The organism is Moraxella sp. CTOTU47579 (genome assembly GCF_032004885.1).
GTDB lineage: Bacteria > Pseudomonadota > Gammaproteobacteria > Pseudomonadales > Moraxellaceae > Faucicola > Faucicola tetraodonis.
Window position 1 is genome coordinate 1 of record NZ_DALZOJ010000001.1, and the last position, 230,686, is coordinate 230,686.

204 protein-coding genes and 1 other RNA gene (1 of these 205 cut by a window edge) are annotated in these 230,686 nt (G+C 43.6%); 115 read left to right on the plus strand and 90 right to left on the minus strand.

What is annotated here, in order from left to right:
* Positions 1–168: 168 nt before the first annotated feature.
* The 3 genes from mdh (at position 169) to dld (ending at position 3,526) form a co-directional block, all read left to right on the plus strand.
* Positions 169–1,341 (plus strand): iron-dependent methanol dehydrogenase, encoded by a 1,173-nt coding sequence (gene mdh, locus RTP55_RS00005; RefSeq protein WP_312383243.1) that lies wholly within the window; start codon positions 169–171, stop codon positions 1,339–1,341.
* Between the two features lie 131 nt (positions 1,342–1,472).
* Complete coding sequence (locus RTP55_RS00010) at positions 1,473–1,772, plus strand: hypothetical protein (RefSeq protein WP_219331083.1); 300 nt, start codon at positions 1,473–1,475, stop codon at positions 1,770–1,772.
* A gap of 50 nt (positions 1,773–1,822) precedes the next feature.
* Positions 1,823–3,526, plus strand: coding sequence for a D-lactate dehydrogenase (dld, locus tag RTP55_RS00015; protein WP_312383247.1), 1,704 nt, complete (start codon positions 1,823–1,825; stop codon positions 3,524–3,526).
* 213 nt (positions 3,527–3,739) lie between these two features.
* Here the strand turns inward: dld and metF are convergent, their stop codons facing one another.
* Positions 3,740–4,582: a methylenetetrahydrofolate reductase [NAD(P)H] gene (metF, locus tag RTP55_RS00020; protein WP_312383624.1), complete on the minus strand. Its 843-nt coding sequence runs from the start codon at positions 4,580–4,582 to the stop codon at positions 3,740–3,742.
* Between the two features lie 167 nt (positions 4,583–4,749).
* On the minus strand, positions 4,750–6,138 hold the full coding sequence (gene ahcY / locus RTP55_RS00025; protein ID WP_312383626.1) for an adenosylhomocysteinase: 1,389 nt from the start codon (positions 6,136–6,138) through the stop codon (positions 4,750–4,752).
* 477 nt (positions 6,139–6,615) lie between these two features.
* On the opposite strand from ahcY, the gene RTP55_RS00030 reads away from it, so the two are divergent.
* Complete coding sequence (locus RTP55_RS00030; RefSeq protein WP_312383249.1) at positions 6,616–7,425, plus strand: hypothetical protein; 810 nt, start codon at positions 6,616–6,618, stop codon at positions 7,423–7,425.
* Between the two features lie 162 nt (positions 7,426–7,587).
* Positions 7,588–9,045 (plus strand): alanine/glycine:cation symporter family protein, encoded by a 1,458-nt coding sequence (locus tag RTP55_RS00035; protein ID WP_312383629.1) that lies wholly within the window; start codon positions 7,588–7,590, stop codon positions 9,043–9,045.
* Between the two features lie 136 nt (positions 9,046–9,181).
* On the opposite strand, the gene RTP55_RS00040 is transcribed toward RTP55_RS00035, so the two are convergent.
* Positions 9,182–9,640: an Lrp/AsnC family transcriptional regulator gene (locus RTP55_RS00040; RefSeq protein ID WP_159676132.1), complete on the minus strand. Its 459-nt coding sequence runs from the start codon at positions 9,638–9,640 to the stop codon at positions 9,182–9,184.
* A 164-nt stretch (positions 9,641–9,804) separates the two neighbouring features.
* Between RTP55_RS00040 and leuA the strand changes: the two genes are divergently transcribed.
* The 5 genes from leuA to RTP55_RS00065 all read left to right on the plus strand — a co-directional run bounded on the left by leuA (position 9,805) and on the right by RTP55_RS00065 (position 14,831).
* Positions 9,805–11,535 carry a 2-isopropylmalate synthase gene (gene leuA, locus RTP55_RS00045; RefSeq protein ID WP_312383251.1) on the plus strand — a complete coding sequence of 577 codons (1,731 nt, stop codon included), beginning with the start codon at positions 9,805–9,807 and terminating at the stop codon, positions 11,533–11,535.
* A gap of 205 nt (positions 11,536–11,740) precedes the next feature.
* Positions 11,741–12,061, plus strand: a complete 321-nt coding sequence (locus RTP55_RS00050) for a YcgL domain-containing protein (protein ID WP_065263882.1) — start codon at positions 11,741–11,743, stop codon at positions 12,059–12,061.
* 66 nt (positions 12,062–12,127) lie between these two features.
* A complete protein-coding gene (locus RTP55_RS00055; protein ID WP_312383253.1) occupies positions 12,128–12,583 on the plus strand; it encodes a resolvase in 456 nt (151 codons plus the stop codon).
* Between the two features lie 148 nt (positions 12,584–12,731).
* Positions 12,732–13,634 (plus strand): AAA family ATPase, encoded by a 903-nt coding sequence (locus RTP55_RS00060; protein ID WP_312383254.1) that lies wholly within the window; start codon positions 12,732–12,734, stop codon positions 13,632–13,634.
* Positions 13,635–13,643: 9 nt separating this feature from the next.
* On the plus strand, positions 13,644–14,831 hold the full coding sequence (locus RTP55_RS00065; RefSeq protein WP_312383257.1) for a vWA domain-containing protein: 1,188 nt from the start codon (positions 13,644–13,646) through the stop codon (positions 14,829–14,831).
* 112 nt (positions 14,832–14,943) lie between these two features.
* On the opposite strand, the gene RTP55_RS00070 is transcribed toward RTP55_RS00065, so the two are convergent.
* Both RTP55_RS00070 and rodA read right to left on the minus strand, forming a co-directional pair.
* Positions 14,944–15,528: a septal ring lytic transglycosylase RlpA family protein gene (locus tag RTP55_RS00070; RefSeq protein ID WP_312383258.1), complete on the minus strand. Its 585-nt coding sequence runs from the start codon at positions 15,526–15,528 to the stop codon at positions 14,944–14,946.
* 431 nt (positions 15,529–15,959) lie between these two features.
* Positions 15,960–17,105: a rod shape-determining protein RodA gene (rodA, locus tag RTP55_RS00075; RefSeq protein ID WP_282840907.1), complete on the minus strand. Its 1,146-nt coding sequence runs from the start codon at positions 17,103–17,105 to the stop codon at positions 15,960–15,962.
* Between the two features lie 337 nt (positions 17,106–17,442).
* Here rodA and RTP55_RS00080 point away from each other — a divergent pair, with 337 nt between their 5' ends.
* The gene (locus RTP55_RS00080) at positions 17,443–18,381 is read left to right on the plus strand and encodes a D-Ala-D-Ala carboxypeptidase family metallohydrolase (protein ID WP_312383263.1); all 939 of its coding nucleotides are present in this window, start codon (positions 17,443–17,445) and stop codon (positions 18,379–18,381) included.
* A 32-nt stretch (positions 18,382–18,413) separates the two neighbouring features.
* On the opposite strand, the gene RTP55_RS00085 is transcribed toward RTP55_RS00080, so the two are convergent.
* Both RTP55_RS00085 and RTP55_RS00090 read right to left on the minus strand, forming a co-directional pair.
* Complete coding sequence (locus RTP55_RS00085; protein WP_312383265.1) at positions 18,414–19,895, minus strand: M16 family metallopeptidase; 1,482 nt, start codon at positions 19,893–19,895, stop codon at positions 18,414–18,416.
* 97 nt (positions 19,896–19,992) lie between these two features.
* Positions 19,993–21,507 carry a M16 family metallopeptidase gene (locus RTP55_RS00090; protein ID WP_312383267.1) on the minus strand — a complete coding sequence of 505 codons (1,515 nt, stop codon included), beginning with the start codon at positions 21,505–21,507 and terminating at the stop codon, positions 19,993–19,995.
* Between the two features lie 313 nt (positions 21,508–21,820).
* Here RTP55_RS00090 and ftsY point away from each other — a divergent pair, with 313 nt between their 5' ends.
* The 3 genes from ftsY to RTP55_RS00105 are packed head-to-tail and all read left to right on the plus strand — an operon-like array spanning position 21,821 to position 24,629.
* Positions 21,821–22,978, plus strand: coding sequence for a signal recognition particle-docking protein FtsY (gene ftsY, locus RTP55_RS00095; protein WP_409418394.1), 1,158 nt, complete (start codon positions 21,821–21,823; stop codon positions 22,976–22,978).
* Between the two features lie 3 nt (positions 22,979–22,981).
* Complete coding sequence (locus tag RTP55_RS00100) at positions 22,982–24,103, plus strand: DUF4268 domain-containing protein (protein WP_203171726.1); 1,122 nt, start codon at positions 22,982–22,984, stop codon at positions 24,101–24,103.
* A 1-nt stretch (position 24,104) separates the two neighbouring features.
* A complete protein-coding gene (locus RTP55_RS00105) occupies positions 24,105–24,629 on the plus strand; it encodes a methylated-DNA--[protein]-cysteine S-methyltransferase (protein WP_312383271.1) in 525 nt (174 codons plus the stop codon).
* 19 nt (positions 24,630–24,648) lie between these two features.
* Here the strand turns inward: RTP55_RS00105 and RTP55_RS00110 are convergent, their stop codons facing one another.
* Positions 24,649–27,300: an AAA family ATPase gene (locus tag RTP55_RS00110; RefSeq protein WP_312383272.1), complete on the minus strand. Its 2,652-nt coding sequence runs from the start codon at positions 27,298–27,300 to the stop codon at positions 24,649–24,651.
* A 317-nt stretch (positions 27,301–27,617) separates the two neighbouring features.
* Between RTP55_RS00110 and glpK the strand changes: the two genes are divergently transcribed.
* The 3 genes from glpK (at position 27,618) to RTP55_RS00125 (ending at position 31,311) form a co-directional block, all read left to right on the plus strand.
* Positions 27,618–29,216 (plus strand): glycerol kinase GlpK, encoded by a 1,599-nt coding sequence (glpK, locus tag RTP55_RS00115; protein ID WP_312383273.1) that lies wholly within the window; start codon positions 27,618–27,620, stop codon positions 29,214–29,216.
* A 377-nt stretch (positions 29,217–29,593) separates the two neighbouring features.
* Positions 29,594–30,601: an endonuclease/exonuclease/phosphatase family protein gene (locus RTP55_RS00120; RefSeq protein WP_409418395.1), complete on the plus strand. Its 1,008-nt coding sequence runs from the start codon at positions 29,594–29,596 to the stop codon at positions 30,599–30,601.
* 20 nt (positions 30,602–30,621) lie between these two features.
* Entirely contained in the window at positions 30,622–31,311 is a 690-nt protein-coding gene (locus RTP55_RS00125; protein WP_007116896.1) for a TetR/AcrR family transcriptional regulator, read from the plus strand.
* 93 nt (positions 31,312–31,404) lie between these two features.
* Here the strand turns inward: RTP55_RS00125 and RTP55_RS00130 are convergent, their stop codons facing one another.
* Positions 31,405–31,551 (minus strand): entericidin A/B family lipoprotein, encoded by a 147-nt coding sequence (locus RTP55_RS00130; protein ID WP_060994912.1) that lies wholly within the window; start codon positions 31,549–31,551, stop codon positions 31,405–31,407.
* A gap of 275 nt (positions 31,552–31,826) precedes the next feature.
* On the opposite strand from RTP55_RS00130, the gene RTP55_RS00135 reads away from it, so the two are divergent.
* A complete protein-coding gene (locus tag RTP55_RS00135) occupies positions 31,827–32,351 on the plus strand; it encodes a tRNA (cytidine(34)-2'-O)-methyltransferase (protein WP_312383278.1) in 525 nt (174 codons plus the stop codon).
* A gap of 9 nt (positions 32,352–32,360) precedes the next feature.
* Here the strand turns inward: RTP55_RS00135 and RTP55_RS00140 are convergent, their stop codons facing one another.
* The 3 genes from RTP55_RS00140 to tusD are packed head-to-tail and all read right to left on the minus strand — an operon-like array spanning position 32,361 to position 33,490.
* Positions 32,361–32,681, minus strand: a complete 321-nt coding sequence (locus RTP55_RS00140) for a TusE/DsrC/DsvC family sulfur relay protein (RefSeq protein WP_312383280.1) — start codon at positions 32,679–32,681, stop codon at positions 32,361–32,363.
* 5 nt (positions 32,682–32,686) lie between these two features.
* Positions 32,687–33,019, minus strand: a complete 333-nt coding sequence (locus tag RTP55_RS00145; RefSeq protein WP_312383281.1) for a hypothetical protein — start codon at positions 33,017–33,019, stop codon at positions 32,687–32,689.
* Positions 33,020–33,049: 30 nt separating this feature from the next.
* A complete protein-coding gene (gene tusD / locus RTP55_RS00150) occupies positions 33,050–33,490 on the minus strand; it encodes a sulfurtransferase complex subunit TusD (protein WP_409418398.1) in 441 nt (146 codons plus the stop codon).
* Between the two features lie 342 nt (positions 33,491–33,832).
* On the opposite strand from tusD, the gene RTP55_RS00155 reads away from it, so the two are divergent.
* Complete coding sequence (locus RTP55_RS00155) at positions 33,833–35,281, plus strand: glycosyltransferase family 4 protein (protein WP_312383285.1); 1,449 nt, start codon at positions 33,833–33,835, stop codon at positions 35,279–35,281.
* Between the two features lie 147 nt (positions 35,282–35,428).
* Positions 35,429–36,025, plus strand: a complete 597-nt coding sequence (locus RTP55_RS00160) for a phosphatase PAP2 family protein (protein ID WP_312383633.1) — start codon at positions 35,429–35,431, stop codon at positions 36,023–36,025.
* Between the two features lie 32 nt (positions 36,026–36,057).
* Here the strand turns inward: RTP55_RS00160 and truC are convergent, their stop codons facing one another.
* From truC to RTP55_RS00190, 6 genes are all read right to left on the minus strand, one after another.
* Positions 36,058–36,858, minus strand: coding sequence for a tRNA pseudouridine(65) synthase TruC (gene truC / locus RTP55_RS00165; protein ID WP_312383287.1), 801 nt, complete (start codon positions 36,856–36,858; stop codon positions 36,058–36,060).
* A 70-nt stretch (positions 36,859–36,928) separates the two neighbouring features.
* Positions 36,929–38,317 (minus strand): APC family permease, encoded by a 1,389-nt coding sequence (locus RTP55_RS00170; protein ID WP_312383288.1) that lies wholly within the window; start codon positions 38,315–38,317, stop codon positions 36,929–36,931.
* A 251-nt stretch (positions 38,318–38,568) separates the two neighbouring features.
* Positions 38,569–39,294: a Smr/MutS family protein gene (locus RTP55_RS00175; protein ID WP_239741986.1), complete on the minus strand. Its 726-nt coding sequence runs from the start codon at positions 39,292–39,294 to the stop codon at positions 38,569–38,571.
* Between the two features lie 81 nt (positions 39,295–39,375).
* A complete protein-coding gene (gene trpC, locus RTP55_RS00180) occupies positions 39,376–40,197 on the minus strand; it encodes an indole-3-glycerol phosphate synthase TrpC (protein ID WP_312383291.1) in 822 nt (273 codons plus the stop codon).
* A 15-nt stretch (positions 40,198–40,212) separates the two neighbouring features.
* The gene (gene trpD / locus RTP55_RS00185; protein WP_312383293.1) at positions 40,213–41,343 is read right to left on the minus strand and encodes an anthranilate phosphoribosyltransferase; all 1,131 of its coding nucleotides are present in this window, start codon (positions 41,341–41,343) and stop codon (positions 40,213–40,215) included.
* 140 nt (positions 41,344–41,483) lie between these two features.
* Positions 41,484–42,110, minus strand: a complete 627-nt coding sequence (locus RTP55_RS00190; RefSeq protein ID WP_312383294.1) for an anthranilate synthase component II — start codon at positions 42,108–42,110, stop codon at positions 41,484–41,486.
* Between the two features lie 493 nt (positions 42,111–42,603).
* Here RTP55_RS00190 and glnA point away from each other — a divergent pair, with 493 nt between their 5' ends.
* From glnA to RTP55_RS00215, 5 genes are all read left to right on the plus strand, one after another.
* Entirely contained in the window at positions 42,604–44,013 is a 1,410-nt protein-coding gene (gene glnA, locus RTP55_RS00195; RefSeq protein ID WP_065252507.1) for a type I glutamate--ammonia ligase, read from the plus strand.
* A gap of 146 nt (positions 44,014–44,159) precedes the next feature.
* The gene (locus RTP55_RS00200) at positions 44,160–44,939 is read left to right on the plus strand and encodes a DUF4124 domain-containing protein (protein ID WP_312383297.1); all 780 of its coding nucleotides are present in this window, start codon (positions 44,160–44,162) and stop codon (positions 44,937–44,939) included.
* Positions 44,940–44,995: 56 nt separating this feature from the next.
* Positions 44,996–45,658 carry a 4'-phosphopantetheinyl transferase family protein gene (locus tag RTP55_RS00205; RefSeq protein ID WP_312383299.1) on the plus strand — a complete coding sequence of 221 codons (663 nt, stop codon included), beginning with the start codon at positions 44,996–44,998 and terminating at the stop codon, positions 45,656–45,658.
* Between the two features lie 272 nt (positions 45,659–45,930).
* Positions 45,931–46,143, plus strand: coding sequence for a cold shock domain-containing protein (locus RTP55_RS00210; protein WP_007116878.1), 213 nt, complete (start codon positions 45,931–45,933; stop codon positions 46,141–46,143).
* A 124-nt stretch (positions 46,144–46,267) separates the two neighbouring features.
* Positions 46,268–47,443: a DEAD/DEAH box helicase gene (locus RTP55_RS00215; RefSeq protein WP_312383303.1), complete on the plus strand. Its 1,176-nt coding sequence runs from the start codon at positions 46,268–46,270 to the stop codon at positions 47,441–47,443.
* Positions 47,444–47,525: 82 nt separating this feature from the next.
* Here the strand turns inward: RTP55_RS00215 and RTP55_RS00220 are convergent, their stop codons facing one another.
* Together RTP55_RS00220 and ssrA are read right to left on the minus strand one after the other, a co-directional pair.
* Positions 47,526–47,864: a septal ring lytic transglycosylase RlpA family protein gene (locus RTP55_RS00220; protein WP_065263503.1), complete on the minus strand. Its 339-nt coding sequence runs from the start codon at positions 47,862–47,864 to the stop codon at positions 47,526–47,528.
* A 340-nt stretch (positions 47,865–48,204) separates the two neighbouring features.
* Positions 48,205–48,565, minus strand: a transfer-messenger RNA (tmRNA) gene (ssrA, locus tag RTP55_RS00225).
* A 236-nt stretch (positions 48,566–48,801) separates the two neighbouring features.
* On the opposite strand from ssrA, the gene RTP55_RS00230 reads away from it, so the two are divergent.
* Entirely contained in the window at positions 48,802–49,581 is a 780-nt protein-coding gene (locus RTP55_RS00230) for a hypothetical protein (protein ID WP_312383306.1), read from the plus strand.
* A gap of 47 nt (positions 49,582–49,628) precedes the next feature.
* Here the strand turns inward: RTP55_RS00230 and RTP55_RS00235 are convergent, their stop codons facing one another.
* The 3 genes from RTP55_RS00235 to ilvA all read right to left on the minus strand — a co-directional run bounded on the left by RTP55_RS00235 (position 49,629) and on the right by ilvA (position 53,631).
* On the minus strand, positions 49,629–50,378 hold the full coding sequence (locus RTP55_RS00235) for a YebC/PmpR family DNA-binding transcriptional regulator (protein WP_060994896.1): 750 nt from the start codon (positions 50,376–50,378) through the stop codon (positions 49,629–49,631).
* A gap of 145 nt (positions 50,379–50,523) precedes the next feature.
* On the minus strand, positions 50,524–51,867 hold the full coding sequence (locus tag RTP55_RS00240) for an ABC1 kinase family protein (protein ID WP_312383309.1): 1,344 nt from the start codon (positions 51,865–51,867) through the stop codon (positions 50,524–50,526).
* 213 nt (positions 51,868–52,080) lie between these two features.
* Complete coding sequence (gene ilvA, locus RTP55_RS00245; RefSeq protein ID WP_309577405.1) at positions 52,081–53,631, minus strand: threonine ammonia-lyase, biosynthetic; 1,551 nt, start codon at positions 53,629–53,631, stop codon at positions 52,081–52,083.
* A 224-nt stretch (positions 53,632–53,855) separates the two neighbouring features.
* Here ilvA and rpiA point away from each other — a divergent pair, with 224 nt between their 5' ends.
* Positions 53,856–54,545 (plus strand): ribose-5-phosphate isomerase RpiA, encoded by a 690-nt coding sequence (gene rpiA / locus RTP55_RS00250; protein WP_312383311.1) that lies wholly within the window; start codon positions 53,856–53,858, stop codon positions 54,543–54,545.
* A 136-nt stretch (positions 54,546–54,681) separates the two neighbouring features.
* Here the strand turns inward: rpiA and phbB are convergent, their stop codons facing one another.
* The gene (gene phbB, locus RTP55_RS00255) at positions 54,682–55,455 is read right to left on the minus strand and encodes an acetoacetyl-CoA reductase (protein WP_203171743.1); all 774 of its coding nucleotides are present in this window, start codon (positions 55,453–55,455) and stop codon (positions 54,682–54,684) included.
* A 581-nt stretch (positions 55,456–56,036) separates the two neighbouring features.
* Here phbB and glnE point away from each other — a divergent pair.
* The 6 genes from glnE (at position 56,037) to RTP55_RS00285 (ending at position 63,216) form a co-directional block, all read left to right on the plus strand.
* Positions 56,037–58,859: a bifunctional [glutamate--ammonia ligase]-adenylyl-L-tyrosine phosphorylase/[glutamate--ammonia-ligase] adenylyltransferase gene (gene glnE / locus RTP55_RS00260; RefSeq protein WP_312383313.1), complete on the plus strand. Its 2,823-nt coding sequence runs from the start codon at positions 56,037–56,039 to the stop codon at positions 58,857–58,859.
* Positions 58,860–58,944: 85 nt separating this feature from the next.
* Positions 58,945–59,889 (plus strand): branched-chain amino acid transaminase, encoded by a 945-nt coding sequence (locus tag RTP55_RS00265; RefSeq protein ID WP_007116868.1) that lies wholly within the window; start codon positions 58,945–58,947, stop codon positions 59,887–59,889.
* 112 nt (positions 59,890–60,001) lie between these two features.
* Entirely contained in the window at positions 60,002–60,829 is an 828-nt protein-coding gene (locus RTP55_RS00270; RefSeq protein ID WP_312383316.1) for a glycosyl transferase, read from the plus strand.
* A gap of 10 nt (positions 60,830–60,839) precedes the next feature.
* A complete protein-coding gene (locus RTP55_RS00275) occupies positions 60,840–61,712 on the plus strand; it encodes a glycosyl transferase (protein WP_203171746.1) in 873 nt (290 codons plus the stop codon).
* 27 nt (positions 61,713–61,739) lie between these two features.
* Positions 61,740–62,495, plus strand: coding sequence for a hypothetical protein (locus RTP55_RS00280; RefSeq protein WP_312383320.1), 756 nt, complete (start codon positions 61,740–61,742; stop codon positions 62,493–62,495).
* Between the two features lie 19 nt (positions 62,496–62,514).
* Entirely contained in the window at positions 62,515–63,216 is a 702-nt protein-coding gene (locus RTP55_RS00285; RefSeq protein WP_312383322.1) for a glycosyltransferase family 25 protein, read from the plus strand.
* Between the two features lie 67 nt (positions 63,217–63,283).
* Here the strand turns inward: RTP55_RS00285 and RTP55_RS00290 are convergent, their stop codons facing one another.
* The 6 genes from RTP55_RS00290 to aspS are packed head-to-tail and all read right to left on the minus strand — an operon-like array spanning position 63,284 to position 69,200.
* Positions 63,284–63,973: a DUF273 domain-containing protein gene (locus RTP55_RS00290; RefSeq protein WP_312383323.1), complete on the minus strand. Its 690-nt coding sequence runs from the start codon at positions 63,971–63,973 to the stop codon at positions 63,284–63,286.
* A 21-nt stretch (positions 63,974–63,994) separates the two neighbouring features.
* Positions 63,995–64,864: a hypothetical protein gene (locus RTP55_RS00295; protein ID WP_312383324.1), complete on the minus strand. Its 870-nt coding sequence runs from the start codon at positions 64,862–64,864 to the stop codon at positions 63,995–63,997.
* A complete protein-coding gene (locus RTP55_RS00300) occupies positions 64,824–65,615 on the minus strand; it encodes a hypothetical protein (protein ID WP_227716741.1) in 792 nt (263 codons plus the stop codon). The genes RTP55_RS00295 and RTP55_RS00300 overlap by 41 nt, the downstream gene beginning before the upstream one ends.
* A complete protein-coding gene (locus RTP55_RS00305) occupies positions 65,612–66,394 on the minus strand; it encodes a glycosyltransferase (protein ID WP_409418396.1) in 783 nt (260 codons plus the stop codon). The genes RTP55_RS00300 and RTP55_RS00305 overlap by 4 nt, the downstream gene beginning before the upstream one ends.
* Before the next feature lie 18 nt (positions 66,395–66,412).
* Entirely contained in the window at positions 66,413–67,357 is a 945-nt protein-coding gene (locus RTP55_RS00310) for a lysophospholipid acyltransferase family protein (protein WP_138018967.1), read from the minus strand.
* A 22-nt stretch (positions 67,358–67,379) separates the two neighbouring features.
* A complete protein-coding gene (gene aspS, locus RTP55_RS00315) occupies positions 67,380–69,200 on the minus strand; it encodes an aspartate--tRNA ligase (RefSeq protein ID WP_312383326.1) in 1,821 nt (606 codons plus the stop codon).
* 238 nt (positions 69,201–69,438) lie between these two features.
* Here aspS and sohB point away from each other — a divergent pair, with 238 nt between their 5' ends.
* The 4 genes from sohB (at position 69,439) to RTP55_RS00335 (ending at position 74,545) form a co-directional block, all read left to right on the plus strand.
* The gene (gene sohB / locus RTP55_RS00320) at positions 69,439–70,431 is read left to right on the plus strand and encodes a protease SohB (protein WP_099833820.1); all 993 of its coding nucleotides are present in this window, start codon (positions 69,439–69,441) and stop codon (positions 70,429–70,431) included.
* Between the two features lie 106 nt (positions 70,432–70,537).
* Positions 70,538–71,200 carry a DUF1543 domain-containing protein gene (locus tag RTP55_RS00325; protein WP_099833821.1) on the plus strand — a complete coding sequence of 221 codons (663 nt, stop codon included), beginning with the start codon at positions 70,538–70,540 and terminating at the stop codon, positions 71,198–71,200.
* A gap of 134 nt (positions 71,201–71,334) precedes the next feature.
* Positions 71,335–73,428 carry an AAA family ATPase gene (locus tag RTP55_RS00330; RefSeq protein ID WP_312383331.1) on the plus strand — a complete coding sequence of 698 codons (2,094 nt, stop codon included), beginning with the start codon at positions 71,335–71,337 and terminating at the stop codon, positions 73,426–73,428.
* A 28-nt stretch (positions 73,429–73,456) separates the two neighbouring features.
* On the plus strand, positions 73,457–74,545 hold the full coding sequence (locus tag RTP55_RS00335) for a type I glyceraldehyde-3-phosphate dehydrogenase (protein ID WP_312383334.1): 1,089 nt from the start codon (positions 73,457–73,459) through the stop codon (positions 74,543–74,545).
* A gap of 63 nt (positions 74,546–74,608) precedes the next feature.
* On the opposite strand, the gene purH is transcribed toward RTP55_RS00335, so the two are convergent.
* From purH to mrcB, 5 genes are all read right to left on the minus strand, one after another.
* Positions 74,609–76,189: a bifunctional phosphoribosylaminoimidazolecarboxamide formyltransferase/IMP cyclohydrolase gene (gene purH, locus RTP55_RS00340; RefSeq protein WP_312383337.1), complete on the minus strand. Its 1,581-nt coding sequence runs from the start codon at positions 76,187–76,189 to the stop codon at positions 74,609–74,611.
* Between the two features lie 151 nt (positions 76,190–76,340).
* The gene (locus RTP55_RS00345) at positions 76,341–76,670 is read right to left on the minus strand and encodes a helix-turn-helix domain-containing protein (protein ID WP_227713353.1); all 330 of its coding nucleotides are present in this window, start codon (positions 76,668–76,670) and stop codon (positions 76,341–76,343) included.
* 254 nt (positions 76,671–76,924) lie between these two features.
* Positions 76,925–78,103 (minus strand): DUF3426 domain-containing protein, encoded by a 1,179-nt coding sequence (locus RTP55_RS00350; RefSeq protein ID WP_312383340.1) that lies wholly within the window; start codon positions 78,101–78,103, stop codon positions 76,925–76,927.
* Positions 78,104–78,325: 222 nt separating this feature from the next.
* Complete coding sequence (prmA, locus tag RTP55_RS00355) at positions 78,326–79,234, minus strand: 50S ribosomal protein L11 methyltransferase (protein ID WP_312383342.1); 909 nt, start codon at positions 79,232–79,234, stop codon at positions 78,326–78,328.
* A gap of 208 nt (positions 79,235–79,442) precedes the next feature.
* A complete protein-coding gene (gene mrcB / locus RTP55_RS00360; RefSeq protein WP_312383344.1) occupies positions 79,443–82,049 on the minus strand; it encodes a penicillin-binding protein 1B in 2,607 nt (868 codons plus the stop codon).
* A 188-nt stretch (positions 82,050–82,237) separates the two neighbouring features.
* Here mrcB and RTP55_RS00365 point away from each other — a divergent pair, with 188 nt between their 5' ends.
* On the plus strand, positions 82,238–84,976 hold the full coding sequence (locus tag RTP55_RS00365; protein ID WP_312383345.1) for a heavy metal translocating P-type ATPase: 2,739 nt from the start codon (positions 82,238–82,240) through the stop codon (positions 84,974–84,976).
* A gap of 20 nt (positions 84,977–84,996) precedes the next feature.
* On the opposite strand, the gene RTP55_RS00370 is transcribed toward RTP55_RS00365, so the two are convergent.
* Positions 84,997–85,920, minus strand: a complete 924-nt coding sequence (locus RTP55_RS00370; RefSeq protein WP_312383348.1) for a hypothetical protein — start codon at positions 85,918–85,920, stop codon at positions 84,997–84,999.
* Positions 85,921–86,295: 375 nt separating this feature from the next.
* On the opposite strand from RTP55_RS00370, the gene RTP55_RS00375 reads away from it, so the two are divergent.
* On the plus strand, positions 86,296–87,081 hold the full coding sequence (locus tag RTP55_RS00375; RefSeq protein WP_224053752.1) for a DnaA ATPase domain-containing protein: 786 nt from the start codon (positions 86,296–86,298) through the stop codon (positions 87,079–87,081).
* A 77-nt stretch (positions 87,082–87,158) separates the two neighbouring features.
* Complete coding sequence (locus RTP55_RS00380) at positions 87,159–87,839, plus strand: DUF2057 family protein (protein ID WP_312383350.1); 681 nt, start codon at positions 87,159–87,161, stop codon at positions 87,837–87,839.
* A gap of 84 nt (positions 87,840–87,923) precedes the next feature.
* Here the strand turns inward: RTP55_RS00380 and gspM are convergent, their stop codons facing one another.
* The 8 genes from gspM to RTP55_RS00420 form a co-directional block, all read right to left on the minus strand.
* Positions 87,924–88,415 carry a type II secretion system protein GspM gene (gene gspM / locus RTP55_RS00385; RefSeq protein ID WP_312383351.1) on the minus strand — a complete coding sequence of 164 codons (492 nt, stop codon included), beginning with the start codon at positions 88,413–88,415 and terminating at the stop codon, positions 87,924–87,926.
* 21 nt (positions 88,416–88,436) lie between these two features.
* Positions 88,437–89,747, minus strand: coding sequence for a type II secretion system protein GspL (gene gspL / locus RTP55_RS00390; RefSeq protein WP_312383353.1), 1,311 nt, complete (start codon positions 89,745–89,747; stop codon positions 88,437–88,439).
* A 36-nt stretch (positions 89,748–89,783) separates the two neighbouring features.
* A complete protein-coding gene (sixA, locus tag RTP55_RS00395; protein ID WP_203171763.1) occupies positions 89,784–90,236 on the minus strand; it encodes a phosphohistidine phosphatase SixA in 453 nt (150 codons plus the stop codon).
* A 33-nt stretch (positions 90,237–90,269) separates the two neighbouring features.
* A complete protein-coding gene (locus tag RTP55_RS00400) occupies positions 90,270–91,478 on the minus strand; it encodes an NAD(P)H-dependent glycerol-3-phosphate dehydrogenase (protein ID WP_312383355.1) in 1,209 nt (402 codons plus the stop codon).
* Positions 91,479–91,566: 88 nt separating this feature from the next.
* On the minus strand, positions 91,567–92,139 hold the full coding sequence (locus tag RTP55_RS00405) for a nitroreductase family protein (RefSeq protein ID WP_312383357.1): 573 nt from the start codon (positions 92,137–92,139) through the stop codon (positions 91,567–91,569).
* Between the two features lie 2 nt (positions 92,140–92,141).
* Positions 92,142–92,795, minus strand: a complete 654-nt coding sequence (locus RTP55_RS00410) for an FMN-binding negative transcriptional regulator (protein WP_312383359.1) — start codon at positions 92,793–92,795, stop codon at positions 92,142–92,144.
* A 44-nt stretch (positions 92,796–92,839) separates the two neighbouring features.
* Complete coding sequence (zapE, locus tag RTP55_RS00415; RefSeq protein WP_203171767.1) at positions 92,840–93,964, minus strand: cell division protein ZapE; 1,125 nt, start codon at positions 93,962–93,964, stop codon at positions 92,840–92,842.
* A 187-nt stretch (positions 93,965–94,151) separates the two neighbouring features.
* On the minus strand, positions 94,152–94,850 hold the full coding sequence (locus tag RTP55_RS00420) for an alpha/beta hydrolase (protein WP_203171768.1): 699 nt from the start codon (positions 94,848–94,850) through the stop codon (positions 94,152–94,154).
* Between the two features lie 269 nt (positions 94,851–95,119).
* Here RTP55_RS00420 and RTP55_RS00425 point away from each other — a divergent pair, with 269 nt between their 5' ends.
* Complete coding sequence (locus tag RTP55_RS00425) at positions 95,120–95,512, plus strand: hypothetical protein (RefSeq protein WP_099833839.1); 393 nt, start codon at positions 95,120–95,122, stop codon at positions 95,510–95,512.
* Between the two features lie 68 nt (positions 95,513–95,580).
* On the opposite strand, the gene RTP55_RS00430 is transcribed toward RTP55_RS00425, so the two are convergent.
* Positions 95,581–96,072 (minus strand): hypothetical protein, encoded by a 492-nt coding sequence (locus RTP55_RS00430; protein WP_312383363.1) that lies wholly within the window; start codon positions 96,070–96,072, stop codon positions 95,581–95,583.
* Between the two features lie 145 nt (positions 96,073–96,217).
* Between RTP55_RS00430 and RTP55_RS00435 the strand changes: the two genes are divergently transcribed.
* On the plus strand, positions 96,218–96,643 hold the full coding sequence (locus RTP55_RS00435; RefSeq protein ID WP_312383364.1) for a hypothetical protein: 426 nt from the start codon (positions 96,218–96,220) through the stop codon (positions 96,641–96,643).
* A gap of 107 nt (positions 96,644–96,750) precedes the next feature.
* Here the strand turns inward: RTP55_RS00435 and ppc are convergent, their stop codons facing one another.
* A complete protein-coding gene (ppc, locus tag RTP55_RS00440) occupies positions 96,751–99,606 on the minus strand; it encodes a phosphoenolpyruvate carboxylase (protein ID WP_312383366.1) in 2,856 nt (951 codons plus the stop codon).
* Positions 99,607–99,912: 306 nt separating this feature from the next.
* Between ppc and RTP55_RS00445 the strand changes: the two genes are divergently transcribed.
* From RTP55_RS00445 to RTP55_RS00480, 8 genes are all read left to right on the plus strand, one after another.
* On the plus strand, positions 99,913–101,895 hold the full coding sequence (locus RTP55_RS00445) for a propionate--CoA ligase (RefSeq protein ID WP_312383368.1): 1,983 nt from the start codon (positions 99,913–99,915) through the stop codon (positions 101,893–101,895).
* Between the two features lie 64 nt (positions 101,896–101,959).
* Positions 101,960–102,568 carry a LuxR C-terminal-related transcriptional regulator gene (locus tag RTP55_RS00450; RefSeq protein ID WP_312383370.1) on the plus strand — a complete coding sequence of 203 codons (609 nt, stop codon included), beginning with the start codon at positions 101,960–101,962 and terminating at the stop codon, positions 102,566–102,568.
* Between the two features lie 106 nt (positions 102,569–102,674).
* Positions 102,675–104,168, plus strand: coding sequence for a CoA-acylating methylmalonate-semialdehyde dehydrogenase (locus tag RTP55_RS00455; RefSeq protein WP_203171773.1), 1,494 nt, complete (start codon positions 102,675–102,677; stop codon positions 104,166–104,168).
* A 169-nt stretch (positions 104,169–104,337) separates the two neighbouring features.
* On the plus strand, positions 104,338–105,498 hold the full coding sequence (locus RTP55_RS00460; protein ID WP_312383371.1) for an acyl-CoA dehydrogenase family protein: 1,161 nt from the start codon (positions 104,338–104,340) through the stop codon (positions 105,496–105,498).
* Between the two features lie 29 nt (positions 105,499–105,527).
* Complete coding sequence (locus RTP55_RS00465) at positions 105,528–106,304, plus strand: enoyl-CoA hydratase (protein ID WP_312383373.1); 777 nt, start codon at positions 105,528–105,530, stop codon at positions 106,302–106,304.
* Positions 106,305–106,319: 15 nt separating this feature from the next.
* Positions 106,320–108,002, plus strand: a complete 1,683-nt coding sequence (locus RTP55_RS00470; RefSeq protein ID WP_312383374.1) for a 3-hydroxyisobutyryl-CoA hydrolase — start codon at positions 106,320–106,322, stop codon at positions 108,000–108,002.
* Between the two features lie 34 nt (positions 108,003–108,036).
* Positions 108,037–108,963 carry a 3-hydroxyisobutyrate dehydrogenase gene (mmsB, locus tag RTP55_RS00475; RefSeq protein WP_312383375.1) on the plus strand — a complete coding sequence of 309 codons (927 nt, stop codon included), beginning with the start codon at positions 108,037–108,039 and terminating at the stop codon, positions 108,961–108,963.
* A gap of 122 nt (positions 108,964–109,085) precedes the next feature.
* Positions 109,086–109,901, plus strand: a complete 816-nt coding sequence (locus RTP55_RS00480; RefSeq protein WP_312383377.1) for a Cof-type HAD-IIB family hydrolase — start codon at positions 109,086–109,088, stop codon at positions 109,899–109,901.
* 103 nt (positions 109,902–110,004) lie between these two features.
* Here RTP55_RS00480 and RTP55_RS00485 read toward each other — a convergent pair whose 3' ends face one another.
* Positions 110,005–110,760: an IclR family transcriptional regulator gene (locus tag RTP55_RS00485; RefSeq protein ID WP_312383379.1), complete on the minus strand. Its 756-nt coding sequence runs from the start codon at positions 110,758–110,760 to the stop codon at positions 110,005–110,007.
* Between the two features lie 266 nt (positions 110,761–111,026).
* On the opposite strand from RTP55_RS00485, the gene xthA reads away from it, so the two are divergent.
* The 3 genes from xthA to RTP55_RS00500 are packed head-to-tail and all read left to right on the plus strand — an operon-like array spanning position 111,027 to position 113,279.
* Complete coding sequence (xthA, locus tag RTP55_RS00490; RefSeq protein ID WP_312383380.1) at positions 111,027–111,839, plus strand: exodeoxyribonuclease III; 813 nt, start codon at positions 111,027–111,029, stop codon at positions 111,837–111,839.
* A gap of 29 nt (positions 111,840–111,868) precedes the next feature.
* Entirely contained in the window at positions 111,869–113,083 is a 1,215-nt protein-coding gene (gene argJ, locus RTP55_RS00495; protein WP_312383381.1) for a bifunctional glutamate N-acetyltransferase/amino-acid acetyltransferase ArgJ, read from the plus strand.
* A gap of 31 nt (positions 113,084–113,114) precedes the next feature.
* The gene (locus tag RTP55_RS00500; protein ID WP_172823558.1) at positions 113,115–113,279 is read left to right on the plus strand and encodes an NF038104 family lipoprotein; all 165 of its coding nucleotides are present in this window, start codon (positions 113,115–113,117) and stop codon (positions 113,277–113,279) included.
* 96 nt (positions 113,280–113,375) lie between these two features.
* Here RTP55_RS00500 and RTP55_RS00505 read toward each other — a convergent pair whose 3' ends face one another.
* On the minus strand, positions 113,376–114,152 hold the full coding sequence (locus RTP55_RS00505) for a TrmH family RNA methyltransferase (RefSeq protein ID WP_312383383.1): 777 nt from the start codon (positions 114,150–114,152) through the stop codon (positions 113,376–113,378).
* Entirely contained in the window at positions 114,152–115,129 is a 978-nt protein-coding gene (locus RTP55_RS00510; protein WP_312383385.1) for a class 1 fructose-bisphosphatase, read from the minus strand. Before RTP55_RS00510 ends, RTP55_RS00505 begins: the two co-directional genes overlap by 1 nt.
* A gap of 296 nt (positions 115,130–115,425) precedes the next feature.
* On the opposite strand from RTP55_RS00510, the gene RTP55_RS00515 reads away from it, so the two are divergent.
* The 3 genes from RTP55_RS00515 to RTP55_RS00525 are packed head-to-tail and all read left to right on the plus strand — an operon-like array spanning position 115,426 to position 118,204.
* Positions 115,426–116,409, plus strand: a complete 984-nt coding sequence (locus RTP55_RS00515; RefSeq protein WP_409418399.1) for an aspartate carbamoyltransferase catalytic subunit — start codon at positions 115,426–115,428, stop codon at positions 116,407–116,409.
* 49 nt (positions 116,410–116,458) lie between these two features.
* Positions 116,459–117,625, plus strand: a complete 1,167-nt coding sequence (locus RTP55_RS00520; RefSeq protein WP_312383390.1) for a dihydroorotase — start codon at positions 116,459–116,461, stop codon at positions 117,623–117,625.
* Positions 117,626–117,679: 54 nt separating this feature from the next.
* Positions 117,680–118,204, plus strand: coding sequence for a DUF2127 domain-containing protein (locus RTP55_RS00525; RefSeq protein ID WP_312383392.1), 525 nt, complete (start codon positions 117,680–117,682; stop codon positions 118,202–118,204).
* Between the two features lie 72 nt (positions 118,205–118,276).
* On the opposite strand, the gene RTP55_RS00530 is transcribed toward RTP55_RS00525, so the two are convergent.
* A complete protein-coding gene (locus RTP55_RS00530; RefSeq protein ID WP_312383394.1) occupies positions 118,277–120,298 on the minus strand; it encodes a YihY/virulence factor BrkB family protein in 2,022 nt (673 codons plus the stop codon).
* 250 nt (positions 120,299–120,548) lie between these two features.
* Here RTP55_RS00530 and wrbA point away from each other — a divergent pair, with 250 nt between their 5' ends.
* Positions 120,549–121,154: an NAD(P)H:quinone oxidoreductase gene (gene wrbA, locus RTP55_RS00535; RefSeq protein ID WP_099833861.1), complete on the plus strand. Its 606-nt coding sequence runs from the start codon at positions 120,549–120,551 to the stop codon at positions 121,152–121,154.
* 13 nt (positions 121,155–121,167) lie between these two features.
* Positions 121,168–121,590, plus strand: a complete 423-nt coding sequence (locus RTP55_RS00540; RefSeq protein WP_312383398.1) for a hypothetical protein — start codon at positions 121,168–121,170, stop codon at positions 121,588–121,590.
* Positions 121,591–121,654: 64 nt separating this feature from the next.
* Here RTP55_RS00540 and RTP55_RS00545 read toward each other — a convergent pair whose 3' ends face one another.
* Positions 121,655–122,323, minus strand: coding sequence for an alpha/beta hydrolase (locus tag RTP55_RS00545; RefSeq protein ID WP_312383400.1), 669 nt, complete (start codon positions 122,321–122,323; stop codon positions 121,655–121,657).
* A gap of 214 nt (positions 122,324–122,537) precedes the next feature.
* On the opposite strand from RTP55_RS00545, the gene hrpA reads away from it, so the two are divergent.
* The 14 genes from hrpA to lpxA all read left to right on the plus strand — a co-directional run bounded on the left by hrpA (position 122,538) and on the right by lpxA (position 141,159).
* Positions 122,538–126,725, plus strand: coding sequence for an ATP-dependent RNA helicase HrpA (gene hrpA, locus RTP55_RS00550; RefSeq protein ID WP_312383637.1), 4,188 nt, complete (start codon positions 122,538–122,540; stop codon positions 126,723–126,725).
* 320 nt (positions 126,726–127,045) lie between these two features.
* Complete coding sequence (gene rimO / locus RTP55_RS00555) at positions 127,046–128,533, plus strand: 30S ribosomal protein S12 methylthiotransferase RimO (RefSeq protein ID WP_312383402.1); 1,488 nt, start codon at positions 127,046–127,048, stop codon at positions 128,531–128,533.
* Positions 128,534–128,547: 14 nt separating this feature from the next.
* Positions 128,548–128,892, plus strand: coding sequence for an SMR family transporter (locus RTP55_RS00560; RefSeq protein ID WP_312383404.1), 345 nt, complete (start codon positions 128,548–128,550; stop codon positions 128,890–128,892).
* 187 nt (positions 128,893–129,079) lie between these two features.
* Positions 129,080–129,808, plus strand: coding sequence for a UMP kinase (gene pyrH, locus RTP55_RS00565; RefSeq protein WP_312383405.1), 729 nt, complete (start codon positions 129,080–129,082; stop codon positions 129,806–129,808).
* 39 nt (positions 129,809–129,847) lie between these two features.
* Positions 129,848–130,402, plus strand: a complete 555-nt coding sequence (gene frr / locus RTP55_RS00570) for a ribosome recycling factor (protein WP_007116803.1) — start codon at positions 129,848–129,850, stop codon at positions 130,400–130,402.
* A 44-nt stretch (positions 130,403–130,446) separates the two neighbouring features.
* Positions 130,447–131,187 carry a polyprenyl diphosphate synthase gene (uppS, locus tag RTP55_RS00575; RefSeq protein ID WP_312383407.1) on the plus strand — a complete coding sequence of 247 codons (741 nt, stop codon included), beginning with the start codon at positions 130,447–130,449 and terminating at the stop codon, positions 131,185–131,187.
* Positions 131,188–131,206: 19 nt separating this feature from the next.
* Positions 131,207–132,094: a phosphatidate cytidylyltransferase gene (locus RTP55_RS00580; RefSeq protein ID WP_312383409.1), complete on the plus strand. Its 888-nt coding sequence runs from the start codon at positions 131,207–131,209 to the stop codon at positions 132,092–132,094.
* Positions 132,095–132,359: 265 nt separating this feature from the next.
* Positions 132,360–133,580, plus strand: a complete 1,221-nt coding sequence (gene ispC, locus RTP55_RS00585; RefSeq protein ID WP_312383411.1) for a 1-deoxy-D-xylulose-5-phosphate reductoisomerase — start codon at positions 132,360–132,362, stop codon at positions 133,578–133,580.
* A 128-nt stretch (positions 133,581–133,708) separates the two neighbouring features.
* On the plus strand, positions 133,709–135,076 hold the full coding sequence (gene rseP / locus RTP55_RS00590; RefSeq protein ID WP_312383413.1) for an RIP metalloprotease RseP: 1,368 nt from the start codon (positions 133,709–133,711) through the stop codon (positions 135,074–135,076).
* Positions 135,077–135,408: 332 nt separating this feature from the next.
* Positions 135,409–137,802: an outer membrane protein assembly factor BamA gene (gene bamA / locus RTP55_RS00595; protein WP_312383641.1), complete on the plus strand. Its 2,394-nt coding sequence runs from the start codon at positions 135,409–135,411 to the stop codon at positions 137,800–137,802.
* Between the two features lie 13 nt (positions 137,803–137,815).
* On the plus strand, positions 137,816–138,328 hold the full coding sequence (locus RTP55_RS00600) for an OmpH/Skp family outer membrane protein (RefSeq protein WP_201664275.1): 513 nt from the start codon (positions 137,816–137,818) through the stop codon (positions 138,326–138,328).
* Positions 138,329–138,437: 109 nt separating this feature from the next.
* Positions 138,438–139,490, plus strand: a complete 1,053-nt coding sequence (lpxD, locus tag RTP55_RS00605) for a UDP-3-O-(3-hydroxymyristoyl)glucosamine N-acyltransferase (RefSeq protein WP_312383416.1) — start codon at positions 138,438–138,440, stop codon at positions 139,488–139,490.
* Between the two features lie 129 nt (positions 139,491–139,619).
* Entirely contained in the window at positions 139,620–140,135 is a 516-nt protein-coding gene (gene fabZ, locus RTP55_RS00610; RefSeq protein ID WP_312383419.1) for a 3-hydroxyacyl-ACP dehydratase FabZ, read from the plus strand.
* A 247-nt stretch (positions 140,136–140,382) separates the two neighbouring features.
* Positions 140,383–141,159, plus strand: coding sequence for an acyl-ACP--UDP-N-acetylglucosamine O-acyltransferase (gene lpxA, locus RTP55_RS00615; protein ID WP_036598919.1), 777 nt, complete (start codon positions 140,383–140,385; stop codon positions 141,157–141,159).
* Between the two features lie 117 nt (positions 141,160–141,276).
* On the opposite strand, the gene tgt is transcribed toward lpxA, so the two are convergent.
* The 4 genes from tgt to RTP55_RS00635 form a co-directional block, all read right to left on the minus strand.
* Positions 141,277–142,413, minus strand: coding sequence for a tRNA guanosine(34) transglycosylase Tgt (gene tgt / locus RTP55_RS00620; RefSeq protein WP_076776002.1), 1,137 nt, complete (start codon positions 142,411–142,413; stop codon positions 141,277–141,279).
* 67 nt (positions 142,414–142,480) lie between these two features.
* Positions 142,481–143,044 (minus strand): hypothetical protein, encoded by a 564-nt coding sequence (locus RTP55_RS00625; protein WP_095355527.1) that lies wholly within the window; start codon positions 143,042–143,044, stop codon positions 142,481–142,483.
* Positions 143,044–144,117, minus strand: a complete 1,074-nt coding sequence (queA, locus tag RTP55_RS00630; RefSeq protein WP_312383428.1) for a tRNA preQ1(34) S-adenosylmethionine ribosyltransferase-isomerase QueA — start codon at positions 144,115–144,117, stop codon at positions 143,044–143,046. Before queA ends, RTP55_RS00625 begins: the two co-directional genes overlap by 1 nt.
* Positions 144,118–144,124: 7 nt before the next feature.
* Positions 144,125–144,706: an acyl-CoA thioesterase gene (locus RTP55_RS00635; RefSeq protein WP_312383431.1), complete on the minus strand. Its 582-nt coding sequence runs from the start codon at positions 144,704–144,706 to the stop codon at positions 144,125–144,127.
* Between the two features lie 115 nt (positions 144,707–144,821).
* Between RTP55_RS00635 and RTP55_RS00640 the strand changes: the two genes are divergently transcribed.
* Positions 144,822–145,400: a DUF924 family protein gene (locus RTP55_RS00640; protein ID WP_138018919.1), complete on the plus strand. Its 579-nt coding sequence runs from the start codon at positions 144,822–144,824 to the stop codon at positions 145,398–145,400.
* On the opposite strand, the gene queG is transcribed toward RTP55_RS00640, so the two are convergent.
* Positions 145,397–146,524 carry a tRNA epoxyqueuosine(34) reductase QueG gene (queG, locus tag RTP55_RS00645; RefSeq protein WP_312383433.1) on the minus strand — a complete coding sequence of 376 codons (1,128 nt, stop codon included), beginning with the start codon at positions 146,522–146,524 and terminating at the stop codon, positions 145,397–145,399. The two genes, RTP55_RS00640 and queG, sit on opposite strands and share 4 nt — an antisense overlap.
* A gap of 70 nt (positions 146,525–146,594) precedes the next feature.
* On the opposite strand from queG, the gene RTP55_RS00650 reads away from it, so the two are divergent.
* A complete protein-coding gene (locus RTP55_RS00650) occupies positions 146,595–148,271 on the plus strand; it encodes an NAD(P)H-hydrate dehydratase (protein ID WP_312383434.1) in 1,677 nt (558 codons plus the stop codon).
* Positions 148,272–148,382: 111 nt separating this feature from the next.
* Here RTP55_RS00650 and RTP55_RS00655 read toward each other — a convergent pair whose 3' ends face one another.
* Positions 148,383–148,859 carry a DUF4124 domain-containing protein gene (locus tag RTP55_RS00655; protein ID WP_160001937.1) on the minus strand — a complete coding sequence of 159 codons (477 nt, stop codon included), beginning with the start codon at positions 148,857–148,859 and terminating at the stop codon, positions 148,383–148,385.
* Positions 148,860–149,615: 756 nt separating this feature from the next.
* On the opposite strand from RTP55_RS00655, the gene RTP55_RS00660 reads away from it, so the two are divergent.
* From RTP55_RS00660 to RTP55_RS00695, 8 genes are all read left to right on the plus strand, one after another.
* Entirely contained in the window at positions 149,616–151,331 is a 1,716-nt protein-coding gene (locus RTP55_RS00660; RefSeq protein ID WP_257619637.1) for an acetolactate synthase 3 large subunit, read from the plus strand.
* Positions 151,331–151,822: an acetolactate synthase small subunit gene (gene ilvN / locus RTP55_RS00665; protein WP_203171804.1), complete on the plus strand. Its 492-nt coding sequence runs from the start codon at positions 151,331–151,333 to the stop codon at positions 151,820–151,822. Before RTP55_RS00660 ends, ilvN begins: the two co-directional genes overlap by 1 nt.
* A gap of 48 nt (positions 151,823–151,870) precedes the next feature.
* Positions 151,871–152,887 carry a ketol-acid reductoisomerase gene (ilvC, locus tag RTP55_RS00670; protein ID WP_007116783.1) on the plus strand — a complete coding sequence of 339 codons (1,017 nt, stop codon included), beginning with the start codon at positions 151,871–151,873 and terminating at the stop codon, positions 152,885–152,887.
* Positions 152,888–153,035: 148 nt separating this feature from the next.
* Entirely contained in the window at positions 153,036–153,575 is a 540-nt protein-coding gene (locus RTP55_RS00675; RefSeq protein ID WP_312383436.1) for a hypothetical protein, read from the plus strand.
* Positions 153,576–153,787: 212 nt separating this feature from the next.
* Complete coding sequence (locus tag RTP55_RS00680) at positions 153,788–154,000, plus strand: cold-shock protein (RefSeq protein WP_007116781.1); 213 nt, start codon at positions 153,788–153,790, stop codon at positions 153,998–154,000.
* Positions 154,001–154,469: 469 nt separating this feature from the next.
* Entirely contained in the window at positions 154,470–155,219 is a 750-nt protein-coding gene (locus tag RTP55_RS00685; protein WP_219331180.1) for an electron transfer flavoprotein subunit beta/FixA family protein, read from the plus strand.
* Positions 155,220–155,302: 83 nt separating this feature from the next.
* Entirely contained in the window at positions 155,303–156,235 is a 933-nt protein-coding gene (locus tag RTP55_RS00690) for an electron transfer flavoprotein subunit alpha/FixB family protein (RefSeq protein WP_050324358.1), read from the plus strand.
* Between the two features lie 207 nt (positions 156,236–156,442).
* Entirely contained in the window at positions 156,443–157,078 is a 636-nt protein-coding gene (locus RTP55_RS00695; protein ID WP_312383437.1) for a hypothetical protein, read from the plus strand.
* Positions 157,079–157,171: 93 nt separating this feature from the next.
* On the opposite strand, the gene corA is transcribed toward RTP55_RS00695, so the two are convergent.
* From corA to RTP55_RS00710, 3 genes are all read right to left on the minus strand, one after another.
* Positions 157,172–158,332 carry a magnesium/cobalt transporter CorA gene (gene corA, locus RTP55_RS00700; RefSeq protein WP_312383646.1) on the minus strand — a complete coding sequence of 387 codons (1,161 nt, stop codon included), beginning with the start codon at positions 158,330–158,332 and terminating at the stop codon, positions 157,172–157,174.
* Between the two features lie 505 nt (positions 158,333–158,837).
* On the minus strand, positions 158,838–159,221 hold the full coding sequence (locus RTP55_RS00705; protein WP_065252584.1) for a DUF2237 family protein: 384 nt from the start codon (positions 159,219–159,221) through the stop codon (positions 158,838–158,840).
* 44 nt (positions 159,222–159,265) lie between these two features.
* Positions 159,266–159,859: a glutathione S-transferase N-terminal domain-containing protein gene (locus RTP55_RS00710; protein ID WP_159374606.1), complete on the minus strand. Its 594-nt coding sequence runs from the start codon at positions 159,857–159,859 to the stop codon at positions 159,266–159,268.
* Positions 159,860–160,162: 303 nt separating this feature from the next.
* On the opposite strand from RTP55_RS00710, the gene RTP55_RS00715 reads away from it, so the two are divergent.
* The 3 genes from RTP55_RS00715 to RTP55_RS00725 are packed head-to-tail and all read left to right on the plus strand — an operon-like array spanning position 160,163 to position 163,599.
* Complete coding sequence (locus RTP55_RS00715; RefSeq protein WP_312383440.1) at positions 160,163–161,458, plus strand: ATP phosphoribosyltransferase regulatory subunit; 1,296 nt, start codon at positions 160,163–160,165, stop codon at positions 161,456–161,458.
* A gap of 57 nt (positions 161,459–161,515) precedes the next feature.
* Complete coding sequence (locus RTP55_RS00720) at positions 161,516–162,814, plus strand: adenylosuccinate synthase (protein ID WP_309595987.1); 1,299 nt, start codon at positions 161,516–161,518, stop codon at positions 162,812–162,814.
* Positions 162,815–162,870: 56 nt separating this feature from the next.
* Positions 162,871–163,599, plus strand: coding sequence for a sulfite exporter TauE/SafE family protein (locus tag RTP55_RS00725; RefSeq protein ID WP_007116771.1), 729 nt, complete (start codon positions 162,871–162,873; stop codon positions 163,597–163,599).
* A 2-nt stretch (positions 163,600–163,601) separates the two neighbouring features.
* Here RTP55_RS00725 and RTP55_RS00730 read toward each other — a convergent pair whose 3' ends face one another.
* From RTP55_RS00730 to RTP55_RS00745, 4 genes are read right to left on the minus strand one after another with little or no spacing between them, the layout of a single operon-like run.
* Positions 163,602–164,228 carry a LysE family translocator gene (locus RTP55_RS00730; RefSeq protein WP_007116770.1) on the minus strand — a complete coding sequence of 209 codons (627 nt, stop codon included), beginning with the start codon at positions 164,226–164,228 and terminating at the stop codon, positions 163,602–163,604.
* A gap of 41 nt (positions 164,229–164,269) precedes the next feature.
* On the minus strand, positions 164,270–165,088 hold the full coding sequence (locus RTP55_RS00735; RefSeq protein ID WP_312383443.1) for an ABC transporter permease: 819 nt from the start codon (positions 165,086–165,088) through the stop codon (positions 164,270–164,272).
* Positions 165,085–165,801 (minus strand): ABC transporter ATP-binding protein, encoded by a 717-nt coding sequence (locus tag RTP55_RS00740; RefSeq protein WP_312383445.1) that lies wholly within the window; start codon positions 165,799–165,801, stop codon positions 165,085–165,087. The genes RTP55_RS00735 and RTP55_RS00740 overlap by 4 nt, the downstream gene beginning before the upstream one ends.
* 56 nt (positions 165,802–165,857) lie before the next feature.
* On the minus strand, positions 165,858–166,451 hold the full coding sequence (locus RTP55_RS00745) for a cob(I)yrinic acid a,c-diamide adenosyltransferase (protein ID WP_007116767.1): 594 nt from the start codon (positions 166,449–166,451) through the stop codon (positions 165,858–165,860).
* Positions 166,452–166,558: 107 nt separating this feature from the next.
* On the opposite strand from RTP55_RS00745, the gene cysS reads away from it, so the two are divergent.
* From cysS to pdxH, 5 genes are all read left to right on the plus strand, one after another.
* Positions 166,559–168,007: a cysteine--tRNA ligase gene (cysS, locus tag RTP55_RS00750; protein WP_312383447.1), complete on the plus strand. Its 1,449-nt coding sequence runs from the start codon at positions 166,559–166,561 to the stop codon at positions 168,005–168,007.
* Entirely contained in the window at positions 168,008–168,433 is a 426-nt protein-coding gene (locus tag RTP55_RS00755; RefSeq protein ID WP_007116765.1) for a YqaA family protein, read from the plus strand.
* A gap of 214 nt (positions 168,434–168,647) precedes the next feature.
* Positions 168,648–170,114 carry an IMP dehydrogenase gene (gene guaB / locus RTP55_RS00760; protein ID WP_076776743.1) on the plus strand — a complete coding sequence of 489 codons (1,467 nt, stop codon included), beginning with the start codon at positions 168,648–168,650 and terminating at the stop codon, positions 170,112–170,114.
* A gap of 183 nt (positions 170,115–170,297) precedes the next feature.
* Complete coding sequence (gene glmM / locus RTP55_RS00765; RefSeq protein WP_239742166.1) at positions 170,298–171,653, plus strand: phosphoglucosamine mutase; 1,356 nt, start codon at positions 170,298–170,300, stop codon at positions 171,651–171,653.
* A 25-nt stretch (positions 171,654–171,678) separates the two neighbouring features.
* The gene (gene pdxH / locus RTP55_RS00770) at positions 171,679–172,338 is read left to right on the plus strand and encodes a pyridoxamine 5'-phosphate oxidase (protein ID WP_312383450.1); all 660 of its coding nucleotides are present in this window, start codon (positions 171,679–171,681) and stop codon (positions 172,336–172,338) included.
* Positions 172,339–172,396: 58 nt separating this feature from the next.
* Here pdxH and RTP55_RS00775 read toward each other — a convergent pair whose 3' ends face one another.
* On the minus strand, positions 172,397–173,116 hold the full coding sequence (locus RTP55_RS00775; RefSeq protein WP_007116760.1) for a Bax inhibitor-1/YccA family protein: 720 nt from the start codon (positions 173,114–173,116) through the stop codon (positions 172,397–172,399).
* Positions 173,117–173,317: 201 nt separating this feature from the next.
* On the opposite strand from RTP55_RS00775, the gene RTP55_RS00780 reads away from it, so the two are divergent.
* Positions 173,318–174,250: an NAD(+) kinase gene (locus RTP55_RS00780; protein ID WP_050324375.1), complete on the plus strand. Its 933-nt coding sequence runs from the start codon at positions 173,318–173,320 to the stop codon at positions 174,248–174,250.
* A gap of 49 nt (positions 174,251–174,299) precedes the next feature.
* Here RTP55_RS00780 and RTP55_RS00785 read toward each other — a convergent pair whose 3' ends face one another.
* Positions 174,300–175,643, minus strand: coding sequence for a lytic murein transglycosylase (locus RTP55_RS00785; protein WP_312383454.1), 1,344 nt, complete (start codon positions 175,641–175,643; stop codon positions 174,300–174,302).
* Positions 175,644–175,897: 254 nt separating this feature from the next.
* Here RTP55_RS00785 and ppnP point away from each other — a divergent pair, with 254 nt between their 5' ends.
* Positions 175,898–176,185, plus strand: coding sequence for a pyrimidine/purine nucleoside phosphorylase (gene ppnP / locus RTP55_RS00790; RefSeq protein ID WP_036597446.1), 288 nt, complete (start codon positions 175,898–175,900; stop codon positions 176,183–176,185).
* Positions 176,186–176,252: 67 nt separating this feature from the next.
* Here ppnP and RTP55_RS00795 read toward each other — a convergent pair whose 3' ends face one another.
* Together RTP55_RS00795 and RTP55_RS00800 are read right to left on the minus strand one after the other, a co-directional pair.
* The gene (locus RTP55_RS00795) at positions 176,253–177,233 is read right to left on the minus strand and encodes a pirin family protein (RefSeq protein WP_096488839.1); all 981 of its coding nucleotides are present in this window, start codon (positions 177,231–177,233) and stop codon (positions 176,253–176,255) included.
* A 157-nt stretch (positions 177,234–177,390) separates the two neighbouring features.
* Positions 177,391–179,346 carry an ATP-binding cassette domain-containing protein gene (locus RTP55_RS00800; RefSeq protein ID WP_312383457.1) on the minus strand — a complete coding sequence of 652 codons (1,956 nt, stop codon included), beginning with the start codon at positions 179,344–179,346 and terminating at the stop codon, positions 177,391–177,393.
* Between the two features lie 104 nt (positions 179,347–179,450).
* Between RTP55_RS00800 and RTP55_RS00805 the strand changes: the two genes are divergently transcribed.
* Together RTP55_RS00805 and RTP55_RS00810 are read left to right on the plus strand one after the other, a co-directional pair.
* Positions 179,451–179,726, plus strand: a complete 276-nt coding sequence (locus tag RTP55_RS00805; RefSeq protein WP_312383459.1) for a SlyX family protein — start codon at positions 179,451–179,453, stop codon at positions 179,724–179,726.
* 360 nt (positions 179,727–180,086) lie between these two features.
* Positions 180,087–181,250: a PilT/PilU family type 4a pilus ATPase gene (locus RTP55_RS00810; protein ID WP_219331197.1), complete on the plus strand. Its 1,164-nt coding sequence runs from the start codon at positions 180,087–180,089 to the stop codon at positions 181,248–181,250.
* A gap of 122 nt (positions 181,251–181,372) precedes the next feature.
* Here the strand turns inward: RTP55_RS00810 and RTP55_RS00815 are convergent, their stop codons facing one another.
* Positions 181,373–182,470: a 3-deoxy-7-phosphoheptulonate synthase gene (locus RTP55_RS00815; RefSeq protein ID WP_159374623.1), complete on the minus strand. Its 1,098-nt coding sequence runs from the start codon at positions 182,468–182,470 to the stop codon at positions 181,373–181,375.
* A 329-nt stretch (positions 182,471–182,799) separates the two neighbouring features.
* Here RTP55_RS00815 and lpxB point away from each other — a divergent pair, with 329 nt between their 5' ends.
* Entirely contained in the window at positions 182,800–184,188 is a 1,389-nt protein-coding gene (gene lpxB, locus RTP55_RS00820; RefSeq protein WP_312383461.1) for a lipid-A-disaccharide synthase, read from the plus strand.
* A 59-nt stretch (positions 184,189–184,247) separates the two neighbouring features.
* Here the strand turns inward: lpxB and RTP55_RS00825 are convergent, their stop codons facing one another.
* The 3 genes from RTP55_RS00825 to RTP55_RS00835 form a co-directional block, all read right to left on the minus strand.
* Complete coding sequence (locus RTP55_RS00825; protein WP_312383463.1) at positions 184,248–185,663, minus strand: ABC1 kinase family protein; 1,416 nt, start codon at positions 185,661–185,663, stop codon at positions 184,248–184,250.
* Between the two features lie 173 nt (positions 185,664–185,836).
* On the minus strand, positions 185,837–187,141 hold the full coding sequence (gene purD / locus RTP55_RS00830) for a phosphoribosylamine--glycine ligase (RefSeq protein ID WP_312383465.1): 1,305 nt from the start codon (positions 187,139–187,141) through the stop codon (positions 185,837–185,839).
* Between the two features lie 24 nt (positions 187,142–187,165).
* Positions 187,166–187,594 (minus strand): hypothetical protein, encoded by a 429-nt coding sequence (locus RTP55_RS00835; RefSeq protein WP_312114516.1) that lies wholly within the window; start codon positions 187,592–187,594, stop codon positions 187,166–187,168.
* Between the two features lie 59 nt (positions 187,595–187,653).
* Here RTP55_RS00835 and RTP55_RS00840 point away from each other — a divergent pair, with 59 nt between their 5' ends.
* On the plus strand, positions 187,654–188,379 hold the full coding sequence (locus tag RTP55_RS00840; RefSeq protein WP_312383467.1) for a ribonuclease HII: 726 nt from the start codon (positions 187,654–187,656) through the stop codon (positions 188,377–188,379).
* A gap of 213 nt (positions 188,380–188,592) precedes the next feature.
* Here RTP55_RS00840 and RTP55_RS00845 read toward each other — a convergent pair whose 3' ends face one another.
* A complete protein-coding gene (locus RTP55_RS00845) occupies positions 188,593–189,048 on the minus strand; it encodes a DIP1984 family protein (RefSeq protein WP_138019222.1) in 456 nt (151 codons plus the stop codon).
* A 35-nt stretch (positions 189,049–189,083) separates the two neighbouring features.
* A complete protein-coding gene (locus RTP55_RS00850; protein WP_312383471.1) occupies positions 189,084–189,971 on the minus strand; it encodes a glycerophosphodiester phosphodiesterase in 888 nt (295 codons plus the stop codon).
* Between the two features lie 147 nt (positions 189,972–190,118).
* Between RTP55_RS00850 and RTP55_RS00855 the strand changes: the two genes are divergently transcribed.
* From RTP55_RS00855 to pgeF, 3 genes are all read left to right on the plus strand, one after another.
* Positions 190,119–191,156: a hypothetical protein gene (locus tag RTP55_RS00855; RefSeq protein WP_312383473.1), complete on the plus strand. Its 1,038-nt coding sequence runs from the start codon at positions 190,119–190,121 to the stop codon at positions 191,154–191,156.
* 141 nt (positions 191,157–191,297) lie between these two features.
* Positions 191,298–192,479: a 2-methylaconitate cis-trans isomerase PrpF gene (gene prpF / locus RTP55_RS00860; RefSeq protein ID WP_312383475.1), complete on the plus strand. Its 1,182-nt coding sequence runs from the start codon at positions 191,298–191,300 to the stop codon at positions 192,477–192,479.
* Between the two features lie 82 nt (positions 192,480–192,561).
* On the plus strand, positions 192,562–193,470 hold the full coding sequence (gene pgeF / locus RTP55_RS00865; protein WP_312383477.1) for a peptidoglycan editing factor PgeF: 909 nt from the start codon (positions 192,562–192,564) through the stop codon (positions 193,468–193,470).
* A gap of 57 nt (positions 193,471–193,527) precedes the next feature.
* On the opposite strand, the gene RTP55_RS00870 is transcribed toward pgeF, so the two are convergent.
* Complete coding sequence (locus RTP55_RS00870) at positions 193,528–195,180, minus strand: peptidylprolyl isomerase (protein WP_312383479.1); 1,653 nt, start codon at positions 195,178–195,180, stop codon at positions 193,528–193,530.
* Positions 195,181–195,425: 245 nt separating this feature from the next.
* Positions 195,426–198,401 carry an LPS-assembly protein LptD gene (locus tag RTP55_RS00875; protein ID WP_312383481.1) on the minus strand — a complete coding sequence of 992 codons (2,976 nt, stop codon included), beginning with the start codon at positions 198,399–198,401 and terminating at the stop codon, positions 195,426–195,428.
* A gap of 165 nt (positions 198,402–198,566) precedes the next feature.
* Here RTP55_RS00875 and RTP55_RS00880 point away from each other — a divergent pair, with 165 nt between their 5' ends.
* The 3 genes from RTP55_RS00880 (at position 198,567) to tkt (ending at position 202,602) form a co-directional block, all read left to right on the plus strand.
* Positions 198,567–199,709 (plus strand): aminoglycoside phosphotransferase family protein, encoded by a 1,143-nt coding sequence (locus RTP55_RS00880; RefSeq protein WP_312383482.1) that lies wholly within the window; start codon positions 198,567–198,569, stop codon positions 199,707–199,709.
* A gap of 6 nt (positions 199,710–199,715) precedes the next feature.
* Positions 199,716–200,414, plus strand: a complete 699-nt coding sequence (gene murU / locus RTP55_RS00885) for an N-acetylmuramate alpha-1-phosphate uridylyltransferase MurU (RefSeq protein WP_219331205.1) — start codon at positions 199,716–199,718, stop codon at positions 200,412–200,414.
* A 190-nt stretch (positions 200,415–200,604) separates the two neighbouring features.
* The gene (gene tkt / locus RTP55_RS00890; RefSeq protein WP_312383487.1) at positions 200,605–202,602 is read left to right on the plus strand and encodes a transketolase; all 1,998 of its coding nucleotides are present in this window, start codon (positions 200,605–200,607) and stop codon (positions 202,600–202,602) included.
* A gap of 44 nt (positions 202,603–202,646) precedes the next feature.
* Here tkt and RTP55_RS00895 read toward each other — a convergent pair whose 3' ends face one another.
* Genes RTP55_RS00895 through RTP55_RS00905 form a run of 3 tightly spaced genes read right to left on the minus strand, consistent with a single transcriptional unit; the run spans position 202,647 to position 204,456 of the window.
* Positions 202,647–203,132, minus strand: coding sequence for a hypothetical protein (locus RTP55_RS00895; RefSeq protein ID WP_201664236.1), 486 nt, complete (start codon positions 203,130–203,132; stop codon positions 202,647–202,649).
* A 1-nt stretch (position 203,133) separates the two neighbouring features.
* Positions 203,134–203,937 carry a UDP-2,3-diacylglucosamine diphosphatase gene (locus RTP55_RS00900; RefSeq protein ID WP_312383492.1) on the minus strand — a complete coding sequence of 268 codons (804 nt, stop codon included), beginning with the start codon at positions 203,935–203,937 and terminating at the stop codon, positions 203,134–203,136.
* 9 nt (positions 203,938–203,946) lie between these two features.
* A complete protein-coding gene (locus RTP55_RS00905) occupies positions 203,947–204,456 on the minus strand; it encodes a peptidylprolyl isomerase (RefSeq protein ID WP_312383494.1) in 510 nt (169 codons plus the stop codon).
* Between the two features lie 212 nt (positions 204,457–204,668).
* On the opposite strand from RTP55_RS00905, the gene RTP55_RS00910 reads away from it, so the two are divergent.
* Positions 204,669–206,420, plus strand: coding sequence for a glutamine--tRNA ligase/YqeY domain fusion protein (locus tag RTP55_RS00910; protein ID WP_312383496.1), 1,752 nt, complete (start codon positions 204,669–204,671; stop codon positions 206,418–206,420).
* A 355-nt stretch (positions 206,421–206,775) separates the two neighbouring features.
* The gene (locus RTP55_RS00915; protein WP_219331209.1) at positions 206,776–207,810 is read left to right on the plus strand and encodes a D-alanyl-D-alanine carboxypeptidase family protein; all 1,035 of its coding nucleotides are present in this window, start codon (positions 206,776–206,778) and stop codon (positions 207,808–207,810) included.
* Positions 207,811–207,920: 110 nt separating this feature from the next.
* On the opposite strand, the gene RTP55_RS00920 is transcribed toward RTP55_RS00915, so the two are convergent.
* Entirely contained in the window at positions 207,921–208,247 is a 327-nt protein-coding gene (locus RTP55_RS00920; protein WP_312114493.1) for a TraR/DksA family transcriptional regulator, read from the minus strand.
* A 278-nt stretch (positions 208,248–208,525) separates the two neighbouring features.
* On the opposite strand from RTP55_RS00920, the gene RTP55_RS00925 reads away from it, so the two are divergent.
* From RTP55_RS00925 to ruvA, 4 genes are all read left to right on the plus strand, one after another.
* On the plus strand, positions 208,526–209,716 hold the full coding sequence (locus RTP55_RS00925) for a phosphoglycerate kinase (protein ID WP_312383497.1): 1,191 nt from the start codon (positions 208,526–208,528) through the stop codon (positions 209,714–209,716).
* A gap of 175 nt (positions 209,717–209,891) precedes the next feature.
* Positions 209,892–210,287: a hypothetical protein gene (locus RTP55_RS00930; RefSeq protein ID WP_312383500.1), complete on the plus strand. Its 396-nt coding sequence runs from the start codon at positions 209,892–209,894 to the stop codon at positions 210,285–210,287.
* A 214-nt stretch (positions 210,288–210,501) separates the two neighbouring features.
* On the plus strand, positions 210,502–211,539 hold the full coding sequence (fba, locus tag RTP55_RS00935) for a class II fructose-bisphosphate aldolase (protein ID WP_219332957.1): 1,038 nt from the start codon (positions 210,502–210,504) through the stop codon (positions 211,537–211,539).
* 107 nt (positions 211,540–211,646) lie between these two features.
* Positions 211,647–212,267, plus strand: a complete 621-nt coding sequence (ruvA, locus tag RTP55_RS00940; RefSeq protein WP_062330386.1) for a Holliday junction branch migration protein RuvA — start codon at positions 211,647–211,649, stop codon at positions 212,265–212,267.
* Between the two features lie 52 nt (positions 212,268–212,319).
* Here ruvA and accC read toward each other — a convergent pair whose 3' ends face one another.
* From accC to RTP55_RS00970, 6 genes are all read right to left on the minus strand, one after another.
* A complete protein-coding gene (gene accC, locus RTP55_RS00945; protein WP_312383505.1) occupies positions 212,320–213,687 on the minus strand; it encodes an acetyl-CoA carboxylase biotin carboxylase subunit in 1,368 nt (455 codons plus the stop codon).
* A 56-nt stretch (positions 213,688–213,743) separates the two neighbouring features.
* The gene (gene accB / locus RTP55_RS00950) at positions 213,744–214,163 is read right to left on the minus strand and encodes an acetyl-CoA carboxylase biotin carboxyl carrier protein (protein ID WP_312383507.1); all 420 of its coding nucleotides are present in this window, start codon (positions 214,161–214,163) and stop codon (positions 213,744–213,746) included.
* A gap of 168 nt (positions 214,164–214,331) precedes the next feature.
* Entirely contained in the window at positions 214,332–214,820 is a 489-nt protein-coding gene (aroQ, locus tag RTP55_RS00955) for a type II 3-dehydroquinate dehydratase (protein ID WP_312383508.1), read from the minus strand.
* A 13-nt stretch (positions 214,821–214,833) separates the two neighbouring features.
* Positions 214,834–216,015 carry a tRNA nucleotidyltransferase/poly(A) polymerase-related protein gene (locus RTP55_RS00960; protein WP_312383509.1) on the minus strand — a complete coding sequence of 394 codons (1,182 nt, stop codon included), beginning with the start codon at positions 216,013–216,015 and terminating at the stop codon, positions 214,834–214,836.
* A gap of 83 nt (positions 216,016–216,098) precedes the next feature.
* A complete protein-coding gene (locus RTP55_RS00965) occupies positions 216,099–218,405 on the minus strand; it encodes an NADP-dependent malic enzyme (RefSeq protein ID WP_312383511.1) in 2,307 nt (768 codons plus the stop codon).
* A gap of 140 nt (positions 218,406–218,545) precedes the next feature.
* Positions 218,546–220,060 (minus strand): protein adenylyltransferase SelO, encoded by a 1,515-nt coding sequence (locus tag RTP55_RS00970; protein WP_312383513.1) that lies wholly within the window; start codon positions 220,058–220,060, stop codon positions 218,546–218,548.
* Between the two features lie 316 nt (positions 220,061–220,376).
* Here RTP55_RS00970 and RTP55_RS00975 point away from each other — a divergent pair, with 316 nt between their 5' ends.
* Positions 220,377–221,720: a calcium-binding protein gene (locus RTP55_RS00975; RefSeq protein ID WP_312383515.1), complete on the plus strand. Its 1,344-nt coding sequence runs from the start codon at positions 220,377–220,379 to the stop codon at positions 221,718–221,720.
* 44 nt (positions 221,721–221,764) lie between these two features.
* Complete coding sequence (gene lipB / locus RTP55_RS00980) at positions 221,765–222,445, plus strand: lipoyl(octanoyl) transferase LipB (protein WP_284033992.1); 681 nt, start codon at positions 221,765–221,767, stop codon at positions 222,443–222,445.
* Between the two features lie 46 nt (positions 222,446–222,491).
* Here the strand turns inward: lipB and RTP55_RS00985 are convergent, their stop codons facing one another.
* Positions 222,492–223,445 carry a LysR family transcriptional regulator gene (locus tag RTP55_RS00985; RefSeq protein WP_312383518.1) on the minus strand — a complete coding sequence of 318 codons (954 nt, stop codon included), beginning with the start codon at positions 223,443–223,445 and terminating at the stop codon, positions 222,492–222,494.
* 242 nt (positions 223,446–223,687) lie between these two features.
* On the opposite strand from RTP55_RS00985, the gene RTP55_RS00990 reads away from it, so the two are divergent.
* From RTP55_RS00990 to RTP55_RS01000, 3 genes are all read left to right on the plus strand, one after another.
* Complete coding sequence (locus RTP55_RS00990) at positions 223,688–224,821, plus strand: DUF805 domain-containing protein (RefSeq protein WP_312383520.1); 1,134 nt, start codon at positions 223,688–223,690, stop codon at positions 224,819–224,821.
* A 287-nt stretch (positions 224,822–225,108) separates the two neighbouring features.
* Positions 225,109–225,480, plus strand: coding sequence for a hypothetical protein (locus tag RTP55_RS00995; RefSeq protein WP_312383523.1), 372 nt, complete (start codon positions 225,109–225,111; stop codon positions 225,478–225,480).
* A gap of 172 nt (positions 225,481–225,652) precedes the next feature.
* A complete protein-coding gene (locus RTP55_RS01000; RefSeq protein ID WP_312383525.1) occupies positions 225,653–226,387 on the plus strand; it encodes a hypothetical protein in 735 nt (244 codons plus the stop codon).
* 153 nt (positions 226,388–226,540) lie between these two features.
* Here RTP55_RS01000 and RTP55_RS01005 read toward each other — a convergent pair whose 3' ends face one another.
* The 3 genes from RTP55_RS01005 to RTP55_RS01015 all read right to left on the minus strand — a co-directional run bounded on the left by RTP55_RS01005 (position 226,541) and on the right by RTP55_RS01015 (position 229,066).
* The gene (locus RTP55_RS01005; protein ID WP_312383526.1) at positions 226,541–227,731 is read right to left on the minus strand and encodes a S1 family peptidase; all 1,191 of its coding nucleotides are present in this window, start codon (positions 227,729–227,731) and stop codon (positions 226,541–226,543) included.
* A gap of 86 nt (positions 227,732–227,817) precedes the next feature.
* Positions 227,818–228,420 (minus strand): TerD family protein, encoded by a 603-nt coding sequence (locus RTP55_RS01010; protein WP_312383528.1) that lies wholly within the window; start codon positions 228,418–228,420, stop codon positions 227,818–227,820.
* 67 nt (positions 228,421–228,487) lie between these two features.
* The gene (locus RTP55_RS01015) at positions 228,488–229,066 is read right to left on the minus strand and encodes a TerD family protein (RefSeq protein ID WP_065252628.1); all 579 of its coding nucleotides are present in this window, start codon (positions 229,064–229,066) and stop codon (positions 228,488–228,490) included.
* A gap of 556 nt (positions 229,067–229,622) precedes the next feature.
* Between RTP55_RS01015 and tolQ the strand changes: the two genes are divergently transcribed.
* Positions 229,623–230,351 carry a protein TolQ gene (gene tolQ, locus RTP55_RS01020; RefSeq protein WP_095355470.1) on the plus strand — a complete coding sequence of 243 codons (729 nt, stop codon included), beginning with the start codon at positions 229,623–229,625 and terminating at the stop codon, positions 230,349–230,351.
* A gap of 56 nt (positions 230,352–230,407) precedes the next feature.
* Positions 230,408–230,686: the 5' portion of a protein TolR gene (tolR, locus tag RTP55_RS01025; RefSeq protein WP_007116707.1), read on the plus strand. It continues 189 nt past the right edge of the window; only the first 279 of its 468 coding nucleotides appear in the window; it begins with the start codon at positions 230,408–230,410; the stop codon falls past the right edge of the window.

The window sequence follows — 230,686 nt, forward strand, 5'->3', positions numbered from 1 at the left end:
AAGTTCATGCCTTCTTTGTTTCAACCCCGCTTAAAAGTGTTGAGAGTGGGGTATATTTTATAAAAATATATTGGTACATCTTATCTAGTTGTAATGATGACAAAAAACTAGGCGTGCGAATAAAATTACTATATACCCTAACCATAAAAGATTAAAAGGAATTTAATCATGGCTTATAAGCAAATCTCCGATCAAACCAGTGGCTTTTTTATTCCCTGCGTATCATTATTTGGACCTGGCTGTGTCAAAGAAGTGGGATCAAAAGCCAAAGATCTAGGTGCTAAAAAAGCGCTTATTGTAACTGACCAAGGGCTGAACAAAGCAGGTGTTCCAGACATTATCATTAAACATTTAAGCGAACAAGGTATTGATAGCTACGTATTTGCAGGCGCAGAGCCAAATCCAACTGACAAAAATGTCCACGATGGCGTCACAGCGTATCAGGATAACGGCTGTGATTTTATCATCTCATTGGGTGGTGGTTCGTCACATGACTGTGCAAAAGGGATTGGTCTAGTGACGGCAGGCGGTGGTCATATCCGTGACTATGAAGGTATTGATAAAAGTAAAGTGCCAATGACACCATTGATTGCTATTAATACCACGGCAGGCACGGCATCAGAGATGACACGTTTTTGTATTATCACCAATACCGATACCCACGTCAAAATGGCGATTGTAGATTGGCGTTGTACACCACTCATTGCTATTGATGACCCTCGACTGATGACTGCTAAACCTGCATCTTTAACTGCGGCAACAGGTATGGATGCGCTAACCCATGCAGTAGAGGCGTATGTATCGACTGCTGCAAATCCGATTACAGATGCTTGTGCTGAAAAAGCCATTCGAATGATTCAACAATGGCTGCGTCAAGCAGTAGCAAATGGCGAAAACATTGAAGCGCGTGAGGCTATGAGCTATGCTCAATACTTAGCAGGCATGGCGTTTAATAATGCCTCGCTAGGTTATGTACATGCGATGGCACACCAGTTAGGTGGGTTCTACAATCTGCCACACGGTGTCTGTAATGCGATTTTGTTACCGCACGTCTGTGAATTTAACCTTATCTCAACACCTGAGCGTTATGCAGATATTGCAGAATTTATGGGCATCGACATCAAAGGCATGACTCGAGCAGAAGCAGGTAAGGCAGGCATCAATGCAATTCGTGAGCTATCCCAAGCAGTAGGTATTCCTACGGGACTTACTGAGCTTGGTGTTAAACAAGAAGACCTTGCCATCATGGCAACCAATGCCCAAAATGATGCTTGTATGCTCACCAACCCACGCAAGGCAAATCATGAACAGGTCGTCGCAATCTTCGCAGCTGCCATGTAAATGTAAAATCAAACTAAAACAGACTCACAGCAGTGAAAAAGGGGACTTTAATAGTCTCCTTTTACATTGAGCGCTGATACAAAGCGCATAAATTTTTGCGTAAATTGATTAAAATATAGTAGCATAAAGGGATGAAACAAAAACTTATCACTCGCTTATACCATTGCCAATGCTTACTGCTAACCCAAGAAAGCTACCCACTTAGTCACTATGCCAAGCCTCATCTAGCACAAAATCTGATAGCAAAAAATCTCGTAGTAAAAAATCTAGTACCACAAATCAGCGATAACCGCATCTACAAGCGAGCCACCGATGGTAGACGCACACTTGACCATTTTAACGCTATGCGTAGCTCTACTATCAAACACAATCCTATCTTTGATAAAACCAGACCGGTTCAACTATCAACAAGTCAATATAATCGCCAATAAAACATCATGACCCATTTAAACAATAAGTTTAATCAATAAGGATATTTATCATGTTAAAAAAGTATAAGCCGACACTCGATAAATTAGCGAAGATCGTAGGGAAGTCTCATGTACTCATCGATGAACAAGATACCCGTCATTATCGACAAGGCATACGTTTTGGTGAGGGAAAAGTGTTGGCTGTGGTATGTCCCGGCACCTTACTTGAACAATGGCAGGCACTACAAACAATTATTGAGGCAGATTGTGTGGTAATTATGCAAGCTGCCAATACAGGACTGACAGGCGGCTCTACACCTTATGGTGATGAATATGATCGTCCAGTCATCATTATGAGTACTCGGCGTCTACAAGGTATTCAAGTGATTTTAGATGGCAAACAAGTCGTGTGTTTACCAGGCGCAACTTTGGATAATCTTGAGCGTACTTTAAAGCCTTATAATCGTGAACCGCATTCCGTGATTGGGTCATCATGTATTGGCGCTTCAGTTTTAGGTGGCGTGTGCAACAATTCAGGCGGCGCGCTGGTACGTCGTGGACCTGCTTATACTGAAATGGCGTTGTATGCCCGTGTCAATGAATCGGGTGAGTTAGAATTGATTAATCATCTAGGTATTGATTTAGGCAACACGGCTGAAGAGATACTCACCAGACTGCAAAAACAAGACTATGAAACCGGTCAGGTAACCACCCAAACTAGCCAGCTGGCATCAGACAATCGTTACGCGCATGACGTTAAGCAAGTCGATGCAGATAGTCCTGCTAGATTTAATGCCGATCCGACACGGTTATATGAAGCATCGGGGTCAGCGGGTAAAGTCTGTGTGTTTGCGGTGCGACTCGATACCTTTGAAAAAGTTGAGAGTAAGGTTTTTTATATCGGCTCAAATGACCATGATGACTTAACAGCAATACGTCGTTATTTGCTGACATCGTTACCCAGCTTGCCGATTGCTGGAGAATATATTCATCGGGATGCCTTTAGTATTGGCGCAAAGTATGGCAAAGACACTTTCTTGTTTATTGAACGTTTTGGCACGGTGAATATACCCAGAGCATTAGCCCTCAAAGATCGCGTTGATGGGTGGTTGGAAAAAATCAAGATACGAGGGTTAACTGATCAAATTTTACAAGCTATCACCTTTTTCTTACCTAGTCATTTACCGCAGCGCATGCTAGCATTTCATCAGCGTTTTGAGCATCACTTGATTCTACGAGTGGACGAGCAAAGCGCAGAACAGACACAGCAGTTTTTAAATGAGTATTTTGCCGTTCATTCTACTGGCTCGTATTTTGCCTGTACGGAGGAAGAAGGTCGCAAAGCTTTCTTACACCGTTTTGCTGTTGCCGGAGCGGCGATACGATATCGTGATACCCATCGAGCAGAGGTTGAGGATATTGTGGCATTGGATATTGCGTTACGACGTAATGATAGAGAATGGGTGGAAAAAATCCCCGCAGATCTAGAACAACATATGTTACATAAATTATATTATGGGCACTTTTTTTGTCATGTATTTCACCAAGATTACATCGTCAAAAAAGGCACTAATCCACTGGATATTGAACATCAGATGTGGCAGCTGCTAGATGAGCGTAGAGCAGAATACCCCGCAGAACACAATGTGGGTCATTTATATGTTGCTAAGCCAGCATTAGCCAATTTTTATCGAAAGCTAGATCCTACCAACACCTTTAATGTGGGGATTGGTCACACTTCAAAGTTAAAATACTGGCGCAAACCTAACGCATGACGACATTTAACTAGGTAAGCATCCGACCATCAGGGCAATCGCACGATAAAATTTTATCGAACAGTAGCTGCTCAAGATAAACTATTCCAGATAAGCTGTTTAAGATAAGCGTTATTTTGCGATGCCCCAATTTTACGATGGTAAACAGACAGTTTAACATCGTCATGCTCATTTTTTGTTTACTGTCAGATAGTGGGTAAGTTCTATCCGCAATTAAACCAATCCAAGCGCTTCAATCAATTGTTTATTTGGATTGACTTGGTTCATGCTGTAAAAATGCATTGACGGCACGCCTTCGGCAATCAAACGCTCACAGAGATTGACCATCACTTCAAACCCAAATTGACGAATGGCTTTTTTGTCATCGCCATAGTCTGCAAGCTGTTTACGGATAAAACGTGGAATATCTGCCCCACAGCCATCGGCAAACCGAATCAAATTTGACGCATTGGTGATGGGCATAATGCCTGCGATAATTGGAAACTCATCTTGTGTCACCCCTTTTTTGGCAAGGGCATCACGCAGATATAGATAGCTGTCAGCGTTGTAGAAAAACTGGGTAATCGCTTCAGTCGCACCTGCGCGGTATTTATTGAGCAAGTTTTGGATATCGGCATCAAAGCTTTTGGCTTGCGGGTGCATTTCTGGATATGCAGCCACTTTGATACGAAAATAATCACCGCTATGCTCACGTATGTATTTAACCAAATCGACAGCAAACGGCAGCTCGCCAAGACCCACCATACCCGATGGCAAATCACCGCGCAGCGCCACCAAGCGATTAATACCTAACGATTTATAATAATCCAATAACTCGCCAATTTTGGCTTTATCATCGCCAATACAGGATAAATGCGGGGTGATAGGCGTATCACTTTTTTCACTCAGTGCCTTAACGATACCTAAGGTGCGCTCACGGGTTGACCCACCTGCGCCATAAGTCACGCTAAAATATTGAGGTTTTAAAGCATTTAATTCATCAAAGGTTGCCAATAATTTGGTTTGACCGTCATCGGTCTTGGTGGGAAAAAATTCAAAAGAAAACGGCGTTGTCATGGTGGTCATGAAAGTATCCAAAATGATAAAAAATACCACCATTATAACGGGTAAAACAGTAAAAAAATTGAATTTTTTGGCATAAATATTGAGTTAAACTGCATAAAAAAAGCCATGTCCATTGGCATGGCTTTGATTGAACCTTTAACAAATAGTAGTTATAGCTATTAGTATTTATAGCTATCAGGTTTGAACGGACCTTCAATTGGCACACCGATATAATCGGCTTGTTGCTGCGTCAATTTAGTCAGTACCCCATTAAAGCCTGCGACCATGGCTGCTGCCACTTCTTCATCGAGTTTTTTCGGCAATACTTTGACATATAAATTGTCCGCTTTTTTGTCCGCAGGCAAATCAGCAAATTTTTCTTTGAATAAGTGCATTTGTGCCAATACTTGGTTAGCAAAAGAACCATCCATAATACGTGATGGGTGACCTGTGGCATTACCCAAATTGACCAAACGACCTTCCGACAATAAAAGCAAGTAATCGTTTTCATCTTCTGATCGATAGACTTGGTGTACTTGAGGCTTCACTTCCACCCATTTCCAGTTGTCACGCATAAACTGGGTATCAATCTCAGTATCAAAGTGACCAATATTACAAACCACTGCGGTGGCTTTTAATGCTTTTAACATATCGCTATTACAGACATGGTAATTACCAGTGGTAGTGACCACCAAGTCAGTATCTTGCATAAGGGTTTTGTTGACGCCTTTGGCAGGGTCACCTTCCACAAATGGCGAAACTAATTCATAGCCATCCATACAAGCTTGCATACCACAAATTGGATCGGCTTCCGTCACTCGTACTACCATGCCTTCTTGACGTAGGCTTTGAGCCGAACCTTTACCCACATCGCCATAACCGATAACAAGCGCACGACGACCCGCCAAAAGCATATCGGTACCACGTTTGATGGCATCGTTTAGACTATGACGACAGCCATATTTGTTGTCATTTTTTGATTTGGTCACTGCGTCATTGACATTAATGGCGGGTACTTTTAGGGTGCCTGCATTGAGCATTTCAATTAGACGATGTACCCCTGTTGTTGTCTCTTCTGAGATACCGTGAATGTTGTCGAGCATTTGCGGGTAGTCGTTATGAATCAGCGCCGTCAAGTCACCGCCATCATCTAAAATAATATTGGCATCCCATAGCTTGCCCGTGGCTTCACCGCCTTCAAAAATCTGCTGGCGAAGACACCATTCGTATTCTTCCTCAGTTTCGCCTTTCCAAGCAAACACAGGAATACCGGCTGCTGCGATGGCGGCAGCGGCATGGTCTTGGGTTGAGAAAATATTACAAGAAGTCCAGCGTACTTCAGCACCCAGCGCCACGAGCGTTTCAATCAATACCGCTGTTTGAATGGTCATGTGGATACAGCCCACAATCTTGGCGCCTTTTAAAGGCTGCACGGTTTGGTAGCGTTGGCGTAAGCCCATCAAAGCAGGCATTTCAGTTTCAGCCAGTTTGATTTCTTTGCGACCATAGTCGGCAAGGCTAATATCGGCAACTTTATAATCAGAAAAATTTGAATCGGTAGAATTGATAGACAGGGACACTGCGTCCACTCCTTAATAACCAGTAAAAAAAGTTAAAGTAAAAACGCAGATGCCGTTATTTATTTTGTATTTATTTTGGTTAAAATACAAAAAACGAGCCTAGCGCAGGCAAGCAAATATAAATTAAGCGAACCTTAAGCTGCAGCATCTCTCGATAGGCGTATTGTAAAAAAAATTAACATAAAAGTCATTCTCTTAATTGCAACATCAACTTAAGTCTTTTAAAAAAGCAACATTTTTGATAAAATATTACACTTCATCCTATGTAATTACATAAACATATAGAAAAGTTATACAAAATTAAAAGACATTGCTGAAAAATTACGTTTTAATATACCTAAGAGAAACGTAACAAAATATGTCAACTAATTTACTTTTTCTTTATATGTCATTCATCGCTTGAAAGTCTTTTAGATTTTTAAGAGAAATGATAAATTTACTTTATCCTGTCCTTAGGAGATTTATATGAAAGTTTTGAAATTAGCTGCTATTCCTGCTGCTTTAATCGCAACTTCTGCTTTTGCTGAAACTGTAGTTGTTGACCAACAAGTTGTTGCACAGCCTGTTGCCGTATCTACTACCACCTACGATCCAAACTCAGGTGTAGTAAAAAACACAACAACTCAATTGGTTTCTGGTACTAGAACGTTTTTTGATACCGTAACACATCCTGCCGCTATCAGTGCCGAAGTAGGTACTTTAGGTTATGGTGCTAATCTTGGTTGGGCTCTAAACGATAAGACTGAGCTTGTAGTTGGTTGGGCTGGCGGTGATATTGGTGATTTAAAAAACACCATCAAAATTGAAGATGTTAAATATGACTTAGAAACAGATTCAAGCAACCCATATATTGGTGTGAATTTACGTCCAGCTGGAAATTGGTTTACTGTGGGTGTTGGAACCATTTTTGGTGACAACGAAATCACCTTGAAAAAACAAGCGACTGAAACTAAACCAGTTAACATCAATGGTAACTCTTACTATGGTAACATTGAAGCTTCAGCTGAAAATAAAAACACTTTGAACCCATACTTAACTATTGGTTTCCGTCCTAATATCACTAATAACTTTGGTGTATTTGGTGAAATTGGTGCAGCTTACACGGGTGGCTTAAAAGTAACTGATGCTAACACGCGAGTTCTAGATGCCAATGGTCAAGAAATTACAAAATTCGACAATAATCAATTAAAATCTGACTTACAACAAGATTTGGATGATTCAAATTATTCAAAATGGTATCCAATCGCTAAAATTGGTGCAACTTACCGTTTCTAATTTGTTAGCGTAAGCTGTAGAAAAACGACACTTTTGGTGTCGTTTTTTTTTGCTGAATCATTGCCAAAAGTTTGCTTTATTGATACTATCCGCTATCAATTTTTGAGGCGAGATTTGTTGATGTATAACAAAGATTTAGCTTGCTTGGCGCAAGCAAGTGTGATGGATAGCATTCATTGTAGTGTCAATCTTATCAGTTCACCTATGTGGGATTGGTTGGTGTGGATTTTGATTTGTATTGGTGTGTTTTTCACCGTCATGACAGGGTTTGTTCAATTTCGTTTATTTGGACATAGTGTCAAAAATTTGCTGGCTAGTCGAAGCACCGAACATCACGAGCATAGTGAGAGTATCTCATCGTTTCAAGCGTTTATGACAGGACTGGCGAGTCGTGTCGGTACAGGGAATATCGCAGGAGTTGCTATTGCCGTGAGTGTTGGCGGACCGGGTGCGGTATTTTGGATGTGGTTTATTGCTTTGATTGGGATGGCATCGGCGTTTGCTGAGTCGTCATTGGCACAATTATTTAAGGTGCGAGATGCCAATGGGCATTTTCGGGGTGGACCTGCTTACTATATCCGTCAGGGTTTAGGGCAAGGTTGGCTAGGTGTGGCGTTTGCAGTGAGTCTGATTTTGTGTTTTGGCTTGGTATATAATGCCATTCAAGCCAATACCATCGCCCAAGCGGTACAATCAGCCGTCGGTTGTACGGGCGATAATACCTGTGCTTCATGGGGAACAGGTAAACATGTGGTAGCGATATTGTTGGTTATCATTTCTGCACCGATTATTTTTGGTGGGATAAAACGCGTTGCCACCATTTCAGAAATGCTAGTACCTGTGATGGCAGGGGTGTATCTGCTAATGGCGTTGTATATTATTGTGACCAATATCACCATGATTCCACAGGTATTTAATTTGATTTTGACCGATGCCTTTACTTTTAATGCGGCAGCGGGTGGGGCGTTAGGCGGTTTGGTATCGCAGTCGATGATGCTTGGGATTAAGCGGGGTTTGTACTCTAACGAAGCAGGTCAAGGCTCTGCCCCCAATGCCGCTGCTGCTGCGGATGTGCCTCACCCCGCCACACAAGGACTGATTCAAAGTTTGGGTGTTTTTGTGGATACCATTATTGTCTGTTCTTGTACTGCGTTTATTATTTTATTATCAAAACTGCCCACCGCTGATTTGACAGGCATTCAATTGACCCAAGCCGCGTTAGAAAGTCATGTGGGTTCATGGGCGCAAATTTTCCTAGCGGTAGTGCTGTTCATGTTCGCTTTTTCGAGTATTATTGGCAACTACGCCTATGCCGAAACCAATGTGCAATATCTTAAGAATCATCCAATGATTTTAAATATATTTCGTATGTTAGTGCTCGCCTTTGTGTATTTTGGTTCTGTGGCTGAAGTGCCTATGGTGTGGGATATGGGGGATTTGATGATGGCGATTATGGCGTACATTAATCTTGTCAGTATCGTTCTGTTGTCAAAATATGTATTTATTTTGGCAAAAGATTATTCCGCTCAAATCAAATCAGGTGTTAAGCATCCTGTTTTTAACATCAATAAATACCCCGCCATAAAAGCCAAAGTCACATCGGGAATATGGGAAAAGTAGCGATTAGACAATAAAAAAAGCCGTTGGTTATCAATGGCTTTTTATTGTTTGGCTAGGTATCATAAGCGATACCAATAAATAGTGCGTTTTTTTATAGGTTTTTAAAACAGGGTTTAGAACAGGCTTTAACACCCAATCAGATGATTGATTTTTCAAATACCTGCCGTAATTCAAAACTGGTATGCACTTGTGCGATACCTTCGATACGGTTTAGACGATGCAATAAAAATTCTTCATAATGCGCCATATCTTTGACCAAAGCTTTGATAAGATAGTCTTCGCTGCGCCCTGTCACTATACTACAGCTGACCACTTCAGGAAATTCTCGTAGTTTTTTTTCAAAATTGCTAAAGCGTTCTGCCGTATGTTTATCCATGCTAATGGCAATATAGACTGACAGTTGATAGCCTAATTTTCTAGGGTCGGTGGTGACACTATAACCCGTGATCACACCGGCATCCTCTAATTGCTTGACTCTGCGCGCACAGGGGGTAGGGCTTAAGTTTACGCTTTCCGCCAATTCAAGGTTACTCATGCGTGCATTTTCTCGTAATAGCGCTAAAATTTGTCTGTCTATTTTATCTAATGAAGTCATGGCAAACTCTCAAAATTAGTGATTTTAACTAAACAATATAATTATAGTAGCCATAAATATCAAATTCTATGTTTTTTATAGCAAAATTTAGTTACTTCAACTACAAAAAAATGGATATAATTTCATCATAGAATTTTAAGTAAAATTAAATGTGGAGAATTAGCATGTCAATACAACCCAAAAACGCGGCTTTTAATCATAAAAAATACCAACCCTTTGCGTTTGCACCAAAGATGACCCAGCGTACTTGGCCCGATAAAACGATCACCAAAGCGCCCATATGGACGTCGGTGGATTTGCGAGATGGTAACCAAGCTTTGATTGAGCCGATGAGCATTGAACAAAAAATGCGCTTCTTTGACTTGTTGGTGCAAGTGGGTTTCAAAGAAATTGAGATTGGTTTTCCATCAGCGGCACAGGTGGAGTATGACTTTACCCGTAAACTAATCGAAGGCGGACACGTACCCGACGATGTGACCTTGCAAGTATTGGTGCAGGCACGCGAACATTTGATTCGCCGTACCTTTGAGTCGCTAAAAGGTGCCAAACGTGCCATCGTCCACGTGTATAACTCAACCTCAAAAGTGCAGCGCGAAAAAGTGTATCAAAAAGATTATGATGACATCATTGCGATTGCGGTTGAAGGTGCAACATTATTGCGTGATTTGGCGAAAGAATACCCTGAAACCGAATGGATTTTTGAATATTCCCCTGAAAGTTTCTCGCAAACCGAGGTCGATTTTTCGGTCAAAATCTGTGATGAGGTGTGTAAAGTTTGGCGCCCGGACTTAGGTCAAAAAGTAATCTTTAACTTGCCATCAACCGTAGAAAGCTCAACGCCCAATATCTATGCCGATCAGATTGAATATTTTTGCCAAAACTTACCCATGCGAGAGCATGTGATTGTGAGCCTTCACACCCACAATGACCGTGGCTGTGCTGTGGCTGCCAGTGAGTTAGGTTTGATGGCAGGCGCTGACCGTATTGAAGGTACGCTTTTTGGTAATGGCGAGCGCACAGGCAATATGGACATCATGGTCATGGCGATGAATATGTATAGCCAAGGCGTAGACCCACAGCTTGATTTTAGTAACATGAGCGAAATCGCCCAAGTGGTGAGTGAGTGCAATCAGTTACCGATTCATCCACGCCATCCTTATGTGGGCGAGTTGGTATTTACCGCTTTTAGTGGCTCGCACCAAGATGCCATCAAAAAATCGCTAGATTATAACGAGCAAAATGCCGAAACCACCCAAGGCTTATGGGATGTGGCGTACTTGCCGATTGACCCTGCTCATATCGGACGCGGCTATCAGGATGTCGTGCGTATCAATAGCCAGTCAGGGAAAGGCGGTGTTGCTTATATCTTGCAACGTGACTTTGGTTTTCATTTGCCGCGCTGGACGCAAATTGACTTTAGCCGTGTCATTCAGCAAGAAGCTGAAAGTCGCCAGACAGAGTTGACCTCAGATGATGTTATTAGCGTGTTTAAAAACACTTATTTGAACCAATCTACTTTGGCGTTGCAAGATTATGAAATCAAGAACACCGCTGGCTCAGTAAGCTTTACAGGCTCTGTGCGCATGGGGGATGATATCATAGACGTCGTTGGTAATGGTAATGGTCCGTTGTCTGCCTTTATCAATGCCATCTCTGCCAAATTGAACAAAAATATTCACGTTATCAACTATGCAGAGCATGCGTTAACGGTGGAAAGTCAAAGCCCGCTCACCCAAAACAACAGTGATGCCAATGCCGTTGCTTACTTACAGTTGAATATTGAAGGTGAGATTTATTCAGGTATCGGCACTTGCTCAAGCACCGTATCAGCGATGTTAAAAGCCGCCTTATCTGCGTTGGCACAAGCGCAGATTGCCGATACTGAGCATCATTAATTAGCTTTATAAAGCGCAAATTTATCCGTAGCTTTTATCCGCAAAAGAGCAATTGCCCTAGTTGCTCTTTTTTTATGGGCTAACAGGTGAAATGCCTAGATTAATAGTACACAGGGCTGATAGCAAAAGGGGTTTAATTCCAAACATACTATTTTATGGTATGATAGAGGCATTTTAAATTTTACAGTAATAATAGAGTTGTATGATGCATTGCGATATTTATAAATTTAGCAAAAAAGATGACCTGTATGTGTACATTGCTCGTCCAGATTATCCCAATGACACGGATGAGATTCGTGACTGGTTGTCAGTGTTGCCCAAGGATTTTCGCCAAGCGATTGGGCGCGAAACCTTTGTGATGCATTTGGATTTGGCGAATACGCCAAAGCTTGCACGAGTCAATAAAGCAGAAGTGTTAGAAAAGTTGCAAAGCCAAGGGTATTTTGTGCAAATGCCGCCTGAAGATGTGTTGTTACGCCAAGCAAAATTGAATATGGCAGAAGCGCAGCAGAACAAGTGGCAGTAGCAAAATTTTAACCAAATGATTTGAATCATGCTAAAATAATCTATCTATTTTTGGCAAGGCAAAATTATGTTTGCATTTTTATCACTCGAGCAAATCGGTAATGTGCTAGGCGAAATCATCATTTGGTGGGCGCAGCTGGTTCAAGGTGTGCCGCCAGACAAATTACCCCTATATGCCTATGTGGGATTTTCCATTGTGGTATTACTGCTTTGGATTTTAGTGGTACGGATTTTGCCAAAAACGCTTGCAGGTTTGAGTTGGATTATTCTATTTGCGATTTTGCTCACGCCAACCACTTCCCTTGGTACACCGCCTGACATCGCCCCAGCGAGCATTTCAGTGGTTTATGGGGTTTTACTCAAAGATCCAGCAATTATCTTTAATGGGTTGCTACCAATTATGGTTGTCATTACAGTGGGCTGTATTTTAGGTTTTATTTGGCAAATTCTTCGAATGGGCATCGATAAAACCAACAAAAAACATGCGTTAAATAACGCCAATATCAGCCAGCCTAGCCGCTAAGTTATGAGAGTGATAAGCCAACAAGCTGTTACGGCTTAACTTTTTATAGCTTAATCTTTTAAAGCTTAACCTTTTACTTATAGCTTAACTTTCCCTAAAACTTATGATAGTCTGAAACTCATTTTTGACGATTATCATAGGTTTTTTTATGTCTGACCATCAGCCAAATGCTGCTATCCAAAATAGCGTCACCCAAAGCAGTTTTAAAAGCACCGATAGTTATATCGCCACTGACAGCCTAAAGCTTGCCGTCAACGCTGCGATTCAATTGCAAAAACCGTTACTCATCAAAGGGGAACCTGGCACGGGTAAAACGCTACTGGCTGAAGAAGTGGCAAAAAGTTTAGGTATGCCGCTTTTAACTTGGCACATCAAATCAACCACCAAAGCCGAACAGGGCTTGTATGAGTACGATGCGGTATCACGCCTGCGGGATAGTCAATTGGGTGATGACCGCGTGTATGATATTGCCAACTACATCAAGGCAGGCAAGTTATGGCAAGCATTTACCAGTCCTGAGCGTGTGGTGCTGCTCATTGATGAGATTGATAAAGCGGATATTGAGTTCCCCAACGACTTGCTGCATGAGCTTGATAAAATGTCGTTTTATGTGTATGAAACTGGCGAAACGATTACCGCCGATCATCGTCCCGTCGTTATTATCACGTCAAACAATGAAAAAGAACTGCCTGATGCCTTCTTGCGTCGTTGCTTTTTTCATTATATTGATTTTCCTGACCAAGCAACCATGCGCGAAATTGTGGATGTGCATTTCCCCAATCTACAAACAGACTTGGTGGATGAAGCGCTCAAGGTGTTCTACGGTCTACGAGAAGTCAAAGGCTTAAAAAAACCGCCATCTACCTCTGAGTTGATAGATTGGATTAGTTTGCTGATGGCCGATGATTTACAAGCGGGCAGTCAAAATGCGATTGAGCGGTTGAAAAATCCAAGCGATAGCTTACCGCCCATGGCGGGGGCGTTATTAAAGAATGAAAATGACTTGAGTTTACTTGAACGTATGGGCTTTATGCTGCGTCGTAGTCGATAGGGGATTGGTGTGTTTATCAATCTTTTTTACACCTTACGCACTTATGGCGTGCCAGTTTCCACCCGTGAATTGCTAGACCTTTATGCCTTGCTAGAATCAGGCATTGTGTTTGCCGACCGTGAACAATTCTACGAGTTGATTCGCCTATGTATGATCAAAGACGAAAAATACTTTGATAAATTTGACCGTGCCATGGCGGATTATTTTGAAGGTATTGATACACTCGACATTGACGAGCTGATGGCAAAATTGGGTAATATCCCTAAAGAATGGCTGGAACTCAAACTTGACCCCAACAATCTCACCGAAGCCCAGCGGCGCCTACTCAAAAAATATGGCTCGCTTGAAGCACTCATGAAAGCACTAGAGGAACGGCTAAAAGAACAAAAAGAGCGACACCAAGGCGGTAACAAATGGGTCGGTACAGGCGGCTCATCGCCATTTGGGGCGTATGGCGACCATCCTGAAGGTATCCGCGTGGGTGGTGAAAGCCGAAAACGCAGCGCGGTCAAGGTGTGGGAGCAGCGCAAATACCGCGATTTGGATACGGATAACCAGTTAGAAACCCGCTCCATGCAGATGGCACTGCGTAAACTGCGTAAATTCGCCCGTGATGGGGCGGCTGATGAGCTTGATATTGGCTCAACCATCAAGAAAACCGCGCAAAAAGGGATGCTTGATGTACAGCTGCGTCCCGAACGCCGTAATCGTGTCAAAGTGCTCATGCTGTTTGATATCGGTGGTAGCATGGATAGCTATATTGAAGCGTGTGAGCGCTTATTTGCCGCTGCCAAAAATGAGTTTAAGACGCTTGAATTCTTTTATTTTCATAACTGCGTGTATGAGTATGTTTGGACAGAAAATGCCCGCCGTAACGCCAGTGCCGTGCCCACATTGGATGTGCTACACAAATACGGCAGTGATTATCGGGTGATTTTTGTCGGTGATGCGGCAATGTCGCCTTATGAGTTGTTATCTGTCGGCGGCAGCGTTGAGTATATGAGCCAAGATACGGGACAGGCGTGGCTAAAACGTATCACTAACCACTTTGATAAAGTCGCATGGCTCAATCCTGAGACACCAAGCTACTGGCAATACACCCAGACCATCGGCTTAATCAAAGATATCATGCAAGGTCATATGTATCCGATGACCTTGCATGGGATTGAAGATATGACTAAGTATTTGGCGCGGTAAGATTTTTAAGGGAATTAAAAAAGCATGAATCAATTTCATGCTTTTTTTGTGCTGATAGGCGGATAGTCATCTAAAAACTGATATTAAGCTAAAGGCTGCTAGTCAGCTAACATTAGTTTAGACCACTTACACGTTCAATAACAACGTTGCCTGTGCCCGTGCTTGCTAAGCCAATTTGTTTGGCGGCGGCATACGATAAATCTAAGACGCGATGGCTTGAAAACGGACCGCGGTCATTGACTTTTACCACAACGCTTTTGCCGTTTGATTTGTTGGTTACTTTGATATAACAGTTCATTGGCAATGAGCGATGCGCCGCAGTCAACGAATTGGCATCAAAAGTATCACCGCTAGCAGTTTTGCGACCTTGAAACTGACGACCATACCAAGAGGCGACACCCGTTTGGCTAAAGCGATTGACCGTATTGGATGCAACGGCAGAAAGACGCTCTAACACGTCTGAATCTTTGCTAGCTTGTGAAGTGTCTTGGCTGATAAGTTGGCTGTCTAAGGCAAGGTTACGAGGTTGGCGGGCTGATTTGACTAAGTCTGATGCATTGTTGTGCTGGCGGGTTAACTCATTAAGTACGTGATCTAAATTGCTCGTGGCTGCTTGGGTAGTTGAGCTAAGCGCCGTTACGCCACAAAAGCAAAGTAACGTCGCTACATTAGCTAAATTCGATTGACGCTTTGACATAATGACCTCTGAACAATCGCTCTTTACAATGAGCGCCTTATATTTGGGAGCCAATAAGCCTTTACTTTATATGTCATGCATACAAATCGCTTATAGGGCACCAAGAAAATTTATGAGATTTAACAATTAGTTTACAAATTTTACTTTGTTTCGGTATGTAATTGTTCAATCTTGATGACCCACAATAAGCAATTACGCGATTAAAATCACGATTTATTTAGATAAAAGGTATAAAAAAATAGATAAACGGTAAAAATTATTAAGTTTTACCGTCATAATTGTTTAAAACTACTCATAAAAAGGATATCTTTTATGCTAACTTTTTTACGTTTTTTACATTTAAAAATACCTATTTACATAAATAGTTACATAAATAATTGTTTATAAATAATCTATTTACAAACAAAATAGTTTCGAAAATAGTGTGACGGTTATTTAACATTATGCGAGGCAATTGACATCACTAAACCAAATCCTGCCATCAAAGTAATTAAAGCAGTACCGCCGTAGCTGATAAATGGCAAAGGAACACCGACAACTGGCAAAATACCTGCTACCATGCCGGCATTTACAAACACATACACAAAAAATGACATGGCAATCGCGCCCGAGAGTAATTTGCTATAGACAGCAGTATTGGAGTAAGCAATAAATAAGGCGCGGCATAGAATACAAAAATACAGGAACATCAGTAAACTGACACCAATTAAGCCAAACTCTTCAGAAAAAGCCGCAATGATAAAATCGGTGTGGCCTTCGGGTAAAAAATGTAGATGAGATTGTGTGCCTTGCAAGTAGCCTTTACCTGTGAGCCCCCCTGAGCCAATCGCGGTTTTTGACTGCATGATATTCCATCCAGCCCCCAAGGCATCGCTTTCAGGGTCTAGCAAAGTTAGGACGCGTTTGCGCTGGTAGTCGTGTAACAGGTATTCCCAAGCCACAAAAACAAAGGGAATAAACAGCGCCACCGCAGAGCCAATCATCCACCAAGGTAAACCCGACAAAAACAGCACAAATAAGCCACTAGACGCCACCAATAAAGAGGTGCCCAAGTCGGGCTGCTCAGCAATTAGCAGCACTGGAATACCAATCGCCACCAGCGTGATAAGCACTGTCGATAAACTTGGCGGCAAGTCGCGTTTGGATAAAAACCAAGCAGTGAGCATCGGCATGCCAAGCTTCATAAACTCTGACGGCTGGACACTACCAAACCCAGGAATACCAATCCAGCGCTGCGCACCCAGTCGCACCTCACCAATAATTTTGACCAGTATCAGTAACGCCACACCACCCACATAAAAAAACGGGGTAAAATCACGGTAAAGACTGGGCGGGATTTGCGCCATGACAATCATCACCACAAACGCGATGGTAAAACTAATGGTTTGACGGATGACCATTCCCATGTCTTGAGTAGAGGCACTATATAAAATGGCTAAACCAAACAAAGCTGTGACAAACAATAGCATCAATAACCAAGGGTCTAAATGCACGCGCTGCCAAAAGGAGGGTAGACTGTCATTACCAAAGTGATGAGCTTGCCTAGAAAAACGGTACTGTCCAATCTTATCTACCATACACACCAAACATCAAATTAACCCGGTGACAATAAGTCTGTAAAAAGACACAAAAATAGGCTCAATAGTTTATATGGCTTAATGTGATTTTGGTAGTCTTAATAATGTAATAGTTTATAACACTTGTTTCATAGAAATAAGTCACTATATTAAGTGAGCTATCAATTAAGCTTAATTATGTCTTAATTATGTAGTGAACATAACTATCAAGTAAAAGTTAAGTGAAAATAATTATCAAGTAGGCATGATTAGCTAAGTATATCAAGCCTACTTTTTTGACAGTTGCTCATCAGTCCGTGGTGTTTTTCCATTTTGACGAAACGTGAATAGGCAATCCATGACACATCAAAACAAGACCAAAAATAAACCAACCATTATCGAAGACAACGCGCAAACCGCCCAGTATGCCAATGCCAAAAGTGCCAATACCCAGAATATCAACACTACCAAGACTCAGAATACCAAAACCAAGATTTTAACAGGCATTGTTGGCTCAGGGATGATAATGACATTGCTTATCGCCTGTAATCATCCCGTCACACCCGTCGATAATCGAAAACCTACTACGACCATCGTTCGTCAAACCCAGCCAGACCCTAAAAATCCTACTGTCACGCAGACTGACAATATGCGCGGTCTTATTCTAAACCGTCAAAACACAAGCCGACCTACAACAGATTATGGCGCACTCAAAAATAGCACACGATACAATAGTAACGTTGTCTATACCAATGATGCAGATTTTAAGGATTGGTTAGCTAGCCACAGTTATCAGCAATCAGAAGTGTTGGCGTATCAAAATTACTTGCAAAGCCAATTAGGCACCATTCCGCCGATGGATCAGTTAATCACGAGTGCCAGAGATGCACGGCGCTGCGGTTTTGAGCCGTATGAAGTACCGCCTGCGTCACTATGGCAAAATATCGTGCCCACCCTACAAATGCTGCAGCAACTGCAAAAACAAGGTTACTTGCCGTATTCGACAGTGATACGCTCCGTGTATCGAAACCCTGCATTGAATGATTGTGCGGGCGGCGCGGGGGAGAGTAAGCACATGACCAATGGCGCGATTGATATTTGGATACCTGAAAACGAAGCCAACAAATGGGCAATAGAAAGCACCTTTGATGGGCTTTGCCAGTTTTGGCAGTCCAACGGGCAAAGCTATAATTTTGGACTCGGTTTGTATCCGACAGGCTCGGTGCATCTCGATACGCAAGGCTTTCGAAAATGGGGCGCAAGCCATAGTTCAAGCTCATCACCCTGCCGTTTTTAACCCTGTCGCAACTGTTAAGCTGTTAACATTGGCTATTTAGCGATTTTTGTTGCGGTTGTTGTGTTTGGCGTGGCGCTGCCAACCGTCACAATCAAAAACTTGTTAGGGTCAATGAGGTCTTTATAGCTTTGATTGACAGCGTTAAGGTCGGCGCGCTGTACGCGCATCACGTAATCGGTCAAGTAACTATCTGGCAGCTGATAAAACCCCATCATACCAATCGTGGAATTCATGGCGGCATTGCTAGCAAAGCTAGTTGGGAAACTGTTGATTAGACTGTCTTTGGTTAAAGCCAATTCGTTTGGCGTTACCCCTTTTTCTAGCGTATTTTTGATGACTTGCTTGGTCGCCTCAATTGCTTCTTGCGACTTTTGGTTACGGGTAGAAAAGCTAACGGTATAGCTACCTTGGGCAAGCATCGGCGTGGTGCTGCTATAAATGCCATAGGTGAGCCCGCGTTTTTTACGGATATCTTCCATCAATCTGGCTTGAAAGTTGCCGCCCCCGACGATTTCATCGGCAATGGCAAAGTTGGTTTGATGCTGCAAGCCTAAGGTATCCGCCACGCGTTTTTGACCCAATTGCCCCATCAATACGGTGGTTTGGGTGCTGTCAAATGGAATATGAATCGTTTTAGCGGCGTTCAAAGGCTTGGCATCGGCAAGCTTTGGGGCAGCTGTGCCAACAGGCATTTGAGCGGTTAGCTGATTGGCAAGCGCCCGCGCGCGCTCAAGACTGATATCGCCTGTAATAGCAATATTCGCGTTCTTCGCCACCAAAAACTGCTGGCCAAAAGCTTTGAGATCGGTGGCATTGATTTTGGCAATGCTCTCTTCCGTGCCTTGGGTGGGGTGGGCATAGGGATGATTGCCATAAAGCGCCGCAGCAAAGGCGTTGCTTGCGATGCTATCGGGGTCTTCTTTGGCCTGTTGCAGGCTGATTAGATACTGGGCTTTGGTACGTTCAAAATTTTTGTTTGGAAACGTAGGCTGGGTCATCATATCGCTCATTAAACCAAGCGCAGGGGATAAACGCGCTTCATCAGATAGACTGCGCAAACTCACAATAAACATGTCTTTATAAGCACGGGCAGATAAATCAATCCCAAGCTGCTCACTGGTTTCGGCAATCTCATCTTCGCTTTTATGGCGTGTGCCCTGATCGAGCATACTCGCGGTCAGGCTGGCAATCCCAAAACCGCCTTTTTTAATGGCTTCATCACGAGCTGAGCCTGCATTAAAATACACACTGACATCCACAATCGGTAAATGATGGGTTTGTACCAAAGCGACTGGGGTACCCGAATCCGTTGTAAAGTGGATGATATTTGGTAATGTCACTTTTAACGGTGGTGTGGTTTTTAGACTGGTTAATTTGTCTAAAGCGGCAATGGGTGCATTGGGGTCAATATTGCCACTACTGTGAGCGTCGCTATGAGTGGCAGGTTCTGCATGGCCCGCTTGCGTGGCAATGGTAGTCATTAGTAATAAGATTTTAGCTAAGCGTGTTTTCATTTTTTTTCTCAACATTCTAAGGATGGTCTGACAGCAATGAAGGTAAGTCAAGTGAGCGCAACTTAAGTCAGGATAAGTTAAGTTACTGGTTTTATAGTTATTTATTGGGTTTATTTTCTTTTACCACATTGAGCACGGTTAAATTGTTGTTAACCAAATATTTGCTAGCAGCAGCGTGTAAGTCACTTTCTGTGATGCTATCTAAGATTTTGGGTAGGTTAAACACCATCCGATCATCAAGCCCAATGCTGTTTAGACTGCCAATCATCTGCGCCTGTCCACTGATACTATCTTGGCTATAAATCAAGCTGGTCATGGTGTTGGTTTTGGCACGGGTCAGTTCACTTTGTGCAATCGGTTGGGTTTTGAGCGCGTCAATCTCAGCAATGATTGCTTGTTTGGCTTGGGCAAGCGTAACGCCATCTCGTGGGGTGGCTTGGATTAAAAATAGCCCATCGCCCCGACTAAAGGCGCTGTAACCACTACCGACTGACGCTAGTAGCTGTTTTTCCCGTACTAGGCGTTTTTCTAGGCGCGCAGATAGACCGCCATCGAGCACATCGGCTAGCAGCGATAGACTATAGGCAGTTTTGGGGTCTTTTGCTGTGGTAAGTGTTGGCACATTAAACGCCATCATGACCATAGGCACCTGTACCGGCAATTGGGTGGTTTTTTCTTGATAACCACGAAACCCTGGCTGTATCACACTGGGGCGCGTTGGCAGGGTTTGCGGTTTTTTATCGGCAAAGTATTTTTTGACTTCATTGATGGCGTTTGTGGGATTGACATCGCCCACGATTACTAAGGTCGCATTGTTGGGTGCATACCATGTTTTATACCAATCGGTTAGGTCGTTTAACCTAATGGATTCGATTTCTGCCATGGGACCAATGACCGATTCTCCTTTTGGGCTATTGGGGTAAGCCATTTTGCTAAATTGCTCATAGGCGCGGGCGTTTGGGTTATCATCGGTTCGCTGGCGGCGCTCTTCCATCACCACTTGGCGCTCAGCGGTAAAGTCGCTGTCCTTTAGCTGTAAATGGGTCATCCGATCGGCTTCAAGCTCTAGGGCGAGCGCTAAGCGATTGGCAGGGAAAATTTCATAATATGCGGTGTAGTCATAGCTGGTAAAGGCATTATTGCTACCGCCAAATTTGGCAATAAGGCGTTCAAAATCTACTGAGGACACGTTTTTTGTTCCCTTAAACATCATATGCTCAAGCAAATGTGACATACCGCCTAAGTTAGTGGGTTCATCCGCAGCACCCACGCGATACCATACTTGGCTTATCACCACAGGAGAGCGGTGATCTTCTTTGATTATCACCTTTAATCCATTATCCAGCGTATATTCATGGCGCGTTGCTGCCCTAGCGCTGTCAAAATCTGTGGGGCTCGGCGTTTGCTGGGTTGTGTCAGTTACCGCGTTAGCAGTTGGATGCGCGTTAATAGGCGTATTGGCTAAAGTCGGGGTAGTTTTAGTCGGCATGGTTTTGGCTGCGATGGTCTGCGCAGTGCTGCAACCTGATACACAGAGCGTATAGGTCAAGGCGGCAGCGAGGAGGGTAAGGTTAAAAAATGTGGGTTTTGACACAGGTTTTTGATTTAACATAGTTTCTCTTTAACTTTTAATCTGGTTTTTTTGATTGTGGGGCAATGGGGTTTGCAGGCATTATAAAAGATAAACCATGATAACGGATGTTGGCATTGATTGCTATTTGAAAGCCCATTGCACGATTAAATCTGAATAAATACCACCTGCAAATTTTTAGCGCAACAAGCTGTGAACGGATAGTTTTTTGCAAGACCATGATTAATCTGAGTGTAAGGGATTGACAGCATGTTTATTTCAAACTGCGAACAAACACTGTTATAATTTTATACATCTCAATATTTTAATGACAAATTTAACCATAGGCGATGATATGAGTAGCAACCAATTTAATAACAATGCTTCTAATAAGGTGGTAATTAATTTTAATAACCAACCGACTAATTTTGATGATGCTACGATGCCCAATCTGCCTGTGCAAGATGTGCCAATTATTGAAACGCCGCGTATCGCTGAAGCCGCCCAAACGTCAACGCTGCAAACACCTGCACCCACACAACAGCCATCTGCCAATACGGCTGAGCCAACCGCAGAACCTGAACAAAAAGGTGGCTGGTTTAGCCGCATGAAGCAAGGCTTGTCAAAAAGTCGTAAAAACTTGACCGAAGGCTTAACCAATATTTTGATTGGTGGTAAAGAGATTGATGATGAACTACTAGAAGAAGTCGAAGACCAACTGTTGGTCGCCGACATCGGTGTGAATGCCACCAATCGCATTATCAAAAACTTGACCGAAGCCACTGCCCGCGGTGATTTGATTTATTCTCATTCACTGTATAAAGCGCTGCAAAAAGAACTCACCGATATCTTGACACCCAAAGTTGCGCCACTGGTGGTGGATGCTAGCACAAAACCGTTTGTTATCTTGGTCGTGGGGGTCAATGGCGTGGGTAAAACCACCACCATCGGTAAACTTGCCAAACGTCTGCAAGGTGAAGGCAAATCAGTGATGTTAGCAGCGGGCGATACGTTTCGTGCGGCAGCCACCGAGCAATTGCAAGTTTGGGGGGAGCGCAATAATATCCCTGTTGTCGCCCAAGGTCATGGTTCAGACAGTGCCTCGGTGATTTTTGATGCCATTCAATCTGCCAAAGCCCGTGGCATTGACGTGCTGATTGCCGATACTGCAGGGCGTCTACAAAATAAAACCCATTTGATGGAAGAGCTAAAAAAAGTGATTCGCGTCATGCAAAAAGCCGATCCGACAGCGCCGCATGAATCCATGATTGTGCTCGACGCCGGTACAGGACAAAATGCCCTAAATCAAGTAGAAATCTTCAATGAAGCAGTGCCACTGACAGGCGTGACCGTCACCAAATTAGATGGCACGGCAAAAGGCGGCGTGGTATTTAATATCGCTGAAAATACCAATGTGCCGATTCGTTTTATTGGTGTGGGTGAAAAAATTGATGATTTGCGCCCATTTCAAGCCGATGATTTTGTCAAAGCGCTATTTGAAAAAGACGAATAACTCATGTATCACTTAAATATTGCTAATAAGCAGATGACTAATATTGATAAAATTCAATTTAGTGAAGTGGGTTTTAGAGAGCGCCAAGATTTGCAAGAATGGATTGTGAGCAATCCAGAATGTCTTGGCGAGCCATTATTAATTATTCAAAAAGAATTTAACGGGTTTGACAATACGTCTGAAAGATTAGATTTATTGGCGTTAGATAAAAGTGGTAATTTAGTCATTATTGAAAATAAAACGGATAGTTCTGGTAAAGATGTTGTATGGCAGTCTGTGAAATATGCATCTTATTGCTCTCGACTTACAGATGAGAAAATCATAAATATTTTTGCTGACTATCTTAGAAAATATGATAGCCAAAACTCTGATGATTATATTGCAAGCGCTAAACAAAAAATAAATGAATTTCTTAGTGATAGCACAGAAGATGATATTGGATTAAATCCCAATGAAACTTCGCAACGAATCATTTTAGTCGCTGCTGAATTCCGTCAAGAAGTAACATCAGCTGTATTATGGCTGATGAATTTTGGTATTAATATCCGTTGTATAAAATGCCAACTTTTTAAATTTAATAATGACTTTTTCTTTGATACTCAGCAAATTATTCCTGTACCCGAAGTTGAAAGCTTTATGATAGATATTGCGGAGAAAAAACAAGAAGACATTCAAATCAAAAATAATAAACAAAGCGTACTAATAAGTTTTTGGTCGCAATTTATCAATGCGACTTTATCAAATGCTGAAAATTTATATGCTAATAGGACACCAAGTAAAGATAATTGGTTAGGTACTAAATTAGGAAATGGTGTCGGAATAAGTGTTGTAATTACAAAGGAATCTGTAAAAATTAGAGTTGAAATAAAAGGTAATAATAAAGAAGACACTTTAAAAATATTCGACTATTTATATCAGCATAAAGAAGAAATCGAATCAAAATTTCAATATCCTGTTAATTGGGAGCGTTGTCCTGAAACTGTATATAGTTTTATAATTATCACAAACGAAGCAGTTGGATATTCAGACAAGTCTGAATGGCGGGGTGCAAATGAATTTTTGATTGAAGAAAGTTATAAAATGCAGAAAATTCTTAAATCACTTCTAGATAAATTTGTCTTATAAAATGCTTACCACAAACTACCAACTATCAATCAAATTACCAACAATTACCCTTGTCGCACATAAGGGTTGTCTTATCGCGCTTGATTGGCAAACCCAAAAAATCCTACAACAATTAACTGCACAAGCGCACTATATACAAAGCAAAGATTTGGCTGACTCAGTAGATGACGATGCCAAAGTCTTACGAAATACCATCAGTCAACTTGACGAATATATTAATGGACAGCGACAAGTTTTTGATATTCCCTTAGATTTATCCACAGGCACACCCTTTCAGCAAAAAGTATGGCAAGCATTACGACAAATCCCTTACGGTCAAACAATCAGCTATGCACAGCTTGCGCTACAAGTAGATAGTCCCAAAAGCTTTCGCGCAGTCGCGCAGGCCAATGGCCGCAACCCACTAAGTCTCATTATTCCTTGCCATCGCGTGATTGCCAGCGATGGCAAATTGGGCGGTTATACCGGTGGGATTGAGATTAAGCAAACATTGCTTGATATAGAGCAAGCAAGTTATCAGCGATAAACAATAACCCAATGAGGCGTTATTCTTTATCATCTGCATCTTTTTCTTCCCAAGTTTCTAAGCGTTCATAAATACGACCATAAACGGTATTTTTACGATACTTGCCTTTTTTGGTCATCTCATCCGGCGCTAGACCCGTCAATAGATACATGGCTTCATTGACATGCTCTACGGCATAGATGGTAAATTTACCTGCCGTCACGCTATCGATGATATCTTGACGCAGCATCAATTGCGCCAAATTGGCTTTGGGTACAATCACCCCTTGTTTACCCGTCAAACCTTGCTCGACACACGCATCATAAAACCCGGCAATTTTGGCATTGACGCCGCCGACCGCTTGGACTTGACCAAATTGGTTCATCGAGCCAGTCACCGCCAAGCTTTGATTAATCGGGGTTTGCGATAGGGCAGATAATAGTGCGCAGGTTTCGGCTACTGTCGCGCTATCGCCATCGATACCGCCATAACTTTGTTCAAAAGCCAGCGATGCAGTAAAGTTAAGCGTGTGGTCTTCTGCAAACAGTGCTTTTAGGTAACTGCTCATAATCAGCACGCCTTTGGCATGGATAGAGCCGCCTAAATCCACATCGCGCTCGATATCAACAATATCGGCGTGCGCGGCACTGTGATGCACTGACGCTGTCAACCGCGCAGGCATACCAAATTCACTATCTGCGTAGCTGATGACCGTCAGCGCATTGATTTGACCAATCGCTTTGCCTTGGGTGCTAATCAGCTGTTGCCCTTTTTCTAGTTCTTGCCAGAACAATTGTCGTAAATAACCCGAGCGGTGGCGAATATCATCAATGGCTTGGCGGACATGGCTAGCGGTTACTGTGTTTTCAGGGCTAAGCTCTGATTGATTGATGACCGCATGGCGATTGGCTTCTAGTAAGAGCTGCGCCAATCTATCCCCATGTAGGCTTAACTCATGCTGGTCTTCCGCTTGCTCGCTGAGATAATCTAATAAACATGCTAACGCGGTGTTATCAAATGTTAGTAATTGGTATTTGCTTATCATGTCGGCAATTTTGGCGGTCATCGCTTGTTCGTTGGCGTGACTGCGTACCACGCGATCATGAAAATCTGCACGGATTTTGAATACGGCATTAAATTCAGGCTCAAAATCTAGCAGGTCATAATACAAGTCTGGCTCACCGAGTAAAATGACTTTGACATCAAGCTTAATCGGTTGTGGCTCAAGGCTGATACTGCCGGTCAGTGTCAGCATTTGCTCAAGGCTCGACATCTTGATTTGGCGGCTTTGCAGCGCGCGTTTGAGACCTTGCCACGCATACGGATATTCAAGCAAATTAGTTGCTTCAAGCACCAAATAACCGCCATTCGCACGATGCAGTGAACCGGCGCGAATTAGACTGACATCAGTTGACACGGTGCCCAAATGGGTAATTTGCTCGACATGACCGAGTAAATTTAAATGGGTGGGTAAGTCTTCAAACACAATAGGTGCGCCTTGATCGGGCGCATGGCTGGCAATCACATTGACAAAATAGCGCGCTGGTAATGGCGAGAAATGGCTGGGCAAAAACTCTTCATCATCTTCATTGATGATTCGTTCTACATGATTGACGATATCGTCATGCACGTCTTGCAAATACTTACGAACCTTTGGTAAGGCTTGATACTTGTCAAATAACGGCTCAATCAATGGTTTTAAGGTACGCCGAGTCAATGAGTGGTGTAGCGCTTGTAGGGTCTGATTGGCTTCATCTTCAATTTGCTCAAGCTCAACGGTCAGTTGGCTCAAGCGTTTTTGCATGTGGTTCTTATCTTGATAATTGGCCACATATGGCGATTTTGGGGTTAAGCCAAAGCTGGCTTGATTGGTTGCGCTTGAGGTATTATTAGTGGTGCTAGAGGTTTGATTGGCTTTAAGTGGTAAAACTGGTGCTTTACCGCTGGATTTTTGGCGACCCAATTTATTAGCAGGTTTGATTGATAAATAACCATCGCTTGGCTCGATATCATTGTAACTGTCATTGTCATTGCCATCGGCTCGGTTGTCACTAAAATCAGATTTGATAAAAATCGGTTTATTGTCCGAAGGTCGCAGCGCCAATGCAAGTGAATATTGTTTGCCTTCTTCATGCAGCGCATGATAGACCTGTTCTTCACGAAGGCTAATTTCATTCTTTATGGCTTCTACTTTACTTTGATAGTGCTCACTGCGAAAACGCTGATTGAGCTGACGTTTGGTGGTTAGCCAAAAGGTTTTGACATCTTCCGCTAATTGCTTGCCCATGCCGGCAGGCAGGTCAAGTGCAATCGGGGTACGCGCATCAACAAAATTATGCACATATACCCAGTCATTGGGTGTGGGTTTTTGTTTGGCGTGTGCTTGTAGCAGGCGAGTGATTAAGGTGCGTTTGCCCAGTCCGTTTTCACCTGCAGCAAAGATATGATAACCATTGGCATTGATATCAAGCGCAGTGGCAATCGCTTTACAGGCGCGCTCTTGCCCAAAGCCAATCTCAAGCGTTTTGGTATGGTCGCTATCTTTTGGCAAGGTCGCTGGGTCGGTATAACGGCGCAACTGCGAGATTGCAACAGGTTGTAAATTGTCAGATTTGATGGTGTCGGTAATGATAGCGGCGGATTTTGAGGTCACAGCGGTAGTACGAACAGATTTTGCAAGGGTATTTTTCATAAAACAAGTTTCATCAACGCATTAAAAAGCGGTAGTGGAAAAGATAAACAATGACAGTGACAGTTAGAGTGACAGTGCTTAGGGTCTAAGGTTTGAAGTCTGAAATCTAAGGTTTAGGGTCACTTATAGTTAACAGATAGGTTTTGGTAAGTGGTAATAAAGTATCAGTATGATGTGGTTTTTTGTTGATAAAATCAATGGCTATTTTTTCGCGAATCGTTGCCTTAAGGTTTCAGCCGCAGTAATATAAAAGTTGATGGGCAAGTATTTGCTAAGATAACATATTGACGCTTAACACAATCGTTTGAGACAACAACATGGCTAAAACAGAAAACGGATTTATTTTAGCGCTGGATCAGGGCACTACATCAAGCCGCAGTATCATCTTTGATAACCAATTAACACCCATCGCCATCGCCCAAAAGCCGCTTAATATCATCACCCCAAAAGCCGGGTTTATCGAGCAAAATGCCAATGACATCTGGCAAACCCAAATTAGTACTGCCCAAGAAGTGATTGCCAAAGCAGGATTATTGGCGACAGATATTTCAGCTATTGGTATCACCAACCAACGTGAGACCACCATAATTTGGCATAAAAAGACGGGTAAGCCTGTCGCACCCGCCATTGTCTGGCAAGATAGACGTACCCATCAGTGGTGCAGAGACTGGCGTGATAAAGGCTTTGACGCCAAAATCCAGCAAATTACCGGATTACGTATAGATCCGTATTTTAGTGCCAGCAAAATCGTATGGCTGTTAAACCAAAACCCTAAGCTTCGCCAACAAGCGCTAGCAGGTGAGTTGGCTTTTGGTACCGTGGATAGTTGGCTACTGTTTAACATGACAGGCGAGCATAGCATTGATATCACCAATGCCTCACGCACCATGCTGATGTCTTTGCAAACAGGCGACTGGTCTGATGAATTATTGGATTTATTTGATATTCCCAAAACCATGTTACCTACCATTAAGCCATCGGATGGCGATTTTGGGGTCACCAAACAAGGGATGTTTGGCAAACAAATCCCAGTCACGGCAGTGCTAGGCGATCAGCAAGCGGCATTGTATGGGCAGGGCTGTAACCGAGCAGGCATGGCAAAATCTACCTATGGCACCGGCTGTTTTTTATTAATGAATACCGGCGATAAACCCTGTGTCAGTCATCAGCAATTACTCACCACCGTCGCTTGGCAAACCACAGAGGCGAATCACACTCGTCAACCTAACCGGCATGAACCCTCAGGTAAATTGCCTAGCTTGTTAAAACCTTTACAAAATTTACAACGAAATAAAAAAACAAGCGTCACGCAAACACAATATGCGCTTGAAGGCAGTGTGTTTATGGCGGGTGCCATCGTGCAGTGGCTACGCGATAACTTAGGTATGATAGCGCGCAGTGAGGACATTGAAACCTTGGCAGCAAAAGTACCAGATAGCCAAGGAGTGACCCTGATTCCTGCCTTTACAGGGCTTGGCGCACCTTACTGGCGAGCAGATGCCACCGCAAGGCTTATCGGGCTGACACGTGGTACTACCAAAGCGCATATCGCAAGAGCCGCGTTAGAAGCGATTGCGCTACAAGCTTATGATGTGTTAATCGCCATGCAAAAAGATAGCCCTGTGCCGCTGCACGAACTGCGCGTGGATGGGGGTGCTGCCAATAACAATATTTTAATGCAATTTCAAGCCGATATACTCAATGTCCCTGTGCTGCGACCGACGACCACAGAGAGTACCGCAAAAGGGGTGGCATTATTGGCAGGGCAAGCGGTGGGGCTATATGATGACACTAGCATTGGTGAAAGTTGGCAGCTAGACCGTATCTTTGAGCCTAAGATGGCCTTGTCTGAGCGCCAAGCCATCGTGGAGCGTTGGCAGTTTTATATTAATCAACTATTAAACGAACAAAATTAAAGCAAGGAAACCATTAACATAGCACAAAAACTAAAAGTAATGTAAAAACAACTAGTTAACTGTACGAAAAATTTTTTAAAGACTCGACACGAGAGTGATTTTCGTTAGCAATTAAGTGCATTAAGTAAAAAAAAGCACTTTATTTACCTAATTTTTAAACCCTGCTTAAAAATATTAGCAAATTTTGGCTAGAAATAGTGATTTTTTGTGTAGAAATTGAATAAAAAAATGTATAATGCTTCAAAATTCGACACTGTGTTGACAGTGATGAAAGTTACTATGATAAAAGTTACGAAGATGAAAGTCAGGAAATTTTTTGGATAATGTTGCTACAAGCAAGCAGGGATAACTGGTAAATAAACATTAAGGATATGACAGTGGACAATCAATTTGTTATCGCTACGGCAAATCTACTCAATTTTGCACTACCCAATCGGGTTTTTTATCGAAACCAAGACGTGTATACGCCGCAGCAATATCAACAAAAGATTAATGCACTTGCCCCCATCTTTCGGCAATTGCAAGCTGATATCATTGGTTGCCAAGAAATTTGGGATGAGCAAGCACTCATTGACTTATGTCGTGCGGCCGGTCTCAATGACTATCATGTCACTGTACCATTAGCCAGTAATCAGCCAGATAGTCCATTAACCCAAGGACGAGGCGCAATTGGTACCCCGAGCGTAGGTTTGATATCGCGCTTTGAGATTATTAACACCCAATTGCTCACGCAGATGCCTGCGATTGCGTTGTTAGACGTTCCTGATGTTGGGCTTTATCAACAATTTAATCGTCCCCCGCTGATTGCCGACATCAGATTGCCAAATGGCATGGTGGTCACCGTGATTGTGGCGCATCTAAAAAGTAAACGCCCTGAGTTTTTAGAAAACGCGCAAGGCGAGCCGTTAGAAGATCGCAATGATCCGCTAATTCGAGTCCGCGCCAAGCTGCGCAGTCTTTGTATGCGGGCAGCGGAAGCGGCAGGCATTCGCCAAGTGGTCATCGAAAAACTGTCACACAACAACCATCCGCTGATTTTGTTAGGGGATATGAATGATGTGATGCAAAGTGTCACTTGTCAGCTTTTAAGCGAATCGGGCGAAGTATTTTATGATAAGTCGATGCGGGATATCGTGCTGTATGATGCCTCTACGATACAAAGCCGTATGCACTGGCTCAAAGATGTGGCGTACACCCATATCCACCAAGGTATGCCAGAAGTGCTTGACCAAATTTTGGTATCTGAACAATTTTTAGCTGATAGTAAATTTAACATCGGCGAAGTATTACAAGTTGATTATTTTAACGATCATCTCAAATTTATTGTAGAACAACGCCCAACTGATCATGGATTGGTACGGGCACAAATTAAACTTTATTCATAATCAGTCGATAGAGAGGAAATATGTCAAGCGCTTATGATGAAAAAATTGAGGATGTGTTAGTGGACTCTGAGCTCGCTCGCCGCCTAGTCCCTAACAAATTCAAGTTCACTAGCCAGCAAGGTCGTTTACGTCGCCAAAAATTATTAGCCGCTGCCAAAGAATTGAGCGCGACCCGACCTGTCAGTGAGATTAGTTTGGCTGATGTATGTGAACGAGCGGACATTCCCAGAGCCTCAGCCTATCACTTCTTTCCAAACGTTGAAGCGATTTTTTTGGCATTGCGTTTTTTAAATGCGATAGAAATTTTTAACAAGCTTGAAAAAGTCGATGCCAAACAATTTAGTCGCTGGCAGGCTTATATCACCACAGTCATTGAGACAGGCGTTGATATTATTCAATCCGATTTAACGGTTGCCCGTTTGATTTATGAGACCAATACCCCAGATTTTGAGGGCAATGCGTTTGGTAGTGAAATCGAAAAAAGCCTCGCCCAAATGGTGTATGATAAGCTGTCTGAGCATTATAAAATGCCGGCTTTAGAAACCATTCATCAGCAATTGTTAGTCGCATACGGTATCATTAATGGTATTTTTATTTTAGCTTATCGCTCAGAAAAAGAAATTACCGATGCCTATCGCCAAGAAGCGATTACAGCGGTGATTGCTTATCTACGTTGTTATCTACCTGAAAATTTGCCAAAAAACGGCTAATTTTATAACCTACTAGGGTTTTAAGCGATAGGCAATACAAGAGGTAATAAAAAACCCATCAGCGAGATGGGTTTTTTTACTTAAACAGAAAATCTACGACTTGATTTTATTTTGAGTATTTTGTGCGGTATTGGTTACTGCGTCACCTGTTTTTGATACGTCTTTACCAAAACCTTTGACTGTATTACAACCTGTGACAGCAAACATAACAGCGATTGATGCAGCGATTAATTTTTTCATTTTAAATTTCCTCAGATATATCCATTATTTTTTAACAGTTTTTAGCTACCAGATTAAATCATGCGACTTTATTGACTTATAAAAGTTAAAATAAAGTAAAACATGCTTGGTAGAGTCATGGTAATGCAGTTTAGTCTAACGTCGCTATAGCGTTAATGTAACCAAAACTATCAAGTTGTAAAAAAAACTTAAATTTACGCAATAAGTATAGGTTTTTTGTAAATTAATCTTCGTATTTAGCGCTTTTTTATTTCAATCTGTTTAAGGATGTCGACATGATTCACGTAGTATTAGTTGAACCCAAAATGCCAAGCAACACAGGCAATATTATTCGGTTATGCGCCAATACGGGCGCAACGCTACATTTGGTTGAGCCACTAGGGTTTGAGTTAGAAGATAAAAAATTACGCCGAGCAGGGCTAGACTATCATGAATGGGCAAATGTCAAAGTACATGCCAATTGGCAGGATGCACAGGACAGTCTAAGCCAAAGTGGGGTACAAAGAATTGTTGCTTTGACCACCAAGCTTAGCAAACCTTTATATGATGAAGATTTTACGCAAGTGGCAAATATCGCTTTGGTATTTGGGTCAGAGACAGCCGGATTACCCGAGCCAATTCGCGCGGCAATTGGTCAAGATAACTGGTTGCGTTTGCCTATGTTGCCGACCTCTCGCAGTTTGAATTTATCTAACAGCGTGGCAATTACATTATTTGAAATTTGGCGTCAGCAGGGATTTGGCGGTGATAACGGTCACAGTATCGGTTATGACAATCTCGTCCCTTATGACCCAAAATAATCTCAAAATTTATAAGCAATTTGCAGGTTTTGGCAACCCTGCAATGCGGTTGACATGACGCGCGACAAGACCTGTGTTAAACATGGCTTGCAATTTGGCATTATCAACCGCCAATGAAGGCAATTGCTTGGATAAAAACTTGATTAAAGGACGGGTCGTCGGTGGATGGCTGTATAAATCATAATATTGACGCACTGCGTCTATGATTTGATAGTGCTCAGGGGTTAACGTGACATCCAGCGTGTTTGCCAATTGTTGCGCGATATTTGGTGTCCAGGTTTGATGAGCTATCAAATGACCGTCTTGGTCAAGTTCGGGAAGTTGGGTCATAGTATTTATAAGTCAAAAGTGGTATCAAAATGAGGCGGTGTAGTTGGCTGTAGCGCGACTTGAGCACACCAATCAAAGTCTGCTGAAAGGTTCGCTTGCCACGCTTTTAATCTATTAAAATCTGCTAGCGCCAGCCAAGCGGGCGGCATATCATACATATCAAGGGATGCCAGCATATGGGCAAGCTTGCCCATAGGCTCATCAAGTAGTAAGTTTAGCATGCCATCACCGATAGTCAGCTGAATTTGGTGGTCAAACGCCGCCAGCGCAAACGCCATTGACAAGGCTTCATGACAAAGCAAAAACGTGTCAGCGTAAATATTAATGACAATTTTCATAGTAAACCGCTATCGCTAAACCTATCCCAATTAAAACTGATAAACCGTTTTTGCACTGTGTAGATGCATGGCTAATTCACCCAAACCGACTAATTCAAAGCCATCTGCCAAATTGTCACCTTGTAGCTGATGTCTAGTCGCATTGTCAGCATCTGTCACCCCGCGAGCCAACGCGGCACTCACACACACTTGAATGGTTAAATCATGACTCATAGCAAAGCGTTGCCAATTTTTTGCCATATTTTCGATATCATCGGGCAGCCAAATTAATCGGTTTGCCAACATCACCGCATCACTATATAAGAAAATTTTAAAATCGGTAGTAGTCAACGAGTTTTGCTCATCGGTTGTTTTACTATCGTTCGCACATAGCGATTGGGCGTATTCAATCGCTCGTTTGGTGAGCGGATGACTAGGCGCATGTGTCATCAGCATCACAATCGGTGTATCCAACGTCGAAGTATTGGGCATAGCGGTATTATTCGATGTAGTTATCAAATCAGTCATTTAACCATCTATAAGGCATTAATAAGGCATTAATCTATAAAGCTGCATTCTGCTCGCTATTTTAGCAAAATCGACCCCTATTTGCGATGCAATTGTCATCAAACTGTTATCAAATTGACATGAGGTTGTCAATGGCGGCTTATAAGCTTAACCCATACAAAGGATTGATTTAATTTACCGAAACGGCTTTTGTAGTCAAACAAAGCAGTCGGTTGTAATGGTTGATAACATGCTATGAGTGACAATACTGTAAACACTAATTTGTACCAGGCTTCGTCTGACACTCAGACGACGTCAGCAAATCTCATGAATCCCTCAACTCAAGTTGCCGGCACGCCTTTTCATGACAATAGGCCATCATTGCATATCGCTTTGGTGACTGAAACGTGGTTGCCGGATATCAATGGGGTAGCCTCAAGCGTTTATCAAATCATGCGCGAACTCAAATCGATGGGGCATCGCATCACGTTGATTCGCCCCAAGCAAAGCGATGAAGTCGAACAACATACCCTAACGACAGGGCTTAATACTGCGGCTGTTACCACTGATTTGCAAGTGCCAAGTTTGCCCATTCCTTATTACCCGCATCTGCGCATGGGGCTACCTTGTTACCGATTTTTAACGAAGCAGCTGCGCAAGCTTCGTCCTGATATTGTACATATCGTGACGGAAGGTCCTTTGGGGCTTGCGGCGTTGATTGCTGGCAAACAGCAAAGCATTAAAGTCTCTTCAGGTTATCACACCGCGTTTCATGATTTTAGCCGATATTTTGGCTGGAAAGTTGTCTCATTGCCTTTGCTTGCGTATATGAAGCGTTTTCACAACCATTGCAGTGCCACCTGTATTCCAAGCCAGACCACCCAACATCAGCTCGCTGAATTTGGTTTCAAGCATTTGTACCAAGTCGGTCGTGGCGTTGATACAGCGCGCTATGCACCGAGCAAACGTAGCCAAGCATTACGGCAAAGTTGGGGCGTGGGCGAGGGCACCACAGTGTTAATGTGTGTGAGCCGTGTTTCCCCTGAAAAAGGTATGGATACCGTCATTAAAAGCTTCAAAGCGCTACAATTACAGCAGCTGCATCGTCATGTCAAATTAGTGATTGTCGGTGATGGACCATATAAAGAAGCGCTCGTTAAACGGCATGCCAATGATACAAGCATTATTTTTGCAGGCTTTAAAACAGGCGAGGCGCTGGCAAGTTATTATGCCAGTGCCGATGCTTTTGTCTTTGCTAGTCAAGTGGAAACTTTCGGTAATGTCGTCACCGAAGCGATGGCATCGGGTTTGCCAATTTTTGCCTATCATGATGCGGCTGCGGCGCTGTTGGTGGATGATAGTTGTGGTAAAACTGTACCGCTTGGGCAAGAACAACGCTTTGTAGAGATGATTAGTGAATTGCCCAAACAACAACAGCTTGATCAGATGCGACTAGCTGCAAGGCACAAGGTGGCTGCTTTTTCTTGGCAAAAACCTGCCCAAGAAATGTTGACCATGTTTTATGAAGTGCTATCAATTCAGACGAACACCCTAACAGCCAGCACAGTGACGCCAACCATTTTGTCTTCTCAATCAATGGCTCAACATCCGCTCGCGGATTTAACAATCGCCCTCACACCTGAGTCAGTTCACCCGACTGTCGGGGCAAAAAAACAGCCACGATATAGTCATTCACTCCAAAGTAGCCACTCAACCCAAAATAGTCACCCAACCCCAAGACCCGCTGAATCTGCCGCGTTTTTCTCCAAAACGTGAGGTTCAAATAGGCAAAAAAAGGATGGCGCCATGAATCACCCCATCAATCAATCCATGAATCAACCCATAAAACAATCCAAACTGTCACTTGCCAATTCAGAACTCACCTGTACCTCTGTTAGCTCTGTCGAAAACTTACCCAATTTAATGCGCAATTATTATCAATTTTTGCACAGTAAACCTAAATTATATCATTTGCAAAAGCGCGTGCTGCAATGGGATACTCGCTTATGTTTACGGGTAAATTTGCTGTCGCAATTGAAGTTTTTTGCGCAGTTTTTCAAAACCATCAGCCGCTTAGGCGATGGTTGGTTTTGGGCGCTATCGACGGTAGTGATGTTAGTAGCGTTATTCTCACAAGGACTGGTCGCTAGTATCGTCGCTGTGAAAGTGTGTGTGGTGTTACTCAGCAGTTTTTGCGGTTATTTGCTGTATAAGTATTTAAAAGTACACACAGTACGTCCACGCCCTTACCAAGTACACCAGACCATTACTTTAGGCGAACGGCCTTTGGATGTATTTAGTTTTCCATCAGGGCATACACTGCAAGCGGTATTGTTTACCATCATGATAGGTCATCAAGTGCCGATGATGTTATGGGTATTGCTACCATTTACGATGCTGGTGGCATTATCGCGCTTGGTGCTTGGGTTACATTATCCCACCGATGTGTTGGTGGGTGCAGGCATTGGCGCAACATTTGCGACCATCGGCAGTAAAGTGAGTGATTACTTGGTTGCGTAAATGATGTCGCCAAATAATGATATCGCAAACTATTAAGGCAAATGAAAGCCAAACTGTGCACACATCGTTAACCAATCTGTATCCACAGGTGCCGTGATATCAACACGCCGATTGTCGGTCAGTCTATGAAAAGCCAAGGTATGCGCATGTAACATCAATCGATGCACGCCGATATGTTGACGGATGGCGCGATTTTGGTGATGATCGCCATAACTGGTATCGCCAATAATCGGATGAAACACATGCTTCATGTGGCGACGTAGTTGGTGTTTTCGTCCGGTAATGGGCGTCAATCTAGCCAGACTAAAGCGTGACGTGGGATAGCGTGCGCGCGCTTGAAACGGCTGTTCAGTTGTTGCCAAGCATTGCCAGTGCGTTTGCGCAGGTTGCAGTAAGGTTAATTCAGCAGGGCTGCTAAGGGCTGCATCAAACATGTCTGTCGAACTAAGCTTTCTTTGTTGCAGCGCCCGCAAACTTGGTTTATCGCCAATTTTATCCAACATTTGTGTGAGTGGGTAATCAATCAGCCCAGATGTCTGCGCATTCACTGTCAAATATCCGCGCACGATGGCTAAGTAAGATTTTTGCACTTGCCTGTTTTCAAATTGCTCACACAGTTGCCGCGCTGATTCGCTCGATAAAGCAAACAGTAACACCCCTGACGTCGGTCGGTCTAAGCGATGAATCGGATAAACATATTGACCCAGTTGATCGCGTAGGGTCTGCATCACAAACTCGGTTTCATGACGGTCAAGCCAGCTTCGATGAACGAGCATACCCGCAGGCTTATTGACAGCCACACAGTATTCATCTTGATATAAAATTTCTAACATAGGGTTTTCTCAAAAGCCACAGACATAAAAAAGGTCAGAATCGTATCTGACCTTTTCACCACATTAACCATTATTCATGTTCATTGTGCATCGGTGGATGACGCTTAAAACCACCCGTTTTAAATGCCAAGTAGATGATACCGATTACTGCCCAGCTTAAACCCATTTTGATGGCGATAGGCTCACTTTCTTTCCACATCAGCGCAACACTGATAAAGCCCAACAGCGGCACAATCAAATACATCAACAAATCATAGGCACTGTGGTAGCGTTTTTCACGGATGATGTAGGTCGCAATCACGGATAAATTAACAAAACTAAACGCCGTCAATGCCCCAAAACTAATCAAATGCGCGATGACATCAAACTCAATAAAACCCGCGGTTAAGGCAATCACACCCGCGATATAGATATTGTAGGTTGGGGTCAAGTATTTTGGATGAATATGACCAAAAATACGTTTATTAATGACCCCATCACGCCCCATCACATACATCAAACGAGAGACACCCGCATGTGCAGAAATACCTGACGCCATCACCGTGACAATTGCAAAGCCCAATACGGCGGCTTGAAACGCAGAACCACCCACCAACATTAAAATATCTGGCTGGGTAGCAGCCACATCTGGGAAATATTTGTCAGGAGTTTGTGGGAAATAAATCTGCATAAAGTAAGTGCTAATGATAAACACAATACCTGCAATCAATGCGGTCAAGAAAATTGCTTTTGGTAGGGTTTTTTGCACATCTTTGGTTTCTTCTGCCAATGAGCTTAGTGAGTCAAAGCCTGTGAAAGAGAAACATAAAATGGTTGCACCACTGATGAGTGCCGTCATGTTGGCAATATCACTCCAAAACGGCTTTAAGCTCCATAATTGGTAAGCTGCGGCATTGATAGTGCCGTCCGCATTGGTGCCCGCCATCAATTTGCTATACACCAACCACGTAAATACACCGATAATCAATAGCTGAATAAACACAATCCAACTATTAAAATAAGCCACGACTTTGGAGCCATGCACGTTAATCCAGGTCATAAATCCCGTCAGAATAAATACCCAAATCCATTTGTTGACATCAGGGAACAGCGCTTCAAGATAAATCACCGCTAGGATAATATTCACCAAAGGTGACAATAAATAATCCAACCAAGAAGACCAACCCACCATAAACCCGACATTGGGATGAATCGATTTTTGCGCATAGGTATATGCCGAACCTGCTGAAGGATAACGACGAATCATGCTACCGTAACTTAGCGAGGTAAGCAAAATAGCAATCAATGCAATAATATAAGATGTTGGAACGTGCTGATGACTGGCTTCAGAAACCAAGCCAAAGGTATCAAATACGGTCATGGGCTGAATATACGCCAAACCAATAATGATAATGTGCCAAAGGGCTAAATGACGTTGCAATTTAGCGGGCGAATTAGTCGCAGTGGGGGTATTGTTCAAAGCTACCTTTCTCCTATACCCAGTGGTGTTAAAAACAGTCAGCTGTCAAAAGACAAATGGGCGCTGTTTTTAGCCAGTTGAGAGTAGATTAATGCAGAGCATTTAATCCATGAAAAAAAAGAGCCTATTATAAACAAAATCTAAGAATAAACTATTAACAATTAAAAAATCCTGTTAAAAAAATCATGCATCGTTTGTTTTATGCATGATTTTATAAAATTTAACCTATAGTCAGAATAGCAGTACAATGGTTATTGGTCGCGATTGGCTTTTTCACGTTTTTTGAGTAACACCAACACTGCACCATTGCCACCTTGCGCCGCAGGGGCTGAGCAAAAAGCAAGCACTTCAGGAATCTGACGCAACCAACCATTCACGCAGGTTTTTAAGATACTATCAATGCCTTTACCATGAATGATTTTCACGCAATTTTCATTGTTTTTTTGAGCCTGCAAAATCAACTGACTCATGGCTTCACGGGCCTCTTCAATGGTGGCACCGTGTAAATCTACGGCATCATACCAGCGAATCTTGCCTTGTTTGAGCTCATTAAACACTTTGTTTTGTAGCGTTGCGGTTTTATAACTTAAATAAGCATCGCCAGAGACGGGGTTGAGCAGCGCTTGCATATCAGACAATACATGTCCGCTATCATCGTCACCACCGACTGCCGCCGCGCGTTTGGCTAGCGTCGTCGCATCAAGCTTATTGCCAGCGTTGTTTTTATCCGCCAAGTTTTTATCTTTGATTGGCTGCACGCCTGACATGGCTTGCATAAATAGCAATTTATCATCATCAAGATGTTCGCTATTATATTTTTTAACTTGTTTGGCGACTTGTTGCTTGCTCAATAAGCCCACGGTTTCAGTCGGTTTGCCGTTTTCATCGGTTTCTTTAGTTTGGCTGCGACCTTTACCCAGTTCGGTTTTAAGCTGCTTTAACTGGTCTTGCATTTCTTTTGAAAATAAATTTGCCATACAATAACTCTATAAATCGGTATAAAAAATAGGGCGTTTATCGATGAAACGCCCTAACATCAATTATTTAACTTGGCTATTTTACGCATTTTGTTGTGATTGTGCCAATAACTTTGCTAATGCCGCGCCTGCATCACCCGTTTTCATAAAATGCTCACCAATCAAAAACGCATGGATGTCATTGCCCAGCATCAGTTTTACATCCTCTGCCGAATGAATCCCGCTTTCTGTCACCAGTAAGCTATCTTGTGGAAACAGTGTTTTTAGGCGTAGGGTAGTGTCCAAACTCACATCAAAGTTATGTAGATTGCGATTGTTAACCCCATACACGTTTTGGCGATGGGCGGGCAAGCGTAACGCCCGTTCCACTTCTATCTCGTCATGGCACTCAATGAGTACACTCATGCCAAGCTTTAACGCCAATTCATGCAGCTCAGCGGCTTGCGCATTTGATAAACACGCCATAATCAGCAAAATACAATCTGCCCCCAGCGCACGTGATTGCAAAATATGATACGGCTCAATCATAAAATCTTTGCGTAGCACAGGTAAGCTTACCGCTTGGCGCACTTGTAATAAATACTCATCCGAGCCTTGGAAATAATCCGTGTCCGTCAATACCGATAAACAAGCGGCACCCGCTTGTTCATAGCCGACTGCGGTGGCGACAGCATCGAAATTAGGGGCGATGATGCCTTTGGATGGCGAGGCTTTTTTGACTTCCGCAATCACACGAATGCCCGCTTTGCGCAAACTGCCGGCAAAATCACGGATGTTTTGGTGGTTCGTTGCGGCAATTTGCTCAAGGTCATGCCAAGATTGCTGTTTTTTGGCTCTGACCAGTTCTTGACGTTTGGTGTCGACAATTTTTTGTAATACCGAGGGGACTGCTTGATGAGGCATGGTTTTTCCAAAAATTTAATGAGAGGTGAATTGCTGAGTAAAGCTTGCTAATGCTGCCATTTTTTGCAAGGCTTTGCCACTGCTGATGATATCTTGTGCCATGGCTACGCCTTGTTTTATGGTATCTGCTTTACCTGCTACATAGATGGTCGCACCGGCGTTCAAGGCAATCATATCCGCGGCTTTTTTGGCGTTGGGGGTTTTATTGGGATTGTTAGCCAGTGCTTCGCGGATGAGCGCTAGGCTCTGTGCTGGACTGTCAATGATTAAGCCTTTAAGGGTTTGCGATTCGATACCAACATCTTCAGGTTCGATATCATACACGCTGACTTTGCCATCTTTAAGTTCAGCCACATGGGTATAAGTCGCCAGTGAGATTTCATCAAGGTTATCCACTGAGCCGACGACTAGCACATGCTCCGCGCCAAGGTTTTTGAACACATTGGCAAGCGGTTCGCACAGCGAAGGATTAAATACCCCAATCATGGCATTTTTGACGCCCGCAGGGTTGGTCAAAGGTCCCAAAATATTAAACACCGTGCGCGTTTTTAGGGTACGGCGAATGGGCATCGCGTGTTTCATTGCCACATGGTGATTGGGCGCAAACAAAAAACCGATACCATGGGTTTTAATCGACTGGGTAATCTGCTCGGTATTTAACGCCAAATTAATACCCGCTTGCTGCAGCAAATCGGAACTGCCAGATTTGCCGGAAACGCCGCCATTACCATGCTTGGCGACATGGCAGCCAGCTACTGCTGCGACCATCGTAGCGGCGGTAGAGACATTAAACAAATTTGCGCCATCGCCCCCTGTACCTACAATATCGACGACGTTGGGCACATCCGACAAATCCACTTTAATAGCAAGTTCCCGCATCACTTGGGCAGCGGCGGTAATTTCTTCGATGCTTTCACCTTTCATACGCAGCGCGGTGAGCAGGGCGCCCATCATGGCATCGGGGCATTGACCTTGCATGATGGCTAGCATGACGCCGCGCATTTCTGCATAAGTTAGATCAATGGTATTGATGGCGCGATCAAGTGCCGTGGTAAGCAGTAGTTGGGTTTGCTCTTGTGTTAATGGTTGGTTGTTTTCAATAGACGTGGTAATGTCACCAAGATAAGGCGTTACAGTATGGGTCATGTCAGTCTCGTATGAGTTTTATGGCTTACACTTGATATATCATTGTACTAGTATACTATAACAAAGCCAGGTTTTAAAGCCAGGTTTTAAAGCCAAGTTTTAAAGCCAAACTTTAAGCCGCAAAACTCAATTATCCCAGTCTAATAGTTAGCGTTTTGATAGTTTTCATGGTTTTCATAGTTAGCTAAAAAATTTTTCAAAATCGTATACCCATGCTCACTCAAAATAGATTCTGGATGAAACTGCACCCCTTCAATCGGCAATGTTTGATGCCGAATGCCCATCACAGTAGTGGATGGCAGAGAATTATTTGGGTGAATATCATCACACCATGCGGTAACCTCTAGACAATCAGGCAAACTGTCTGTCGCAATCGCTAAAGAATGATAGCGAGTGGCGTTAAAAGGTGAGGGAAGCCCGGCAAATATCCCTTGATGGTGATGAAAAACTTGCGACACCCGCCCATGCATAATCGTTGGGCATCGAATGATATTGGCGCCAAATGCTTGCCCAATCGCTTGATGACCCAAGCAAACGCCTAATATAGGAATAATGCCGGCACAGTCTTTGATAAAACTCAACGTATTGCCTGCATCGCTTGGCGTGCAAGGTCCAGGGCCAATGACCAAATAATCGGGATTTAAACGAATGATATCTTCACTGCTGCAAGCATCATTGCGCCAGACTTCAACGGGTTGCCCCAATTGCTCAAAATACTGCACCAAATTGTAGGTAAAACTGTCGTAGTTATCAATAAAAAGTAGCAATCCAGAAACCCTATCATGTAATTATTGGACGATGGTTAGCCGATGAAAAAACTTCACCATTATTTTAATCAAGTATTTTATCACAACCATTCTACAAGTAACTGAAACCGAATAAGTGAAACAGAGTAGCAGAAATCAATGTTAATGATTTTCACTAAAATAGTTAAATACATATTTTATGCACCATAAAAGTGAATATCGATAAAATTTTAATTAAAATGGTGCAAGTGTTAAGGCCCTATAGTGATTTGAAGGTTATCTAGGCAGATAGTCATATCAGCCAATTTTATCATTAAATCCACTCTCAAATAACTCATTGAATTTGATATAAAAATTTAATATTTAGCATGATAGTGCAAAAGTTGGCACATAACTTGAAAGTTTAAATTCAACAAGCACCACTTTGTTTATCTCTTGTCACAGCACCGAAAAGAGTATAAAGTGGCGTAACGTTTTTTTAATCATTTTTTGCGTAAGTAAAAGGAAACGAGCAATGTCGAATAAATTTTTAGATTTAATCAAATCTAGCGAAGCAAAGTGGGTAGATTTTCGCTTTACCGACACTAAAGGTAAAGAGCAACATGTAAGCTATCCAGCTGACAGCATGGACGAAGACATTTTTGAAGAAGGTAAAATGTTTGATGGTTCATCAATTGCTGGTTGGAAAGGCATTGAAGCGTCAGATATGATTTTGATGCCAGATGCTGATACCGCATTCGTCGATCCTTTCTTTCGTGAAACGACCGTTGTTGTGACCTGTGACGTTATCGAGCCATCAACCATGCAAGGTTATGACCGTGACCCACGTTCAATCGCGCGACGTGCTGAAGAATACCTAAAATCAACGGGTATCGGCGATACCGCATTCTTTGGTCCAGAGCCAGAATTTTTCGTATTTGATGATGTAAAATGGTCAATCGATATGTCAGGCGCCCGTCACACCATCTCAGCTGATGAAGCCGCTTGGTCAACCGATAAAGAAATGGAAGGCGGTAACTATGCGCACCGTCCACGCGTCAAAGGCGGTTACTTCCCAGTACCACCCGTTGATAGCTCACAAGATATGCGCGCTGATATGTGTGCCGCGGTAGAAGCGATTATGGGTGAAGGCCGTGTTGAAGTGCATCACCATGAAGTTGCCTCTTGCCAGCTAGAAATCGGTGTATCATTTAATACCCTAGTTCGTAAAGCGGACGAAGTACAACAGTTCAAATATGCAGTACACAACGTTGCACACGAATATGGTAAGACTGCGACCTTTATGCCAAAACCGATGGTTGGTGATAATGGTTCAGGTATGCACGTTCACTTGTCAATCCAAAAAGATGGCAAAAACACCTTTGCCGGTGATGAATACGCAGGGTTATCAGAAACTGCTTTATACGCAATCGGTGGTATCATCAAACATGCTCGTGCATTAAATGCCATCACTAACCCATCAACCAACAGCTATAAACGCCTAGTACCGCATTACGAAGCGCCTATTAAACTGGCTTATTCAGCGCGTAACCGCTCAGCGTCAATTCGTATTCCATACGTGGCAAGCCCGAAAGGCAAACGTATCGAAGCACGTTTCCCAGACCCAGCAGCCAACCCTTACCTTTGCTTTGCCGCATTGTTGATGGCAGCGCTTGATGGTATCCAAAACAAAATCCATCCAGGCGAAGCCGCAGACAAAAACTTATACGACCTTCCACCAGAAGAAGAAGCATTGATCCCAACGGTGGCGGAAAACTTGGAAGTTGCGCTTAAAGCGTTAGAAGACGACCATGAGTTCTTAACCAAAGGTGGCGTATTTACCAAAGAAATGCTTGACGCTTACATTGCCTTGAAAAAAGAAGAAGTAGAGCGTTACAACGTATCAGTTCATCCAATCGAATTTGATATGTACTACAGCTGCTAATAAGTTCGCTTTTCAAAAAACCCAACTTCACATTAAGTTGGGTTTTTTTATGTGAAATTTTTAGTTTAATAGGCAAAATTATTTAGGGATTGATTATCAAGCTTGCTAAAATATGCACAATAATGGGTTTTGAGGGGAAGGCTTATATGATTTTGACAAAATATAGTACGGATAATAAATATAGTACCGATAATAATAGCGGTTTACGGTATAGCTTTATACTCACGGCTGTAGTGTTATTGCTGTCACAGTTAAGTCATGCTGAAGTGTATAAGACGACCACCTCAGACGGTCAAGTGGTATATACCGATAATATCAATACCGCTTATCAATATAATAAAAACAGCAAAAATATCAGCGTATTAGATAAATTACCCACCCAATCACAAGTATCATCGACGACCAATCAATCAACAACGACATCTAATAACTTGAACAATGAAGTTAATAACGCAGCGAGTACGGCTACTGACAATCGCTTGCCTGATAGATTAGGTGATAGCTTAACTGGTCGCTTATCCACCCAATCCATCTCAGCAAGCCAGCAGGGCGATTATGTATTAAACATTGTATCGCCTGAAGCCGGGCAAACGCTGCGACGGGGTAGTCAACCCATTGAGATTAACGTTGCGTTGACACCGAGTTTAAAAACAGGCGATAGAATCGTCTATCAACTCAATAACCAAACCTTAGCGACCATAAAAGACACTAGCTATACTATTGCAACTACCACGCTCGATCCTAACCCTTATGCCATTACCGTAAATGTTGAAAACGTCTTAGGGGAAGTCATCGCGCAAGACACTCGCGCTATCACTCTCATCAGTAATAATGTACTGTATCAAAAAAAACGTAAAGCGATTGCGCAAATACAAAAGAAGAAAGCCAATCAACCTTGGTATAAAAAAAATACTTTAATACTTTAAGCTATCGTTAAATTTATTTATACAATTATTTATACAACAAGGCACTACCATCACCGATGCAGCTTTATCCAATCGAAGACCATAGCTGGGTGGCTATTGATATTCATCATAATTTGGGTGAACAGGTTACCTTACCAACAAATAAAATAAGGTCAATCAATAAATCAGGGTCAACCCATAAATTAGGGTCGATGTCTTGTCGTCAATTGCTAAAAAAGCTACAGCAAGCGCTTAATTTGACAGGCGAGTTAATGGATGCAAACTTTCCTTATCATTTTATAACGGCTGATGGTTACATTTGGTATGTCAGTTTTAGCCATAGCCGCCAACATGCCGCAGTATTGATTTCGCCCTATGCCAATATCGGCATTGATGTCGAAGACAGCGCAATTAGTCATCAGGTTGCTTCACGCTTTTTTTCACCTCATGAATATCAATGGTTGAATCAAAAGCCTGCAGTCAATCAAGCAGTTTTACGAAACCTACTATGGCGACTTAAAGAATGTGCCATCAAAACCCATCAGAATGTCGATAAGCAATTAATCAAAGAATTAAAACATGATGTGCTAGATGAATTGGGCGAAGAGGTTATCAATCAACTTATTGGCATCGATGAGATAAATGCTAAAGATAAGCCCATACAATGTGTGCAAACCGACGCTAAAATAGTTGGCAATTTTAGTAGCCAACCCTGTAGTTTTATTATTGTAAACCGTTAAATAAGGCTAAAAAATCGCTATTTAAAAAAATAACCAATTCTTACGAAATTACTTTTTTTTGTAAAAAACCCATGCTATGATTGCTATAAGAACAATTTACTATGTAAGCGACATTGTAGAGAAATGTTTTAACAAACTATTACAAAAGCTTAACTAGTACATTAATTAGCAGGCGTAGGTAGCGGGTAGCTAAACTTAACTAGGCTTAACTAGCCTTGGCTAAAAAACTACTTTATAAACCTACCATTAATAGTGTTAAAGGAAGTTATAATATGTCAGTTCGTGAACAAGGCATTGTAAAATGGTTTAATGATTCAAAAGGTTTTGGATTTATTCAGCGTAACAGCGGCGAAGATATTTTTGTTCATTTCCGCGCGATTCAAGGTGACGGCTACCGTTCACTTCAAGATGGTCAAAAAGTTGAATTCATCGTGGTTGAAGGTCAAAAAGGTCTTCAAGCTGAAGAAGTTACCAAAGTCGAATAAGTTAAGCCAAAAAGGGGTTAAAGTGTTATTTTTGACCTTTTTGCAAACCAAGTTGATGTCATTAACTTGGTTTTTGTTGTTTCTCATAGCCAATGATTGATTGGTCAAAATAGGTTAACTCTCTGTGTTTCAAACTTTCTCACAATTACCCCTTCATCCAGCGCTTAAACAAGCGATTGATCAATTAGGCTATCAAACGCTAACCCCTATCCAAGCGCAAATATTGCCCAATACACTCGCTGGGCAAGATGCCATTGGGCAGGCACAAACAGGTACAGGTAAGACAGCAACGTTTTTACTCACCATCATCAATGAATTGCTGAATAATCCTCTAAACCCTGAGATTGATGGCGATCGTTTTTTGGGTGAAACCCGTGCACTGGTGTTGGCGCCAACTCGAGAACTGGCTCAACAAATTTATCAAGATTGCCTTGAGCTCACCAAGTTTACCAAACTGCATACTGTTTGTTTACTCGGTGGCACAGACTATGACACGCAGTCAAAGCAGCTGCATCAAAAGTTTGTCGATATCATCATCGCCACCCCAGGTCGTTTGATTGATTTTTGCTTTCAGCACCATGTGTATCTTGATCGTCTTGAAATTTTGGTATTAGATGAAGCGGATAGAATGCTAGATATGGGGTTTATACCTGATATCAAACGGTTGATTCGTATGATGCCCGCCAATACGCATCGGCAAACCCTGCTTTTCTCCGCTACCTTTAACCAAGATGTGATGAATTTAGCTTATCGCTGGTTATATCAACCGATTTTTGTAGAGATTGCGCCCGAGCAAAAAACCAGTCAAAACATCGAGCAGCTATTTTTCACCTTGATGGAATCGGATAAGCTGGCGGCGTTACAGCAAATTATTGAAAAAATTTCTCCCAATAAAATCATTGTCTTTGCCAATCGTAAAGACCAAGTCAAACGCCTGTATGACAAACTTAATCGTCAGTATAAAGTAGTGATATTGTCAGGGGATGTCATACAGGCCAAACGCGAGAAGTATTTGGCACAATTTCGTCAAGGCGATGCCAATATTTTAGTGGCTACGGATGTCGCAGGGCGAGGTATTCATGTGGATGATGTGGCTTGTGTGGTCAATTATACGCTGCCAGACAGTCCTGATGATTACGTTCATCGTATCGGTCGCACCGGTAGGGCAGGCAATAAAGGCATGAGTATTAGCTTTATCAGTGAAAACGACGGGTTTAACTTGCCGGCTATCGAGCAATATTTGGATGAAAGTATCAAAATGCAGCAATGGTCGAATGATACCCGTTTTTTAGAGGATTAAATTTTTTAAGTGATAAAACATGAAGGGCGCTATCAATCAATAGCGCCCTTTTTTACGGTAAAATACATTAATAAAAATAACGCTATAATCTAACGATATCGACTTTAGCAAGGCCGTTTGAAAGATTAGCAATTCTGCTAAAAGCACCTTTTGACAAATCTAGCGTACGGCCATATTTGCCGAACCCGCCTGTGTCAGTCACGCGTACCACTACACTTTTGCCGTTGGCTTTGTTGGTAACTTTGAGCCGGCTACCTAATTTGTGCACGTTGCTAGCTGCAGTCAGTGCATGTTGATTGAATTTCTCGCCAGACGCCGTGGTACGACCATGATGCTTGCCACCATACCATGAAACAACAGCAGCGTTGGCTTGCTGGGTGACTAAAGTAGTAACAAACAAACTGGCAATGATATATTTCATCGGATGTTCCTTTTATCAATTAAAGCGGTCAATAATCTGACTACTTAAAGGTATCAAGGGGCATTTCCCGTGATTTACATATTAAAAACAAAGTAATATTGTTTAATATCACTTAAGCGGTGTGTATTCTAATTACAAAGTTATGTTATTTCAAATAATTTATTGTAAACAAAATCTTTAATATCGGATGTATTTTGCTAAACATATAAGTTATGTAACCATATCAGCTAGTTTTTCTAACCTGTTGATTTTATGTAAAAATGCTATCTTGAGTAACTAAAGGGATATAAAAAATGCAAAAAAAAGAGAATGCAAGTTATTGCATTCTCTTTTTTATATATGGTGGAGATGGCGGGAGTTGAACCCGCGTCCGCCAGCACTACGCCCATGACTCTACATGTTTAGATTCTGTCTATGGCTTTAATGGTTGGCGAACCGACAGTCAGGATGTCAACCACGAGCCTCTTAAGTTTTGCTCAAATTGGCGAGACAACAATTTAAGCTATCCATCGTGCGTTCGCTTCAAGGAGAGCAACCAGACCAATGGCAATCTGTGCCGTCCCAAGCAGCGCTTAGGCTGCTAGAGCGTAAGTTTCGTCGTTTGCGACTAGTTTAAAATGTATATTTTATTTACGAGTGGACATACTCACTCGACATGCATCATTGAGTTTCATTACCAGCGTCGAAGCCAGAACATCCCCAAATGAACTGTGAATTATATAAGGTTAATAGCTTAAAATACAAGGCTAAACGTCATAATAGTTAGATAAATTACTAAAAACACACACAGCAACTTAATACAGTCCAAATTATTGTCATGATTTTGACGTATTGAGCTGATAAGCTAAACTGTTGAAGTAAGTAAAATTTTTTTGATATATTTTAATCAATGGAACATTAGACTGAGTCAATTGAACAAGCTACAGGTAATTAATGAATGGCAGAGAACAAAAAAAATTCGCCAAGCATCATGCGGATGTCGCAAAATCAGCTCAAACGCCAGCGTGAATGGGTGTATTTGGCACATTTTTTAGCCATGCTGCATTTACATCCTGCCAAGACCATCTCAGGTACGGATGACGGTAATGAGCCTGATTTTACCTGTATTTTTTATTGTGACAAAGGTGAATATACCATTGGCATCGAATTGACCACTTTGCCAAGACTACGCGATAGACTCGGTAATGACAATTTAATGTTAAAACGTTGGTACTGGCAGTCGCTATTACAACTGTCCACCAAATTTACCCCGACGCAGTTTAATTGTCACGGTGAGATATTAAGTGTCAAGGGCGATTGGCAAAAAATTGATAACCGTAAAATTCTGAATTTATCCCAGCAGTTTATTGAGCCATCGAGTGATTTGCCACATCCTACGCTCAGTAGTAAATTACAAAACGGTATTGCCAAAACCATGCGTTGGTTACCCAGTGCGTTTTTTACCGATATGGCAAATGAAAACGAAGATTTACCGATTGATTCCTACATCAATCAAAGTGATATTGATGCGGTGATGAGTAAAAAAGCGCATAAAGTCCAAGCGTACCACAAAAAAAGAGCGTTGGATGAAATCTGGTTGTTGATTCATACCAATGAACAGCAAGAAAAGGGCGTATTAACTTTTGACACAAGTGAAGTATTGCATCACGGTAGTGAGTTTAATCGAGTGTTTTTAACCTTATATCCCACCACGACATTGTTACAAGTTGCTCAATAAAAAAGGCTAAATCTAAATTTAGCCTTTTTTATGCTGAAAAATTTCATTTAATCATCGAGTTGTTCCATGACATCATCGGTAAAGTTGACGTTGGTATAGACTTCTTGTACATCGTCCAAATCTTCTAGCATATCAATCATTTTCATGATTTTTTTAGCATCTTCGACATCAGTGACATCCGCCATGGTTGAAGGAGACATTGTCACTTCTGCGTTGTCGGATTTTAAACCGGCTTTTTCTAAGGCATCCATCACGTCACCGAAATTCTCTGGCTCAGTGACCACTGTGATGCTATCACCGTTATTTTCAATATCGGTTGCCCCGGCTTCAAGTGCGACTTCCATGATGGTGTCTTCTAGCGAAACATCATCAAAGGTAATTTCACCGCGTTTGCTAAACATATAAGCCACTGAGCCTGATGTACCCAAGTTGCCACCATTTTTGCTAAAAGCATGACGCACTTCGCCAACAGTACGGTTGAGGTTATCCGTCATGGTCTCGACAATCACTGCAACACCGCCCAAGCCATAGCCTTCATAGGTGATTTCTTGCATGTTGTCATTGTCACCGCCGCCTGCACCACGTTCAATCGCCCGTTTTACAGTGTCTTTGGTCATATTAACTGAGTTGGCTTTTTCCACCGCCGCACGCAAACGTGGGTTACTCGCTGGGTCTGGGTCGCCTTGTTTGGCAGCGGAGACCAGCTCACGAATGATTTTGGTAAAGACTTTACCTTTTGCCGCATCTTGTTTGGCTTTACGGTGTTTGATGTTTGCCCACTTGGAATGTCCGGCCATGAGTGTATCCTTTATCTAACTATCTAACGTAACAATCTGATTTTCAAAATTTTGCGTGCGCTATTATAAACGAGCAACCCCGATTTTTGATAGGGGGTTGCGCCTATGTCATCGTAGGAAATGTTATTGAAAGTTAAAATCAAACCTAAGAGCGAGGCGAATCATCAGGTCGTGGCAATGTCGGCAAATCAATGTAGCGGTGTATCAACTCACTTAAATCAATGGTTACTTTTAAATTGACCAAGTTCCAGTACTGTCCAGAAATGGTTCGATCAAGCATCATGGTCAGTGGGGCAGGCTGAAAGCTTTGCCAGTATTTAAGCGACTCTTTTGCTTTGGCAATCGCTTGAAAATGGGTTTGGCTAGTGGCAAAGTCATAAGGTGCGTGTTTGGATAAATCAAACAACTGGGTAAAACCATACGGGGTCAAACCAATCTGCAACCAATCGTTATAAAAGTCTGTGGGCAGTGGTCCATCATTGTCTTTTTTGATGCCAATGCTGACCAAATCTTGCTCAAGCGCTGTCACATCACCGCTTAAGCAATGGATGGCAAAACGTTTGAATAACGCAACTTCGTCATGGCTGTAAGATTTGATACCACCAAAGTCATAGGCAATGACCGAGCCATCAGGACGAAACGCAAAGTTACCTGGATGGGGGTCACAATGCAGACGATACAGTTTGAACAATTGACCGGCACTAAAATCAAATAGGCGAGTGGCGATCTTTTGTTTGATGGCATTGTCCCAAGTGGCAGCCACTTCGAGCTTTTCACCCAGCTCTTGTGATAGGGTCAAAATCCGTTTAGTCGAATGGCTATGAAAAACTTTGGGGATAATCAGCCCATCATCATCGCTGTGAAAACTGCCAAAAATTGCCAAATTATGGGCTTCTTTGGTGTAATCAAGCTCGTCATACAGGCTATCACGGATTTCTGCAAAAATTTTATCTTGCAAGGTTTTATCCATATTGAGCACGCCAGTTATCTTAAGCGCCAAGCGAACGTGTTTTAAGTCACTATCGATACTGGTATCAACGTCGGGGTATTGCACTTTGACTACGACCGCTTCACCGGTTGGCAACACCGCTTTATGGACTTGACCGATAGAGGCTGCCGCAAAGGGTGATTGCTCAAACTGGGCAAACAACGCCTCAATCGGTTGCCCCAATTCTTTTTCAACCTGCTGTTTGATGACGGCAAACGGCATGGGCGGTGCGTCTTTTTGTAATTTCTCCAGCGCTTTTGAGACTTCAGGGGGGAACACATCTTTATACTGCGAGGCAATTTGACCCACTTTCATCACCGCGCCTTTCATTTCGCCTAAGGTGTCGGCGATTTGCAGCCCTACGGTTTGCAGCATTTCGCTACGGGCTGTGAGTTTATCTTCTTCAGAGCCTGCAAAAGACTTAATAGAATTTTTAGCTGCTTTTCCTGCGATACTGGCAGTCATACCGGCAAGTTTTAAAAAACGTTTTTTTGATGACATAGTAGTTGTCTTATAGCAGAATTCTTTAATTAATTTATCAGTGAAACTATCAGGTAAATTATCAAGTTTTAAGTATTGAGATTAGCAGAAAATGGCTATTTTTGCTATGTACCGTGCTGAAATTTAGCGAATTTTGTGTATAGCTTGGCATAAAAAACTTGGCACAAAAAAAGGCGCCACGATGACACCTTGTTTATCCAAATCATTAAAAAACTATTGTAAAAATAAGCGATAGCCCAAGTTATCGGTTAGGTTTTCGCACTCATAGCCAATGTCTTGCAGCTTGGCAAGTAATTGCTCGGCGGTTTGCTCACCCATTTGAATGCCCGCTAAGATACGCCCTTCAGCCGCCCCATGATTACGATAGTGGAATAAAGAAATATTAAACTGTGAGCCCAATTTTTCAAGGAAGTTGAGCAGCGCGCCAGGACGCTCGGGAAATTCGATGCGAAATAATTGCTCGTCTTTTAATCCCGCGTGCCCACCGATTAAATAGCGAATATGGGTCTTGGCGACCTCATCATCGGTCAAATCAATCGCGGCATCATCGGCTTCATTGAGTAACTGGTGGATTGCTTTGCGCTCTTTTTCCCCTTCTTTGAGGGCGATACCGACAAAAATATTGGCAGCGTGATGGGCGTAGTTGGGGTTGGTGTTGATGCGGTAGTTAAATTCGGTGATGTTGCGACCTTTGAGTGAGCGGCAAAAATCCAAGAAGGCGCCTGTGCGCTCAGGAATGGTCACCCCAAAAATCGCTTCTTTTTTCTCACCAATTTCGGTACGTTCAGCGATATAGCGTAACCGGTCAAAATTCATGTTGGCACCACATAAAATCGCCACACAGTTTTTGCCCTGTAGATTATGATCTTCGATGTATTTTTTCATACCCGCGACCGCCAATGCACCTGCAGGCTCGACGATGGTGCGGGTTTCATCATACACGTCTTTAATCGCCGCACACACTTCATCATTGCTACAAGTGACCACATCAGGCTCGACCACAGGACCTGAGTTATTGCTTTTTGGCATACGGCAGACGTCAAACGGTATTTCACCCAGCTGCGCGACTGCCACACCATCGACAAACAACCCCACTTGGGGTAAGCGCTTGCGTTCACCGGTATCAAGCGCGATTTTTAAACAGGCTGCTTCTTCTGGCTCGACCGCCACGACTTTGACATGCGGTGCGACTTCCCCCAAAAACGCTGCCACACCTGAGATTAAGCCACCGCCACCAACGGCAACAAACACATATTCCATTTTACGCCATTGTTGTACTAGCTCCATGGCAATGGTACCTTGACCTGCGATGACCAATTCATCGTCATACGGCGGAATAAAGGTCAAACCATCGGTTTGGGCGCGTTCAATGGCATAGCGGTTAGATTCATCAAAACTATCGCCATATAGCACCACATTACCGCCCAAAGACTTGACGGCACTGACTTTGATATCGGGGGTGGTGGTTGGCATCACGATAATGTTATTGAGTCCCAAGCGGCTAGCCGAGAAGGCGACGCCTTGCGCGTGGTTGCCGGCAGAGGCACAAATCACGCCTTTGGCTTTGTCTACTTCGCTTAACTGGCTAATTCGATTGTAGGCACCCCGCAGCTTAAAAGAAAACACTGGCTGAAAATCTTCACGTTTAAAACGAATATCGTTGTTAAACCGTTCACTGAGTTTTTTGGCGGGTTCAAGCGGCGTTTGAATAGCAGCATCATACACGGTCGCTTGAAGGATAAGGCGTACCCAATCTGATAACATAATAATGACCTAAGTTTGAAAAATACGTTTGAAGATTTATTTTTACGCTCTGTGTGCTTTTATAACCAAAACAAAGCAAATCGTTAGAGAAGTAAAAAATAAGTGATTAGATTAGGACTTTAGGGTTTAGCTTGCAAGTGCTTTTACGGTAAAATAAGTTGGGTAATTGATAGCATTAAGTTTTCTATCTGTTTTTTTGATAAATTCCTAACAAGGCTGGGTCTATGAGTACGATGAATGCAAGCACGCAACAACAACAAAAACAAGCCGTGGCAGCAGACGCGTTAAAATATATCGAATCAGGCATGATTTTGGGTGTGGGGACGGGCAGTACCGTCAACTGCCTCATTGAATTATTGCCAAAAGTTAACCTAAAGGGCGCTGTGGCAAGCTCAAAGGTCACCGAAAATAAGCTCAAAGCCCTCGGTATTGAGGTGATGGATTTAAATTTCACGGGCGAGTTAGACTTATATATTGATGGTGCCGATGAAGTAAACGAGCACTTACAGCTAGTCAAAGGCGGTGGCGGCGCTTTAACCCGTGAAAAAATTGTTGCCGCCGCATCTAAGCAGTTTATTTGCATGGTGGATGAAAGCAAATGGGTGCAGCAATTAGGCGTTGGCTTTCCACTACCGATTGAAGTATTGCCGCAAGCGCGCTCATATGTGGCGCGTGAGTTAGTGCAGCTTGGCGGTGAGCCGGTCTACCGTGAAGGATTTGTCACCGATTATGGCAATTTGATTTTGGATGTTTATGGCTTAGATATCGGCTTGGACATTGAGAAGGTAGCAGCGTTTGAAGCAAAGTTAAACAATATCGTTGGGGTGGTATGTAATGGATTATTTACCGCACAGCGCGCTGATATCTTGCTGATGGCAACGGCAGATGGCGTAAAAAAATTAACCGCCAACTAAGTTACTAGCAAGTTAATGGTTATCAGTAATGTTGTCACACAACAAAAAAGACCAAGTCACGATGACTGGTCTTTTTTAGTTCATAACAGATTTAGTTTATAACCGATTTAGTTTATAGATGATGATGGCAAGCTCATTAGTGCATGTATTGACCGCCATTTACGTTGATGGTCTCACCTGTGATATAAGCAGCGCCATCGCTGACCAAATACACCACGGCAGCGGCAATCTCTTCCGGTTGGGCGATACGACCCATTGGGATGCCTGCTTTGATGCTTTCCATCACTTTTTCCGGCACCGCCATCACCATTTTAGTACCCGTATAACCCGGTGCAACCACGTTAACGGTCACCCCAGATTTAGCGCCTTCTTGTGCCAACGCTTTACTAAAGCCGATGATACCCGCCTTGGTGGCTGAGTAGTTGGTTTGACCAAACTGACCTTTTAAGCCATTAATTGAGCTGATACTCACAATACGCCCAGATTTTTGCTCAAGCATTTTGTTAAATACGGGTTGGGTGACCGTGAATAGTGATTTTAAGTTGGTATCAATCACCTCTGACCATTGCTCATAAGTCATTTTTTTGAAAGTCGTATCACGGGTGATACCTGCATTATTTACCAACACATCAATGTGACCTGCTTTCTCAATTGCATCAAGAATGGCTTTGGTGGCGGCTTCATGGTCAGTGAGATTGGTTTCAACAAAGGTGAAATCGCTGGCATTCATGCCTTCTTCTGTTAACCAAGCTTCGCCGCGGTTGACAGTGCTGTCCGCTTTATGGGTGTAGGTTGCAATGATATGATAGCCAGCTTGGATTAGCGCATGACAAATAGCGGTGCCAATACCACCTAGCGCACCTGTTACGAGGGCAATTTTTTTGTTTGCAGTTGAGTTGTCCGTTGTCATCACAGTACGCTCCTTGTTTGTTGTGATTGTTTGTTGTACTAAAAAATTCAATGATTTAAATAGTTTATAATATAAATGTGCTGGTTTTTTTACAATTGAACATGCGGCTAAAATATCACTCACACGCGATTGATATCAGGGTCAAAAAAAACTATAGACCGAATATTCACATAAAGTTATTGACTTTTACTTCCTTGTTTTTTTCATCATATATGAAAATTTGATAACTACCAATATTTTTTACGTTTTTATTCCTATGACAAACATTTTGATACGCACAAACGAGTATTTATAGGTTTGAGTGCTAAAAAAATTTGCAACAATAGCGGTTTGTGCTAGGCTATAAGGAAAGCTTTAAGCAATGTAAGGTTGAGCAAAATACCCTGTATCAACTGCAGTTAATCAAGCCTAATTGCAAAATCTCCCGCTTGATGGTACAAACTTGGCTTAATTGTACAAACTTGATTGGACGAGATTGATTGTATCGATACGCAAGCGTGAATGCTTAGTACTTATATATACCACGATGAGATGAGTCTGTTTATTTAGTCTGTTTATTTATTTGCCATACGGAAATTAGAATGCCGCAACTCTTACCGACGATAGAACAAATCGCTGTATTACAGCAAGCGAGTAATTTTGGCTATCAGTATTGGCAGACTAAAACAAACGTTGCACAAAGCTTTTTAAAAAGCTATCCGCTTACCCAAACGCTCGATGTCCAACATATCAAAGATTTAATACGCGATTATACGCTGGATGAAGATTACCAATTGGCGGATGAAGCAAGCGTGATGCGGGGGCTGCGTCATCTACGCAATTTGTTGATGGTGCGCTGGATTTGGCAAGATGCATTAAATCTGATTAGCCTAGAGCAGCTGACATGGGAGCTATCAAAATTTGCTGATTATTGTCTCATCTTTGCCAAAGACTATGTGTATCAAGATTTAATCAGTCGCTATGGTGAGCCGTATTTTTTTGATGAAAAAAATAAACCACACAAGGATGATTTAGCCATCATCGCCATGGGTAAAATGGGGGCAGAAGAGCTCAACTTATCAAGCGATATCGATTTGATTTTTGTCCATCAGGGGCAAGGTGAGACGGCGGTTGACCCGTTAAAACAACCAGGGTCAAAAGCGGCTAAATCCATCGATAACAAGAAATTTTTTACCAAATGGGGTCAAGGCATCATCAATCTGCTTGATAAAAACACCCAAGATGGTTTTGTATTTCGCATTGATATGCGCCTTCGTCCTTGGGGGGATGGCAGTGATTTGGCAATTCATTTATCGGCACTGGAAAAATATTTTGCCCAACATGGACGGGCGTGGGAGCGATTTGCTTGGCTAAAAGCCAGAATCGTCAACCCTGTCACCTTTAGCGATAACTTAAAAGCCCTTATCAAGCCGTTTGTATTTCGTTATTATGTCGATTATAGTGCCTTTGCCGCCCTGCGTGAGATGAAATCGCTGATTCAAAACCAAGTCGAACAACGTCAAGATACCGACAATGTCAAGCTTGGGGCAGGGGGTATCCGTGATATTGAGTTTATTGTGCAGTCGTTTCAGTTGATTTATGGCGGGCGTGTCAGTGATATTAGAGTAAAAAACTGCCTACAAGCGATGAGCCAACTAGAAAAACATGGCTTTATCGATGCGGTGACCTATGAGCAATTGGCACAAGCCTATCGTTTTTTACGCAGATTGGAGCATGGCATCCAAGCCATCAATGATGAACAAACCCAGCGACTACCCCAAGACGCCATGCAGCGACATCAGCTTGCCCAAGTGTTGGGGTTTGCCGATTGGGCGGCTTTGTTAGCCAAACTCAATGAATACCGCCAAATGGTCAAAATACCTTTTGACGAGCTGGTCAGTGATCGCCAACAGTCTGATGAACAACTGCAAGTGGATCATCAGCACAATTTATCTGAGCTTGAGCAAAAATTAAGCGCTGAGAATAAAGATAAATTAAGCCAGTTTTGGCAAAGTAAACTCATCACAGGGCTTAGTGAAGAAGCCAAGACTCGCTTAAATGCTGCTTATCCGATTCTAATCAATGGGTTGTTACATTCTGATTTAAGCGAAGATGCAATCAATGTGGCGTTACCTAGAATGTTGACATTGCTAGAGGCGGTAAGTCGTCGGTCAATTTATTTGGTCATGTTTGCCGAAAACCCAACGGCAGCCGCCAAATTGATTCCCATGTTGGCAGCCAGCCCTTGGATTGCGAGCGAATTGGTAAGCTATCCTGTTTTGCTAGATTCATTTATCCGTGAAAAATACCGTCATTTACCTGATAAGGCAGAACTTAGTGACATTCTGCGTCAGCAGTTGTTACGGGTAGAGCCTAATGATGAAGAAGGGCTACTCAACGCTTTTCGCTTTTTCAAAAAAACCCAAGTCTTGGCAGTGGCGGCGAGTGATGTGTTGGCGGATAGACCGTTGATGAAAGTCTCTGATTCACTCACCTTTATCGCTGAAGTGGTGCTTGAAAAAGCGTTGCAACGGGTATTTGGTGAATTGGTAAAAAAACATGGCTATCCTGTCAATGCCCAAGGCGAGCCTGTGAGTGAGGCGCATAATGGCTTTGCAATTATCGGTTATGGTAAGCTTGGCGGGCTTGAGATGAGCTATAGCTCAGATCTTGATCTTGTGTTTATTCATGACATTGATGAAGAAGCGATGACGCTCGGTGAAAAACCCATCAGCGGTATGAAGTTTGCCGCCCGCCTTGCACAAAAACTGATGAATTATTTGACCACCCAAACGCGCGATGGTCGTGTCTATGAGATTGACATGCGCCTGCGTCCTTCGGGTCAAGCGGGTATGATGGTGGTATCTACCCATGCGTTTGAACTTTACCAAATGCACAAAGCTTGGGCGTGGGAACACCAAGCGTTGGTTCGCGCTCGTGCCATTTGCGGCGATAGCCGGGTGATGACGCGATTTGACCAGATTCGTAAAGAAGTATTGTGTCTGCCGCGTGATAAAGATAGTGTCCGTATCGAAGTATCCACCATGCGGCATAAGATGCAAGACCATTTGGGCAGCAAACCGCACACCAAGCAGCAAGGGTTATTTCATCTGAAACAAGATGCAGGCGGATTGGTTGATATTGAATTTATTGCCCAGTTTGCTGTCTTGGCGTATGCCAATAGTTATCCTGCGTTGGCAGTTTGGAGTGACAATGTGCGTATCTTTGAAGCGCTTGCCAAAACAGGTATTATCGAAACCGAAATATGCCAACAGCTAACGCACGCTTATCTTCGCATCCGCAGTATGACGCATCAGTTGGCTTTGGCAGAGCAGCCGATACTGGTGGATGAAGCCCAGTGGCATGATCTACGTAATTTTGTTGATGCGCAATGGCATCGCTTAATCGGGCAGCGTCCAGAATAGATGTAACATCAATTTTTATTTCAAACAAAAACTTTTATTTCAAACAAAAAACTTTTTATTTCAAACAAAGCACTAGGAGTAATCAATGGCAACAATTCCCAGCATGGCAGACCGTGATGGTTTTATCTGGATGGATGGCAACATGGTAGACTGGCGTGATGCCAAAATCCACGTATTAACCCATACACTGCACTATGGTATGGGCGTATTTGAGGGGGTTCGAGCCTACAAAACCCATGATGGACGCACGGCGATTTTTCGTCTGGAAGATCATACCCAGCGCCTGCTAAATTCCGCTAAAATTTTCCAGCTTGCTGTACCCTATTCGTATGAAGAAGTGTTACAAGCACAAAAAGCCGTGGTACGTGAAAATAACCTTGAATCGGCATACCTTCGCCCATTGATTTGGGTCGGTTCTGAAAAATTGGGTATCGCTGCCAAAGATAATAGCATTCACACCATCGTTGCCGCTTGGGTTTGGGGCGCTTATCTGGGTGAAGAAGGCATGGCAAAAGGTATCCGTGTAAAAACCTCAAGTTTTACCCATCACCATCCAAACGTCACCATGTGTAAAGCCAAAGCCGTCAGCAACTACCCAGTATCTATCATGTCAAATCAAGAAGTTACCCGTCATGGCTATGATGAGGCGGTATTGATGGATACCCAAGGCTATGTTTGTCAAGGCTCAGGGGAAAACTTATTTTTGGTCAAAGACGGTGAGCTGCATACCCCAGATTTGTCAGGTGGGGCATTGGACGGCATTACCCGTCGCACGGTGATACAGTTTGCACAGGACTTGGGCATCAAAGTGCATGAGCGTAGAATTACCCGTGATGAATTTTATATTGCGGATGAAATCTTTATGACAGGTACTGCTGCCGAGATTACCCCAATTCGTGAATATGATGACCACGTCATTGGCTGCGGCGCGCGTGGTGAAATCACCGAAAAACTGCAAAGTCTATTTTTTGACGTGGTGCAAGGCAAAAATGATAAATACGCGCACTGGCTCAGCTACGTGGATGAATAATCGGTAAAATTGTAGACAAGTGAAAATAAGTAGATAAGTGAAAATAAAAGGATAGTTATGTTAAAATGACTATCCTTATTTTTTGAAAAATTATCGGTACTTTGGAAGTGACATGACAGCATCGAGTGCAACCACCCCGCTTAAGCAAATTATTTGTATCAAATGGGGCACCAAATATGGCGCAGATTACGTTAATAAACTCTATGGGATGGTAAGCCGTAATATCACCCCGCCGTTTCGTTTTGTCTGCTTTACCGACAATACCGATGGCATCCGTCCTGAAGTAGAATGTCAGGATTTGCCGCCCAGCGATATTGTGATGCCTACCAATACCCTTGGTAAATGGCCTAAGTCACGGCTTTGGAATGCAAAGCTTGGCAATGTCACAGGAACAGTATTATTTTTAGATCTTGATGTAGTCGTAGTGGGTAGCCTTGATGACTTTTTTAGTTTTGGCGATGACGATCAGACGGTGTTATCTTATAACCCAAGTAACCCCTTAGAGAAGCTAGGTCAAACCTCGTGTTTTCGCTTTAAAGTCGGTAGTTTGGTTAGTTTGCTAGAAAAATTCCGTGCCGATCCACAAGGCGTGGCGGATAAATATCGCTTTGAGCAGCGTTTTGTCACTCGCAATGCCCCAGGTGGTGTTAAGCTTTTTCCCAAAGAGTGGGTGGTGCATTTTCGCCGCAAATGCCGCCAGCCATTTCCGCTAAATTATTTTATCCCGCCAAAACTGCCCCATGATGCACGCATTATTATTTTCCCTGGAGATTTGTATCCGCAAAATGCGATTGCAGGACAATACAACAAAAACTCTGCCGATAATGCCAAAGACCATTTGGCGCAATTATTCACCGCTGAAAAAATCAAAAAACCGATTTCGCATTTACGCCATTTTATTTTGCCGACTGATTGGGTGGCAACGCATTGGCGAGAATAGAGGATAAACTATGGCGAACTTAGACCAACCTATCAAAATTTTTATCGGCTGTGACCCTAATAACAGCGACCTTGAGCAGATGATGGTGCTAGATTATAGCTTGCACAAACATACCAGCGAGCCTGTCGAGATTATCTGGATGCAGTTAAGCCGTGACCCAAGCAGCGTATGGTATTCCAACCCGCAAACAGGCGAAGGCTGGCATACCGAAAAATGGGCGACCCCGTTTTCGGGCTTTCGTTGGGCAATCCCCGAATATTGTGGCTTTAGCGGACGGGCGATTTATATGGATGCCGATATGGTGATGTTGGACGATATCGCTAAATTGTGGCAGCACCCGATATCCGATGAGGCGATTCTTGCGGCTAAAGGCGATGGCGATTTGATGCGACTGTGCACCTGCGTATGGGATTGCCAAAAAGCCAAGGATTATCTTGAGCCTATAGTCCAGCTACAAGCCGATCCTGAGAGCCATAGCAAAATGATGGCAAAATTTAAAGCCAATCCGCAACTCATACAACTCTACCAAGACAGCTTTAATTGTGTGGATGGCGAAGATTTAGCGATTGAGGATATTCGGATTTTGCATTATTCGGACATGGGAACACAGTTTAGCCATAAATATTCCTTACCGCGCTTACAAGCCGAGGGCAAAACGCATTGGTTTGATGGGCAGATTTTGCCGCACCCTCGTCAAGATTTGGTTGAGCTTTTCGATACCTATTATCAAGAGGCAATACAAGCGGGCTATAGTATTGAAAACTATCGCACTACGCCGTTTGGCGAGTTTCCGAAAAAAAAGCATAAACGCTATAAGGGCAATGTCATTACTCGTACACCAAAGGTCTCAAGTTGGTTACAATCAATTTTTCAAAAATCTTAATTCTATATTTGGGTAAATAAGAGCGATATGACAATTTTAAGTTTAGCAGATGTAGAGCTTCACTCTTTTCATTGGGATAACTTTAACCCAGACATTCTCGCCAGTCACAAAAAGCTCATGGCATTTTATGGATTAAATGTACAGTACACTCAAGAAAATATTCCCCATGGTGAATGGCTTACCCGAGTGGTTAGTCAATCGACGAAAAAAGTTATCGGTATTATTGAGCCTGATGTGATACCCTTAACGCCTGATATAGTGTTACAAACTGCACAATATGTCTATGAGTATGATACCTTCGTGGGTTGTGCGCAAGTGTCGAACCACAAGCACCCAGCCAGCCACATATTTGCTTCACCCGCGTTCTTTTTTATCACGCCTCCTTGCTATGCGAAACTTGGAAAACCGTCATTTATGCCGACCCATCGAGCTGATGTGGCAGAAGAACTATCTTATAAAGCAGAAGAAATTGGCATTCGATATCGTACATTATACCCTACTTATTATGAAGCCTCACCCCCAAATGGCGTGTGGTTACTAGGTTCATATGGCTATTATGGGATTGGCACGGTATTTCATGACAGCGTGTATCATTTATTTCAAAGTCGAAATGCCAAAAATGTTGAATTATTTGTTAAACGGGTAGATGAAGTGATAAATCAAACTTTTAGTACCACAAATTTTCATTGTTCAACTAGCTTTAGTACTCCTGAGAAAATGGTAAAACCACCCAAAAAACGAGCATGGTATAAAAACTTTATCAGTAAGCTTAAAGGTAAATAGCTTGTCGGAAACGTAACTTATGCTAAAAAACTACGTCATTAATGTCGCCACCAACACTGAACGTCAAGCCCATATTCAGCAAGAGTTTGGCAAGAAAAACATACCTTTTACATTTTTTAAAGCAGTTACCCCGATTGATACGGACAGCGTTTATCAACAGTTAGGGTTGACAGCAGACACATCGCATTGTACCGCAGGTGAGATGGCGTGCTTATTAAGTCATGTCAGCTTATGGCAACGTTGTCTTGATGAAAACTTAGATTATATAGGAATTTTTGAAGATGATATTATACTAGGTGAAAGTAGCCAAAAACTACTTACTCAAATTGACTGGCTAAAAAATCATCAGATGGATTTTGTAAAACTAGAAAAAACTAGTCGCAGAGCATATCTTGCTAAACCAAGTGAATTTCTATATTCTACTACACATAGGGTGTATGAATTACGCTCTCGTCATATTAATGCCGCAGGATATATATTGTCAAAAGTTGGAGCCACACAATTATTGGCATTTGTGCGAGGGTTATCACAGCTAGAAGCGATTGATATTTTATTATTTGATGTCAAAAAATATCCAAAAAACATTATTACCTATCAAATATTACCAGCTATTGTTATTCAAGCCAAAAAAATTGCTACCACTGCTAATCAAGCTTTGATATCTAGTGACTTAAGAAAAGAACGAGGAACTGAAATCAAGAAAGAAAAAACCAGTCTCTAACGTCTTAGTAATGAGATTCAACGTTGGGCAAAACCTTTATATATGACAAATATTACCTTTAGATAGATTACTTTATTGAATAATAGGTAATTAATACCAAAATAATCATTATGATTATACCAATTGCACGGTTTCTTTTACGAATAAGTTGCCGGCGCAGTTTCGGCTGTTCACGGCTGGCTTGGTATTGCTCAATATACACCTCACCGTCATAATCTTTATCAAAAATCTTAATGTAACCCGCATTGAGTGGTTCCACTTTGATTTTGCCTTTAAACTTTGCCATCGCACTGTCAAGACTATCTTGATCCACTTGTGTGCGTTTGCCGCCAACTTGCTCGGCAATCCATTGCTGAACAAGGGCGTGCGAGGCGTGCGTGTTGTTAAAATACAGCGTACTTGCCAAATAATCATGCGACATATTCGGCAAACCACGAGTGTAATAAAACGCCACATCGATGTCTTTTTCTGCCAACTCGTTAAAATAATTGAGCGGTTTTACCACGCCTGCATCAGCATCCAAATATAAAATGCCGTATTCAGGGAAATATTGCAGACAGCGTAAAATAAAACCGGGCTTTAGTCGTGTATTTGCTTCCCAAAACCCTGCGTCCGCCACTTCCTCAAAATAATAATTGAGATGAAATTTATCCAACGTGCCTCTTAAGCGTAAGGCATGGTCGTGATAGTTGGGGGTAAAAAAACACACTACAATAAATTTATCGGGGCTGTTAAGCTGTTGGTAATTCAATGACATAAAAAAACTCAGAAAATAGTGTTAATCAAAAAAGGGTAAATTTTTAAACAAATCTTTAGAAACTGACGAATGGTTATAAACCATTACGCCCTGCTGCTGATAAACCTTTGCCAATAAATCGAATGATGGCACAATACGGTTACAAATGGCAGGGGTAAGCTTACTGGGGGCAGAATTTTGTACATTTTCATAAAAACGGGGTTCGTGGGCGTTGATTAAATCAATCCCATACAAATGTATCTCGCTAAAGCGCAAATGATACGCCAATTGGGTCGCCACAAATGCCACCGTGCCTGCCTCGACAAAACCGTGACGGATATCCAAACTCACCCCAATCACAGTTTCACCGTGTCGCTCAATCACAAACTGCGGGTGTTTAGCAAAACCCATTAGTGGACGTTTATTATTTTTTCTAAAAAAAATAGCCAAAAAATAATTTGAGGACTGGAGAATCGGGCGTTCCACCGAATAAATCAGGCGTAAATGTTGAACGTATTTTTTAATCAAATTGCGGTCAGTATCTGCCAATTTTTCTAATACTGCTTGGGTTAAATATAGCGGACATTGCCCATGATAACGGTTTTGCAAAATTGCCAAATTATGGCGAATAAAACGGGGGTCGGTTATCACATAGGCAACGGGCTGTTGAAAATCGTATGTCTCCATCAATTCAATGCTGCCATTCACAAAGATACACGGTTGTTGGCTAATTTTATTTAAATTGGCTGAATGAATACTTGAGCCAGAGGCAAGAATATTTACCGATTTTTGTGGCGGTAGGGTGAGGTAAGTATTGTCAAATTCGCTATCGACAATAGCAATATTAATATTATTAGGTAGCTTGAATTGATTATTTGCCACGCGTTGCCCCCACGCACCAATCAGATTCATGATACTGTCGCATCAGAGCAAACGCCGTTTCACCCGCTTGCAAACGGTCAAAAACCGTTAGCAAAAAGTCAGCGGCAAATTTATCGACGTTAGCAAATTTTTCATACCGTTGTCGCATATTGTGCAAGGTGTCGTCCGTACCAAGTCGAAAATGACGCAATCCGTCATATAAGGCTAAATGTTTTTGCTGATAAGCCTGGACTTTATCGGGATTTGGTAAACTATTATCCGTTAGCAAATCCAGTTTTGTTTCATACACTTTTAAGGTATTGATTAAAGTTGGTATATTTAAAAAAATCGCTTGGCGAGTAGGATTGGGGCTAAAATCCACAAAGGTATCCGCTGAAGATACTAACCATCGCAAGGATAAGTTATGCCATAAAAAATCTTGTTCCGACTGCCAAAGCTGTTCAAACGCCTGAAAAACGTTTACGCTATCAAACTTTCGGCGTAACAATACAACCAATACCGCATGGTACAAGCACAGTAAAGGTTGCCCTAAAAATTCATGTTGTAAATTTGTAAAATGACTGTGCAAATCCTTAAACCGTTTCGGCTCACTCGCATTAACCGTAATCTCACTGTCAAAAATCTGCAAATCGGGCGTGATCAGCGTGTCTTTCATGGTCGCCAACGACAAATGCGTGAAATAGGCAAAAATCGGCTCTGCACCTAAGATTTTTTCACTTTTAAATAACAAAGTTGCTTTGCGTTTCCAGCCTGTGGGCTTTTTTATTGAGGAAACACTCATCGCCAATAATCCCTAATCCAGTTGGTTGGTAATACCTTACGATACCACTTACCGCTTTTACCCATGATGGCATCAGGCGGATTCACTTCACCATGAAAAATGACTATTTTAGCATTTTTGGGCAGAATAGGCGGTTTGACAAAACTTAAGGGAAATGGCTGCACACATTGGTATTTAAAGCTCACGCACCAAGACGCATCCCAATATTCAAGGTGATGATGCTCACGCAAATAATTGGATAGGTAAGCTTGCTCATGGCGTACTTGGCTACGAATCGTGTCAAAATTTTGCTCAAAATTTGATAACAAATTCGGATAAGTATGTTGTCCGACTTTAAAGCGATACACTGATGAATTACCCACCATACGCCACGGTTTTTTCCAATCACGGATAATCACCACACTGTCATCGTGCTGCGCTTGATACGTAAAAAAGCAATCAATATTATCGACAATCACAATATCAATATCCAAAAATAACGCCGTGCCTTTTAAATCATATAATTTAGGGCTAAAGGTGGTCAGTTTTTTCCAGCCACGTTCAGGAATATTACTGGGTAAATTGAGCTCAGGAATTGAGTAGCATTTGACGTTGGCATCTATCCCTGTGCTATCATCGGTCAAACATACCATTTGAAAGGGCAACGTCAAATGTCTGTTTACCATATTGTACAGGCGATTAACGTACTCAGCACCATATTTGGTGCCCCATTTCATACAAATAATGTAACGGTTTTCATCAGGCAAAGTAGGCGCTGAAGTATAATTTGGTAAAGTCATAAGTCAATGATTATCATATTAAGTAAGTGAATTGATAATATCATGATTGCTAAGTTTTGGATAACGCTGGCGAACCGCTAATGCGATGGATGGCTCTGCATTATAAATAACCGGAAATCCTGGCACACGTTTAAAGCGCTTATAGCCCCACATGTATTGACTGGGGAAACGGTCAATCATCCGCTCGATTGCGTGGTTCATCGCGGTTGTCGCTGTCACCATGTTTTTGTCATACAAGGCGGGGTCAGTTAACTCATCACAATAAATATCAAAGCCTTGTCCATCGTCACGGCGTACACAGGTCAAACCTACCAAGCTACATTTGGTTTTACTGGCTAATTTGCTAGCAAGGGTACTGGTCAATGTCGGAATACCAAAAAAAGGCACCACTTCACCGCCAGATGGGTCAGGGACATGGTCAGGCAATATGATACTAAAACCGCCTGCTTTTAAGGTTTTAAAAATCGCTTTGACCCCAGTCGCATCGGTTGGTACCAAAGTTGCGTTTAGGCGCTGACGCCCTTGTAGCACAAACTGATTGGCTTGTTCACCTTTCACGGGTTTATACATGATGGTGGGTGCACCAAACTGGTTGAGCCACGCATTCATGATTTCCCATGTTCCCAAATGCGGCACAATTGCAAGCATGCCATTGGGATTTTGTAAGCCTTGCATCAAAACTTGTTGATGATGCACGGTATGGATTTGTTTAACCGACCATGCAGGTGGCATCGCCCAGCTTTTAGCCGATTCCACCATATTTTTGCTTTGATTGGCAATACAGGCTCTGGCAAGCTGGTCACGCTGGGTTTCGGTGAGTTCAGGATAGACAAGTCGTAAGTTAGTATCTACCGTTTTCATGATACTTTTGTCACAACGAAGTGAAATGATAAAGCTTGCGATATGTGCCAATAGATATAGCATCCACATTGGCACATATTTGAGGAGAGTAAAGGCATTCATCTAATTAAAGGTGTCAGCTTGATTAAGATTGTGGCGCTTTACTGTCTTTTTCGCGTATACGGATACCCAATTCACGCAGTTGTTTGCCATCCACAGGTGCAGGGGCTTCAGTAAGCGGACATTCAGCTGTTTTGGTTTTTGGGAAAGCGATGACGTCTCGAATCGATTGTGAGCCTGTCATTAGCATAATTAACCGGTCAAGACCGAATGCCAAACCACCGTGCGGTGGCGCACCGTATTTTAGCGCGTTAAGTAAGAATGAGAATTTCTCTTCAGCTTCGGCTTCAGAAATACCCAATGCTTCAAATACCGCTTTTTGCATATCTAAGGTGTTGATGCGCAGTGAACCGCCACCGATTTCAGTACCGTTTAATACCATGTCATAAGCGATAGACAGCGCGGTTTCTGGGTTGTTTTTCATCGCTTCAACCGTGCCTTTTGGCTTGGTGAAGGGATGGTGAACCGACGTCCATTTACCCCCCAGCCCATCACCACTGTCGGTTTCTTCAAACATCGGGAAATCCACCACCCAAAGCGGCGCCCATTCTTGGGTCAGCATATTTAGGTCTAGACCCAATTTGACACGCAGCGCACCCATGGCATCATTGACGACTTTGGCTTTATCCGCGCCAAAGAAGATGATATCACCGGTTTGCGCCTCGGTACGTTTAATCAGCTCGACTAATACCTCATCGGTCATGTTCTTGATAATCGGTGATTGCAGACCTGATTCTTTATCAACACCGTTGTTAATGTTGCTCACATCATTGACTTTGATATAAGCCAAACCTTTTGCGCCATAGATGCCGACAAATTTAGTATATTCGTCAATTTGTTTACGGGTAAGGTCGCTACCCTGTGGCACCCGAAGCGCTACCACACGACCTTTTGGGTCTTTAGCAGGGCCTGAAAATACTTTAAATTCCACAGACTGCATGATATCAGCCACGTCAATTAACTTCATAGGAATACGCAAGTCTGGTTTGTCAGACGCATAATCACGCATGGCTTCAGCGTAGGTCATACGCGGGAAGGTATCAAATTCAATGTTCATCATGGTTTTGAACAAGTCTTTTGTTAATCCTTCGGCAATGTTCATGATATCTTCATCACTTAAAAATGAGGTTTCGATATCGATTTGGGTAAATTCTGGCTGGCGGTCAGCACGTAAGTCTTCATCACGAAAACACTTAGCAATTTGATAATAACGGTCAAAACCCGCCACCATCAATAGCTGTTTAAATAGCTGAGGTGACTGTGGCAATGCGTAAAACTCACCGTTTGACACGCGGCTAGGCACCAAATAATCACGCGCGCCTTCTGGGGTGGCACGGGTCAAGATGGGGGTTTCTACATCCAAGAAACCTTGGTCATCTAGGTAACGGCGAATGGTCGAAGTAGCTTTGGCACGAAACTTCATACGCTCTTGCATCTCTGGACGGCGCATGTCTAAAAAGCGATATTTTAGGCGCAGTTCTTCAGAAACGTTGGTAAACTCATCATTGAGGGGAAATGGCGGTGTCTCAGAGGTGGCGATTGTTTCGATGTCTTTGGCCAATAACTCCACTTGACCGCTGGTCATGTTTTTGTTTTCAGTACCGGCATAACGCTGACGCACACGGCCGGTGATTTTGAGCACATATTCAGAACGCGCGCTATCTGCTGTAGCGAATGCTTCTGGGGTATCTGGGTCGATGACCACTTGCAGTAGGCCTTCACGGTCACGCATATCCAAGAAAATAACCCCACCGTGGTCACGGCGACGATGCACCCAACCGCAAATAGTGATGGTTTGGTCGTTTAAGTTTTCGGTGACAAGCCCGCAATAGTGTGTACGCATCATAATGAAGCAATCCCAATATTTTTCGTAATGTAAGAAGTAGCAAAAATTTTTATAAACGAATATTATGCCTTGTTTACTCAAATTTCACAATATGAAACACGGTTTATCATGCATATCTACTAGCCATGCCTGTCACAGACTTTTCGCGAATATTGTGTGGATAAGCGATTGAAAACAGCAAAATAAACGCTATATAAAATCCATTGTGTGAATTTTTTTCCTTAATTAGAGAGTTATTATGCTATTTCAAAATGCCAAACATCCGGTTGAAATGAAAGTTACCCATTTAAATAAAGTCAAAGCCCAGCGCAAACAACAATTACAATTGCAAATGGTGAATGATAAAGGGTTAACATCACTCATCAGCCGCGCATTTACCGACTTGACGAAAAAAGACAATCCCAAAAAAACCCCCGCAAAATTTGGTCTGTTCAAAAATAAACCCGCCAACAAAAATTGTTTTGTGCTAGATTTTCATGGCGATATCAAAGCCACTGAAGTACAGCAACTGCGTGAAGAAATCAGCACGTTATTGACGGTCGCGCAAGCTGAAGATGAAGTCATTGTGCGCCTTGAATCCTCAGGTGGTATGGTACACGCATATGGCCTCGCTGCTGCCCAGTTGGCACGTATAAAAGAAGCAGGGCTACACTTAACGGTTTGTATTGATAAAGTCGCCGCCAGTGGTGGCTATATGATGGCGTGTGTGGCTGATAAAATTTTAGCGGCGCCATTTGCGGTGGTTGGCTCAATTGGTGTGGTGGCACAAGTGCCTAATTTTCATGATTTATTAGAAAAACATGACATCGATGTCGAGGTATTTACCGCAGGTAAATATAAACGCACGGTAACCGTTTTTGGTGAAAATACCGAAGAAGACAAACAAAAATTCCAACAAGAGCTGGAAGAAACACACAAACTATTTAAAGACTTTGTGCGTAAATACCGTCCAAATTTGGATGTTGAACAAGTGGCAACCGGTGAGCATTGGTACGGGGAAGATGCGATAACGCGCAATTTGGTCGATGCCCTGCAAACATCGGATAGTTATATTTTAGAGAAGATGACGGATAGCGAATTGTATGCCATTCAATCTCGTCAAAAACCGACCATCGCCCAAAAGCTAGGCATCTCGCAAGCGGCACAAGCGGTGGTAGCGACAGCGATTGATAAACTACCAGATGCCTTGGCAAAGTTAGAAAGCGCCAAAATGCCGATGGTTAAAAAATAACCGTAAGATTAGATGATAAAAACCTGTGACAAAAATCTGTGATAAAAACCTGTGAGGCTTGGCAGGTTTTTAACTTTTTAATGGCGAAACATTTGGGCGTATAACTATGAAACTATTTATGTTAAAAATCGGGGCGCGCCCCCAAGGACGACTCATTGAACAGCATGATGTGATGTTTGTGATTGCAAATAGCCTAAGTGAAACAATTGAGACTGTCAATCAGCACTGGCCGGCAGTCAAAAACAACTGGCACTTAGACGCATGGCGAGAAGTGAAGCGGGTGGGTGATTATCAAATTTTGTTGTCGACAGATAGCTTTTCAAAGGATGGATTGTCAAAAGATAAAGCGCTTGCAGATAGCAGGTTTGAAGATGATAGGGTAGATAACAAATTAGATAGTCAGGGCAAACAACTTTATTTTGTCAATTTAGGCGGTTATCTACCGGGTCAATTTGAAGAGTTCCATTATAAAACACTTGTGGTAGCCGAGACGCTAGGTAAAGCAACGGCGCAAGTTAAAAAAACGGCATTTTATCAAGATTATACATTTGATAATATCGATATCGCCAAAAGCGGCGTGGCAACCAGTCATGTAGATGATAAGCATCAACTAGACTTGGATGATATTCACTGTGTGGCTGATTTACTGCCAAATGATGTGGCATTAACCATTCAGCCATTAACCGAGCCTGAAAAAAATCAGCTACCTGACGATGCGCTGCATATTGGTTATTTAAGTCTCAAGCAAATCAAAACCATGATTGACTAACCGGTGAAGCGTCTGATAGCGTATTTTGGCGCTGTCAATCATTGCCTTTCCTCGGCTTTGCCTTTATAGTAGGCTCATTTTCAACTCGCTTTTTTTAACCCCTTCTTTTTATCTACAAAAGCTTTGTATAACCAATGAAACAAGCCACCGCCCTTGATATCCTTAAAACTGGTAAAAATGTGTTTTTAACAGGCTCAGCAGGGGCGGGCAAGACCTATACCATCAATCAGTATTTGCATTATCTGCGCGCAAGGGATGTGGCGGTGGCGGTGACGGCAAGCACAGGCATTGCTGCCACCCACATGAACGGCATGACCATTCACAGCTGGGCGGGCATCGGTATCAGTAACGAGCTAACCGCCAAAGACATCGCTCGCATCAAAAAACGCACGGTGGTTGTGGAGCGCATTGAGCGCACCAAGGTATTGGTGATTGATGAAATCTCAATGCTGCATCGACAGCAATTTGAGCTGATTAACCAAGTGCTACAAGCCATCAAAGAAAACACACTGCCGTTTGGTGGGATACAGCTATTGGTTGCCGGGGATTTTTTTCAGTTGCCGCCGATTGGTGAGCCCCATGAGAGCAACCGCGATAAATTTGCCTTTATGGCGCAAGCTTGGCTGGATGCAGATTTTCAAATTTGCTATTTATCTGAGCAGCACCGCCAAAAAACTGACAAAACAGCAGTGGCAGGTAACACCTATTATGGTTTGGATTTGACTGCAATTTTAAATCAAATTCGTAGCCAGCAGTTTACCCCCCATATCATGCCTGCTTTGACCGCCACGGCTGAGCATGTGTTAGCCGATAACCGTACCCGACTGTTTACCCACAATGTTAATGTACAAGCTATCAATGAGCAGGAACTTGGCAAAATTACCACACCGGCGCATACTTTTCGCGCTTGGGGAGAAGGCGATGAAAAGCTGGTAGAAACGCTAAAAAAATCCGTACGCAATACCCCAGAACTGGTGCTCAAACTTGGCGCAAAAGTGATGTTTATCAAAAACAACGCCGAGCTTAATGTCTCAAATGGCACCATGGGCAAAGTAGTTGATTTTGTTGCCACCACCCTTAAACAACCAAATAAACAAACAGACGATAGCGCATCAAAAAACAGCCCATCAGACAATAGCCCATCAGACAATCACCTATCTGAGCCGCTCGGTGAACAAGCGCTGGCAGCAGATGCAAGTGCCTTGCTCGATGCCATCGAACAAGAACAACAAGCCGATATGGCAGACTTGCTCGATGAAGTCAATGGCGGTCAATCACAACAAACTCACTCCACTGATGAGGATGATACCGCCGCGACAGACACGGCTGATGACAAATTATCGGAGTTACTGTACCCCTTGGTTGAGCTCAATGACGGCCGCAAAGTCATCGCTGAATATGATTCATGGCGTATTGATGATGAAGAGGGCGAAATACTGGCTGCCTATTACCACATCCCCTTGACGCTAGCGTGGGCGATTACCATTCACAAAAGCCAAGGCATGACGCTGGATGCGGCAGAAGTAGATTTGTCGAAAACCTTTGAAAAAGGGCAGGGCTATGTGGCTTTATCACGGTTAAAGCAGCTATCTGGACTACAATTACTGGGCGTCAATGAATTAAGCTTACAGCTTGATCCCTTAGCGCGTGGGGCTGATCAGAGATTTCAGGCGATCAGTGCAGAGCAAGAAGGTGAATTTTTGACACACAGTAAAAAACAGCTCAATGACCTTCATCGTGAATTTATCATTCAATGCCGGGGTACGCTGGATAAAGAAAAAATCGCCGCGTATGAAAATCGCGCCAAACAACAGCAAAAACTGATTGAAAAACGTCGCCATGCTGTACAGCAGCTGCAATCTTTGGCGGATGATGCGGCAGGCGTCATCACTCCCACGGTGCTTGAAACCAAAGCCTTGCTGGATGAAAGTTTGACCATCGCAGAAATTGCGCAAGCCCGTAATCTAGCCCAATCAACCGTGATGGGGCATATCGAGAAAATTGCTGAGCATTTCCCCCGCGCCAACATAGCGCATCTACGCCCTGAAGACGAATGGCTACAGCCGATTGATAAGGCGTATCAAAAAATAGCCAAACGCGATGACAAACGCGATAAAGATAACGATGGCAAAATCAAAATTCGCGCGATTGTCGAAGAATTAAGAAACGCCTATTCTTATAATGATGTCAAACTTGCCTTGTTGTTTTTAAAACCGCATGGCAATTGAGCACTTGTCTAGTAAGGAATATCCCTGATTGAATGCTTCCACCATCAAACCTTTTAACATTGCTATTAATGGCTTTGGTCGTATTGGGCGCAACGTGCTACGTGCTTATATCGAACGGTTTTGTCAAAATCCTTTACAATTACAGCCGTTAAATATCGTCGCCATCAATGATATTGCTGAGCCAGCAACCCTATTACATCTACTCAAATATGACAGTACCCACGGTCGATTATCGGCGGTCAGTGATATCCATGTTGAATTAAAAACAGTGGATTTGGGGGAAAAACAACAGCATTTCTTGCTATTAAGCCAAGGAGAATTTCGGCAAAAAATTGCATTGATACAGCAGCCCATTGCCAGCAAATTACCTTGGCAAAAACTGGGTATCGACATGGTGCTTGAGAGCACGGGTCATTTTCGCAGCTATGAACAGGCGTCGCAGCATATTATCGCGGGCGCCAAGCAGGTGATGATTGGGGCTGCTCCGTTTGATCATGTAGATGCCAGTATCGTAGTGGGCGTCAATGACCATGAGCTTAGCCGTGATAAAAAGATTTTATCCAGCGTGTCGTGTACCACCCAAGCGCTCGTGCCTTTACTATATGTATTGCATCATGCCTATGGTATCGAATCAGCAATGATGACCGAAATCCATGCGGTGACCGCTGACCAAACTGTGCTTGACCAAGTCCACCGTGATTTGCGCCGTGCACGGGCTTCTGGGCATAACATTATCCCAACCACATCAAGTAGTATCGCTGCGGTCAATCGGGTGATGCCGCATATGGCAGGCAAGGTGAATGGGTATTCTATCCGCGTACCGACCATGGATGTCGCGGCAATTGATGTGACATTTACCTTTGACAAAGCCACGGATGTTCCCGCTATCAATCAGCTGTTACAACATGCCAGTGAACAAGATTTATCGGGTATCATGGATTACAGCGATGAGCCATTGGTGTCCAGTGACTTTATCCATGATGCGCATTCATTGGTGATTGATAGCTTACAGACCATGAGCGTGGGGCGGCAGTTTAAAGTGTTTGCTTGGTATGACAATGAATGGGGCTATGCCAATCGCATGCTTGATATTTGCCAAACCTTAGCGAGACTATAAAAAAATTATTAATTAAAAAAGGCGAAACCTAGTCAGTTTCGCCTTTTTTATGCCTAACAAAAATTAATGTCTAAAATGACGCATACCGGTAAACACCATCGCAATGCCATGTTCATCGGCTGCGGCGATGGTTTCGTCATCGCGCATGGAGCCACCGGGCTGGATAATCGCCTTAATCCCCACCGCTGCGGCATTGTCAATACCATCACGGAATGGGAAGAAGGCATCTGATGCCATCACCGCATCCACAGGCGATAGACCAGCGTGCTCAGCTTTAATCGCGGCAATACGGGCTGAGTTCACTCGGCTCATTTGACCTGCGCCCACCCCAATGGTACGCCCATCTTTAGCATACACAATCGCGTTGGATTTCACATATTTGGCGACTTGCCAAGTAAACAGCAAATCATCGAATTGTTGCTGAGTCGGCTGTACTTTTGTCACTACTTTTAAATCATCTAAAGTAACTAAGCCCAAATCTTGCGCTTGCACCAATAAACCCCCAGTGACGCGTTTGAAATCAAACTGGGCTTGGCGCTCACTTGGGTTTGGTAATTCACCGCAGACTAACACGCGCACATTTTTCTTGGCAGATGTGACATCGAGCACACCGTCGGCAACGCTTGGGGCGATGATGACTTCAACAAATTGCTGATCCACAATCGCTTTTGCTGTTTTGATATCTAATTCACGGTTAAAGGCGATAATACCGCCAAACGCAGATTCTGGGTCAGTGGCAAAGGCTTTTTGATAAGCATTGGTTAAGTCGGCATCCACGGCTACTCCACAAGGATTGGCGTGTTTAACAATGACACACGCAGGCATATCAAACGATTTCACGCATTCTAACGCTGCATCGGTATCTGCGATGTTATTGTAAGATAGTTCTTTACCTTGTAATTGCTTGGCAGTGGCAATACTGGCCTCTTTTTGACCATTTACCTGGGCTTTTTCGACATAAAAAGCGGCTTGTTGATGGGGGTTTTCACCATAGCGTAAGTCTTGCGTTTTATCCATTTGCACGTTAAAGGTACGCGGGAATTGGTCAGCCGATTCAAAGCTTTGCAGGCGATTGCCTAAAAAGTTGGCAATCATACCGTCATAATGTGCGGTATGCTCAAATGCTTTTACCGCTAAATCAAATCGGGTGGTATCACTGATACGACCGTTTGCTGTTAGTTCGCCCAAGATTGCTGCATAATCGTTGGGGCTTGTCACGATGCTGACATGGTCATGGTTTTTTGCCGCGGCACGCACCATGGTAGGTCCACCAATATCAATGTTTTCGATGGCGTCTTCTTTGGTGACATTCGGGTTAGCAACGGTTTGGGCAAATGGATATAAATTGACAACGACCATGTCAATGCGGTCGATGCCATGTTCTTGCATAATGGCATCATCAGTGCCGCGGCGACCTAAAATACCGCCATGAATTTTTGGATGCAGGGTTTTTACCCGACCATCCATCATCTCTGCAAAACCTGTGTATTCTGCGACCTCAGTCACTGCTAAGTCATGTTGTTTGAGTAGTTTGTAGGTGCCGCCCGTTGATAGCAGACGAAAACCGTGGGTGATTAGACCTTTGGCAAAATCCACAATACCCGATTTATCAGAAACAGAGAGCAATGCATAAGATTGATTCATAATTGACTCGACTCGTTGACAAAAAAACACTGGGGGCAGAAAAAACAAAAAGTCAGTTATGACGAACTGACTGATTGACTTTAATACCCCAACTCTATAAATCCCTAAATATGGGGATATCTTATCATAAAAAAGCGGGTATTTTTATCAATTATAATAATTGGTGGGTTTTGAGTTTTTTCCGCAATGTACCGCGGTTAAGTCCTAAAATCTCGGCGGTTTTGGTTTGATTGCCGCGGGTATGTTCAAGGACGACACTGATTAGCGGTTTTTCAAATTGTGACAACATAAGCTCATACAGCTGAGTCGGTTGTTGTTCTTTTAAATTATCGAAGTACTCTCGCACCACAAGCTCAATGTGATGAGCTAGGCTTGCGCTGGGTGAAGTTTGCGAGGAGGTATGGGTAGTGTATGGATTAGATGGGCTATCTGACATATTGGAATACTTGGCGCGATTTTGTAAAGCAACAGAATTGGGCATAACAGATTCTCAAACTAAATTTGCTGACAAATTTATTGAATGATTCGTTAGGTGATAGATTAAATAAAACTTAAATATCAAGACGAATAATAAAGTTATTAGTACTTATACTAAAACAATTATGAAAGCGATAGCAAGCTTAAGTTGTTTACAATATGTAAAATTGTGCGATAAATAGTGGGTACTATAGGCTTGGCACGTCAATATTGGAATGAAGCTAAAAAGAAGCTCAATTGAAATTAAGCTAAAACAATTTAATAAACTAGCTCAATATTAGCGGCTTGGACTTGGGTTTTTGGAAAATCAATCCGCAATTTGATGGGTTTTATTTGATGCGGCATCAAATAATTGTTACCGGCTTCCAAATAATGGCTAGGGGTGAGTAGGGTTTGCGCGAGTATGGTATTGCCACTGCGTAGTGAAACCTTAACACTCGGGTAGACAATATTATTATCCGTGGTATTGGTCAGAGTAAATACCAAGTCAGTTTTCCCCGCTTGTTTGGATGAATGGGCAAGCGCAAGCATCTGCACATCAATAAGCTCGGTATCAGCCAGAGGTAATTGACAGGCGGGTATTTTATGGCAAATAGTTGATAGCACGGGCGCGTTTGCTTTTGAAGTGATTAGGGTGTCGATGTTAAAAATAATATATTGCGCGGCTAACAAAAAGACTAATAGTAAGCTACCTAATCCCCAAATAATGCGCATATTAAAAATTTTTGCATTCGCCAATTGCTGCGAGGAAACTTGTTGCGACAAGCGTTCATCGATCTTTTGTTGATAGGCTAACAAATCTGCTTGTTGCTCACTACGAGTATCAATCGGAATTTGGTCAAAAATATCTGTGTTAAATACCCCATCCATGCTTCGCTTGGCGCCGGCTGTGTCGTCCGCTGCTTCGTTGTCATCCGCTTGTGCCATTAAACTTAGCAGCCAAGCCTGCTCATCGCCTAACGTCTCGTTATCTTGGGCGAGGTCTATCGCTTCAACGGCGTCCTCATCGCCAATCAATACCTTGGGATTGCTATTTTTGGCTATGGGTAGTTGGTCAAAATTGTCTATAATCTCTAAGTCATCTATGGTGCTGTTTGATTTAGCATAGGCTGATTTTGTATGAGATTGTGACAAGGGATAGGGTGAGATGGGTTTAACGGGTTCATCGACAATGAGATTGCCGGCTTCATCAATACCTGACTCATCGTCAAATAAAATCTCCTCAGATTTATCATCAATGAGCGCCGAGGACGTCTGATGGTTTGAACTTGAAAGTGGATTGTTGTTAGCAAATTTTTTTTGTTCTAGCTGTTCAGCGGCTGAGAAAATGGTTTTGCAATGGGAACAACGAACATACCCATGTCTAATGGCTAACTGTTCATCGTTGATTTTAAATGCATGTTGGCAGTTTGGGCATTTGGCATTGTACAAATTCATCGCAACATCACTTCCCTTTTAGCATTTTTAGTTTGCGTCTTTGATTTTTAATAATGTCGTGTGTTAAATCATTTAATGACGAATAAAAAATAAAGTCAACAAATTTTCTAGAATTTATATTCACTAGCCTGCTAGCTATGTTGTTAGGCTGTCACTAGGCTTCGACGGGGAAAAGAAAACCTTACCGCCTTGTAAGGCTTTTTATACGAATCGCGACTTGTTCTACGCGCGGCGAAAACCTGAAAGGCGATGCCAATGTTTATCTTCCTGCGCGCTAAAGGTAAATTCGCCATCCATCTCAAAATAAGGGTGATAGGCAGCTTTTACATCTTCTACTTGGTTTTCAATCAGACCTGCCAACACAATGCTACCTTGAGATTTCAATAATGTCGCAAAATAAGGGGCAAGGCTCATTAGCGGTTTGGCTAAAATATTTGCGGTAATCAAGTCCACGGGCAAAATAGCCTGCTCTTTACAATAGTCACTAAATTGCTCAGGTAAAAATGCTTGTAGTTTGTCAGCCACATGGTTGCGCTCGGCATTTTGATGGGTTGCTAAGACTGCTTGGGGGTCAATATCGACCGCATACACCTGTTTTGCGCCTAGTAAAAGCGCCGCAATGCCCAAAATACCTGAGCCGCACCCATAATCAATTACTACTTTATCTTGCAGGGGCTGTTCTGTCAGCCAATCAATACAAAGACGGGTCGTCGCATGGTAACCTGTGCCAAATGCCAAGCCTGGATCCATGATGATGTTAATCGCATTGGGGTTAGGGGGTGACATCCATTTGGGCACAATCCAAAGTCCATTGGCACATTCAATGGGATGGTAGTTCTTCATCCACTCACGTTCCCAATCTTTGTCATCCACTCGGCTGGTCCACACGCGCGTCGCCACCACATCATTGGCGATATCTTGACTCAAAGTCTCCAAATTACAATCACCATCAAATAGCCCAGTCACAATCACATCATCCCACAATGGCGATTCACCTGGCAATGGTTCAAATAGCGGTTGGTCACCCGCATCATCTAAACTGATACTGAGCGCATCGGCTTCTAGCATCAAGGTTTCCGCCAGTTCGGCTTGCGATTTTTCGCATTGAATATGTAATTGCTGCCAAGGCATAAAAAGTCCTTAAAAATAACAAATAAAATAATGAAAAAATAAAATAATGAAACAATAAAAGGCGAGCGCGCTGGCTTGGTAGTATAAACGCATTCAGCCAAAAATGCGATGTGACTCAAAAATGAAAACGCCCATGTTATTGCTTGGCGCACCCAAGCCAAAACACCTAAAGACAAGGGCAAATAAGAAGGTTTGCCTGTTATCGTCTCTAAAACATTTCTTTAACCGATTTTTCTAACCAAGACTGCGAGCGCGGCGCCGCATTGAGTGGTTGGTTAGTATGTGTCGGGTCGCCGCCATTATTGGGGTTATTAGGATTATTGGGGTTGGTCTGCGTATTCCGCGTATAGCCACCCTCATTTTGGTAGCGATTGGCTGCAGGTGGGTTATTGCCAATGGTATCTGCCTCGGTTTGTCTGCGCTCAATATTGTCATAGCGCTGTTGTTGGCTTTGTCCAAACTCACTCATTGCCTGTTGTTGCTGTGCCGCAAATCTTGCTTCTTGCTCACGTTGATAAATTTGCACCGCGCATTCACTACTATCTTGCGGTAGATTGTCAGTATCAACAGGTACATAGATGGCATTTGGACATTTTTCATTGGATAATTGTGATTTGCCGTTTTCCATCCATAGCCATTCGATATTGCCTGGCGCGATAAGATTAACCGGGGTAAGCTTTTGCTGCTTCATAAAATTCATCCACATCGGCAAAGCGCCATTACCGCCACTTAGGCCTGTGGGTTTGTTGTCATCTAAACCGACCCAAACAACGCTGACCACATTACCACTATAGCCTGCAAACCACGCATCGCGATAATCATTGGTAGTCCCTGTTTTACCTGCAAGATTGAGATTGTCACCGAGCGATAGCGCCGCTTTGGCGGTACCTTGCTTGATGACCTGCTGCATCGCATAATTGGTGAGATAGGCAGCCGTAGGGTTGATGACTTGCTGATTTTTTTGTTCCATGCCCTGAACCACTCGTCCTTGGTCATCAATAATCGTGCGAATGGTATGAATTTCATGACGCAAGCCACCTGTTGCCAGCACTTGATAAATCCCCAACATATCCATGGGCGATAGATTTACCGCGCCAAGCAAGGTAGATGGATAATTGGGCAATGGGCTGTTGATACCCATACGGTACAATTGATTTAAAAAATTGGGAATACCGACTTCCATGCCCACACGCACCGCGGCTTGGTTATAGGAATTGGCTAAAGCGCTGGTGAGTGGGACAATACCATGACTGCCGCCACCGTAATTGCTGGGTGTCCATGTCTTACCATCGGTCATTTTTAGCACAATTGGGCTGTCATCGACACTACTTGATAAATTGTAACGACCCTGCTCAAATGCGGTTAAGTAAATAATCGGTTTGAGTAAAGAGCCAACTTGGCGCTTGGCATCGACGGCGCGATTAAACCCAGTAAAATCACGGCTACTTCCCACCACAGCGAGCAGTTCACCGTTGTTGGGATTGGCGCTGACTAGGGCGGCTTGCAAATTAGTGAGCTGTTTGGGATTACTTTTTTTTAACTGATTGACGCTTTGAATGACCGCACTGGTAGCGGTTTTTTGAACGTTGGGATCAAAACTGGTAAATATTCTTAAGCCTTCGTTTTTGAGATCGTTGGCATCATAGGTACGGGTAAGTTCTCGCTTGACCACGTCTAAATAATCTGGAAAACGCGTTTTACCAATCACAGGATTGTAAGAAATGCTCAGTGGCTGCTGCACCGCTTCATCATATTGTTGTTGGCTGATTTTACCGGTTATCAGCATATTACTCAGCACCACGTTACGGCGTTTTAGGGCAGCATCGGGGTAGCGTAGCGGATTGTACTGGGTAGGACCTTTGGCAAGCCCTACGAGCATCGCCATTTGGTCGAGTCGAAGCTCTTTTAGCGGACGGTTAAAGTAAAACTGCGAGGCAAGCCCAAACCCGTTAATAGAGTGATTGCCATTTTGACCTAAGTTAATCTCATTCATATAGGCTTGCAAAATCTCACTTTTGGTGTAATGCATTTCCAGCAAAATCGCCATCACTGCTTCATTGGCTTTACGTTTGATAGTGCGGTCTGAGTTGAGATAGAAGTTTTTAACCAGTTGCTGGGTGATGGTGGAGCCGCCTTGGCGTGAACCGCCCATAAAATTGCTATAAATCGCACGTCCTATCCCGCGGATAGACACGCCGTGATGCTGATAAAAACTGCGGTCTTCGGTTGCCACCAGCGCATCAATTAATGGCTGCGGATAGTCATTGATGGTTAAAACGATGCGATCTTCATTGTTGTCTGGATAGATACCGCCAATAAAAATTGGCTCAACCCGCGCCACACCCGATGGATTAGGATGGGTGCTTTGTAATTTTTCAATTTGGTTATCTTTGAGCGTGACCTTAATAATTTGCGATGGCTCAGTATCGTTGGCGGCAAATTTAAATTCGCGGGTATGAATATAGTACTCGCCATTTTTTTTGGTGAAAGTGCCGGCATTGTCATAGTTTTGGTCAGGGGCATAGGTGAGTAAATTTAACCAATTTTCCAATTCATCATCGCTAAGGGGATTACCCACCGTCAACGTTAACGGTTGCGAGTACACTTTTGCAGGGATATTCCAGCGTTTGCCCTCAAATTTTTGGGTGATGACATTATCTTGGCGCACCAAATATAACCCAAGCAAGACCAAGCCGCCCAATACTGCCACCACAAAGATGAAGCTTAGGATAAACATCCCTTGTTGGTTTGAGTGATGCTGGAATTTAGGCGGGTTTTGGCGATTTTTAGCGGCAGAGATAACGGTTGAATTCATACAAAAATGCGTCACGATCAAGGGTATAAAAAAGTGCTTTATCATGACCCAAAACACGCCAAAATACAATGTCAACATCGTGCTATTTTGCCACGTTTATACAGGATTTTTGAACTTTAATAGACGGTTTTGGAGTACAATAACAGTCATTTTTGGGTGAGTTAGGGTTTTTTGCCCTAGGGGATTTGATGATGCCAAACAATAGCCAATTTGGGGCAAAACAATCGGATATTGACCGGTCGGTTGTGACCGATGCGCCTATCCGTACGCATAATGAGGCGGATAGCAAATTTACTACCACATATCAAGATGTGGAGCTGGTGTTGCCAGCAGAAGGGCATTGTTTTCATTGTGGCGACCCGCTACCAAGCCCGCCATTTTTTACCCATGTATTGGGTGAAGATCGGGCGATGTGCTGTATGGGCTGTCAGCTTGCCTCGCAAAGTATCATCGAGGCGGGGCTTGAGCAATACTATCTTGACCGCAGTGAAATCAATCGTACCGCCAGTCTCCCTGATTCGTTATATCAGCTGCAAGCGTATGACCACGATGATATTAAATCGCAATTTATTTACCATCAGCAAGGGCACAGCGTTGCCGAGCTGTCAATCAGCAATTTGCGCTGTGCTGCCTGTAGTTGGCTGATTGAAACCCAGTTGTATCGCCTTGATGGCATGGATACTTGCCAAGTCAATCTCACCAATCAACGGATGCGCGTGGTGTGGGATGAAAAAAAACTGCCGATTAGCCAAATTTTGGCAAATGTGCAAGCCATTGGCTATGATGCCAAACCCTATCGGCAAGATACCCATGAGGCGATGCTCAAGCGAGATAATCGCCGTATGTTGTTTCAATTGGGTATTGCGGCATTGGGTGCTATGCAAGCGATGATGTTCGCAGTGGCGCTATATTTTGGGGAATATTCAGGTATCGGCGTCAACGATCGGCAATTTTTACGCTGGGTATCGCTGTTTGTTAGTATTCCTGTGTTTTTGATTGCAGGGTTGCCATTTTTTCAATCGGCATGGTCAGCGATTAAAGCCCGCCAAGTCAATATGGATGTGCCGATTAGTATCGCCATTGTCATTACCTTTTTGGCAAGTTTATATGCGACATTGACCAGCACAGGCGAGACTTATTATGACTCGGTTAGTATGCTGATATTTTTCTTATTGGCGGGCAAATTTGTCGAGCACAATGCCAGGCTAAAAGCTGCCAATTTAGCCAATGATTTGGTAGTCGTCGAGCCTGTGTTGGTGGCAAAGCTGGGTCATGAAGCGCCGTTAGTGCTAGAGAATATCGATGCCTCACAAGTGACGCTGTATGCCAGTCAATATAAAGACCTTTTTTATCAGTCACTTAGTGTAGACCCTGCCAACAGGGGTGATAATGAGCAAATGGTTTCGGCCCAGTCGCTAAAAGTTGGTGATATTGTCCGCATTGATGCCGGTAGCAGTATCATCAGTGATGGTGTTTTGCTGTCAGATAGTGCCACGGTGTCCGAAAGTTTATTGACCGGGGAGAGTGATTTAATCGTCAAACGCTTGGGTGATAGCATTGTGGGCGGTAGCCAAAATGACAGTCAGCCGTTTGTGATGCAAATCACCACATTACCCAATGACAGCCAAATGGGCGTGATTGATAGGCTAGTGAATCGCTCGCTCAGTGAAAAACCGCAAATCGCTTTAAAAGCAGACAAACTGGCACGCTGGTTTGTCGCGCGGGTACTGGTGATTGCCAGTATGGTGTTTTTGGCCTGGTATTTTATTGAGCCCAGTCATGCCATTTGGGCAACGGTTGCCGTATTGGTCGCTACGTGTCCCTGTGCCTTGTCATTGGCCACACCCATCGCATTAACCGTTTCTACCAATCGACTAGCAAGTCTGGGGTTTTTAGCGACCCGCGGGCATACCATTACCACACTCGCTGAAGTCACCCATGTGGCGTTTGATAAAACCGGTACATTGACGTACGGTCAACCCAATTTGATGGCGATTGAAACGCTGGATGTACCGTATGGTGTTAAACAAAATCCCTCAGTAGATTTTACTGAAGATGACGCCAAAAACGAAGACGAGATAAAAAACCATTTTTTAAGTATTGCAGCGAGCCTTGAAGTGGGTAGTCGTCACCCCATTGCTCATGCGTTATTGACAATGACTCGGCAAATGCATTTGCCCGCTACCAGCGATTTGGTACACATTCCGGGGGGCGGTCTGCAAGCTACGATTGATGGGCTAAGTTATCGTCTAGGTCATCATGGTTTTGCAGTGCAATCAGGATTAGACGATGGGTTACTGCCAAATTTGAGCAAACACCAAGCTAGCACCAGTGTGTCCTTATCGAGACAAGATAGCCTAAGCAAAAAATGGCAACCACTGGCGCATTTTTATTTTCATGATAAAGTCCGAGAAGGCGCCTTAGCTACCATTAAACATCTTAAAGACCAAGGCGCGCAGGTGTTGATGCTCACCGGTGATCCTAGTGCTCAGGCGTTTGAGGTAGCGCGCGAGCTTGGTATTGACACGGTTTATAAAGGTCTTACCCCGAATGATAAGGTACAACATTTAAAAGCCCTGCAGCAGCAAGGACACATCGTGCAAATGGTCGGGGATGGGGTAAATGATGCGCCGGTACTTGCCGCTGCCAATATCTCAACTGCGATGGCGGGTGCGGCAGATTTGGCGCAAGTCTCCAGTGACTCTTTGGTGCTCAATGGTCAAATCCAAGCCGTGGCAAAAGCGCGTGAGGTGGCTTTCAAGACCGATCGCATTATTGCCCAAAACTTCAAATGGGCGCTAGGGTATAACTTTATCGTACTGATACCCGCTGCGTTAGGCTATGTGCCGCCTTGGTTGGCTGCGATTGGTATGTCATTGAGCTCACTGTTTGTGGTGCTTAATGCGTTACGTCTCAAACGTGCTTAATGGCGCAATTTAACAAAGCTTTATGCTTTTGGCTTACTAAAATCATACGCCGTGACTATTTGCGCGTTTTTGGCAAAATCGATGAAATAGTAGAAGTATTTATCATTCTCATCAATCACCCGATCGCCATTGGTATCGGCTTGGGTTGAGAAGTAAAAACGCTTGCTCTCAGGCAGCCATTTATAATGTTTAAAATATTGATTATTGGGCGTGAGTTTCAATAAATTTTTGCCATTTAAATCGCTTAAATACAAGGTGAGCTGCTGATCAAGATTGGTTTTATTGTCATTATCATCAGCGATCTCTTTAACTTCATAGATAAAATAGCCTAAAAGTAAGGTATTGCCGACTTTGACTGCCAATGGGCTGGTTGCTTCTTTCGCAGCTTGCGGTTGGGTAGGTGCAGTTTGCGTCATGGCAGCTTTTTTCTGCGCTGTTTTGTCATCTGGGCTTAAATCTACCAAGGGCGTGTGCACCGCTCTTATCACAAAGTTATCTTGTGGAAACAGCCGGTGTACTTGCCCGGTTTTTAACTCTTCAAACACAATATTGTAAACACTGCTTTGAAAATCATAGGGTGCAACTTCTTGAAAGTAGCTGACAGGTGATTTTTTAGCATCACTGGCATCGCTGTCATATTTGCGATTGATGGGCACTGACGGAATAATCGGATGCAGTAGGCTTGGCACACCTGCCAAGTACAAAGGAAAATCCATGCGTTTTAACCCGACTGTGGCAGGTGGGATACTGGCTGGGGTTTGGGCAATGATGACTTCAGGTACGTTAGACGGTGAAGGGGCAGTGTCGCTGGCTTGGTTAGTTGTCTCGGGGGTGGGTTGGCAGGCGGTAAGTCCCAACCCTAGCCCCATAGCGCTCAAGGTACTCAAAGTGATATGTAATGGTCTAAAAAAATTCACATCACGCCATTGGTTCACAAAAGACATAAGAGTCTCCATTACAAAGATAATCAAATATACTACTAAAATGATAAGACATGTACAATCTTTGGTTATATCATCGCATTCAGCGCTATAATGGCATTGACTGTTTTTGCCTTGAGTGTTTTAAAAAGTAAATAAGAAAGGTAAGTAAATTTGAAATAACCCGACACGGGGCAAAAGGCGCGTGAGTAGCTATTTCATAAATTTAGGTTATAATAGTCAAAATTTAGTTAGACGCTTGAATTTTTTGCTTTTAAACTTTTAAGCATAGAGCGGCGAACTGGGCAGCACTATGTTTGCCGACCTATATTTACTATATTTATAGTGGTTTATGATTTATTTTCAAAAAGCGATATCTTACCGATTGCGAGTGCATGAATGTCGGAACAATTAAGTCTAAACTTAAATATCAAGCAGTCCGCGAGTATCAGTGACTTTAGTGGTCCAGGCTGGGTATCCATCATCGATGTGGTGCGCCAAATGCATGTAGGGCTATTGACGCAGCTATATCTATACGGCGAGCGCGATACAGGTAAAACCCATCTACTCAACGCTATCTGCGAATCCTTTCGTGATATCGACCAATCTGTTATTTATCTATCGCTGCGTGAGCTGATAAACGCCAACATGGATGCCATGGTGTTGTCATCGCTAGAGAATACCACAGTGATTGCGCTTGATGATATGGATGAAATTCAAGGTCATCCTGAGTGGCAAGAAGCAGTTTTTCATCTGATTAATTTATCGCAAGAATACGGTAATAAAATTATTTTTGCCAGTCGGTTGCCAGTAAAGTCGTTAAATTTTGAGCTGCGAGATTTGCTATCAAGGCTTGCGCGAGCCGCAACTTTTCAGTTGCCAACTGGCAGTGATAGGCTTGATAGACAGCTGATTTTGGAATCAGTATTACGCCGTCGTCATTGGCACTTTGACCCACGTATTATTGACTATTTGCTCAATGAAGGTCCACACCGCATCGGTGCGATGTTGGCAGTGTTAAACGAATTGCAGCCATTGTTTTCTAACATGGAACGCACCCCATTAAACAAAGTGAGCAAAGCCAAAATACAAGATGCGATGAATATCATTGATAATTTAACGCTCAATTTTGAATTGGCGGACTTTGATGAAATTGCAGAAAATGAGAATTTTTTAGATTTTTGACCGGGTTTGTCATAGGAATTGCGTGATAAATGGGTTAGAATCCATTAACAGTTTGATGTAAAACAACAGGATATCCTATGAATAAACAGTACTTATGGACGGCTGCCGCGTTGACTGCGGGCGTGTTAGCAACCACACAAACATTTGCCCAGGTCACCTTGAATGTTGCTGATAATACCGTGGTGACCGCCATTAATGGTCAAGAAGTCAAAAACGGCTTGCTTTCAAAACCGCAAAAAACCTACAAACTTGAGCCAGGCAAACATGTAATTACTGCCAAGTACAATCGGTTGTACGAGCTGCGCGGTGACAATCACGATGTGTTACGTTCAAGCAATATTAGCGTTCCAGTAGAGCTTGCCGACAATCAAACGTATGTGTTGGATATGCTAGGTCAACCAGAAGACTATAATGCCGCTAAAGAATATGTCAAACAACCCACACTAGCGGTGCTACAAGGTAAGCAAATCATTGCAAGTCAGCAAGCCACATCCAGCAGTAGTTCAAGCATTTTTAGTGGATTGGGTAATGCGTTAGGCGGTGTGTTTAGTGGTAGCTCAAAAGCGGTTGAAGCCAATCAACAAACCATCAATGCCTTAGGACAATCAGGGGGCGCGATTCCCGCAATCAATCAATCTGGCAATCAAGCTGTTGTGACCACGGTCAGTTCATCGGATAGTCTCGATCAATTTATGCAGTTATGGTTGAGAGCAACGCCAGCAGAGCGTGATAAAATCCGTCAGTGGGTGCAAAAATAATCACCCAATGCGCCACCATGCGCCAAAACAACGATGCCAAGTGCATCGTTTTTTATGGTCTTTTACCACTGTTTACTTTTACCATTAGTTGATAGATAAGACAGACTGTACTTCAAGTTTATCGAGGGCTGGCTGGTTGATTTGTAGTTGCTGGATGCGAATACCTTGTTGTTGGAACTGACTAAATATATTGGTGATTACGCTGGCCTGCGGGTGACTAAAAGCAACTTGGATAGTATTGCCATTCTCGACCACTTGCGCATTGACAATACCTGATTGGCTAAGTATTTGTTTGATAGCATCGGCTTGACTGACTTGTTGGGTTTGGTTGGGATTGATGTTGCCTGCTTGACTGCGTAGCCAAAATACATCTGCCATGGTGTCATCGTATTTTTTTTGTGCTTGGTTGGCTTTGCTATGCAGCGTCCAACCACCGACACCCACCACGAAAAAAAGCAAGAACATTGCCAATATCAGCAGCGCAATCTGATCACGACGTGATAAATTTTGAAAGGCATGACCCAGAGGCGTGGTTAGTTTTTGCAGGGATTGGCTCAGTGAGGCGTGCGGTTTCATAAATTCATCTCAGTCGTAGGTTTAGTCTGCCAATTCAATATCTATCATGGCAAGGGCACTGCCAGCAGAAGTTGGCGCCACTGCACTGGAAACCGCACTGGCAGTATTGGAAGACATTGCAGCGGGTATCGCGGCATCCACAGACCCTAGCTTGGCTTTTATCCCTTTGTTTACCATGTCATTGACGGCTTTGTTTAATGAATCGGCGCTTGATGATAAAAGCTGCAGTTGTAAGTGATTATTTTGAAAATTAAGCTGCTTGGCGGTCAGTTGGTACTGCTGCAATACAGGCTGTATTGACGATAATGTCTCAAGTACGCTTGGCGTGGCTGATTGCTGGGTGGTTAATTTGCCAGATAACTGTCGCTGCAGCGTAAGTTTGCTACTAAGCGGCTCATTGGGGAACCACTGGGCATATTGCTGAGCTAGCAAAGTTGCGGCTTGTTTTTGCGCTTGGTTGTAATAATACCAACGAAGTGCATCGACCACAAAGGCTGTCAGCAGGGCACAAACCGTGATTAGGGCGATGACTTTGGCATAAGGCGCAAGCGTCGTTTTACCTTTGATTGTCGCAAAGTTAAAAAAATGTCTGACCGGGTCTTTGATTGGGGTAGACAACAACTCAGATGATGCAATGGATAAATTAGGCATACTAGTTAATTGCTGGGCAACGGTTTCATCGTGAGAACCCGTTAAATATAGCGTTTCTAGCATGGGTAATTTGGTGAGTACCAGCGGTAAAAAACTAACTGCCATGCCGTGATAAGTATGCAGTTTTAATAGCTGGGTATCTGCATCTTGGTAGTAGACCGCGCTTGTAGTAGGCGTAGCCCTCGTCTCTGCATTCCTCATGTTTGTGCTCGTATTTATGCTAGTATCAACTCTAGTATCTATTCTGGTATCTATGGTCGGCAGCAATAAAAAATCTGGCAGTAAAGCGACTAGCTCAATACCCGCCAACGAGGCAGCATTGATCCATGAATGAATATCGGCAGCATGAAGCCCAAATAACGCGGGGAATTCGCTGTTGGTTGAGGTTGGCTGGATTTTGACTTGTAAATCTTCTACCGACCCAATGCTGATATCTTCAAATAAATAGCGCCTGCCGGTGTCGCCCAAAGTGTTGAGCTGGCTTGCTGAGAGGGTAGGCTGGATTGTTAATAAACTGACACTAGGAAAATAGAGACAGGCTTGCAGCTTGGCTGATTGGGTGGTTTGCAGATTGGCAAGGGTCGCAAGCGTTTGCCAATCGTCAGCCGTTTGCCAAGTCTGGGTGGTTTGTTGCCATAAACGTAAGGCAGCATGCTGAGTTGGCAACCAAATATGAATCACAGAAGTGTCCTACACAAAATTGACAAATTAAATCACCTAACAGGTGGGAACAAAGCGTTTTATCTCAGCGGCAAGACTCGGTGCCAATATACCCATATCATACACACGCGCTTCAGCCAGCGCAAAACTCTCTAGTGGTTCATCAGTGAGAATATGGGCGATTTTGGCAATGATATTCATATGACAAACCACCACCATGCAGTCGCCAACCAATTCGCCTAACGCATCCACAGCGATGTCTGCATCGTTATCAGGGGTGATGCCCTCATACGTGGTCACAGGCACATGGGGAAAAAATTGCTGGATTTGCGCAAGGGTTTGCTGGGCGCGGTTGTAAGGACTGACGATAAAATGATCGGGCTCAAAGTTTTCGGCAAGCCACTTTGCAGTCTGTGAAGCTTGGGCTTGACCCAGTGCTGATAAATTTCTTTCATGGTCTGGCAGGGTATACGCGCCTGCATCGCCATGACGAACTAAAATTAATTGCATATATTTACCTAAAAATATTTAAAGTTATGTTTGTCAGTTATGCGTTGGCTGCACTTGATGCGGCATGACAAATTCCACATCACTTCTAAATCCTGCTTCCATTAAGTTTAACGCAACCCCAAGCGGCGCTTTGTCTTCATAGATAATATCGTGCAAGGCATGAGTAATCGGCATATAAATACCCTCTTTCATGGCTTTTTCATTCACCTGCTGGATAGTATTAATGCCTTCCGCGGTTTGCCCCAGTTTTTTGATGGCTTGGTCAAGGCTCATGCCACGCCCTAGCATATTACCAATCTGGTAGTTACGGCTTAAGGTCGATGAGCAAGTTGCATACAAATCACCCACGCCCGACAACCCCAAAAAGGTCAGCGGATTAGCCCCGGCTTGGACGCCAAATCGGCTCATCTCAGCCAATGCGCGGGTTAAAATCATGGCTTTGGTGTTTTCTCCGATGTCATAGGCAGCCGCCATGCCCATGGCGATGGCATAAATATTTTTGAGCGCACCGCCAAGCTCCACGCCAATTAAATCATCACTGGCAAACACGCGAAAAAACGCACTGTGCAGTGCTGTCTGCACGGCAAGCCGTAGCGCTGCAGATTGGCTGGCAATCACGGTGGCAGACGGCATATTATTCATGATTTCTTTGGCGAGATTGGGACCGCTCATCACGCCAAAAGCCACATTGGGTAATTCATCCGCGATTACATCACTCATTAGCGCAAAGGTATCTTTTTCCATACCTTTGGTTAAAGACACGATGGCTTGAGCGCTAATAAAAGGCGCAATTTTTTGTAAGGTTTCGCGAAACGCTGAGCTCGGCACTGCCACAAAAATCAAATCTTTGCCTTTGACGGCTGCTTGCAAATCATGGGTAAATTGCAGGCGCTCATCTAGCTTATGGTCCGGCAAATATTTTTTGTTGATATGGGTTTTTTGCATCGCTTTGACGCTGCGCTTATCGCGTACCCAAAGCGTGACGTCGCAGCCATTTTTGGACGATAAATTTGCCATTGCCGTACCAAAACTACCACCGCCCAACACGGCAATTTTGAGGGGCGCAGGCTCGTTGGCGAGCTGATTGCCTAAGTCTGTCTCTAATACCGCTGGGGTGTCAGGTTTAGACTTTTTAACCGCTTTTTCAATGACGTCGGCAAACAGCTTGCTGGCTTTTTCACGATTGACATTCAGCTTTTCTAAATTTTCACTTAGATTGGTTGCTAACTGGGGTTTTTTCATTGAAAATCCTTGAATCCACTTGTCCTGCAAATACTGACAACAGGGCACCCTTTACATGAGCAAAATATAAAAAAGGCTAGTTTAGCCGTTAGTTTGTGCCATTATCATAAACAATAAATGGTGTGACGTCTATCTTAGAACGCGGCGGGATGGTCGACACGGCTGTGCCAACATAGACAAAAGCAATGACTTGGTTATCAGCGGTTACATTAAACAGTTGTTTGATTGCAGGCGCATTGGCAAGTGGACCGGTGCGCCATACGGTGGCAAACCCTTGTGCCGACAAGGCAAGCAGGAGATTTTGCACCGTACAACTACTTGCCGCTACTTGTTCCCAATGGGGGACTTTATCATGAGGTTTAAAATCGGTCACACACGCGATAATCATCGGCGCACGCAGCGGCATATTTTCGGCTTTGGTGAGGGTTTTCTCGTCGGTTTCACCTTGTGCTATCGCCGCATTTTTTAACGCCGTGCCTAAGGTGTTGAGCGCTTGGTTTTCAAGTACGATAAAACGGTACGGGTTTAAATCCTTGTGATCGGGGGCGGATAGCGCCACTTCAATCGCTTGTTCGACTTGCTCGCGATTGGGGGCAGGGGCGACAAGATTGCCGATTGAACGGCGCGATTTGATAAAGTCTAAAATTTCTGAATTTGTCATTGTTATTCCTTAAAGAGGTTATTGATTAGCGTTGCCATATTATCCGCTGAAGCTGATTGCAGTTGTGTTAAACCGTCAATCACCCCTTGCTGATTATCCAAAGTTTTATTTTGGCTAAGTTTAAATTTGGCTTCAAAATTATGAACGGTCAATTTAACCCCCACAATCGCGCGGCACATGGCATTGATATAATCACTTGGCGCATCACTTAAAGACCAAGGCTCATGACTGGGGTTAGTTTGTTTAAGCTCATGTTCAAAAAAATCCGTCATCGTCGCGACAATCTGCTTGATTTGAGTTGCGTCTGTGATTAGCTGCGGTGTCACCGAAAAAATTACCGATTGATAATTCCACGTCGGCACTTCTTTATGGGTCATCGCCTTGGTAGGATACCAATTTGGGCTGATATAATGACCTTGGTTGGTGAAAACAACTTTCCAGTTTTTAGCGTCAGTTTTTACAATTGGATTTACTTTTGCCACATGACCCATCAAATAGCCAAGCGGATTTTGTTCATCTACTTGCCAAAGTAACGGAACAGGGCAGATTTCAATCGAATCGCCGTTTAATGCCATTATATTTGCTAATGGCGACCCAGCAATAAAATCTTTAACTGCTTCAAAATCGGTTTGGGAAAAATCTTTGGGAATATACATCGTTAAAGCCACTCACCTGCATAACAATTAAGGCTTTGGATTATTTAAATGGTCATATCTTCTTTTTTTATCTCGTCCAAACGATGCTCCGCTTTGAGATATTCTTCTGATTGCATTTCTAACAGCCGTGAGCGCGTGCGCTCAATTTCAAACGCCAATTTTTGCCCATCATACAGTTGTAAAATCGGCTGTTCTGCGCGTACCAAAAGCTTGACGCGGCGATCATAAAACTCATCGACGAGGTAAATAAAGCGCCTTGTCGGGTCAGCGATAATATCGTTGAGTATGGGCACATCATCCACCAGCACCGTGCTAAACTCGTTGGCGATTTCAATAAAGTCGCTGGCTGAGCGCGGCTGCATACATAACGCCCGAAAATCAATGTACAAGGTGTTTTCGGTGCGACCTTTGATGGCGATATCACGACCATTGATATGAATGGGGTCTTGGATAATGTGTTGATTGTTGCTTAACGCGGTAAAGCGGTTGGCAAGCCAGTGGATGTTTTCTTTGGTCAATGGCGACACGTAAAGTTCGGCTTGCTGCAATACGCGCAGACGGTAGTCGATGCCACTGTCAATGTTCATAACCGTACAGTTTTTTTCAACTTCGGCAATGGCAGGTAAAAAACGGTCACGGTGAATACCATTTTTATACAAGCCATTTGGTGCGATATTTGATGTGGCAACCAAGGTGATGCCTTTTTTAAATAGCATGGTAAACAAATCACCCAAAATCATCGCATCGGAGACATTGGAGACAAAAAATTCATCAAAACAAATCACATCCGCTTCATTATGGATGATATCGGCGACTTTTTGTAGCGGGTCTTGTTGACCTTGTAGCTTGTTGAGCTCGGCGTGTACCCGTTTCATAAAGTGATGAAAGTGTTGGCGCATTTTGTTGTCGGCGGGCACTGACTCAAAAAACATATCCATCATCCAAGTCTTACCACGACCCACGCCGCCCCACATATACAGCCCTTTGGGCGGCTCAGTACGTCTTAAAAAGCTAAATAGCCCACGTTGTTTGGCGCGGTTGTCCATGATTTGTTCATAGACATTGTCCAAATAAGTCATCGCAGCGCGCTGCTGTGCATCTTCGCTAAAGTCACCAGATTTTAGCGCAAGCTCATAGCGTTGTAGGGGTCGTAAATTTGAGTTGGGCATGTTATCTCTCAGCGTAAATTAAAAAGTTGTCAAAATTCCATTTCAACGTGCTTTGACGTAGGGGTATTAAATAAATAGATGCGATTAAATAGACGGCATTAAGGTGCCAAATAGCTCATGATGTCAAATACACCAAAAATCCGAATCAAAAACACAAATCAGGAACTAGGATAAAATAAAAACTGCGTTATTTGCTACTTAACGCTTCAAGCAGCTGTTTTAATTCCCCTAATTTACCATGAAAAAAGTGCCCTGTATCGTCAATGATGTGCGTTTGAATACCAAAGTTTTCCCCAAATTGTTGTAGCGAGCTTGGCGCAATCACTTCATCATTCGCGCCATAAATCATAAAGGTTTGTGCGGTGGGCAATAGCAAATCTGAGGTGTCGTTTTTTTCAATAGAAGGGGCAATCAAGGCCAAATCAGTGAGGTCAAAATCATCGACTCCCAAAAATGCGCCTTGTTCATTGACAAGCTGGGCAAGCTTAGCGGCGATAAATCCACCGAACGAAAATCCGCCAATCCATAGCTTGCGCGCCTCGGTTTGGCTATGAATCCATTGCAGCACGGTTAACGCGTCTTCGATTTCACCTGTCACATTGCCATACTCGCCCGTTGACTGACCCACGCCGCGAAAATTAAAGCGTACCACATGCATGTTTTGGTCGCGGGCAAAACGATACATGGTGGTCACCACTTTATTCATCATCGTGCCTTCTTGCAATGGGTTTGGGTGACAAAGAATGGCAACACGCTCAACCGACGCGGCGTTTGGGTTGGCAACGCCCGTTGAGTCAGCTTGCCAAAGCGCGTCAACTTCAAGCTTACCGCAAGGGGCATCTATTAATTGCGAATGGGTTAATTGTGAATGGGCAGGTGAGCGCATAATCATCCTAATCTAAGCAAAAAACTTTAAAAAAACCACCCATCATGCTAACCAATTTCACCCAAAATAGCTAGTTTGAAAATCAACAAACTAGCCAATTGTTGCGCGGATTTTATGATTTGTAAGACCACTTGCGATGGCTCACTTTTTACCACACACTAATACAAGTCATCAACCAAATTCTATTATTGAAATGGTGAATTTGCCTGTATTGTTGATAATTGATGAGAAACTTAACACCGCTATTGAAAAGGGACAGCCTGCAGATCATGAAATCATCTCTCAAACCGTCTTTATTAAACATCACCCCATTAAAAATTACAACTATCGCGCTATTAGCAGCAGTGAGCTTATCTGCTTGTCAAAGCACACCCACTAATTTACCCGTGCTACAGCGCGCGAACAACACCCTAGAAACCACTGGGTTAGGCAAAAGCAAAAATATCGCCAAATTAAACGCGTTACATATCGCAACCGAGCAGTGCCGCGGAAAATCGCCCATCGTGTTGACCGATAGCTACCAGTATAATGGCGTATTGGATGAAAACATGGGACGCGCGGCTGACCAAGCCATAGGTATGATTGGCAGTGTGTTTGGTAGCAAAAAAACCCTTGCCCGCGATGATGATTACGAATATACCATGACGTTTAGATGCCCCTAATTGTCAAAGTCAAATCATCTATCAATAAAAAAAGGTTAGGAGTGTTCCTAACCTTTATTGTTTTGGTATCACTGACGATTTAACAAATGCTGATTGAGCTGTGCAATCACCGCTTTATCCCCTAACTGATTGATACTGTCACGAATTTTTGGAATGGGCTCGGCAGCAATCGGCTGACTATCAAATAGCTTTAACAACCGCAGTTGTAATGCTGGCTCACCTTGCTCAATGACAATATCTACGAGGGTAGGCACATCAAAGGGCAAATCCGAAGTTGACTGTGCCATTGCCACCGCATGATAAGCGCCATGTGGGTCTTGGTCGGTTATGATACGGGTATTTACCGCTCTGTAAGCTTTTTCTGAGGTACCGCCTAAGACATTGATTTTGTGTAAACAGTTAAGCGCAGAATTGTTTTGTAATTGTGCAATCGCAATGATGTCTTCAGCCTGCTCCTGCAAATAGGCGCGTTTTTGTGCCAGTGCTTCTAATTGCTGCTCAGTGAGTGGCTCATCGCTTTCGGCTTTTTTTAAATTGGCATTAAATTGAATTTCTGACATGGCTATCCCCTTATTTATATGGTTATTAGATAAGGGTTTTTTTTATAAAATCAAATCCACCGGTTAAACGAGCGCATTTTAATGACAATCAAGCTATTTAATCATAATCCAATTATAATGAATCAAAATAACAAAAGGGCGTGCTATGTTAGTGTTAACAGTCAATGCTGACCACATCAGTGTAAGGTTGCAAGATAACCTATGGGACATTGGGCTTACGCTAAAAGTAATTGCAGAGACATTGCACGCATTGCCACCCACTGAATTGGCATGGGAAACGGCGATTATGCGCATAGAAGATGCTATTTCACCGCTAAAACCCAGCTTGCCCAAAGATGAATTATTAAAGGTGATAGGGGCAGAGGATTTACGCTTACTCGCGTTTGAGCAAGATAACAATGGCGACTATATTCGCGCTGAGATGCTAGAAAAAGCTTTTGCAGTGCTAGCGGGCTATCGCTCACTGCGAGATTTGCCAGCTATGCCCAATGACCTAGCGTTTTATGCCAAGGTATTGCTACTACGAGAATGGGTGCACCATTTGGATTTTGATAAGCTTTATTTGGGTTAATTGTCATCAATAAAACAATCGCCAATAAAAAACGTCAATAAAAAAATCGCCAGTACACAACCAGCGATTTTTTTAAAAAGGTAAGTTAAGGCTATGTTGAACGCTTACTAACCGGTATTTCTTAAGCCTTGGGCAATACCATTGATAGTTAAATGAACCAAGTTAAGCACTGCGGTATAAGACGCTTCATTGTCGCTAGTCGCTTCAGTGGTGGTTTCAGTGGTAGACCTTTCATCAGCAGTCGCTTCGCGAAGTTGTTTTAGTAATGCCACTTGCAACCAGTTCAACGCATTCAAATACGGCAAGCGTAGCGCAAGTGAGCGTGCCAATGTACGGTTGTCATCCAGTAGCGTCTCTTTATTGGTGAGTGTCAACAAGGCTTTAAGGCTGCGATGATATTCTGCAGTAATAAGTGCAAAAATAGCGTTGGCTTCAGTGGTATTGTTGGCAAGCTCAACATAGGCTTGGGCGATTTCGATATCGGTTTTCGCCATCACCTGTGCCATATTTGATAACATGGCTTGCATAAAGGCGCTGTGTTGGGCGTTGTGTTGCAGTTTTGCTAAGTTTTCTGGGTTATCTGCAATCAGTTTTTCGACTGCGGTGCCAAAGCCATACCACGCTGGCAGCATCAAGCGATTTTGCATCCAAGAAAATACCCAAGGAATCGCGCGCAAATCTTGAATACGTGCCAAAGACTTGCGGCTAGCAGGACGTGAGCCAATATTTAAACTGGCAATTTCTTTGACCAAACTTGTCTGCAAGAAATAGTCAATAAAATACGGCTGAGTGATAAGCGCGCGATAGCAATTAAAGGCTTCATGCGATAATTGATTCATTAGGTCGCTATCAGGGCTTTCGCTATGGCTTGGCAATAGGCTCGCTTTTAGCGTTGCAGCAATCAGCGTCTCAAGGTTGCGTTCCGCGTTGCCCGCATCGGCATATTTTGCGGTAATAACTTCCCCTTGCTCGGTAATACGGATTTGACCATCCACTGAGCCTTCTGGTTGTGCCAAAATCGCTTCAAATGACGGACCACCACCACGACCCACGCTACCGCCACGACCGTGGAATAGACGCAGTTGAATGGCATATTTTTCTGCCATTTCGACCAGCTGAATTTCAGCTTGGTATAGCGACCATTGACTGGTGACATAACCACCATCTTTGTTACTGTCTGAATAACCGAGCATAATCTCTTGTAGATTGTCACGACTGGCTAGCACCGATTTGTACCAAGGTTTATCCAATAACTCACTCATGATGCGGGTACTGTTTTGCAGCGCTTCAATGGTTTCAAACAAAGGTACGATGTTGATACGGCTCATGGGTACGCCATCTTTGACCAATAATAGCCCTGATTCTTTCAATAACAATGCCAATGCCAACAAATCACTCACTTGTTCCGCATTGGAGATAATGCTTTGGGTAATCGCTTTGTCACCAAAGCGATTTTTGATATCGGCTGCGGCTTGAAAAATCTCTAGCTCACGCTGGGTTTGTGGCTCATAAGTGATATAGGGGTTGTATAAAGGGCGCGCAGTTGCCAATTCACGCAGAAGCACACGTTGACGTGCGGATTCAGACAAAGAAAGATAATCTTCTAAATCGGCATGTTTGAACAAATCATGGACCGTTTCGGCATGAATCCCTGAAAACTGGCGCAAGTCCAATGGCATCAAATAAAAACCAAATACTTCCACGGCGCGGATGATATCGGTGAGTCGTTCGTTAGCCAGTAACTCACTGCCATTGTCGACCAATGACTGATAAACGACATACAAATCATCTAAAAACTCGTCACAATCAGCGTAGGGCTCACTAAGCCCAAAGCGACAACCGTAACACAAATCAAACGTATGCGAGGTAGCGACTAAACGTGACGAGATAAACCCGATGGCGCGGCGATAAGGCTCTTCTTCTCTGGAGATATTATCTTCTTTGGATTGCTCGGACAATGCCAGCACCGCATCACTCACTTTGACATGGCGGATAGACAGCGGCAACTCTTGGTATAGCTTGCCCAGTTGGTCACGATAAAAGTAAAACACCGTTGCCGCTTGGCGTTTGAACGCATAGCGAAGGGTATCGGCTGACACGAATGGATTGCCGTCACGGTCGCCACCAATCCAACCACCGATATTAAGTAAGTTTGGCATGTCAGTATCGGGGAAACGCTCTTTTAACTGATAATCTAATTTGCGATACAAACTTGGCAGGGCTTCAAAAAAACTTAAATCAAAATAGGCAATGCCATTGTCGATTTCATCTTTGACAGTAATTTTAAAATGGCGGGTTTCATTGGTTTGCCACTGCGACAATAACGTGGCTTCTAGTTGCTGCTCAATACGATGACGTTGGTAGCCAATCGCGGTGTGGTATTGCTCAAGTAAGGCACGGATTTGACGGCGCAGTGATAAAATAGTTTGACGCTGCACCTCGGTCGGATGCGCGGTCAATACCGCGCTGATAAAGGTATCATCAAGCTGTGCTTGCAACTCATCGCTGTCAATCCCTTGGGCTTTTAATTCATCAATCACATGGGCAAAACTACTTTTTGACGCAGATTCGTCTTGTTCGTGGGCAAGGCGGCGGCGCTCATGGTGCATGTCTTCGGCGATGTTAAACACTTGCGCAAATAAGCCACAAGCCCGAATGAGATTCTTGCGCTGTTGATGGTTGAGCGTTGGCAAAATGGCTTGAATAGTCTGCTGGGGGTCTTCGCCATTTAACAGTTTATTAATGGTTTGTTTGACCGGTTCTGAGGTTTGCTGCTCAACGACTGTTATCAGTACGCGGCTAAGTAACTGGGTGTCCGCTAGCAAAGGAGAGTCTTTATCATTGTCGATAAGCTCAACAAGTGCCGTATTTGACGGATGCGAGTTTAACGCGTCTAGGCCTAAAACGTGAGGTGGTGAAAGGCTTTTTTCATTTTCAGCTGGGCTGGCGTTGGTCTGGCTCATGACTTTTCCCTTATTTGCTTTAGTCTAAAAAGTGTAACAGGACAATTATGTTAGCACAAACTATTATCACCATAAGAAATACTCATCGTTAAAAATTCGAAATATAAACAGCGTTAAAATTATTTTGGCAAGGCTTGACGTTAGCGAGTCTATTTGCTATATTCAAAACGATACAAAACGTATCATTTGAATTTATGAAGTGGATTCAAGGAATGAATTCAAGCAATGAAATGTTTTGCCAAACTCTAAAAACCAAACCTACAAGCGACTTTCACCATCCGTTAAGATTCTAGCTAAGGACAGCCAATGAATTTCTCTGACTTATACAACCAATCCATCAATGATAAACAAGCCTTCTGGGGCGAGCAAGCCAAACGAATCTATTGGCATCAACAACCTACCCAAATTCTAGACGATAGTAAGCTGCCCTTTGCCAAATGGTTTGTCGGTGGGGAAACCAATTTGTGTTACAACATGGTCGATCGCCATCTTGAAAACCGGGCAGAGCAAGATGCTTTTGTATGGGTCTCTACCGAAATCAATGCTGAAATGATTGATAATTACCCCAATATTCAGAAAGCTTTTAAGGCACTGGGCAACCCTGTTGAACTGTATACCGACTATGCCAAACGCCGTTTAACTTACAACGATTTATACAAAGAAGTAAACTATTTTGCCGATGTGCTAAAACGTCATGGCATCGATAAAGGCGACCGTGTTGTCATCTATATGCCGATGATTTTGGAAGCGGCGTATGCCATGCTCGCTTGTGTGCGTATCGGGGCGATTCACTCGGTGGTATTTGGCGGATTTGCCTCGCATAATCTCGCTGTACGCATGGATGATGCCGAAGCCAAAATGGTGATTACAGTCGATGCAGGGCTGCGCGGCGGCAAGCTCATTAATTATAAAAACTTGGTCAATAAAGCGGTCGAAGAAGCCAAAGTCAAAACCCGTGTGCTGGTGATTGACCGTGGCATTATGCCATATACAGCTGAGCCACAAGACATCGACTATGCCACCGAGCGGGCGATAAGTGCCGACAACAATGCCAAAGTCGATTGTGTTTGGCTAGAGTCCAATGCGCCATCGTATCTATTATATACCTCGGGCACGACAGGCACACCCAAAGGCGTACAGCGTGATACAGGCGGTCATGCGGTAGCCCTTGCCACTGCGATGGATTTTGTCTATAACGGTAAGGCTGGAGAGACGTTTTGGGCGATTTCGGATATCGGTTGGGCAGTGGGTCACTCGTTTAGCATCTATGCCCCGTTACTGACAGGCATGACCAGTATCATATATGAAGGCTTGCCAACCACGCCAAACCCGGGGATTTGGTGGCGAATTGTCGAAGCCAATAAAGTCAATATTTTGTTAACCGCACCGACAGGCGTGCGGATGCTACGTAAACAAGACGAAATGTGGATGAGCCGTCACGATATCTCAAGCCTAAAATCATTCTTCTTGGCAGGTGAGCCACTCGATGAGCCAACTGCCCAGTGGCTAACAGGTCACATGGGCGTGCCAATCATTGACCACTATTGGCAAACTGAGTCGGGCTGGCCCATCCTAAGCCATGCCCCAAAATTTGCAGGCAATCCCGACCACAAACCACACAAACAAGGCACACCCGGCTATCCGATGTTTGGATTTGACGCCAAAGTCATCAATGAAACCACAGGCGAACCCTGCCAAGCCAATGAAAAAGGCATGCTGGTGTTAACCGCACCTTTACCACCCGGGTGTTTGGCCACTGTTTGGCGAAATGACGAGCGTTTTATCAATGGCTATTTTTCATTATTTGATGGCAAACAATACGCAACATCAGACTATGCGGTAATGGATGAATACGGCTACTACTATATTTTAGGGCGAACCGATGATGTCATCAATGTGGCAGGTCACCGTTTGGGTACCAAGGAAATCGAGGAGACCATCGGTCATCACCCCGAAGTCGCCGAATCAGCGGTTGTTGGCATCCATGACGAGCTTAAAGGTGAACTACCCATTGCCTTTTGTATTCTAAAAAATCATGACTTAGTAGCAGAAACCGAAAACCGTTTCCGCATTGAGCAGCAAATCGTGGGTGAAGTCGCAAGACAGTTGGGCGCCCTTGCTAAACCTGCGGCTATTTATTTTCCCAAAGCTTTACCCAAAACCCGTTCAGGCAAAATCTTACGCCGCTCTATCAAGGCACTGGCGGAAGGCAAAGAAACAGGCGACATGAGTACCCTTGATGACCCAACCGCGATTGAGGCGGTCAGACAAGCGATGGCGGATTATTAATGGCAATCAATAAGTTGTCAGTTAATAAATGGTTAGTGCTTAAAAATCAGGGGTGATGATGGTCATGGAGAATTACGCCTTACTGGCTTTTAGGCACGCGCCCACGCCGATAGTGGTATTAAGCTATCGGTGTATCAAAGCACTCAACGATGCCTTTGCCAATTTGTTCGGTTATGCGCACGATGAGCTACTCAATCAATCGATGCAAAAATTGTTTCCCAGTGTCGAAGATTTTGAAAAAATTGGCAAAGAAGCATTAACAGGTTTGGGATTACAGGCCAATAGGCATTACTGCGATGAGCGCTTTATGCGTCACAAAACAGGTAAGATATTTTGGGCAACCACCCACGGACGCACCTTAACCCCAGATGACCCCTTCAAACTGGCGATTTGGCATTTTGAAAAAAAACCGCAAGTATTGTCCGAATCCCAGCTCACCGCACGTGAAGCCCAAATCGCGCAGTATGTGGTCAATGGCTATACCTGTAAAGAGATTGGTAAGTTACTTGGTTTATCCCCCAGAACCATTGAAGTGCATAAAGCCAACTTAATGAAAAAACTGGGTGCTCGCAGCAAAGGTGAGCTAGTCTCAAAAATTATTGTCATTAACCCTATGGCAACCGCCCAGCAAAACCACTCTAGCAAAACTACTCCAGAAAAAATACTTAAGTAATTAAGTATTATTGACACTACCCCCCAACTCATTCACACTGTTTTGCAACGCGTTTAACGCTATCTAACGCTATACACCCAACACGGTAAAAACAAGGATTGTTACGATGACTACCCAAACTGTAAAACAACTCATCAACGGCGAATTTGTCGAATCAACCACTAGTGAGTGGATTGACCTGAGCAACCCAGCTACCCAACAAGTGATTGCCAAAGTACCCCAAACTACCCCCGATGAAATCAACCAAGCCGTCGCGGCGGCTGCAGAAGCGTTCAAAACTTGGCGCAAAACCCCAATCAACACCCGCTCGCGCATCTTCTTAAAATACCAACAACTGATTCGTGACAACATGGACGAGCTTGCCGCCATGCTCACCGAAGAACAAGGCAAAACCCTAGCCGATGCCAAAGGCGATGTGTTCCGTGGTCTTGAAGTCGTCGAACACGCCTCAGGCATTGGCAACCTGCAACAAGGCGCATTTATCGAAAACGTGGCAACTGGCGTGGATATGTATAATATTCAGCAACCACTTGGCGTGTGTGCGGGTATCACCCCGTTTAACTTCCCCGCCATGATTCCACTTTGGATGTTCCCAATGGCAATCGCCACCGGTAACACCTTCGTATTAAAACCATCAGAACAAAACCCGATGGTCACCATGCGCTTGGTAGAGCTGGCGCTCGAAGCGGGAATCCCAAAAGGCGTACTCAATGTGGTGCATGGCGGCAAAGACACCGTTGATGCCATTTGTGACCACCCAGATATCAAAGCCATCTCATTTGTGGGTTCTACTGCCGTCGGCACACACGTCTATAACCGAGCCAGTCAAGCAGGTAAACGCGTGCAATGTATGATGGGGGCTAAAAACCACGCAGTAATCCTACCCGATGCCAATAAAGAACAATGCCTAAACCAACTAGCCGGTGCAGCATTTGGTGCCGCAGGTCAGCGCTGTATGGCATTGTCGGTAGTTATTTTGGTCGGGGAAGCCAAAAACTGGGTGGGTGACATCGTGGAGCGTGCCAAAAAATTGGTGGTGGCAGCCGGTAAAGATGACAAAGACTTAGGACCTGTTATTTCAAAAGCGGCCAAAGCGCGTGTTGAGCGCTTAATCCAAGCAGGCGCGGATGAAGGCGCACAAGTCCTGCTCGATGGTCGTGGTATCAAGGTGGAAGGCTTTGAAAACGGTAACTTTGTCGGACCGACTATTTTAGATAACGTCACCACTGACATGACTTGCTACAAAGAAGAAATCTTTGGACCAGTGCTTGACATCATGTACGCCGATAGCCTAGATGAGGCCATTGCCATCATCAATGCCAATCCAAATGGTAATGGCACGGCTATCTTTACCCAATCAGGTGCGGCAGCGCATAAATTCCAACAAGATATTGATGTGGGTCAAGTCGGTATTAATTTACCCATTCCTGTGCCACTACCGATGTTTTCATTCACCGGTTCTCGCGCCAGTAAACTGGGTGACTTAGGACCGTATGGCAAACAAGCTGTACAGTTTTATACCCAAACCAAAACCGTCACCGCCCGTTGGTTTGATGATGAAGCCAGTAAAGGGGTGAACACTACCATTTCATTAAAATAAATAGACGCTAACAATTAATATTTCGTGATTAAGACTCATTGAATTGGGCTATCAGGTTAAAAACGTTATAGCCAATATAGCCAAGCGTCGCGATTTTGCATTAAGTTAAAGCAACGCTTGGCAACGACTGATGGCATGGATGTAATTTAGCCATAAAAAGGAATTTACCATGAATTTTTCCCTTACCGAAGATCAACAAGCCTTTGCCGATTTGGCTGCCCAATTTGCCGCCAAATCGCTTGCCCCCAACGCTGCCGAATGGGATGCCACAGGCTATTTTCCCAAAGAGGTGTTCAAAGCCGCAGGTGAACTGGGCTTTATGGGGCTTTACACCAACCCTGATTTTGGCGGACTGGGCTTGCCGCGCCTTGATGCGGCAATTATCTTTGAAAAACTGGCGTATGGCGATACGTCAACCGCCGCATTCATGACCATTCACAACATGGTCGCTTGGATGATTGGCGAGTTTGCCAAACCTGAGGTTGCCGAAAAATACTTGTCTGAATTATTAGCGGGCGAAAAATTGGGTAGCTACTGTTTGACAGAGCCCAATGCTGGCTCAGATGCGGGTTCATTAAAAACCAAAGCGGTCAAACAAGGCGACTATTACCACATTACTGGGCAAAAAATGTTTATCTCTGGGGCAGGGGCGACCGATGTGCTTGTGGTGATGGCGCGCACCTCGGACAATGGGGCAAAAGGCGTGTCTGCCTTTATCGTCGATGCCAACAGCGATGGCATCAGCTATGGCAAAAATGAACATAAAATGGGTTGGAAAAACCAACCGACCGCGGCAGTGCATTTTACCGATGTCAAAGTCCCTGCCGAAAATCTACTGGGTGAAGAAGGACAGGGCTTTACCTTTGCCATGAAAGGCTTGGATGGTGGGCGTATCAATATCGCCACTTGCGCGGTGGGTACGGCTCAAGCTGCCCTTGACCGTGCCGTGCAGTATGTACAGGAGCGTAGCCAGTTTGGTAAAACCCTCGACCAATTCCAAAATGTGCAGTTTAAACTTGCCGATATGCTCACCCATTTGGTATCGGCTCGGCAGATGGTGCGATTGGCGGCGTATCATTTGGATAGCAAATCGCCTGATGCCACGGCGTATTGTGCGATGGCAAAACGCTTTGCCACGGATTTGAGTTTTGATATCGCCAACCAAGCGCTACAGCTACACGGGGGCTACGGTTATCTACAAGAATATCCCCTAGAGCGTCATGTGCGCGATTTGCGCGTGCATCAAATCCTAGAAGGCACCAATGAAGTGATGCGGATGATTGTGTCTCGCAAAATGATGGAAGATGGGGCGTTGGCAAGATTGCAATGAATTTAAAGGCATTCTAAAAGGAATTTACCATGTCAAATTACACCAATTTAAAATTAACAATCGACAATCACGTTGCGGTTTTGACGCTCAATAATCCGCCTGCCCACACTTGGACAAAGGACAGCTTAGCCAGTTTAAAGCAGCTCATTAGCGACTTAAATGCCAACAAACAAGTCACCGCTTTGGTGGTGCATGGCGATGGCGAAAAGTTTTTTTCCGCAGGGGCGGATTTAAACAGTTTTGCCAGTGGTGACAAAGGTCAAGCCGCGGAGATGGCGATGGCATTTGGAGAAGCGTTTGAAGCGTTATCGGATTTCCGTGGCGTGTCGATTGCCTGTATCAACGGCTATGCGATGGGTGGTGGTCTTGAGTGTGCATTGGCGTGCGATATCCGCATTGCCGAGAGCCATGCCCAAATGGCACTCCCTGAGCTATCTGTTGGCTTATTGCCATGTGCAGGCGGCACGCAAAACTTGCCGTGGCTGGTGGGTGAAGGCTGGGCAAAACGTATGATTTTATGCGGTGAGCGTATTAAGTCAGATAAGGCGCTGCAAATTGGTTTGGTGGAAGAAGTCGTGGAAAGTGGCAAAGGGTTACAAACGGCTTTAGAACTGGCTCAAAAAGTGGCGAAGCAATCCCCCGATGCGATTGCGTCGAGTAAAACCTTGATTATGTCGGCACGTTATCAACCACCAAGTTTTAACTGGATAAAGGAACGTGAGTTATTTATCAAGTTATTTGATGGCGACAACCAAAAAGAAGGCGTCAATGCGTTCCTTGAAAAACGCAGTCCAGAGTGGAAATAATCGTAAGGTGATTATATGGTGAAAGTTGTTTTTCGTGAAGCCCAACCCCTTGATTTTGACAAAGTCGCAAAATTGGTGACGGATGCCGATGAATTATATGTGATTTCACCAAAAAGTCATTTTCCGTGGACGGCTGAGCAGGTAGCAAACATTGCCCAAACCCGTGAGTTTAATACCGTTGCCATTGATAAAGATAGCCAAATAATCATTGGCTATGCCAATATGTACAATGTAACAGATAAGACCGCCTATATTGGCAATGTCATCGTGCATGATGAGTGCCGTAATCAGCAAATTGGCGAGCAGTTGATGCAGTATATGATGGCGATTTGCCAAGACAAGCAAGTAACGCCACACGTATCGGTGTTTAACCACAATACAGGGGCATTACGTTTTTACCATCGGCTTGGATTTGTGCCTTTTGCGATGCAAGAGCGAGAATTTCACCAAAATAAGATTATGCTGATTCATTGCCAATATTTAGAAAATAGTAAAGGAGAAACAATGCAAAACATAGAAAGCCCTGTCTTATTTGACACCATCGCCACCCACTGTGGTCACCACATCGGCACGATGACATTGAATGACCCGAAAGCCCTAAACGCCCTAAGCGTCGATATGTGCAAACTGATGGCAAATCAGCTCGCCAAATGGGCAACCGATGACAACATCGTCGCCATTTTGCTCAAAGGCAGTGGCGACAAGGCGTTCTGTGCAGGGGGCAATATCCGCAAACTGTACGACAGCATGATCGACACTCCGCCCCAAGTGCCTATGCAGCAGCCCAATCCGTACGGGGTTGAATTCTTCGAAAACGAATATAGCCTATACCGGCAAATGCACTTTTACCCAAAACCCATTATCTTGTGGGGTAACGGTATTGTCATGGGCGGTGGTATGGGCTTGATGGCGATGTGTAGCCATCGTATCGTCACCGAAACCACCCGTTTTGCCATGCCAGAGATTACCATCGGCTTATACCCTGATGCCACAGGTTCGTGGTTTTTGGCGCGTATGCCTGCCAAAATTGGGCTGTTTTTGGGCTTGACAGGGGCGAACTGCAATGCCAACGATGCGATTTTCTCTAGCCTTGCTGAATATGCCGTGGCAAGTAGCGAATACCACAAAGTGATTGACGCGCTAAAACAAGCCAATTGGCAAGCTGACTACAGTTTACATGATATCGCAAGCCATGCCTTAGCCAAAATTCATCATACCGAGCATTTAGCAGTCAGTCATTTGATGAAGCATTTTAATACTATCCAAGCAATAGTAAACAAAGGCTCAGTGCATGATATAGATGCAGCGTTGCGCGATGACAACTTCACCAAAGTCAACGGCGAAGCGGATAAATGGCTCGCCAAAGCGGTCGAAACTTATCAGCACGGTTGTCCCGTCAGCGCAGCATTGACGGTTGAGATGTTTAAACATGCCAGCAAATTATCGCTTGAGCAAGTGCTATATATGGAGATGAATGCGTCGCTACATTGTGTCAATTACCCCGATTTTCGTGAGGGTGTACGCGCCTTACTGATTGATAAAGACAAATCGCCAAAATGGTGTAAAACCCTTGATGAATGTGATGCCCGCTATATCCAGTCACATCTTGCGTCAGCTTTTCCCAACAGCGAACATCCATTTGAGGCTTGGTTGGGTAGCGATTCACTCTCAGCAAAATTAGCCAAACTTGCTGTATAAAGTTTACAAACACCACAACATACAAGGAATGTATATGCCAAATAATCAACAAACAGCCATTAAAAAAATTGCCTTTATCGGGCTTGGTAACATGGGCAAACCGATGGCAGAAAATCTTATCAAAAATGGCTTTGCCCTCAACGTATTTGACCTAAACACCGCCGTGCTAGACGACCTTGCCAAACAAGGGGCAAACGTGGCGACTTCACCTGTGGACGCAAGCAAAGAGGTGGATATGGTCATCACCATGTTACCTGCAGGTCAACATGTCAAAGATGTGTATCTGGGTAAAGACGGTAATAAAGGCTTGCTCGATGTGGTGAGTAAAGATACCTTGCTGGTCGATAGTAGTACCATCGCAGCGAGTGATGCGCGTGAAGTTGCCGAAGCTGCGGCAGATAAAGGCATTCAGTTTATGGATGCGCCCGTATCAGGCGGTACGGCAGGGGCAGCAGCAGGGACACTTAGCTTTATCGTGGGCGGGCAAGCTGAGCAATTTGAGCAAGTCAAACCCGTGCTAGAAGTGATGGGAAAAAATATCTTTCACGCTGGCGAGGTCGGTGCAGGTCAAGTCGCCAAAATCTGTAATAACATGCTGCTTGGCGTGATTATGACAGGGACAGCCGAAGCCATGAATCTGGGCGCCAAAAACGGATTAGACCCAAAAGTCTTAGCCAGTATTTTGTCAGCCAGCACCGGTCGTAACTGGGCGCTGGAAGTGTGTAATCCGCATCCCGATGTTGGCGATGCCATGCCATCAAGCCGTGGTTACACGGGTGGATTTATGAGTAAACTCATGCTCAAAGACATGAACCTTGCCAAACAAACAGCCAATGATACCAAGGTGGTGACACCAATGGCAGACCAAGCGACGGCGCTTTACACCAAACATAGTGAGCAGCATGGAGATAAGGATTTCTCAAGCATTATGGCGCATTATGATGCGAACGTTCTGCAATAAGTTTTGGCATTCAGCAAAAAGCTAGGATTTTTTTCTGGCTTTTTTAGGGTCGTTAATTCAAAAGTTAACGCAAAAATAGGGTAGAATTAGCGTCAATCCCAATTTATCGCATTAGTTTTATTATGTTTAATCCAATAGCACGCCCCAAAAAACCAAAAATTGTCTTTTTTGATATTGATGATACGTTGTACATCAAGCAGCAAGAAAGAGTGCCGCAATCCGCGATTGAGGCACTCAAACAATTAAAGCAGCAAGGCATTATGGTCGCTATCGCCACGGGTCGGGGTCGTGCGGTGTTCCCCAAAGCTGTGTATGAGCTCATTGAAACTGTGGGTATCGATGTGCTGGTCACCATCAACGGTCAATGCAGTCACCACCAAGGTGAATTGTTAGCGCATTATCCGATGACCACTGCGCAAATTAAACTGATTACCGATTATGTTGAATCAAACAATTTATCCTATGCCTACATGACAGATACGGAAATTATCGCGTTAGCGGAAGATGATGCGCTGTCAGAAGCTTTGAATTCACTTAAAATAGCTTACCGTACTGCCCGTCATGATGACATTGATTTGTCGATACCTATTTATCAAGTCGTGGCATTTCATCCTGACAACACGCAGGTAAATTTTGAATTCCCCGCAACTTTAAAAATCATGCGCTGGCACAAAAACGGTATCGATATTCTAGATGCGACAGGTTCGAAGGCCCGCGGCATTGCGCAGGCACTCAATAAACTGGGACTGTATTTTGAAGATGCGATGGCATTCGGCGATGGGGTGAATGATATCGAAATGCTACAGACAGTCGGCTTTGGCGTGGCGATGGGGAATGCTCATCCCGATGTGAAAGCAGCGGCTGACTATGTATGTCCAGCTGCGTGGGAAGATGGTATCTATCAAGGCTTACAACATTTGGGTTTGTTACCACATTGATGAGCCATCAAATGATTAAGCCCCGCCATGTTATATACAATTCATCAATAAAATCGCTTTAAGCGTTTTAACTTTGCCTTGTCAAAAATTCCAAGGATAACATTTAAATTTCCCCAAAAAACGCATCACGAATATCATCGGCAGCTTTTTGCATATCAGGTACAAACCCAATCAAGTCCTCAAGGGATTTGCGCGTTTTAGGTGCGGTTGTATACAGTGAACCAATGTAACGACCTTGGGTGTCATTGATTGCCACAGCAATTGAAACCGCTTCGGCAATATATTCTTCATCAGAAATTGCATAGCGCTGCTTGGCTACCTGTTCAAGGCTTTGATTGAGCGCATCCCTATCGGTAATCGTGGCAGGGGTGATAGCGGTTAACGATAAATTTTTTAGTAGCGTTACCCTATCGTCTTTTGTGAGCGTACTGAGGTAGATTTTACCAGCCGCCGTACACCAAATGGGTGCTTGCGAATCAGTAGGCATATACACTTGTAAGGCAGAAGGACAAGGTACGCGGTCGGTATATACCATGTTGACGTAATAGGGTACCGCCATGCCACAGGTTTCACCGATTTTATCCACCAGTCTTTGCAAAATCGCAAATCGCTGAATCGCCACTTGCTGGCTTTGCCAAAGATGAATCGCCATATGCCGCGTACGCGACGCAGGCACAATCGTACCATTGATATCGACCCGCACAAAGCCTTCCTCTTGCAGCTGCTGTATCAGCCGGTGCATGGTCGGTTTTGGAATATCCAAAATCTCAGACAAATCCAGCGGAGATAAAGGACGCTGTGCCGCAGACACGGCTTCGATGATTTTTAAAACACGGGTAATAGAAGAAACTCGAGCCATTATATTGTCTTTTTAAGTCTAGGGTCAGCACGTCGCCAGAAGAAATTGAAAAAAATATTTTGCAAAGTTGGCAGTGATTAAAGTGCAAGGTTTTTTGATTATACCAAATTTTTTTTAAACTTCACCTGCTATTTGCGGGTTCATCCTGCATAACCTCAGTGTTGCAGACCCAATTTGCTTTCAAATTGAGCTTGCGGTCAATATCCGCTAATATAGTCGGCATTTAACGCTTAACCAAGCCACATTTATCTATTTGGGGAACACACATGCCGCGTTTTGTCAGTTTTAATATCAATGGATTGCGGGCGCGCCCACACCAGCTTGAAGCCATTCGCGATATCATCGCGCCCGATGTCATCGGGCTACAAGAAACCAAAGTACATGATGATGCATTTCCGCTACAGAGCGTGCAGCAATTGGGCTATCATGTCGAGTTTTTTGGGCAAAAATCTCATTATGGCGTGGCGTTATTATCACGACAGCAACCTATTTTTGTACAAAAAGGCTTTCCAACCGATAGCGACGATGCGCAGCGACGATTTATCCATGCGCGCTATGATTTTAATGGCAAATATATTGATGTGCTTAATGGCTATTTTCCGCAAGGTGAAAATCGCAAGCATGAAACCAAATTTCCGATGAAGCGTAAATTCTATGCCGATTTAACCCACTATATCTTGCAGCTTAAAGCAGAAAATCGCAGTATGATTTTGATGGGGGATATGAATATTGCGCCGCTTGATTTTGATATTGGCATTAGCGAGGATAGTGTCAAACGTTGGCTAAAAAATGGCACGTGCTCGTTTTTACCAGAGGAGCGAGAGTGGTACCAAGCCCTGCTTGCGACAGATTTGCATGATACTTATCGGGCGTTATATGCCGATGGTCAAGCGCTGAGCTGGTTTGATTATCGCAGCAAGGGATTTGACGATGAGCCAAAGCGTGGGCTGCGGATTGACCATATTTTGATGACGCCTGATTTGCCGGATAAGCTCAACGGTGCAGGCGTCAGCTATGATTTGCGTGCCATGGAAAAACCCAGCGACCATGCCCCGATTTGGGCAGATTTTTTGGATTAATCAATTAAACAACAGTAAGGAGCGCTCTCATGCCAGTTGGCAATGTCGAACTTGTAAAATTAAACCCAGTGAAAGGGATAAAAATTGGCATCACCGAAGCCCACGTGCGCTATGCAGGGCGCAAAGACTTAACGGTTTTTGACATCATAGCGGGCGCAAATACCGCGGTTGTCACCACACAAAACCAATTTTGTGCCGCGCCTGTGCAGTTGCTGCGAGAATTTATCGCCAAAGACAGTCCCCGTTATTTGATTGTCAACACAGGCAACGCCAACGCTGCCACGGGTGAAGACGGTAAACAGCGTGCCAAAACAACGTGTGTGGCCTTGGCAGAAAAAACCGGTGTCGAAGCCGAGCAAGTATTGCCTTACTCCACCGGGGTGATTGGGGAAACCTTGCCGGCGGATAAAATCATCGCGGGGTTAGACAGCGCCTTAGCCAATTTAAGCGACGATAATTGGCTTGGCGCCGCCCACAGCATCATGACTACCGATACCACACCAAAAGGACATAGCGAACAAGTCACGATTGATGGCGTCACCTATACCGTGACAGGTATCTCAAAAGGAGCGGGCATGATTCGCCCCAATATGGCGACTATGCTTGGCTTTGTGGCAACCGATGCCAACATTGAAAAATCATTGCTACAAAATATCTTGACCGACACGGTGAATCAGTCATTTAACCGCATCACAGTGGATGGCGATACCTCGACCAATGACTGCTGTACGTTGATTGCCACAGGACAAGTTGGGGATGTGATTGACAGCGAAAATCACCCGCATTATCAAGCAATTTATGAGGCGATTAACAATGTAATGATTCGAATCGCTCAATTGATTGTACGTGATGGTGAAGGGGCAACCAAATTTATCACGGTCAAAGTGACAGGCGGTGAAACCGCTGAAGAATGTGCCAAAATCGCGTATGAAGTGGCGCATTCACCGCTGGTAAAAACCGCATTTTTTGCTAGCGACCCAAATTGGGGGCGTATTTTGGCAGCGGTAGGCAAAGCGGGCGTACTGCTTGACCAGTCAAAAGTGGCGGTATCACTCGATGATGTGCGTATCTGCGAGCGCGGCGGCTTGGCACATGACTATACCGAGGCGCGTGGTAGTGAGGTAATGAAGCGTCCTGAAATTACCATTCATATTGAATTGGGTCGTGGGCAGGCAAGTGATACCGTCTATACCTGTGATTTATCATACGAGTATGTCAAAATCAATGCTGATTATCGTTCTTAAAGTCAATCTTAAAGTCAATTAAAGGTAACGAATGAAAAAACTAACCACCCTGCTTTTTGTGCTGACCACCGCTGTTATCTTACAAGGGTGTGTGCATAAAATTGTCACTGTCCCTGTCAAAGTTGCCTATAAGACCACCAAAGGGGTGGTCAAAGGCACGGTAGCCGTCGCTAAAGCGGTGATACCAGGCGGCTAATACCAAGCGATAGTGACGACAAAAAAGACTAAACACAGGCTGTCTAGTCATTTATTTATGTCGCACTCGTTCATTGATGGCAATCATGTATGGCAATCATGCGTAGCGTCTTTGCCGTAACATTTCATACAGACAAAGTGACCCTGCTATCGCCACGTTTAGGCTTTCTTGACCATTGGGCTGGGGTAGGGCAATCGGGTTGGATTGACTAAGTAACCTCTCATCCACGCCTTGTCCTTCATGCCCCATAATCAAGGCTAGCGGTTGTCTCAAATCGGTCTGATAAATAATATGATCGGTATGTGAGCTTGTGGCAAACATCGGCACTTTGACCTTCATCAATACCTCATCTACGCTGATGCCTTCAAAAATCGTTAAACTAAAATTTGCCCCCATGCCCGCTCGCAAGGTTTTGGGCGACCACGCCGATGCTGTGCCCATCGTACAGACAATGGTTTTAATTCCCACGGCTGAGGCGGTGCGTAACAGTGTGCCTAGATTGCCATTGTCTTGGACACCATTGATGATTAAGCAATCGCTGGTAATGGGCTGATTAAAGTCTAAATGCGGCATATCAATCATCGCCATGATGGGCAGGCTCTCGCCCAGCGTGCGAATCTCTTTATACAGATTATCGCTAACCGTTAACGTTTTTACCTGGTTAAGCCGACCGAGCAGGGCGTTGATTTCGTCATTGTGCAAACCACTTTCGCTGACAATCACGGTGTCAGGCGTGAGACCAGCATTTAGATACGCTTCAAGCAGGTGCGTGCCTTCAATCACAGTTTTGCCCAGTTTTTTACGCTGGCGCGACGCAGTGAGAAGGGCATGAGCAGTTTTGATGGTTGGGTTGTCTTTTGAAGTGATAAGCATTATTTGACTTCTTCATGCAGCTTTTTAACATACTCCACTTCGTTTTTTGCCCCCAGTACTACAGGCACCCGTTGGTGGATACTGGTCGGCTCGATATCCAAAATACGATTGATAGCATCGGTACTCAAACCCCCTGCTTGCTCAATGAGTAAGCTCATCGGATTGGCTTCATACATCAGACGCAGTTTACCCGGTTTATCAGGGTGTTTGGTGTCAAATGGATAGCTAAAAATCCCCCCACGGCACAAAATACGGTGAATATCGCCCACCATCGCCGCCACCCAGCGCATATTAAAATCTTTACCACGTACGCCAGTTTTACCCGCCGTAAACTCGTCAATATAACGCTGCATCGGTGGCAACCAATAGCGATAGTTGGAGGCATTAATTGCATACTCTTTGGTATCTGCGCTGATTTGCACTTGGTCTTTGATTTGCACAAACGCTTTGGTATCTGGGTCAAGACTAAACATGGCGACACCCTTGCCAAGTGTGATTGACATCACAGTTGACGTGCCATACAAAATATAACCCGATGCCAACTGCGCCGTCCCTTTTTGCAAAAAGTCCTCATCCGTCGCAGGGTGACCTTGGTTGTTGTAGGGTAAAATCGAGAAAATTGTACCGACTGCCATATTAATATCGATATTGGATGAGCCATCAAGCGGGTCAAACAGTACCAACACATCGCCATCTTGATTGGCAGGGGTGGCGTTATCTAATTCTTCAGAAGCCACGCCCGCGCAATGCGGATTGCTGCTCAAAGCGTCTAGCAACAAATCATTGGCAATGACATCGAGCTTTTTTTGCTCTTCGCCCTGCACATTTTGGTTACCCGCTTCGCCCAAAATATCTGCGAGAGCGCCGCGTTTGAGCAAATCGCTAATTTGAATACCGACTTTGGTAATGGTGGTAATGATGTCGGCAATGGCAGGTTGGGCGTTTTGCGCGGCAAGATAAGTTTCAAGATTTGACATAAGTAGACCTTATTATAAAATTATAAATTAACACCCTAAGCCAATCACATACGATTAAGCAGTGTGAATTTAGACCTGATGAATTAAAAAAAATATAGACAATTTGCCGCAAATTGTAGCACTTTTTGACCCGTCTTATCAGCGATAATCGCAAAATATTGGCGTATTTATTCCAGCCGATTTACGGTAAAATAGGCAAAATTTATACAAATAACAACAAATCTAGGTGGCTGATGAATATTTTAAACACCCAAACCCTATCCAACGAAGCGCTACAGAGCAAGCTTGATCAAGCGATGGCAAAGCCAGAACTGACCGCAGCAGGCGATTTGCGGCATTTTATCGGTGTAGAAGGGTTATCCAAAGCCCAGCTGATGGCCATCATCGAAAAAGCCAATGGTTACTTAACCGACAATGCCGGTCGCCCCAATAGCATCCGTAACAGTGATGAGCTTGAAGGCTGTACGGTGATGAATTTGTTCTTTGAGAATTCTACCCGTACTCGCACCACCTTTGATGTGGCTGCCAAACGTCTTGGCGCCAGTGTCATCAGTATCGATATTGCCAAATCCAGTACCCAAAAAGGCGAAAGCTTACGCGATACGCTGTGGAATCTTGAAGCCATGACAGCGGATATCTTTGTGGTGCGTCATTCATCGAGTGGGGCTGCGCATTTTATGGCAACCGAAGTCACCCCAAATATTGCCATCATCAACGGTGGTGACGGCTGGCACGCGCATCCGACCCAAGCCATGCTCGATATGCTCACGATTTATCGTGAAGCGCCAAGACCGTTTAAGGAATTAACGGTAGCGATTATCGGCGATATCAAGCATAGCCGCGTTGCCCGTTCGGACATTGCAGCGCTCAAAACCTTGGGGGTTAAAGAAATTCGCGTCGTGGCGCCAAAGACATTATTACCAAAAGGCATTGAACGTTATGGTGTCAGTGTCTATAACGATTTGGATGCGGCGGTGGTTGACTGTGATGTCATCATTGGTCTACGTATTCAAAATGAGCGTATTGGCTCGCCGCTGTTGCCATCGACATCCGAGTATTTTAAAGCGTATGGCATTACCACCGAACGCCTTGCCCTTGCCAAACCTGACGCGCTTGTCATGCACCCAGGACCGATGAATCGCGGCGTTGAAATCTCATCAGCTGTTGCCGATGGCGAGCAATCGGTGATTTTAAAACAAGTCAATAACGGCATTGCGGTACGTATGGCGGTGTTGGCACTGGCTATGCAAGGGCAACGTGCCGCGCGCAGCGCATCTTAAATTTAGCGAAAAAAATGACAAAGTAGGCAAAACCAAAGTAGGCAAAACCATGACGCTTCAAAATCTTTTACCTGCCAACTGGCAATTTGATACCACGCAGCTTAACCCTATCGACAGCGATGGCAAATGGCTATTACCGCCGCTAGTGGATTTATGTGCGCGCCTGCGTGAACCTGGACACCAGTCGCATGGTACATTAAAATCAGAAGGCGCCGCGGCTCGAAAAAACGGTTTTTTGCATGTAGTTATACCACCCGATACCAACCCAGTACTTGAGAACGGCTCGTTACTGACAGGCTTGCGAGAGCGGGCTTATCAAGATGGTGGTATTCATCTGCATATATTGGGCGCGATGACCGCAGGCCTTGAAGGTGAAAAACCCGCCAATATGCTTGGGCTGAAGCAAGGTGGTATCATCGGGGTCAGCAATGCTCGCCGCAAATTCGCCAATGATGACGTACTACTGCAAGCCCTTGATTATGCGGCGACTTATGACATCAAAGTATTTTTTTACCCTGATGAACCCAGTTTATCCAAAAACGGTGTCGCCCATGATGGCTATATTGCATCTTATCACGGCTTGGCAGGGATTCCTTGGATTGCTGAAACGGTGGCGTTATCCAAGCAGCTGTTGATTGTCGAAGAAACAGGCGTATCGGCACATTTTGGTCAGCTAACCACCAAATCATCGATTGATTTGATTCGCTGGGCAAAACAAAGGGGCTTGCCGGTGACCTGTGATGTGGCGATGCACCAGTTACATTTAACCGATGATGCCTTGATTGGTTTTAATGCCTTGGCGTATGTGTTGCCGCCGCTGCGTTCCAATACAGACAAAAAAGCGCTGCAAGAAGGCTTGCAAGATGGCACTATCGATGCGATTTGTAGCCACCATGAGCCCTTGGCAAAAACCGCTAAACAAGCGCCATTTGCGGAGTGTAAACCCGGCATTAGCAACTTTGATACTTTTATGGGGCTCGCTTGTCAATTGGTCAAAGAAGGTATTTTAACCCCAGAGCAGCTAGTAGAAAAAATCGCACTCAACCCTGCCAAAATCGCTGGCATTGAAGCAAGCTACCATCAAACGGGCGGGGCGGTGTTGGTTGACCCCAGTCTGACTTGGACGGTGACTAAAGAATCGATGGTGTCGCAAGGCAAAAATACGCCATTTATCAATAGTGAGCTGATAGGGAAAGTCGAGCAAGTCTTTTTTTAGGCTTGTTTAAAGCTTGTTTTAAGTTTGTTTCAAGATTGGATACGGTAATTAATCATGCCAAAGGCGTTTAAGCAGTTACCCCCGACAGTGCCTAATAGCCATCATGCCAAGAACGCCATCATTATGGTCGCTATCTATGAGCTGGTAAAAGGATTGGTAGCGGTGGGGGTGGCGGCTATTATTTTTGTAGGGCATGATAAATTGCAATGGATTGCGCGGGTGGTTTCACAGGCGCTGCATCGTATCATGGGTATGGCACTGCACCACCAAATAGAAGCACTGAATCACTATGCTTGGGTCGCCAACCAAAATTGGCAAAAAGCCTTTTGGATAGTCATGGGCTATGCGCTGCTGCGTTTTGTGGAAACCTACGGTCTTTATCGAGATAAGATATGGGCGTATTGGTATAGTGTATTGGGCTATGGCGTGTTTTTGCCGCTTGAGGTTTATGAGTTATTTAGCCATCGGTTTAATTGGCTTAACTTTTTGATACTGCTAGTCAATATCGTCATTGTTGTGGTGGTCTATCGCAATATGCGCGCCAAAGGGTTATTGGGTAAAAAGATGACACAAGCTTAAGCTATCGATAAAAAAAGCGAGTAAAGAAGGGCAGAATCTGCCCTTCTTTACTCACCAAACTAGCTGTCTGTTCTAGCTATCTGGTTTATCTTTTTCCGTAATAATACGCGGGGATTTTTTACTCGTATTGGCTGCAATTTTTGATTTGATAAAATTGAAAGGATTGTACGGGCTATCGAGTACACTAGCCGGCACAATCTGACGAATTTTTGCCATTACCGCTGTATTATCACCTTTTGGTTTGTCATCATCCGCTAGGATTTTTGATTGGACTGTTTGGGTAGTAGTGATTTCATTGCTAAAACTCGTGTCATCTAAATTACTGATATCCCAACGCATATTGTCAAAATTATTGGCATTCAAATAATTGTCAATCGCAAATTTATGCTCGTCTTGGACATTGCCATTTTGTGTGGATGACGGATTGGCTTTGTTTTCGCTATGACTGTCGTATTCACTGTTACTTTCTTCAAGCGTTTTTAGCGGATGTTTGTCATCTAACCCCTTATCATTTGACAAGCGTGTCTGATTATCATGAGCTTGCTTATCCACTGAGGATTCATGTGATAATTCATCCGATAACTCATCGTTATTTAAGGCATTAAAATCACGCGGTTGACTCGACAAGCTACCCTGACCTTTAAAGTCAAGCGTACCATCAAAACCAGTCGCTTGCTCAGCGTCAGTTTCTTTGATGCGTTTATCTTCATTGACCACGTCACTGACTTGACCGCCTGATAGACCTGAGCCTTCACGTTGACCGGCTAGTTTGTTGCCTTTACCTTTATCTTTTTTTCCCTTATCTGGCTCGATGTCTTCGGCATTTGGAGCCTGACGCGGTGCGATACTGTCAAAAATACTTGCCATCGATATATCAAAATTATATTTGAGCATGGCTTCACCACGGGCTAAGGTATTAATCCATTGCACAGTCCAAGGCGCGTTATTTTTAAGTTTTCGCAAATCCTTTTCATGCGGCAAAGGATAGGGCATATTTTGATAAAAATCCCAAAAACTATAATCATCGAGCGAGCGTTTAAGGACATATTCATCTTTGTCACTGGTTGTGATGAGATTGTTATCTTGTAAAAAGCTAATATAAGTGTACCAATTTGGCATCTCTTGGCGACCTAGCACATCACGCAGACCGGCTTCGGTGACGACATTGCCTTTTTTATGCTCACGGTACAACACGTTTAGCATATCCATCAAACTAAACAAAGCATGACGTGGGAAAATTTCTTTGGTCTCAAAAATGGTCAAACAGTAGCTGATTTGTACGCCAAGCAGGATAATATTCCAAGAAATATAAATCCAAAGTAAGAACAACGGCAAAATTGCAAATGCCCCATACACCGCTTTATAACTGGTAAAGTTATCAACAATTGCACCAAAGGTGAGTTTTAAGATTTCAAAGATAATTCCAACCACAACACCGGCAACCAGCGCATGTTTAAAACGCACTTGGCAGCGCGGGATAAACCAATACATGGTCACCAACCCCATCAGCACAATCGCAATCGAGCCGATTTGTACCCAAATCGCCCAGTCAATCCCATAACCGCCAATTTTTTGATTTAAAAAGCTCAAACTTTGCACGGTACTTGAGATAATCATGACGATGGCAAGCACAATAGGTAACAGGGTAATAATCACCCAGTAACGCACAAGATTGAGCCAGCTAGTCTCTTTTTTTTCAACACGCCAAATTTGGTTAAACGCGGTTTCAATCGTCATTAAAGTGGAAATGGTGGTAAAAAACAGAATACCCACACCGATAATGGTTAGATTCGATGAATTACTGGTAAATTGGTTGAGATACTTGGTGACCTGTAATCCGGTACTGGGCAAAATATTGCTAAATATCAAGTTTTGAATCTGCTCACGCGCTTCTGCTAACTGCGGGATGGTGGAGAGAATCACCACCAACAAGGTTAAAATCGGCACAATAGACAGCAGCGTGGTATAAGTCAATAACGCAGCTTTTTGGCTACAATTATCATCGATAAAATTTTTGATAAGATACATCAAAAACTGCACCCATTTATGTTTAAAAATGGATAATTTTTTTAGTTTGGCAATGAGTTCATTCATAATAGTTCTTATTGATAAAAAATTTCAAAGTTTGACCATCAAATCGGCGAAAAAGGCAGTGATTGTATGGCAGTATGGTATCATATTCAAAAAAATTGTTTATTGAATTACTGTGAACAGTTTTGGTGTTTTGCAATTGGCAATCTGGCTAGTAGATTGCCTTGACCCTGCCATCAAAATTCATCCATCAAAATTTATTCACCCAAACTAGCTTGACGTAACAATTATCAAAATTGATGTGAGAAAAACCATGAGTCAACCTTATATTTTAGTCTTGTACTACAGCCAAAATGGCTCGACCAAAGATTTGGCGTATCTGGTCGCACAAGGTATTGAAGATAGTGGCACAGGCATAGCCGCTCGGATTCGCACGGTACCCAAGGTCAGTAGCGAGACTGAAAAAGTTGCGCCAAGTATTCCTGATGAGGGTGACCTGTATGCCACCATGGATGACTTAAAAAACTGTGTGGGGCTGGCACTCGGCAGCCCAACCCATTTTGGCAATATGGCAGCATCGATGAAGTATTTTTGGGATAATAGCGTCACAATTTGGCTCGCGGGGGATTTGCAAAACAAACCGGCATCTGTATTTACCAGTACGGGCACCATGCACGGTGGGCAGGAGACGACTTTGACTAGCATGATGACGCCGCTACTGCATCATGGCATGGTGATTGTGGGAATTCCCTATAGTGAGCCTGCGCTCAATACCACGAGCCAAGGTGGAAGCCCGTATGGTGCAAGCCATGTCAGCGGCGCAAAGCATGACCACATCATGACCGCGGACGAAAAAACGTTAGCCATCGCCCAAGGTCAACGTCTAGCAAAAATTGCCAAGGCATTACAAGCGTTATGAGAAAACAAGCGTTATGAGAAAAAAAGACCCGCACTCACTATCTGCCCCCAAACCCATTTATCCCATCCACCGACGCTTAACCATAGTATGGTGGGTTTGGCTGGGGTTTCGATTGCTGGCAGTACCGCTATTGACGCATTGGTTGGCAAGTGTAAAGCCTGATATTGTCGGCGGGATTGCTTGGCAAGCTCTGTGGTTGATACCCGCGCTCTTATCAACGCCTTATATCGTCAAAGGCAAAAGCCCATACGCGCTATTGCTGCTAAGTATGCTCACTTTTGTATATTTGGGGGGCAGTGGTATGGTCGCCCTCAAATACGGCTATCAAATGCATTGGGGGTTGATGACTGTGTGGTTGGTGGATTTTGTTTTGCTAGGATGGGTCAATTACTGGCTATTTATTTTGTTAAAACGACTGCCAAAGATGAATGGCTAATTGCTAAAAGAGCGCAGCATGTCACGTACGCTCTTTTTATGCTAAAAATTATGCTAAAACACCGTTAGGCCAACACATCATTTAGCCATTTACCGATAATTTTGAGTTGCGGCATACATACTTGGTGCGCCATCGGATAGCTGTAAAACTGCGGCTGATAACCTTTTGACTCAAGCCATGCTTTGGCTTCTTGCCCAAGCTGTACTGGGACGACAGGGTCTTGTGTGCCATGATGAATAGCGATGTTTAGATTTTTATTGGCATCACTTAAAACTAGGCTATCTTTGGTCGCTAAATAAGTCGATAGGGTTAACAGTCCGGCTAATGGTTTGTCATAGGTTAACGCGGTTTGATAGGCGACCGCACCGCCTTGTGAAAATCCAGCAATCACGATATGCTCAGGCGATACACCGCGCTCGGCTTCACGCGCGATTAATTCTCCAATCGAGCGGGCGGATTGTTCAATCTGTGCGGTGTCGATTTTGCGCTCAAGCGACATTTCCAAAATATCATACCAAGCTGGCATCACATAACCTTGGTTGATGGTTACAGGAATGGCGGGGGCGTGAGGAAATACAAACCGTATGCCATGGTTACCATCGAGTCCCAAGTCAGGGACGACTGGCTCAAAGTCATGACCATTTGCGCCCAGTCCATGTAGCCAAATCACCGCTCTGTCAATCGGCAATTTATTAGGGTTGTGAATGACTTCAACCATTTTTAATAAACTCATAAATTCTCCTTTCATATGAAATACAAATGTCATAAAAATAATTATTGGATAGCTTAAAAATAGAGATAACGCTTGATTTTAGCTTATTCATACCACATTATCTAGGCAATGTTTACCATAAGAATAGCCTAAGTGAATGAAAGAACTTATATCGACTGCTGTACCATTAAATGATCCTCAACTAGACAAGCCTCAAAATGTGAAATTACCTGTCATGGCAAAAGACAGCTATTATCTGTCACGCCTTGCCCAACAGTTAAAACAAATCAAAGACAAAGAAAGCGAAGACTATACGTCAAGATTTGACCGCTACCAAAAACAACTCAAACACTCGCAAGAAAGAGTGCAAAGCCGTATCGCCAGTCTGCCAACGATACATCTTAATGAAGATTTGCCCGTCAGCCAACAAGACGATAGACTCATCAAAGCCATCCAAGACCACCAAGTCATTATCGTGGCAGGGGAGACAGGCTCAGGCAAAACCACCCAATTACCTAAGATTGCCATGCTCGCAGGGCGAGGGGTAACAGGGCAAATCGGACATACCCAACCAAGACGATTAGCGGCGCGTAGTGTGGCAAATCGCATTGCTGAAGAATTAGGGGAAACGCTCGGACAGACAGTGAGCTTTAAAGTGCGTTTTACTGAGCAAGGCTCATCCGATTCCATTGTCAAACTGATGACCGACGGTATTTTGCTTGCCGAAATGGCGCATGACAAGTTTTTGAGCCGCTATGATACCATTATCATTGATGAAGCCCACGAGCGCAGTCTTAACATTGACTTTATCATGGGTTATCTCAAGCGTCTATTGCCAAAACGTCCCGATTTAAAGGTGATTATCACCTCGGCAACGCTCGACACAGCAAGGTTTAGCCAGTATTTTTCTAGCGTTGATGGTAAAACCAAAAAAGCGACGCCCGCGCCTGTGTTTGTGGTTGAAGGTCGCAGTTATCCCGTAGAAGTGCGCTACCGCCCGTTGACGGATGAGATTGTCACAGGTTCGGATGATGACAGCTTTGATGATGTCGAAGATAACTTGCCGCGAGCGATTACCGCAGCGGTGGAAGAGTGCTACCAAGACGCTGCCAGCAAAGGACATGCTGACCAAGCGGATATTTTGATTTTTGCCGCCACCGAAGCGCAAATTCATGATTTGGCAGATATTTTAAACCAATATGCCCCCCGTCATACTCAGATTTTGCCGTTATTTGCCCGTCAAAGTTTTGCCGAGCAGCAGCAGATTTTTCACCCGACAGGCGGACGACGCATTATCATCGCCACCAACGTTGCCGAAACCGCCTTAACCGTGCCCAATATCCGCTACGTCATTGATTTGGGGTTTGCTCGGATGTCACGCTATGACTATCGCTCGCGGGTACAACGACTGCCGATTGAAGCGATTAGCCAAGCTGCCGCCAATCAACGAAAAGGTCGCTGTGGACGTATCGCCGCGGGCGTGTGTATCCGTTTATATTCAGAAGAAGACTTTACCAGCCGTCCCGAATTCACCGAGCCTGAAATTTTGCGTACCAACTTGGCGTCGGTGATTTTGCAAATGGCAAACTTGGGTCTGGGGGAAGTAGAAAATTTTGACTTTATCCAGCCACCCGACAATCGACTGGTCAATGATGGGCGTAAACTATTAGAAGAATTGGGTGCGATTGCCACTAAAAAACCTGAAAATAGCCTAAGCACATCTAATAACAATAGCAAAGGTCAATCCAAACGCCTTCCAAATCAACTTACCAAAGTCGGTCAAATGATGGCAAAAATGCCCATTGATCCTCGTTTGGCACGTATGCTGATTGCAGGTGAGCAATATGGTTGTCTCAAAGAGCTATTGGTGATTGTATCGGGCTTGTCAGTGCAAGACCCTCGAGAACGCCCGAGCGATAAGCAAACCCAAGCCGACCAAAAACACGCATTATTTCGCCAAGCCGACAGCGATTTTTTATTTTATCTTAGTCTTTGGCAGGCAATTCATGGGGCCTTATTTCAAAGCAGTGGATTTAAAAGCGGTGGTATTGACCGTCAAAAAAATGAAACACTAGACGATGAAGCCGCGCCAATCGCGCAAAGCCCGTATGAAAACGACAAACTAACCAACAGCCAACGTAAAAGCTTTGCCAAAAAACATTTTTTAAGCTCACCGCGCTTACGTGAATGGCAACAAACCCATAGCCAGTTGCTGCAAATGGTGGATGGCTTAAAATTAACAATCAACCAAGAGCCCGCCAGTTATGTGCCTATTCACCGAGCATTGCTCACGGGTCTACTGTCGTTTATTGCCCAAAAAGTTAATGATGTCGATAAAAGCGGCAAGCTAATCAAAGCCAAACGCGGCGAGTATGTCACTGCGCGTCAGCACAAAGCCAAGATTTTTCCAGCCAGTACTTTATTCAAACAAAATCCGCTATGGGTGATGGCGTTTGAGGTGGTTGAGACCTCGCAGGTGTTTATGCGTACCGCTGCCAAAATCGAGCCAGAGTGGATATTGGCGATGGCAGGGGATTTGCTCAAATACCATTATTTTGAGCCGCATTGGTCAGCCAAAACGGGGCATGTCAAGGCATACGCCCAAATCAGCCTGTTTGGTCTGATTGTGGTACACAAACAACTGATGAATTATGAGCGAGTCAATCTTACTGAGTCTCGAGAAATCTTTTTGCGAGATGCCTTGGTGTTGGGCAATCTGAATGCCCCGTCCACAGGCGATGGTAAAAAGGGCAAATTGCCGCCATTTTTGCAGCATAATATAGATAAAGTCGCTGATGTCTCCTTGATTGAAGATAAGCTGCGACGTCGAGACTTGCTGGTTGATGAAGAGCAATTATACGACTTTTATGCCAAGCGAGTGCCTGAGCATATCGCTAGCCGTAAAGTATTTGAAGATTGGCGAAAAGAAGTAGAAAAAACGGACCCACAGTTTTTATTTTTTAGTGATAAAGATGTACTCAACGAACAAGCACCCGCTACCCAAGCTTTCCCAGAAACGTGGCAACTGGGTAATCTGAAACTACCCCTGTCGTATATTTTTGACCCGACTAGCGACGATGATGGTGTGACCATTAAAGTCCCACTCGTTGCCTTACCACAGGTTGATGCGGTTGAATTATTATGGGGTATTGCAGGGTGGCGCTATGAGCTGGTTTTGCAGCTATTAAAGACGTTGCCAAAAGATATTCGCCGTCAAATCGTACCCGTGCCTGATACCGCCAAACAAATTTTTGACACGCTTGAAAAAAACCATCATGGCGGACTGCTAAGGCAACTGTGCCAAGCCTTAAACCAGCGCGGCGTGCGTGGCGCAAACAACCAATTTGTAGAGCCAAAAGACTTTAACCCAAGCGAGGTTGAAACCTATTTGCAGCCACAAATTGCGTTGGTCGATGACAAAAACCGCCTGATTGAAAAAGGGCGAGATATTGACGCATTAAAACTGCGTCATCAAGTCACCACAAGTCAAGCTGTCGCCAGTGGTAAAGGCGTACATAGCGAGTTTCCCGAGCATTTTAACTTTATGCAAAACCGCCACAGTGCAGGCGTGATGATCAAGCAGTTTTCGGCGCTGGTTGCTGATGGGCAGCCAAGCTATAGCGATAAAAAGGCTGTGTCTATTCAGCAGTTTACCGATGTCAGTGTGGCACTCAACAAACACCGTCAAGGCTTGCTTGCTTTAATCGGCAATGAGCTCGGAGCAAAAGCCAGACAGCTTACCAGCCAAATTGATAAAAACTTTAAACTTGCCTTTGCGCCGCTTGGTGAGCTTGATAGACTCAAAGATTTGCTGATTCATGCCACGCTTGATGCCACTTTTGAAAAATTTGTTGCAGCGTTTGACCATGAAAAATTCACGGCAGGGATTCATGATAAAGAGTTGGTGATTGCCATCAATCAGTTGCCTTTGACCTTGGATGAATTTAACCAAGCCAAAGCCGTGGTGCTGGCCAATTTCTTGAGCGTTGGGCAAAGCGTACTAGTGCAGCTAAAATCGGTGTATGAGCAGTGGCAGCAAGTTCGCCAAAAACTGCTGTTACTTGATCGTGATATTTTTGAAGAAAGTATCGAGGATATCGAAGACCAGCTCGATGATTTGAGTTTATCGGACTTTGTGTACCGCATGAGTTATCAAGATTGGCAGCAATATCCGCGTTATTTGCAGGCGTTGTTGGTGCGTCTTGATAGGCTTGAGCACAATTTAGATGCCGATCTTGATGCCGTGTATCAGCTTGATAAACACATGGAAAGGCTATCTGTTAAGGGTAATGATGAGACAATTATGCCGTATCGTTGGTTGGTTGAGGAGTTTCGGATTCAGCTGTTTGCCCAGCCGATGAAAACCCGTGTGCCAGTCTCAGATAAACGCCTAGAAAAATTGTGGGATGAGTTGAATATTTAAAACAAAAAATCCGTCAAACTTTGGCGGATTTTTTATAAAGTATTGATTGAGTATAATTTTGCAAGCATTTACTTAAAGTAAAACCATGACGGCGAGCGTTTTTGCAGGGTATGGCTCATATTGAGTAGTCATGATTGGGAGTGCTACAGTTGATAGGGGTTTTACGAACAATAGGTTATGAACAATAGATTAATTTTTTTAGCATTTGAAATTTTTACCTATACAGTTAATTTGAGTCGATGAAAAATTAAAAAGTTGATTTGGTAAAAACAGCAAAACTTAGTAAAATAGTCAGATTAAATTTTTTAAAAGTGAAAATCATGCCAAGCCAACCGCAAGTTTTTAATCCCCAGTCTACCAATAAACCTGCCACCCACCATCAAGCCAATCATAACGAAAACCGTACTGTAGGTCAAAGCGCCAGCCAAACGGCGCACCAACTGGCTCAAGATATAGTAACGACAAAAGCGCCTAAGATTGGTTTTGTATCGCTTGGCTGCCCCAAAGCCTTGGTGGATAGCGAGCGCATTATCACCGAGCTTAGCCGTGATGGCTACCAAGTCGCCAGTGACTATGATGGCGCAGATTTGGTGGTGGTCAATACTTGTGGCTTTATCGAATCTGCGGTGCAAGAATCGCTTGACGCCATTGGTGAGGCGATTACCAAAAACGGCAAGGTGATTGTCACCGGTTGCCTTGGCAAAGATGCCGAAAAAATCAAAACCATGCACCCAGCCGTGCTTGCGGTGACGGGCGCACATGCCTATGAAGAAGTCGTCAATGCCGTGTCGCATTATGTGCCAAAACCTGCACCATCAAAAACTTACGACCCAAAAATCGACCTAATCAATGATGCGGGCATTAAGCTTACGCCAAAACATTATGCTTATGTCAAAATATCCGAAGGCTGTAACCACCGTTGTACATTTTGTATTATCCCAAGCTTTCGTGGTGACCTCGTTAGTCGCCCGATTGACAGTATCATGACTGAAGCGGCTGCGCTCAAAAATGCCGGCGTCAAAGAGCTATTAATCATCTCACAAGATACCTCAGCCTATGGCGTAGATCTTAAATATAAAACCAGTTTTTGGAATGGCATGCCCATCAAATCTAAATTTTACGATATGTGCGAGGCACTGAATCGTCTGGGCATTTGGGTGCGTTTGCATTACATCTATCCTTACCCACATGTTGATGCTGTGGTCAAACTGATGAGTGAGGACAAGCTACTGCCATACCTTGATATCCCGTTCCAACATGCCAGCCCCAATGTGCTCAAAGCCATGAAACGCCCCGCGCATAGCGAAAACGTACTGGAGCGCATCAAAACTTGGCGCTCGATTTGCCCCGATATTGTCATTCGCTCTACCTTCGTGGTGGGTTTCCCTGGGGAGACAGAAGAAGATTTTGAATATTTGCTTGACTGGCTCAAAGAGGCGCGATTAGACAGAGTAGGGGCGTTTACCTATTCAGAAATAGAAGGCGCGGTGGCAAACGATTTGCCGAACCCTGTGCCAGAAGCTATCAAACAACAACGCTATGAACGACTGATGGCGCTACAGCAACAAATCAGTGCCGAAAAACTGGCTGAGAAAGTCGGTAAAACCTTAAAAGTGCTGGTAGATGAGATTGATGAAGAAGAAAATATCGCCATTTGCCGTAGCTATGCCGATGCGCCAGAAATTGACGGTCACGTGTATGTAGATAATATTGATGCATCGGTTAAAGTCGGTGAATTTTTGACCGTCACCATTGATGAAGCCAATGAGTATGACCTTTTTGCCAGTTTTACAGGTGAATTGTTATAAAGATAAGGATTGTCATGTCTCAATCAATGTTAGCGTATGGTCTTTTAGGGATTGCGATTGTCAGTGAGGTTACTGGTTCAACTTTTTTGGCGAAATCAGAGGGATTTAGCAAACCCTTGCCCACTATCACCACCGTGATTTGTTTTGGCATTGCTTTTTATCTTCTTTCACAAGTCATCAAAATCATACCACTGGGGATTGCTTATGCCATTTGGTCAGGGGTAGGTATTGTGTTGACCGCTATCATTGGTTATTTTATTTTGGGTAACAAACTGGATTTACCTGCTATCGTGGGTATGAGCCTAATTGTATTGGGTGTGATTGTGATTAATCTGTTTTCTCATTCAGCCACGCATTAATAATCTACACATTAATATAGCGACTTGATAGTTTGATGACTAAAGCCGATTGAATTTTCAAGGTGAGAGCAGGGTAAAAATTAAAATGACTGTTGAAATTATCTTTACACTATCTAAAAACCGTTAATTTTGTTAAAATTTCGCCATTTGCATTATTTGTTATCCAACAGCCAACAAGAGGTCAACCATGTCTGATAAAGCTCCCCGTTACCAACGTATTTTGCTCAAACTCTCTGGCGAGGCCCTGGCAGGCAAAAATGATATGGGGATTGATTCAGGCGTATTAGACAACATGAGTCTTGCGATTGCCCACTTGGTAGGATTGGGTGTGCAAGTGGGTATCGTGGTCGGTGGTGGCAATTTGTATCGTGGCGCTGCGCTACAAAAACAAGGCTTGGTGGGCCGTGTCACAGGCGACCAAATGGGTATGCTTGCGACCGTGATGAATGGCTTGGCGATGCGTGACGCCCTAGAGCGCCGTAATATCAAATGCCGTTTGATGTCAGCCTTGCCAATTGGTGAAGTGACTGAAAACTACAGCAGCCGCAATGCCATTCGCTATTTAAAAAACAATGAAGTGTGTGTGTTTGTCGCAGGTACCGGCAATCCATTTTTTACCACGGATACCGCAGCATGTTTACGTGGCATCGAGATTGAAGCCAATTTAATCCTAAAAGCCACCAAAGTCGATGGCGTGTATAACAAAGACCCAAATACCCATGACGATGCCGTCAAATACGACGAACTCACCTTTGACCAAGTGCTAGATCAAAAATTGGGGGTGATGGATTTGACTGCGATTGCGTTGCTGCGTGAGCATAACGTACCGCTGCAAGTATTTGATATGGCAAAACCCAACGCGCTGCTTCATGTGGTGATGGGCGAGGCAGAAGGCACCAAAGTTATCAATTACTAATTTCTAAATTTGACATACAGAGTTTTAAAAGGATGCAACATGATTAACGATATTAAAAAACAAGGTGAAGACAAAATGAAAAAGGCGATTGAAGCCTTGGAAAATGCCTTTAGTAAATTACGCACGGGCCGTGCCCATCCTGGTATTTTACAGGGTGTGATGGTGTCTTACTATGGCTCTGAGATGCCACTTAATCAAGTGGCGAGCATCAACGTTGAAGACTCGCGTACCCTGTTAGTGCAGCCTTTTGACCGTAGCATGGTGCAGGCAGTGGACAAAGCAATCCGTGAATCAGATTTGGGTCTCAACCCAATGAGCGCAGAAGTGATTCGGGTACCACTACCCGCATTGACAGAAGAAACCCGTAAAGATATGCAAAAATTGGCACGTCATGAAGCCGAAGAGCGCCGTGTTTCCGTGCGTAATGCCCGCCGTGATGCCAACAATGCCTTAAAAGCCTTGGTAAAAGACAAGCAAATCTCAGAAGACGATGAACGCCGCGCCAATGACGACATCCAAAAAATGACTGATAAATACATTGATAGCATTGATAAAATGCTCTCTAGCAAAGAAGCAGAGTTAATGGCCGTTTAATCGTTATTTATCCAATAAAAGAACCAATTCATAAGAAGTAGGTCATGGTTGAGTCAAAGGTAGCAATGCCACAACATATTGCCATCATTATGGATGGCAATAACCGCTATGCAAAAGCACATGGGCTACCAAGCGGTGGCGGGCATATTGCCGGCAAAGATAATTTAGACCCTTTGGTTGAGCATTGCATGGATATTGGTATTCGTGCGTTGACGGTATTTGCTTTTTCTAGCGAAAATTGGCAGCGCCCAGCCAATGAAGTGGTGTTATTGATGAAGCTGCTTGAGCAAACCGTCCATGACCAATTACCACGGATGTTGCGGCATCAAATTTCTTTGCGCTTTATCGGCGATAGGGATGCCTTGACGCCGCATTTACGCGCGATTATGCAAGATGCAGAAGATCAAACTGCCCATTTTACTAAAATGAGTTTGGTGATTGCTATCAGCTACGGCGGTCAATGGGACATCGTCAATGCCTGCCGCCAAGTTGCCAAGCAAGTGGCACAAGGCGCGCTTACTGCCGATGCCATTACCCAAGACGATTTTGCACGCCACCTGTCGCTATCGGATTTACCAGCGGTTGATATGTTAATCCGTACCGGGGGTGATTACCGCATTTCTAATTTTCTACTTTGGCAATGTGCGTATGCTGAGTTATTTTTTACCGAAACGCTTTGGCCAGATTTCAAGGCGGCTGAATTAGACCAAATGATTGATATTTTTATGGGTCGTGAACGTCGATTTGGTAAGACCAGCGAGCAAGTATTAGGTTTGGGCTTTTAATTAATCAATAGGAATTGTCATGTGGGAACGCATTAGAACCGCCATTATTTTATTAGTGATTGTTGGCGTTGCGATGTTTGCTACCCGCGAGCCTATTTTGATGTTGCCGCTATTGTTAGTGGGTGCAGGTTTTGGGGCTTTTGAGTGGTCAAAGCTCATGCCATCATTTCACCAAAATCCCGACAATTATATTCCGCCTACCACCCAAATCCCGACCAAACCTGCCAAACCAATCGATTATATATATAGCCTTATGGTGTTAGCGATTGTCAGTTTGTTATTGGTGATGGCAAAGCTAACTGGCAGCATAACCGCTTGGGTGTTTTTTTGGCTGGTTGCCGCGCTGATTTGGTTGCTAGCGATTGGCTGGATTCGCCATTATCCCAACAATACGCAAGCTTGGTATGGTAAGCATTTGTACATCATCGGTATGATTATACTGTCATCCGCCATTACTGCGATGTATTATCTGTGGTCACTTTCAGCTTGGTGGCTGCTATATGTGTTTGTATTGGTGTGGTGCGCGGATAGCGGTGCTTATTTTGTCGGACGAAAACTTGGTAGACGCAAAATGTCCCCGCACGTCTCACCCAATAAAAGTGTGGAAGGCTTACTTGGTGGACTTGCCACGGGTACGCTTGTGGTGATTGGCGTATCGTTTGGGTTGTTAAACGATTGGTCGATGACGGCTATTGGATTGTTTTTGCTGTTATCGTTGCTCACTATCATCATGTCCGTGTTCGGTGATTTATTTGAAAGTATGCTAAAGCGCCATGCAGGCGTCAAAGATGCCGGGGCATTATTACCAGGGCATGGGGGCATTCTTGATCGTATTGATTCGCAGCTTTCAGCCGTGCCAATTTTTGCGTTGGGATTTTGGGCGATGAAATTTTACGGCTTAATTTAATGCTACATTGGGTTTAGCTTTCAAAAATTTTCACATCTGCTTAATATTAATCTGTTCAATACCAATCTAGCCAATATCAATTTGTTTAATTCACTAATCAATGCAAGCTTGTGTTTCATTCAATCTTTTTTTGCGCAACTGCTTGTTGATTGATGCTTAAAAATCTTCTCGCGTGTTAATATGCTTATCACAGTGGCAATTTGCCGCTGTAAACGTAAAATGTTAGGTTTAACCGCCGTCTGCCCCAACTTACTAGGTCATTGTAATGCTATCTTCAACTCACACTATACCGCAAAAAAACATTGCTATTATGGGCACAACTGGCTCTATCGGCGATAGTACACTATCGGTCGTCAGTCAGCATCCTGATTTGTATAACGTGGTCGGGGTGACAGGGTTTTCGCGGCTCGATAAACTGTTGAGTATTTGTCAGCAATTTAAGCCAACTTATGTTTGTGTTGCCAAAGAAAAGGAAGCAACATTTGCGCAGATGCTCAGCGACGCTCATCTAAACTGCAAGATTTTGATTGGTGAGCAAGGTTTAGTTGAGCTTGCCACACTAGCAGAAGTGGACATGGTGGTTGCGGCTATCGTCGGTGCTGCAGGCTTGCCATCAACGCTGGCAGCGGCGAACGCGGGTAAAACGATTTTGCTTGCCAATAAAGAAGCATTAGTGATGGCAGGTGAACTGATGATTAAAGCCGTCAAACAGTCAAATGCCAAATTGCTCCCAATTGATAGTGAGCACAATGCCATTTTTCAATGTTTGCCTACCGCGGTGCAACAACAGCGCAATGCCATTCATGATGATAACCATGGTATTAAAAAGCTTTGGTTAACTGCCTCAGGTGGACCATTTTTACACAAAACACTCGATGATATGAAACGCGCCAGCGTTGCAGAGGCTGTCAAGCACCCGAACTGGTCCATGGGGCAAAAAATATCAGTAGATAGTGCTACCATGATGAATAAAGGCTTGGAGCTGATTGAAGCAAGTTTTTTATTTGATATGCCAGTCTCTGAGATTGAAGTGGTCATTCATCCGCAAAGCATCGTGCACTCTATGGTTGAATACAACGATGGTAGTTTTTTAGCCCAGCTTGGCAGTCCTGATATGCGTACCCCCATTGCCCATGCTATGGCATACCCTGATCGTATCAGCAGTGGGGTGGAACGATTAGATATTTTTAAGTTAAGTGGCTTAAATTTTGTCCGACCTGATTTAGAAAAGTTTAAATGCCTTGGGTTGGCTTATCAAGCCATGCAACAAGGAAGCTATGCGTGTATCGCCTTGAATGCCAGTAATGAGATAGCCGTTCAAGCGTTTTTAAATGGTGACATCTGTTTAACCGATATTGCCGATATCAATGAAAAAGTGCTATTGCAAGCTGAAAAACAGCCGATTGGGTCATTGCAAGCGATTTTGGCGGTCGATAAACTAAGCCGCGAACAAGCACACCAATGTATTGCCGATTTAAATGTTTAAACAGTGCTTAAAAAAGCTTAAAAATAGTTGGCAACACTGGTTGATAATCGTTAAAAATGACTTCATAACTTATTAACATAACGATAGTTAAATTATTTTTAGCCTGTGATTTTGTCAAAAGGATAGCCATGAATTTCATCTTGACCGTTTTAGCTGCAATTGTGGTACTAGGACCTTTGGTGGCACTACATGAGTGGGGGCATTACATTGTCGCTCGGCTATGCGGTGTCAAGGTATTGACCTATTCAATTGGCTTTGGTCCAAAGCTGCTAAGCTGGACAAGTAAAAAAACTGGGATTAATTATGCGGTTTCTGCGATTCCGCTTGGCGGCTATGTCAAAATGCTCGATGAGCGAGAAGGCACAGTCAATCCAGCTGAACGTCATTTAGCCTTTAATACCCAACAACCTTGGAAAAAAATCGCCATCGTCGCAGCAGGTCCGGTGATGAACTTACTAATTGCGATTTTTTTGTATTGGCTGCTATTTATCACACCAACCCAAGTATTGGCGACCAAAGTCGGCAGTATTTTGCCCAATTCACCTGTCAGTCAAACCAGTCTCACAGTTGGTGACGAAATTGTTGCGGTCGATAATAAACCCATCCAAAGTTGGCAGGATATTAACTATGCGTTAGCCGATCGCATGGGCGAGTCGGGACAAGTTAATTTAACGGTGAATGGCGCGCAAGGTCAAACCAATGTTGCCGTGCCGATACAGCGCTTTATGAAAGTAGAAGCGGGTAAAGCAACCAACCCCATTGATAGTTTAGGCGCGATTCCGTGGCAACCAAAAATTCCGGCGGTGGTCGGTGAAATTGTCCCAAATAGCGCTGCCGCGCGTCAAGGTCTGCAAGTCGGTGATACCATCACCCGTGTCAATGGTCAACCAGTGAGCGATTGGCTGGCGTTTTCACAAGTTGTCAAATCTAGCCCCGAGCAGTTATTAACGCTTGAAGTACAGCGCCAGGGCAAAATCATCCCCTTAAAAGTCATGCCACAAGCAAAAAAAGATACGATGGGCAATCGATTTGGACAAATTGGCGCAGCGGCCGCAGCATCTAAGGTTGCACCGCCACCTGAGTATATAAAAACCATTCAATATACCCCCATCCAAGCGGTCGAAAAATCCGTGCATCAAACTGTCAATTTAAGTGCCATGACCCTCAAATCCATGGGTAAAATGTTGACCGGCACCATTGGGGTAGAGAACCTATCAGGTCCCATTACCATTGCCAAAGTCGCCAATCAAAGCTTTAGCATCGGTTGGGAAGCGGTATTGTCGTTTATGGCGATTATCAGTTTAAGCCTTGCTGTGCTCAATTTATTACCCGTACCTGTGCTTGATGGCGGTCATATTGTCATGTATGCCTATGAGGCTATTTTTGGTAAATCCATGCCGGAGAAAATACAAATGATGGGAATGAATATTGGTTTAGTTTTGCTTGCAGGTTTCATGCTGTTGGCGATTGGTAACGATATCTCACGCTTGTTTTAACCGACCCAAATTTGGCTAAAATATTGATTTGTAGTTTTGTTTTTTCGCTAGACTTTACGCAAAATTTAGCTTACCTTATGCCAGTAAAATTTATTTACGGATCTCTTGTACTTTGATAATACAAGCTACACATCAAAGACAAACTATTACTAGAAGTTTAATCAAGTCACCCTTTTTGATAGCATTTGTTATTTTTAGCGGACTAAACTTAGATTACCAAATTTAGATTATCAAACCTAGATAATGATCTTTGGATAACTAATTTTAGATAGTTAAAGATGGCAGGTTTCATGCATTATCTTTGGGCAGTCGTCAATTCGGAAACAAGTTATATGCGAAATTCAGCGTTATTTTTGGTTGCACCGTTAGCACTCGTTACCTCGTATGCACAAGCGGCAAATTTTACCGTGAGTGATATTCAATTTAATGGATTGACACGGGTATCCGCTGATAACCTCTATCCAGTGCTTGCTGTCAATACCGGTGAAGTAGCAAACGATGCCAATATCGCAGCTAGTATCAAAGCCCTCTATGAAACTGGCAATTTCTCAGACGTTAAAGCCTCCCAATCAGGCAATAAGTTGGTATTTGACGTGGTAGAGCGCCCAATTATCGCAAATGTCACTTATGACGGTAATAAACTCATTCCAAAAGAAGCATTGACCGAAGGCCTAAAACGTATTGGCATCGTAGAAGGCAATGTGCTAAAACAGGCGACAGTTGAGCAAGTGCAAAATGAGCTAAAACAGCAATATAATCAGCAAGGTTATTATAATAGCGAAGTTAATGTGACCCAAACGCCCTTAGACAATAACCGCGTTGCGCTTAAATTTAATTTTGTTGAAGGTAAAGCGGCGCGTGTTGTCGATATCAAGGTAATTGGTAACAAACATTTTAGCGACAAAGAAATCAGACAGGCGATGAGCATCAAAGAAAGCTCATGGATCAATGTGATTAGCAAATCTGACCGCTATGCCAAAGAAAAGCTTGCGGCAAGTTTAGAAAATGTCACCGCCATGTACCAAAACGCGGGCTTCGTCAAATTCACCATCAATGATGCCACCATTAATTTAAGTCCAGAAAAAGACAAAGTGTTTATTGAGCTCAATCTTACTGAAGGTGAGCAATATAAATTTGGTAATGTCAACTTTATGGGTACGCCCAACTACGATACCGACAAGCTTCGTAAGCAAGTAGCATTTAAGCCAGGTGAGCGTTATTCACAACGTCAAATGACGACAACTTTACAAAATCTTGGCACACTGTATGGTAACGATGGCTACTATTTTGCCCAAATCCGCCCAGTGCCCCGTATCAATGAGGACACTCGCACGGTAGATGTCGATTTCTTTATTGATCCTGTGCGTCCTGTGTATGTGCGCCGTATCAATTTTACCGGCAATAATAAAACCGCAGATGAAGTATTGCGCCGAGAAATGCGCCAAATGGAAGGCGCATTGGCCGCCAATGAAAAAATCGATTTGTCGCGCACGCGTTTGATGCGTACAGGCTTCTTCAAAACTGTCAACATGGATGTCAAACCTGTCCCCAACACCCCCGATCAGGTAGATATCAATGTTGCAGTAGAGGAGCAACCATCAGGTACTAGTACCATTGCGGCTGGTTATTCACAAAGTGGTGGTATCACTTTCCAAGCAGGTTTAAGTCAATCTAACTTTTTGGGTACAGGTAATCAGGTCAATATTTCGTTATCGCGTTCTCAGACGTTAGATAGTTATAATTTGGGCTATACCAACCCGTACTTTACCCCAGATGGGATATCGCAAAGTGCCAGTATCTATACACGCAAAACCAAATATGACAGAAAAAACATTTCAAACTATGTAACAGACTCGTATGGTGGCACCTTAGGTTTTAGCTACCCGATTGATGAAAATAAGAGTTTAAGTGCTGGTCTCACACTTGATAGTACCAAAATCAAAGCAGGCGCTTTGTTAGCGGTATCAAACTATCAGTACTTAAAAGACGAGGGTAATCTGCAAGTAGGTTCAGACTCTGATGGCAATGAATCATTCGAATCAGACCCATTTAATACGGCTAGCCTAAATTTAGGCTGGAATATGAACACGCTTGACCGTGGACGTTTTCCAACCAAAGGTATGTCACATAACGTCAATTTGGAACTGGCTTTTGGTGATGCCACTTACCAAAAACTGGTCTATCAAGGCAACTACTATCGACCATTCCTAAAAAATACCGTACTACGCGGTTATACCAAGTTAGGATATGGTAACGATTTACCTTTCTGGAAAAACTTCTTTGCAGGGGGTTATGGCTCAGTGCGTGGTTATGAGAATGCCACTTTAGGCCCTACCAGTAAGCGTTATTACCCAGTGAAGAATTATAATGGGGTCGATAATTACCCAGAAGAGATTGGCGGTAATGCACTCGCGCAAGTGGGTACTGAATTAATCTTGCCGATGCCGTTTAAAGGCGATTGGGCAGACCAAATCCGTCCCGTGTTATTTGTTGAAGGGGCACAAGTGTTTGACACCACCAATAAATATGACCAAAAAGTCACAGTGAATGGCAATACCGTATCGCTATTAAATGAAAAAGACAATAACATGCGTTTTAGCGCGGGTGCAGGCTTCACTTGGATTACCCCAATTGGTCCAATCTCATTAAGCTATGCCGTTCCGCTCAATGATAAAGATAAAGATAAAGTCGACAATGTACAGTTCGAAATTGGACGTACATTCTAAAAGGTCTATGTATATGAAAATAATCACTCAGTTAGCCACAGCAAGTATTTTAAGTGTATTGGCAATGCCAGTGTTTGCCAATACCGTTGCGGTTTGGAATTCCCAAGTTGCCATTAACAATACTAACATCGCCAAAACCAAAATTGGCGTGGTGCAAGCGGCGGTCAAACCAAAGCAGCAGCAGCTTGATAGCTACAAAGCCACCATTGAGCGTTTGCAAAAACAATACGCCACGCAAAATGCTCAGATGACCCAAGCACAAAAGGATGATTTGCGTAAGCAAATTCAAACCAACCTACAAAACTATGAACAGGTTGCCAGTCAAATCCAGTCCATCATTGATGCCAATGAGTCAGAAGTGATGCAGCGAATTGCCCCCAAAATCCAAGCCATTAAAGAAACTATTGTGCGTCAAAAAAATATTGATGTGCTGATTGATAATCGTGATAGAACGGTTAGTTATGTCAAACCTGAATGGGACGTAACGGCAGATTTTACCAAAGCGATTAACGATCAAGTAAAATAATATTTTTTAAGCTTAGAGGTTTTAGCAAAAACGCAATATTCGACTATTGCGTTTTTTATTTTCTGTGTAAAATTAAGGCAAATTTTAAGCAAACGATTGGAGTAATTAAATGGCGTTCACCCTCACACAAATTTTGGATTTTTTAGGTAGTGACGTCATTGACCAAGGGGATGCGCAAACCGACCAAGATTTGCAGAAACAAATTTCCAAAATCGCCTCTCTTGAGGATGCCACCGACAGCGATATCACGTTTATCGCCAATCCTCTATTTGAATCAAAATTGCAAACCACGGGTGCTGGCGCTGTGCTAGTCCCCGCATCCTTACAGGAAAAAAGCCCAAGCCATAGCGTTGCCATCGTGGTCAAATCACCTTATGCCGCGTATGCCAAACTGACAGCATTGTTTGAACCGACGCAAGCGTATCATCAGACAGTCAACCCTAATTTATCACATTGTTTGATTCATCCGACTGCCATTTTGGGTAACAATCTGCAATTGGGCGACAACGTGCGTATTGGGGCGTATAGCCAAATCGGTGATAACTGCGTCATTGGTGATGACGTCAAGATTGAGGCCCAAGTCAATATTCAGCCCAATGTCGTGATTGGCGAAGGTAGCTTAATTGCGCCGCATGTGTACATCGGGCATGATTGTGTACTGGGTAAACATGTCAGCTTGCATAGTCATGCCAGCATTGGCAATGACGGGTTTGGCTTTGCTCCTAAAGGCAGTACAGATGAAGCAGGGTGGCAAAAAATTCACCAATTGGGGCGAGTGATACTGGGCGATCATGTCAGCGTAGGCAGCCATACCTGTATCGATCGCGGCGCGCTGAATGATACGGTTATCGGTAATCATGTCATTATCGATAATTTGGTGCAAATTGCCCACAATGTGCGCATTGGTGCTGGCACGGCGATTGCAGCATGCGTGGGGATTGCTGGCAGTACAGAAATTGGTAAACGCTGTATGATTGGTGGCGCATCAGGTTTTGCAGGTCATATCAAAATTTGTGATGATGTCACGATTACTGGCATGACGATGGTGACCAAATCGATTCACCAACCGGGTGTATATTCTTCAGGCATGCCAGTGATGCCCAATAGCTTATGGAAAAGAGCCTATATTAATTTTAAGCAACTTGGCAAACCAAAAAGTTAATCGTTACCTTTATCCATCAAATAATTTGAGAAAACAACTGTAAACTCAATCTTAAAACCGTTACAATGGTTGTTTTTCACAAGTCTATTTTTTTGATAAAGATGATTTAAAAGTATAAAGGATATATCCATGGATTTTGATAAGTTGATTGATGAAGACATCGCTAGCCTTGCACAGCTTGGGGTGACATTACCTCTCAATGCCGTTGTGTTACGTGATTATCTGCCTCACCGTTATCCTTTTATGCTATTAGACAGAGTCACTGCGGTAAAACCCAATGAGTGGATTACCGGTGTTAAAAACATCACCATCAACGAGCCTTTCTTTAATGGTCACTTTCCTGAAGAGCCTATCATGCCAGGTGTCTTAATGATTGAAGCGATGGCGCAGGTAGCGGGTGTACTGGGTTTTATCAGCAAAAATGTCAAACCAAGAGATGGCTATATTTATCTCTTCGCTGGGGTCGATAAAGTGCGTTTTAAACGTCAAGTCATCCCCGGTGATCAGCTCATTTTACGTGCCGAAAAAACCATGGAGCGTCACAGTATCTATAAATTTAGTTGTACAGCGTGCGTGGGCGATGAATTGGCAGCCAGTGCAGAAATCACCATTGCAGAGCAGCGTACCCAATATCACCAGTCATGACTTTAACGTCATTTTTACATGGCTTGAATAAGGCGCGTTTGAGTAAGCTATAACGATAAAATCTGTTTAAGTTAAGCAAAATCCTTGATAAAAATGGCATACTTTAGTAAAAATGCTATAATGTCGTTTTTATTTTAACCTGCTGTTCATAGTTAGCTTTGCCTATGGTTTCAGCTAAATCTATATATTTAGTTATTTTTGATGTATTTAGTTCTTCTTGAATAGTAGGCTCGTATAAGGATTTTTCATGACGATTCACCCAACGGCGATTATTGATGCCACTGCAACGATACACCCGTCGGTCAAGATAGGGCCGTATTGCATTATTGGTGAACATGTCACAATTGGGGCACAGACCGTGCTTCACCCCCATGTCGTCATTAGCAAGTTTACCCGTATCGGTGAGCGTAACCAGATTTTTCAATTCGCTAGCATTGGCGAAGACTGCCAAGATCTCAAATACCAAGGCGAGGAGACGTGGCTAGAAATTGGCGATGACAATCGCATTCGCGAAGCCTGTAGTATTCATCGCGGCACGGTACAAGATAAAGGCATCACACGCGTTGGTAGCCGTAATCTGTTTATGGTCAATACCCATATTGCGCATGATTGCGTAATTGGCAACGACAACATTGTGGCTAATAATGTGGGGATTGCAGGGCATGTCCGCATCGGTAACCATGTGATTGTCGGTGGTAATTCAGGTATTCACCAATTTTGTAGTATTGATGATTATAGTTTGATTGGTGGTGCAAGCTTGATTTTAAAAGATGTTGCGGCTTTTAATATGGTATCGGGCAACCCTGCCAAAAGCCATGGTCTTAATATCGAAGGCATGCGCCGCAAAGGTTGGTCAAAGCAGACTATTGATTATCTACGCCAGGCTTATCGGGTGATTTTCCGTTCAGGACTGACCAAGGAAGAAGCCATTGTCGCGGTGAGCGAGCAGCTATTACCCCAAGAACCTTTGGTACAATTGCTATTGGATTCCCTGATTCATAGTGAACGTGGCTTAGTCAGATAACGTGGTAAGATAAGGTAGTAAGGAAGGATAGCGTTGCTATTTAGCGTATCCACAGCAGCTTATAAAAAGTAAAAAAGAGCCAAATCGGCTCTTTTTTTATGTGTTTTTAGGTGGTTTTTATGTCAAATGCAAATCAGGTTTTGGTAAGTTTTGCTGCTGATAAAAAGTATCGACAAACGCATCAAACTTATCATCTTCAATGGACTGACGGATATCTGCCATCAAGCGCTGATAGTAACGCAAATTGTGTATGGTGCCCAACTGTGCCGATAGCATTTCATTGCACTTGAACAAATGATGCAAATAGGCGCGGCTAAAATTCTGACAAGTATAACAATCACATTCGCTATCAAGCGGACTTTGATCAAAACGGTGCACCGCATTTTTAATTTTAACCGCGCCAAAAGTGGTGAAATAATGACCATTTCGTGCATTACGTGTTGGCATCACGCAATCAAACATATCAACACCGCGGCGTACCGCTTCCACGATATCTTCAGGTTTACCCACACCCATCAAGTATCTGGGCTTGTCGGCTGGCATATCATCGGGTAAGTAATCAAGCACCGCCATCATTTCTTCTTTTGGCTCACCGACTGACAGCCCGCCAATGGCATAGCCATCAAACCCAATATTTAATAGACCTTCTAAGGATTTTTCACGAAGGTTGCGATACATACTGCCTTGGATAATACCAAACAAAGCATTCTTATTACCCAGTTTTTCATGCTCATTTTTACAGCGCTCGCCCCAACGCAGCGATAATTCAAGCGATGTATCCGCTTCGCTAGGCGTTGCAGGATAGGGCGTGCATTCATCAAACTGCATGACGATGTCTGAGTTCAGTGAGTATTGAATTTGCATTGATATTTCGGGGGATAAAAATACTTTTGCGCCATCAATCGGCGAGCGAAAATGCACACCTTCCTCTTTGATTTTACGCATTGCGCCCAGACTAAAAACTTGAAAACCACCCGAATCGGTTAAAATCGGCTTGTTCCAACCGATAAAGTCATGTAACCCGCCAAATTTGTCAATGACATCGGTCGTTGGGCGCAGCCACAAATGAAAGGTATTGCCCAAGATGATTTCGGCACCGATTTCGTGGATATCCCGCGGCAGCATGCCTTTGACGGTGCCGTAAGTGCCGACAGGCATAAAGGCAGGGGTTTGCACATCGCCATGAGCGAGATGAACCGTACCACGGCGAGCACGGCTCTCGCCTGTAGCGTTTTTATGTAAGGTGAATTGCATATTTTGCTTTAGTAAGTTTTGCTAAAAGGCGGTATTATACCATTAACTTACGTGGCTGAAAATGCTATTAATTTTTAGTTTTTCTAATATCAATAGTAATAAAAAATAACAGGTAAGACAAAACACAAAACGTGCTAACCGCATAAATAATCACCACCCAAAGCGATTGCTTTTTTCTGTGTTCAATATGCTTGACTGCATCGGCATAATCATAAATTACTTTGCCATCGATTGAAAGTTCGTATAAAAGACGTGTGGCATCGACTTGCGATGTTTTTTGTAATGATGCCCAATCAAGGCTAACTGTTTGATTTTCTAAAGGTAAATAGTTATGCAAACAATCTTGAATATAAGGTGTGAATGGACATTGATAAAATCGTAAAGTATTTTCTGATACCACCGCCATATTTGGCAAATAGATAAGTTTGCTGTTGATTTGTTGATAAGGGGTGAATTTAGCCGTACCTTGCGAGTGAAAAAGTTCAGTTTTAGCAGGAATTGGATAGTTTAAAATCATAACTGCAGATTTAAGCGTACTAAAAAAAGCAATGCTAACTGCTAACCACAAACCAACGATTAGGTATAAAGACAATGCAGTCATTTTATTAACAAGCTGAGAAATTACTAACATCATTCTACTTTATCTAACAACATGGCATCACCGTAACTAAAGAAACGGTATTGTTGCTCGATGGCGTGCTGATAAGCCTGTTTGATGGGCTCACTGCCTGCAAACGCTGACACCAGCATCAATAGCGTGGATTTTGGCAAATGAAAATTGGTGATGAGCTTATCAATCACCCCAAACCTAAATGACGGATAAATAAAAATATCGGTGTCACCTGACCAAGCCGATAGCATCGGGTTTTCAAAACTGGCGGTTTTTTGAAACGCCGTTTCTAATACCCGTGTCACCGTGGTACCGACTGCAATCACTTGCCCGCCACGGGCTTTGGTTTGGTTAATCAAATCGGCAGTCGCTTGGGGCAACTCAGCATATTCTGAGTGCATTTTATGGCGCAAAATATCCTCTGTCTTGACAGGGGCAAATGTGCCTGCACCGACATGCAACGTGACAAAGGCGGTATTGATGCCCTTGGACTTGAGTGCAGCCAATACATTGTCATCAAAATGCAAGCTTGCGGTCGGTGCGGCTACGCTGGCAAGTTTGGTTGGGTCATGAAATACCGTTTGATAACGGGTTTCGTCATTGTCATCGGCATGGCGCTCAAAATAGGGCGGAATCGGCAGTTCACCATAGTGCTCAAGCACAGGCAATATCGGTTGGTCAAACGCTAGCAAAAATAAATTGTCTTCACGCCCCATTACCGTGGCATGGATGTTACCATCGGCAAGGCTCAGCGTTTGCCCCTCTTTTGGGCTGCGGCTGGCGCGTACATGACACAAAGCGGTGTGCTTTTGGCTCATAGTAACATCATCGTGCAAAATACGTTCGACCAATACTTCGACCGCGCCGCCACTGGCTTTTTGCCCAAACAGCCTTGCTTTCATGACCTTGGTGTCATTAAACACCACCAAGTCACCACTATTTAACAACTCTGGCAAATCCACAAATTGTTGGTCTTTGGGTTGACCATGGGCAGGCAAATACAGCAGTCGAGAGGCGGAGCGCACCGCTAACGGATAGCGGGCAATAAGTTCATCGGGCAGTTGATAATCAAAATCATCTAAAGTTAAAGGCATTTATGGGTTACTCGGTGATAGCAGAATCTTTGGTAAGGTGGACATTGGCTTTAGGAAATGGGCGGATTTTATCGGCGTCCGACCAAGCTTTGACCCAGTCATCAGGTGGCATATTGATATCTTGATAATCCAATGCGCTGAGCACTTGCTCAGTCGGCAAAACCTTGCCAGTCACGATGTTGGTGATACCAGTGCGCAGCAGCGCAGAGCAAGTCGGCTGACCTTTGACCCACATGCTTTGCTCGATATAAAACCAGCGCTCATCAACAGCTATCAATCGGGTTTTGATGGTGACCTTATCAAATAAACGAACACGCTTACGATATTGGATGGTACTACCAGCGACCACCAGCCCCCAGCGATGCTTGAATAATTTTTTGGCAAGCCCAGAGCGAATGGCAAGATCGTTTCGCCCCAAATCAAACAGCGTAAAAATACGCCCGTTGTTCATTTCAAAAAAATTGTCAATATCGTTGATATTAGCAGTCAAGGTGATTTCGCTGGTATCGGTTAATTGAAGCGAATGACCTTGCTTTTGTTTAATCGCGCTTTTGATGGCATGGGTGCCCAGTCGTAAAAAAGGATACATGGTTGTTCTCAATCTAAATTTGTGCCACATTATAGGTAAATCGCGCTTGTTTAGCAAAATTTGTCACTATCATTACCCGACAAGTCACTATAATTACCCTACAAAAGGAAAGCAAATGACCAATCAATCACAGGTAGCAGCGCAACCCTTATCAGCGGACGCTAAAAAGGTATTAGATTTTTGGTTGCAGCAAAATACCAAGCCATTTTGGTTTGCCAAAGATGAGGATTTTGATAAAACCGTAACGGCTAAATTTTTAGCCACACTTGAGCAAGCCAAACGAGGCGAGTTAGGGGATTGGCGAGCCAGTACAAAAGGGCGACTGGCAGAAATCATTGTATTGGACCAGTTTTCGCGCAATATTTTTCGAGATTCTCCACAGGCTTTTGCCCAAGATGGCATGGCGTTAGTATTGGCACAAGAAATCGTCAAACAGCCAGATTTTGACAAGTTGAATCAAGACGAACGCAATTTTGCTTTAATGCCTTTTATGCATGCAGAATCGGCAACCATTCATCAGCAGGCGTTGCCACTGTTTAAAAAATACGCCAGTGCCGATACGTTAGCGTTTGAATATAAGCATCAAGCCATTATTGAGAGATTTGGGCGTTATCCGCACCGCAATGCGATTTTGGGTAGACAATCGAGTGACGAGGAAATCGCCTTTTTACAACAACCCAACTCGTCATTTTAACTTTTATTAAGTTGTTGCTGGGTCGCCCAATCAATATGTTCTTGTGTGTTCTCGCTTAGCATGGGGCGTTTTTGTTGCAATTTGTCAATAATTGCTTGGCTAAACGGCGCATTACCCAAGGCTACCGCCACATTGCGCATAAAATTGTCGTAGCCAGTGCGGCGAATCGGCGAGCCTTCAGTTTTTGTCAAAAAATCCTGTGCATCCCACGCCCATAACTCAAGCAATGACACCTCATCTAAACGGTGACGGGGATTAAAATCCTCAATCGTCGCTAATCTGGCAAATTTATTCCAAGGACAAATCAACTGACAATCATCACAGCCAAAAATGCGATTGCCAATTTTGGGACGAAGTTCTACAGGGATTTTGCCATCTAATTCAATGGTTAAATACGAAATACACAGCCGTGCATCGACATCATAATGTCCGGTGGGTGTTTTGCGGATGGCATGGGTAGGGCACACATGAATACAAGCACGGCAACTGCCACAATGCGATAATGTGGTTTCGATTTGCTTTTTATCCTCTGCCAAAGGCAAGCTGGTGAATAATTCCCCCAACACAAAAAATGACCCCGCTTGTGGGTGAATCAGCAAGGTGTGTTTGCCTGTCCAGCCCAAACCTGCTTGCTCAGCCAACGCGCGCTCAAATATAGGCGCGGAGTCACTAAAGGGACGAAATACAAAGTCGTTGGCATATTGCGGATAATCGGTGGTTAGTTTGTCTTGAATCAGTCTGGCTAGGGTTTTTAATAACCCTCGCATGGTTTTATGATAATCACGCCCACGAGCATAGCGGGCAATAATCGCTGAGTTGGGGCGCTCGTTGTCTGGCACACTGCGTTTGGGCGGCGGCGTGACCAAATAATCTAAACGCACGCTAATGATACTTTGCGTCCTGTCAACTAACAGGGCAGGGTTAGCACGTTTATCATGATTGTCTTCAAAAAACAGCATATCGCCATGTTTACCTTGTGCTAGCCAAGTTTGCAAGGCATCAAGCTGTTTGCTAAATATGGGATTGGCGGGATGGACAAAGCCACAATCAGCAAACCCCAACGCCTTGGCTTGCGCCTTTATCCAGCCCTTGAGTGCATTAAGTTCGTTTGTAGTGTCCAACATGCCAACAACCAGATAAAATTAAAATGCTATTATAGCAAAATAAACATTTACCACATCATTGGATCATCTTATGCAAAGTAATGCACAGACGGATAAAAATACGGTGATGCAAAACGCCATTGCCTTATATACCCCCAAACAAATTTATGACATTGAAAAAAACTGGTTTAGCAAAAATGACAGTTTTGCCTTAATGCAACAAGCTGCATGGCAACTTGCACACATCATCAAGCAGGAAAGTAGCAATCAAAAAAGCAGTCACCCTCAAAAAAGCAATCACCTTCAAAAAAGCAGTCACCCTCAAAAATCGGTATTGGTAGTGGCAGGCGCGGGTAATAATGGCGGCGATGCTTGGTTGGTGGCGCATTATGTCAATCAGCTTTGCCCAAATTGGTCAGTTACTGTAGTACAAGTCGCAGCGCCTACTACCCTCGACAGCCAAACAGCAAAGCACCTGTACCAGTCAAACTGTGCAAATGCGGCAAAATATCTGACGTTGACAGCATTTTTACAGCCATTCTATGAGCTTGGTTTAAGCTATCAGTATGATGTGGTGATTGATGGGTTGTTGGGGATTGGACTCGATGGCAAGCCTAGCGATGATTATCAGACAATCATCAATTGGATTAATCAATACCGCAAGCAAGTTCACGCTTGTCAAGTCATCAGCATCGATGTACCCAGCGGACTTAATGCCGCTACGGGCGAAGTGTACGATGACATTGCGATTAAAGCAGACAAGACACTTTGTTTAATCGGGCGAAAAGTCGGACTGCATATCGGGGATAGTAAAGATTATGTTGGCACCGTTATCGATGTGCCTTTGCTCCCTGTTGAGCAATCAAGCATCTTGTTACATTGCACGCTACCTAACTTGCCACAACGTCAGCAGGTGAGTCATAAAGGTACGTATGGTCATGTACTCATCATCGGTGGCAATCGGCTACAGGATGGGCATGGCATGGCAGGGGCGGCGATATTGGCCGCCAGTGCGGCATTGAGCAGTGGTGCAGGCAAAGTCACCGTTGCCTGTCATCGTGATTTTCATTCAGCCATTGTCACCGCTTTGCCCAATGCCATGACCGCGGATTTACACAATATCGCTAGCGTCATCGAGCTGATTAACGCGGTGGATGTGGTTGCCATCGGCATGGGTTTGGGTAGAGATAAAGTAACGTTAGAGTTATTTAACCAGTATCTTACGGCGATCAAACAATCAGAGAAACTATGTGTCATTGACGCCGATGGTTTATACCATTTGGCAGATTGGGCAGGCACGAGTGACGGTTTAAATGCGCCAATTCAACCACGATTGGGGCAGTCAAACCAACGGTTTTATCTAACACCGCATTCAGCGGAAGCAGGACGTTTGCTCAATCAACCCTATGCCGACATCGATCGAAACAAAATCAGCGCAATTCAGGCATTGGCTCACCACTATGGGGGCAATTGGCTTATCAAAGGGGCACAAACGATTGTGCTTGAACGAGACTGTCTTGAACGAGACAGTATTGATATTTGCGGCTTGGGTAATGCCGGTATGGCAACGGCTGGCATGGGCGACTGCTTGGCAGGTCTGATGGCGGGCTTATTGGGGCAAGCGATTGCCGCACCCATGCTAACCTCCGTGCTCATACATGCCAAAGCAGGTGATACGTTAGCAGAAAAAATGGGGGAATATGCGCTGCAAGCTAATCACATGGCATCGGCAATCGGTGACATCATCCATCAAATCACGGACCATTAAAATCACGGCAGGTTAAGAAGGTTCAATAAAAAAAAGGTGAGAATTCACTCACCTTTAACCTTTACACAACTTTAATTTTCATTGAATGCTAAAGTCATATAGCATTCAAAGTTATTTACAGTATTGGCTCACTGTTTGCGCGACTTGCTGACGGCGTAGCTCAATTTCACGACCATCTAAATATTTACGTTCACCTTTATTATCCATCTCATAGACGCGCCCGCCTTGATTCAGGTTGGCAAGGGTACTTTGTAAGGCTTTACAGCGCTCCGCATCTTGCTGTTTTTTGAGTTGCTGATTTTGTGCTTCAAGTTCAGCAGCGCGTTTTTGATCGGCGGTCAGCGTTGGTGATACACCTGATGCAGCACCTGTGCTATTGCCAGCTGTCGCAGGTGCACGACTACTAGGTCCAAGTTCACGGGTATTAACTACTTGCACTTGTCGCAGATTAACACCATTGGTCGGCGCATATTGGCTATAATGCGGTACACCATTTTTGTCAGTCCACTTGTAATAAGTTGCTGCATTTGAACTCGCCATAACGAATGGTGATAACATGAGTGATAACAAAAACAGTGGCTTTAACATTGTTTTTCCTATGCAAGAAACGAGAAAATTATGCGATAGCCTATCACAGCTTGATAGCTTTTAGCAGTAAATTTCGACAAGATAATCGTTTAATTTCCTAAAGGTAATTTTCTAAAAATGACTGGCTCAATCAGTCTGAGATTTTAAAGTTTATCAATCCTTAAAACCAAGCCTTAAAATCAAGCTTCAGACAATTCATTTATCTATAACTAAAAGTTATAAATCCTAGTAGCTTTTTTTTATTGACAAGTGTTAAAAAAACTCACATCATAAGTCCTCTACTGGTCGTTAGTAACAATTATCGTTGGTTACTAATTGGTAAAATCTAAGCTAATTGGCGCTATCCGCTGATTAGGCTCTACAATTGGATGAGAGCATTTTTTACCGTTGTTGTTGTTTATGAATCTAAACAAAAGAATCTAACAACCCTGACTTATCGGTCAACAAAGACAAAAAGTAGCCATCAATTTATACATTACGTAATTTTTGTGATGCTTTCTTTTTTGGTTATCATGCTTTTTGCCCTCGTCTGATTTGTTCACTGTTACCTTATGGCAGTGTTGAAGATTCTTGCTAATCATTTAGCAATTTTTATCTAAAACAACTTCCCAGTATCATTTTTGAAGACGACCATAAAAGGTGATGACAGTGACTCAAACTACCCAAGCTCCCAATATGACGGGAGAAAACCAAACGGCTCACGCTGCACCCAATTTTGACAAAAAAACCGCCAAAGCCTCAGCAGGTGAACCTGTGATGATGTCTGGTGCAGAAATGCTGGTGCAAGCGCTAATTGACGAAGGTGTCGAATACATTTTTGGCTATCCAGGCGGCGCCGTGTTGCATATTTATGATGCTTTGTTCAAACAAGATAGCATTGAGCACATCCTCGTGCGTCACGAACAAGCAGCGGGTCATATGGCAGATGCTTATTCCCGTGTCACAGGTCAAACAGGGGTGGTATTAGCGACATCAGGTCCAGGCGCCACCAATACGGTTACTGCCATCGCAACCGCGTTTATGGATTCCATTCCGATGGTTATCATCTCAGGTCAGGTGCCTTCAAGCCTCATCGGTGATGATGCGTTCCAAGAAACTGATATGATTGGTGTGTCACGTCCTGTCGTCAAACACAGTTTTCAAGTACGTCATGCCAGCGAAATCCCAGAAATCGTTCGCAAAGCATTTTATATTGCAAGCTCTGGTCGCCCAGGTCCTGTGGTGATTGATGTACCTAAAGATAAAACTGCGCCTAACGAAAAATTCCCTTATCATTTCCCTGAGTCGGTCAGTATGCGTTCTTACCAACCATCGGTTCGCGGTCATTCAGGACAAATTCGTAAAGCCATCGAAACCTTAATTGCAGCCAAACGCCCTGTTTTATATTCAGGTGGTGGCGTGATTGCGTCAAACGCAAGTGCAGAATTAACCGCATTGGCCCGTTTACTTAATTTGCCTGTGACTAATACTTTGATGGGATTGGGCGCTTATCCAGGGTCGGATAAACAGTTTTTAGGTATGCTTGGGATGCATGGTACGTATGAAGCCAATATGACCATGCACAATTCAGATGTGATTTTGGCAGTGGGTGCGCGTTTTGATGACCGTGTGACCAACAATACGCAAAAATTCTGTCCAAACGCTAAAATTATCCATATTGATATCGACCCTGCATCAATCTCAAAAACCATCAACGCACATATCCCGATTGTCGGTGATGTAAAAAATGTGCTAAGCGATATGCTCGCCGTATTAACAGAAAATAACGGACAGCTTGACCAAGCCGCGCTAAATGATTGGTGGGCGCAAATCAATGAATGGCGTAAACGTCATGGTCTACGCTATGACAAAGACGACAGCCATGGCATGAAACCACAGCACGTTGTTGAGCGCTTATATGAGCTAACCCATGGTAAAGCTATCATCACCTCTGATGTGGGTCAGCACCAAATGTTTGCCGCCCTATACTATAAATACGATGAGCCGCGTCAATGGTTAAACTCAGGTGGTTTAGGCACCATGGGGGTAGGGTTGCCTTACGCAATGGCAGCCAAACTTGCTAATCCAGAGCGTGATGTGGTCTGTATCACCGGTGAAGGCTCAATTCAGATGAATATCCAAGAGCTATCAACTTGCTTACAATATAACTTACCAGTAAAGATTTTAAATCTTAACAACGCCCAGTTGGGTATGGTCAAACAATGGCAAGACATGATTTATGAAGGTCGCCATTCGCACTCTTATATGGATTCATTGCCAGATTTTGTCAAACTTGCAGAAGCTTACGGTCATGTTGGTATCCAAATCACTGACCCAGCCAAACTTGATGAACAACTTGCTTATGCCTTATCCCTCAAAGATCGATTAGTATTTATCGATGTACTCGTCGATAAAAACGAGCATGTTTATCCAATGCAATTAGCAGGTCAGTCAATGCGTGATATGTGGTTAGCCAAAGGGGAGCGTACCTAATGAAACATTTAATTTCTGTCTTAATGGAAAATGAATCAGGGTCACTGTCTCGTGTGGTTGGCTTATTTTCACAACGTGGCTACAACATCGAGACATTGAACGTCGCGCCAACCGATGACCCGACTTTATCGCGTTTGACCTTGACCACAGATACCGATCAAAATAAGATTGAGCAAGTGACCAAACAGTTGCACAAGCTGATTGAAATCGTTAAAGTAACCACGCTGACCGATAGTGTACATATTGAGCGCGAACTCATGCTGATCAAAGTGCGTGCCACGGGTAGCAACCGTGAAGAAGTGAAGCGCTGTGCGGATATCTTCCGTGCAAGTATTGTTGATATCACGTCCAATGTCTATACCATTCAAATTGTCGGTGACACCGCAAAATTGGACGGCTTTATCGAATTGATGGGACGTGAACGCATTTTAGAGGTAGTACGTTCTGGTGTTATTGGTATCGCTCGGGGTGAAAAAATCCTCAGCGTCTAAATTTACCAACCTTTTAATAGTAGTTGTTTTTTACACAAGGAAATAGTTATGAACATTTTTTATGATAAAGATTGTGATCTATCAATCATCCAAGGCAAAAAAGTTGCGATTATCGGCTATGGCTCACAAGGTCACGCGCACGCATTGAACCTAAAAGACAGCGGTGTTGATGTCACCGTAGGTCTTCGTAAAGATTCATCATCTTGGAAAAAAGCAGAAAATGCCGGTCTAAAAGTGGCTGAAGTAGAAGAAGCAGTCAAGCAAGCCGACCTAGTCATGATTTTGACCCCTGACGAATTCCAAAAACAATTATACAATGACGTGATTGAGCCAAACATCAAACAAGGTGCCACGCTTGCATTTGCCCATGGTTTCTCAATCCATTACAACCAAGTGGTACCACGCAAAGACCTAGACGTCATCATGATTGCGCCAAAAGCACCGGGTCATACCGTGCGTAACGAATTTGCCACAGGCGGCGGTATTCCTGACTTAATCGCCGTTTACCAAGATGCCTCTGGTCAAGCCAAACAAGTGGCGTTATCTTACGCGATGGGCGTCGGCGGTGGTCGTTCAGGCATCATCGAAACAACGTTCAAAGACGAAACTGAAACGGACCTATTTGGTGAGCAAGCGGTACTTTGTGGTGGTGCGGTTGAACTGGTCAAAATGGGCTTTGAAACCTTGGTTGAAGCAGGTTATGCCCCAGAAATGGCGTACTTTGAATGTCTACACGAATTAAAATTGATTGTAGACTTGATGTACCAAGGCGGTATTGCTGATATGAACTATTCAATTAGTAACAACGCAGAATACGGTGAATACGTGACAGGTTTAGAAGTTATTAACGATCAATCACGTGAAGCGATGCGTAATGCCCTAAAACGTATCCAATCAGGCGAATATGCAAAAATGTTTATCGCTGAAGGTATGTCAGGTTATCCATCAATGACAGCGCGCCGTCGTCAAACCGCTGAGCATGAAATCGAAAAAACAGGTGCCAAACTTCGCGGTATGATGCCTTGGATCACCTCAAGTAAGATCATCGACAAAGAGAAAAACTAGTTTTGCACCCAGTTAGTTTTACCAATGGCATCATACCCAATTGGTAAAAACAATAAAGTCAAAATAACCCTGCGCTGTGTAAAGTTACATAGACAGGGTTTTTTAGTATAAAATAATGGGTATCGATATAAAGTTTATGAGATTTGTTTTGAATATAGCGTCTGTTTGGCAGTTGTCGACTGCAACTTTTTTACACACTTTTAGCGGTATGAGTGCTTTGCCTGCATTGGCAAATCCTTTGAATTACCTGATGGGGGATAGCTATACGTTAAATTGGCAAGCAATTTATCTGGTCGGTACGTTAATTGTCGCCCTACTGATTGCCTATGAATCCATAGTTTTGAAGAAAAACTTAGGAAAATTGCCGCAATCAAAGTTATTTAGCGTGAGCTCCATATTAGAAACCGTGTGGCTCATGGTATCCGTGGTCGCCGTATATTATGGTGCATTTAGTAGCATTGCCAAAGTCGTGCCATTTGCCTATATTCTGTATAGCATATTTGGTTGGATTTATGGATTTTATCTACTCAAAGACCAGGCGGGCGATATTAAAGATGTCGATGATATGAGTATGCCCATCAAATATATGGACTATAGCCTATCATTTTCACTGGTGATTACGGTGACCAGCATTGCGATATTTATCAATATGTTGATGAACGGTGTTATCGCCTTTAATCTAGCTTAATAAAGTCAATTTAAATCCCTTTTTATTTGTAACTTTGTGGTAAAAAAATTTAAATAATAGTAGGTGAAACGCTAAAACTAGGCTATACTGTGATTATTCGCTAAAATACACTTAACAAACTTTTGGCGATGACAATTTATAACACCCTGTATTTACCCAAGTAATTGCAAGCGTTATAGATAACATAGTTAATTTTTAATGTAGGATTTTTTATGTCAGATAAAGCTACTGGTACTGTAAAATGGTTCAATGAAAGCAAAGGTTTCGGCTTCATCGCTCAAGACAATGGCGGTCAAGACGTTTTTGCTCATTACAGTGCAATCCAAGGTTCAGGTTTTAAAACACTTAAAGAAGGTCAACGTGTGAGCTTCGTATTGAGCCAAGGTCAAAAAGGCCCACAAGCCGAACAAATCGAAGCACAATAATAATAACTACAAGCTTAATTGTTTGTTTATTAACTGCTTATCTTAATTAGCTTGCAATAAAGAAAAACAACCGGACGATAGGTTGTTTTTTTTTGCGCGTTTTTTTTGTGTTCAATGTTTATATCAACCACAAGACATTGTATGTTGAATATTTAGTTAAAAAATTTCCCTAATTATTTTAGTTATGATATATTCGAAAAATTCAAGAATTTTTGATGTTTTCCAACCATTTTTTTATGACTTAAAATTCATAGGATTTTCTTGATTTGTTGGGTAAGTTATCGCAACATATATTATTAACGAAGATAATGGGTATTGTGAGTATTCACAGTATAACTATTCTTTTTAGCTTGCTAAATTAGCTCACCAAGCTAGTTTAAGTTAACAAGAATAGGATGTTCATTTTATCATGACTGGGGATACTTGGATTTATCCTCCTTTTTTAATTCATATAACAAACGAGGAACGTATGAAAGCATTAGTTGCTGTTAAACGTGTAGTTGACTATAACGTAAAAGTTCGTGTAAAAGCGGACAACACTGGTGTTGACTTAACCAATGTTAAAATGTCTGTAAACCCATTTGACGAGATTGCTGTTGAAGAAGCTGTACGCCTACAAGAAGCGGGCGTGGTCTCTGAAATTGTTGTTGTATCTATCGGACCAAAAGAAGCACAAGAACAAATCCGTGGTGCAATGGCACTGGGTGCAGATCGTGGTATTTTAGTTGAAACTACCGACACTGTGCGTCCACTACAAGTGGCAAAAATTCTGAAAGCGATTGCACAAGCTGAAGCTGCCGATATCATTTTACTAGGCAAACAAGCGATTGATGATGACAACAACCAAACAGGTCAAATGCTAGCGGCATTACTAGACGTGGGTCAAGCAACCTTTGCATCACAAGTAAAAGTTGAAGGTGGTAGCGTCAACGTAACACGTGAAATCGATGGGGGCTTACAAACTGTTCAGTTATCTTTACCTGCGGTTATCACCACTGATTTACGTTTAAATGAACCACGTTATGCCAAACTGCCTAACATCATGAAAGCGAAGAAAAAACCATTAGAAGAGAAAAAACCAGAAGATTATGGTGTTTCTACCGCTAGTAACATTCAAATCGTAAAAGTAACGCCACCTGCAGAGCGTAAAGCGGGTGTTAAAGTTAAATCGGTTGACGAGTTAGTCGATAAATTAAGAAACGAAGCTAAAGTTATCTAATTATTAGTTATCTAATCATTTAACTACCTTCAATTTAATTCGTCATTTAACGATAGCGATTATCAAATATTAAGGAAAATCTCATGGCAATTTTAGTATATGCAGAACATGACAATAAAGAGCTGAAAAAAGCAACACTCAACACCGTAACGGCAGCAAGCAAAATCGGTGGCGATATTGTTGTATTAGTTGCAGGTCTTGGCTGTGAAGCCGTGGCAGAACAAGCTGCTAAAGTAGCAGGTGTATCAAAGGTGCTTTGCGCAAGTAATGCTGCTTTTGAACATCAACTGGCTGAAAATGTTGCTAAACTCGTGGTATCGCTTGCAGGTGATTATAGCCATATCGTGGTACCAGCGACAACAACAGGTAAAAACTTCTTACCACGCGTTGCCGCTTTGTTAGACGTAAATATGCTAACTGATGTAACCGCTGTGATTGATGCAGAGACATTTGAGCGTCCAATCTACGCAGGCAATGCCATTGCAACGGTTAAAGATACTGAAAGCAAAAAAGTCATCACCGTTCGTACCACTGCATTTGATGCAGCGGCAGCAGAAGGCGGCGCAGCCAGCATAGAACAAGTAAGCGCAGGCGAAGATGCGGGCAAATCAAAATTTGTCGGTGAAGAGTTAGCAAAATCTGATCGTCCAGAATTAACGGCTGCAGAAATTGTTGTTTCAGGTGGTCGTGCATTAGCCAGCGGTGAAAACTTCACCAAATATATTGAGCCACTCGCTGATAAGCTAGGTGCTGCGATGGGTGCATCACGTGCGGCAGTTGACGCAGGTTATGTGCCAAACGACCTACAAGTGGGTCAAACGGGTAAAATTGTTGCGCCAAACCTATATATCGCCGCAGGTATCTCAGGTGCTATTCAGCATTTGGCAGGTATGAAAGATTCAAAAGTTATCGTTGCCATCAACAATGACCCAGAAGCGCCTATCTCTCAAGTGGCTGATTATTTCCTAGAAGGTGATATTTTTACAGTCTTGCCAGAATTAACTAGCAAATTGTAATTGCCGCTATCATCAGCTACTAAGCGATAAATATATAGGCGATAAATATAAAAAAACCTCATGCTTTTTGAGGTTTTTTTATTTGCTATTTACTCATTAAGCAGTGACTTAATTATCGCTAAAAGTATATTGATTGTTGTATAGCGACTAGGTAATATAATAAAAATTATGGGATTTTATTGGTAGTAAATTTTTTGGGAATAAATTGTGAAAATGGATTTAAAAAAATTCCGTATAGAGATGCAGCAGCGGCTTAGCGAGCAGCAACTAGACAATGTGAAAGTGCGTCCCTTCATCTGTTCAGGGTCGCCCCTTGATTGCAAAATCATGATGGTCGGCTACAATCCTGCGCGCGAAGTTAATTTAGACGTGTTTGATGCCGATATTTGGCATGATGACATAGGGTTTGATCGTGAATCGTTTGCTGAACATTATGACATCGCTAGCTACAATGATGATTTGCAGTGGAATCGCAACCATATATTTCAGCAAAATTTGATTGATGAAATCTCAAATCATCCTGTGATTGAAACTTATCTTTATAGTGTTATCACCCCCAAAAAGACTTTATTAAGTCCTCAGCATAAACACACACATATATTTGATTGGCTATATAGTATTCTCAAACCTGTTTTAGTCATTACCCAAAATATTGATGTAATTAAATATTTTGAGCGAGAAGCCAATAAAATTCTGGTGAGAAATACTTTTAATGCCATTACTTATCGCGATTTACACTGTGTAATTTTGCCCATCAGCCATTTATCCAAAAAATGGAATGACACTGAAATGTACCATTTGAAAGAAGAAATTGATGAGCTGTTTAACTTAATTGATGTGTAGACAATTATTTGTCATTGATAAATGAATAGCGCAATAAAAAAAGCTTAACAGCATTATCTATTAAGTTTTTATGGTTAAAGTCTATCGGTAAAGTTACAACCAACCTGCCTTTTTAAATCGATAGTAAAGCGTGAAACAAATGGTCAAAATAAATGCCAACAAAATATAGTAGGCATAATGCATTTTTAGTTCAGGCATATTTTCAAAGTTCATCCCATAAATCCCTGCGACGGCAGTCGGAACCGCGAGTATACCTGCCCAAGCGGCAAGTTTTCGTACCACCTCATTCTGACCCATATTGACCACTGCCATGTAAGTATCCATGGCAACACTGAGCATTTCGTTAAGTCCATTGACCGCATCGAGCGCACGCAGTAGATGGTCATTGACGTCGCGAAAATACGGTTTGGCTTGGCTAGGAAAACTTGGAATTAAATCAGTCTTTTTATGATTGATAAAAAAATTACAGATATCTTGTACGGGTAAGATGACAGCACGCATATGTACGAGCTGTGATTTTAATTCATACAAATTCCGCAGCGTATGTTTGTTAAAGTTTTCAGAGAAAATTTCCCGTTCTTGCTCGCGCAAATAACGTCCTAATTTTTCAGTGACAGGTAAGTAGTTATCGACGATAAAGTCTAAGATGGCGTGCAGCACAAAGATGGGTCCAAGGCGTAATTTTTCTGGTCGGCGATGGCAAAAATCTCGCACACTTTGGTAGCTATGAGAGGCACCTTGACGAATAGTGATGATATATTGCTTGCCCATAAAGATAGCCGTAGTGCCATAACGAATGGTGTTTTCGGTCAATTTGGCGGTTCGTACCACCACGAACACGCTATCATTACCATAGCTTTCAACTTTGGCGCGTTGATGCTCAGCGAAAGCATCTTCAATGGCAAGTTCGTGTAAGTCGAATGCCTCTTGGACTTCTCGAATGGTTTCGATACTTGGGTCATGCAGTCCTACCCAAACAAATACGTTGTTGTTGGATAATTCGCGGCGCACATCATCAAGTTCAATCTCGCCGATTTTTTCCCCAGATTTACGAGAGTAGGCAAAGCAGTTGGCAATCTCATTTTTCCCTTTAAAGCGATCTTCGGTGATTTCAGCTTCAGGGTTGTACTCAGGGGGTGGTACATCGGTCGGTGCATAGACTTCGACAGTGCCATCATCATCATAATCTTCGCCATAGATATAACTATCATCACCGTGCAAATCGAGTTCTTCATCAGTGATTTCATCATACATGAAATCCGCATTGGCAAGGGTAAAAGCATCTGCAGACATATCATGTGGCGGATTAAGCGCTGAGGCTAAAGGCGGCGTTACGCGCTGGGTCGTCTGAGTGGGGTGCTCTAATAAATCGTCGCTGCGTTCAGATAAATTTTTGTTTTGGTGGGGTGGCGTCATAACCAAAAACCTCGCTATCACGATTTGAAAGAGTTATATCAGATCGAATAAATGTGTCCAGTCGTTATCAAAGTACTAAAAGGTAGCAACCACAAAACAGCAAGTAAACATCAAAGTAGGCAAATGCGCCTGTGTGTTCTTGCTATTTTGTAATTCTCAGTGATTTTTAAACGAATAAAAAAGAAGTCATGCATTGACAATGCAATCATACGGCTAAAATTAGATGGATAATGATAACAGTGAAAAATGACAATCTCAAGATAATTATACGTGACAGACCGCTAAAACCTAGATTAATCTCGTTAACCATAGGCTTAGCAACGGTCATTTTTTCACTATCGGCTTAAATAGCATACTGCTGCAGTGTCTCTATATCCACTAACTCTAATAGACTCTCATGACATGCGGCAAGCTTTAGTGGCGGCGCAACCCCCGCATCCAATGCTTCCACCCAGCGCAGGGCACACACGCACCAAAAATCATTGGGCTGCAGCCCTGGAAAACCAAATTCGGGTAAAGGCGTCACCAAATCATTGCCTTTGGCAACAGAAAATTCCAAGAATTCCCGGGTCATTTTGGCGCAAACCGTGTGTAAGCCGACGTCACCAGCGCCAGTATGACAAAAACCATTTCGATAATAACCTGTTAACGGGTCAAAACAGCAACTCGCTAGTGCGGTACCCAGTACATTGGTTTGGTTTAATTCAGCTTTTGGATGATAGGACATAGTGAGCTCTTTTTACGTTTTGATTGGGCTAGATGGATGATTGGCTAAAGTTGAGAGATAGATGTTGGTAGTTTTTCTAAAGCAGTACTCTGAGTTTTTTGCATAAAATCTCGCTGATAAAATTGCTCCAGTGCCGCTTTGTTTGCCTCAGTGACTGCCTTGTCAAACACCTCAGCCAAACGTAATTTTAAATACCCTAAGGCAATGCCAAAAAAGATTTGGCCGAGCGCATCGCTTTGTGCATCGAGCTGTGGTGCATTGGGGAGTAAATTCGACAATAGACTAGTTGAGCGCTCAATAAATGGATGTGGGGCAGCACTTGCTGGCTGAAAGCGCTCGGTGGCAAAGGCGCGAACAGCTTGATTGATAATGCCAAGGCTCAGGCTTGTTAAAGCGGCAGATTTTTCATCAGCGAAAATTTGCGGCATCAGATGCGCCAAAATCACACTGCTTTCGGTGATGAGTAATTGATTATCGGTGAGCAGGGCAGGTACTTGGCTAAAAGGGTTGACCGCTAATAATTCTTGTGGGTTTTCCCAAGGCATGACAAATATAAGCTCGGCATCGATTTGCTGGCGTAAACAGGCGACCATCACGAGACGGGCGAAAGGGGAAGTAGTTGAGACAAAGAGTTTCATGGGTGAATTGGATTTCCCTATACTGGTTGCATGGCTGTAAGTTTTAATAAATAAGTTTCAAAAAATTTTATAGGAGTTTAGCATAAAAAATTGGGCAATAAAAAAATGCCTAACCCCAGTGAAGCTATGATACAATGAAAAGGAAAAGTGCCCTTATTTTATTCTTTGCTTATTTTATTTTTGTAAGTGCCCTTCTCATCGATTATTCTATGATTTTACATGGTAATTCATGGTCTATGTTTTCATATGGCCGCTTGTTGTCATGTCTAGTGATATATCATTTAATCATCCTTAGGATTTATTGTGTCAAATTTAGCATCAAATTCCACAAATGTGGCAAATCAGTCTGCTTTTTATCTTAATACAAAAAATACTTGGCTATTACCCGATGGGGTTGTCGACTTACTATCAACCGAAGCGGTAAAGCAAGAAACCCTGCGTTATCAATTGACCCGTATTTTAATCAGCCATGGCTATGAATTTATTAGCCCGCCTATGATTGAATATACCGAAAGCTTGCTCGGCTATGCGTCTGAAGATGTTAAATTACAAACTTTTAAAATCATTGATCAGCTAACCGGTCGGCTCATGGGGGTACGCGCAGATATCACCCCACAAATTGCGCGGATTGATGCGCGTCTACACAATAATCAAGACACTAGTAACCCATCAAAATCAATTTCCCGCTATTGTTATGCAGGGCATGTAATCTATACCATGCCAAAGGGCTTATTTGGTTCGCGCACCCCGCTACAGTTGGGGGCTGAGATTTTTGGTACCGACTCACTAGCCAGTGAAGTGGAGCTATTAGATGTGCTATTTACCTTGTTAGATAGCACGGATGTGATTGCACGCTCGCATATTGATATTGGTCATGTGGCGATTTTTCAGCAGCTTTGCCAGCTTGCCAGTGTACCTACGTATCTGCAAGAAAAACTCATTGAGCTCTATGCCAATAAAGCGTTACCTGAGCTGAAACTTTTGACCAGCAAAATGAGCCAGTTTGGCGAACTTGCCAACGATTTTTATGTGCTAGGCGAGGCAGGTAATGACTTGCAAAAACTGAGCGAACGGCTCTCAAGTCAAGCCAAACACGATGCTATCATTGCCAAAGCCTTGTCTGATTTGACTTATTTGGTGAGCTATCTTGAAGACCACTGGGATGCCAACGTCAGTGTCGATGTCACAGGATTGGGATATCACTATCATACAGGCGTTGTCTTTAATGTGTACGTGGCAGATGAGTCATTGCCGCTGATTCGTGGTGGTCGTTTTAGCAACCATTTTCATCATGAAGTTGATAATACCGATGCCGTGCGTTCCGGCGTTGGCTTTAGCTGCGAGCTAAACCGTTGGCAAAATCATATCCAGGTACATGAGCAGCCTTTTACCGTGGTACCTTATAGCCATGTACAAACTATTTTACATGTACCCAATCATCCTGATGCGCCAGCGCTCAAACAAGCGATTGACTCACTACGCCAAGAAGGGCATCGGGTGATGATTGCGCTGGATGAAACCGATGAACCTGAGCAAACCACCCATCGCTTGCAAGTAGCGAATGGGGTTTGGTACTTAGAGCATTTGGCAGAAAATTAATTTTTAAGCTGTTGTAAATTTGTTTTTAGCAATTACTTTGATAAAAGGTGACTTATCATGAAACATACGGGAAAAAACGTCGTTGTCCTTGGTAGCCAGTGGGGCGATGAAGGTAAAGGCAAAATCGTTGACTTATTGACTGAAAAAGCCAGTGCGGTGGCGCGCTATCAAGGCGGTCATAATGCCGGTCATACCTTAGTCGTTGGCGGTAAAAAAACCGTATTACATTTGATTCCATCGGGTATTCTACGTGAAGGCGTCACTTGCTATATCGGTAATGGTGTGGTGCTAGCCCCAGACGCGCTATTGAAAGAAATGCAATCACTGGTTGAAGCAGGCGTGCCTGTGCGTGAGCGACTCCGTATTTCACCCAACTGCCCACTTATCATGCCACAACATGTAGCGCTTGACCAAGCCCGTGAAGTCAAACGCGGCAACAACAAAATTGGCACGACCGGTCGTGGTATCGGCCCTGCGTACGAAGATAAAGTAGCGCGCCGTGCATTGCGTTTTGCTGATTTGTTGCGAGCTGACTTTGCCGATAAACTAAAAACTAACCTTGAGTTCCATAACTTTGCCTTGACCCAATACTATGGGGTGGACGCAGTCGATTTTGAGGCGACCTTAAAGCTGGCAGAAGAATGGCGTGATGCGCTAAAAGACTTGGTGGCTGATGTGACGGGCGAGCTTGACAAGCTATGCAAAGAAGGCAAAAACTTAATGTTTGAAGGCGCGCAAGGTACGTTGCTTGACGTTGACCACGGCACTTATCCCTTCGTTACCAGCTCAAATACCACAGCTGGCGGCGTGGCGACGGGCACCGGTCTTGGACCCTTGTACTTTGACTACGTATTGGGTATCACCAAAGCTTACACCACACGCGTGGGGGCGGGTCCCTTCCCAACTGAGCTATTTGATGATATCGGTGAGCACATCGGTACTGTGGGTCAAGAATTTGGTGCTACCACGGGCCGCGCCCGTCGTTGTGGTTGGTTTGATGCAGCGATTCTACGCCGTGCTGTGGTACTAAACTCCCTATCTGGTATCTGCTTGACCAAGCTTGATGTGTTAGATGACCTTGAACAGCTCAATATCTGCACAGGTTATGAGTTGCCAAGTGGGGAAGTTTGCGGCTCTAGCGATGCGGAGTTTTACGAGAACGTGAAACCTATCTATGAAACTTTGCCAGGCTGGAAAACGAGCACCGTGGGCGTGACAGAGTATGACAAGCTACCTGAAAATGCCAAAGCTTATATCAAGCGCATTGAGCAGCTTATCGAGTGTCCCGTTGACATTATCTCAACAGGTCCTGACCGTGCCGAAACCATCGTGCTACGCGACCCGTACGATGCCTAACCCTTATTCATCAAAAAACCCGATGTGATGTCGGGTTTTTTATTTTAGGGTAAAAAATGCTGAATGATAGCTTACTCGCCTTAGCCAATTTATTAACCTCTGCTCTAACCGCTATCACAGGCGTGGGCGGCGGCATGATACTCATTGGACTGATGCCATTTTTTGTGCCTGCAGCAGCGATTGTGCCAGTGCATGGCGTGACCCAGCTTGTCAGTAATGCCACGCGCGCTTGGTTTGGTCGGGATGCCCTAGACTTTACCTATTTTTGGCAATTTTTGGCGGGCTCATTGACGGGACTGTTGGTATTTGGCGTGTTAGTTCGCTTTATCCATTTAGAGCTTATTCCGTTATTTATCGGCATTTATATCTTACTAATAACTTGGTCAAGCACTTTTAACCGAGTGATTCGCCGTTTTGAAAGTTTCTTTTTAGTAGGATTTGCACAAACGGGCTTGGGCGTGTTTGTTGGCACACCGGGTCCGCTCAATATCGCCATGCTCAATAAGTACTATGATGATAACAATGTCGTCGTTACTACGGGCGCCTTGATGATGACGGTGGTGCATACCGCTAAATTGATAGTTTATGTGGCGATGGGATTTGTGTTTGCCGATTATTGGCAATTGCTAGTGATGATGGTCATCATGGCAACTGTAGGCTCATGGCTTGGTACCCGACTGCGCCATAAAATCCGTTTAGACTGGCTAGAAAAAATCCTGCCGTATCTACTCACCCTCATAGCGCTCAAATTGATTGTCGATATCGCCCGTCACTATTTTTTTTGAACCTAATGCCAAAAAATCTCAGTAATAAGCGCGATGGCGATGATAATAAATATCAAGCCACATAAGCGATTAAGCCACATCAAGCGATTGCCAAATTGCAGCCAATCCGACAGTTTTTTGCCACTCATGGTATAAACCAGTTGCCAAGTTATCTCAATCATAAAAAAACCCACCGTGAGCATGAGGTATTGCGGCAGTAGAGGCGCGGAAAAGTTGATAAATTTGGGGAAAAATGCGGCAAAAAACAAAATCGCCTTGGGGTTGGACAACGACACCCAAATCCCTGTTTTAAACAGTTGCGCGGGGGTCGGTATCACCTGTAACTGGTCACTGTGCAATTCGCTGTCAGCTTGGCGCCAAGATTTTATCCCAAGATAGGCTAAATACAGCGCGCCCACGACTTTGATAATGGTCAGTAAAACAGGCGCGTTGGTACTGATAAGCCCTAGCCCTAACAGTGACGTTGTCAATAAAATAAATAAACCCATGCTCAGCCCTGCCAACGTCCACAGGGTTTTTTTGATGCCATAATTGACACCAAATTGGAACGCTAATAGCATATTAGAGCCAGGCGCTGCCGAGATAAGGCAAGTACTGATTAAAAAAAATAAGAAATTTTGCAGGGTCATTAGAATTTTTAGTAAATAAATGAAAGATAGCCAATTAACGGTTAATGAGAAGTGTTAGCAGTGGGTGGAATGACAAACTGCCACTCCGGGTTAAAAAACCGTCGAAAAATCAGCAAAGTCGCTATTGTACACCCTAATGTACTGCTGGTGGCAATTAAAAACAGGGTAATAATTTGATAAAGCACGGCTTGGTGCGGGTCTGCGCCTGCCAAAATTTGTCCTGTCATCATACCCGGCAAGCTCACTAACCCCACCACCATCATGCTGTTAATCGTCGGTGTGATACCATTTTGAATGGCAGCAATGACATAGGGTTTTGCGGTTTCCCAAGGCGTGGCGGACAATGCCAAATAGGTATTAATCATACTTTGTTCGCGATGAAAACTGCTGACAAGTTGGTTCATAGAGAGTGAGACAGCGGTCAATGAATTACCTAAAATCAGCCCCAATAACGGTATCATGACTTGCGGACGAAACCATGTAGCTGCGTTGTCTGACAGCACCCACCCACCACCAAATATAGCTACCACCCAACTACTGACAAACACCGCCAACGCCGTATCCCAAAATAAACCTTGATAAGGCTTTTTAACCCGATTTTTGGCAGCGATACTAGCGATAATCGACATAAAAGTCAAAATTGCCAACACTTCATACCATTGCTCTCTGGCAAAAATCCACGCAAGTACCAGTCCAATTAAGCTTAGTTGAACCACCGTGCGAAAACTTGCAATGAGCAGGGATTTGACGATACCCAGTTTCAACCAAACACTGATTGCCATCACCAGTAATAATGCCAGGCTTGCCAGCGCTACTTGTAGGTAGGAGATAGCGGGCATGGTGATGGCTAACATCATCATGGCTGATTGCCTTGTGATACGGATGCGAGTGCTTTGCTATCCACCGTTAACTTGTGATTGCTTAATTGACCATCAGCCATCGTCCAGTGGCTAGTGCCAATCGCCAATAAGCGCTGAATTTGGGTCGGCTCATGGCTGATCCACACGACGGTGGCATTGGGGGTGGACTGATACCAGTGGTTAATCAATGTTTCGACTTGCTGGGTGGTGGTGGCATCAAGGGAGGCGGTAGGCTCATCGAGTAATAAAATGGTCGGGTGCAATTGTAGCGTGCGTAATAAATTGACGAGCTGTTTTTCGCCACCCGATAAGCTGCGGCTATCTTGCTGTAAAAACTGCGGTGATTTGCCAAGGTTAACTAGCTGCTGCTCGTGCCAAGATACATCGATTTTTTTGTCTTTATAAAGTGCAAAGCTAAAGGGCAGGCTCAAGTTGTCTAAGACGCTGCCCTCAATCATCTCACTTAGTTGCGCAATATAGGCAACCTGTGAGCGCCAAATAGCCGGCGTCAAATCGGTCAAATTTTTGCCGTTTAAGGTAATGTGACCTGCTGACTTAGGTAATAGGCTTGCTAATAGCTTTAGCAGTAACGATTTGCCACTGCCAGACTGTCCTGTGATGACAATAAAGTCATGGTCATGGATTTCACCTGAAACATGATTGACGAGTGTTCGATGGTCGATTTGGTAGGACAGTTGGTCAAATTGCAGCATGGCTTTTTAAGTATGGTGTTTTTAACGGATAGCGTTTTTAAAGTATCGTGATAGAGTTATGACAGGGTGGCTTTATCCCAAAGCACTTCTTGACCGTCATCCAACCGAGCAACGACGCGCGCCAATACAAACAGCCAATCGGATAGACGATTGATAAACTGCAGACTAATTGGTGAGACATTATCATCCCGCGAATTTAATGCCACGAGTAGGCGCTCAGCGTCTCGGCAATAGCAGCGAGCGATATGCACTTGGCTAGTCACAATGGTGCCTGCAGGCAAAATAAAATCTTTGAGGGGTGGTAAATGGGTGTTCCACTCATCAATTTGATTTTCCAGCTCTGTCGCATACTCTGCCAAAATCCCGCGGTATTCGGGCATAGCAAGTTCACCCCCTAGATTGAAAAGCTGGTGCTGCAAGCGGCTTAGCTTAGCATCAAATTGGGAATGGTTAGGTTGGTTTTGGCTATTTTGAGTATGGTTATCTTGACTAAGATAGCCCCGCAATAAACCGATTTGGGAGTTTAATAAGTCAATTTTGCCCATGGCGTCAAAGCGTAAGTCTGCCTTAGACACCCGTGAACCATTCGCCATGCCAGTGGTGCCGTCATCGCCCGTTCGGGTGTAAATCTTTGATAATCGATTGCCCATTATAGAGACCTTAAAGTGTGAAATATGCCAAATCATAGCACTTTTAACAAAATTTCGGTATGATAACCGATTGTCTTTTTTATCCAACTTGCACAGGTGACTATCCCATGACCCAGCTGACACAGCCCATGCCGATTACCATATATGACTCGATGAGTGGACAAAAACGCCCATTCACGCCCTTAGAAGCAGGCAAAGTTGGCATGTATGTATGTGGGATGACGGTGTATGATTATTGCCACATTGGTCATGCACGGGTCATGGTCGGCTTTGACGTGGTTGTGCGCTGGCTGCGTCATATTGGCTATGATGTCAACTATGTGCGTAATATTACCGATATTGATGACAAAATTATTAACCGTGCTAAGGACAATGGCGAAAGTATCTATCAGTTGACAGACCGCTTTATCAAAGCCATGCATGAAGATGCTGATAATCTGGGCTGTGAGCGTCCTAACAGTGAGCCAAAAGCCACGGATTTTATCCCACAGATGCAACATCTAATCCAAACGCTGGAAAGCAAAAAGTTAGCCTATCAAGGCGCAACGGGCGATGTCTATTATGCGGTCGAAAATTTTGCTGAGTATGGCAAACTCTCAAAACGTCGCCTATCCGATATGCAAGCGGGTGCCAGTGAGCGGGTGAATGTTGAGACAGACAAAAAAAATCCGTTTGACTTTGTATTGTGGAAATCTGCCAAACAAACAGAGCCATCTGAGACCAAATGGCAATCGCCTTGGGGTATGGGTCGCCCAGGTTGGCATATCGAATGCTCGGCGATGAGTACCTGCTGCTTGGGCGATACCTTCGATATCCACGGCGGCGGGCATGATTTGCAATTTCCGCACCACGAGAACGAAATTGCCCAATCTGAAGGCGCAACCGGTAAAACCTATGCCAACAACTGGATGCACGTGGGCTTTATCAATGTTGACGGTGAGAAAATGTCAAAATCACTGGGTAATTTCTTTACCATTCGCGATGTGATGGGGCAGTTTCACCCAGAGACCATTCGCTTCTTTATTTTATCGAGTCATTATCGCAGTCCAGTGAATTTCTCGGATAGCGCGCTTAAAGAAGCCCAAACTAGCCTCACGCGTCTGTATCAAGTCTTAAAATCTGTAGAAAACCTGACCCAACCAGCGGGTGAGATTGATAAAACCCCATTTGAAACCCCTTTTAATCAAGCCATGTGCGATGATTTTAACAGTGCAGGGGCGGTGAGCGTATTATTTAGTCTAGCGCGTGAAATCAACAAAGCGGTCAATCTCGAAACCGCTGAAGGCAATGCCCAGGCGCTAGCATTGGCAACATTGCTAAAAGATTTGGCACAACCGCTCAATATCTTGCAGCTTAATCCAACCGATTTTTTACAAGCGAAAGTGGGCGAAACGGCCGGGTTAAGTGATAGCGAGATTGAAGCATTCATCGAAGCGCGCAAGCAAGCCAAAGCGGACAAAGACTTTGCCAAAGCCGACCAAATCCGCAGTGACCTAAAAGCACAAGGCATTGAACTAGAAGACGGTAAAAATGGCACGACTTGGCGCCGCGTGTAATTGGCTTATTGGTTCCTATGGTTAGCCGCCTTTGGCTCGGCAACCCTATTGCCCATGCAATCTGAGGCGGTGCTTGTCACCTTATTGGCCAAGGGACACTATAAGGCTTGGCTGCTATTGGTGGTGGCAAGCGTTGGTAATGTATTGGGTTCGTGTGTCAATTTTTGGCTTGGGCGTCAGATCGACCGCTTTTATGACAAGCCTTGGTTTCCGGTATCGGCTGTCAAGCTTGCCAAAGCCAAGCGTGTCTATCAAAAATATGGGTTTTGGTCATTGCTTGCTAGCTGGGCACCCATGATCGGTGATCCGATTACGTTGTTTGCCGGTGTGTTCGGTGAACGGTTTTGGCGCTTTTTGCTGTTGGTGACGATTGCCAAGACCGCCCGCTATGTAAGCTTATATGCGCTTTATCTCGGTGTAATTTAGAAAAATGATTGCAATAGACATGTTTTTTATCTAAAATAGACGGTTAATCAAAAACTAAACGATGGTGTCAATTGAATATACCAATGACAACACGCTAAATCCAAAGGCTGGGCAGGGAACTGTTCAGCCTTTTGCGGTTTTTTGGCTGTCAAATTTTTCACCACGACAAAATTTAAATTACTATTTAACTACTCTTAACTGCTCCGAGGTCTTTATGTTACGAATCGTTGATGAAGCACTTACCTTTGATGATGTGCTGCTACTACCTGCTTATTCTGAAGTCTTGCCTAAAATGGTAGATTTAAAAACCCGTTTGACACGCGGTATTGAGCTAAATTTACCCATCGTATCTGCCGCGATGGATACTGTGACTGAATCGCAAATGGCGATTACCATTGCCCAGCTTGGCGGTATGGGTATTTTGCACAAAAACATGGACATTGATTTACAAGCCATGCAAGTACGCCGGGTGAAAAAATTTGAAGCTGGTACCGTTGTTGATCCTATCAGCGTATCACCTGATACCAGTGTTGGCGAATTGCTTCGTATTACCAAAGAAAACAAAATCAGCGGTGTGCCTGTGGTAGAAGGTAACCAAGTCGTGGGTATCGTCACCCACCGTGATATCCGTTTTGAAAATAATCTAAGCCAGCCTGTTCGCAATATCATGACCCCAAAAGAAAAATTGGTGACAGTCAAAGAAGGCGAGCCGACAGAGAATATTAAACGTTTGCTACACGAACACCGCATCGAAAAAGTGATTGTTGTGGATGACAATTTTCAATTAAAAGGCTTGATTACTGTCAATGATTTCACCAAAGCTGAAAACAACCCAAATGCTTGCCGCGATGGTAAAGGTCGCTTACGTGTTGGCGCGGCAGTGGGTACGGGCGCAGATACCGAAGCCCGCGTTGAAGCGCTCATCGCTGCCGATGTGGACGTGATTGTCGTAGATACCGCACATGGTCATTCAAAAGGCGTTATCGATCGCGTGGCTTGGGTGAAAAAGAACTATCCAAACATCCAAGTGATTGGCGGTAATATCGCCACCGCTGATGCGGCACTAGCGTTGCGTGATGCGGGTGCTGATGCGGTCAAAGTGGGTATCGGTCCGGGCTCTATCTGTACCACACGTATCATCGCAGGTATTGGCGTGCCGCAAATTTCAGCGATTAGCAACGTGGCTGATGCGCTAAAAAATGACATTCCACTGATAGCCGATGGTGGTATCCGTTTTTCAGGCGATATGGCAAAAGCTTTAGCTGCAGGCGCCTCTTCTATCATGGTCGGTTCGCTACTTGCAGGTACTGAAGAAGCGCCAGGGGAAGTTGAACTATTCCAAGGTCGCTACTACAAAGCCTATCGTGGTATGGGTTCGCTGGGTGCGATGTCAGGACAAAACGGTTCATCCGATCGTTATTTCCAAGACGCCAAAGAAGGGGTAGAAAAATTGGTACCTGAAGGTATTGAAGGTCGCGTCCCTTACAAAGGTCCAATGAACGGTATTATCAACCAATTAGCCGGTGGTTTACGTTCGTCAATGGGTTATACAGGCTGTGCCAATATTGAAGAAATGCGTAGCAAACCACAGTTTGTGCGTGTGACTTCGGCAGGTATGAAAGAATCTCACGTACATGACGTGCAAATCACCAAAGAAGCACCGAATTACCGTGTAAACTAAGTGATAGGTTGATTGCGCTAAAACTGGGTTAAATACCCAGTTTTTTTATGCCCAATTTATAGGCTAAAGTAATGTGTTGTGCCAGCACCCATAAAAACAAACAGATGTCGCAACATGCGTGAAATTTTGCTATGCTAAAATTTTATATTGTAATAACAACAACGGGCGACAAAGGAGAATTAAATGAGTTATTTTGGTACTGATGGTATTCGTGGTAAGTTTGGGGAATTTCCGATACATCCGCAGTTTTTAATCAAACTAGGCTATGCCACGGGTAAAGTGTTGCTAGCCAACCAAGCAGCCCCGAACGAAAATCATCGTCCCAATGTCGTCATTGGTAAAGATACGCGACTCTCTGGCTATGTTATTGAAGCCTGTCTGCAAGCAGGATTTAACGCTGCAGGGGTGGATGTGCATATGCTAGGCACTATTCCAACCCCTGCCATCGCGCATTTGACCCGAAGTTTTCACGCTGATGCGGGCGTGGTGATATCCGCATCCCACAATCCGTTTTATGACAACGGTATCAAATTTTTCTCCAATGAAGGCAAAAAGCTGTCAGATGAAATTCAGCAAGCCATCAATGAAAAAATCGATGAAATTAAAGATATCAATGTCGTCATTGACACCCCAGAAGCGCTAGGCAAAAGTTATCGTGTGGAGGATGCCAAAGGTCGCTATATCGAGTTTTGTAAGGGCACTTTCCCCTACAACCTAAATTTAAATGCCCTAAAAATTGTCGTTGACTGTGCCAATGGCGCAGGATACAGCGTCGCACCCCGTGTATTACGTGAGTTAGGTGCTAGCGTAATTGCCATTGGCGATAAACCCGATGGCATTAATATCAACGACAATGTCGGCTCTACCCATCCGGCAAACTTGCAACAAGCGGTGCTTGACCATGATGCCCAAGTGGGTATTGCTTTAGATGGCGATGGCGACCGTATCATCATGGTCAACGAAAAAGGCGAGTTGGTTGATGGTGACGGCATCTTATATATTTTAGCCACCCAAGCAGAGCAACAAGTCGATGGCGTGGTAGGTACCTTGATGACCAACATGGGTCTGCAATTAGCGTTTGATAAAGCGGGCATTGCCTTTGAGCGCGCCAAAGTTGGCGACCGCTATGTCATGCAAGGGCTTGAGAAAAATCGCTGGGTACTGGGCGGTGAGTCATCGGGTCATATTTTAACGCTAGATAAAGCCAGTACGGGCGATGCCATTGTGGCAGGTCTACAAGTGCTTGCGGTGATGGCGCAGAGCAAACAATCATTATCAGAGCTGATGAAGGGTTATACCCAGCTCCCACAAAAATTGGTCAATGTCAGATTGGCGCAAAAACAAGATCCCTATACCTTCCCAGAATTGGCAAATGCGTTTAAAGCTGCCGAAGAAAAATTGACAGGACGGGGTCGTTTACTGATTCGTCAATCAGGTACAGAGCCATTAATTCGGGTGATGGTCGAAAGCGATGATGAGATTGAGTGCGATATGCTAGCCAATGAACTTGCTGAAAAAGTACGCCAAGTGATGGCGTAAAGTTGACATTTCATAAGGATAAAAAATGAGTATTGATTTTACCAGTCAACGATTATCGTATGAACAAGGCGAGCTTATCGAATCACACTTGCCGGAGCAGCCGTTTGGCTTGCTACAAACTTGGGTGCAGCAAGCGATTGATAGCAAGCAAGGAGAAGCGTATGCGTTTTCACTGGCGACTTGTGGACGTGATAGGCAGCCAAGTGTGCGCACTTTACTGATGCGTGAAATTATCCAATTGGATAACACGGGCATTGGCCTCGTGTTTTATACCAATTACGACAGTGCCAAAGGCTGTGATTTGGCGACCAACCCCAATGCTGAAGCATTATTTTTTTGGCCAAGCTTAGAAAGACAAATCCGTCTTACCGGCGCTGTACAAAAGGTTAGCCGTGAACAATCCGCTCAGTATTTTCATAGCCGTCCCCGTGATAGCCAATTAGCTGCTTGGGTCAGCGAACCACAAAGCAGTGTGGTTGCTAGCCGCGAGGTAATGGAAGACAAATTTGCCCAATTAACTGTGCAGTATGGGGACAACCCAATCCCTTTACCAGAATTTTGGGGTGGCTATCTGTTGACGGTAGAAAAAATCGAATTTTGGCAGGGTAGAGCCAATCGTATGCATGACCGCATCGTCTATTCGCTAAATGACGAGCAATGGGTGATGGAAAGACTATTACCTTAAACTACAAGCCATAAAAAAAACACGGTACTTTAAACCGTGTTCTTTTATTTGATAAAACTTAGTTTTGTAGGGAACGTAGTAAACGCACAAATTCAATATACATCCACACCAGCGTTGATAAGATACCAACGCTTAGTACCCATTCATAGCTTTCATCCACCCCTGCGGCATAGGCTCGCTCAACACTATCAAAATCTAATAACAGGCTCAGTGATGCAATCACAATCACCAGCAAGCTAAAACCAATACCCACCACGCCACCGCTAAACAAATACGGCAGTGAGCTACCAAATAGGCTAAACCCGATTTGTACCAGATACACCAGCATAATAGCAATCACAGCGGACATCATCACAGAACGAAATTTTTGGGTGACTTTAATTACGCCACTGCGATAAAGTGCCAGCATCACTGCAGCGGTTACAAAAGTTGCGACCAACGCCGTCGGAGCAACTGTGGGAAACTTAATACTCGCAAACAGGGAAATCGCGCCAATCACGATGCCCTCTAAAATTGCATAGGGAATTGCCAATGTTTTAGCTATGTGGGGTTTTGAGATAATCACCATACTCAATACAAAAGCCACCAAGATACTGGCTAAAGCTGCTACACTAACAAAACCTGAAGTGACGCCACTAGCTAGGCAATAGCCAAAAAAACCAACACCCGATAAGGTCGTCAAACCTAACAGAAAAGAGGTTTTTCGGATAACCCCTTTGACCGTCATCGGTGTCGTGCTAACCGCAAGTTCAGCGCGAGATATAATCGGATTTGCCATAAAAATTTGCTCCCAAGCGTTAAAAAATTTCAAAATTTAGCTATATGTTAATTACCTTAAATTAGCAAATAGCAATGAGTTTGTATACATTAACTGCACAACGAAGGTTAGCAATTTTGTAATATAAAATACTGATTGGGCATAACGTGAGCCAGTAAGCTGTGATAAAATAGTTCAATCTTTATCAGTTAATTTTCTGCTATGACGTCCACACTTATTCCCAATCCTGCCTTTGGGCGTATCGGCATTATGGGTCGTGCCAACAAGCCAAGTGTCATTCAAAGTATCTACCAAATTTGTGACTTTTTTCATGAGCAAGGGTTGCCTTTATTAATTGACCATCAAACGGCACGGTTGCCGGCATTAGATTTTGCACGCCTAGGCGAGATTGCTACGATTGAGCGTAGTTTGCTCGGCGGTGCTTGTGATTTGGTCATTGTGGTCGGTGGTGATGGCTCGCTGCTACATGCGGCGCAAGTACTCGTCAAACACAAAGTGCCAGTAGTGGGGGTGAACCGCGGACGTTTAGGGTTTTTAACTGACATTTATCCTGATGATTTAAACGTAAAATTGACCAGTATTTTACAAGGTCATTATCAGCTTGAAGATCGATTCTTGCTAAAGATGGAAATCCGTCAAGGTGCACATGTGATTTATGAAGATATGGCGCTAAATGACATTGTGCTGCATGCAGGCAAGTCAGTGCATATGCTAGATTTTCATTTAAAAATTGATGGGCTTAATGTCTATCGTCAGCACAGTGATGGTCTGATTGCCTCCACACCGACGGGTTCCACCGCTTATGCGCTATCAGGTGGCGGGCCGATTATTCATCCTAGTATGGATGCCATTTGTCTGGTGCCTATGCATCCACATACCTTATCAAGCCGCCCGATTGTGGTCAGCGGCAACAGCGAAATCAAAATCCGCATCCATAAAGATAACCGCACCCAGCCGATGGTGAGTGCAGATGGGAAACCATCGGTGCCGCTTAACCAAAACCAGCGTTTAGTGATTCACAAGCATCCGAACAAACTCACGTTATTACACCCACCTGGGGTGGATTTTTTTGAAGCTTGCCGTACCAAACTTGGTTGGAATAGCTACGCTGAAGAATTTAGTATGGATAATTAAATAAAAAAGCCACCTGAATCATTCGGTGGCTTTTTTATGAATAAATGCATTAATTAATCAGCCCGCTTGCCGAGCGTTTTGAGATAAATCCATCTGGGATTTGGTTGTGGTCGGCTTGCCAGCGCTGAAATGCTAATTTGGTATTGGTGCCTACGACGCCATCTGACCCTTTAGTATCATAGCCCATTGCCGTCAAACGCTGTTGAAGTTGGCGTACTTCATAAGTAGCAAGTGGCTGCTCATAGCGCGGCCAAGATTGCTGTAAACCTGGCTGCCCGATAATGGCTTTGGCAAGTAAGCTTACCCCCATGGCGTAATTGGAGGAATTATTGTATACCTTAATGGCATCAAAATTTTTGGTTAATAAAATCGCAGGACCCTCTTTACCTGCAGGGAGCCACAATTCTGCCAGCGCATCCATGGGCGCATTTGGGGTGATAAATTGAACACCTAAATTTTGCCAGTCTGCCATGGTTTTTTTGGTACTGACCTGGCGATAATCGAAACCATTTGGTAATCGTACCTCATAGTACGAGCCCATACCACGCTGCCAGCCGGCATTTTTAAGATAGCTTGCGGTAGAAGCTAACGCATCAGCTGTATGCCAAGGGTTACGATGACCATCACCATTGCCATCTACTGCTTCATCTAACCAAGTTTTGGGAATAAATTGGGTATGTCCCATGCCACCTGCCCAAGAGCCGCGCAGTTGCGACCAATCAATATCACCACGCTCAAGCAGCGACAACAGCGCTAGTAGCTGATCCTCTGCAAAACTGCGGCGGCGACCATCATATGCCAGGGTCGCCAAACTATTGACCAGTGATGAGTTGCCTGTGCCTTGACCGTAAGAAGATTCCATGCCCCAAATGGCAGTCACAATAGAGGCCGGCACACCATACTGATTTTCAATGCGATCAAGTAGCGCGCTTTGGCTGGCAAAATTGCGCTGACCCCCACTGACACGACCACTCGACGCGGCACCATCGATATATTCCCAAGGCATTTTGGCAAATTCGGGCTGTCCTTTATCCAGTGACACCACTTGCTCGCTATAGTTGGCACTAGACAGCAAGCGTTCAACATCAGCACGGGGGTAACCTTTTTGCACAGCGCGTTCAATAAAATCCGATTTCCACTGATAGAAGCTGCTGTATTGATTGGTTGGAACAGTCACAGGTGGCACAGGCGTGACCTTCGGGGGTACTGTAATGACCACAGGGGCAGTCGGCAACGTACCTGGTAATTTTTGGGGTTGGGTTTGAATAGGTGCTGATGAACAAGCTGCCAACAATGCCGCTAAACTGACAGGTAATGCCAGTTTTTGACCAGCAAAACGATGCGACAAACAGAGCGATAAAGCAACGATAGACGACGAATATTTAACATACATAGAGCAATAACCTCAATTAATACAAGCCAAATGCGTACAAACATAACAACTGTGGTAAAAAAATTGAATATAGCACAAAAATAGGAAATTTTAATTGTTAAGGAATAATTGATATAAAAATACTACAAAAATTGCGGTAAAAGTATTTGCCAGATTTTGGCAGTTTTGCCAGCATTTTTTGGAAAATAGGATTGATAATTGGTCAAAAAAGTTTATGATAATCGGTTTATAGTAGCTAATTTTGAGGAGTAACTATGCTAAAAGTCAATCAATATTTTGATGGCAATGTGGCATCAATCGGTTTTCAAACAGCCACCCTACCTGCGACCGTGGGTGTGATGAAAGTAGGCGAATACGAATTTGGCACAAGTCAATTTGAAACCATGACCGTCATTAGCGGGGCTATCTCAGCACTATTGCCAAACCAAACTGACTGGCAAACTTTTAAAGCCAATGAAACCTTTACTGTCGATGCCAACCAAAAATTCAAAGTCAAAATTGACGAAGAAACGGCTTATCTTTGCACCTACCAAGATAAATAATCAAGATAAATAAGTAATAAAAAAGCGATATCAAATCCATGATATCGCTTTTTTTTAGCCGAAAAATTTATTGAATACCGCCAAATTTTCCTGCATTAAAATCTAAGATGGCTTGACGGATTTCGGCTTGGCTATTCATCACAAAGGGTCCGTAACCCACCACCGGCTCATTAATCGGTTCACCACTCATCAGCAAGATTTTCGCTCCCGCTTTGCCCGCCGTTAAGCGTACAAAATCGTCGCCCGTCTCGCCACTTTCAATCTCAAAAGTGATTAATTGATTGGCGTGTGCTTGCTGGTCGTGATCGGCGTTGATGATAACATCGCCTTGCATCGACAATAACAACAAATTGTGAGTGCGAGAAATCGCGACTTCTATGGAGCGATTGGGTTCAATACTGATATCCCACAAGTTAATAGGGGTAAAAGTCGTGCCAATGCCGCGTGCCTTATTGTCACCCTGCTGAGGAGCTTGGGTATTGACAGTAGGGGTAAACTCCCCAGCAATTACCTTAATTTGTCCTGCATGCAGTCCTTCATCATCATGTAGACTGACCACAGGCATGTCATCATTGGCAAGATGTTGGTATTTGGCAGGCGTGGCTTTATCTTTGGCAGGTAGATTGACCCAAAGCTGTACCATACTAAAATCACCGCCTGCTTGGCTAAATTCAGGGGAGTGAAATTCCTCATGAATCACGCCATTGCCTGCCGTCATCCATTGCACGTCACCTGTCTTAATAGTACCGCCACCGCCACTAGAATCACGGTGAGAGACTTCACCTGCATAGGCGATAGTTACCGTTTCAAACCCTTTGTGTGGATGTTGTCCGACACCGCGAGGGGCTTGAGCATTGGGTTCAAAATATTGTTTTGCTGCATAGTCGAGCATTAAAAAAGGGTCGGTGCGTTTATCACCCACCATGTGATTGAACATCGGGTTGACATGAAAACCATCACCCACCCAATGGGGGCGTGGGGCGGCATGAATTTTGTCGACTTGTCGGTAAGTTTTATTGCTATTTTGCTTGCTATTTTGCATGGCCATGATTTTTCTCCTTATTGATAACTATAATTATAGGAGCAAAAAGGCTATTTTCAAGTATAAATTACATTATATTGGTTATTGTAAATATTAACTAATATAAAAGATAAAAAAAGCAAGGTTAATTGATAACCTTGCCCTCATAGATTATTTAATGATTTTAATCATCAAGTTCTGACCAACGTGCCATTTTTTCAAGTAGCAAATCATCAATCTCGTTGAGACGTTCACTGGCTTGGGTAGCGGCTGCCATATCGCTCACAAACCAGCTGCCATCGGCTAATTTGTCTTGAAGTTCAGCTTGTTCTTGCTCGAGTAGCGCGATTTCATTGGGTAAACTGTCTAATTCACGCTGTTCTTTGTAGCTCAGTTTTTTCTTCACCGTATCAGTTTTTGGTGCATCAGCGTTAATGGCTTCTTTGGGCTTTGCTGTTGTTCTTTCTGATTTGTCTGCTTTGGGTTTAATCGCTTGTTCACGAGATTTTTGCGTCAAATAGTCTTGATAGCCGCCCACATATTCTTTGACAATACCATTGCCATCGCTATCTTCATCAAAAACCCAAGTTGATGTTACGACATTGTCCATAAAGGTACGGTCATGGCTAATCAGTAAGATGGTGCCATTAAAGCTATCGACGGCTTCTTCTAACAGCTCTAGGGTTGCCATATCTAAGTCGTTGGTCGGCTCATCAAGTACCAAGATATTTGCAGGTTTTAGTAGCTGTTTGGCTAGCAAAACGCGGTTACGCTCGCCGCCTGACAAGGCTTTGACCGGCGTTCTGGCGCGTTCTGGGGCAAATAAGAAATCTTGCAAATAGCCGATGATATGTTTCTTTTTACCCGCCACTTCTACAAAATCAGAACCTTCCGCGACGTTTTGTACCACAGTTGCTTCTAGATCAAGTTGGTCACGCAGTTGGTCAAGAAAGGCGATTTGTAGATTGGTGCCTAATTTGACTGAGCCAGATTTGGTGATATCAGGCTGCGGAATATCCAAAATCGCATGAATGAGCGTGGATTTACCGACACCATTTTTACCGATAATACCAATACGGTCACCACGCATGATGCTGGTGTTAAAATCTTTTACCAAGGTCTTATCACCATAACCTAGATTGAGATGTTTGACATTGGCAACCAATTTGCCGCTATTGTCGCCATCGTTCATGCTGATGTTAACTTGTCCGACTTGCTCACGGCGGGATTTACGTTCTTCACGCAGCGCCTTTAACGCGCGCACGCGACCTTCATTGCGGGTACGGCGCGCTTTGATACCTTGACGAATCCACACTTCCTCTTCAGCCAGTTTTTTATCAAAATTGGCATTGGCTTTTTCTTCGGCGTTGAGTTGTTGTTCTTTAAGTTCTTGGTAGCGGGCATAGCCTTTATTGACATTGCCTGCTTGCTTGGTGACGTCATAACTGCGTAGAATACCGCGGTCAAGTTCGACAATGCGGGTGGCGATTTTGTCAATAAACGAGCGGTCATGCGAGATAAACAGCAGGGTCAATCCTTGCGCGTTTAATAAAAATTGCTCAAGCCATTCAATACTTTCGACATCCAAATGGTTGGTCGGCTCGTCAAGTAGTAGCACATCAGGTTTGGTAATCAGCGCACGCGCAAGCAGTACACGGCGTTTGCGACCGCCCGATAATTCACTAATATCGGCATCGCCGTCCAAATTCATCATGGACAGCATGGTCTGTACTTCACGGGTCAAGTCCCACCCATGGGCATCATCAATTTTATGCTGCAAATCTGACATTAATTCACAGGCTTTCATGTCACCACTGGCACATTTATCACTGGCTTGCTCGTAGGCCGTCAGCCAGGTTGCCACATCACCGGCACCTGCCATAACGATATCACTGACTTTGCCCGACGTTTCTGGAATGTCTTGCTCGAGCATGGCAATTTTCAAATTGCCACTGATTTGGAATTCGCCACTGTCAGCCTTGACTTGACCGCTAATGACCTTAAACAAAGTTGATTTGCCTTCACCATTGCGCCCAATCAAACACACGCGTTCGCCTTGTTCGATATTAAAATCAATACCGTCCAAAATCGGTGCAATACCAAATGCCAAATGAATATCTCGTAAATGAATCAGTGCCATAACTTTCTCAAAGTTTAGTAAAAATGTTTGTATAATAGGAAAATGCGGCTATTGTAGCAGACTTTATGGCAAAAAATTGTGGGGAAACTTATGAGGCATTCTAAATGAGCGAAAAAGATAACCAAAAACAGGCAAGCGGTGACAATGGGTTGGTTACCATGGTGGAAAAATTAACCCAAGCGTTGATTGATTTACAAACAGAACTGCTGTTTATGGAAGATACAGTGGATAAACTTGATAATATCGTCACCGAGCAAAGCCAGTTGATTGCTGACCAACAACGGAAATTACAGCTACTTTATCAAAAATTGGAAACTCAAACGCAAGGCTCACAAATTCAGCCGTTTGATTTGTTGAGCGATAAACCGCCGCATTACTAATTTTATTGACAAAAATTGAAATTTTTATCAACATGGCAAACGTTTTATGCGCTATAGACTGCCAATGCCCTAAATAGGAAAAACCAATGGTAGCTAGTTGCATCTGACTATCAGCAACAAACTCTGCAAGAATTGACCGTGATGGATATAAAACGCAAACTGCTTTATCAATGCTTTATCAAGGCGTGCCGTCAAAGATAGGCAAGGATGAGAGGCTAAACGGGTCGTTTTTTAACGTAAATTTTGTACATGTATCTATCAATTTTCATCAGCATAGCAAACAAGTTTCACAAGCATATCAAGCAAACATAGTGCTATGACCAAATAATCTGCTTTCATTTATTGTTAGGAATATCCTATATGAGTCATAATGAATCTTTAATCAGTGTTGCCGAAGAAACGTTACATGAAGCCAAAACAGTCATGTTTAATATGCTGTCCAAAGTGGTAGAAATCGGTGGTTCTGATTTATTTATCTCAGCGGATTTTCCACCCAGTATTAAATATCACGGGCTCATGAAGCCGCTCAATAAACAACCACTGACGGCTGAAAAAACCAAACTGTTTGCCTATAGTTTGATGAACCAAAAACAGCGCGAAGAATTTGCAACCAATCTTGAGTGCAACTTTGCGATAAATGTGCCCAATGTATCGCGATTTCGGGTTAATGTGTTTCAGCAGCAATTACAAGTCGGTATGGTGATTCGTACCATTACGGCAGAAATACCCAACTTTAAACAGTTGCTACTACCTGAGCAGCTCAAAAAAATTATCTTGGAAAAACGTGGGTTAGTGCTGGTCGTAGGGGGAACGGGGTCAGGTAAATCAACATCGCTGGCGGCAATGATTGACCATCGTAATGAAAACTCCGCAGGTCACATCATCACTGTCGAAGACCCAGTGGAATATGTGCACAAGCACAAACAATCCATGATCACCCACCGTGAAGTAGGCGTGGATAGTCATTCATGGCATAACGCACTCAAAAACACCTTGCGCCAAGCGCCTGATGTGATTTTGATTGGGGAAATTCGTGATACTGAAACTATGGAAAACGCCATTGCATTTGCTGAAACAGGTCACTTATGTTTAGGCACTTTGCATGCCAATAATGCCAATCAAACCTTAGATCGTATTATCAACTTTTTTCCAGAGGAGCGTCGTAACCAATTGCTGATGGACTTGTCATCGAATATGAAAGCTATCATTTCGCAGCGTTTGATTCGTACAGAAGATGGTAAAGGTCGTCGGGCAGCGGTAGAAATTATGCTTAATACCCCATTGATGGCGGATTTGATATTAAAGGGTAATTTTCATGAAATTAAAGCGCTGATGACCAAATCTCGAGAATTGGGTATGCAAACCTTTGACCAAGCCTTATTTGATCTATACGATGAAGGCGCCATCTCGTATGATGAAGCAATTCGCAATGCTGACTCTGCTAACGAATTGCGGTTGCAAATCAAACTTAAAAGCCGACGCGGGGAAGGTGGCACGCAAAGCACAAGTGAGCTAAAGCTTTAATAAAAAAACGCCCTGCGACTAAACAAGTAACACAGGGCGTTTTAATCAGCTATCTGAAAAACTAGAGTCAATTAACAATTAATAATCACTTACTCATTACTAATCACTTAAAAAAATAACAGTTACTCATTCAACTCGCGAGTGGGTAATACATCTTTAATGGCGTCACGTAAATCATGCATCGCTTTGACCGTGGTATCCCAATCGATACAGCCATCGGTAATGGACTTGCCATATTCAAGCTGGCTCAAATCCGCGGTCAAATCTTGACGACCGCCTTTAAGATGACTTTCAACCATCATCCCAATAATCGAGCGATTACCGTGTTTGATTTGCTCAGCGATATTTTGAATGACCATCGGTTGCAGGTAAGGGTCTTTATTTGAATTGGCATGGCTTGAGTCAATCATGATTTTGCCTGAGACTTTACCTTTAGCAAGTTCATTTTCTGCTTGGGCAACGGCAGTGGCATCATAGTTGGGTTTGCCATTACCGCCGCGAAGCACCACATGACCGTATGGATTACCTTTTGATTGAATGATAGACACCAGACCATCGGCAGATAAACCTAAAAAGCTATGACCAGATTTCACCGCTTGCATGGCATTGACTGCCACTGTCATACCGCCATCTGTACCGTTCTTAAAGCCGACTGGACAAGACAGACCTGAAGACATTTCGCGGTGAGTCTGACTCTCAGTAGTACGTGCGCCAATCGCTGACCAACTAATTAAATCTTGGATATACTGCGGTGTATTGGGGTCAAGCGCTTCGGTTGCACAAGGTAAGCCTTTTTCATTCAAATCAAGCAGCAGTTTGCGCGCAACACGCAAGCCCTTATTGATATCAAAGCTATCATTCATGTCTGGGTCATTGATTAAGCCTTTCCAGCCCACTGTGGTACGAGGCTTTTCAAAGTACACACGCATCACCACATAAATACTGTCTTCAATTTCTTTGGATAAAGCCAACAGTTTATCGGCGTATTCATGGGCAGCGTTGACGTCATGAATCGAGCAGGGACCAATCACCATCAATAAACGTTTGTCTTTACCGTCTAAAATATTACGCACGGTTTCACGACCTTTGGTCACCGTCTCGATAGCTTTGGGGCTCAATGGTAGTTCGTTTTTTAATTCCGCAGGCGTCACTAGCGGTAAAATTGCTTCAATATTCACATTATCTACATCAGCGATATCAGTTTTGGCAAAAGTTGTCATAATTCTCACAGGCTGTTGGCAAAAATTTAAAAAATCACTATAAACCAAAAAATTTATAATGTCATTACTTGAGTCAGTAGGAAAGCCTACTTTTAGTTTGGCAGTTGATAAAATATTTTGTCAATGTTCAAAATCTGTTTGGTCAAAGTTTTTTTGGATGTTTGGGTAAGCTGCATATCCTATAGCAATAGTATAACAATTATTGTATCAGTATACTAGTACAAAATAACAAATAACTGTCATTTAAATTTTTTGATGATTTTACTTTTCATCTGTTTACCCCTAAAATATTTTTTCAAAATTATAACCAAACAAGGCTGTTTAATCTCATGTACGCTAACGCCCCTGCACAAACCATTTCAGACCTTGCTGCAAACGCCGCACTCGCAACCGATATTGCTAACCCAAGCACAGCCAGCTTTTCTAACCTCAGCGAAGCGAGCTTTTCTAACCTAAATGAACAGAATTTGCCGCAAAACGTTGCAAAAACTAAGTTTCAGCCGATTGTCATTGGTATCGTAGCAGGCGAGGTCTCAGGCGATGCGCTGGGTGCAGACTTTATGTGCCAGATGAATAATTTGCGTGATGACATTGTATGGGTGGGCGTGGGTGGCGCACAGATGCAGGCACAAGGGCTTAACTCAGTGATTGACATGTCTCGTTTGTCAGTGATGGGCTTGGTGGAAGTGGTCAAGCATTTGCCAGATTTGTTTAAAGCACGTGATGAAATTTTGGCAGCCTTTAAACAAAACGCCATCGATATTTTTGTCGGCATTGATGCGCCTGATTTTAATTTGCGATTGGGGGAGCGGTTAAAATCAGCCGGTATTTATTGTGTGCAATATGTCAGCCCATCGATATGGGCATGGCGGGAAGGGCGAATTGAGAAAATCAAACGCGCGACCAATTTGGTGCTGTGTTTGTTTCCGTTTGAGTTGTCTGTGTACCAAAAACATGATCATCCCGCCGTGTGTGTCGGGCATTCACTCCTCAAGACCATTGATGACAATTTACTTACAACGCCCATGGATGAGCTGCGCCGTGAATTGATTTGGGATAATCCCACCTATCATCAGTTTTTTGTCAAAATGGGCGAGCTTGAGATGAGTCATCTCATTGCAGTGATGCCAGGCTCAAGACGCAGTGAAATCGATGCGATTTTTCCAAAAATGCTTAAAGCGATTCATCAACTGTTGATTATGGATGATAAGCTATGCTTTATCGTGCCAACGGTCAACCAACACCTACTGACTATCGTAGAGCAATATCTAGAAGCCCAATCAGCGCAGGTGCGCCATCATGTCACAGTGAGCTGTGATGAAACACAAGCGGATTTTAGCCAACGGGTGATGGCGGCGTCAGACTTGGTGCTGCTCGCATCGGGCACCGCAACGCTTGAAGCCATGCTACTGGGTAAACCGATGGTGGTGGTATATTCACTCAATAAAATGACCTTTTGGCTGGCAAAACGCCTAGTCAAAGTGCCGTATGTAGCACTGCCTAATATTTTGGCAGGTCGAGAAATCGTACCAGAATTGCTACAAGAAGACGCCAACCCAGACAATATTTGCCGTGTGGTACAGCAATCATTAAAAGTTAAAAACTATAACGAGCAGCTGCGAGATTTGCGGCAAACGTCAGAATGGCTGCGTGAGCAAAGCAACATCGACCCCGCCAATGCGGTGATTGACAATTGGCTGACGTGGAAAAAACAGTAAAAATCTCAGGCAAAATTTGACGCTTTATCAAGTTGGGCGCGGTGATAATGATGGCAAACTTACGTCCAATCTTCTGAGGTGAATGTTGCCATCAAATCATGCGCTTTGGTTCTTGCATCAAGCACAGTCATAAAGGTATAAGCGCCGATGAATTTACGGCTAATAAACATCAGCTCTTTAGGCGGCACGCTAAAGGATTTTGAGGTCGCTGATTTGCTGGCAAGCTTAATGACACGGTTATGTAAATCACTTTTTGCCCAAATATAATTGCCATGTACATCAAGTACATGGGGTGGAATCGTCGGATTATGACTTGGCAAACTAAAGGGTTCACTGGCAAGCAAACATAGCTCTACCATATCATTTTTCACCGAGTCACTAAGATTAGCAAAGAATTCAAAATGCTTGCCCGCTTGTTCAATCGCTTGGCGCATTTTGCCACGGTCGTGAAAAAATCCTGCCAACAGCAAATTACGGGCGATGAGTAGCAGATTGTCATCAAACTGACGAATGGCGCCAAAGTCCAATAACACCAATTGGTCAAGCTGTGTATCAGGCTTTTGTGCAAGGCGAATCAGATAGTTGCCAAAATTGGGGTCGGTCTGCATATCCCCCCATTCAAAAATCTCACGCAGCATAATTTCAATCGACGCCTGCCCAATCGCATTCCGTCTTTCTTGGGGCAGCACAAATACTTGCTCATCCAAAACCGACACGCCATCTTCATAGGTCATACATAGCAGCCGATCGGTGCTATAAGCTTTGAGGATGCGCGGCACCACATAGCGACTATCGCCAACAAAACGTTGAAAAAATAGCTCAGTGGTATCTGCTTCTAGAAGGTAGTTGACTTCATGATGCAGCAGGTCACGAATTTCTTCAAACCACGCATCGAGTTGGCGGGTTTGCGGGACAACATTCGTCACTTTAAGCAATTGGCGGAACAAATCCAAATCACTGTCCACGGCATCAGCGATATTGGGATACTGCACCTTAAATACCACTTGTTCGCCCGTGGCTTTATGAACTGCTCGATGTACTTGCGAAAGTGAGGCGGTGCCAATTGGGGTATGGTCGATATCAAACTCATGGATGGTATCGCCCAATTCGGTTTGTAGCGCTGATTCGATAATTGACCATGAAAAAGCAGTCGTCTGGCTGTTTAAGGTTTGTAAGGCTTCTGTGATTTCAGAGGGTAAAAAATGCTCACCGTACAGGGCTAACATTTGACCGATTTTGACCACTGAGCCTTTAAGTTTACCCAGCTCATCCACCAAATATTGGGCTTGCTCACGCATAAATGCTTGTTTTTGTAGTGCCTTTTCTTCCTTTGACTTAAATAATCCAAAGGCGCTATTGGTCGCCCATCGTCTGCCGATATTGAGCGATGCTTTGGCAATCGATAACCGACGGTCAAGCGCCGAGGTTTTGAGCTGTTCAAGCGGTTGGTTATCGTAATTTTGTGGATTTGCCATACAGGGTGCCTAATGTTTTTGAAAGAAAAAGCCAAATAAAAAGCAAATCATTTTAACACATGATTTGCTTTGATTGTTGTTACCGATTTTTAATAAAGCCGATTAACACTTAGCGTAACCACTTGGTTTAACACAGTGGCTAGATGTCTAAATGCCATATCATTGGTTACTGGTTATTCGGCGCTAGATTGAATAGCCCGCCAACCGATATCACGGCGATATTGCATACCATCGAAGCTAATAGCGCCACAAACTGCTAAGGCTGTAGTTTGGGCATCCAAAATATCGTCACCAAGTGCCGTCACGCAAACCACACGGCCGCCATTGGTGACAATCTCACCATTGTCAAAGGCTTTGGTACCTGCGTGGAAAACTTTGACATCCATATCCGTTTGCCCATACTGTGACTCAAGCGTTGGTAACCCATGGATGACATCGCCGTTGCTCGCGCTTTCTGGATAGCCTTTGCTAGCCAGTACAACACCTAAGGCAGGACGCTCATCCCACTCAGTTTGTTCGGGAAGATTGCCATCCAACCCTAATGTTATCAAGTCAACCATTGAGCCTTTTAGGCGCATCATAATGGGCTGTGTTTCTGGGTCACCAAAACGGCAATTAAACTCAATCACATAGGGATCATTGTGGTCATCAATCATCAATCCTGCGTACAAAAATCCCGTATAAGGTGTGCCATTGGCGTTCATGGCATCGACCACTGGCTGAATCACACGGGCAATCACCTTATCATGTACTTGCTGCGTCACCACGGGGGCAGGTGAGTAAGCACCCATCCCGCCTGTATTAAGACCAGTATCACCTTCGCCAATACGTTTGTGATCTTGGCTGGTTGCCATCGGCAAGATATTGTTGCCATCTATCATACAAATAAAGCTGGCTTCTTCGCCTTGCAAGAACTGCTCAATCACCACACGGCTGCCCGCATCACCAAATTTGTTGCCCGATAACATATCATTGATGGCGTCAACGGCTTCTTGTTCGCTCATCGCCACAATCACGCCTTTACCCGCGGCTAAACCATCGGCTTTAATGACAATCGGCGCGCCTTCGGCTTTCACATACGCAATCGCTTGCTCGGCATCGCTAAAAGTTTGGTATTTGGCGGTAGGGATATGGTGTTTGATCATAAAATCTTTGGCAAAGGCTTTTGACCCTTCAAGCTGCGCGCAATACGCTGTGGGTCCCCAGGCTTTGATACCTGCTGTTGTTAAGTCATCGACCATACCTGCCACAAGTGGCGCTTCAGGACCAACCAGCACAAAGGCAATGTCATTGTCTTGGCAAAATTGAATCACCGCCGCATGGTCTTTGACGTTTAAATCGACATTTTGTAGTTTGTGTTCAAGCGCTGTGCCTGCATTGCCGTTGGCAACAAAAACCGTGCTAACTTTGCTATCTTTGGCGCATTGCCATGCCAATGCGTGCTCACGTCCACCTGTGCCAATTACTAAAATATTCATGTATATCCTCTATAAAGTTAATGGTTACTTCAATTTCTCAATAATAGTTTCTAACTCGGCAGAAATTGGAAAAAAATAACCTTGCTGGACATCGCCATTCGTATTGAATGGTCCATTTTTACCGGTAAATTTTGTTCGATTATCTGCGGAAATTTTAGTTTTGTGAATAGGTTTTTCATAGGGAGTATAATCCACTTCCAAAAGCTTACCTTCTGATTCCCACATATCATTGTTAGGATAAGGATTCCTGCTTTTGACTGCGCTTTTGGTTACTAAACTTTCGCCTACAATAAAACTATTTGTATAATGATAAATTTTATCACCTTCAACTGCATCCCACATCGTTTCCCAGTGCCATTGTGAAGCACCCCTTTTATTTCTTAATGGAGACCAAACAATCTTATTCTGAGGCTTGCCTTTTTTGCTACCTTGATTAACCCACCAGGTTGCCATGATTAAATCCCAATATGTTAATATAAACACCTGAATTATAGCATTATAACGAGTTTTAAATGAATAAATACCATTTTGTTATCGGCGTGGATGAAGTCGGGCGCGGGCCGTTATTGGGCGATGTGGTGGTTTGTGCGCTCATCTTCGATAAGGCGATTTTATCTGTCAAAGAAGATAGCCTAAGCACTGATTTACCCACCGCTGATAGTGTAGGTATTAGCCACAATCATCCGCTAAGCGCGCTAACTGACTCCAAAAGACTGTCAGAGAAAAAACGAGAAGCGTTATTTTCCTTGATTGAACAAACAACGACCGCGCATCAGGTTGTCAAAATTTCTGCCAGCTTAATAGACCAGCTCAACATCTTACAAGCGACATTACTAGGGATGAAACAAGCGGTGGCAGGCGTGATGGCGCAAATGTTAGCGCAATACCCAACAGCGACTTTTAGCGTCATGGTGGATGGCAATAAACTGCCCGTGTTGTTTGACTTGCCCAATTATCAGCAAATTACCCATGAACAAGCGATTGTGAAAGGGGACGGCAAACATGCGTGTATCAGTGGCGCCAGTGTGATTGCCAAAGTGACGCGTGACCGAGACATGGTGGCGTTGTCAAAGTTGTATCCTGATTATGGCATTGAGCAGCATAAAGGCTATCCCACCGCCGCCCATATCCAAGCGATAGAGCATTACGGTATTTTGCCCATGCATCGCAAAAGTTTTGCCCCCATCAAACAGAGGGTTTTAGACAAAAAAGGTGAACATACAGTCAATATCTGGTAGTAATGAGTGCAGATCTAAAGTCGCCTTGTGAGCGAGTTTAACTAGTAAGGTGTGCTGAGCATGACGAGTAAAAGGATGGTCTTGCTCGCAGACCTGCAAGCTGTGCCCGATTTATTTTCAACCTCTCGGTGGACAGCGCGCCAAACAAGGTCTGATAGTCGCCCTGTATGTTCAAATCTATCATAGCAAATTGTAGGCTTTTTTCAAACTACCTTACACTAAATCAATCTGCCAATTAGCGGCTTGCAATTGGATATTTAAGTTTCTGAGTTTCACCGCTATGTCATCTGCTTGTTTTTGCAGTTTGACCGGTTCAATCACTTTTTGCCATTTGATTTCTCGATAGCTATAACGATCGCCTTCCGTCTTAGCATTATCAATCGCGGTTTGCAGCAGGCGATGGCGTTCGGCAAGTTCATCACGCTTGACTAAAGTGCTGAGCATGGTTGAACCATCGGGCATGACAGCGATAGCATTGGTGCGATGGATATGGTCGATTAACGCATACAGCTCGCTCATGATTTGATTGGCTTGTAGCAGCAGTTCATTCGGGTTTTCACTTGGGGTATCGCCGTCTTGGACTTTGACGTTTTCAGCAATGCGCGATTTCAAGCTGGCGAGCTTTTTTTGCATATCAGCACGTCGTAACAAAGCTTCTGCAAGTTTCATGGTTATCTCCTGATTGGTCAATTTAGTGGGTCAATTTAAACGTTAAAATCATATAATTGGGTTAAAAATTGGGTAGGATAATCTGTAATCACACAATCCACGCCCATCTCAATCAAGCGCTTTGCCACATCAACCTCATTTACCGTCCAAGCAGTGACTGTTAAGCCATAAATTTTGGCAATTTCCAACAGGGCTGGGGTAATAAGCGCATAATAAATGCCCACTTGGCTACAGCCTAACGCACAAGCACGATTAAAGGTTTGTAATATTAAATTTTTACCCGCTGCATCAGGCGTCGGCAAAAAAGCAATTTGGCTTGCCATCATGGTTTCGGGTTCAAGTATTTTAGGCTCAAGTGTTTTGGGTTCAAGTAATAAGCCTGTCGGAAAGTGAAAGTTTAAAAATTGCTGTTGGCTTTGAATTTGGTACAAAATATCGGTATCAAAACTGGTCAAAGTGATGGGTAAAGCTTGCCATATTTCTTGTGATAATAGCCTAAGCAGATTTTTAACCAACAAGGCTGGATGAGTTTTGGCATGGGTTTTGATTTCCAGTTCAATATGGCAAAAGTGTTGCAGATAGGGTGGTAAATCGTCTAGCAACAATAGGTGATGTTTTAAAAACCCTAGTTCAAAACATTGGGAAAAACGCTCATAGTCCGATTGCACAATGGCGCCTAATTCCGCCCATGTTTTATCAGCAATCCACGATTGTTGTCTTGCCAGCCGATTTAAGGTTTCATCATGTACCACCACAAATTTGCCATCGGCGGTCATTTGGATATCAAATTCAACCCCATCAAGCTGCTTACCCTGTTTTTGCAATTGCTGCACGTAGGCAAATCCGTCTTGACAGTTCTCTAGCCGTTCAGCCCGAGCAGCACGATGACCGAGTAAATAATAGGTTTGATTTGGATGGCGCATACGATGGCTCGCAATAGACAATAAAATTTTATGACTACTAAAAATTATTACAACTAAATTTTATTATAAATAATAGTGAACAACTAGCCAATTTGCAAAACTTTGCTTTATAATGGCATGGTAATAAATTCTGCGTGAAGGTGCCTTATGTCTATGATTTTCCCACAAAATACGTTGTCAAAAAAAATGCGTACGCCGTTATTGTTGGCGTGTTTTGCCTTAGCCGTCGTGGGATGTAGTCGCAATGAGCAAAAAGACGAGCAAACTGGCAGTGCTGCAAGCAGTGAGCAAAAGTCAATTGAAACGTCTGATATTGCCTGTAACAATGAGAAGGCAACCAGTGCCATTCACAGTTATCTGGTCAATCGCATCGACCAGCAAGCCAAAAAACAGTCTGACATCATTCAGCAGCAAGCAGGTACGGTGGTTGATATGACTATCTTGCAAAATGGCTTGTCGCAAGTGGCAATCAACCTAGAGAGCGTGAATGGTAGCAATGGTAAATGCCAAGCGACGGTGTCGTTTAATATGCCTCAAGCGCAGCTCGATAACGCCGATAAAATTTATACCCGTCTAAAAATGCCAGTCGCCGCCGAGCAAATCGCGTCGCGTGGTTATCAACTGCAAAATAGCACATTGGTGGCAAACAATGTTGGCTTTGGGTTATCAGCCAGTGGCGCCAATTACCAAGTCAATAGCACCACAGGCGACGATGTGATTGGGCTAGTCGGTGAGATTATGGCAAATTCGGCATTAGCGCAAACGCTGACCCAGCCATCTAATACGCCCTTAGCCGGTTCTTCGGCAGGCGCCATACCCGTTGTACCAACAGTGACTAGCAAACCCAGTGTCGCTGCCAACAACAGCCAAAATTCAACCACCAAACCTGTCAAGAAACAAACCACAGAAGAACCAAAAACAGACAGTGAAAAAAACGACAGCGAAAAAACCAAGACTGACGTGACCACCACATCAGACAAGAAAAACACAGCATCAGATAGCGCAGATAAAATATCGGATAAAAAATCTGAGTCAACCACCGCAAATGCTGATACCAAATCAACCGCTACTAAGTCAGCGGCTAGCACAAGTACAGACAAATCGACCAAGTCAGTATCGCATGAAAAAGTCCCAACCGACACCAATGTCAAATTAACCATTGAAGAAAAAAACGAGCAATACTAACGTAAACCACTGTTAGATGATGTGTTTAACGTATGTCACCCAGTCATCAATTTGTTTTAGCATGTTTTGATGTAGTAATGTGACTAAACATAAAACAAATTGATGCGTCAATTCTCTGCCTGCCACCATAAGGATATGAACATGGCTCATTTTGCCCCACAAATCGCTGTTAAAGCTACCTATATGCGCGGTGGTACGTCAAAAGGTACTTTTTTCAAGCTTGATGACTTACCTGAACGCTGCCAAACCCCAGGGCAAGCCCGAGATAGTTTTTTACTGCGGGTGGTGGGTAGTCCAGATCCGTATGGTAAGCAAATTGACGGTTTGGGAAATGGCTCATCATCAACCTCCAAAGTGGTAATTTTGTCAAAAACAGACGTTGCCGATCATGATGTGAATTATTTATTCGGTCAGGTCGCCATTGACAAAGCGATGATTGATTGGTCAGGTAACTGTGGAAACTTAACCGCTGCGGTCGGTTCATTTGCGATTGCCAATGGGTTGGTGGATGCCAGTAAAGTGCCCCAAAATGGCATTTGTGAAGTGCGTATTTGGCAGCAGAATATTAGCAAAACCATCATCGCGCATGTACCCATGACCGATGGTCAGGTGCAAGAAACAGGCGATTTTGAGCTAGATGGTGTGACTTTCCCAGCAGCCGAAGTCAAAATTGAATTTATCGACCCTGTGGACAGCGATGGCGATATGTTCCCGACGGGCAACTTGATTGACAAACTTAATGTACCTGAAATCGGTGAATTTGACGTCACGATGATCAATGCAGGTATCCCAACAATTTTTTTAAATGCCAAAGACTTAGGTTTTACGGGCGCTGAGCTGCAAAAAGACATCAACAGTAACCAAGAAATTTTGGCTAAGCTTGAAAAAATCCGTGCTCATGGCGCAGTTAAAATGGGACTGATTGCAGAGTTAACAGAAGCTCAAACCCGTCAGCATACCCCAAAAATTGCTTGGGTTGCACCGCCAGCCGATTATACCGCCTCTAGTGGCAAAGCAGTCAAGGCAGGCGATATTGATTTGCTTGCCCGCGCGATGAGCATGGGTCAACTGCACCATGCCATGATGGGTACAGCTTCGGTTGCGATTGGCACCGCAGCGACTATTAAAGGTACGCTGGTCAACCAAGCAGCCGGTGGCAAAGCGTTGTCTGAAGTACGCTTTGGTCACCCATCAGGCACGCTACTGGTCGGGGGTGAGTCCTCGCAAGTGGATGGCAAATGGCAAGCCAAAAAAGTGTCTATGAGCCGTTCAGCGCGACGTCTGATGGTGGGTGAGGTGTATGTGCCTGGCGATGCGTTTTAATCGACAAATCATTCACAAGGCAACTTATAGCCCAATACCTAAGAGCCTAATACCTAAGTCCCCAATACCTAAGAGCCCAATAATGACAGATAAGCAATCACACTGGATTGAACTGACGAAAGCGCCAAGCCAAGGGGTAACCGTGGTTCAAACCCTATCTGGCTGTGAGTTTATGCCAAGCATTTCAAGCAATTTAAGCAATTTAAGCAATGATGCAGTGGGGCAGTCTAGTTTGAATGCTGTGTATGGTCAATTTAATCTAGGCTTGCATGTAGGGGATGATAGCATGCAGGTGCATCAAAATCGTGCGCATTTGCTGCAATCCTTGCAACACTATCATCCCGCATTAAACAGCATTCATTGGCTTAATCAAATCCATGGTAACGACGTTTATCAGGTTACCGATAAAATTGGCGCAGCAGCGATATCGGCTGATGCGCATATTACTCGTTTACCAAACGTTGCCTTAGCGATTATGACGGCAGATTGTGTACCCGTCATGATAGCCACCGATGCAGCAGATGATAACAAGCTGATTGCGGCGATTCACGCTGGCTGGCAAGGTCTTAATAAAAATATCATTGCAAAGACCGTACAAAAAATGGTACACCAGTTTGATTTTGCAGCGGGGGATAACGCGACTGCCGAAATGCAGAAGGTCACTCGTGGCTGGCACGCCTGGATAGGCGCTAGCATCGCACAATCGAGCTATGAAGTGGACAGTCGTGTCAAAGATGCCGTGTTATCAGTGTTAAATGTATCTGAGGCTGTCGCTACCCAGTTGTTTCAGCCAAATGCTGATAAGCTCGGTCATTATTTTGCCGATTTGCCTGCAATAGCAGAATTACAGCTCAAGGCTTATGGTATTCATCAGGTGTATAAAAGTGGTTTAGATAGTCATAGTGATGCACGATTTTATTCGTATCGTCGGCAAACTCAGCATCAATTGCCTGCAACAGGTAGAATGGCAACGCTGATTTTTATGGATTAATTGAATCATAAAAAAAGGCAGTATGTTAATCATACTGCCTTTTTTATGCAAGCTAAATTATTGCATGATTTTAACGTAAGCTTGGGCTCTTAATTCCTGCATCCAATCGTCTAGCGCTTGCGGTGCCATACGTTGGTATAGGATTTCACGTGCCATGTTTTTACGATAGACATCGCTCACATCTTTTTGGCGTTTTTCATCGACTTTAAGAATATGCCAGCCAAATTGCGTTTGGAATGGCACAGAATAGTCATTTACCGACGTTTGTTTCATCATTGATTCAAAGCTTGGTACCATATCACCTTCACTGACCCAGCCTAAATCGCCGCCGTTGCTGGCGCTTCCTGGGTCTTTTGAGTAGGTGCTTGCTAAGGTAGCGAAGTCCTCACCTTGACGCAGTTTTTCATAGATAGTATCGATCTGCTGCTTTGCCATGTCAGCGGGTAGGGCAGTTGATGGGCTGATTAAAATATGGCGGGTATGCCATTGATCGATGATTTTTTGTTGACCGCCGCGTTTATCGACGAGTTTAATCACGTTATAACCTTCTGCCGTGGCAATGGGATTGGTAACTTGCCCGACTTCAAGGGCGGTGATGTTTTTTGACAGTTCTGTCGGCAACTCTGCCGCGACGTGGTAGCCCATATCGCCCCCTTGAATTTGCGCGTTATAGTTGGCTTGCGCGTCAGTCATGATTTGCTCAATATTGGCATTCTCAGCTTGCAAATTTTTGGCAATTTGGGTGGCTACGGTCAGCGCTTGTTTTTTTTGTTTGTCGCTGGTTTTACCTGCGGCATCGGCTATAAAAGGCACGCGAATATGTAAGGTGCGATATTGTGATTTTTCTAAAGCGTTGCTCTCTGGTGATTTGAGGAAGTTATCGACATCTTGATCGGAGATTTTGATGCGGCTGCTAAGTTGTTGCTGCTGCAAAGTTTGTATCGCCAAGTCTTCACTGACTTTTTGACGCAATGCTTGGTAACTACCTACGCGCTGGGCGTCAAGTTTTTGCTGGAATTCGGCAAGGCTTGCGACCCCATTTTGTTGTGCCAAATTGGTTAACGCAGCATTCACTGCGCTCTCTTCAGCTTGCAGTCCTTGGCGTTTGATGATATCAAGCTGGATTTGCTTAGTAATTAGCTGATCCAATACTTGCGGATAAAGTTGCTGTGCGGGTGGTACAGCTTTATTTTGCGCTTGAAGCTGGGCAGAAGCTTGAGCAACCGCGCGCTCTAACTGGCTGCGCAAAATAGGGGTGTCGTTGACAATAGCAATCACGCCATCAATAACTTGATCTTGCGAGCTGCTAGCGACGACAGGCGCTGGCTTGGCTGATGAGTTGGCGACCTCTGATGTTACGGGCGCAGTTTGAGAGACAGCTTGTGCTGTTTGAGTGGTAGGTTTTGAGCCGCTGGCTTTGGTGTCAGCTTTGACTGATTTGGCAGCGTTGGTGGTTTTGTTTGCTGTCACAGCTTTGGTTGATTTACTTGTGGTTTGCGCTGCAGGTTTGGTACTAGATTTTTTACTAGATTCCACCGTCGTTTTGCTGCTGGTTGTGTTAGTTTTAGCTGTTGCAGCCGCTCCTGCAGTCACGGCTTGCGCGCTCAATGTTGGCATAACCAATAGAGTGCCATATATCAAAGCGCTAGTGAGAGCAGATAGGGCGTTACGGTGAAAATTGGGTAAATTATGCATGACAGCATGGTTCATGGCATGTATCCTTAAAAAAAATAAAAACCAAAAAATAAAAAAGTAAATTTGATCACTCAAAAATCGTGGCAAAACCATTTAGCTTAAATGACGGGTCTTTGACCAAGTTTCTTAGGTTTAGATATTGCTAAGTGATGTTATAAAGTTTGGGACATTTTATACAATAATATTTGCTGGCGTATGTCTGTATCATAATAAATCCTAAAAAACCTCAAGTTTTAGGCGGTTTTTTGTGTAAAAGGCGTTTAGTATCTAGGGTCATAACCCAATACCCGATTACGCATCAAGCTAGCCAGTCGACCATCACCTTTATTGGATAGCCCATTTAAGCTAATTTCTGCCATGATGGCGTGGTCAGCACTGTCTTTATCACTTAATTCATCATAATAACGGCGAGCATAAATCGATAAGCCATAACAACAGCTATCATAAGTAAAGCCCGCTAACACATCACTAAAACGATTCTTCTCATTGTCGTATTGCACAGCCCCTAAAAACTGCCAGTTATCACTAATAGGTAAAACAGCAGAGCCGGTGAAAGCAGAGAGGGCTTTTTGTCCAAATCTACTTTCATTGCGTTTGATATAACCTAAGTTATAAAGGCTATTGAAAGTTGGCGCATAACGAAATTGGGTATTGATATAGTTTAAATCAGCGTTGTCATCAACCGAGCCATCTAAATCTACCCAAAAATCTTGACGCGGTTGGGTACTTACCTGAAAGACGGTACCGGTATTGTCAATTTTTAACCCATCATCGGTATCATCAAGATGTACCCGAATATCACTCAAATAAATTTGTTTACCCACGCTGGCATCCAAGCGAGTCAAACCATTGCCATCAATATAGCGATAATTTAATGAAGGAGTTAGATGATTATTGTCGGGCAGACGATCATATCCCAAAAACCATGAATCTTCATACAATTGTGAAAAATTGAGCGATGCCAAACGGGTATTAAAGTTGGGTACGTCAGTCTGGTCTTTATAGGGCGAGTACACATATTTTAGGCGTGGGCTTAATAACTGATAGCCGCCCAAGGATTCATCAAATTTACCAAATGGGGTACCTGTTTTAAAGAAATTTAAGCCACTGTCAATACTAAACTGCGGTACAAAAATAGATTGGCTTTTGCTATTTTTATCCAGTCCATTGGCGTCGGCTGATTCTTGGTCAAATTGGGTATAAAGGTGCTGTAAACTCACTGACGGCGTCACGTATCCCCAAGTTCGCATCATTGGATAGGCGGCAGTGAGTTTGTTATACAGTCTGCCACCGCTTTGCTCAGGCGCAGAGCCATCATTAATTGGGCGTTTAAAATAGGCAAAATCGCTGATACCCGTCAAATCAAATTGGGTCAACCAAGGTACCCGATATTTGACCGATAACTGCGGCAGACGGTCATACGGTTTGTCTTTGTCCAAGATTTTTTCTGAATTGGTTAAATTACGATCCAGTGTTTGAAAGGTTTCAATCTTGGCAACGGCAGTCAAATAGTCATTGTAATAATTGGCTTGAATGCGGCGCGGTAAATTTAATTGAACGGTTTCGTCACCCAAGGTCTCAAAATCGTTTAAGAATTTAGGGTCTGAGACATACTGATATAGCGCGTCAATGGATAGGTTAGGGATATCTTTTGACTGCCAATGATGATTATAATAAAAGCGGGTACGGTCTTCATCATCATATTGTTTGTCGTTTGGCAGATAAGAGCCTGTCAAACTACCATAACCAAATTTTTCTGTCAGATAGCGAAATTCACCTGTCAACATCGGATTGCGGTCAGTAAAAATGGTTGGCGTGACAGTGGCATCGTAATTTGGCGCTAGATTAAAGTAGTAAGGTAACTGTACATTAAAACTCCCTTCCGTACTAAAGCCACCGCGTGGCAACAAAAAACCACTGGTGCGGCGATCGTCAATCGGAAAGTTAAAATACGGCAGGTACAATACTGGGGTATTTTTGACTTTTAACGTGGCATTATAGGCTTCACCGCGACCCGTGTCGGTATTGATATCGATGTTTTTGGCATTGATTTGCCAAGTCGGATTGTCAGGCGCGCAGGTGGTAAACATGACATCGTCAATTTCAACGCGGCTTTCATCGACCTTATTAAGCCGTTTGGCATACCCATACGCTTGTAGGGGGACGCTGGCAAACGCCACATCTTTGGCGGTTGCTTTGCTGCTATCCGTTTGGTACGCCAGTTCGTCGGCAACGGTAATCAGCCCCCCTTTTGGGCTATCTTTAAGGCTTACACGTGGGTTACCGTCTGTCGATTGGATGCTTTGCGCGGCATCGACCAACAAAACATTACCTTGAGCGGCCGCAATGCCATCTTGCACGTTAACGACCACTTTATCGGCAGAGATTTGCTGACGACCTTGGTTGATTTGCACATCGCCTGACAATTCAGCGTAATTTTCATTGTCATAATACCCATAGTCAGACGACGCATAAATTGGGAAGCTGCTATTGGGCTTATCGGTAGCGGCTGCCGCTAATGCCTGTTGTTGATAAATGGTCGAGGTGGGATATACCCAGTTGCCATGACACATGGCGTCTTTTTTTCGGCTACCTGTTTTTGATTGAGCACCTGACTGTTGACTATCAGGCGCGAGCGGGTTCAGTAAGTTTGGATTAGAAGTTGGATTAGCAACCGTGGCGTTAGTATCGTCCGTGGTTTGCGGGGTTTTGGGTTGATAAAAGGTTTTGAGCTTTTCTAGACTGGCTTGCTGCTGTTGATTTGGGGTAAAGTTGGGACGAGTACGCGCAGAGTTTGGTTTGATGTCAGGCGCGCTAATCGGTGTGATGCCTTGATTGGTGGTTACATCGACAGCAGTAGCGTTGTCTGCTGTGGTGGCAATGCTACTATCGGTATCGGGCTTTGCAGCTGAGGTATCGAGGTTTTGTTTTTTAATAATTTGTGATTCAGTGCCCTGTGTCTCGATACTCTGTGACTCAATGTTTTGAGCTGCTGTGCTTTGTGCTGTCGCTGCATCAGTCGATTCCGTAACGGCGGCTGTCGGCAACACCGCAAGCGCTGAGGTTGAATACAAAGTAGTAAACATCGCTCCAAGTGTCATCGCTAAAACGTTGGTATGTCGATAAATTTGGTGTAATGATTGATGCAGGCGTGTGGGCTGGGTTGGCAAAGACGAATGTGAAGTTAAACGATTAGAAGTTGACGAAATAGGCGACAATTTCACAGATTTTTTCATTAGACATTTACCAAAGACGCAATATAAAAACCTTCACATCATATCACTAGCGTCATCAATATACTATTGCAAAAGATGTTTAAAATTGCAAACATGATAGACGCCACTTGAGAGATACGCAGATTTTCGGTAGCATAACTTATTTTTATTGAGTAAGCCCACGTTATGAACCATCCTGCCGCACAACTTGCCAACCAAGACCCTTGCGATAGCCCAGTTTCGCCATCAAATACCGAGCCATGTGAACAACAATCACTTAAGCAACAGCCACTTAAACAACAGCCACGTGAACAACAGCTGCACACTTGGTTGACCGAAGTTTTTCAAAATCGGTCATTGCAGCATGAAAAAATACCTGGTGATGCCAGCTTTCGCAGCTATCATCGCTTAACCGTCGACAATCAACACTATATCGTGATGGATGCGCCGCCAGAAAAAGAATCGGTAAAAGAATTTATCGCCGTGGACAATTTAATGGCAGGTCATGTGCATGTGCCAAAAATGATTGCCACGGATGAACAGCAAGGTTTTATCGTCCTTGAGGATTTGGGAAACACGGATTTTGCCGATGTCATTGCCAAGGATTTAACGGATGCAGGCGAGCTGGCAAAAACTGCGCGCTATTATCAGCAGGCAATGCAGGAAATTTTGGCGATTCAAAAGATTGACATCAATGACGCCAAACCCGTTATCCCAAGTTACGACGATGCCTTGCTGCGCCGAGAAATGGGCTTGTTTAGCGAGTGGTTTTTACCCTATATCGGCGTGACGATGCCCCCAGACTTAGAGACGCTGTGGCAAGATTTGCAGTCTGATATTATCCAGCAAGTCATCGCGCAGCCTCAAGTGGTGGTGCACCGTGATTTTCACAGCCGTAATTTGATGGTATTAAATCACAGCGATGAGTTGGGCGTGATTGATTTTCAAGATGCTGTCATCGGTGCCTACACCTATGATTTGGCGTCTTTATTGCGAGATGCCTATATCAATTATGATGAAAACTGGGTGAACACGCATCTGGCTCATTATTATCAATTGGCGCAAATTGACAAAAGCTTGGCAGAGTTTACCGTGGATTTTAATATCATGAGTATGCAGCGTCATCTCAAGGTATTAGGTATTTTTGTACGTTTGTTTGAGCGAGATGGCAAAGACCGTTATTTGGTAAACCTTCCCAAAGTTTTCAATGATTTATTAACTTGTTTAAAAGCTATCAGCCAATGGGATGAGCGTCCTACTTTTGATAAGTTTGCTGATTGGATGACCGCCGTCGTTGAACCTGCTTTTCATCAAAAAATCCAAGGATAAAACCCCATGTCAACCACCATCACCCAAGCCATGATTTTATCTGCAGGTAAAGGCACTCGGCTGCGCCCTTTAACCTTGACCACGCCAAAGCCGCTTGTCGAAGTCGGCGGGCAACCGCTTATCGTGTGGCATATCAAAGCACTCAAACAAGCAGGTATCACCGATATCACCATCAATGTGTCATGGCTTGCTGACAAACTGCTCAATGCAATCGGGGATGGCAGTCAATACGGTGTCACCATTCATTGGTCGATTGAACCAGAAGAACCGCTTGAGACAGCAGGCGGTATTAAGATGGCTTTGGCTACTGGTAAATTAAAAGACCAGCCATTTATCTTGGTCAATGGGGATGTATGGACGCCTTTTGATTTTGCTCAACTAAGCCATCTTAAGCTAAACGATTCGCAGGCTTATTTGCTACTCACCGACCAAGCGACGCATAACCCAACTGGCGATTTTGCCTTAGAAAATGGCAAGGTCAATGTAGAGGGCACGCCAAAATATACCTTTGCAGGGATTAGTGTTATGTCACCAAGATTATTGGATACGGTCAAGGTAGGGGAGACTGCGCCGCTTGCGCCACTACTCAAACAAGCCATGCAGGCGGGTTTGGTAATGGGGGATTTGCTGAGCGATGCGTGGGTCGATGTAGGCACACTTGAGCGTTTAGAAAATTTGAACCAAAAATTGTCGGCTAACAAGTGATTTGACAGAAAATTTCATCTTTTGCCATTTTGGTTTTATCTGAAAGCCAAGCAAACTAAACGGTTAAAGCTAAAAAAATGACCCAAAACTGTGATAAAATTTGTCACAGTTTTATTTTTAGCATGTTACATACGACAAAATTTAATTCTGTAATTAATTCTGTAACTAATTCTGTAATATAGGAAAGCCAATGACAACCCCAATTTCTGAACGTCGTCTTGCCAACGCCATCCGTACCCTAGCTTTTGAAGCGGTGCAAAAAGCCAATTCTGGACATCCAGGCGCGCCGATGGGCATGGCAGATATCGCTGAAGTGTTATGGCGTAAGTTTTTAAAGCACAATCCAACCGACCCACATTGGCTAAATCGCGACCGTTTTGTGCTATCAAATGGTCATGGCTCAATGCTGCAGTACGCTTTGCTGCACTTGACAGGGTATGACGTTAGCATTGAGGATATCAAAAATTTCCGCCAATTGCACTCTAAAACCCCCGGTCACCCTGAATATGGCTACACCGCAGGTGTGGAAACTACCACAGGTCCGTTGGGTCAAGGGATTGCCAACGCCGTAGGTTTTGCGATTGCAGAAAAAACCCTAGCCGCGCAATTTAACCGAGACGGTCACCAAGTCATCGACCACCAAACCTATTGCTTTTTAGGTGATGGCTGTTTGATGGAAGGTATTTCGCACGAAGTTTGCTCATTAGCCGGTACGCTGCAACTGGGCAAGTTGGTTGTCTACTATGATGACAATGGTATTTCGATTGATGGTGACGTTGAAGGCTGGTTTTCAGATGACACCCAAAAACGTTTTGAAGCTTATGGCTGGCAAGTGCAAAAAGTTGACGGTCACGATACCGATGCCATCACCCAAGCGACCCAAAATGCTATAGCTGAAAAAAATAAACCCTCACTCATCATCTGTAAAACCGTGATTGGCGCAGGTTCACCCAACAAGCAAGGCTTGGAGGCCTCACATGGCGCACCCCTTGGTGCGGATGAAATTTTGCTCACCCGTCAAGCCCTCAAGTGGGATCACGAAGCGTTTGAACTTCCAGACGATATTTATGAAGGGTGGGATTGCACAGTTAAAGGTCAAGCGCTACAACAATCATGGGAAAGTGAATTCGATGCTTATAAAGACGCTTACCCAGAGCTTGCCAGTGAATTGCTTCGCCGTGTGAATGGTGACTTGCCAGCAAATTTTGAGACACAAGCCCAGGAATTTATCAAGGCGTGTCAAAATAACCCAGAAAACATTGCAACGCGTAAAGCCAGCCAAAATTCAATCAATGCCTTACAGCCATTATTGCCAGAGCTGCTGGGCGGTTCTGCTGATTTGGCAGGGTCAAATCTGACTTGGTTTAAAAATGCCAAGGCGCTCGAAGATGATGCGGCAGGTAACTATATTCACTACGGTGTGCGTGAATTTGGTATGACGGCGATTGCCAATGGTATAGCCTTATATGGCGGGTTTATTCCGTATGTGGCAACGTTCTTGATGTTTATGGAATATGCGCGCAATGCGGTGCGTATGTCAGCCTTGATGAAACAACGCGTCATTAACGTCTATACTCACGACTCAATCGGTCTGGGTGAAGATGGACCTACTCACCAACCTGTAGAGCAGTTGTCAAGTCTGCGTGCCACCCCAAACCTGCATACTTGGCGCCCGTGTGATACGGTCGAGTCAGCCGTGGCATGGGTAGAAGCCTTGAAGGCAAAATCAACCCCATCCGCGCTGATTTTTAGCCGTCAAAACCTACCGCACCAAGCGCGAGATATCGAGCAAGTAGCCAATATTGCCAAAGGTGGCTATGTACTAGCCAAAGAACAAGGCGAGCTACGTGCCGTCATCATCGCCACAGGTTCAGAGATTGAGCTTGCAATGAATGCTTATACTGAGTTGACTGCCGAAGGTTTGGGCGTGCGTGTTGTATCAATGCCGTGTGCTGAAGTGTTTGCCAAACAAGAAATCAACTACCGTGACAGCGTGTTACCACCCCAAGTGCGTGCGCGTGTGGCGGTTGAAGCCAGCCATATCGATTATTGGTACAAGTTTGTAGGGCTTGATGGTAAAGTCGTGGGTATGACCACCTTTGGTGAGTCTGCCCCTGCCAAAGACTTGTTCCCATACTTTAACATCACCACTGATGCGGTCATTCAAGCGGTAAAAGCGGTAGTTTAAGTTAAATTGTTCACTTACTAAAAGGTGGGCAATGCTCGCCTTTTTTATTTCTCAATTAAACGGGTTTTTTGGCATTCTTTATAGGATGAATACTTGGTGCCAATCCAATAGGCTAAAAACACTATTGAAAAAATTATACTCAAAAAATAATAGCTGATTTGGCTCGACACACCTTGCTGAAGTTGTGTTTTTGATAGTTTAATATTTGGGTTGCTAGGTAAATAATAGATGGTAATGCTATCACCTAAAGATTGCTTATCGCAAATATCTAAGCTAGGGTCTTCAGGTACAGTGTCTATAAAATATTGTTTTTGATTAACTACATAACGATATAAACGCGTGGCTGATAGTCCGCGTCCTTTATTGCAACGAGTCTTTATAGAATAGGCTGAGGTTCTAATGCCTTGCTGCTTGATAGTTTGATAAGTGTGAGCCGTTTTGTGATAATTAAAATTGCCAATAAAAGAAAAAATTACTGTAACTATGATTGAAACCACCGCAACAAATAATAGTAAATTCTTTGATAACATTTTAACGATTAACGGTATAGAAAAATTCGACCAAGTTTAGCTGCCCCGACATTGTAACGCCAATGACAGCATTAACACTGTTGTCATTCAATCGCCAATCACCGAGCACAAGTCTTTTTTTATGGCCAATTTGATGAACAGCAGGGCGGTGAGTATGCCCATGAATCAGTATATCGGCTTTTTGCAAGGCTTGTTTGACGGCTTGTTCATTGACATCCATGATTTGCAAGGATTTTTTGGCATTATCAGTTTTGCTTTTTTGGCGTAAATCTTGCGCGATTTGTTGGCGTTTTTTGATGGGTAGCGCGAGCAAAATTTTTTTAGTGATAGGATGTTGGATGATTTTGCGAAAGCGTTGGTAACCTTTATCATCGGTGCACAGCGCATCGCCATGTTCTAGGCGGATTTTTTTGCCATTTAACGTCAAATAAAACGGCTCAAAAATCAATTGCCCGCCAAACTTGTCGCAAAATTGCTGCCCAAGCAGAAAATCCCGATTACCATGCATGACAAAAATTTGGCAGTTTTTATCGGATAATGTTTTGAGCTTTGCTATAATCGGTTGCAGCGCATCTATTAGGGTATCTGTATCGGCAACATCATCCCCTAGCCAAGCTTCAAACCAATCACCGAGAATAAAAAACTGTTTTAGATTGGGCAATAAAGCCAATTTATCTAAAAAATCTAAAAAAGCCTGCCCTAAAGGATTAGTGGCAGGCTCATTCATGCTCAAATGTAAGTCACTGATAATAACCTGCGTAATGGCGGAGGGATTATCGGTGACCAAATCTGCAAAACTTTGCATACAAAAAAATTATTTCTCAATTACTTTTGCATGGGTAATCACCACAGGCGTGGTTGGCACATCAGCGTGGAAACCGTATTTACCAGTTGGTACACCTTTGATTTTATTGACAATGTCCATGCCTTCAGTCACTTTACCAAATACCGCATAACCCCAGCCTTGTGGGTTTTTGCCAGAGAAGTTTAGGAAGCTATTGTCTTTTACATTGATAAAAAATTGCGCAGTCGCTGAATGTGGGTCAGAAGTACGTGCCATTGCAATCGTGCCGACTTCATTTTTTAAGCCATTATCTGCTTCGTTTTGGATTGGGGCATTGGTAGATTTTTCTTTCATGTTGGCGTCCATACCACCACCTTGAATCATAAAACCGTCAATGACGCGGTGAAAAATCGTGCCATCATAATGACCTGATTTAACGTATTCTAAAAAGTTTGCCACGGTATGGGGGGCTTTTTCTTGATTGAGTTCGATAACGATGTTACCCATGGTGGTTTCTAATTCTACATATGGCATATCCATTGTGTGCTCCTAATGGTTTTTATGGTTAAAAAAACGTATCTTGCAATTGTTGTGGCTATCCTAGCGATTTTCAATCAAAAAGTCAGTATTTAGTTTGCAAAGTTGGCAAAATTAAATGTTTCAATTAAATTCATTTAAGTTTTTTCGATGTCAAAAAACTGCTAGAATGGCAGATTAGTTCACCATTTTTGTAATAGGTAAGGGGCAACCAAATGACGGCGACGACCGACAAAAATACAAAAACCAACGATACAGCAGCCAATAGTGAAAAAAATGACTTTATCCGTGCGATCGTACGCGATGACCTTGCTTCGCAAAAATACAGCCAGATTGTGACCCGTTTTCCACCTGAGCCCAATGGCTATTTACATTTGGGTCATGTCAAATCTATTTGTCTCAACTTTGGGCTTGCTAAAGAGTTTGCAGGGCTGTGTAACCTACGGTTTGACGACACCAATCCTGATGCGGAAGATCAGGAGTTTGTCGATAATATCAAAGATGATGTCAAATGGCTTGGTTTTGACTGGACAGGCGAGGCGCGCTATGCGTCCAGTTATTTTGGTCAGTTATATGATTGGGCGGTGAAATTAATCAAACAAGGCGATGCCTATGTTGATTTGCAAAGTCCTGAGGATATTCGTGAAAACCGCGGCAATTTTGGTCAAGCAGGTAAAAATTCACCTTACCGTGATGCCAGTGTTGAAGAGAATTTGCAACGGTTTGACGATATGAAATCAGGCAAATATGGCAATGGTGAAGCGGTGCTTCGTGCCAAAATCGACATGGCAAGCCCCAATATGAATATGCGCGATCCGATTTTGTACCGTGTCATGCACCAAGCGCATCACCAAACAGGCGATGATTGGTGTATTTATCCCATGTACGATTATGCTCACCCGTTGTCAGATGCAATCGAAGGTATTACGCATTCGATTTGTACCCTAGAATTTGAAGACCACCGTCCGTTTTATGATTGGGTGGTAGATAAAGTGGGCTTTGACAAAGAACCACACCAATATGAATTTGCACGCCTAAACGTAAACCACATTTTGACCAGTAAACGCAAACTCAAAAAACTGGTTGAAGATGACTTGGTGAGCGGTTGGGACGATCCGCGTATGCCGACGATTGCCGGTATGCGCCGCCGTGGTTATACCCCTGAAGGCTTACGGGATTTTTGTGACCGTGTAGGCGTCAGCAAGTCAGACGGTGTGGTCGATTTTGGCTTACTCGAGTTTAGTATCCGTAACTCATTAGAGCATGTGAATCGTTCCATGGCGGTGCTAAGCCCACTAAAAGTGACCATTACCAATTTTGATGAAGCGGTTGCCAATGTTGAAGCACTTAAAAAAGACAGTGTAAAAACTAAACTCGACAATGGGGTTTTATGGTTGACCCAGCCTAAAAATAGCCATGATGACAGCCAAGGTATGCGTGACATTCCTTTTACCAAAGAAATTTATATTGATAAAGGGGATTTTGAAATCACGCCGCCTGAAGGCTATAAACGTTTGTCACCGCAAAACCCAGAAATTCGCTTACGCAATAGCTATGTGTTAAAGATTGAGGATCACATCACCGATGACAAAGGTGAAGTAGTGGGGTTAACAGCGACTATTGACCCAAAAACGTTGGGCAACAATCCAGAAGGTCGTAAGGTTAAAGGTGTGATACATTGGGTGTCGGCAAGCTTGGGCAAACCTGCCAAAGTCCGTCTGTATGAGCAGCTGTTTAACCAAGAAGACCCCGCCAAAATTGACATCAATAATTTAGCCGCAGAGATTAATCCCAATTCACTACGTGAAGTAGATGCCATTGTCGAGCCTTCTTTATCACAAGTCAATGCAGGCGAGCGTTTTCAATTTGAACGCGAAGGGTTTTTTGTGGCAGATAGTAAAGATTATTCACCAGAGCATTTGGTGTTTAACCGTATTGTGACCTTAAAAGACAGTTTCAAACCATAAATCATCGTTAAATTATAAATTAGCTGGCATAGTAATATGTCAGCTTTTTTATTAAAAGATATCTTAACCTATTGTTACTTATGGTTTTATTATTGTATTAGCTAAACGCTTTTTTTACTTTTTTACATGCGTAACATTTGTACTGTGCTAAACTACTCATCGTAAATTTAAATCAGTCTTGCGTAATCAATCCGTTATTCTTGTTAGATTTTGTAACTTTTAACAGCTTGATTTTAATGGCTATTAGGCTTAAGGTATCGTTGTTCATCTGTTTTTCGTAAATATATTGGTAGTTTTGGTAACTGTATGCTTTATCCAACAGCAAGTTAACCATGATTTGATTGAGAGTGTTGAAATGAAAACATTGTTAAAGAAAACGTTGTTAGGTGCTGTCATTGCACTGGTTGGCGTACAAAGTAATGCTGAATTAAATATGCAGACAGGTAGCCAAGCTAAAGTTAGTTGGGGTGGGCAGGGTAGTTTAGACAAAGCCCGTGCCATCATGTATAACAGCACGCCACAGACGACAAGTTTTAATAGCGGTAATTATAATAGCTATAACAATGCATACAGTGAGGATGATAGCTATAATCCTGCATGGTCTCAAGATAGCACGCGGGCTTCGGGCAGCTATTTTGCCAATTCTAAAGGTGCTTTGGTAGTGGATGCGTTAACGGGCAATACCATTTATGAAAAAAATGCTGATATCGCCCGTCCGATTGCGTCAATTAGTAAATTGATGACGGCTGTGGTGGTGGCAGAATCAGGCGCTAACATGAGCGAAACATTGACGATTAGTTCATTAGATTTTAAAACCCCAAAGCAATCGGGTAGTGACCGTCTAAAAGTTGGCGATCAGCTTAATCGTGCTGAAATGCTACTGATGATGATGATGAAATCAGAAAATCCCGCGGCTAAAGCATTAGCACGTACTGACCCTATGGGCTATGACAATTTCATCAGCCGTATGAACCAAAAAGCGCGTGAATTGGGGATGACGCAAACCCATTTTTATGACCCATCAGGTCTAGACTCTCGTAATGTGGCATCACCGCGTGATTTGGCAATTCTTGCCCGTTATGCACAAAAGATGAACTTAGTCACCCAGTTTAGTACTACGCCTAGCCGTCAGTTCGGTGTATATAATATCAATTCGGGGTTTCGAACCGTAGCCGCTCGCAGTACCAATTACATGGTGCGTGATGGGTTATATAATATTGGTTTGTCAAAAACAGGGTATATTCGTGAAGCAGGCAACTGTGTTTTATTTGAAACCAATGTCGGTAATCGTCCAGCCATTGTCGTATTACTCGGTGCAAGTGATTCAAAAACCCGCTGGAACGATGCAGAAAACATAATTGCTAACTTAAGCATGCGCCGATTCACCTAAACAAGTCGCAATTAATTGACTGATTTTTTGAAAAAAAAGCAAGGATAACTTTCCTTGCTTTTTTATGGGTGAAAGACTACCAAAATCAGCTATTTGGTATGTTTTGTAAGCTATTTAGCGTGTTTCATACAGGTGGTCGCAAAGGGTACTGCTTCTAGACGCTCAGGTTCGATTTCTTCACCACTCACAGCGCAAATACCGTAAGTACCATTTTCGATACGAAGTAAGGCATTATTCACCAATTCAAGGTTTTGCTTGGCTTCGACTAGCAAGTTTTTACGTACATCGTTTTGCTCATTAATCACCGCTTGGTCATCCCAATCTTGGGTCATATCCGTATCAGGATTTTGCATATCATGTTGGATTTTATACACGCGAGTTTGGTATTCTTGTTTTAGGTCAAGTAATCGTTGTTTTGCTTTGTCAAGGTCAACCATACGGCCTCCAATTTGATAATAAAATATTGAACGCAGTGCTGCATTCATGTTTTTGTTCTTATAAGCTTATCATCAAGACCCTTCTTAATAAAGTAGTAATATAGTAGTAATACCGTGTTATCACCTTGCGTGGCGTTAGTTGATAGCACCAATAATGTTAAAAATACTCAAAATATGCTAATCTACGCTTATTTTTTCATTCAATTTTTGTTGTCATGTGACAACGTTTTATCAACCCCTACGGGTCACCATCCTGTTATTAACTTAGAGGTTAATCCATGCAATTTGCTCGTTTAAACGATATTGATGTTTCTGACAAAACAGTTTTGATTCGCGAAGATTTAAATGTACCGTTAAAAGATGGCAAAATTGCCAATGATGCCCGCTTAAAAGCAAGCTTACCCACTATTCAGTTGGCTTTAGATAAAGGTGCAGCGGTTATCGTGTGTTCGCATCTAGGTCGCCCAGATCCCTCAAACCCTGAAGCCAAATATTCGTTGCAGCCCGTCGCAGATTATTTGGGCGATGCTTTGGGAAAACCTGTCAAATTAGTGACGGATTATGCCCAAAATAATGTGACAGTAGCCCCAGGTGAAGTTGTGCTACTGGAAAATGTACGTTTTAATGCGGGTGAGAAGAAAAACGATGCCGCTTTATCTGAACGCTACGCCGCTTTATGTGATGTATTTGTGATGGATGCTTTTGGTACGGCTCACCGTGCCGAAGCGTCAACAGAAGGCGTTATCGCCAAAGCAAAGACTGCTTGTGCAGGTCCATTGTTAGCGGCAGAACTTGATGCATTAGCCAAAGCTTTAGATAACCCAGCCAAGCCAATGCTTGCGATTGTTGGTGGCTCGAAAGTTTCTACCAAATTGGATGTGCTTAAATCATTGGCAAAAATCTGTGACCAAATCATTGTAGGTGGTGGTATTGCCAATACATTCTTGGCAGCCAAAGGTGCCAATGTTGGTGCATCCCTATATGAAGCCGACATGGTGGAAACTGCCAAAAGCATTATGCAAGAGACCCATGTATTACTACCTGACGAAGTGGTCGTCGCCAAAAAATCACAGATTGATTTTGATGATTTTTTGGGCTCGCTAGAATCTGCCGATGCGGTAACCAAATCGGTCGATACCATTGCTGATGATGAAATGATTTTAGACATTAGTGCAAACAGTGCGGCGAAACTTGCCGATGCGATTAAAAATGCCAAAACTATTTTATGGAATGGTCCCGTAGGCGTATTTGAAGTCGATAAATTTGGTGAAGGTACCAAAATCGTTAGTGAAGCAGTCGCAGCAAGTGAAGGCTTTAGCATTGCAGGTGGTGGTGATACGCTCGCTGCGATTGATAAATACAAGGTCGCCGATAAAGTAAGCTACACATCAACAGGGGGCGGGGCGTTCTTAGAATTTGTGGAAGGTAAAACCTTACCTGCCGTACATGCCCTGAGCCAACGTGCCTAAATGCTAATAATCATTATCATTAATTCAGCGATTTAAATTTATCATCGCTGAATTAATGTAATGTTAAGTTAATATTTGTATGGTAAACATTGTAATTAATTGCACCAAAAATATATTGTCGATAAGATATTATGCAAGTATGTATACCCATATGTTTGGTGTTTAAGGAATGAATATGTTAAAACGTAATTTAGTATTGGCCACTTTATTAGCCACTTTATCAATTACTGCATGCAGTAAAAAAACCGAAGAAGCTGCCGCTAACGGTCAACCTGAAGCCGCAGCAAGCGCAGCGGGTCAAGATATTAAAGACGCGACTGCAAGTGCCGCTAGTGCAACAGCGAATGCAGGTGACGCCGTAGCAAGTGCTGCTACCGCGGTTGCTCAAGGTGCAGCTATCAACGCGACTGAAGCTGTAGCCAATGGCGCCGCGCAAGCCACCGCAAACGTAGCATCTGCAGTAGCGACTGGCGCAGCTAATGTAGCACAAGGTGCAGAAGCGGTTAAAAACGATGCAGCAAATAGCAATACTGATATTCAAACAACCGTGCCAGAAAAACAAAAATACTAAATTTAGCATTCAGCCTAAAAAAGCCCCAAAATCATTTTGGGGCTTTTTATTTTATTGAGTTAACTATTTTTTCATAATATCAATCATTTCAAAGTTATTTTTTTGAATTTAAATTGTAGTGCACTTCTGTTATACTCAAGCCTTGTCCAACATGGCAAAACCCAATTTTTCTAAAATTTTCAATTGATTATTAACTTTACTAAGAGAAAGTAATATGGCTTTGATTTCTTTGCGTCAGCTTTTAGACCATGCAGCAGAAAACAACTATGGTGTTCCTGCATTTAACGTCAATAACTTAGAGCAAATGCGTGCCATTATGATGGCAGCCGATGAAACCAACTCACCTGTGATTGTGCAAGCATCGGCAGGCGCACGCAAATACGCAGGTGCCCCATTTTTACGCCATCTTATTTTGTCTGCCATTGAAGAGTGGCCACATATTCCAGTCGTTATGCACCAAGACCATGGAACTAGCCCAGAGGTTTGCCAGCGTTCAATCCAATTGGGTTTTTCATCAGTGATGATGGATGGCTCATTAAAGAGTGATGGTAAAACCCCTGCAGACTATGATTATAATGTGGCAGTGACGCGTGAAGTGGTAAAACTCTCTCATGCTTGTGGTGTATCAGTAGAAGGTGAAATTGGCGTTTTGGGTAGTCTTGAAACGGGTATGGCTGGTGAAGAAGATGGCGTAGGGGCAGAAGGTAAACTTGACCATTCACAGCTGTTAACCAGTGCTGATGAAGCTGAGCAATTTGTTAATGACACCCATGTCGATGCCCTAGCAATTGCAGTCGGCACTAGCCACGGGGCGTATAAATTTACCCGACCACCTACCGATGATATCTTATCGATTGCACGTATCAAAGAAATTCATGCGCGTATTCCTAATACTCACCTCGTGATGCACGGCTCTTCAAGTGTGCCACAAGAATGGCTCAAAGTGATTAACGAAAATGGCGGCAATATCGGTGAGACTTATGGTGTGCCAGTTGAGCAAATCGTAGAAGCCATCAAACATGGTGTACGTAAAGTCAATATCGACACCGATTTACGTTTAGCCTCAACCGGTGCGATTCGCAAATTCCTCGCTGAAAACCCGGCAGAATTTGACCCACGCAAATATTTTGCCAAGACTATCGATGCGATGAAAGCGGTTTGTATCGATCGCTATACCGCATTTGGTACGGCGGGTAATGCGGATAAAATTCGCCCAATTAGTCTAGAAAAAATGGTTAATTTCTATAACTAAATACTAGAACTAAGTTTTAGCAAATGACTAAAAAGCATGAAATTCAAGTGGGTTGACTGAGGTTGCCCACTTTTTTATTGGATTAAATTATTTGTAGTGAGTCATCAATGATAGGATTAATTCAAGGGCAAGTGCATCATCTAATGGCACCTACGGTAGTGGTAATGACCACAGCGGGCGTTGGGTATGAAATTGAGATGCCGCTCAATGCATTTTGTCAAGTACAATTAAATCAGTCCGTCACCTTATGGACACATTTTTTGGTGCGCGAGGATGCTCAGTTGTTATTTGGGTTTTTAAGCCATAGCGATCGGGAAGTGTTTAGACTGTTGCTTAAAGTCAATGGGGTGGGGGCAAAGATGGCCTTGGCGATGATGTCAACTGTAACGGTGCAGGAATTGCACCAGTTTGTGATGAACAATGATGAGCTGGCATTGACGCGTATCCCAGGGGTTGGCAAAAAAACCGCCCAGCGATTGATTGTTGAGTTAAAAGACAAAATCAAACACTTAGGTGATACATCAGGTTTTGCCCCTTCATTGCCACTAGCGACCGATAGCGGTAATGAAGGCATTATTATTGCCGAAGTCGAAGCGGGGTTGATTGCATTAGGTTATCGCGATAAAGAAGCGCAAGCTGCGATAAAACTGGCAAAATCTGCCATTGATTCACCGTTAACCATCCAAAATCTGCTGAAAGCGTCTCTTAAAAATTTGGCGATGAATTAAAATTGCATAAAAAAAAGAGGCTCAAATGACCCTCTTTTTTTTACCATTAACCTTATTCTGTTTCGGTTTTTGCCGTCTCTGGCTGGGATAATAAGTTTTTTTCGAGATAATGAATGTTTTGCGCTTGTGTACAAAATGCCTTGTCTTGCAAAATCACATCGCGATGCAATGGCACATTGGTTTTGATGCCGGTGATAATCAGCTCGTCAAGGGCATGGCGAAGCTTGGCAATCGCTTGTTCACGAGTTTGACCATGACAGATTAATTTGCCAATCAATGAGTCGTAAAAGGTAGGGATGGCATAGTTGGGATAAAGGTGCGAGTCAAAACGTACACCGCTACCATTTGGCATAAAGAAGTGGGTCACCGTGCCGGGTGACGGCATGAAAGTCACAGGGTCTTCGGCATTGATACGGCACTCGATGGCATGACCGCGAATTTCGATTTCGTTTTGACGATACGATAACCCATAGCCAGATGCGATTTTGAGTTGTTCAACCACTACATCAATGCCGGTAATCATCTCAGTGACAGGGTGCTCAACCTGTACGCGGGTATTCATCTCAATAAAGAAAAATTGCTCATCTTCATATAAAAATTCAAACGTCCCTGCACCGCGATAGTTAATTTGCTCACAAGCACGGACGCAAGCTTGCAAAATGGGTTCTTTAATGTCATCAGGAATCTCTGGGGCAGGGGCTTCTTCAAGCACTTTTTGGTGACGACGTTGTAGCGAGCAATCACGATCAAATAAATGAATGGCATTGCCTTCGCCGTCACCTAAAACTTGCACTTCGACATGGCGTGGGTTTTTTAAAAAGCGCTCCATATAAACGCTATCATCGCCAAACCACAATTCGGCTTCTTGTTTGGCGGCTTGAACTTGAGATAGTAACTGCTCAAGGCGTTCAACCACGCGCATACCACGACCACCACCGCCCGCTGCCGCTTTGATCAACAGAGGAAAACCAATGGCTCTAGCTTGTTCTTCAGCATTAGCCAGGGTGACGCTACCCACTGAGCCAGGGACAGTAGGCACACCGGCTTTTTTCATGGCGTTGATAGCGGATATCTTGTTACCCATTAAGCGAATGTGCTCAGGCGCAGGACCTACAAAGGTTAGCCCTGCCTCTTCCACGCGTTCGGCAAATTCGGCATTTTCAGATAAAAACCCATAACCTGGGTGAATGGCATCAGCGCCAGAGATTTCTGCGGCTGTTAAGATAGTATCGATATTGAGATAGCTTTGACTGGCATTGGGCTTGCCAATACAGATGGATTCATCAACGAATCGAAGGTGCATTAAGTTGTCATCTGCAGTTGAGTAGACGCCCACCGTTTGGATGCCAAGCTGCTTACAAGCGCGAACAATGCGAAGCGCAATTTCACCACGATTGGCGATCAGTAATTTTTTTATCATTGCTATCCCTAATTTTTATCGATAATCAAACTTCAAATATACAAAAAAGTTAAAAATTAAGACTCGTAACGGACAATCGGTTGACCAAATTGCACCACATCGCCGTTTTGTACCAAGATTTCTGCAATGATACCGCTCTGGGTGGCTTCAAGCGGGTTCATGATTTTCATGGCTTCAATAATGCCTAAACTATCGCCTGCTTGTACTTGTTGACCGACCTTGATAAATGGCGCGTCATTAGGACTCGGTGCAACATAATACACCCCAACCATCGGTGATGTTTCTACCATGCCAGATTTTACAGGGGCAGCATTAGCGGTTGTCGTGGTGGTTGTATTTGCTGTGACGGGTTGAACATTCGCTTGGGGTAAATGGCGGGAAATAGAGACCTTTTTATCGCCATCTTGTACGGTTAATTCTGCTAACGTTCGCTCTTCCATTAAGTCAATAAGTTGTTTGATTTTACTTATATCCATATCCTAACTACCTTAAAATTATACGCTTTATAGACTACTAATTCATAGATTGCCGTATTGTAACAAGATTTTTCTAAAATAAATAGATATAGCAGGGTATATTTGTGTACGTTTGTACACTTAAAATTTGCTGCCATGTTGCTATTGATTTTAGGCTAAATTGTATTGCTACTGATATTTTTGAACCAGATAATTAAACGCTGCAGTATAGCCAAAAGCGCCCATACCACAGATGACGGCTTCAGCTTTGTCACTAAAATAAGAATGCTGTCGAAATGGCTCACGGGTGTGAATATTGGAAAGATGAACTTCTATAAAAGGTTTATTTACGGCGAGTAGGGCATCGCGAATTGCTACCGATGTGTGAGTAAAGGCAGCGGGATTGATGATAATCGCGTCAATCTGCTCGTCAGGATTTGTGGTCAATAAACCGTGATGATGGATTTTATCAATGAGGGCAGATTCTTGATTTGTTTGAAAACAGGTGAGTTTAACTTGATGATTGCTGGCTAATTGTCTTATATCATCTTCAATGTGTTGTAGGGTTTGAAATCCGTAGATTTCTGGTTCTCGCTTGCCAAGCAAATTGAGATTGGGACCATTTAATACTAACACATGGGTTAGTTGGGTCTTTGCTATTGCTGTCGTTGTCATCATGATGATGCTTCCTTTATCGTGGGTGATTTAAAATTTCCTCAAGTTTTTGCAACCTTAACCTATCAATGGCTTCACCGATCTGTTTGCCCGTCAGCTCGCTTGCCACATCTTTGGCAGAAATTTGCGTTAATTGTGTTTTGATGGTGGCTAACAGCGCGGTTTGTTTGGCCAGTTGATAAAGATGAACGATTCGTAAGGCTTGCTCTAAAAGTGAGGTATCTTTAAGACTATTAGTTAATCTTAACAGTTCAAATAATGGGTGTGCATTTAAGTGATCGAAATTTTTTAATTTATCAAAATGCTCAACAATAAATAACCCCAAGCGCTCAGCATTTTTTGGTACCTTTAAACCTTGGCAAAATTCTAAATACTCGCTGGTTCGGCTGTTATGTTGCTGATCAGACTTAAAGCAGGTTGCCACCAAAGCAAACTTCATGACGTTGTCCGCTTGTTGCTCTCCCGCCATTCGCAGGCTAGATAACATCAATTGCCATTGCTTAGGATTATCAATCGATGCTTGATGCAGTTTTGGCATAATGACATCGAGGACATTGAGCTGAAAAAGCGTGTCAAAATAAATATCCGACCAAGCCTGCGTTAACGCTTTTGACGTCTCTGACCATACCCGCTCAGCGACAAGATGACTCAGTTCACCTGCGGCTTTCATTTGGCTGGTAAGTTTAGCGGTTGATTCATCAACCGTAAATCCAAGTGGCGCATAACGACTGGCAAAACGGGCAAGGCGCAATACGCGTACCGGATCTTCTGCAAAAGCGGCAGACACATGGCGTAATTTTTTTTGCTGAATATCTGCTAAGCCACCATACGGGTCGATGATATCGCGCGCATCAAATTTGCCCCGTTTAAAACCACTGTCAAACAAGCCGTTGACTTCTATGGCCATGGCATTGATGGTGAGATCGCGCCTGATTAAATCCTCTTCTAAGGTGACAGTGGTGTCAGCGTGTACGTTAAAACCAAGATAGCCGTTACCACTTTTGCGTTCCGTGCGAGCCAGTGCATATTCGTCATGGGTCTTTGGATGTAAAAAAACCGGAAAATCGGCACCTACTTGCGAAAATCCCAGCTCCAGCATCTGCTCAGGCGTTGCGCCGACCACCACATAATCGTGTTCAGTGACCTCGCGCGCTAATACATAATCGCGTACCGCACCACCGACCAAATAAACTTGCATGACCACCCCGATGTTTTAACTAAATTAAACCCATAAAAAAACCAGTTTAGAGCACTAAACTGGTTTTATCAATCAACACAAAATTATTTTGCCAATTCTTGCGCTTGCGTCACCGCTACAGCAGTCATATTGACGATACGACGTGCTGTGGCAGAAGATGTCAAGATATGCACAGGTCGTTGCGCGCCCAATAACAATGGACCGACAGTAACACTATTGGTCGCGGTTTTTAGCAAGTTAAATGCGATGTTAGCCGCATCTAAGTCTGGCATGATGAGTAGGTTGGCTGAACCAGTCAATTTGCTAAATGGGAATGAGGCATGGCGGATACGGTCATCAAGCGCGGTATCACCATGCATTTCGCCGTCAAACTCAAAATCAACATTCATATCGGTCAGTAAATCATAGACTTGACGCATTTTTTTGGCGCTTTCAAAGTCAGATGAACCAAAGTTTGAATGTGATAACAATGCTACACGCGGTTCAAGACCAAAGCGGCGGACTTCTTGCGCTGCTAATACCGTCATTTCTGCTAGTTGTTCAGCGGTTGGGTCTTCATGCACATAAGTGTCAGCGATGAACAAGTTACGACCTTGAATTAATAAGGCATTTAACGCATAAAAATCTTTAGCATCTGCTTGTTTTTTGATCACGTTTTGCACGTAGTTTAAGTGCAAGTGGTATGAACCAAACGTACCACAAATCATACCGTCAGCATCGCCCCGTTCAACCATTAGCGCGCCAATCAAAGAAGTTTTACGGCGAACATCACGACGTGCCAACTCAACTGTCACACCATTGCGTTTGTTCATCTCATAATAAAACTGCCAGTAGTCTTTATAACGTGGGTCGCTTTCGATGTTGACTAGTTCATAATTTTCACCTGCCACCATACGTAAGCCCAACCGCTGGATTTGGTTGGCAATAATGGTTGGACGACCGACCAAGATAGGTTTTGCCAGGCCTTCATCCACCACCACTTGCACTGCCCGTAATACGTTTTCATCCTCACCTTCACAGTAAACAATACGTTTTGGTTCTTGTTTGGCACGGGTGAAAATAGGTTTCATCAAGAACGCAGAGTTATAAACAAACTCTGAGAGTTTATCGCGATAAGCACGCATGTTTTCGATGGGTAGCGTGGCAACGCCAGAATCCATCGCCGCTTTGGCAACCGCTGGTGCAATCTCCAAAATCAAATTTGGTTCTAGCGGTCCCGGAATTAAGTATTCACGACCAAAACGTTGGGTTTCATCCACCGTTTTTTGACCTTTTTGTGGGGTGGCTTCCACATGTGCCATGGCAGCAATGGCTCGCACGCAGGCAATTTTCATTTCTTCGTTGACGGTCGTGGCACCGACGTCAAGCGCGCCACGGAAGATATACGGGAAACACAGTGCGTTGTTTACTTGGTTTGGATAGTCAGAGCGACCTGTGGCGATAATCGCATCGGGACGCACCGCTTTGGCATCTTCGGGTAAGATTTCTGGGTTTGGATTGGCTAGGGCAAAGATAATGGGATCTTGCGCCATGCGTTTTACCATATCTTGGGTCAGCATGCCAGCGGCAGATAGACCTAAGAACATGTCTGCGCCTTCAATCACATCCGATAAGGTTTTGGCTTCGGTATCGCGGGCATAACGCTGTTTTGACTCATCTAGGTTTGCGCGGTTGCTAGTGATAATACCTTTTGAGTCAGCGACAAAGATGTGTTCTTTTTTTGCGCCCAACGCACAAATCAAATCTAAGCAAGAAATCGCTGCAGCACCTGCACCAGAGACCACAATTTTGATGTCTTCGATTTTTTTACCGGTAATTCCTAGCGCGTTTAATAACGCCGCAGACGCAATAATCGCGGTGCCATGTTGGTCATCATGGAACACAGGGATATTCATGCGTTTACGCAGTTCTTTTTCGATATAAAAACACTCAGGGGCTTTGATATCTTCAAGATTGATACCACCAAAGGTAGGCTCTAAAGAGGCGATTGCTTCGATGAATTTATCCGGATCGTTTTGTGCCACTTCAATGTCAAATACATCAATGCCGGCAAACTTTTTGAACAGGACACCTTTACCTTCCATCACAGGTTTTGACGCCAAAGGACCGATATTGCCCAATCCTAAAACAGCGGTACCATTGGTCACCACCCCGACTAAGTTGCTACGCGCTGTATAAAGCGCGGCTTTTTTGGGGTCTTTTTCAATTTCTAGACAAGGTACGGCAACGCCAGGCGAATAGGCAAGTGCCAAATCCCGTTGGTTGGCAAGTGCCTTGATGGGGGTAACAGAAATTTTACCTGGGCGTGGATTGGCATGATAATGCAAGGCGGCTTGTTCAAATAATTCTTTGTCTGATAAGCCATTGTTGGTCGGCGATAATTTATCCATAATATCCTTCGTTGCGACAGTCGTTTTCGAATCGTAGTGTTCGCTATTCTAGCACTATTGACAGATTGATGACTAGTTGAGTACCGGCAAAAAATAAAACTAGTTAGGTAAAAATCGCGCTACCGACCTTGGCTATCATCTCAAGATGAGCAGCTAACGCATATTTCAGGCGCATCTGCCAACGGTGGCTCGGTGTCACTCGGCTTGGCTAATGCGCTAACTTGGTAAGGATTAGCCAATAGCTGATACAGTCTATCCACCTCGCTCATGTCATTTTGTTCAGCCAATTCAATGGCTTGCTGTGCCATGCTGTTTCTTAATACATACACGGGATTGTGGCTCATTACCAACGGCAAAGAATCCTGCTGTAATTTGGTATGGTAGGTAGCAATCCAATCCGCTAAGGTGGCATTGGCTTGACCGTTACCGCTGCTAATTGAAATTTCCAACTGATTAAGTAAATTAAATTCATGTAATAGGTTTAATTTATCATTGGGCTTGGCGTCAGCAACGATTGCTACTAGCGCGCGCAAGCTGTTGGTAAAGTCGAGTTTGTTTTGCTGCATGATCTCCAAGTACTGCAAAGCAAAGTCACAGTTTTCTTCACTGATGGGTAAGCCAAATTTTTGGCAGAGACCTTGCTGATAATACTGATAAAAAATCTCACCAAAACTGTCTAAAATGTCGGTTAATTGCTCGCGCGACAAAGTTTCTAGCGGATGATTGGCGGTCAGTTTTTCGCCATTAAGGCGTAAAAATAAGGTAATCAGACGTGACAAATTCCAAAGTCCAATGGATGGCTGGTTTTGATAAACATAACGCCCGTTGTAATCAGAATGGTTGTTGATCCAAATCGGATTAAAGCGCTCCATAAAACCGTAAGGACCAAAATCGATGGTCGCACCTGTGATAGATAAATTGTCGGTATTCATGACCCCATGGGCAAAACCAATCAGCTGCCAATCCGCCAGGGTTTTGGCAGTTTTATCAACGACTTGCCGCAAAAAATCTTGAATGGGCGTATCACTGTCAAAACAGTCGGCGAAATAGGTTTTGATGACATAACGGGTAAAATACAGCAATAAATCAGGCGCATAATTTGCCACCCATTCAAAATGCCCAAAGCGAATATGACAATCTGCGGTACGTAGTAGCGCAGCGCCGCGTTCACGTGTCTCACGGTTGACAGGGGTATCTGAAACCACAAAGCCCAGCGCGTTGCTAGACCGAATACCCAAGCAATTAAGCGCATGACCTGCCAAATACTCTCGCACGACGCTTCGAATCACCGCACGACCATCCCCCATGCGCGAGTAGGGGGTTAATCCTGCCCCTTTCAGATGTAAATCGGTCAATTGTCCGTCTTTATCGATTACCTGAGCGAGTAATAGACCACGACCATCACCTAATTGCCCTGCCCATTGCCCAAATTGGTGTCCAGCATACGCCATGGCTAATGGTTCAAAGCCGTCGGGAACGATGTCGCCGCCCAAGATTTCGACCCAATGCTGCCTTAAAAATTCATCATCAGCCCAGCCAATTTGGTGGGCGACTTGCGGGTTGAAATGCCCTGCTTGCGGGTTGGTGAGCGGTTTGGGGGGTTGTTTATGATAAAGCCTTGGGTCAAGCGTGGCATACGAGTTTTCGATTTTCATAATTTTTCCATTTTTATAGGCATGACTAATCTGGCGGTTGAATGTCCCCTGTTTTGGGGCATTTTAAGTCATTAATTGCGCTATAATAGCGCGTTAACAGCCGGCTTAAAATTTGATTAAGCTTGCTGACGTTTTTTAAAATTTATATTGCTTACTATACCTTTATCCGACGATAGGGTCTGTGCAATAACTGTGCATGAATCATTACCGCTGTAAAACTCACTTTTTGCTGTCATTAAGTGTTACTTGTTAGAAGATCCGCTTAAAAAAAGCAGTTAAAAAACTATCTAAAAATCCACATACTTAAAGGAAGGTTATGCCTGCGTTAGATCTGAACAATCCCAACAATGTCTATTTGGTTCAGTCGGGGTTTAATGTCCAAGATATCGAAAAATCGCCTACCTTGGTCAATTTGCTCAATCGATTTCAAGGTAACTTACTCATTGATGAGCAAGATACCACCGTCGGTGTCGGCGCAAAAGCCTACGGCAATACCATTCATATTGCTAAAAGTTATAAAAATTTTTTGAACATCGCCCATGAGCTAGGGCACGCAACAGGTCAATACCAACAAATTAATCGTGATAAAAACAATTTGTATCAATTTGATACGCCACAAGCCTATGGCATGGCACGCGCCAAAGCGGAGGGTGAGGCAACTTATTATGAGTTTTTGGTAGCAAAAGAATTGGGGTATCAACGGTTTATCAAACCCTTGTGGCTCGATAACGCGGCAAAACCGCAAGATAAAGATGTGTTTAATGAAGTTGATGAAATCATGCGCCAAGCTATCAGTGAAAACGACAAAATAACCCAATTGGCAGTCCTTAATCAAAGCATGTTGCCCAGTGGGCAGTTTCATGCACCACTTTATACGTATGATGAATACAATACCTTGGTGTTCTTGAATAACCGTTTTGCTATTTCGCGTATATCGCAAGATTATCAGCAAGCATTTGGCAAGCCACTGGATTGGAACAGTTATGAAGCCAAATCCCTTGCTAATAAAGCTAACCAGCATTTTGGCACCTTAGCTAATGACGTCCTCATCAATCACCATATTGATGGTTCTGTACTTGGACAGCAGGGTCTCGGGGATTTATTATGGGGTAGTCAGGGGGACGATGTGCTAGTGGGTAATAGCGGTCAAGATAGGCTGCTAGGCGGTGCTGATGATGATGTGCTCATCGGCAATGCCGGTGATGATGTGCTAGTGGGTGGCACAGGCAATGATTTATATTATTTCACCAAAGGATTTGGTCATGATACCATCATCAATGCAGGCGGTGGCAAAGATACGCTTTATCTTGCGGATAGAGGCTATGACGAGTTGAGCTTGGTCACTCAAGAAAAGCAGGACTTAACGCTGGATTTTGCAACTAGTTCGCCCAATAACAATGAGAAAACCCATACGCCGACTGACGATCAACTTACCATCAAAGATTTTTATTTGGGCGGCGATAACGCCAGTTTAGCCATCGGTTTTGCAAAAACCGGCAACGCCAACCCTGCGACGCTAATGCCAATCAGTCAATTAACCGGTCAATTAACAAATTTTGGCTCAGTCGGGCAGCGTGATATGACTGATTATCAGTCAATACTGCAAAAATCTCTTTTACAGCTGGGCAAAGTCAATGTTACTGCTACAAACGACAAATAAGCGGTTTGTCACATAAACGCAAAAAGCTACTGCAAGGAAATGCGATGTTACCATTAGAAATTAAATATTTGCAAAACGCTCAATATGAACCCACCCATGCGGCAATGCTGGCGCGCGTGTTATCGCGTATTGAGCAAAAAAAATCTACCAGCAGCGAGCAGGCGCAGCTTAGCGCTGATGAGTTATGGATTGTGGATCACGAAAATGTGTTTACACTGGGTCAAGCGGGCAAACCTGAACATATTTTGCAAAGAGATAATACCCCCATCATCCACACCGATCGTGGCGGTCAAGTCACTTGGCACGGTCATGGGCAGTTGGTGGTGTATTTTTTATTTGATTTAAATGCGTTGGGGTGGGGCGTGCGCGATTTGGTCAGTAAAGCTGAAAACATCATCATTGATGTCATCACGCCTTATTTGCCGCCAGATTTTTATGCCAAAGCGCGTGCGGATGCGCCAGGGGTGTATGTGTATAATCAAGACGATTTAGAACTTGGTAAAATTGCGTCATTGGGATTTAAGATAAAACACGGCTTTAGTTATCATGGCATCGCCATCAATGTACAAAATGATTTGACCCCGTTTCAAATGATCAACCCTTGTGGCTATGCCGGCATGACCATGTTGCGTCTAGCAGATTTTGCGGACGTGGATTATCAAGCATTTACCCAACAATTTATCAGCCGTGTCAACCAAGAACGTCAATTTAGCCTAAGCAAATAAAATTTTACTAGAGGCTTAAATATAAGAGTCTTTAATATAACTGTGTTTAATTCAACGATTGGTTAGAGTAGGTAATGCCCTTAGCTTCATACACTTGGTAAGTCGCCTGCAGTAAATCATCAATATACGGATTGGATTGGTGTGCCAACACATTCATAAAAATTGGGGTCGTCGCATCTTCGTGACGTAGACGATGATAATGAATTTGCTCGGTACGGACGGTTTTTAAACTATCAGGCACTAAGGTGATACCTTCACCTGCCGCCACCAAGCCCAAAGCGATTTGGATATCGCGCACTTTGGTGGTCAAATGAGGTGACAATTGGTGGCGGGCAAACAAATACATGAGTTGATCAGTTTCGCCATTGAATAGCGGATTTTGCAGGATTGGCAAGGGCGTGCGATGATACAAAATAAGCGTATCTTCTAGCAACTCTTTAAATGCGATGCCGATATCATCCGGGCGTGATGCCAAGGGGTGCGCCATTGGCAGTGCCACCACAAAGCGTTCATGACGTAAAAATATCTGTTGCACAAAGTTGTCACTGTGCCGAAATCTTCCAAATCCCACATCGATGTCCCCCGACTTTAGCGCTGACATTTGCTGCTCCGAATTGATTTCGACCAGCTTGATATCCAAATTGGGATGTCGCTGTTTGACTGTAGAAATAATTTCAGGCAACAAACCGTACAGCACTGAGGCGACAAATCCAATCGTCAAATGATTGTTTCGATGCGGCTGGGCAAAGCGCTGAGTCAACTCACTGGCTTGCTCAAGTTGCAACAATATTGGCTCAATCTGTGCTAAAAGAAAATGTCCCGCCGCTGTTAAAGTCATTGGGCGGTGATAGCGATCCAGCAGCTCGACACCCAGCTCGCTTTCAAGTTGCTGGACATGGCGGCTTAGCGATGGCTGTGATATAGCCAAGGTTTTGGCAGCTTGGCTAAAACTACCTGCTTTTGCCACTACCACAAAATAAGTGAGTTGTGAAATATCCATATCAATACTCAATGATAATTACAGCGTTGTGTTATCGGGGTTAAAAGCTATTTATTGATTTATTAAGTTTGCTATCACGCCAAAAAATTCAATGAATGTTACAAAAAATGTCAAATTTATGTGCCCATTTCAAGATATTCTAACCAATATATTATAAAATTTGGGTAATACTACGTTAAAAATATTGCGCTAAAAACCTTAAGCTAAAAAAAAGTTTAAACCTATAGATTAAGTTGCTCATTATGGCCATCCGTCTACCCAAGCCAAAAAAAGCCCAGTCTTTACCCCCCATTGAACCCAGCTTCGATAATGTGCATCAAGTTGACAAAATGCAAGTTGATGAAATAGTTGAAGCTGAAGTTGGTACGTCTTTTGTCACGTTAACCGAGCTGCATGAAGGCTTTAATAATCGTCGGTTTTTTGATTGGCACGGTCGGGTTAGCCGTATGCAATTTTTAGCGTATTCCACCTTCAATGCGTTGATAGCATTAATGCTGGTCGCTTTGCTATTTGTGATGATTGGTGGCTTTCAAGGCATGGTAAATGCCAGTAGTGAGCAGTTGCCGATGAGTTTGCTTGGTGCAAGTAGTGTGGGTGTGGCGGTTTTGTTTTATCTACAGCTTGCCGTTAGCAAACGGCGCTTTAATGACCTTAACATAACGGGGTGGCTTGCGCTATTGATGCTAGTGCCTGGGGTAAATGTCTTAGTTTACCTTTACTTGCTAGCAGTCGAAGGGACCGCAGGCGCCAATTATTATGGCTTACCTGCTAGACCTGCTACCCAGTTAAAAACGGTACTGATGGTATTGATTCCGCTTTTAGTTATGTCACTCATCGGTTTGTTAACCCAAGTTGTCGTGCCCAGTTATCAGAGTTATCACAGTTATCAAGCGATGAAAAATAATAGAGACACTCAAAACAATGTCATTCTAACGGCAACAAACCCTAGCCAATCGGCGCAGACATTGCCTGCAACTGCTTCCGCTGTTGCCGCCTCGACCACTCAACCAGAGAATTTAAGAACAGAAGCGGTAATAATTACCGGTGAGCAATTAGGAAACGGCGTGGCTTCCACCCCACAACCCACCGCGCCAGCGAATGTCAATCCCACTATAACTACCAATCAAGTGTCAGACACGCTCGCCAATACGCCAAGTAGGACTAATCAGATGCCTGAGGCGCCAACTGACGCCGCTAATTCTAATAGCTCAAATCCCGATAGCTCAAATCCCAATAACCTAAATCAAGGTTCAGATGAGCGCGCGCAGACGGGCAGCAGTAATTCCACAACAAATGCCCCTAATAGTCAAGGGGTGGTTTCTTATGAAGATTTTGTCAAAGCCTCTGAACAACAAATATTCATCGATAGAAGATAATTTTTTTAAATCTACAGGTTAAATAAAAATTTTCCATCCTAGTACAAATCATGGGTGCCAAAAATTATAAATTAAGAGGGCGCAAGTTTAACTATTAGCGGTTTACAAACGGTTTCAAATCTGCACATTTGCTAATACAAGTTAGCTGAGTATAACAAAACCACAATCAAACCTATGATTAAATAACGCCGCGATATCCCTATAATGTTACTTATCAAGAAGGGGTATTTAACATGAAGATTAACAAAACATATGACAATATAAGGAGTGGCTTAGCATCTCAAAGTTTGGCGTCTCAATTAGTTTTTGGTGACGTGGGTGAGAGTGATTATAGTCAGGCAACTATTAAATCCCTATTACCGCGCTACGATAGTCAGCAAACATATTTGGCAGATTGCCCGTCTAATTTCTTTACTATGCAAGATGAGGACAATCAATTAACCAAAGACTTGCGGATTAAACATAGCGTTAAAAAGTCTGCAAAGCTACCAAAAAAGCTACCAAAAAAATCAGCCAAAGATGATTTAGTGGATGATTGGGCAACCGATAATAAAATCGATGATGAGTCTTGGCGCTATCATCGTAAATGGCTTAGTACCGTCTTTATGATTTGGTTCTTTTTAGCGGTCGCCTTATTGCTAAACGCTGCTTATTATTAACTGTAACTTTTAACTACCACAGTTTTTTTGAGTAATCATTACATTTCACCATGTAATGATTTTTTTTGGCTCAAATAAATGAAAAAAGTTTTATAATAAAGCTATTATGATGAAAAAAATCATTTAGATAAACAAACCATTTAGATAGACAAATCATTTAAAAGGAAATCCCTTGCCAGTCACTCAAACGGATGTTAATACACAAACTATAGCCAAGAGTACAAACAATAACACAATCATAGATTTGCTTGCGCTTATCACTGATACCATGCCGCAGTGGAAAGTGCATCGGTGTCAAGTGACGGACGTGCTTATCTCACAGCACCGGCCTATGAAGTTTATTTACCATTATGAGTATTTATCCGACCTACTCAAACTGCAACATCCGCTAAATGGTCAATTGCTAGCAAGCTTTGATCGATTGCTGACGCGAGAGCAATTTGCGCAAATGCTTGGCATTCATCTCCACCAAGTTGTTAATCCTTGGCAAATAAAGTTTGCTGGCAAATTGGTGGTGTTTTATCAACACCCTGACATTGCATTACGCTTGCATTGGGTGAATACTAGCAAAGCATTTGAGCCCATCTATCTACAATCAAAATTATCTCAAGCAGAATCGTTGCCCTATGCGATTGATAATGCTTTTACCAATTGGCAGATTACGGGGGTGGAAATTATTCAAAAAAATCCACAGGTTGAGCTTGTGTATGACAGCGATGACACCAATGGCAATGGCGTCCAATCCATTTTGCCTTCCACCCAATTTGTGCCTGTGCCTAAGCCGTTAGCCAATTGGATGATGGCATATTTTCAGTCGCATCCCGTCATTGCCAATGAATGGTTGGCGCTAATTAAATCAGAAGCGCAATCTTATGCCCAAACACAGCATTTTATTGCCGACCCGTGAATAGCCACCAAAAATCTAGACGCATTTAGCCATCTGCTGCAGTATTAGCGCTTGATTGAGTGATTTTTTAATCGTTGTGAGTCTAAAGTGTTAACTTTTTTGATTGTATATCTTCTCTGCTGACTTCGATAAGTTCAGTCTGATAAAAAGCTGTCACGCACCACAGCCAACTAACCACAAAGCAGATTTACTCTGTTTGGTAATCTGAGGCGTGGATAGGGGTGTTTGGCTAATATTGTGGGTAAGCTCGCCTACATTAAGACCGCAGCTGGTCAAAAGCGCGGATAATAATTGATATTTGACGGCATAATTCATGTTTTGGGTATTGGCAATGGTGTGGGTAACCATACCGACCACTTCGCCTGTGGGAAGCAGGAGCGGACTGCCACTTGAGCCAGGCTGAATTGGCGCAGTAAACTGCATAAAACGAATATCATTGCCAATGCCTTGTAGCCCTGCGATATTGCCTTGGGTGACTTGTAATTGGCTACCAAGACCTGTTAGCGGAAAACCAAGCGTGGTAATCTGCTCACCCAGCAAGTCATAGCCACGTTCTCGCACGGGCAGATAACTTGGTAAAGGCTGATTGACTTTAAGTAACGCTGTATCACTACCTTCATCTGTCAGAACCACTTGGCATTCCATATCGGGATATCCTTGTTGACGCAGTGCGATTTGCGTTGTCCCGTCCACCACATGCTCACAAGTGAGTAAATGATAGGGGTCAATCGCAAAAGCTGTCCCAGTCCAAGTGTCACCTGGCTGAGGGCGAGGACGTCTGTTGTCTGGTAGGGCGTGCAAAACGTTGCCTGTCGTCATGTTATTAGGGTAACGGGCGTCAAGGCTGATTTGTAAACGTTCGGCAAAATTGGCTAGACTTTGACTAGATGTTTCCGCGAGTGCTCGGCATTTATATTGCCCATTACGCTGGTAGATCTCCAGTACAATACTGGCTTTGATATGGCGCTCTGGGGTATGAAACGCATAGTCAATATCACTACCGACTTTGATACCCAGATCATTGACTTCCACGGCTGGGGCAATCACACTCGCGTCTTGGTAAGCATACACGATCAGTTGCAGATACTGGGTTTGATTTTGGGAAAACACATGGGCTAAGTCTAATATCCAAACATGGATTTTATCACTCTCGACTGTTACCGTTGCCCAATCTTTGCTTTCATGCAGATAAGCAGGGCTGGTAGTTGCTCGGCGACTCGCGTCCATCGCTATCCAAACGCAGCCCATCTCAATCCCAAAACGATTGGCATTTTGGCTAGTTACTGTCACTTGGCAAGGCGTGTGGGGGATAGGCGTATTTGCCCCAAGTACCAAAGTTGGCATCGTGTTTCCTTATTATTTTTTTTATTATCCGAATAAAAAAATACCCCATTGACAGCAAATAGGGTATTGTTATCTACAATTTAAATTTAGGCATGTGGTGTAATGGCAGGCATCAAATCATGAAAGGTACGACCACTGGCAATTTCACCAATGGCATGCATTTTCCATTCACCATTGTGGCGATAAATCTTTGCTAAAATCAGCGCGGTATGACTGCCTTGAGCTGATAAGTTATAGCGAGCCACTTCGCTATTATTGCCAGCATTAACGATACGACAAAACGCATTGGCAACTTTTTCAAACGTTTGACCCGTAAAGCTATTCACGGTAAACACCAGTGACTGTACATGAGCAGGGACACGAGATAAATCGACATTGATGACTTCATCATCGCCATCTCCTGCGCCTGTGCGGTTATCACCTATATGGACGATACTACCGTCTTTTGACTGCAGTTGACCAAACCAAATTGCATCGATGGGCTGTTTGCTCGCATCAAACATAATGCAAGATGCATCCAAATCGATACTATCATTATTACCGCCGCCACCGAATAGACTGCCTAAAAAGCCACCGGATTTTGGGGTGGATGCAACATCCCACCCTAGACCCATTTTGATACGAGTCAGTGCCGTGCCTGCTTCTTTGTCGAGTGAAATTTTTTGTCCTTTTTGTAGACTAACCGCCATCTTTATATACTTTATTTAATGTGTTTTTATCATTATTTTAATGGTAAATTGCAGCTTAAAATCCGATTTAGCCGATATTTACGCCATATTGTTGGCACATAGCTGCTAAGCCACCTGCATAGCCTTGACCCACCGCACGAAATTTCCATTCGCCATTGTGTTTATAGACTTCGCCAAATACCATAGCAGTTTCGATGGAATAGTCTTCTGCTAAGTCAAACCGTACTACCTCTGCCCCTGTTTCTTCATTGACCACACGAATGAAGGCATTGGATACTTGACCAAAGTTTTGATTACGAGCTTGGGCATCGTGGATTGTCACAGTGACAGCAATTTTTTCAATATCGGCGGGTACTTGGGAAAGATTGACTTTGATTACTTCGTCATCACCGTCACCTGCCCCTGAGCGGTTGTCCCCGGTGTGTTCAACTGCACCGTTGTCAGATTTTAGTTGGTTATAAAAAATAAAGTCATGGTCGCCGCGTACTTTGCCTGTATTATTAAGCAAAAATACGCTGGCATCTAAGTCAAATTCTGCCCCTGATGTGGCACGCTCATCCCAACCTAGACCAATTAATAACCGTGTTAAGCTTGGATCTGTTTTTGACAGGGATAAGTTACCGCCTTTATTAAGTGAAATAGCCATTTGTATCTCCTATATTATAATATTGAATTAGCTAAAATTTTTCTGAGGGTGTTTTCCTCCCTTAAATTAAACAATTATCTGTATAAAGTCAAAGCTCTATTCTTTAGCTTAATGCTTTATACAAAAAATATTTTAAAATTTTTGAGGTATGCTTAAAAAAACGGAAGAAAAATATTTGCTAAACTTGCATCCTAAACCAGAGTTTACCATGAGTAAGAAAAGAGTAGAACACAGCGACACCTATAAGGCTGAAGCCCGCGCCAAAATCAACTGATGGCAGCCTTGTCACCTGCGGGAATTTCTAATACTTTGACCGTCAAGCTGCTTGATAAAATCTACCAAAAGTTTTTATACGATTAGCAGATGTTATTGGTTACAATATGCTTATGTAAATTCTAGTGCTCGACCTTATAATTGCACTAGTTTTTGGTTTTCATCGGGTATGGCTAGCAGGCTGTTAACAAGCTGGCATCAAAATATTTAGTAATTTATATTTAGTGACTTATATTTAGTATTTTATATTTAGTGATTTAGATGGTTGGGGAAGCATAACTTTATGGAAGGCTCGATTGATCTCGTTAGTTTGGTAACGCACGCCAGTATTTTCGTCAAAATTATCATGGGTATTTTATTATTTGCTTCTTTATTGTGTTGGGTCACTATTTTTCGTTTAAGTAGTCGCTTGGCAATTGCCACGCGCGCCGATAATTATTTTGAGAAAACCTTTTGGTCAGGGGTTGAATTGCCAACCCTATACAAAGGCGTTCAAGGTAATCCTGATAGAAGTGGACTTGAGCAAATCTTTTTTATTGGCTTTAGTGAGTTTTTAAAACTGCTCAAAAACACCCAAGCCCGTAGCGACGTCATTGAAGGCGTCGAGCGCAAACTTCGCGTTGGCTTGGGGCGTCAGCAACTCGAGCTTGAGCAAGGATTGCCGTTGCTAGCCAGTATTGCCTCGGTCTCGCCTTATATCGGTCTGCTTGGTACGGTCTGGGGGATTATGACGGCTTTTATGGGTTTATCGACTTCTGCGCAAGCCACACTGGCTGCGGTTGCCCCTGGTATTGCCGAAGCCTTGATTGCCACGGCGCTCGGGTTGTTTGCTGCGATTCCAGCGGCACTGGCTTTCAACCACTTTACCGCAAAAAACGATAAAGTTTATCAAAGTCGTAGCCTGTTCTGTGATGAGATGACAGGCATGTTGTTGCGACAAACTGTGGATACGACTACCAACTTACCGACAGGGCTGAATTCACCTGCCATGATGCCACCGCTCGCTCGCTAGATAAACGCTAAATGCTAAATGAATGTTAGATAAATTTTATTGAACAACTTGACACTATGAAAGCAAACCCTTACAGCCGTAACCGTCCTCAAAAACTCAATGCAGGTATGAATGTGGTGCCTTATATTGACGTAATGTTGGTGCTGCTCGTCATATTTATGGTGACCGCGCCCATGCTAACGACGGGAGTAGATATTGATTTGCCAAAAGCGCAAACCAAATCACTACAGCAAGGCACGCAGTTACCGGTGATTGTGTCACTAAAATCTGATGGACAGCTATATTTAAGTACCCAAGACAAAACCGATGAGCCAATGAGCGAAGAAGCACTAATC

Excerpts from the sequence above, each read along its gene's own strand:
- RTP55_RS00425 (WP_099833839.1), top strand. The coding sequence starts at position 95,120 with ATGAAATCATCTCTCAAACCGTCTTTATTAAACATCACCCCATTAAAA.
- RTP55_RS00090 (WP_312383267.1), bottom strand. The coding sequence starts at position 21,507 with ATGTTAAATCAAAAACCTGTGTCAAAACCCACATTTTTTAACCTTACC.
- RTP55_RS00730 (WP_007116770.1), bottom strand. The coding sequence starts at position 164,228 with ATGACCCTGCAAAATTTCTTATTTTTTTTAATCAGTACTTGCCTTATC.
- RTP55_RS00230 (WP_312383306.1), top strand. The coding sequence starts at position 48,802 with ATGGCAGAGAACAAAAAAAATTCGCCAAGCATCATGCGGATGTCGCAA.
- rpiA (WP_312383311.1), top strand. The coding sequence starts at position 53,856 with ATGAGTACGATGAATGCAAGCACGCAACAACAACAAAAACAAGCCGTG.
- purH (WP_312383337.1), bottom strand. The coding sequence starts at position 76,189 with ATGAATCAATCTTATGCATTGCTCTCTGTTTCTGATAAATCGGGTATT.
- RTP55_RS00540 (WP_312383398.1), top strand. The coding sequence starts at position 121,168 with ATGAGAAAAAAAGACCCGCACTCACTATCTGCCCCCAAACCCATTTAT.
- RTP55_RS00375 (WP_224053752.1), top strand. The coding sequence starts at position 86,296 with ATGTCGGAACAATTAAGTCTAAACTTAAATATCAAGCAGTCCGCGAGT.
- RTP55_RS00050 (WP_065263882.1), top strand. The coding sequence starts at position 11,741 with ATGCATTGCGATATTTATAAATTTAGCAAAAAAGATGACCTGTATGTG.
- RTP55_RS00825 (WP_312383463.1), bottom strand. The coding sequence starts at position 185,663 with ATGGCAAATCCACAAAATTACGATAACCAACCGCTTGAACAGCTCAAA.
- RTP55_RS00740 (WP_312383445.1), bottom strand. The coding sequence starts at position 165,801 with ATGCTGCAATTTGACCAACTGTCCTACCAAATCGACCATCGAACACTC.
- RTP55_RS00330 (WP_312383331.1), top strand. The coding sequence starts at position 71,335 with ATGAAACAAGCCACCGCCCTTGATATCCTTAAAACTGGTAAAAATGTG.
- RTP55_RS00660 (WP_257619637.1), top strand. The coding sequence starts at position 149,616 with ATGATGTCTGGTGCAGAAATGCTGGTGCAAGCGCTAATTGACGAAGGT.
- RTP55_RS00600 (WP_201664275.1), top strand. The coding sequence starts at position 137,816 with ATGAAAATAATCACTCAGTTAGCCACAGCAAGTATTTTAAGTGTATTG.
- RTP55_RS00160 (WP_312383633.1), top strand. The coding sequence starts at position 35,429 with ATGCGCAATTATTATCAATTTTTGCACAGTAAACCTAAATTATATCAT.
- RTP55_RS00525 (WP_312383392.1), top strand. The coding sequence starts at position 117,680 with ATGCCAAAGGCGTTTAAGCAGTTACCCCCGACAGTGCCTAATAGCCAT.
- RTP55_RS01015 (WP_065252628.1), bottom strand. The coding sequence starts at position 229,066 with ATGGCTATTTCACTTAATAAAGGCGGTAACTTATCCCTGTCAAAAACA.
- mrcB (WP_312383344.1), bottom strand. The coding sequence starts at position 82,049 with ATGAATTCAACCGTTATCTCTGCCGCTAAAAATCGCCAAAACCCGCCT.
- RTP55_RS00085 (WP_312383265.1), bottom strand. The coding sequence starts at position 19,895 with ATGAAAACACGCTTAGCTAAAATCTTATTACTAATGACTACCATTGCC.
- RTP55_RS00205 (WP_312383299.1), top strand. The coding sequence starts at position 44,996 with ATGCAGCTTTATCCAATCGAAGACCATAGCTGGGTGGCTATTGATATT.
- RTP55_RS00140 (WP_312383280.1), bottom strand. The coding sequence starts at position 32,681 with ATGACCCAACTTCCCGAACTTGACCAAGACGGTCATTTGATAGCTCAT.
- fabZ (WP_312383419.1), top strand. The coding sequence starts at position 139,620 with ATGGATTTTGATAAGTTGATTGATGAAGACATCGCTAGCCTTGCACAG.
- RTP55_RS00780 (WP_050324375.1), top strand. The coding sequence starts at position 173,318 with ATGACGTCCACACTTATTCCCAATCCTGCCTTTGGGCGTATCGGCATT.
- RTP55_RS00960 (WP_312383509.1), bottom strand. The coding sequence starts at position 216,015 with ATGCAAGTTTATTTGGTCGGTGGTGCGGTACGCGATTATGTATTAGCG.
- RTP55_RS00200 (WP_312383297.1), top strand. The coding sequence starts at position 44,160 with ATGATTTTGACAAAATATAGTACGGATAATAAATATAGTACCGATAAT.
- uppS (WP_312383407.1), top strand. The coding sequence starts at position 130,447 with ATGGTTGAGTCAAAGGTAGCAATGCCACAACATATTGCCATCATTATG.
- RTP55_RS00800 (WP_312383457.1), bottom strand. The coding sequence starts at position 179,346 with ATGGCACTGATTCATTTACGAGATATTCATTTGGCATTTGGTATTGCA.
- RTP55_RS00155 (WP_312383285.1), top strand. The coding sequence starts at position 33,833 with ATGAATCCCTCAACTCAAGTTGCCGGCACGCCTTTTCATGACAATAGG.
- RTP55_RS00275 (WP_203171746.1), top strand. The coding sequence starts at position 60,840 with ATGGCGAACTTAGACCAACCTATCAAAATTTTTATCGGCTGTGACCCT.
- RTP55_RS00265 (WP_007116868.1), top strand. The coding sequence starts at position 58,945 with ATGGCAACAATTCCCAGCATGGCAGACCGTGATGGTTTTATCTGGATG.
- truC (WP_312383287.1), bottom strand. The coding sequence starts at position 36,858 with ATGTTAGAAATTTTATATCAAGATGAATACTGTGTGGCTGTCAATAAG.
- metF (WP_312383624.1), bottom strand. The coding sequence starts at position 4,582 with ATGACAACGCCGTTTTCTTTTGAATTTTTTCCCACCAAGACCGATGAC.
- lpxA (WP_036598919.1), top strand. The coding sequence starts at position 140,383 with ATGACGATTCACCCAACGGCGATTATTGATGCCACTGCAACGATACAC.
- RTP55_RS00745 (WP_007116767.1), bottom strand. The coding sequence starts at position 166,451 with ATGGGCAATCGATTATCAAAGATTTACACCCGAACGGGCGATGACGGC.
- RTP55_RS00345 (WP_227713353.1), bottom strand. The coding sequence starts at position 76,670 with ATGCCCAATTCTGTTGCTTTACAAAATCGCGCCAAGTATTCCAATATG.
- RTP55_RS00925 (WP_312383497.1), top strand. The coding sequence starts at position 208,526 with ATGCAATTTGCTCGTTTAAACGATATTGATGTTTCTGACAAAACAGTT.
- RTP55_RS00125 (WP_007116896.1), top strand. The coding sequence starts at position 30,622 with ATGTCAAGCGCTTATGATGAAAAAATTGAGGATGTGTTAGTGGACTCT.
- tkt (WP_312383487.1), top strand. The coding sequence starts at position 200,605 with ATGACAACCCCAATTTCTGAACGTCGTCTTGCCAACGCCATCCGTACC.
- ppc (WP_312383366.1), bottom strand. The coding sequence starts at position 99,606 with ATGAGCCAGACCAACGCCAGCCCAGCTGAAAATGAAAAAAGCCTTTCA.
- purD (WP_312383465.1), bottom strand. The coding sequence starts at position 187,141 with ATGAATATTTTAGTAATTGGCACAGGTGGACGTGAGCACGCATTGGCA.
- RTP55_RS00295 (WP_312383324.1), bottom strand. The coding sequence starts at position 64,864 with ATGAATCTGATTGGTGCGTGGGGGCAACGCGTGGCAAATAATCAATTC.
- ruvA (WP_062330386.1), top strand. The coding sequence starts at position 211,647 with ATGATAGGATTAATTCAAGGGCAAGTGCATCATCTAATGGCACCTACG.
- RTP55_RS00130 (WP_060994912.1), bottom strand. The coding sequence starts at position 31,551 with ATGAAAAAATTAATCGCTGCATCAATCGCTGTTATGTTTGCTGTCACA.
- RTP55_RS00530 (WP_312383394.1), bottom strand. The coding sequence starts at position 120,298 with ATGAATGAACTCATTGCCAAACTAAAAAAATTATCCATTTTTAAACAT.
- guaB (WP_076776743.1), top strand. The coding sequence starts at position 168,648 with ATGTTACGAATCGTTGATGAAGCACTTACCTTTGATGATGTGCTGCTA.
- zapE (WP_203171767.1), bottom strand. The coding sequence starts at position 93,964 with ATGCCCAACTCAAATTTACGACCCCTACAACGCTATGAGCTTGCGCTA.
- RTP55_RS00655 (WP_160001937.1), bottom strand. The coding sequence starts at position 148,859 with ATGTTAAAGCCACTGTTTTTGTTATCACTCATGTTATCACCATTCGTT.
- ilvN (WP_203171804.1), top strand. The coding sequence starts at position 151,331 with ATGAAACATTTAATTTCTGTCTTAATGGAAAATGAATCAGGGTCACTG.
- trpD (WP_312383293.1), bottom strand. The coding sequence starts at position 41,343 with ATGACCCATACTGTAACGCCTTATCTTGGTGACATTACCACGTCTATT.
- RTP55_RS00105 (WP_312383271.1), top strand. The coding sequence starts at position 24,105 with ATGCTTACCACAAACTACCAACTATCAATCAAATTACCAACAATTACC.
- ispC (WP_312383411.1), top strand. The coding sequence starts at position 132,360 with ATGCTATCTTCAACTCACACTATACCGCAAAAAAACATTGCTATTATG.
- RTP55_RS00895 (WP_201664236.1), bottom strand. The coding sequence starts at position 203,132 with ATGTTATCAAAGAATTTACTATTATTTGTTGCGGTGGTTTCAATCATA.
- RTP55_RS00990 (WP_312383520.1), top strand. The coding sequence starts at position 223,688 with ATGGCCATCCGTCTACCCAAGCCAAAAAAAGCCCAGTCTTTACCCCCC.
- RTP55_RS00560 (WP_312383404.1), top strand. The coding sequence starts at position 128,548 with ATGTCTCAATCAATGTTAGCGTATGGTCTTTTAGGGATTGCGATTGTC.
- RTP55_RS00580 (WP_312383409.1), top strand. The coding sequence starts at position 131,207 with ATGTGGGAACGCATTAGAACCGCCATTATTTTATTAGTGATTGTTGGC.
- queG (WP_312383433.1), bottom strand. The coding sequence starts at position 146,524 with ATGTTGGACACTACAAACGAACTTAATGCACTCAAGGGCTGGATAAAG.
- murU (WP_219331205.1), top strand. The coding sequence starts at position 199,716 with ATGTCAACCACCATCACCCAAGCCATGATTTTATCTGCAGGTAAAGGC.
- glpK (WP_312383273.1), top strand. The coding sequence starts at position 27,618 with ATGGCTAAAACAGAAAACGGATTTATTTTAGCGCTGGATCAGGGCACT.
- ppnP (WP_036597446.1), top strand. The coding sequence starts at position 175,898 with ATGCTAAAAGTCAATCAATATTTTGATGGCAATGTGGCATCAATCGGT.
- RTP55_RS00135 (WP_312383278.1), top strand. The coding sequence starts at position 31,827 with ATGATTCACGTAGTATTAGTTGAACCCAAAATGCCAAGCAACACAGGC.
- ilvA (WP_309577405.1), bottom strand. The coding sequence starts at position 53,631 with ATGTTATCAGATTGGGTACGCCTTATCCTTCAAGCGACCGTGTATGAT.
- RTP55_RS00325 (WP_099833821.1), top strand. The coding sequence starts at position 70,538 with ATGAAACTATTTATGTTAAAAATCGGGGCGCGCCCCCAAGGACGACTC.
- RTP55_RS00030 (WP_312383249.1), top strand. The coding sequence starts at position 6,616 with ATGAAAGTTTTGAAATTAGCTGCTATTCCTGCTGCTTTAATCGCAACT.
- accC (WP_312383505.1), bottom strand. The coding sequence starts at position 213,687 with ATGATAAAAAAATTACTGATCGCCAATCGTGGTGAAATTGCGCTTCGC.
- RTP55_RS00915 (WP_219331209.1), top strand. The coding sequence starts at position 206,776 with ATGAAAACATTGTTAAAGAAAACGTTGTTAGGTGCTGTCATTGCACTG.
- RTP55_RS00285 (WP_312383322.1), top strand. The coding sequence starts at position 62,515 with ATGCTAAAAAACTACGTCATTAATGTCGCCACCAACACTGAACGTCAA.
- argJ (WP_312383381.1), top strand. The coding sequence starts at position 111,869 with ATGCCAGTTGGCAATGTCGAACTTGTAAAATTAAACCCAGTGAAAGGG.
- RTP55_RS00725 (WP_007116771.1), top strand. The coding sequence starts at position 162,871 with ATGCTGAATGATAGCTTACTCGCCTTAGCCAATTTATTAACCTCTGCT.
- wrbA (WP_099833861.1), top strand. The coding sequence starts at position 120,549 with ATGAGTCAACCTTATATTTTAGTCTTGTACTACAGCCAAAATGGCTCG.
- prmA (WP_312383342.1), bottom strand. The coding sequence starts at position 79,234 with ATGCCTTGGCAGCAATTACATATTCAATGCGAAAAATCGCAAGCCGAA.
- RTP55_RS00100 (WP_203171726.1), top strand. The coding sequence starts at position 22,982 with ATGTATCACTTAAATATTGCTAATAAGCAGATGACTAATATTGATAAA.
- RTP55_RS00310 (WP_138018967.1), bottom strand. The coding sequence starts at position 67,357 with ATGAATGCCTTTACTCTCCTCAAATATGTGCCAATGTGGATGCTATAT.
- RTP55_RS00420 (WP_203171768.1), bottom strand. The coding sequence starts at position 94,850 with ATGCGCTCACCTGCCCATTCACAATTAACCCATTCGCAATTAATAGAT.
- RTP55_RS00855 (WP_312383473.1), top strand. The coding sequence starts at position 190,119 with ATGTCTATGATTTTCCCACAAAATACGTTGTCAAAAAAAATGCGTACG.
- RTP55_RS00060 (WP_312383254.1), top strand. The coding sequence starts at position 12,732 with ATGTCTGACCATCAGCCAAATGCTGCTATCCAAAATAGCGTCACCCAA.
- mmsB (WP_312383375.1), top strand. The coding sequence starts at position 108,037 with ATGCCAAATAATCAACAAACAGCCATTAAAAAAATTGCCTTTATCGGG.
- RTP55_RS00930 (WP_312383500.1), top strand. The coding sequence starts at position 209,892 with ATGTTAAAACGTAATTTAGTATTGGCCACTTTATTAGCCACTTTATCA.
- RTP55_RS00810 (WP_219331197.1), top strand. The coding sequence starts at position 180,087 with ATGAGTCATAATGAATCTTTAATCAGTGTTGCCGAAGAAACGTTACAT.
- RTP55_RS00520 (WP_312383390.1), top strand. The coding sequence starts at position 116,459 with ATGACGCTTCAAAATCTTTTACCTGCCAACTGGCAATTTGATACCACG.
- RTP55_RS00900 (WP_312383492.1), bottom strand. The coding sequence starts at position 203,937 with ATGCAAAGTTTTGCAGATTTGGTCACCGATAATCCCTCCGCCATTACG.
- RTP55_RS00145 (WP_312383281.1), bottom strand. The coding sequence starts at position 33,019 with ATGAAAATTGTCATTAATATTTACGCTGACACGTTTTTGCTTTGTCAT.
- RTP55_RS00450 (WP_312383370.1), top strand. The coding sequence starts at position 101,960 with ATGGAGAATTACGCCTTACTGGCTTTTAGGCACGCGCCCACGCCGATA.
- rimO (WP_312383402.1), top strand. The coding sequence starts at position 127,046 with ATGCCAAGCCAACCGCAAGTTTTTAATCCCCAGTCTACCAATAAACCT.
- glmM (WP_239742166.1), top strand. The coding sequence starts at position 170,298 with ATGAGTTATTTTGGTACTGATGGTATTCGTGGTAAGTTTGGGGAATTT.
- RTP55_RS00110 (WP_312383272.1), bottom strand. The coding sequence starts at position 27,300 with ATGAAAAATACCCTTGCAAAATCTGTTCGTACTACCGCTGTGACCTCA.
- bamA (WP_312383641.1), top strand. The coding sequence starts at position 135,409 with ATGCGAAATTCAGCGTTATTTTTGGTTGCACCGTTAGCACTCGTTACC.
- mdh (WP_312383243.1), top strand. The coding sequence starts at position 169 with ATGGCTTATAAGCAAATCTCCGATCAAACCAGTGGCTTTTTTATTCCC.
- RTP55_RS00850 (WP_312383471.1), bottom strand. The coding sequence starts at position 189,971 with ATGCGCCATCCAAATCAAACCTATTATTTACTCGGTCATCGTGCTGCT.
- RTP55_RS00710 (WP_159374606.1), bottom strand. The coding sequence starts at position 159,859 with ATGAAACTCTTTGTCTCAACTACTTCCCCTTTCGCCCGTCTCGTGATG.
- RTP55_RS00270 (WP_312383316.1), top strand. The coding sequence starts at position 60,002 with ATGACAGCATCGAGTGCAACCACCCCGCTTAAGCAAATTATTTGTATC.
- rodA (WP_282840907.1), bottom strand. The coding sequence starts at position 17,105 with ATGGTAGATAAGATTGGACAGTACCGTTTTTCTAGGCAAGCTCATCAC.
- prpF (WP_312383475.1), top strand. The coding sequence starts at position 191,298 with ATGGCTCATTTTGCCCCACAAATCGCTGTTAAAGCTACCTATATGCGC.
- ftsY (WP_409418394.1), top strand. The coding sequence starts at position 21,821 with ATGAGTAGCAACCAATTTAATAACAATGCTTCTAATAAGGTGGTAATT.
- RTP55_RS00875 (WP_312383481.1), bottom strand. The coding sequence starts at position 198,401 with ATGAAAAAATCTGTGAAATTGTCGCCTATTTCGTCAACTTCTAATCGT.
- tolQ (WP_095355470.1), top strand. The coding sequence starts at position 229,623 with ATGGAAGGCTCGATTGATCTCGTTAGTTTGGTAACGCACGCCAGTATT.
- RTP55_RS00845 (WP_138019222.1), bottom strand. The coding sequence starts at position 189,048 with ATGAAACTTGCAGAAGCTTTGTTACGACGTGCTGATATGCAAAAAAAG.
- frr (WP_007116803.1), top strand. The coding sequence starts at position 129,848 with ATGATTAACGATATTAAAAAACAAGGTGAAGACAAAATGAAAAAGGCG.
- RTP55_RS00920 (WP_312114493.1), bottom strand. The coding sequence starts at position 208,247 with ATGGTTGACCTTGACAAAGCAAAACAACGATTACTTGACCTAAAACAA.
- accB (WP_312383507.1), bottom strand. The coding sequence starts at position 214,163 with ATGGATATAAGTAAAATCAAACAACTTATTGACTTAATGGAAGAGCGA.
- RTP55_RS00735 (WP_312383443.1), bottom strand. The coding sequence starts at position 165,088 with ATGATGATGTTAGCCATCACCATGCCCGCTATCTCCTACCTACAAGTA.
- RTP55_RS00985 (WP_312383518.1), bottom strand. The coding sequence starts at position 223,445 with ATGGATATTTCACAACTCACTTATTTTGTGGTAGTGGCAAAAGCAGGT.
- RTP55_RS00290 (WP_312383323.1), bottom strand. The coding sequence starts at position 63,973 with ATGTCATTGAATTACCAACAGCTTAACAGCCCCGATAAATTTATTGTA.
- RTP55_RS00460 (WP_312383371.1), top strand. The coding sequence starts at position 104,338 with ATGAATTTTTCCCTTACCGAAGATCAACAAGCCTTTGCCGATTTGGCT.
- RTP55_RS00210 (WP_007116878.1), top strand. The coding sequence starts at position 45,931 with ATGTCAGTTCGTGAACAAGGCATTGTAAAATGGTTTAATGATTCAAAA.
- queA (WP_312383428.1), bottom strand. The coding sequence starts at position 144,117 with ATGCCTTTAACTTTAGATGATTTTGATTATCAACTGCCCGATGAACTT.
- RTP55_RS00405 (WP_312383357.1), bottom strand. The coding sequence starts at position 92,139 with ATGACAAATTCAGAAATTTTAGACTTTATCAAATCGCGCCGTTCAATC.
- RTP55_RS00300 (WP_227716741.1), bottom strand. The coding sequence starts at position 65,615 with ATGAGTGTTTCCTCAATAAAAAAGCCCACAGGCTGGAAACGCAAAGCA.
- RTP55_RS00445 (WP_312383368.1), top strand. The coding sequence starts at position 99,913 with ATGAATTTCTCTGACTTATACAACCAATCCATCAATGATAAACAAGCC.
- phbB (WP_203171743.1), bottom strand. The coding sequence starts at position 55,455 with ATGACAACGGACAACTCAACTGCAAACAAAAAAATTGCCCTCGTAACA.
- cysS (WP_312383447.1), top strand. The coding sequence starts at position 166,559 with ATGACCCAGCTGACACAGCCCATGCCGATTACCATATATGACTCGATG.
- glnA (WP_065252507.1), top strand. The coding sequence starts at position 42,604 with ATGTCGAATAAATTTTTAGATTTAATCAAATCTAGCGAAGCAAAGTGG.
- pdxH (WP_312383450.1), top strand. The coding sequence starts at position 171,679 with ATGAGTATTGATTTTACCAGTCAACGATTATCGTATGAACAAGGCGAG.
- RTP55_RS00635 (WP_312383431.1), bottom strand. The coding sequence starts at position 144,706 with ATGTATCCTTTTTTACGACTGGGCACCCATGCCATCAAAAGCGCGATT.
- RTP55_RS00720 (WP_309595987.1), top strand. The coding sequence starts at position 161,516 with ATGAAACATACGGGAAAAAACGTCGTTGTCCTTGGTAGCCAGTGGGGC.
- RTP55_RS00685 (WP_219331180.1), top strand. The coding sequence starts at position 154,470 with ATGAAAGCATTAGTTGCTGTTAAACGTGTAGTTGACTATAACGTAAAA.
- RTP55_RS01005 (WP_312383526.1), bottom strand. The coding sequence starts at position 227,731 with ATGCCAACTTTGGTACTTGGGGCAAATACGCCTATCCCCCACACGCCT.
- gspM (WP_312383351.1), bottom strand. The coding sequence starts at position 88,415 with ATGAAACCGCACGCCTCACTGAGCCAATCCCTGCAAAAACTAACCACG.
- RTP55_RS00080 (WP_312383263.1), top strand. The coding sequence starts at position 17,443 with ATGACACATCAAAACAAGACCAAAAATAAACCAACCATTATCGAAGAC.
- RTP55_RS00350 (WP_312383340.1), bottom strand. The coding sequence starts at position 78,103 with ATGAATTTGTACAATGCCAAATGCCCAAACTGCCAACATGCATTTAAA.
- RTP55_RS00485 (WP_312383379.1), bottom strand. The coding sequence starts at position 110,760 with ATGGCTCGAGTTTCTTCTATTACCCGTGTTTTAAAAATCATCGAAGCC.
- RTP55_RS00175 (WP_239741986.1), bottom strand. The coding sequence starts at position 39,294 with ATGGCAAATTTATTTTCAAAAGAAATGCAAGACCAGTTAAAGCAGCTT.
- tusD (WP_409418398.1), bottom strand. The coding sequence starts at position 33,490 with ATGCCCAATACTTCGACGTTGGATACACCGATTGTGATGCTGATGACA.
- RTP55_RS00070 (WP_312383258.1), bottom strand. The coding sequence starts at position 15,528 with ATGTCAAAGCGTCAATCGAATTTAGCTAATGTAGCGACGTTACTTTGC.
- RTP55_RS01010 (WP_312383528.1), bottom strand. The coding sequence starts at position 228,420 with ATGGCGGTTAGTCTACAAAAAGGACAAAAAATTTCACTCGACAAAGAA.
- RTP55_RS00795 (WP_096488839.1), bottom strand. The coding sequence starts at position 177,233 with ATGGCCATGCAAAATAGCAAGCAAAATAGCAATAAAACTTACCGACAA.
- RTP55_RS00975 (WP_312383515.1), top strand. The coding sequence starts at position 220,377 with ATGCCTGCGTTAGATCTGAACAATCCCAACAATGTCTATTTGGTTCAG.
- hrpA (WP_312383637.1), top strand. The coding sequence starts at position 122,538 with ATGGCAAAAGACAGCTATTATCTGTCACGCCTTGCCCAACAGTTAAAA.
- RTP55_RS00905 (WP_312383494.1), bottom strand. The coding sequence starts at position 204,456 with ATGGATATGCCATATGTAGAATTAGAAACCACCATGGGTAACATCGTT.
- RTP55_RS00455 (WP_203171773.1), top strand. The coding sequence starts at position 102,675 with ATGACTACCCAAACTGTAAAACAACTCATCAACGGCGAATTTGTCGAA.
- dld (WP_312383247.1), top strand. The coding sequence starts at position 1,823 with ATGTTAAAAAAGTATAAGCCGACACTCGATAAATTAGCGAAGATCGTA.
- RTP55_RS00435 (WP_312383364.1), top strand. The coding sequence starts at position 96,218 with ATGTTAGTGTTAACAGTCAATGCTGACCACATCAGTGTAAGGTTGCAA.
- lpxB (WP_312383461.1), top strand. The coding sequence starts at position 182,800 with ATGTACGCTAACGCCCCTGCACAAACCATTTCAGACCTTGCTGCAAAC.
- RTP55_RS00430 (WP_312383363.1), bottom strand. The coding sequence starts at position 96,072 with ATGTCAGAAATTCAATTTAATGCCAATTTAAAAAAAGCCGAAAGCGAT.
- RTP55_RS00510 (WP_312383385.1), bottom strand. The coding sequence starts at position 115,129 with ATGTCAAATCTTGAAACTTATCTTGCCGCGCAAAACGCCCAACCTGCC.
- RTP55_RS00400 (WP_312383355.1), bottom strand. The coding sequence starts at position 91,478 with ATGAAAAAACCCCAGTTAGCAACCAATCTAAGTGAAAATTTAGAAAAG.
- RTP55_RS00650 (WP_312383434.1), top strand. The coding sequence starts at position 146,595 with ATGCAAAGTAATGCACAGACGGATAAAAATACGGTGATGCAAAACGCC.
- RTP55_RS00835 (WP_312114516.1), bottom strand. The coding sequence starts at position 187,594 with ATGGCAACCTGGTGGGTTAATCAAGGTAGCAAAAAAGGCAAGCCTCAG.
- glnE (WP_312383313.1), top strand. The coding sequence starts at position 56,037 with ATGCCGCAACTCTTACCGACGATAGAACAAATCGCTGTATTACAGCAA.
- RTP55_RS00545 (WP_312383400.1), bottom strand. The coding sequence starts at position 122,323 with ATGAGTTTATTAAAAATGGTTGAAGTCATTCACAACCCTAATAAATTG.
- RTP55_RS00965 (WP_312383511.1), bottom strand. The coding sequence starts at position 218,405 with ATGGATAAATTATCGCCGACCAACAATGGCTTATCAGACAAAGAATTA.
- RTP55_RS00815 (WP_159374623.1), bottom strand. The coding sequence starts at position 182,470 with ATGACAACTTTTGCCAAAACTGATATCGCTGATGTAGATAATGTGAAT.
- lpxD (WP_312383416.1), top strand. The coding sequence starts at position 138,438 with ATGGCGTTCACCCTCACACAAATTTTGGATTTTTTAGGTAGTGACGTC.
- RTP55_RS00365 (WP_312383345.1), top strand. The coding sequence starts at position 82,238 with ATGATGCCAAACAATAGCCAATTTGGGGCAAAACAATCGGATATTGAC.
- pgeF (WP_312383477.1), top strand. The coding sequence starts at position 192,562 with ATGACAGATAAGCAATCACACTGGATTGAACTGACGAAAGCGCCAAGC.
- trpC (WP_312383291.1), bottom strand. The coding sequence starts at position 40,197 with ATGCCTCATCAAGCAGTCCCCTCGGTATTACAAAAAATTGTCGACACC.
- RTP55_RS00640 (WP_138018919.1), top strand. The coding sequence starts at position 144,822 with ATGACCAATCAATCACAGGTAGCAGCGCAACCCTTATCAGCGGACGCT.
- RTP55_RS00500 (WP_172823558.1), top strand. The coding sequence starts at position 113,115 with ATGAAAAAACTAACCACCCTGCTTTTTGTGCTGACCACCGCTGTTATC.
- RTP55_RS00785 (WP_312383454.1), bottom strand. The coding sequence starts at position 175,643 with ATGTATGTTAAATATTCGTCGTCTATCGTTGCTTTATCGCTCTGTTTG.
- RTP55_RS00220 (WP_065263503.1), bottom strand. The coding sequence starts at position 47,864 with ATGAAATATATCATTGCCAGTTTGTTTGTTACTACTTTAGTCACCCAG.
- fba (WP_219332957.1), top strand. The coding sequence starts at position 210,502 with ATGGCTTTGATTTCTTTGCGTCAGCTTTTAGACCATGCAGCAGAAAAC.
- tgt (WP_076776002.1), bottom strand. The coding sequence starts at position 142,413 with ATGCAATTCACCTTACATAAAAACGCTACAGGCGAGAGCCGTGCTCGC.
- RTP55_RS00370 (WP_312383348.1), bottom strand. The coding sequence starts at position 85,920 with ATGTCTTTTGTGAACCAATGGCGTGATGTGAATTTTTTTAGACCATTA.
- RTP55_RS00010 (WP_219331083.1), top strand. The coding sequence starts at position 1,473 with ATGAAACAAAAACTTATCACTCGCTTATACCATTGCCAATGCTTACTG.
- RTP55_RS00480 (WP_312383377.1), top strand. The coding sequence starts at position 109,086 with ATGTTTAATCCAATAGCACGCCCCAAAAAACCAAAAATTGTCTTTTTT.
- pyrH (WP_312383405.1), top strand. The coding sequence starts at position 129,080 with ATGTCTGATAAAGCTCCCCGTTACCAACGTATTTTGCTCAAACTCTCT.
- ilvC (WP_007116783.1), top strand. The coding sequence starts at position 151,871 with ATGAACATTTTTTATGATAAAGATTGTGATCTATCAATCATCCAAGGC.
- RTP55_RS00380 (WP_312383350.1), top strand. The coding sequence starts at position 87,159 with ATGAATAAACAGTACTTATGGACGGCTGCCGCGTTGACTGCGGGCGTG.
- RTP55_RS00410 (WP_312383359.1), bottom strand. The coding sequence starts at position 92,795 with ATGTATATTCCCAAAGATTTTTCCCAAACCGATTTTGAAGCAGTTAAA.
- leuA (WP_312383251.1), top strand. The coding sequence starts at position 9,805 with ATGTCAATACAACCCAAAAACGCGGCTTTTAATCATAAAAAATACCAA.
- RTP55_RS00040 (WP_159676132.1), bottom strand. The coding sequence starts at position 9,640 with ATGACTTCATTAGATAAAATAGACAGACAAATTTTAGCGCTATTACGA.
- RTP55_RS00870 (WP_312383479.1), bottom strand. The coding sequence starts at position 195,180 with ATGAACCATGCTGTCATGCATAATTTACCCAATTTTCACCGTAACGCC.
- lipB (WP_284033992.1), top strand. The coding sequence starts at position 221,765 with ATGTTACCATTAGAAATTAAATATTTGCAAAACGCTCAATATGAACCC.
- RTP55_RS00775 (WP_007116760.1), bottom strand. The coding sequence starts at position 173,116 with ATGGCAAATCCGATTATATCTCGCGCTGAACTTGCGGTTAGCACGACA.
- RTP55_RS00910 (WP_312383496.1), top strand. The coding sequence starts at position 204,669 with ATGACGGCGACGACCGACAAAAATACAAAAACCAACGATACAGCAGCC.
- RTP55_RS00305 (WP_409418396.1), bottom strand. The coding sequence starts at position 66,394 with ATGACTTTACCAAATTATACTTCAGCGCCTACTTTGCCTGATGAAAAC.
- corA (WP_312383646.1), bottom strand. The coding sequence starts at position 158,332 with ATGTATGATGAAATCACTGATGAAGAACTCGATTTGCACGGTGATGAT.
- sixA (WP_203171763.1), bottom strand. The coding sequence starts at position 90,236 with ATGCAATTAATTTTAGTTCGTCATGGCGATGCAGGCGCGTATACCCTG.
- RTP55_RS00705 (WP_065252584.1), bottom strand. The coding sequence starts at position 159,221 with ATGTCCTATCATCCAAAAGCTGAATTAAACCAAACCAATGTACTGGGT.
- RTP55_RS00515 (WP_409418399.1), top strand. The coding sequence starts at position 115,426 with ATGGCAAAGCCAGAACTGACCGCAGCAGGCGATTTGCGGCATTTTATC.
- aroQ (WP_312383508.1), bottom strand. The coding sequence starts at position 214,820 with ATGATGACAACGACAGCAATAGCAAAGACCCAACTAACCCATGTGTTA.
- xthA (WP_312383380.1), top strand. The coding sequence starts at position 111,027 with ATGCCGCGTTTTGTCAGTTTTAATATCAATGGATTGCGGGCGCGCCCA.
- sohB (WP_099833820.1), top strand. The coding sequence starts at position 69,439 with ATGCTATTTCAAAATGCCAAACATCCGGTTGAAATGAAAGTTACCCAT.
- RTP55_RS00055 (WP_312383253.1), top strand. The coding sequence starts at position 12,128 with ATGTTTGCATTTTTATCACTCGAGCAAATCGGTAATGTGCTAGGCGAA.
- rseP (WP_312383413.1), top strand. The coding sequence starts at position 133,709 with ATGAATTTCATCTTGACCGTTTTAGCTGCAATTGTGGTACTAGGACCT.
- RTP55_RS00970 (WP_312383513.1), bottom strand. The coding sequence starts at position 220,060 with ATGAAAATCGAAAACTCGTATGCCACGCTTGACCCAAGGCTTTATCAT.
- RTP55_RS00035 (WP_312383629.1), top strand. The coding sequence starts at position 7,588 with ATGGATAGCATTCATTGTAGTGTCAATCTTATCAGTTCACCTATGTGG.
- RTP55_RS00470 (WP_312383374.1), top strand. The coding sequence starts at position 106,320 with ATGGTGAAAGTTGTTTTTCGTGAAGCCCAACCCCTTGATTTTGACAAA.
- RTP55_RS00805 (WP_312383459.1), top strand. The coding sequence starts at position 179,451 with ATGAGCGAAAAAGATAACCAAAAACAGGCAAGCGGTGACAATGGGTTG.
- RTP55_RS00280 (WP_312383320.1), top strand. The coding sequence starts at position 61,740 with ATGACAATTTTAAGTTTAGCAGATGTAGAGCTTCACTCTTTTCATTGG.
- RTP55_RS00680 (WP_007116781.1), top strand. The coding sequence starts at position 153,788 with ATGTCAGATAAAGCTACTGGTACTGTAAAATGGTTCAATGAAAGCAAA.
- RTP55_RS00625 (WP_095355527.1), bottom strand. The coding sequence starts at position 143,044 with ATGTTAGTAATTTCTCAGCTTGTTAATAAAATGACTGCATTGTCTTTA.
- RTP55_RS00880 (WP_312383482.1), top strand. The coding sequence starts at position 198,567 with ATGAACCATCCTGCCGCACAACTTGCCAACCAAGACCCTTGCGATAGC.
- RTP55_RS00840 (WP_312383467.1), top strand. The coding sequence starts at position 187,654 with ATGAATAAATACCATTTTGTTATCGGCGTGGATGAAGTCGGGCGCGGG.
- RTP55_RS00690 (WP_050324358.1), top strand. The coding sequence starts at position 155,303 with ATGGCAATTTTAGTATATGCAGAACATGACAATAAAGAGCTGAAAAAA.
- RTP55_RS00505 (WP_312383383.1), bottom strand. The coding sequence starts at position 114,152 with ATGCTTATCACTTCAAAAGACAACCCAACCATCAAAACTGCTCATGCC.
- RTP55_RS00235 (WP_060994896.1), bottom strand. The coding sequence starts at position 50,378 with ATGGCCGGACATTCCAAGTGGGCAAACATCAAACACCGTAAAGCCAAA.
- RTP55_RS00465 (WP_312383373.1), top strand. The coding sequence starts at position 105,528 with ATGTCAAATTACACCAATTTAAAATTAACAATCGACAATCACGTTGCG.
- aspS (WP_312383326.1), bottom strand. The coding sequence starts at position 69,200 with ATGATGCGTACACACTATTGCGGGCTTGTCACCGAAAACTTAAACGAC.
- RTP55_RS00240 (WP_312383309.1), bottom strand. The coding sequence starts at position 51,867 with ATGTCATCAAAAAAACGTTTTTTAAAACTTGCCGGTATGACTGCCAGT.